Annotated in this window: 185 protein-coding genes (2 of these 185 running past the window's edge); 89 read left to right on the plus strand and 96 right to left on the minus strand. The window is 36.8% G+C overall.

All coding sequences use genetic code 11. The features are described 5' to 3' along the window. The 3 genes from AC5P2S_RS13515 to AC5P2S_RS13525 all read left to right on the plus strand — a co-directional run. Positions 1-1003, plus strand: partial view of a hypothetical protein gene (locus AC5P2S_RS13515; RefSeq protein WP_494555228.1) — the final stretch only. The gene continues 1283 nt to the left of window position 1, outside the view; only the last 1003 of its 2286 coding nucleotides appear in the window; its start codon lies off the left edge, out of view; its stop codon occupies positions 1001-1003. A 277-nt stretch (positions 1004-1280) separates the two neighbouring features. After that, positions 1281-3404, plus strand: coding sequence for a Tex family protein (locus tag AC5P2S_RS13520; protein ID WP_494555229.1), 2124 nt, complete (start codon positions 1281-1283; stop codon positions 3402-3404). A 400-nt stretch (positions 3405-3804) separates the two neighbouring features. Beyond that, on the plus strand, positions 3805-5040 hold the full coding sequence (locus AC5P2S_RS13525) for a tetratricopeptide repeat protein (protein WP_494555230.1): 1236 nt from the start codon (positions 3805-3807) through the stop codon (positions 5038-5040). Positions 5041-5074: 34 nt separating this feature from the next. Here AC5P2S_RS13525 and AC5P2S_RS13530 read toward each other — a convergent pair whose 3' ends face one another. Beyond that, a complete protein-coding gene (locus tag AC5P2S_RS13530; RefSeq protein WP_494555231.1) occupies positions 5075-6376 on the minus strand; it encodes a T9SS type A sorting domain-containing protein in 1302 nt (433 codons plus the stop codon). 470 nt (positions 6377-6846) lie between these two features. On the opposite strand from AC5P2S_RS13530, the gene AC5P2S_RS13535 reads away from it, so the two are divergent. The 5 genes from AC5P2S_RS13535 to AC5P2S_RS13555 all read left to right on the plus strand — a co-directional run bounded on the left by AC5P2S_RS13535 (position 6847) and on the right by AC5P2S_RS13555 (position 14433). Continuing rightward, on the plus strand, positions 6847-7425 hold the full coding sequence (locus AC5P2S_RS13535) for a hypothetical protein (RefSeq protein ID WP_494555232.1): 579 nt from the start codon (positions 6847-6849) through the stop codon (positions 7423-7425). Positions 7426-7687: 262 nt separating this feature from the next. Further along, positions 7688-8425 carry a DNA-binding domain-containing protein gene (locus tag AC5P2S_RS13540; RefSeq protein ID WP_494555233.1) on the plus strand — a complete coding sequence of 246 codons (738 nt, stop codon included), beginning with the start codon at positions 7688-7690 and terminating at the stop codon, positions 8423-8425. A 129-nt stretch (positions 8426-8554) separates the two neighbouring features. After that, positions 8555-13288 (plus strand): DUF6923 family protein, encoded by a 4734-nt coding sequence (locus AC5P2S_RS13545; protein ID WP_494555234.1) that lies wholly within the window; start codon positions 8555-8557, stop codon positions 13286-13288. Positions 13289-13477: 189 nt separating this feature from the next. After that, positions 13478-14011, plus strand: a complete 534-nt coding sequence (locus tag AC5P2S_RS13550; RefSeq protein ID WP_494555235.1) for a phage tail-like protein — start codon at positions 13478-13480, stop codon at positions 14009-14011. Positions 14012-14127: 116 nt separating this feature from the next. Further along, the gene (locus AC5P2S_RS13555) at positions 14128-14433 is read left to right on the plus strand and encodes a hypothetical protein (RefSeq protein WP_494555236.1); all 306 of its coding nucleotides are present in this window, start codon (positions 14128-14130) and stop codon (positions 14431-14433) included. A gap of 46 nt (positions 14434-14479) precedes the next feature. On the opposite strand, the gene AC5P2S_RS13560 is transcribed toward AC5P2S_RS13555, so the two are convergent. The 5 genes from AC5P2S_RS13560 to AC5P2S_RS13580 form a co-directional block, all read right to left on the minus strand. Beyond that, the gene (locus AC5P2S_RS13560) at positions 14480-15979 is read right to left on the minus strand and encodes a DUF8740 domain-containing protein (RefSeq protein ID WP_494555237.1); all 1500 of its coding nucleotides are present in this window, start codon (positions 15977-15979) and stop codon (positions 14480-14482) included. Between the two features lie 18 nt (positions 15980-15997). After that, positions 15998-16474 carry a T9SS type A sorting domain-containing protein gene (locus AC5P2S_RS13565; protein WP_494555238.1) on the minus strand — a complete coding sequence of 159 codons (477 nt, stop codon included), beginning with the start codon at positions 16472-16474 and terminating at the stop codon, positions 15998-16000. Between the two features lie 171 nt (positions 16475-16645). Further along, positions 16646-18214, minus strand: coding sequence for a M20/M25/M40 family metallo-hydrolase (locus AC5P2S_RS13570; RefSeq protein ID WP_494555239.1), 1569 nt, complete (start codon positions 18212-18214; stop codon positions 16646-16648). A 186-nt stretch (positions 18215-18400) separates the two neighbouring features. Then, positions 18401-19114, minus strand: coding sequence for a 3-ketoacyl-ACP reductase (locus AC5P2S_RS13575; RefSeq protein ID WP_283416538.1), 714 nt, complete (start codon positions 19112-19114; stop codon positions 18401-18403). 227 nt (positions 19115-19341) lie between these two features. Beyond that, positions 19342-20088: a glycerophosphodiester phosphodiesterase family protein gene (locus AC5P2S_RS13580; RefSeq protein WP_494555240.1), complete on the minus strand. Its 747-nt coding sequence runs from the start codon at positions 20086-20088 to the stop codon at positions 19342-19344. Between the two features lie 222 nt (positions 20089-20310). Here AC5P2S_RS13580 and ligA point away from each other — a divergent pair, with 222 nt between their 5' ends. The 3 genes from ligA to AC5P2S_RS13595 all read left to right on the plus strand — a co-directional run bounded on the left by ligA (position 20311) and on the right by AC5P2S_RS13595 (position 23601). Further along, on the plus strand, positions 20311-22314 hold the full coding sequence (gene ligA / locus AC5P2S_RS13585; RefSeq protein WP_494555241.1) for an NAD-dependent DNA ligase LigA: 2004 nt from the start codon (positions 20311-20313) through the stop codon (positions 22312-22314). Positions 22315-22539: 225 nt separating this feature from the next. After that, positions 22540-22962, plus strand: a complete 423-nt coding sequence (locus tag AC5P2S_RS13590) for a Fur family transcriptional regulator (protein WP_494555242.1) — start codon at positions 22540-22542, stop codon at positions 22960-22962. Positions 22963-23004: 42 nt separating this feature from the next. Continuing rightward, a complete protein-coding gene (locus tag AC5P2S_RS13595) occupies positions 23005-23601 on the plus strand; it encodes a methyltransferase family protein (RefSeq protein WP_494555243.1) in 597 nt (198 codons plus the stop codon). A 27-nt stretch (positions 23602-23628) separates the two neighbouring features. On the opposite strand, the gene AC5P2S_RS13600 is transcribed toward AC5P2S_RS13595, so the two are convergent. Beyond that, a complete protein-coding gene (locus AC5P2S_RS13600) occupies positions 23629-24276 on the minus strand; it encodes a DUF1349 domain-containing protein (RefSeq protein ID WP_494555244.1) in 648 nt (215 codons plus the stop codon). 211 nt (positions 24277-24487) lie between these two features. Then, positions 24488-25048 (minus strand): sugar O-acetyltransferase, encoded by a 561-nt coding sequence (locus AC5P2S_RS13605; protein WP_494555245.1) that lies wholly within the window; start codon positions 25046-25048, stop codon positions 24488-24490. 105 nt (positions 25049-25153) lie between these two features. Here AC5P2S_RS13605 and AC5P2S_RS13610 point away from each other — a divergent pair, with 105 nt between their 5' ends. After that, the gene (locus AC5P2S_RS13610; protein ID WP_494555246.1) at positions 25154-26365 is read left to right on the plus strand and encodes a S41 family peptidase; all 1212 of its coding nucleotides are present in this window, start codon (positions 25154-25156) and stop codon (positions 26363-26365) included. A 6-nt stretch (positions 26366-26371) separates the two neighbouring features. Then, positions 26372-27121, plus strand: a complete 750-nt coding sequence (locus AC5P2S_RS13615) for a response regulator transcription factor (RefSeq protein WP_494555247.1) — start codon at positions 26372-26374, stop codon at positions 27119-27121. A gap of 166 nt (positions 27122-27287) precedes the next feature. Here AC5P2S_RS13615 and AC5P2S_RS13620 read toward each other — a convergent pair whose 3' ends face one another. From AC5P2S_RS13620 to AC5P2S_RS13645, 6 genes are all read right to left on the minus strand, one after another. Continuing rightward, a complete protein-coding gene (locus AC5P2S_RS13620) occupies positions 27288-27725 on the minus strand; it encodes a hypothetical protein (protein ID WP_494555248.1) in 438 nt (145 codons plus the stop codon). 72 nt (positions 27726-27797) lie between these two features. Further along, entirely contained in the window at positions 27798-29378 is a 1581-nt protein-coding gene (locus AC5P2S_RS13625) for a DHA2 family efflux MFS transporter permease subunit (RefSeq protein WP_494555249.1), read from the minus strand. Positions 29379-29461: 83 nt separating this feature from the next. Next, on the minus strand, positions 29462-30577 hold the full coding sequence (locus AC5P2S_RS13630; protein WP_283416529.1) for an HlyD family secretion protein: 1116 nt from the start codon (positions 30575-30577) through the stop codon (positions 29462-29464). A 45-nt stretch (positions 30578-30622) separates the two neighbouring features. Beyond that, complete coding sequence (locus AC5P2S_RS13635; protein ID WP_494555250.1) at positions 30623-31927, minus strand: TolC family protein; 1305 nt, start codon at positions 31925-31927, stop codon at positions 30623-30625. 31 nt (positions 31928-31958) lie between these two features. Beyond that, entirely contained in the window at positions 31959-32591 is a 633-nt protein-coding gene (locus tag AC5P2S_RS13640; protein WP_283416527.1) for a TetR/AcrR family transcriptional regulator, read from the minus strand. A gap of 262 nt (positions 32592-32853) precedes the next feature. Then, entirely contained in the window at positions 32854-33960 is a 1107-nt protein-coding gene (locus AC5P2S_RS13645; RefSeq protein WP_494555251.1) for a DNA polymerase III subunit, read from the minus strand. A gap of 209 nt (positions 33961-34169) precedes the next feature. Here AC5P2S_RS13645 and bamG point away from each other — a divergent pair, with 209 nt between their 5' ends. The 3 genes from bamG (at position 34170) to AC5P2S_RS13660 (ending at position 37126) form a co-directional block, all read left to right on the plus strand. Further along, positions 34170-35447, plus strand: coding sequence for a BamG family beta-barrel-assembly machinery protein (gene bamG, locus AC5P2S_RS13650; protein WP_494555252.1), 1278 nt, complete (start codon positions 34170-34172; stop codon positions 35445-35447). Between the two features lie 93 nt (positions 35448-35540). Continuing rightward, positions 35541-36071, plus strand: coding sequence for an LPS export ABC transporter periplasmic protein LptC (locus tag AC5P2S_RS13655; RefSeq protein WP_283416866.1), 531 nt, complete (start codon positions 35541-35543; stop codon positions 36069-36071). Continuing rightward, positions 36071-37126 (plus strand): anhydro-N-acetylmuramic acid kinase, encoded by a 1056-nt coding sequence (locus AC5P2S_RS13660; protein ID WP_494555253.1) that lies wholly within the window; start codon positions 36071-36073, stop codon positions 37124-37126. The genes AC5P2S_RS13655 and AC5P2S_RS13660 overlap by 1 nt, the downstream gene beginning before the upstream one ends. On the opposite strand, the gene AC5P2S_RS13665 is transcribed toward AC5P2S_RS13660, so the two are convergent. Continuing rightward, positions 37127-37513 (minus strand): SRPBCC family protein, encoded by a 387-nt coding sequence (locus AC5P2S_RS13665; protein WP_283416523.1) that lies wholly within the window; start codon positions 37511-37513, stop codon positions 37127-37129. A gap of 36 nt (positions 37514-37549) precedes the next feature. Between AC5P2S_RS13665 and AC5P2S_RS13670 the strand changes: the two genes are divergently transcribed. Further along, complete coding sequence (locus AC5P2S_RS13670) at positions 37550-38161, plus strand: NUDIX hydrolase (protein WP_494555254.1); 612 nt, start codon at positions 37550-37552, stop codon at positions 38159-38161. Between the two features lie 15 nt (positions 38162-38176). Here the strand turns inward: AC5P2S_RS13670 and AC5P2S_RS13675 are convergent, their stop codons facing one another. Continuing rightward, the gene (locus AC5P2S_RS13675) at positions 38177-39448 is read right to left on the minus strand and encodes a UDP-N-acetylmuramoyl-tripeptide--D-alanyl-D-alanine ligase (RefSeq protein ID WP_494555255.1); all 1272 of its coding nucleotides are present in this window, start codon (positions 39446-39448) and stop codon (positions 38177-38179) included. A gap of 84 nt (positions 39449-39532) precedes the next feature. Next, positions 39533-41140 (minus strand): gliding motility lipoprotein GldJ, encoded by a 1608-nt coding sequence (gldJ, locus tag AC5P2S_RS13680; protein ID WP_283416520.1) that lies wholly within the window; start codon positions 41138-41140, stop codon positions 39533-39535. A gap of 158 nt (positions 41141-41298) precedes the next feature. On the opposite strand from gldJ, the gene porU reads away from it, so the two are divergent. From porU to AC5P2S_RS13695, 3 genes are all read left to right on the plus strand, one after another. Beyond that, on the plus strand, positions 41299-45237 hold the full coding sequence (gene porU, locus AC5P2S_RS13685) for a type IX secretion system sortase PorU (RefSeq protein WP_494555256.1): 3939 nt from the start codon (positions 41299-41301) through the stop codon (positions 45235-45237). Positions 45238-45279: 42 nt separating this feature from the next. Then, positions 45280-46410, plus strand: coding sequence for a type IX secretion system outer membrane channel protein PorV (gene porV, locus AC5P2S_RS13690; protein WP_283416518.1), 1131 nt, complete (start codon positions 45280-45282; stop codon positions 46408-46410). A gap of 72 nt (positions 46411-46482) precedes the next feature. Next, positions 46483-48741, plus strand: a complete 2259-nt coding sequence (locus AC5P2S_RS13695) for an FUSC family protein (RefSeq protein ID WP_283416517.1) — start codon at positions 46483-46485, stop codon at positions 48739-48741. Here AC5P2S_RS13695 and AC5P2S_RS13700 read toward each other — a convergent pair. Next, positions 48717-49328: a 4'-phosphopantetheinyl transferase family protein gene (locus AC5P2S_RS13700; RefSeq protein WP_494555257.1), complete on the minus strand. Its 612-nt coding sequence runs from the start codon at positions 49326-49328 to the stop codon at positions 48717-48719. The two genes, AC5P2S_RS13695 and AC5P2S_RS13700, sit on opposite strands and share 25 nt — an antisense overlap. Positions 49329-49471: 143 nt before the next feature. Here AC5P2S_RS13700 and AC5P2S_RS13705 point away from each other — a divergent pair, with 143 nt between their 5' ends. The 9 genes from AC5P2S_RS13705 to ahcY all read left to right on the plus strand — a co-directional run bounded on the left by AC5P2S_RS13705 (position 49472) and on the right by ahcY (position 60830). Continuing rightward, positions 49472-49849, plus strand: a complete 378-nt coding sequence (locus AC5P2S_RS13705; RefSeq protein ID WP_494555258.1) for a hypothetical protein — start codon at positions 49472-49474, stop codon at positions 49847-49849. A 242-nt stretch (positions 49850-50091) separates the two neighbouring features. Then, positions 50092-51177 (plus strand): efflux RND transporter periplasmic adaptor subunit, encoded by a 1086-nt coding sequence (locus AC5P2S_RS13710; protein WP_494555259.1) that lies wholly within the window; start codon positions 50092-50094, stop codon positions 51175-51177. 81 nt (positions 51178-51258) lie between these two features. Beyond that, the gene (locus AC5P2S_RS13715; protein WP_494555260.1) at positions 51259-54471 is read left to right on the plus strand and encodes an efflux RND transporter permease subunit; all 3213 of its coding nucleotides are present in this window, start codon (positions 51259-51261) and stop codon (positions 54469-54471) included. A 178-nt stretch (positions 54472-54649) separates the two neighbouring features. Then, positions 54650-56098, plus strand: coding sequence for a TolC family protein (locus tag AC5P2S_RS13720; RefSeq protein ID WP_494555261.1), 1449 nt, complete (start codon positions 54650-54652; stop codon positions 56096-56098). A 136-nt stretch (positions 56099-56234) separates the two neighbouring features. Further along, the gene (locus AC5P2S_RS13725; protein WP_494555262.1) at positions 56235-56828 is read left to right on the plus strand and encodes a TetR/AcrR family transcriptional regulator; all 594 of its coding nucleotides are present in this window, start codon (positions 56235-56237) and stop codon (positions 56826-56828) included. 49 nt (positions 56829-56877) lie between these two features. After that, positions 56878-57636 (plus strand): SDR family oxidoreductase, encoded by a 759-nt coding sequence (locus AC5P2S_RS13730; RefSeq protein ID WP_494555263.1) that lies wholly within the window; start codon positions 56878-56880, stop codon positions 57634-57636. An 82-nt stretch (positions 57637-57718) separates the two neighbouring features. Further along, positions 57719-58150, plus strand: coding sequence for a PaaI family thioesterase (locus AC5P2S_RS13735; RefSeq protein ID WP_494555264.1), 432 nt, complete (start codon positions 57719-57721; stop codon positions 58148-58150). Next, the gene (gene fabF, locus AC5P2S_RS13740; protein ID WP_494555265.1) at positions 58150-59385 is read left to right on the plus strand and encodes a beta-ketoacyl-ACP synthase II; all 1236 of its coding nucleotides are present in this window, start codon (positions 58150-58152) and stop codon (positions 59383-59385) included. Before AC5P2S_RS13735 ends, fabF (AC5P2S_RS13740) begins: the two co-directional genes overlap by 1 nt. A gap of 128 nt (positions 59386-59513) precedes the next feature. Further along, entirely contained in the window at positions 59514-60830 is a 1317-nt protein-coding gene (gene ahcY, locus AC5P2S_RS13745) for an adenosylhomocysteinase (protein ID WP_283416507.1), read from the plus strand. Between the two features lie 177 nt (positions 60831-61007). Here the strand turns inward: ahcY and AC5P2S_RS13750 are convergent, their stop codons facing one another. Continuing rightward, on the minus strand, positions 61008-61523 hold the full coding sequence (locus tag AC5P2S_RS13750; protein WP_494555266.1) for an FUSC family protein: 516 nt from the start codon (positions 61521-61523) through the stop codon (positions 61008-61010). A gap of 139 nt (positions 61524-61662) precedes the next feature. On the opposite strand from AC5P2S_RS13750, the gene AC5P2S_RS13755 reads away from it, so the two are divergent. Both AC5P2S_RS13755 and AC5P2S_RS13760 read left to right on the plus strand, forming a co-directional pair. Next, complete coding sequence (locus tag AC5P2S_RS13755) at positions 61663-63105, plus strand: aminoacyl-histidine dipeptidase (protein ID WP_494555267.1); 1443 nt, start codon at positions 61663-61665, stop codon at positions 63103-63105. Positions 63106-63241: 136 nt separating this feature from the next. Further along, the gene (locus tag AC5P2S_RS13760; protein WP_494555268.1) at positions 63242-66004 is read left to right on the plus strand and encodes a M4 family metallopeptidase; all 2763 of its coding nucleotides are present in this window, start codon (positions 63242-63244) and stop codon (positions 66002-66004) included. Between the two features lie 70 nt (positions 66005-66074). Here the strand turns inward: AC5P2S_RS13760 and AC5P2S_RS13765 are convergent, their stop codons facing one another. Continuing rightward, positions 66075-66575, minus strand: coding sequence for an FKBP-type peptidyl-prolyl cis-trans isomerase (locus tag AC5P2S_RS13765; protein WP_494555269.1), 501 nt, complete (start codon positions 66573-66575; stop codon positions 66075-66077). A 144-nt stretch (positions 66576-66719) separates the two neighbouring features. On the opposite strand from AC5P2S_RS13765, the gene radA reads away from it, so the two are divergent. The 3 genes from radA to AC5P2S_RS13780 all read left to right on the plus strand — a co-directional run bounded on the left by radA (position 66720) and on the right by AC5P2S_RS13780 (position 70236). Beyond that, a complete protein-coding gene (radA, locus tag AC5P2S_RS13770) occupies positions 66720-68063 on the plus strand; it encodes a DNA repair protein RadA (RefSeq protein WP_494555270.1) in 1344 nt (447 codons plus the stop codon). Between the two features lie 34 nt (positions 68064-68097). Further along, on the plus strand, positions 68098-68664 hold the full coding sequence (locus AC5P2S_RS13775) for an acyl carrier protein phosphodiesterase (protein ID WP_494555271.1): 567 nt from the start codon (positions 68098-68100) through the stop codon (positions 68662-68664). 111 nt (positions 68665-68775) lie between these two features. Further along, positions 68776-70236 carry a tetratricopeptide repeat protein gene (locus AC5P2S_RS13780; RefSeq protein ID WP_283416499.1) on the plus strand — a complete coding sequence of 487 codons (1461 nt, stop codon included), beginning with the start codon at positions 68776-68778 and terminating at the stop codon, positions 70234-70236. A gap of 252 nt (positions 70237-70488) precedes the next feature. Here the strand turns inward: AC5P2S_RS13780 and AC5P2S_RS13785 are convergent, their stop codons facing one another. The 3 genes from AC5P2S_RS13785 to AC5P2S_RS13795 all read right to left on the minus strand — a co-directional run bounded on the left by AC5P2S_RS13785 (position 70489) and on the right by AC5P2S_RS13795 (position 76169). Then, the gene (locus AC5P2S_RS13785) at positions 70489-70857 is read right to left on the minus strand and encodes a hypothetical protein (RefSeq protein ID WP_494555272.1); all 369 of its coding nucleotides are present in this window, start codon (positions 70855-70857) and stop codon (positions 70489-70491) included. A gap of 65 nt (positions 70858-70922) precedes the next feature. Beyond that, on the minus strand, positions 70923-71393 hold the full coding sequence (locus AC5P2S_RS13790) for an Lrp/AsnC family transcriptional regulator (RefSeq protein ID WP_027384579.1): 471 nt from the start codon (positions 71391-71393) through the stop codon (positions 70923-70925). A 129-nt stretch (positions 71394-71522) separates the two neighbouring features. Then, a complete protein-coding gene (locus AC5P2S_RS13795; protein ID WP_494555273.1) occupies positions 71523-76169 on the minus strand; it encodes a translocation/assembly module TamB domain-containing protein in 4647 nt (1548 codons plus the stop codon). Between the two features lie 5 nt (positions 76170-76174). On the opposite strand from AC5P2S_RS13795, the gene tsaD reads away from it, so the two are divergent. After that, complete coding sequence (gene tsaD, locus AC5P2S_RS13800) at positions 76175-77191, plus strand: tRNA (adenosine(37)-N6)-threonylcarbamoyltransferase complex transferase subunit TsaD (protein WP_283416496.1); 1017 nt, start codon at positions 76175-76177, stop codon at positions 77189-77191. Positions 77192-77203: 12 nt separating this feature from the next. Here tsaD and AC5P2S_RS13805 read toward each other — a convergent pair whose 3' ends face one another. Then, complete coding sequence (locus AC5P2S_RS13805; protein WP_283416495.1) at positions 77204-77647, minus strand: hypothetical protein; 444 nt, start codon at positions 77645-77647, stop codon at positions 77204-77206. Positions 77648-77849: 202 nt separating this feature from the next. Here AC5P2S_RS13805 and AC5P2S_RS13810 point away from each other — a divergent pair, with 202 nt between their 5' ends. After that, complete coding sequence (locus AC5P2S_RS13810) at positions 77850-78731, plus strand: DUF808 domain-containing protein (protein ID WP_283416494.1); 882 nt, start codon at positions 77850-77852, stop codon at positions 78729-78731. 78 nt (positions 78732-78809) lie between these two features. After that, positions 78810-79502 carry an RsmE family RNA methyltransferase gene (locus AC5P2S_RS13815; RefSeq protein WP_494555274.1) on the plus strand — a complete coding sequence of 231 codons (693 nt, stop codon included), beginning with the start codon at positions 78810-78812 and terminating at the stop codon, positions 79500-79502. Positions 79503-79505: 3 nt separating this feature from the next. Here AC5P2S_RS13815 and AC5P2S_RS13820 read toward each other — a convergent pair whose 3' ends face one another. Continuing rightward, positions 79506-80162 carry a hypothetical protein gene (locus tag AC5P2S_RS13820; RefSeq protein ID WP_494555275.1) on the minus strand — a complete coding sequence of 219 codons (657 nt, stop codon included), beginning with the start codon at positions 80160-80162 and terminating at the stop codon, positions 79506-79508. Positions 80163-80272: 110 nt separating this feature from the next. Here AC5P2S_RS13820 and AC5P2S_RS13825 point away from each other — a divergent pair, with 110 nt between their 5' ends. Both AC5P2S_RS13825 and AC5P2S_RS13830 read left to right on the plus strand, forming a co-directional pair. Next, the gene (locus tag AC5P2S_RS13825; protein ID WP_494555276.1) at positions 80273-80860 is read left to right on the plus strand and encodes a DUF1572 domain-containing protein; all 588 of its coding nucleotides are present in this window, start codon (positions 80273-80275) and stop codon (positions 80858-80860) included. A gap of 3 nt (positions 80861-80863) precedes the next feature. Next, positions 80864-81985 (plus strand): NAD(P)/FAD-dependent oxidoreductase, encoded by a 1122-nt coding sequence (locus AC5P2S_RS13830; protein WP_494555277.1) that lies wholly within the window; start codon positions 80864-80866, stop codon positions 81983-81985. A gap of 100 nt (positions 81986-82085) precedes the next feature. Here the strand turns inward: AC5P2S_RS13830 and AC5P2S_RS13835 are convergent, their stop codons facing one another. The 9 genes from AC5P2S_RS13835 to AC5P2S_RS13875 all read right to left on the minus strand — a co-directional run bounded on the left by AC5P2S_RS13835 (position 82086) and on the right by AC5P2S_RS13875 (position 96181). Further along, on the minus strand, positions 82086-82745 hold the full coding sequence (locus AC5P2S_RS13835) for a TrmH family RNA methyltransferase (protein WP_494555278.1): 660 nt from the start codon (positions 82743-82745) through the stop codon (positions 82086-82088). 226 nt (positions 82746-82971) lie between these two features. Beyond that, a complete protein-coding gene (gene yidC / locus AC5P2S_RS13840) occupies positions 82972-84759 on the minus strand; it encodes a membrane protein insertase YidC (protein WP_283416487.1) in 1788 nt (595 codons plus the stop codon). A 165-nt stretch (positions 84760-84924) separates the two neighbouring features. Further along, positions 84925-86538 (minus strand): CTP synthase, encoded by a 1614-nt coding sequence (pyrG, locus tag AC5P2S_RS13845; protein ID WP_494555279.1) that lies wholly within the window; start codon positions 86536-86538, stop codon positions 84925-84927. A gap of 100 nt (positions 86539-86638) precedes the next feature. After that, positions 86639-86848 (minus strand): hypothetical protein, encoded by a 210-nt coding sequence (locus tag AC5P2S_RS13850; protein WP_494555280.1) that lies wholly within the window; start codon positions 86846-86848, stop codon positions 86639-86641. A 478-nt stretch (positions 86849-87326) separates the two neighbouring features. Beyond that, entirely contained in the window at positions 87327-88058 is a 732-nt protein-coding gene (locus AC5P2S_RS13855) for a DNA-binding domain-containing protein (RefSeq protein ID WP_494555281.1), read from the minus strand. A gap of 418 nt (positions 88059-88476) precedes the next feature. Next, on the minus strand, positions 88477-88995 hold the full coding sequence (locus tag AC5P2S_RS13860; RefSeq protein ID WP_494555282.1) for a phage tail-like protein: 519 nt from the start codon (positions 88993-88995) through the stop codon (positions 88477-88479). A gap of 172 nt (positions 88996-89167) precedes the next feature. Next, positions 89168-90187: a phage tail-like protein gene (locus tag AC5P2S_RS13865; protein ID WP_494555283.1), complete on the minus strand. Its 1020-nt coding sequence runs from the start codon at positions 90185-90187 to the stop codon at positions 89168-89170. Positions 90188-90294: 107 nt separating this feature from the next. Then, positions 90295-95520 (minus strand): PKD domain-containing protein, encoded by a 5226-nt coding sequence (locus AC5P2S_RS13870; RefSeq protein WP_494555284.1) that lies wholly within the window; start codon positions 95518-95520, stop codon positions 90295-90297. Between the two features lie 160 nt (positions 95521-95680). Then, entirely contained in the window at positions 95681-96181 is a 501-nt protein-coding gene (locus tag AC5P2S_RS13875) for a hypothetical protein (RefSeq protein ID WP_494555285.1), read from the minus strand. 535 nt (positions 96182-96716) lie between these two features. Between AC5P2S_RS13875 and AC5P2S_RS13880 the strand changes: the two genes are divergently transcribed. Continuing rightward, a complete protein-coding gene (locus AC5P2S_RS13880) occupies positions 96717-98348 on the plus strand; it encodes a helix-turn-helix domain-containing protein (RefSeq protein ID WP_494555286.1) in 1632 nt (543 codons plus the stop codon). A gap of 82 nt (positions 98349-98430) precedes the next feature. On the opposite strand, the gene AC5P2S_RS13885 is transcribed toward AC5P2S_RS13880, so the two are convergent. Next, entirely contained in the window at positions 98431-100428 is a 1998-nt protein-coding gene (locus AC5P2S_RS13885) for a T9SS type A sorting domain-containing protein (RefSeq protein WP_494555287.1), read from the minus strand. Between the two features lie 250 nt (positions 100429-100678). Between AC5P2S_RS13885 and AC5P2S_RS13890 the strand changes: the two genes are divergently transcribed. From AC5P2S_RS13890 to AC5P2S_RS13940, 11 genes are all read left to right on the plus strand, one after another. Continuing rightward, positions 100679-102247, plus strand: coding sequence for a helix-turn-helix domain-containing protein (locus AC5P2S_RS13890; protein WP_494555288.1), 1569 nt, complete (start codon positions 100679-100681; stop codon positions 102245-102247). Next, on the plus strand, positions 102244-103365 hold the full coding sequence (locus AC5P2S_RS13895; protein WP_494555289.1) for a tetratricopeptide repeat protein: 1122 nt from the start codon (positions 102244-102246) through the stop codon (positions 103363-103365). Before AC5P2S_RS13890 ends, AC5P2S_RS13895 begins: the two co-directional genes overlap by 4 nt. Before the next feature lie 2 nt (positions 103366-103367). After that, the gene (locus AC5P2S_RS13900) at positions 103368-103823 is read left to right on the plus strand and encodes a DUF1569 domain-containing protein (protein WP_494555290.1); all 456 of its coding nucleotides are present in this window, start codon (positions 103368-103370) and stop codon (positions 103821-103823) included. Between the two features lie 230 nt (positions 103824-104053). Continuing rightward, positions 104054-104503, plus strand: coding sequence for a hypothetical protein (locus tag AC5P2S_RS13905; protein WP_494555291.1), 450 nt, complete (start codon positions 104054-104056; stop codon positions 104501-104503). A 95-nt stretch (positions 104504-104598) separates the two neighbouring features. Continuing rightward, positions 104599-105660, plus strand: a complete 1062-nt coding sequence (namA, locus tag AC5P2S_RS13910) for an NADPH dehydrogenase NamA (RefSeq protein WP_494555292.1) — start codon at positions 104599-104601, stop codon at positions 105658-105660. Between the two features lie 221 nt (positions 105661-105881). Continuing rightward, a complete protein-coding gene (locus tag AC5P2S_RS13915; protein WP_494555293.1) occupies positions 105882-106067 on the plus strand; it encodes a hypothetical protein in 186 nt (61 codons plus the stop codon). Between the two features lie 252 nt (positions 106068-106319). After that, on the plus strand, positions 106320-107804 hold the full coding sequence (locus AC5P2S_RS13920; RefSeq protein ID WP_494555294.1) for a T9SS type A sorting domain-containing protein: 1485 nt from the start codon (positions 106320-106322) through the stop codon (positions 107802-107804). Positions 107805-107974: 170 nt separating this feature from the next. Next, positions 107975-109603 (plus strand): tetratricopeptide repeat protein, encoded by a 1629-nt coding sequence (locus AC5P2S_RS13925; protein WP_494555295.1) that lies wholly within the window; start codon positions 107975-107977, stop codon positions 109601-109603. Between the two features lie 108 nt (positions 109604-109711). Next, a complete protein-coding gene (locus AC5P2S_RS13930; protein WP_494555296.1) occupies positions 109712-112042 on the plus strand; it encodes a T9SS type A sorting domain-containing protein in 2331 nt (776 codons plus the stop codon). Positions 112043-112274: 232 nt separating this feature from the next. Beyond that, positions 112275-112763 carry a hypothetical protein gene (locus tag AC5P2S_RS13935; RefSeq protein WP_494557036.1) on the plus strand — a complete coding sequence of 163 codons (489 nt, stop codon included), beginning with the start codon at positions 112275-112277 and terminating at the stop codon, positions 112761-112763. 470 nt (positions 112764-113233) lie between these two features. Further along, positions 113234-114022 carry a GLPGLI family protein gene (locus AC5P2S_RS13940; RefSeq protein ID WP_494555297.1) on the plus strand — a complete coding sequence of 263 codons (789 nt, stop codon included), beginning with the start codon at positions 113234-113236 and terminating at the stop codon, positions 114020-114022. Positions 114023-114055: 33 nt separating this feature from the next. On the opposite strand, the gene hemL is transcribed toward AC5P2S_RS13940, so the two are convergent. The 8 genes from hemL to AC5P2S_RS13980 form a co-directional block, all read right to left on the minus strand. Further along, positions 114056-115336, minus strand: coding sequence for a glutamate-1-semialdehyde 2,1-aminomutase (hemL, locus tag AC5P2S_RS13945; RefSeq protein ID WP_283417179.1), 1281 nt, complete (start codon positions 115334-115336; stop codon positions 114056-114058). A 74-nt stretch (positions 115337-115410) separates the two neighbouring features. Further along, positions 115411-116475 carry a glucosaminidase domain-containing protein gene (locus AC5P2S_RS13950; protein WP_283417178.1) on the minus strand — a complete coding sequence of 355 codons (1065 nt, stop codon included), beginning with the start codon at positions 116473-116475 and terminating at the stop codon, positions 115411-115413. Positions 116476-116708: 233 nt separating this feature from the next. Then, positions 116709-117617, minus strand: coding sequence for a 1-aminocyclopropane-1-carboxylate deaminase/D-cysteine desulfhydrase (locus AC5P2S_RS13955; protein WP_494557037.1), 909 nt, complete (start codon positions 117615-117617; stop codon positions 116709-116711). A 251-nt stretch (positions 117618-117868) separates the two neighbouring features. Beyond that, complete coding sequence (locus AC5P2S_RS13960; RefSeq protein WP_494555298.1) at positions 117869-118822, minus strand: transketolase family protein; 954 nt, start codon at positions 118820-118822, stop codon at positions 117869-117871. 94 nt (positions 118823-118916) lie between these two features. Continuing rightward, positions 118917-119768 carry a transketolase gene (locus AC5P2S_RS13965; protein ID WP_283417176.1) on the minus strand — a complete coding sequence of 284 codons (852 nt, stop codon included), beginning with the start codon at positions 119766-119768 and terminating at the stop codon, positions 118917-118919. Between the two features lie 122 nt (positions 119769-119890). After that, the gene (locus tag AC5P2S_RS13970) at positions 119891-120391 is read right to left on the minus strand and encodes a hypothetical protein (RefSeq protein WP_494555299.1); all 501 of its coding nucleotides are present in this window, start codon (positions 120389-120391) and stop codon (positions 119891-119893) included. 168 nt (positions 120392-120559) lie between these two features. Continuing rightward, positions 120560-121084 carry a hypothetical protein gene (locus tag AC5P2S_RS13975; protein ID WP_494555300.1) on the minus strand — a complete coding sequence of 175 codons (525 nt, stop codon included), beginning with the start codon at positions 121082-121084 and terminating at the stop codon, positions 120560-120562. Positions 121085-121145: 61 nt separating this feature from the next. After that, complete coding sequence (locus AC5P2S_RS13980; RefSeq protein WP_283417173.1) at positions 121146-122093, minus strand: PhoH family protein; 948 nt, start codon at positions 122091-122093, stop codon at positions 121146-121148. Positions 122094-122194: 101 nt separating this feature from the next. Between AC5P2S_RS13980 and AC5P2S_RS13985 the strand changes: the two genes are divergently transcribed. The 5 genes from AC5P2S_RS13985 (at position 122195) to lnt (ending at position 128083) form a co-directional block, all read left to right on the plus strand. Further along, on the plus strand, positions 122195-123022 hold the full coding sequence (locus AC5P2S_RS13985) for an SAM hydrolase/SAM-dependent halogenase family protein (protein WP_494555301.1): 828 nt from the start codon (positions 122195-122197) through the stop codon (positions 123020-123022). A 26-nt stretch (positions 123023-123048) separates the two neighbouring features. Then, the gene (locus AC5P2S_RS13990) at positions 123049-123597 is read left to right on the plus strand and encodes a CopD family protein (protein ID WP_494555302.1); all 549 of its coding nucleotides are present in this window, start codon (positions 123049-123051) and stop codon (positions 123595-123597) included. Between the two features lie 37 nt (positions 123598-123634). After that, positions 123635-124363 carry an ABC transporter permease gene (locus AC5P2S_RS13995; RefSeq protein WP_494555303.1) on the plus strand — a complete coding sequence of 243 codons (729 nt, stop codon included), beginning with the start codon at positions 123635-123637 and terminating at the stop codon, positions 124361-124363. Between the two features lie 234 nt (positions 124364-124597). Beyond that, positions 124598-126256 (plus strand): gliding motility-associated ABC transporter substrate-binding protein GldG, encoded by a 1659-nt coding sequence (gldG, locus tag AC5P2S_RS14000; RefSeq protein ID WP_494555304.1) that lies wholly within the window; start codon positions 124598-124600, stop codon positions 126254-126256. A gap of 177 nt (positions 126257-126433) precedes the next feature. Next, complete coding sequence (gene lnt, locus AC5P2S_RS14005; RefSeq protein ID WP_494555305.1) at positions 126434-128083, plus strand: apolipoprotein N-acyltransferase; 1650 nt, start codon at positions 126434-126436, stop codon at positions 128081-128083. A gap of 75 nt (positions 128084-128158) precedes the next feature. Here the strand turns inward: lnt and AC5P2S_RS14010 are convergent, their stop codons facing one another. From AC5P2S_RS14010 to AC5P2S_RS14025, 4 genes are all read right to left on the minus strand, one after another. Further along, a complete protein-coding gene (locus AC5P2S_RS14010; protein WP_494555306.1) occupies positions 128159-128662 on the minus strand; it encodes a DinB family protein in 504 nt (167 codons plus the stop codon). Positions 128663-128788: 126 nt separating this feature from the next. Further along, positions 128789-129241, minus strand: coding sequence for a GNAT family N-acetyltransferase (locus AC5P2S_RS14015; protein ID WP_494555307.1), 453 nt, complete (start codon positions 129239-129241; stop codon positions 128789-128791). Then, positions 129231-129518, minus strand: a complete 288-nt coding sequence (locus AC5P2S_RS14020; RefSeq protein WP_494555308.1) for a barstar family protein — start codon at positions 129516-129518, stop codon at positions 129231-129233. The genes AC5P2S_RS14015 and AC5P2S_RS14020 overlap by 11 nt, the downstream gene beginning before the upstream one ends. A 69-nt stretch (positions 129519-129587) precedes the next feature. Continuing rightward, positions 129588-130127, minus strand: coding sequence for a ribonuclease domain-containing protein (locus AC5P2S_RS14025; RefSeq protein WP_494555309.1), 540 nt, complete (start codon positions 130125-130127; stop codon positions 129588-129590). A gap of 119 nt (positions 130128-130246) precedes the next feature. Here AC5P2S_RS14025 and AC5P2S_RS14030 point away from each other — a divergent pair, with 119 nt between their 5' ends. The 15 genes from AC5P2S_RS14030 to AC5P2S_RS14100 all read left to right on the plus strand — a co-directional run bounded on the left by AC5P2S_RS14030 (position 130247) and on the right by AC5P2S_RS14100 (position 142921). Continuing rightward, entirely contained in the window at positions 130247-131386 is a 1140-nt protein-coding gene (locus AC5P2S_RS14030) for an acyl-CoA dehydrogenase family protein (RefSeq protein WP_494555310.1), read from the plus strand. A gap of 30 nt (positions 131387-131416) precedes the next feature. Next, entirely contained in the window at positions 131417-131914 is a 498-nt protein-coding gene (locus tag AC5P2S_RS14035) for a DinB family protein (RefSeq protein WP_283417161.1), read from the plus strand. Beyond that, entirely contained in the window at positions 131901-132311 is a 411-nt protein-coding gene (locus AC5P2S_RS14040) for a DUF1801 domain-containing protein (RefSeq protein ID WP_494555311.1), read from the plus strand. Before AC5P2S_RS14035 ends, AC5P2S_RS14040 begins: the two co-directional genes overlap by 14 nt. Before the next feature lie 87 nt (positions 132312-132398). Beyond that, positions 132399-132866, plus strand: a complete 468-nt coding sequence (locus AC5P2S_RS14045; protein WP_494555312.1) for a pyrophosphohydrolase domain-containing protein — start codon at positions 132399-132401, stop codon at positions 132864-132866. A 111-nt stretch (positions 132867-132977) separates the two neighbouring features. Continuing rightward, positions 132978-133520, plus strand: a complete 543-nt coding sequence (locus tag AC5P2S_RS14050; protein WP_494555313.1) for a TlpA family protein disulfide reductase — start codon at positions 132978-132980, stop codon at positions 133518-133520. A gap of 118 nt (positions 133521-133638) precedes the next feature. Continuing rightward, positions 133639-134250, plus strand: a complete 612-nt coding sequence (locus AC5P2S_RS14055; protein WP_494555314.1) for a DUF4230 domain-containing protein — start codon at positions 133639-133641, stop codon at positions 134248-134250. Positions 134251-134262: 12 nt separating this feature from the next. Next, entirely contained in the window at positions 134263-134442 is a 180-nt protein-coding gene (locus tag AC5P2S_RS14060; RefSeq protein WP_283417156.1) for a hypothetical protein, read from the plus strand. 158 nt (positions 134443-134600) lie between these two features. Beyond that, positions 134601-135098: a hypothetical protein gene (locus AC5P2S_RS14065; RefSeq protein WP_494555315.1), complete on the plus strand. Its 498-nt coding sequence runs from the start codon at positions 134601-134603 to the stop codon at positions 135096-135098. Positions 135099-135301: 203 nt separating this feature from the next. After that, the gene (locus tag AC5P2S_RS14070) at positions 135302-135796 is read left to right on the plus strand and encodes a hypothetical protein (RefSeq protein ID WP_494555316.1); all 495 of its coding nucleotides are present in this window, start codon (positions 135302-135304) and stop codon (positions 135794-135796) included. Positions 135797-135948: 152 nt separating this feature from the next. Further along, positions 135949-137892 carry a threonine--tRNA ligase gene (gene thrS / locus AC5P2S_RS14075; RefSeq protein WP_494555317.1) on the plus strand — a complete coding sequence of 648 codons (1944 nt, stop codon included), beginning with the start codon at positions 135949-135951 and terminating at the stop codon, positions 137890-137892. A gap of 71 nt (positions 137893-137963) precedes the next feature. Then, entirely contained in the window at positions 137964-138494 is a 531-nt protein-coding gene (infC, locus tag AC5P2S_RS14080; protein WP_494555318.1) for a translation initiation factor IF-3, read from the plus strand. 162 nt (positions 138495-138656) lie between these two features. Then, entirely contained in the window at positions 138657-138854 is a 198-nt protein-coding gene (rpmI, locus tag AC5P2S_RS14085) for a 50S ribosomal protein L35 (protein WP_283417152.1), read from the plus strand. 121 nt (positions 138855-138975) lie between these two features. Then, positions 138976-139320 carry a 50S ribosomal protein L20 gene (gene rplT, locus AC5P2S_RS14090; RefSeq protein ID WP_283417151.1) on the plus strand — a complete coding sequence of 115 codons (345 nt, stop codon included), beginning with the start codon at positions 138976-138978 and terminating at the stop codon, positions 139318-139320. 77 nt (positions 139321-139397) lie between these two features. Further along, positions 139398-140582: a M28 family peptidase gene (locus tag AC5P2S_RS14095; protein ID WP_494555319.1), complete on the plus strand. Its 1185-nt coding sequence runs from the start codon at positions 139398-139400 to the stop codon at positions 140580-140582. A 119-nt stretch (positions 140583-140701) separates the two neighbouring features. Further along, positions 140702-142921: a M20/M25/M40 family metallo-hydrolase gene (locus AC5P2S_RS14100; RefSeq protein WP_494555320.1), complete on the plus strand. Its 2220-nt coding sequence runs from the start codon at positions 140702-140704 to the stop codon at positions 142919-142921. A gap of 56 nt (positions 142922-142977) precedes the next feature. Here AC5P2S_RS14100 and AC5P2S_RS14105 read toward each other — a convergent pair whose 3' ends face one another. Further along, complete coding sequence (locus AC5P2S_RS14105) at positions 142978-144813, minus strand: T9SS type A sorting domain-containing protein (protein WP_494555321.1); 1836 nt, start codon at positions 144811-144813, stop codon at positions 142978-142980. A 170-nt stretch (positions 144814-144983) separates the two neighbouring features. On the opposite strand from AC5P2S_RS14105, the gene AC5P2S_RS14110 reads away from it, so the two are divergent. Beyond that, positions 144984-146288: a Y-family DNA polymerase gene (locus AC5P2S_RS14110; protein ID WP_494555322.1), complete on the plus strand. Its 1305-nt coding sequence runs from the start codon at positions 144984-144986 to the stop codon at positions 146286-146288. Positions 146289-146325: 37 nt separating this feature from the next. Here AC5P2S_RS14110 and AC5P2S_RS14115 read toward each other — a convergent pair whose 3' ends face one another. The 10 genes from AC5P2S_RS14115 to AC5P2S_RS14160 form a co-directional block, all read right to left on the minus strand. Continuing rightward, on the minus strand, positions 146326-146628 hold the full coding sequence (locus AC5P2S_RS14115; RefSeq protein ID WP_494555323.1) for an ATP-dependent Clp protease adaptor ClpS: 303 nt from the start codon (positions 146626-146628) through the stop codon (positions 146326-146328). A 9-nt stretch (positions 146629-146637) separates the two neighbouring features. Beyond that, positions 146638-147996 (minus strand): hemolysin family protein, encoded by a 1359-nt coding sequence (locus AC5P2S_RS14120; RefSeq protein ID WP_120212681.1) that lies wholly within the window; start codon positions 147994-147996, stop codon positions 146638-146640. A gap of 262 nt (positions 147997-148258) precedes the next feature. Further along, positions 148259-149125, minus strand: a complete 867-nt coding sequence (atpG, locus tag AC5P2S_RS14125; protein ID WP_120212680.1) for an ATP synthase F1 subunit gamma — start codon at positions 149123-149125, stop codon at positions 148259-148261. Positions 149126-149211: 86 nt separating this feature from the next. Beyond that, complete coding sequence (gene atpA / locus AC5P2S_RS14130) at positions 149212-150789, minus strand: F0F1 ATP synthase subunit alpha (protein WP_283417145.1); 1578 nt, start codon at positions 150787-150789, stop codon at positions 149212-149214. 17 nt (positions 150790-150806) lie between these two features. Beyond that, positions 150807-151343 carry an ATP synthase F1 subunit delta gene (gene atpH / locus AC5P2S_RS14135; protein ID WP_283417144.1) on the minus strand — a complete coding sequence of 179 codons (537 nt, stop codon included), beginning with the start codon at positions 151341-151343 and terminating at the stop codon, positions 150807-150809. A 5-nt stretch (positions 151344-151348) separates the two neighbouring features. After that, a complete protein-coding gene (locus AC5P2S_RS14140; protein ID WP_494555324.1) occupies positions 151349-151846 on the minus strand; it encodes a F0F1 ATP synthase subunit B in 498 nt (165 codons plus the stop codon). A gap of 87 nt (positions 151847-151933) precedes the next feature. Then, complete coding sequence (atpE, locus tag AC5P2S_RS14145; protein WP_027384648.1) at positions 151934-152125, minus strand: ATP synthase F0 subunit C; 192 nt, start codon at positions 152123-152125, stop codon at positions 151934-151936. A 39-nt stretch (positions 152126-152164) separates the two neighbouring features. Then, positions 152165-153283: a F0F1 ATP synthase subunit A gene (gene atpB / locus AC5P2S_RS14150; RefSeq protein ID WP_494555325.1), complete on the minus strand. Its 1119-nt coding sequence runs from the start codon at positions 153281-153283 to the stop codon at positions 152165-152167. Between the two features lie 60 nt (positions 153284-153343). Further along, positions 153344-153715 (minus strand): hypothetical protein, encoded by a 372-nt coding sequence (locus tag AC5P2S_RS14155; protein ID WP_494555326.1) that lies wholly within the window; start codon positions 153713-153715, stop codon positions 153344-153346. After that, entirely contained in the window at positions 153699-153953 is a 255-nt protein-coding gene (locus tag AC5P2S_RS14160) for an AtpZ/AtpI family protein (RefSeq protein ID WP_283417140.1), read from the minus strand. The genes AC5P2S_RS14155 and AC5P2S_RS14160 overlap by 17 nt, the downstream gene beginning before the upstream one ends. 490 nt (positions 153954-154443) lie before the next feature. Between AC5P2S_RS14160 and ffh the strand changes: the two genes are divergently transcribed. Continuing rightward, positions 154444-155808 (plus strand): signal recognition particle protein, encoded by a 1365-nt coding sequence (ffh, locus tag AC5P2S_RS14165; protein WP_494555327.1) that lies wholly within the window; start codon positions 154444-154446, stop codon positions 155806-155808. Between the two features lie 64 nt (positions 155809-155872). Here the strand turns inward: ffh and AC5P2S_RS14170 are convergent, their stop codons facing one another. The 7 genes from AC5P2S_RS14170 to AC5P2S_RS14200 form a co-directional block, all read right to left on the minus strand. Further along, positions 155873-156313 (minus strand): lipocalin-like domain-containing protein, encoded by a 441-nt coding sequence (locus AC5P2S_RS14170; protein ID WP_494555328.1) that lies wholly within the window; start codon positions 156311-156313, stop codon positions 155873-155875. 23 nt (positions 156314-156336) lie between these two features. Continuing rightward, on the minus strand, positions 156337-158802 hold the full coding sequence (locus AC5P2S_RS14175; RefSeq protein ID WP_494555329.1) for a T9SS type B sorting domain-containing protein: 2466 nt from the start codon (positions 158800-158802) through the stop codon (positions 156337-156339). A gap of 110 nt (positions 158803-158912) precedes the next feature. Beyond that, entirely contained in the window at positions 158913-160574 is a 1662-nt protein-coding gene (locus tag AC5P2S_RS14180; protein ID WP_494555330.1) for a SusD/RagB family nutrient-binding outer membrane lipoprotein, read from the minus strand. Positions 160575-160584: 10 nt separating this feature from the next. After that, complete coding sequence (locus AC5P2S_RS14185) at positions 160585-163590, minus strand: SusC/RagA family TonB-linked outer membrane protein (protein WP_494555331.1); 3006 nt, start codon at positions 163588-163590, stop codon at positions 160585-160587. Positions 163591-163828: 238 nt separating this feature from the next. Further along, positions 163829-164503 carry a hypothetical protein gene (locus AC5P2S_RS14190; protein WP_494555332.1) on the minus strand — a complete coding sequence of 225 codons (675 nt, stop codon included), beginning with the start codon at positions 164501-164503 and terminating at the stop codon, positions 163829-163831. A 98-nt stretch (positions 164504-164601) separates the two neighbouring features. Beyond that, positions 164602-166017, minus strand: coding sequence for a RagB/SusD family nutrient uptake outer membrane protein (locus AC5P2S_RS14195; protein WP_494555333.1), 1416 nt, complete (start codon positions 166015-166017; stop codon positions 164602-164604). An 11-nt stretch (positions 166018-166028) separates the two neighbouring features. After that, positions 166029-168878, minus strand: a complete 2850-nt coding sequence (locus AC5P2S_RS14200; protein ID WP_494555334.1) for a SusC/RagA family TonB-linked outer membrane protein — start codon at positions 168876-168878, stop codon at positions 166029-166031. A gap of 221 nt (positions 168879-169099) precedes the next feature. Here AC5P2S_RS14200 and rnhB point away from each other — a divergent pair, with 221 nt between their 5' ends. Together rnhB and AC5P2S_RS14210 are read left to right on the plus strand one after the other, a co-directional pair. Beyond that, entirely contained in the window at positions 169100-169696 is a 597-nt protein-coding gene (gene rnhB / locus AC5P2S_RS14205) for a ribonuclease HII (RefSeq protein ID WP_494555335.1), read from the plus strand. A 47-nt stretch (positions 169697-169743) separates the two neighbouring features. Beyond that, positions 169744-172893, plus strand: a complete 3150-nt coding sequence (locus AC5P2S_RS14210; RefSeq protein WP_494555336.1) for a UvrD-helicase domain-containing protein — start codon at positions 169744-169746, stop codon at positions 172891-172893. Between the two features lie 38 nt (positions 172894-172931). Here AC5P2S_RS14210 and AC5P2S_RS14215 read toward each other — a convergent pair whose 3' ends face one another. The 7 genes from AC5P2S_RS14215 to AC5P2S_RS14245 form a co-directional block, all read right to left on the minus strand. Continuing rightward, on the minus strand, positions 172932-173441 hold the full coding sequence (locus AC5P2S_RS14215; RefSeq protein WP_494555337.1) for a ferritin: 510 nt from the start codon (positions 173439-173441) through the stop codon (positions 172932-172934). 81 nt (positions 173442-173522) lie between these two features. Beyond that, positions 173523-173900, minus strand: coding sequence for a hypothetical protein (locus AC5P2S_RS14220; protein WP_494555338.1), 378 nt, complete (start codon positions 173898-173900; stop codon positions 173523-173525). Positions 173901-174039: 139 nt separating this feature from the next. Then, the gene (locus AC5P2S_RS14225) at positions 174040-175035 is read right to left on the minus strand and encodes a hypothetical protein (protein ID WP_494555339.1); all 996 of its coding nucleotides are present in this window, start codon (positions 175033-175035) and stop codon (positions 174040-174042) included. A 216-nt stretch (positions 175036-175251) separates the two neighbouring features. Continuing rightward, entirely contained in the window at positions 175252-177906 is a 2655-nt protein-coding gene (locus AC5P2S_RS14230) for a 4-alpha-glucanotransferase (RefSeq protein ID WP_494555340.1), read from the minus strand. A gap of 57 nt (positions 177907-177963) precedes the next feature. Further along, on the minus strand, positions 177964-178698 hold the full coding sequence (locus AC5P2S_RS14235) for a hypothetical protein (RefSeq protein ID WP_494555341.1): 735 nt from the start codon (positions 178696-178698) through the stop codon (positions 177964-177966). A 94-nt stretch (positions 178699-178792) separates the two neighbouring features. Continuing rightward, a complete protein-coding gene (locus AC5P2S_RS14240; RefSeq protein ID WP_494555342.1) occupies positions 178793-179392 on the minus strand; it encodes a response regulator transcription factor in 600 nt (199 codons plus the stop codon). Beyond that, the gene (locus AC5P2S_RS14245) at positions 179389-181233 is read right to left on the minus strand and encodes a tetratricopeptide repeat-containing sensor histidine kinase (RefSeq protein WP_494555343.1); all 1845 of its coding nucleotides are present in this window, start codon (positions 181231-181233) and stop codon (positions 179389-179391) included. The genes AC5P2S_RS14240 and AC5P2S_RS14245 overlap by 4 nt, the downstream gene beginning before the upstream one ends. Before the next feature lie 79 nt (positions 181234-181312). On the opposite strand from AC5P2S_RS14245, the gene AC5P2S_RS14250 reads away from it, so the two are divergent. Genes AC5P2S_RS14250 through AC5P2S_RS14260 form a run of 3 tightly spaced genes read left to right on the plus strand, consistent with a single transcriptional unit; the run spans position 181313 to position 184227 of the window. Further along, positions 181313-181909 carry a T9SS type A sorting domain-containing protein gene (locus AC5P2S_RS14250; RefSeq protein WP_494555344.1) on the plus strand — a complete coding sequence of 199 codons (597 nt, stop codon included), beginning with the start codon at positions 181313-181315 and terminating at the stop codon, positions 181907-181909. A gap of 6 nt (positions 181910-181915) precedes the next feature. Then, positions 181916-182773, plus strand: a complete 858-nt coding sequence (locus tag AC5P2S_RS14255; RefSeq protein ID WP_494555345.1) for a hypothetical protein — start codon at positions 181916-181918, stop codon at positions 182771-182773. 23 nt (positions 182774-182796) lie between these two features. After that, positions 182797-184227, plus strand: coding sequence for a T9SS type A sorting domain-containing protein (locus AC5P2S_RS14260; RefSeq protein WP_494555346.1), 1431 nt, complete (start codon positions 182797-182799; stop codon positions 184225-184227). Positions 184228-184291: 64 nt separating this feature from the next. Here the strand turns inward: AC5P2S_RS14260 and cysS are convergent, their stop codons facing one another. From cysS to folE, 3 genes are all read right to left on the minus strand, one after another. Beyond that, positions 184292-185761 (minus strand): cysteine--tRNA ligase, encoded by a 1470-nt coding sequence (gene cysS, locus AC5P2S_RS14265; protein ID WP_494555347.1) that lies wholly within the window; start codon positions 185759-185761, stop codon positions 184292-184294. A gap of 105 nt (positions 185762-185866) precedes the next feature. Then, on the minus strand, positions 185867-186313 hold the full coding sequence (locus AC5P2S_RS14270) for a DinB family protein (protein ID WP_494555348.1): 447 nt from the start codon (positions 186311-186313) through the stop codon (positions 185867-185869). Between the two features lies 1 nt (position 186314). Further along, positions 186315-186980: a GTP cyclohydrolase I FolE gene (gene folE, locus AC5P2S_RS14275; protein WP_283417123.1), complete on the minus strand. Its 666-nt coding sequence runs from the start codon at positions 186978-186980 to the stop codon at positions 186315-186317. 179 nt (positions 186981-187159) lie between these two features. Here folE and AC5P2S_RS14280 point away from each other — a divergent pair, with 179 nt between their 5' ends. The 5 genes from AC5P2S_RS14280 to pyk are packed head-to-tail and all read left to right on the plus strand — an operon-like array spanning position 187160 to position 191338. Continuing rightward, positions 187160-187399 (plus strand): acyl carrier protein, encoded by a 240-nt coding sequence (locus AC5P2S_RS14280; RefSeq protein ID WP_002976354.1) that lies wholly within the window; start codon positions 187160-187162, stop codon positions 187397-187399. Positions 187400-187421: 22 nt separating this feature from the next. After that, positions 187422-188669: a beta-ketoacyl-ACP synthase II gene (gene fabF / locus AC5P2S_RS14285; RefSeq protein ID WP_283417122.1), complete on the plus strand. Its 1248-nt coding sequence runs from the start codon at positions 187422-187424 to the stop codon at positions 188667-188669. Positions 188670-188681: 12 nt separating this feature from the next. Further along, entirely contained in the window at positions 188682-189452 is a 771-nt protein-coding gene (gene rnc, locus AC5P2S_RS14290; RefSeq protein WP_120212655.1) for a ribonuclease III, read from the plus strand. Then, complete coding sequence (locus AC5P2S_RS14295; RefSeq protein WP_283417121.1) at positions 189427-189900, plus strand: IPExxxVDY family protein; 474 nt, start codon at positions 189427-189429, stop codon at positions 189898-189900. Before rnc ends, AC5P2S_RS14295 begins: the two co-directional genes overlap by 26 nt. After that, positions 189893-191338, plus strand: a complete 1446-nt coding sequence (pyk, locus tag AC5P2S_RS14300; RefSeq protein ID WP_494555349.1) for a pyruvate kinase — start codon at positions 189893-189895, stop codon at positions 191336-191338. The genes AC5P2S_RS14295 and pyk overlap by 8 nt, the downstream gene beginning before the upstream one ends. 67 nt (positions 191339-191405) lie before the next feature. On the opposite strand, the gene AC5P2S_RS14305 is transcribed toward pyk, so the two are convergent. After that, positions 191406-193481, minus strand: coding sequence for a S8/S53 family peptidase (locus AC5P2S_RS14305; protein ID WP_494555350.1), 2076 nt, complete (start codon positions 193479-193481; stop codon positions 191406-191408). 145 nt (positions 193482-193626) lie between these two features. On the opposite strand from AC5P2S_RS14305, the gene dnaE reads away from it, so the two are divergent. The 4 genes from dnaE to AC5P2S_RS14325 all read left to right on the plus strand — a co-directional run bounded on the left by dnaE (position 193627) and on the right by AC5P2S_RS14325 (position 204497). Then, positions 193627-198273 carry a DNA polymerase III subunit alpha gene (gene dnaE, locus AC5P2S_RS14310; RefSeq protein WP_494555351.1) on the plus strand — a complete coding sequence of 1549 codons (4647 nt, stop codon included), beginning with the start codon at positions 193627-193629 and terminating at the stop codon, positions 198271-198273. A gap of 222 nt (positions 198274-198495) precedes the next feature. After that, positions 198496-200082, plus strand: a complete 1587-nt coding sequence (locus AC5P2S_RS14315) for a T9SS-dependent choice-of-anchor J family protein (protein WP_283417117.1) — start codon at positions 198496-198498, stop codon at positions 200080-200082. A gap of 163 nt (positions 200083-200245) precedes the next feature. Then, positions 200246-203293, plus strand: coding sequence for a GEVED domain-containing protein (locus tag AC5P2S_RS14320; protein ID WP_494555352.1), 3048 nt, complete (start codon positions 200246-200248; stop codon positions 203291-203293). 142 nt (positions 203294-203435) lie between these two features. Then, positions 203436-204497 (plus strand): T9SS type A sorting domain-containing protein, encoded by a 1062-nt coding sequence (locus AC5P2S_RS14325; protein ID WP_494555353.1) that lies wholly within the window; start codon positions 203436-203438, stop codon positions 204495-204497. A 156-nt stretch (positions 204498-204653) separates the two neighbouring features. On the opposite strand, the gene AC5P2S_RS14330 is transcribed toward AC5P2S_RS14325, so the two are convergent. Next, complete coding sequence (locus AC5P2S_RS14330) at positions 204654-206678, minus strand: M13 family metallopeptidase (RefSeq protein ID WP_494555354.1); 2025 nt, start codon at positions 206676-206678, stop codon at positions 204654-204656. 254 nt (positions 206679-206932) lie between these two features. Here AC5P2S_RS14330 and AC5P2S_RS14335 point away from each other — a divergent pair, with 254 nt between their 5' ends. Then, the gene (locus tag AC5P2S_RS14335) at positions 206933-208540 is read left to right on the plus strand and encodes a Na+/H+ antiporter (protein ID WP_494555355.1); all 1608 of its coding nucleotides are present in this window, start codon (positions 206933-206935) and stop codon (positions 208538-208540) included. A 185-nt stretch (positions 208541-208725) separates the two neighbouring features. Here AC5P2S_RS14335 and AC5P2S_RS14340 read toward each other — a convergent pair whose 3' ends face one another. The 9 genes from AC5P2S_RS14340 to AC5P2S_RS14380 form a co-directional block, all read right to left on the minus strand. Beyond that, positions 208726-209802 carry a porin gene (locus tag AC5P2S_RS14340; RefSeq protein ID WP_494555356.1) on the minus strand — a complete coding sequence of 359 codons (1077 nt, stop codon included), beginning with the start codon at positions 209800-209802 and terminating at the stop codon, positions 208726-208728. 29 nt (positions 209803-209831) lie between these two features. Then, positions 209832-210458: a TMEM175 family protein gene (locus tag AC5P2S_RS14345; protein WP_494555357.1), complete on the minus strand. Its 627-nt coding sequence runs from the start codon at positions 210456-210458 to the stop codon at positions 209832-209834. Positions 210459-210476: 18 nt separating this feature from the next. Then, positions 210477-211112, minus strand: coding sequence for a hypothetical protein (locus AC5P2S_RS14350; RefSeq protein ID WP_283417110.1), 636 nt, complete (start codon positions 211110-211112; stop codon positions 210477-210479). Positions 211113-211256: 144 nt separating this feature from the next. Further along, positions 211257-211712 carry a hypothetical protein gene (locus AC5P2S_RS14355; RefSeq protein ID WP_494555358.1) on the minus strand — a complete coding sequence of 152 codons (456 nt, stop codon included), beginning with the start codon at positions 211710-211712 and terminating at the stop codon, positions 211257-211259. 21 nt (positions 211713-211733) lie between these two features. After that, the gene (locus AC5P2S_RS14360) at positions 211734-212084 is read right to left on the minus strand and encodes a DoxX family protein (protein WP_494555359.1); all 351 of its coding nucleotides are present in this window, start codon (positions 212082-212084) and stop codon (positions 211734-211736) included. Positions 212085-212089: 5 nt separating this feature from the next. After that, positions 212090-212614 carry a class I SAM-dependent methyltransferase gene (locus tag AC5P2S_RS14365; RefSeq protein ID WP_494555360.1) on the minus strand — a complete coding sequence of 175 codons (525 nt, stop codon included), beginning with the start codon at positions 212612-212614 and terminating at the stop codon, positions 212090-212092. 65 nt (positions 212615-212679) lie between these two features. Continuing rightward, positions 212680-213435, minus strand: a complete 756-nt coding sequence (locus AC5P2S_RS14370) for an SDR family oxidoreductase (RefSeq protein WP_283417106.1) — start codon at positions 213433-213435, stop codon at positions 212680-212682. 96 nt (positions 213436-213531) lie between these two features. Continuing rightward, the gene (locus tag AC5P2S_RS14375) at positions 213532-213903 is read right to left on the minus strand and encodes a helix-turn-helix domain-containing protein (RefSeq protein WP_494555361.1); all 372 of its coding nucleotides are present in this window, start codon (positions 213901-213903) and stop codon (positions 213532-213534) included. Positions 213904-214309: 406 nt separating this feature from the next. Continuing rightward, positions 214310-214864, minus strand: coding sequence for an SMI1/KNR4 family protein (locus tag AC5P2S_RS14380; RefSeq protein WP_494555362.1), 555 nt, complete (start codon positions 214862-214864; stop codon positions 214310-214312). Between the two features lie 186 nt (positions 214865-215050). Here AC5P2S_RS14380 and AC5P2S_RS14385 point away from each other — a divergent pair, with 186 nt between their 5' ends. Beyond that, positions 215051-218284 carry a hypothetical protein gene (locus AC5P2S_RS14385; RefSeq protein WP_494555363.1) on the plus strand — a complete coding sequence of 1078 codons (3234 nt, stop codon included), beginning with the start codon at positions 215051-215053 and terminating at the stop codon, positions 218282-218284. A 21-nt stretch (positions 218285-218305) separates the two neighbouring features. Here AC5P2S_RS14385 and AC5P2S_RS14390 read toward each other — a convergent pair whose 3' ends face one another. The 10 genes from AC5P2S_RS14390 to kdpB form a co-directional block, all read right to left on the minus strand. Continuing rightward, positions 218306-218977, minus strand: a complete 672-nt coding sequence (locus AC5P2S_RS14390) for a hypothetical protein (protein ID WP_494555364.1) — start codon at positions 218975-218977, stop codon at positions 218306-218308. A 308-nt stretch (positions 218978-219285) separates the two neighbouring features. Next, entirely contained in the window at positions 219286-221232 is a 1947-nt protein-coding gene (locus tag AC5P2S_RS14395; protein ID WP_494555365.1) for a KUP/HAK/KT family potassium transporter, read from the minus strand. A gap of 96 nt (positions 221233-221328) precedes the next feature. Beyond that, entirely contained in the window at positions 221329-222015 is a 687-nt protein-coding gene (locus AC5P2S_RS14400; protein WP_494555366.1) for a response regulator, read from the minus strand. Further along, positions 222008-223078 (minus strand): sensor histidine kinase, encoded by a 1071-nt coding sequence (locus AC5P2S_RS14405; RefSeq protein WP_494555367.1) that lies wholly within the window; start codon positions 223076-223078, stop codon positions 222008-222010. The genes AC5P2S_RS14400 and AC5P2S_RS14405 overlap by 8 nt, the downstream gene beginning before the upstream one ends. A gap of 95 nt (positions 223079-223173) precedes the next feature. Beyond that, a complete protein-coding gene (locus AC5P2S_RS14410) occupies positions 223174-224898 on the minus strand; it encodes an ATP-binding protein (protein WP_494555368.1) in 1725 nt (574 codons plus the stop codon). After that, positions 224898-226022 carry a sensor protein KdpD gene (locus tag AC5P2S_RS14415; RefSeq protein ID WP_494555369.1) on the minus strand — a complete coding sequence of 375 codons (1125 nt, stop codon included), beginning with the start codon at positions 226020-226022 and terminating at the stop codon, positions 224898-224900. The genes AC5P2S_RS14410 and AC5P2S_RS14415 overlap by 1 nt, the downstream gene beginning before the upstream one ends. A 25-nt stretch (positions 226023-226047) precedes the next feature. After that, complete coding sequence (locus tag AC5P2S_RS14420) at positions 226048-226896, minus strand: DUF389 domain-containing protein (protein ID WP_494555370.1); 849 nt, start codon at positions 226894-226896, stop codon at positions 226048-226050. Between the two features lie 106 nt (positions 226897-227002). After that, positions 227003-228094: a porin gene (locus tag AC5P2S_RS14425; RefSeq protein ID WP_494555371.1), complete on the minus strand. Its 1092-nt coding sequence runs from the start codon at positions 228092-228094 to the stop codon at positions 227003-227005. 15 nt (positions 228095-228109) lie between these two features. Beyond that, a complete protein-coding gene (locus tag AC5P2S_RS14430) occupies positions 228110-228670 on the minus strand; it encodes a K(+)-transporting ATPase subunit C (RefSeq protein WP_494555372.1) in 561 nt (186 codons plus the stop codon). Positions 228671-228786: 116 nt separating this feature from the next. After that, positions 228787-230686 carry the 3' portion of a potassium-transporting ATPase subunit KdpB gene (gene kdpB / locus AC5P2S_RS14435; protein WP_494555373.1) on the minus strand. Its footprint extends 122 nt past the window's final position, so 1900 of the gene's 2022 nt are visible here — the last part of the coding sequence; its start codon lies off the right edge, out of view; it ends in the stop codon at positions 228787-228789.

Genomic DNA, 230686 nt, shown 5'->3' on the forward strand with positions numbered 1-230686 from the left:
CGCTCCTGTAAAAAATACCAATATCAATCTGATGTTTGAAGGTGATAAATCGGGTTCAAAATTATTGACTGTTATAACAGATAACAATGGTGACCTTAGCCTGAAAAATATGGCTTTTTATGAACCTCAGAAGATTTATTATCAATTAAATGCTGATAATCCGGATGCTGTTATTATTCCGAAAGTTTCATTTGTTCCTTTGAAAAAAGAATTACCGCAGAGTGATTTTATTCTAGTAAAACGAAATTCAAATGATGCTCTTACTTCCGAAGCTTCCCTTGCCATAGAAAACAGTCAGTTTCAAAAAAAACTGAATGAAAAAGTAACCGATATAGAAGAAGTAAAACTGATTGCAAAAAAACAATCACCAACAGAAAAACTGAATGACGAACTCAGTAGTCCGATGTTTCAAAGTGCATCAGAAACCATTTTTGACTTTGTGAACGATAAGTCTTTAGCAACTGGTTCTCCCGATATTCTATTGTGGCTGGAAGGTCGGGTTGCCGGACTTCAGATTCAAAGGGATGGCGCAGATGTAGATGTTCTGATGAGAAATAAAAAAGTGGATATCTATCTGGATGAAGTCAAAACGGAATTGGAGATCCTAAGAGGTTTTAATATTTCGAATATTGCAATGATCAAGGTTGTGAAAGATGATTTCTTTGGTGGATTTGGTAATTCGAATGGCGCCATTTTAATTTATACTAAAAATGGAAACACAGGTTCCGACGAAGTTATGAAATCGATGACTGGACTTAAATTTTTCATATTGAAAGGTTATGATAAGCCAGACTTTTACAAAAACATTATTTACAGTAATGATTCTCTGGAAAAGCTGATCGATAGCCGAATTAATCTGTATTGGAATCCAAAATTACCTTTAAACCAATCAGCAAAAGTAGAATTTTACAATAATGATTCTGCAAAGCAATACAGAGTCATTATTACCGGATTCGATGATGAAAAACAGCTTCCTATTTTTTCTGATTCAATATTGAATTAAGTCATCAAATCTATATTTTTTACAAAATCCGTATTTCTACCTAAAACCGAATGACTAAATCATTTTAGCTTTGGCTAAATATTCAATTATGTCAACGCTAACTATTTTTGGTTCATTCGGATTAGAATTATTTGGACCGATCATTTTAATCGCAATGCTTTTCATCACTTTATTAAGAGAAAAGAAAAAACGCAGAAAATAATATTGCTTCCTGATTTATTTAATTTTCGATTATTAACAGCTAAAAAACACTATTTTCGCTGTTCAAAATCAAGAAATGAAGGCTTCAGACTTTATACAAAAGCAACTAAATATCCCTACCAAAAATATAGACAGTACGCTTCAGCTTTTCTCCGAAGATTGTACCATCCCTTTCATTGCACGTTACAGAAAAGATAAAACAGGCAATCTGGACGAGGTCGCAATTGAAAATATTTTCAAGCTGAATAAGCAGTTTGAAGACATCATCAAAAGAAAAGAAAGTATCCTGAAATCCATCGATGAACAAAATGCTTTGACGTCTGAATTGAAGCAAAAGATAGAACAAAGTTTTGACCTTCAGGAAGTGGAAGATTTTTATCTGCCCTACAAAAAACGGAAAAAGACAAAAGCCGATACAGCAAGAGAAAAAGGACTGGAACCTTTGGCCAAGATTATTATGAGCCAACGTTCTGACGATATCGATTTTATCGCTTCAAAATATGTTAATCAAAATGTTGCCGATGAAGATGAAGCTTTGCAAGGTGCAAGAGATATTATTGCGGAATGGATTAATGAAAATCTTTATGTTCGTAAAAATCTTCGAAGATTATTCCAGAGAAAAGCAGTTATTTCTTCTAAAGTGGTCAAAGCAAAAAAAGATGAGGAAACAGCTCAGAAATTCTCACAATATTTCGAATGGCGGGAAGCTTTGAACAGGATTCCATCGCACCGTCTGCTGGCAATGCTCCGTGCAGAGAATGAGGGTTTTGTAAAAACGTCTGTTGATATCGAAAAAGATGAAGCGCTTGACCTGATAGGAAATGCTATTATCAAAAGTAATAATTCATCTTCAAAACAAATAGAATTAGCAATAGCCGATTCTTACAAACGATTGTTAGAGCCGGCTCTTTCCAATGAAGCGCTTCAGGAAGCCAAAGAAAAAGCAGATATCAAAGCGATTGAGGTTTTCTCTGAGAATCTTCAACAATTACTTCTCGCTTCACCTTTGGGAGAAAAAAGGATTTTAGCCATTGATCCCGGTTACAGAACCGGTTGCAAAGTCGTTTGCCTTGATGAAAAAGGTGATCTTTTGCACAACGAGAATATCTATCCGCACGCTCCGCAAAACGAAACTGGAATGGCGATGAAAAAAATTCGTTCTATGGTTAATGCTTATAATATTGAAGCCATCTCTATCGGAAACGGGACAGCCAGCCGGGAAACCGAATTCTTCATCAAGAAAATTGCATTTGATAAGCCGATTCAGGTGTTTGTGGTTTCAGAAGCAGGTGCATCGGTCTATTCAGCCAGTAAAATCGCGCGGGATGAATTTCCAAATTATGATGTGACCGTTCGTGGTGCTGTGTCCATTGGAAGACGATTGGCCGATCCTTTGGCAGAATTAGTAAAAATCGATCCTAAATCTATTGGCGTCGGACAATACCAATATGATGTGGATCAAACCAAACTAAAAGAAGAGCTGGACAATACTGTAATTCGTTCCGTCAATTCGGTTGGAATTAATCTGAATACAGCTAGTAAATCATTATTAAGTTACGTTTCCGGAATCGGAGAAAAAATGGCGGAGAATATTGTTAATTTCCGAACAGAAAATGGCGCTTTCACCGAAAGAAAAGATCTGAAGAAAGTTCCAAGACTTGGAGAAAAGGCTTATCAGCAAGCCGCTGCTTTTGTTAGAATCAAGAATGCGAAAAATCCTTTGGATAATTCAGCCGTTCATCCGGAAGCTTACAAAACGGTTGAAAAAATGGCAAAAGATCTCGGCTTAAAAACTGAAGATTTAATTTCGAATAAAGAGAAAATAGCTTCCATCAATCCTGAAAAATATGTAACTAATGATATCGGAATCCTAGGAATCAAAGACATTCTGAAAGAATTAGAAAAACCGGGATTAGACCCAAGAAAAGGAGCGAAGGTTTTTGAATTCGACCCCAATGTAAAATCCATCAAAGATGTAAAACCCGGGATGATCCTACCGGGAATTGTCAATAATATTACTGCTTTCGGATGTTTTGTGGATTTGGGAATCAAGGAAAGCGGTTTGGTTCATATTTCTCAATTGAAAGATGGCTTTGTATCCGATGTAAATGAAGTAGTAAAGCTGCATCAGCACGTCCAGGTTAAGGTTACAGAAGTAGACGAAGCAAGAAAAAGGATCCAGCTGAGTATGATTTTATAATTGCTCTTAACATAATCATTATAAACAGTAAAATATTTATTAATAATTTAAAAGCTTGTAGATATTTATCGTAATATTAAATTAATATTTAAATATATTCTATTTTTGCATCGAATACTTAATAACAAATGATTTGAAAAACAAAGTATCTTTAAATAATATTATGCTGATTCGGCATAGTATCATATTATTTTCTGCCTTATTCTTCTATCCATTTTTGTCGGCCCAGAACCATTATACACCAAAACAAATAGACTCTCTCATTACATCTAATGAGAAAACAAATAATTTTAACCTGAAACAAAATATAAGTTTCCTTAATAACTTGTTTAAAGAATCCGAAAAGATTCATTATGAAAAAGGGATGTACCGCTCTTTATTGCAAATAAACAATTGGTATATGTTGAAAGCACAGTATAAAAGTGCTATTCCCTATTTTGAGAAAATAGAGAATCTACCGCTAAAGAACCCTGACAATATAAAATATAAAGTCTCTGCGCTTCAAAACAAAGCTTTTGCTTTTACCAATTTAGGCTTATATGATGATGCACAGGTAGCGATTAACAAATCAATGCTCTTAGCACTTAAGGTAAATGATAATGACAAAAAATTCCGGTTTTTAGGGAAAGCTTTTGATCTCAAAGCTGCACTTTATATTCAATTGAAGATGCCTGAGGACTCTGTAATGCTTTACCTGAAAAAATCAGCAGTTCAGTATAAGCAATTAAAGAATAATACGGATAGAACGACCTTATTGAATGCTGCTTATATTAATATGAGCATTAGTTTTTTTGAAGCAAAAAAATTAGACTCGGCATTGTTCTATTCACATAAAGTGGCAAAACAAAAGCAAATAGATGATAAAACAAAATCTGGTGTCTTCCAGACTTTAGCACAAATACACCGTGAAAAGAATAATTGGGACAGTGCATTTTATTACTATAAACAAGCAGAGGCAATATCGGCTAAATTCGGGGATGCATTGGATTTAAAATCAATCTATCAAACACTCACCGAGATGTATGATAAATCAGGAGATAAGGAAAATGCCCTGATCTATGCTAAAAAGTATTCTCATTTATCCGATAGTCTTAATGTTATTAATCAACAAGGTGCAGCCTTAGCCAACAAAGATATTAAAGAAGATTTGCAGGAAGAAAATGCATCACAGCAGAAGCGCCTGTATTGGATCATAGGAGGTATTATTATAATTCTGCTTTTTATATCCTTATTGTCTTTATATATTTTTAGAAACTATACTAAGGAAAAAAAATCCCGTCAGGAAAAGAAAAACATCATTGAAGAAAAGACAAAAGAACTTGAAAAGCTGCAATCTAAGGTCAATGATTCTTTTGACGAGATTGTATCTCTTGCCAAAAATAATGACCCTGCATTTTTGGGACGTTTCAAAGAGGTTTATCCGGATTTTTGTAATAGGCTTCAGATGACTTATCCAGATCTTCTTAATTCAGAACTAGCTTTTTGTGCTTACCTCAAACTGAATTTTTCAACCAAAGAAATTGCGACTTATACATTTACTGCAATTAAATCTGTTCAAAACCGTAAGAACCGTATCAGGAAGAGACTGAACATTCCTTCCGATGAAGATATCTATATCTGGATAGATAAACTGTAAAAAAACAGGCTCCATATAGATGAAGCCTGTTTTTTTATTCTTTAATAATTTTTAAAGTACGCTGCTGTTGGTCGAATAAACCTTTCAGCAAGTAGCTTCCTTTAGGAAGGTAATGGATGTTCAGTTGTCTGTTTTTCACATCTTTTACCTCCGAAACTTTCTTACCTGAGATATCATATATTTCCACATCAGAAATAGTGGAAGCTCCGGAGATGTTCAGTACGTCTTTTACAGGATTAGGATAAGCGGAAACTTGTTTTCTATTACTGCTGTTAACCGCCATTTCTGTATCGGGCAGCTCTATACGGAAACCTAAAAGTTTTCCATCTTTTGTTCCCCATCCTACAATATATTTCCCATTAGGAGAAATATCCGTTGGGAGAATAAAATTAACACCCTGCGTATCCAGTCCCAAACTGGTTACATATTGACTAAGCAGGACACTCCCACCGGAAGGGGTCCAGAAGAAGCTTTCATTGGTACCAAAAGAAGGGCTGAAAGCGTCTCTGTAATAACCAACCACTTTACTTCCGTCCGCATTGATTCCTGTAGGATAGCCTGTATACATATCGGTTGTTACATTTATTGGGGGTATTTTTGTAGCTCCGGCAGTTTCATTCCAGATAACAGCCGATTGATCATAGCTGTTAGCGATTGCCCAGTTACCATCATCGGATACCTTTGTCACGTACGTCATTGGCATACCGTCATTATCAGTTATCAGAGTTGGGGTACCATTTTTCCAGACCGCACCCATTACCTCTCCGAATTGAGAATTAAGAAACCCGCCTATCACATTACCGTCCAGACTAATGCCATTAGCGCCCCCGCCCTGCGGAGAAGTAGTTTGCAGCTCTGTAATTCCTGTTCCGTTTTCCCATTTTACGGGTGTAGAAACAGTAGGAGTTCCTTTATATCCTCTGCCTACAATATAGTTACCATTACTGGACATTGCAAATGCACTGCCTGTTGTGCCATCAAAAGCATCACTACCTCCGCCCAGATAGGTTGGGGTTTTAGTAGCTATATCATAGAGGGTAAACTCATTTAGGTTAGTCGCTGGATTGGTGCTGGTAAAGGCTGCTTTTGTTCCGTCAGCCGTTATGTCCGCATCTCCGGAGTAAGATGAGCCATTAGAGATATCCCCCATGTTTACAAGCCCGTTTTCAGGTGTCCACAGAAAACTGGAGTTTTGAAAGCTTCCCACAACAGCGCCGGTATTAGAAACATTGCTGGGTTGGAGACCATTTCCAAGTATTGTAACTTGGCCATACGCATTGGAGAAAAACAACGCACCTATGGATAGCGCTGTGATTTTGGATAGAATTTTTACCATAATTAGATGTTTTTATTAATGAAGTTGTTATTTGATCGTTAAAACTACTTCCATGATACAAAGAATTACTTTTCCTGTAATTTTGATTCTATGGAAGAAAAACAGCCACAATCATAATACAAAACAATCAATATTTATATACCCTTTACATACCCATAAAGCTTAACCCCTTATTCACAAGGGGTTTTTGACCTTCATCAAACATAACATTTTTCTTTAGGATTATAAAATATATAATCGGTTATCACTTTCATATATCGCAAAAATTCACATCAGGTACATATAAGGTAGAGCGTTTTTTTGGCTATATGGCATTTATTATTCTCTTTGCAGCACAAACACAGACACAAGTGATCTTACTGAGCTTACTCAGTAGAGTACACATCGGGCTATTATGCTTTTCTTAATCTAAATTATTATAGCCCGGTTACCTACTTCCATTCTCTTTTGTTGATGTTTTTGTTATACAAATGACATATCCAAAAACAATATCGAGCAGCTCCGGTTTTCCAAAATCTTTTTGGAAAAGCCTCCTATTGTTATTCTTTCTATATTCTGCACAAACATTATATGCACAGACAGTTATTACAGGGATGGAATATATTACCATCAGTGAGGGTGCTGTCATGTCCATACAAAATGAAAAGCAATCCGATGGTAATAATATAGCAGATGAGAAATGTAGTATTGAAAACGAAATCATACCATGTGAAAAGTCTTATAACAAGAAAAAAATAGTTAAAAGCCGGACAGAGCGTACCGAATCATCCGAAGATAAGGGTAAAACAGCAGATAATGCTTCTGATCGCCAGGAAATAAAGATCAACAGCAGTCCTTATGATAATGACACTTCATTTTCAGCCTCATCAGGCAGATCATTATTAGCCTGCAACGTAGATTTTCATTGGCGGGCAGCCGGCATGGCAGAAAAAGCTTATTTCATGCTGTTGTTTGTATGCGCTACCTCTCCTACCTTCCGCTACCAAGGTATATCTTTTCCGGATAACACAGGCTCTTATCATTCGGGCAGAGCACCTCCTTCTTGCTAGATGTGCTTTGCAACACCAGTCTTATAAAACACAAATTTCATAATTATCCAAGCCATTCCGAAGCGCTCTCCGTCAAAATAAAGTAATCATTATTGGAGAGCGCAGAGGGTTGGTGAAATAATGAAAAACACCTACAACACAAATTTAAAACCCAAATCCTATCCAGGCCATCCTGAAACGCGCTCCGTCAAAATAAACGTAATCATTATTGGAGTGCGCAGAGGCTTGGTAGAATGATGAACAAATAACACTTAAACACCAGATGAATTATGGCAGTATTACACAAGATCAAGCCTATCTCTATGAGAACCTCCTTACAAAGGACAATCCCAATGATTATATCGCACGCACTGTAAGCGAGCGATCGCTGAATGTTAAACAGATCTGCGAAACCGCAGTCAACAGAGGCGGAGCAGACGTATCTGCCGCTGCTATGGAACATGCCACTACCCTGTTTTTGAAAGAAATGGCTTACCAGCTGTGCGATGGCTTTTCTGTCAACACAGGCTATTTTACTGCAGGAACTCAGATCCGCGGGGTTTTTGACAGCCCTTCGGAAACCTTTAGCAGCGACAAGCACAACATCCTGTTCCAGTTTAACCAGGGAGAAAAGCTAAGAGCAGAGATCCCCAATATAGAAGTAAGCATACTGGGCATTGCAGACAGTGCCTGCTCTATCCTACAGGTGACCGATGTCAAGAGTGGTTCTGTGAATGATCTTATTACGCCGGGTCGTAACCTGAAGATCTCCGGCAATAAAATAAAAGTGGCGGGTGATAATCCAAACAACGGGGTCTTTTTTGTGAATACCACTACACAGGAGAGAGTCGTGGTAGAAAGCAACGATATGGTGACCAACAATCCCTCGGAGCTCATTATCGTAATACCCGATCTGGCATCCGGTACCTATACCCTGGAGGTACTGACACAGTTCTCCGGAACACAAATGCTGAAAGAGCCTCGCATGGCCAGCTTTGACAAGATACTGACTGTACAGTAAGACCATAGCCGGAACAGGCTATCTGTTCCGGGCGGAACACACCGTATGTCTCGGGCGGAACACAACACTTGTTCCGAGCGAAACATACGGTATGTTCTGTATTAATTCTTTTTTTCAATTATAAACACTATGATAAAAAACTTTTTTTTAGCCTTGTTGCTTCTGACAAGCTATACATATTTGCAGGCACAAGGCACCTGTTATAGTTCACAAGGCTGCTCAGATTACAGTAATTTTGGCTACAACTCTTCAAGTGCACTTAATCTGGAGTATGATAACTATGTGTCAGCCTGGCACTCATCGGCAGTGCGCGATATAGATGGTACTCTTAAAATTTGGGGAGAGATGACAAAAGCTGACGGAGTCAATGCTTGGCTGGTGCCTACCCCAATTAATGCAGGTAATTATCCTGGCCTTACGGGTACTCCCCTGAAGTTAGCGATGGCAAGTTCGCATCAGAACTATGTTCAATTTATCCTTCTTACTGACGATGGTAAGCTTTGGGCATGGGGAAAGGAAGACCTGGTTGTTGACAATAGCCTCACAAGCAGTAGCTCTTTTCAGCAGTTAAGTATAGGTTTGCCGGTAGGTGTATCTGCATCTCAGGTAAAAATGATGACTGCTTTTCCGGGAACAGCTTTGTCGTCCAAAACCGGTGGGCTGGCCATTACTACCTGTGCCGGTAATGTATATGTTTTAGCCCATTCTACCAGCGCGGCAATGCGTGGAAATGGTACTGCAAGTAGTACCAATGGGGTCGGGAACACTACATGGTACCAGGTGCAAAAAAATACAGGCGGGCCCCTTACCGGTATAGTAGCTACACGTACTTCAGGCAATGCTGTTATTGCATTGGACAATGCAGGTAAACTATGGACCTGGGGTCATACTACCTGGTTAGGAGACGGAAATGGCGCATCAGCCGCTAATACCAAAGCCACCCCAATGACCTTGCCGGGAGGTAGCGGCCCCATTAAAATGATTGGAGTTTGTTACGGTTATGTGGAGCCTGTGGCGACTGATAGAACAACTTATTATGTTTTATATGAAAACGGAAGTCTATATGCATTAGGATCTAATTCTTACGGACAGATAGGCGATTGGAGCACAACCAGCAGTAATAACTGGGTGCAGCCCCGCTACGGAAGCGCATCCGGTACGCCAATGAACGATATAAAATGGATATCTCCAAACGAGAATGACAACGTGAGTGGATTTATCAATGTGATCAATAATGCAAAACAACTTTACAATTGGGGTACAGAATCGGGTTATGACCTGGGCAGAGGCGTTCAGTCAAGTAATAACGGTTTTACTGCAGTTAATCCGGGTATGCCTGTCAGTTTTGAGGGGTCTTACACAAACTCGGGCATTATTGCTGTTGAATCCGGCGGCCATACTACAATGGTATTAAAAGAATGTGTAGCTAACTTTGGCTATGCTGGACATAGAATAAACGGTAGTATGGGTGATGGTAGTACAACTGAAGTGACAGACAACATTTTTCACTTTGATACCAATGCTGTACAGGTTTGTGGTGCTAATACAGCTCCAGCTGTAAAAGACCTGAAAATGTGCCCAACTACGACGGTTAATTTGGCAAATGCTCATATAGGAGCCGTACCTACAGGTCTTACATTGGCTTGGTACACTACCAATAACCAGGCTCCTGGTACGCAGGTTAGCAATCCATCTGCAGTAGGTCCCGGTGTTTATTATGCGTTTTATCAAGGAGGTTGCCCTAACCCTGTAGCAGCAAAAGTTACAGTATCGTACTATACGACTGCAGACCCTGAGTTTTCAACTTGTTTTACACCATTCACTTGTAACAGCAACTTCTACTTATCGCAATACCCTGCCGGAGGACCAACTACATTATATACGCTGAACAACACCACCAACCCTTTTACCATCACTTCTGTAGGGACATCCCCCGCAGGTTATACAGTCAATGGGATTGGTTATAACACGGTGGATAAGTATATGTATGGGATCTACTCCGTAGCAGCCGGCGATAACCGTTTGATAAAGATCGATGCCAATGGTACAATGACAGATCTGGGTATCATCAATACATTGCCGAACACAGGGTATAACAACGGTACATTTGATAATGCCGGAAACCTATACACCAGCAGATACGGTACCGATAAGTTTTACAAGATCAATGTAACCACAAAAGTTGCAACGGAGATTGTACTTTCCAGAACCATACAGGTTAATGATCTTGTTTACGATCAATCAACCGGTAAGTTTTTTGGCTACGAAGGTGCTGCCGGGACAGACAGGCTGATCTCTATCAATCTTACTTCTGCTACTGCAGGTACTGTTACCAACTTACCAACAAGTAATCTTCCGGCCGGATCTACATTTGGAGCGATGTATATAGACTCTAATGGGGATATCTTCGGGAATGAAGATAACACAGGCTCAGGCTTTTACCAGTTTGATAAAACAACCGGTACGGCAGTCAAGATTTCCACATCCATCAAAGCTTTCGGAAATGACGGAGCCAACTGTCCTGATGCAATTATCACTTTCCCTGCCGATCTGAGTGTTACCAAAACAGATGGCAAGACGTCCTATATCCCGGGAACAATCAACACCTATACTATTGTAGTAAGCAATGCCAGCGGGCCATATGGTGTGCTTGGCGCTACGGTTTCAGATCTTTTGCCAGCGGGTATCCCTGCTGCAAATATGTCTTATTCGGTACCGGTGCTTACTGGCGGTGCGACTACCAGCATTACCGGCCTGCAAACAGGTGCTCTTAATGACGTGGTAGGTCTTCCTGTAGGATCTACGATTACTTATACGGTTACTATCAATGTACCTATGGCATACATTGGTAATCTTACCAATACTGTGACAGTAACTCCGCCGGCAAGCACTTCTTCAGATCCTACACCGGGAAACAATACGGCAACAGATACCGACGCTTATAATTGTGGAGGAAAGGATTCTGACGGAGACGGCATCGGCGATATCTGTGACCTGGATGATGATAATGACGGTATCCCGGATTGTATAGAAAACGGCTTCGATGGCAACCCTAATACAGTATTTAAATCAAATGGCAGCACGGTTGCATCCAGCAATTCCAATCCTGCAAACGGACCTCAGTACCAGTTCAGATTGACGAATACGACCAACCAGCAGGGACAGGCATGGTCCTACGGAAAAATTGATTTTGCCAACAGCTTTATCCTTTCTATGAAAGCAAAGTTTTCTGATGCGGATGGTATAGCCATGGTGTTCCACAACGATCCCTTGGGGACCAACGCCATAGGAGTAAGCGGACAAGGACTCGGAGCCAGAGGCATAGCCAACGGTATTGCACTGGAGCTTGATACTTTTGTTAATTCTTGTAACAATGATGTAGCTAACGGGCAGAACTGTGACCCGAGCTTTGATCACGGAAGCATCAGAACAACCGCGGGATGGATTGGTGCAGGAAAGCTTGCCGGAGACGGACAGCTTGGGGACGGCACAATTGATGACGGACTTTGGCATGATGTGGTGGTTTATTGGAACGCTTCTATCAGAAGACTGTCTTATAACTTTGACGGTGCTGAAGTGACCAGCTACATCTTCCCAACCTCAGGTGCCAACTCAATTGAAACCATCCTTGGAGGAAAAACAACAGCTACTTTCGGATATACCGGCTCCACAGGATCTAATGGAAATGCTAATACCATAGGTTTTGATAACCCTTGTACTATTCCTATCTTCTTTGATACGGACGGAGACGGCATCAATGATCACCTGGATCTGGATTCGGACAATGACGGTTGTGTAGATGCACTGGAAGGAGATGAGAGAGTGACGACAGCACAGCTGGTTACCGCTGGCGGAACCGTTGTAGTAGGTACTGGTTCTACAGCTTCTAACCAAAACCTATGTGCCAACGGAACCTGTGTTGATGCACAGGGTGTTCCAAAAATAGTGAACGCAGGAGGCACGACCGATGTAGGAAATGACCAGGGACAGGGAATCGGAAGCTCACAAAATAGTGCAGTAAGTGCCTGCAACGCCATACCTTGTAATACAGAATATGTGACCAACGGTACTTTTGCTACAAACCTTACAGGCTGGACAGGCGATATCGATTGGATATATGAATCCGGAAAAGCCAAAATGTACAGTGAGAATGTGACCAACAAAGTGTTGTCTCAGACCTTGCATAATCTGGACAGGATTTCCAACAATACTGTTTCACTTACATTAGAATTAGGAACGCAGGATTACAATCAGGCATCAGGCGGTATAGCCTCTTTGGATATACTTCTGGATGGTGTTGTATATGCGACGATCAATAATGGTACATTAAGAAACAGCAGCAATGTAACTATGGCGCTTTATGGTGGAGCAACCAGCGATTTTGTAACATTTGGAACTTCGGCTGTCAGCGGGTTTACATACAAAACGTTTACACTTAATATTCCTTATTTGGGATCTTCATCTGCCGCACTTACTTTCAGAGCATCTGCTGCTAATGGTGATGACTGGAGCCTGGATAACATATCAGTAGTAGAAAAATGCTCTTACTGTGTGAAGCCCGGAGATTTTTCTGTGGCAGGTACACCAACGAAAGTAGGTATCACCAACCAAACCAAGCTAACAGGCTGGCCAGAAAGCGTACCAAATGGGCACATCGTCTTAGAATCAAAAGACAAAGGCTTTGTAATCACAAGGGTATTACACGTAAGCACAACACCTGATCTGGTTAATGATTCTGTAAAAGATCCTAAAGAAGGCATGATTATCTACGACATACAGGACAAATGTGTGAAGCTCTTCAACGGATCTACGTGGAAATGTATCCAGAGAAGCTGTAATGATGGAGGTTTTTCAGACACTTAATAAAACACCTTCTTAAAAATAGTAATAAAATATGATTTTGAGTGGTACAACTGATTAATATCTAAGTAGCTCAAATAATTAATAAACACACTTGGCTAGTTAGTCAGTTAATTAGTAAGCATCAAACTGAAGATTAACTGGCTGTCTGCCAAATAATAAATCAACTATTTATAAAACAAAATGAAACCAATGAAAAAAATAGTTTATACCATCACATTATTCTCTCTGGCATCTTTTGCCTTCGGACAAGTGGCCATAGGTAAGCAAAGTGTAACTGGTACTACTACCCTCCTGGATTTTGATAATACAGCAGGCAATACCAAAGGTATTATCCTGCCTGCGGTAGAAAATAACAGCACTGCACTTGCAGCAACCGTAACGGATAATAATGGGACCTTCCTTTTTGATAAGTCTGACCAAAAGGTCAAAATGTATGAAAACAGCATTTGGGTAAGCCTTTCGGATACAGGAAAGATCACAAACGCACTTACTGCAAATGCCAATACATCTACAGAAAGTGGCAAAGGAGCAGTTATCGGGTCAAGCACTACTCCTGCAAAAGGTATATTGGTTCTGGAAAATACTACCAAAGCCATGATCCTCCCGCAGATTGCTAATCCGCATACCAGCGTGAAAAGCCCTTACCCCGGGATGATGTGCTATGATACAACCAGTAAAACCATGGCTGTATTTGATGGAATCAATTGGAACTACTGGAAATAGATTCTGAATATAAAAACCTTGCCGGGCGCTGCATTTACATAGCTTTTTTTCACCATCATTTTTTTGTTTTTGCTGCCCGGCTTTTTATATCAGGATTTAATTTATTATAAGGTTCTATGGATACACAAATACAGAAAATAGATGCATTAGTCAGGAAACATCTTCACCAATCAAAAATAGTATTAATGGTATTGTATGGCGTTCCCAACACAAGCTGGGATGACGATATCTGGATCTACAAGCAAACCAAATATTTTATCTTTAAGACTGAAACCGTTTTCATTCTTAAGAATGACAGAGTAGCGGATATTATCATTTTTGAGTATATGCTTGGGATCCTGTGTAGTGAGATATTTTATAATGCCAATCATTCTCCTAGATATGAAGTGGTCAATCATTATCAAAGGTTTAGAAATATATAAAAAAGGTTAGCGTATGCTAACCTTTTTTAATTATCCTATTGATTTACTAGAAAACAAACCATTTCCCGTAATAAATCAAAGTCATGCCTATTGAGTTTGCAACATTAGCATTTGTAGCGTTAATGGTACTATCTTTACCGAACTCATATATTTTTGAAGCTCCATAGTCATTCGCACCCTGTCGGAACTTCTTGCCGTTAGGATCAATTGTAGTATTCTTATTTTCTGAAAAGATATAGAGTGTCAGCCCATTACTTGGGTTTGCTGGAAGTGTAACCGTATAATTACCTGTGATATAGACCATTTGATTGTTATTAGTCAAAGTAGTATTACTACTTACAGTTGTTACTGATAAACTGCCACCTCCGCCGCCACTCGGTGTTGCCCATTGTCCGTCACCTCTTAGAAATGTAGTGGAATCAGCGGTTCCTGTTGCGCTTATTTTTGCCATGGTAACGGCGCCGTTATTAATTTTTGCAGTCTTAACCGCATTGTCAGCAATTGAAGTTACAGCGCTGCTGCTTATTGTCACATCACCTGTCATGGTCTGTGGCACTTGTGGAGCATATGGTGACGAAGATGATGTAAGATAAACCTGCCCACCTGTAGAACCATTTGCAAACCCGTTACCTGCAGGACCGGTAGCTCCTGTTGCTCCTGTTGCACCTGTTGCTCCTGTTGCTCCTGTTGCCCCTGTGTCACCTTTTGGTCCCGTTGCGCCCGCTACTCCTTGAGGTCCCGTTGCTCCTGTATCACCCTTTGGTCCCTGCGCTCCTGTTGCACCTTGAGGTCCTTGAGCACCTGTTGCTCCAGCTTGTCCTGTTGCCCCTGTGTCACCCTTTGGTCCTTGTGCACCTGCTATTCCTTGAGGTCCTGTTGCACCTGTATCACCTTTTGGTCCTTGTGGCCCGATTGCTCCAGCAGGTCCCGTTGCTCCTGTATCACCTTTTGGTCCCTGCGCTCCTGTTGCACCTTGAGGTCCTTGAGCACCTGTTGCTCCAGCTGGCCCTGTTGCACCGGTATCACCTTTTGGACCTTGTGGCCCGATTGCTCCTGTCAAACCTTGTGGCCCTTGTGGTCCCATTGCTCCAGCAGGTCCCGTTGCTCCCGTATCACCTTTTGGACCCTGAGGACCAGGAATTGAGCTTCCCGAATTTTTTGCATACAATGCATAGGGCACGCTTAATAACTGGGATGTTCCGGATATGGTATAATTATTAGATCCTGTGGGATCCGTTTCTGTTTTGATAAAATAAGTATCAGCTCCCCAATCAATGTTAGAATAGGAACCGCTCACCAAAGTTCCAGCTCCAATCTTCGCTGTCACAAGGCCATTGTTATTGGCTGGCAGAGATTGTGTTTCCGAATAAACGACAGTACCCGAAGCAGAGCCCTTGATGATAGAAAATCTCATGCCCACGTTCTGATTCTTGATCAGATCATTATTAGAGTTTCTGATAATGGCCTGATAACTCATGGCATCCTGCGTTTGCGAAAGCGCCATGGCAGACACGCAGAAAACGGCTAAAAAAGAGAGTTTTTTCATATTGTTATTATTTTTAAATTATTTGTCTGATTTGATGACTTTAAATATTTTGATCAACTTTCCATTTTTCGTGACCTTAAGAAGGTAAACTCCCGCTACATAAGAACCCATCGAGAATGAAACCGTTGACGAATCCACAGGCTTGATCATCAATGATCTTCCCGAATTATCCAAAAGCTCAAAACTATACTTTCTAAAATCTTTGAAATCGATATTCAGATAGAGAATATCCGGTGTAGGGTTAGGATAGATCTTCAAATTAAGCCCTATTTCCTTAACATCCATACCCAAAGTTTCCAAAATCTCGTAAGCGTGTTCAACTCCGGGATGTACGCTACCCGATGGTGATCCAAAAGGTTCGTAGAAAACTTGTCCAATTGCGGATGCTACATTGCCACTGCCGCCGGATGCGTACATACCTGATGAATTGATAGATGATTGTGCAAACCCTTGAAATGAGACGCCCAAGAGAAATAGACAAATTATTGTTTTCATAGGTTTTAATTTTTATGATTATAAAATAATCAGGTTTTTAGCAAATATAAAAATAAATCCGTTTTAGTAATTAAATAAATTTATATTAAAATCAATTCAGTGAATCGTTGATGTATTACTATTTGAAATGGTATAAAAAAAGCGACAAAAAATGCCGCTTCTAATATCCGATTAATAGTCTTTACTGCTTCTTTTCGGCTCTCTCACTTCCGGCCATTTTACTACAGCCCCTTTATCATCTGTTGGCATCACACGTTTTTCCCGGCTTACAAATTCAGGGTCTTCTGACGCCATATAAGCTAAAGTCGCCGTGAGAATCACGTTATTTTTCAACTCATCAAAAACAATTTTGTCATATGTATCCTTGGTTGTGTGCCAGGTATATCCGAAATAACCCCAATTAAACGAACTCAGAGAAAATCCCGGAACTCCTGCTGCCACAAACGATGCATGGTCAGAACCGCCACCTCCGGGCATTCCGGGGAAGTTAGTTTTAATCTGGTCTTTTACTTTTTTAGGTGCAGCATCCAGCCATCTTCCAATGTAGACATAAGAATCTTTGAAACCCTGTCCGCTGATGTCAACCACTCTACCTGTTCCGTTATCCTGATTGAAAACCGCCTGCACACCTTTGATAATTTCAGGATTGTCAGCTACAAAACCTCTTGAACCGTTCAGTCCCTGTTCTTCACTTCCCCAAAGTCCAATGACAATTGTACGTTTTGGATTAGGATAATATTTTTTGAGAATCCTCATGGTTTCCAGCATTGTCAGAGTTCCTGTTCCGTTATCCGTTGCCCCTTGAGCGCCATCCCAAGAATCGAGGTGAGCAGAAAGAATCACATATTCGTTTGGTTTTTCTGAACCTTTTATCATTCCTATGGTGTTGAAGGATTTAGCTTCCGGTAACACTTTGGACTGTGTATCCATTTTTATTCTCGGTTTCGTTCCTTTTTCCGCCATTCTATACAACATTCCGTAATCTTCCAGATCGATGTCGAACATTGGAATTGTTTTCGTTTTAGCGCCGAAAATACGATTGGTGCTATGGATTCCTGTCCAGTTGGAAATGGCGATTCCTGCTGCTCCGGCTTTCTCTAAAGCTTCTGGCAAGGTTGTATTATCATACCCTATATTCTTGATATAATCTGCGAAATCTTTTTTAGCCTGTTCTTTTTCAGCTTTCAGTTTGTCATATAATTCGGGGGTTGCAAATTCTTTGATTTGCTCATCTGAACGTCCGATTTTCTGATATTGCGCCATTAAAACAATTTTACCTTTTGCAGAAGGCAACCATTTATCAAACTCGGTTTTGGAAGATACTTTTGGAAGAATCACCACTTCTGCTTCTACCGCTTTTTTAGTTGCCGGACTCCACGCTAATTGGGTTGCAGATAAGGTTTTGGTTCTTGGATAAACCAAATCTACGTGTGTTGTTCCGCGTTGCCAGCCTTTCCACGTTCCGAATTGCTGAAGATTAGCTTCGATTCCCCAAGATTTTAATTTATCGGCTGTGTAATTGTTAGCGGCTAACATTTCAGGTGTTCCAACCAATCTCGGTCCGATTTCGTCTAAAAGTTCATAAGCCATATCTTCCAGCTGAGAATTGTTATTGGCTTCGTTGACAAAACTTTGAACGATTGGATTGAGTTTTTCTTCGGATTTGGTTTGAGCAGTGACTAGAGTGATTTGCGCTGCAAAGAAAATTGCAGACATTGTGACAAATGAGTTTCTCTTCATATCTTTTATTTGATTCCGATAAAGATAAGGATTATGTCACGGAATAAAAAAACGCCTCAATATTGAGACGTTATATTTTACCATAGAATGCATGCAGCCCGACTTGAGCGGAGCTCCTTTTTACGCAACGTAATGTAGTGAAAAGAGCGGGAGCGGAAGGCGGATTAAGCTGCCCAAATTATTATTTTATGGATTGGTCGAGAAAATAGATGCGTTGGCAATCATTGCTCTGCGGTTCATTTTCAGGATATCTCTCACCCACTCTGCAAAGTCCTCCGGCTGAAGAACCTTGTCCGGATTACCGTCCGTCAAACCACCATTGATGCTCATATCGGAAGCTATGGTACTCGGTGTCAGCGTAATCACACGGATATTCTGCTTTCTCCATTCTGCCATCATCGATTGCGAAAGAGAAACGACAGCCGCTTTGGAAGCCGCGTATGCCGACATATTCGGCCCGCCTTTCAATCCTGCTGTGGAAGCAACATTCACGATGTCACCTTGTCCTTTTTCTTTCAAAAACGGATAAACCGCTTTGGCTGTGTAATAAACGCCGAAAAGATTGGTTTTAATCACTTGTTCCCAAACATCCGAAGCCATTTCCTCGATGCTTCCAAAGTCACCGATTCCTGCATTGTTGACCAAAATATCGATTCCGCCTAATTCGTTTGCTAAAGATTCGATTCCTGCTTTTACTTCCAATTCGTTATCAACACTGAAAACCGCGTAAGCTACTTTCACGCCGGTTTGTTTCAGTTCGTTAACTGCTATTTTGAGATAATTTTCGTTTCTTCCCGTGATACCAACGTTCACACCTTCATTGGCAAGAATCTGAGCTACAGCTTTTCCAAGTCCTCTTCCACCGCCAGTGATAATGGCATTTTTACCTTTTAAATTCATAATCTGTTTCATTAAATTTCGAGGTGCAAAATTACCAAACACACGTTTAAAATCCGAATAAAGTCTTATGATTTAATACAAGTTTATCATTGAGGAATTCAATTGGTTGTATTGATTTCTCGCAAAGACGCGATTTGAATTAATCTTAAAGGAAATAAAAAGTCGCATATTTTCCTTTGCGACTTTGTAAGATTTGAATTGTAATATTTAGCGACTTTGCGATAAAATTATTCGCCTTTTAATTGGTCAGGAATGTTAGTCGTAATGAAATTGATTCCTTGATTTTTAAGTTCTTCGTAAATTTTGATATCATTCACAGTCCAGGAATTGGTAATCAAACCAAGCGAATTGGCTTCCGAAATCCACGTCGGATTTTTCTCGAAAACGCTGTAATGGTAATCCAATCCGTCCAAACCTTCGGCTTTGATTTGCTGCGGCGAAAGATTCCCTTCCAGATACTGAACTTTGGCAGATTGATTCTGTTTCTTGATTTCTTTACAGATATTAAGACTGAACGAGATGTAATCGCTTTGGCTATCGAGCCCGAGTTCTTTTACGGTTTTCAGAACTTTGGTAACGATTTCGTTTTCACGTTCTTTGGATTTGGCTGGTTTGATTTCGATGATTAATTTGACGGAAGCATCTTTCTTTCCTTGTTTCAAATAATCTTTCAGGGTTGGGAGTTTTTCTCCGTTGGATAATTTTAGTTTTTTCAAATCGGAAAAATCAGTTTCCGAGATTTCCATTTTCCCGTGATGTTCATCGTGATTGACAACCAATTTTCCATCTTTGGTCATATGAATATCAAATTCGGAACCATAAACTTTCAATTTTTGAGCATTTTCTAAAGCTCTGATAGAGTTTTCCGAAGTTTTTGGTTGTGTATTCCAGAAACCTCGATGGGCGATGATTTGAGTTTGAGCGTTGATAAACATAGTAGTGGCTAGGGATAAAATGCAAAATACGTTCTTCATTTTTCAATTTTTAGGATGACTAATTTAGTCAATTATTATTAAGGCTTCGAGAGCCTCAGCCTGACAGCGTTTAGACATTTCAACGAGCTCAATGTGACAACAGCTGTCATTCTGAGGCTCACGAAAGATAATCAATTAGATTCTCGAAGTGTCTAAATTTATAATTTTCTTGGTTGTAAACTTTGATGTTTTGGTTATTTTTGCTTTAAATAAATTTTCCCAATGTCCGAAAACATTCAGCAAAAGATAGAATCCCTGAGAGAAGAACTTCATCAGCATAATTACAGTTATTATATTTTGGATGAACCTTCGATTTCTGATTTTGAATTCGATGCTAAACTCAAAGAACTGCAGGAGCTGGAAACTGCGCATCCTGAATTTTTTGATGCCAACTCTCCTACTTTGCGTGTTGGTGGCGGAATTACAAAGAATTTCCCGACCGTCCAGCATCAGTACAGAATGTATTCTCTCGACAATTCCTATGATTTTGACGACCTAGAAGACTGGGAAAAACGAATCATCAAAACCATTGATGAGCCTGTAGAATTTGTAGCCGAATTGAAATATGACGGTGCTTCGATTTCCATTCTTTACGAAAACGGAAAATTGTCGCAGGCCGTAACACGTGGAGACGGTTTTCAGGGTGATGAAATCACTAATAATGTAAGAACGATTTCTGATGTTCCTTTGACTTTGAAAGGTGATTTTCCTGACCGGTTTTTTATCCGCGGCGAAATTTATCTTACCAGAAAAAACTTTGATAAAATCAATAAAGCTCGTGAAGAGGAAGGTTTGGATTTGTTTATGAATCCAAGAAATACCGCCAGTGGAAGTCTGAAAATGCAGGATTCCGGAGAGGTGAGAAAACGTGGATTGTCGGCCGTTTTGTATCAATATATTTCGGATGAATTTCCGGCAGATACCCATTGGGACATCCTGGCAAAAGCCAAAAACTGGGGTTTCCGGGTTTCGGAAGACCAGGCTAAATTGTGTAAAACATTGAATGAAGTAAAAGATTTCATCACATTTTGGGATACGGAAAGACACCAATTACCTTTTGAAATTGATGGCATTGTTTTGAAAGTTAATTCATTAAAACAACAAAGACAATTGGGTTATACAGCCAAATCGCCACGTTGGGCAATGGCTTATAAATTCAAGGCTGAAAAGGTGGAAACTGAACTTTTGAGCGTTTCTTATCAAGTTGGAAGAACCGGCGCTATTACGCCTGTTGCGAATCTGAAGCCTGTTCTGCTGGCTGGAACAACAGTAAAGCGCGCGTCTCTTCACAACGAAGATATTATCAAAAAACTGGATTTGCACGAGCACGATTTTGTTTACGTAGAAAAAGGCGGCGAAATTATCCCCAAGATTGTGGGTGTAAATATTGAGAAGAGAACGCTTTTGCAAACCCCAATCGAGTATATCAAAAACTGCCCGGAATGTGGAACTGAACTGGTAAAAATTGAAGACCAGGCGATTCATTTTTGTCCGAATGAGCTGCATTGTCCACCCCAAGTTGTGGGAAGAATGATTCATTATGTTTCCAGAAAAGCTTTGAATATCGAGAATCTTGGCGGAGAAACGATTGAGCAGCTTTATCGCGAAAAATTGGTTGAAAATCCTGCTGACTTTTATACATTGACAAAAGAGCAGCTTCTTCCACTTGAAAGAATGGCTGAAAAATCTGCTCAAAATATTCTGGACGGGATTGAAAAATCGAAAGAAGTTCCATTTGAAAAAGTATTATTCGGAATCGGAATTAAGCATGTTGGGGAAACAGTGGCGAAGAAATTGGTCAAGAATTTTTCTACGATTGATGAATTGAAAAATGCGACTTTGGAAGAACTTTGCCAGGTTGAAGATATCGGAATGAAAATCGCGGTCAGCATCACTGACTTTTTCCAGAATTCTGAAAACATCTTGATGATTGAGCGTTTGAAATCTTACGGCGTTCAATTGGAAAAAGGCGAAAACACCAACGAAGTTTTATCCAATGTCTTGGAAGGAAAAACTTTTCTATTCACTGGAAAATTGTCGCTTTTCACAAGGGAACAAGCGGAAGAAATGGTGGAAAAACACAATGGAAAAAACATCTCTGCCGTTTCAAAAAACCTCAATTATCTGGTGGTTGGAGAAAAAGCCGGAAGCAAACTGAAGAAAGCACAGGACATCGGTACGATTACAATTCTGGATGAACAGCAGTTTTTGGATTTGATTGGATAAAAAAGAAACAAGAATAAAGAGAAAAGATTAAAGACTTTGATTCGACGGACAAACTTTGTTGGTTATGTTGAATGTTAAAAAAGGTACAAACCCTTAGCCCTGATGGGAACGACATCCTTTTTTGACATTGCGGGGAAAAGTTCTACAGATTGCTTCACTTCGTTCGCAATGACAAAAAAGATATAGTGGACAGCAGGTTCCCGGCTCCTAAAAATTAATTTTCTGATGAGAAATGAGATTGAAAATAAACTGATAAACAAGAATACCAAACCGACGAGTATGCGGATTTTGGTGTATGATTTCTTGGATTCTCAGGATGTGGCTTTGTCTTTGTCGGAGATTGAAAATCAGTTTGAAAATGCCGATAGAATCACGATTTACAGGACACTGAAAACGTTTGAGGAGAAAGGAATTGTTCATAGCATCCAAGAAAACAACACCACAAAATATCGCCTTTGCGAGGACGATTGCAACGAAAATACACACAGCGACAGGCATCTGCATTTCTACTGCAAAATCTGTAAACAGACGACCTGCAAAGAGAATGTGACGTTTGCAGACCACCCAAATATAGGTTTCCGAATTGATGAAGTTCGGTTTTTTGCGAAAGGGATTTGTGAAAACTGTCTCGATGAAACTTTGCAATAGTGTTGCACTTTCCACAGCTTTAATTTTGTACAAAAATCAGCTATGGAATTATTGATCAAAATCTTTTTACCCACTTATTTTATTCTATTTTTCGGGATTTCTTTTGTTGCGAAGACAATTATTGTTGCCAGAAGAATCAAGAAAAACCCTTTGGTTTTGCCCCAGGACGAAAGTGCTTATTCGCTAGTTGGAAATTATTTCAAACTTTGTCTGGTTGGGATTTTCGTGTATGTTATTTTGTTTCCGTTTTTGTCGGAAAGTTCTTTTCTTCCTATTGACTTTCTTGATGTCGAGTTCCTGAAATTCGTTGGATTGATATTCATGTTGTTGGCTTTGATTTGGACGATTGTTGCTCAGAATCAAATGAAAGATTCCTGGAGAATCGGGATTGATAATGATATGAAAACTGAGCTGGTAACTTCGGGATTGTTCTCTGTTTCTAGAAATCCTGTTTTCCTGGGAATGGTTGTAAGTTTGGTCGGTCTTTTCTTTCTTACACCAAATGCGATTTCTCTATTATTTTTGATTCTGGGTTATGTATTGATTCAGGTTCAGATAAGACTGGAAGAGGAATTTCTCTATAGACAACATGGGGAAAAGTATCTGGATTATTTGATTAAAGTAAGAAGATTGATATAAAAATGCTCCAGATTTGGAGCATTTTATTTATTGATTCTTCTTCAGCCATTCCAGTCGTCTTTGGTCCGGCAAATGTTTGACCGAGAAGTTTTCGAAAGTCGCTTTGAAGCCATTGCCATCCGGACTTGCAGCCATAAAACCGACCTGAACAGGCGTATTGTCCTGCAGATAAGCGTTCCGCATCATTACATAATCTTTGTCATCGAATGAGTAGAAAATTTCCACAGCATCCAATCTTCTGACGGCTTTGATCCAGACAAATGGCGGCGTTTTCTCCAGAACAATTACGCTCCAGTCGCTGGTTTTGTGTGTTACAACTGTACTGAGATTGAATTTCCCATCAACGAACTCAACGCCGGCTTTGATGTAATTCTGTTCATCAATTCTAAGCATCAGTCCCATTTGGTCAAATCGGGCTTTGTAATTGCCGGTGATTTTAACTTTCGTTTCGAATTCTCCACCGTAAGTTGAATAATAGAAAGGCGCATCATCAACCGTAAAACCATAATGCGAAATTCTCCAATAATCGCTTTGTGGCGTGACAGTCATTGTGAGTTTTTTGTCTTTGATTTCCCATTGGGAAGGCTCATTGAACCAGGTCATCTTTTCCAGAGATTGTGCTTTTATTTGGAAAAGAGCCAACATCAGAATTGATGCTAATATAATTTTCTTCATTCTTAATATAATTTTAAACGCAAAGTTTTTTAGTTTGATTCAATGCAGTAACCGTCACAAAGACGTTTCACTCATCAATGTCAAGTAGTTATATTAAACCACAAAAGACACAAAAGAAATTCAGATGGTTATTAGTTGGGATTATGAGAAAATAATATGAACTTTAAATATTCCTGAACCCGTACTTTAATGCCTTTTGTGGTTTTTATTTTCATATTTCCCTGATAACTTTACAAGGATTGCCGACAGCCAGAACATTGGCAGGAATATCTTTTACAACAACGCTACCTGCACCAATGACAGCATTATCGCCAATGGTAACACCAGGAAGGATGCTGCAACCTGCGCCAAACCAAACGTTATTGCCGACTGTAATGGGTTTTGCATATTCCAGGCCCGTGTTTCTGGTTTCTACATCCAAGGGATGATTGACCGTGTAGAACCCACAATTGGGCGCAATGAATACATTATCTCCAAAAGTCACTTTGGCACAATCGAGAATCACTACATTGACATTGGTGTAGAAGTTTTCCCCGATTTCTATGTTGTAGCCATAATCGCAGTAGAAAGGCTGCTCTATCAGGAACATTTTTCCTGTTTTGCCGAATAGCGTTTTGATAATACCTTTTCGCTCCTTCATTCTGGACGGCTGAATCTGATTGTAGCGGAAGCACGAATCCTTACTTCGCTGTCTTTCCTCCACCAGTGCTGCATCATTCGCATCGTATAATTCGCCGGAGAGCATTTTCTCTTTTTCGTTAAGATTATTCATTGTATTTTTACATATTAGCAAGGCAAATTTAGGCGCTTAACTATCAATAATCAATACTGATAAATAACCATTTTTTGATTTAAAATAAAAAAGACCAAACAAGTAATGAATCCATTCGATAGAATTTTCAATCTTAAAATAAAACTAATCTTCCCAGTTATCATGTTTCTTGTAAATAACTGGACTTCTGCCCAGACAAAATACCAGAAAGATTTCAATGAATTTTGGACAGATATCAATGATAATTACGCCTATCTTGACCAGCAAAATATTGACTGGAAAAAAGTGAAGGAAATCTACGAGCCTCAATCTTCAAGGATTTCCAATGATGATGAATTCATTACATTTATCGAAAATGTTTTAAACGAATTGTACAACGGGCATTCATCCTTAAATATCAATCTACCAAATTCCAACAGATTAGTCCCTTCCGGATCGGATTTGTATATCGAAAAAGTTGGCAATAAATACATTATTAAGGATCTCAGAAAAGGATTTGGGGCTGATTTGGCAGGTTTAAAAATCGGAATGGAAGTTACCGCTTACAATGGAAAATCTATTGATGAGCAACTAAAGAAGTTCTTACCAAAATTTACAACCCAACATAACCGAAAGATGTATCAATATGCCATTGATATGCTGTTTGCAGGAACTCACGATATTAAAAGAGAAATTACAATTGTCGAGAACGGAAAATCGAAAACTTTTTTTCCCATCACCTATGGAAACAGTAATGAACTGCTTTTCAGTAAAGTTCTGAATGATACTACTGCCTATATCAAAATCAATAATTCTTTAGGAAATACTAATCTCATTGCAGAATTTGATAAAACATTGGATAGCTTTTTCCAGTTCAAAAATCTGATTATTGACTTAACTGAAACTCCTAGTGGCGGCAATTCTACTGTTGCAAGAGCGATAATGGGACGATTCACCAATCAGATTTTGCCTTTTCAGGTTCACGAATTTGATGAAAAAGAATTTGAAACCAAAAGACATTGGGAAGAATATGTGACGCCACGCAAAACAATTTATAATGGTAGAGTTTATATTCTGGTTGGGCATTGGACGGGAAGCATGGGCGAAGGGATGGCAATTGGTTTTGACGGAATGAAAAAAGCCGAAATTATCGGAACCCAAATGGCTGGTTTGCTTGGTGCAATCTCTAACTTCCAAATGACCGAAACAAAGATTGGATTCCAGTTTCCGACGGAGAGATTATATCATATCAATGGAATACCAAGAGAAAATTATGTTCCTGAAATCCTGACCAAAAATATCGAGGAAACACTTCAAAAAGCGCGAGAGATTAAATAATTATTGATGAAGAATATCCAGTCTGATTTGAATGAGCAATTGTTGCAACAGGATTTTGTTCCCGAAACAGAGCAGTTGCAGCTGGAGCAATGTCAGATAATGGCTCAGAATTTTGTGGAACTTGAAAACGGCATCGCTATTCTGAGTGACCTAAAGAATAATAAAAGCTATATCTATTCCGGCAAAATGGCAGATGAATTGAATATCTTCAGGAATCAGAATCAGCTTGAAATCGAAAGCATCTGGGAGGATGAACTGTTCACCGTGTTGAATGCTGACGATGTTTTACATAAACATATCCTGGAACTTCAGTTTTTCCAGTTTATTAAAACGGTTCCTTTTAATCAGCGAAAGGATTTTTCTGTCATTAGCAGATTAAGATTGGCGCAGGGTAAGAAATCGTTGTTCCATAAGATGTTTTACTTTTCGGATACTCATCATAAAAATGTGGAGCTGGCGCTTTGCCTTTATCATTTCGATTTCTTAACGTCCTCAGATTACACAGGAATGATTATCAACACAGCTGAAGGCAGCATTATTCAGCAGACCGAAGTGGAGAATTCTAATTTCCTTTCTGTCCGTGAGAAGGAAATCCTGAACATGATCCAGTTGGGAAAAAAGAGTAAAGAAATAGCGGATATCCTCTTTATCAGCATCAATACCGTGAACCGGCACCGACAAAACATCCTTGAAAAGATGCGGGTTTCTAACACTACAGAAGCCTGCACACTGGCCTCTAAACTGAGGTGGATTTGATTTTAAGTTTAGTTTTTTTAGCAGAAACAGATTTGCGGCTGCGCATGGAATCACTCATGGCCGCAGTGAAGAAGCAAAGGCTGCGCAGCGAATGACCAACCGATGCGCAGGGATCTTACATGAATAATTTCCGGACAATCAGGTTGGTCAGAAATTCTGTAACAAATTATTTATCACCTGTCATCTCCTTTAGGTTTTCGTCCTTCATCCTGGCTTCTATTTTTTCGACTTTCAGGCTCTGTCTCAGGTAGCCGAAGAGGCTCATATACCAGTTGGCAATCCAGACCAGCGAGAAGAACGCCAGCAAGTAGCCGCGCCAATCATCGTATAATAACTGAAATCTGGTGATAATCAAAAATATAATACTGATGTAATGGCTGAAACAATACTCACAGGTGAAAAGGTAGAAGAATTTTCGCTTAGCAATGGATTGCGTACTGCCACATATTTTCTGGCAGTATTCCCGGGGTTCACGGAAGATTTCCTCGTGCGTGACTGTCCATGCGATGCAGGCTATGGGAATGGCAATCAGGAAAAGATAAATTATTTGAGATAAAAGAGGCGTCATAACATTGATTTGAACTGAATTGTAGTTAACTAACATTAAAATCAATGCCAAAAAAAACTCAGAACCAAATAGAGATTCTGAGTTTCTAACAAATAACTAAAAAATAAACTAATGAACCGAGCTTAGGTCGATTTTTTCGCCTTTGCCTTTTCTTTCCCGTACGAACAAAACGAACGGAATGCATATGAGGAACATCAATCCCAAATAAAGAAAAACGTCCATATAAGATAACACGGTCGCCTGTTTGGTTACAGAGAAATCGAGCATCTGGTAAGCAGCATTCAATGCTTTATCAGGTGTGTAGCCTTTCGCTATAAAACTAGCTTTGAGCGCAGCCACTCTCTGCTGAACATCAAAATCGTTGACATCCAGGTGCGCCACAAGATTGCTCCTGTACAGCTCGCTCTTATTGGCGATAAAAGTTGTAATAGCAGCAATACCGAATGAACCGCCCAGCTGGCGCATCATGCCTGTGAAAGCAGCACCCTGTCCAATCTCCGGACCTTTCAGCGTGCTCAGAGACAATGATGTAATTGGTATGAACAATAGCCCCAATCCCATTCCCCTTACTATCAGCATCCAGAAAAAGGCATCCTTCCCTGTGTCGGGTGTCAAAATCTTATAGCCCCAGAAACTGTAGATGAAGAATATCAACAAGCCCAATGCTACCAGAATCTGCTGTTTTGCACCTTTGGTCAGCAATTTTCCGATGATCGGCATCATAAAAGCAGTTGTCAAGGCTGCCGGAATCATCAATGCACCTGATTGCAATGCCGTCCAACCCAGAATACTTTGTGTATAAAGCGGGACAATAAATGTAGAACCATATAAACCGAATCCCAGAATGAATGACATCACTGTTCCGATCCTGAGATTTCCGTTTTTAAGAACTCGGAGCTCTACAATCGGGTATTTGAAGGTGAGTTCCCGCCATATGAACAGGACAAATCCTACAACGGCCGTAATGGTCAATGCAACAATGGCTTTACTCGCAAACCAATCATCCTCGTGTCCTCTCTCCAAAATGTATTGCAAAGAACCTACGAATGCAGCCAGTAATCCAATTCCAATCCAATCGACATCCGAAGCCGAACGTTTCTCGGAATATCTAGGGCTTTTCACAAATTGTAAAGTCAATAATGTGGCAATAATCCCCAACGGAATATTGATGTAAAAAATATAAGGCCAGCTGTAGTTATCTACAATATAGCCTCCCAACGGCGGACCAAGTGTTGGGCCGATAATAACACCCAACCCATAGATAGCCTGGGCCATACTTCTTTTTTCGATAGGATAAGATTCCGTAATGATGGTTTGTGAAGTCACCAAAAGTGCTCCACCACCAATTCCCTGACACAAACGGAAAAATACCAGCTCCCAAATATTGGTCGCATTACCGCAGAGAAAAGAGAAAACTGTGAATATGATGACAGATGCCGCAAAGTAATTTCTACGCCCAAACTGCTGAGACAGCCAGCTCGTCATCGGAACAATAATCACGTTACCGATAGCATAAGCCGTAATCACCCAGCCTACTTCGGATAATGTTGCTCCAAGGTTACCTTTCATCTCATTCAGCGCCACATTCACAATCGTGGAGTCCACAATTTCCAGAAGCGCGCAAACGATGGCGGTAATAGTAATAATTACCCTGCGAAATCCATATTCTACTAATGAATCGTCTTGCATAATTTTTTAGATTTAGGTTTTAGGGATATGGTCATAGCGAAAAGTATATTAAACCAATATTTAAAACCTTATTACTAATACTTCTATTTTAGAGAAACGACAGTTTGAACATTCATCCCGACACGAAGTTTTTTCATAATATCCGGGTTAAGATTGTCGAAAGTGATTTTAACAGGAAGTCTCTGAACAACTTTCACAAAGTTACCGCTTGCGTTATCCGGTGGAAGCAATGCAAATGCAGAACCTGTTGCGGGAGAAAATGAACTGATGGTTCCCTGGAATTTTTGGTCAGGATAAGCATCGATTTCGATTTCTACTTTCTGCCCTTCCACCATTTTCTCCACCTGAGTTTCTTTGTAATTGGCGACTACCCATTTCTGATTGCTCATCACCAGACTGAACAGCTGTGAACCAGCCTGGATAAACTGCCCAACCTGAACCGGAATTTTAGATACATAACCACTTTCTTTAGCTGTTATCACTGTATAAGAAAGATTCAGTTTTGCATTTTCGACATCCACTTGTCTTTGTTTTAATTGAGAGTTAGCAATTCCGATATTCTGATAAGTGGCATTAGATTGTGAGGTCACCACGCCAGTCTGAACATTCGCCTGGTTTTTCTGGTCCACAAGAACTTGAAGTTGTTTTTGGGCTGACTGATAAGCAGCCAAAGCTTGTTCATACTGTTGCTGCGTAATAGAATGATCCTTTACCAGTTCAGAATATCTTTTCATATCCTGCTCGGTTCTCCAGACATTGACTTTAGCCGCTTCGATTTGAGCATTTGCGGTTTGAACTGCCGCTCTTGAATTTCCGATTCCCGTTTTTGCTGCTTCCGAACCAGCCTGTGCTGATGCCACATTGCTCTGTGCTGTTCCCAAAGCTGCTTCAGCCTGCTCCAATGCCATTGTTTGGTCTCTGTTATCGAGAACGACAAGCGTATCTCCTTTTTTCACAAATTGATTGTCTTTTACCTTTACTTCAGCGATATAGCCTGAGATTTTAGAGATGACCGGGCTGATATCTGCCGCGATTTGGGCATCATCTGTTTCCTCATGAGACTGGCTGTATTGATATTCTCTCACGCCGAAGAATGCACCTGCTAAAATTGCAACTATTAATACGATGTAAAAAACAGGGCTTTTTTTCTTTTTTGCAGGAATCTCTCCTTGTTCGAATTTTATATTGTCTTGTGCCATTATTATTTGTTTAAAGTTTTTTGTTCTGAGTTTAAATTTTATTTATTATTGATTACCATTAATGACTCCTGCTGTCTGTAATAGTTTTTTGTGAGCCAGAGCTGCATCCGCTTTAGAAGTCACAACATTGACATTAGCTGTGATTTTTGCCGTATCAGCATCCAGAAGGTTAGTAATAGTTTCCAGGCCGTTGTTATACTTATTAAGTGTGATTCTGTAATTTTCTTCTGCCTGTTCCAAAGCCCTTTGATAAACATCTATTTTTTTGTGGGCATAAAGATCATTCTGATAATCGCGTTTCACTTCCAGCGTCACATTATCATTCAGTAAGTCATTGCTTGCAGCCAATTCCTGTTCTCTAGCTTTGGACTGCATCAGACTCGAATTCTTTTTCCAGATATTGGATAGATTATAAGAAATCCCGACTCCGACATTCACTGCATTAGTAATGGTCAATAGTTTCGGAATATCCGCCGCAACGTAACCGCCTGTAAAAGCTAAAGAAGGAAGATTTTCCGCCTTAGCAGCTTTAGTTCCCAGCGCTGCCGCTTTTCTCTGGTAATCCAAAGCCTGGATATCTTTCCTGTTCTCTCTTGCCAGATTCAGGTAATAATCATCCGGTTTCGCAAGATCATCTGCTCCTATATAATTAGAATCAACCTCAATTTCCGTGTTGTCAGGAAGTCCCAAAAGCAAATCCATATTGATATTGGCAATGCTGTAGTTATTCTCTGCTTCCATCAATTGCAATTCGATATTTGAGGTCTGCAGCTGAGCTTTGAGTCTGTCATTTTTAGCAATCACACCGTTGTTTTCCAGCTTGATGAAGGATTGGTCTCTTTTCTGCGATGAAGCCAGATTTTCCTTCAACAATTTCACTACTTCCGATGCCTTGAAAAGATTGTTATAGGCTTGAGAAATATTATAGGCAATTGCATTCTTATCGTTTTCAGAATTCAGCTTCGATGCTTCTACAAGATATTCCGCAGATTGGATTCCGTACTTGATTCTACCGCCAGAATAGATAGGAACAGAAAGGTTGGCTGAACCGTAAAGCACATTGCTAACCTTGGGTCCGCCGCCTGACATTCCGGGAATTTTAAGATCAACATTCGGTTCAAGAGGAAGATACATATAACTTCCGGAAACTTTGAGCTCCGGTAATTGTTTGTTCTTTGCTTCCAGAAGGTTCGCGGTAGACTCTTCTATTTTTGCTTGATCTATCTTTAGATTTTTGCTGTTTTCTATTCCTAATTTCACAGCTTCATCCAGACTCAACACTCGTTTTTCCTGAGCGGAAACCGAGTAGAAGGTCCCAACAATTAATGCTGTTGTTAAAAATTTATTCACTGTATTATTTATTGTTAAGGTTTGAGTAATGTTATTCTTCTTTGTAGCCGACCATTGCTCTTACAATAGCCTTCACATGACTTCTGACTTCCTGGAAATATTGATTTTCATAATGTTTCTCGTCAAAATCAGGATTGTGTTTTTTCAGATATTCCTTATACAATTTCATCCCGTGCATGGCATTGAATATTGTTCCGGAAATAGTACACTGCAACAGATGGTAGGAAGGTTTTACTGTGAAAATTCCTTTTTTCAACCCTTGCTCTATAATCTTTTGGTTGATTTCTATGTAATTGATTTTCGAATCCTTAAGAAAACTCTGGATATTTTTGTTTTGACTAATAACTTGCTGAGTGTGAACCAGTAAAAAGAAATCTCTCAATCTCTGAACACGATTCACAAAATTGTCAATAAAAGCATCAATTTTCTGGATTTCGTTCAGATCATTATTTTCCAAAATATTCTTGGCGAAATTAAGTCCTTCTTCCATTCTCCACTTGAACAGTTCTTCCATTAGATTTTCCTTAGAACCGAAGTAATACGAAATCATCGAAACATTTACTTTTGCTTTCGTTGCAATATCTCTTACAGAAGTTCCATTATAACCATTGGCGGCGAAGAGTTTTTCTGCAACCATCATAATATGTTCTTCTTTTGTTGGCATAATTAATTTTTTGACGACGCAAAGTTAAATCAAAACAATCATTCAATCAAACATTTGTTTGATTAATTTTTTATTAAGAATACATTGAATTTGTCTATAATTTCAAAACCTTGATTAACAGAAGAATATTTTCAATAGAAATTCCCTAGAAATGAATGTTTATAGCAATAAAATAGAAATACGGTGAGCTCCGTAAGAGCGACACCTATTCAATACTTGAAAAATGATCAAAAGATGATCAATTTTTACAAAATGGCAAAAATCAATTCGCAGATTTATGAATATATCTTGTCAATTTTATTCCCATATCCGTAAGGACAATCTTAGAATTGGCATTTCTGGAAATGTGGTAAGACGCATCTGTAATTTCTTCAACAATAGAAACAATATTCGCTCCATGAATGAATTTGGAAAATGAATTCCAATTGAAATTTCCTTCACTGAGTTTCTTATAAACAAGATTATCATTTCCGTAATTCTGAAGCATGGCCAGACGGAAAATATCAATGCAATAATTAAGAAATTTCATTTGCTTTTCGCGATTCCAATCGGAGATTTGACGTGCCCATTTTACGATTTCTCTTAGAACTTCGGGTTTCTTTTTGGCCTGAAATGCATTTCGAACCCACTGAATGAACAACGTTTCGAATTCCGAAGCACCTTCATTATTTTCCGAAAGTGATTTAGCAAGATTCCAATCACCTTGTGCCTGATAAGCAATTTCTTTTGCTGATTTATGATTTTGAAGACTTGTTAAAATGTCATCATCACTGATTCTCGGGACATTAACGATCTGACATCTCGATAAAATCGTTGGCAAAATATCATTGGTACTAGGAGCACAAAGAATGATGAACGTATTCTTCGGGGGTTCTTCCAGGAATTTCAGGATTTTGTTAGCAGCAGCATCATTCATTTTGTCAGCCCTCCAGACAATAAGAATTTTACTTCCGCCTTCAAAACTTTTCAGATTGAATCTTTGTCCGATATCTTCGGCTTCGTCAGCAGAAATGAAGAATTGCTTGTTCTCAGATTCCAGAAAACTTGTCCAGTCATCAAAAGAAGAATAAGGATTTTCCAAAACCATTTCCCGGAAATTGTCGAAAAAACGTTTACTAAGCGAAACATTCTTCTCAGAAAAAACCGGAAAACTGAAATGCAGATCGAGATGATTGAGATTCTCAACCTTATGAACAGATGCAGGGTTTTCCTTTTCAAAAATCTCCCTGGCCATAGCCAAAGCCAAAGGTAAAACACCAAAGCCCTCTTCTCCTACAAAAAGCTGCGCATGCCCTACTCTGGAATCCTGAATACTATCCCGTAAAAGATTTTTGATGGATTGCTGACCAATAATCTGTTCCCATTTCATATGAGCAAAGATAATATTTTCGCCAGAAGTCGGAAGTTGAATATCAGAAGTTTTTTCCGGAAATTACATAAAAAACAAATTATCTTATATCCTATCCAAATTATCGGGAAATAACATCAATCTATCGCAACTACTTAACAAACTTTAACCCAAATATATTTTTGCAATTCATTATTAATTAAGATATTTGCGCATTGAAATTTTAAAGGATGAAGAGAATTTTTGTTTTATCATCATTGGTAGCAGGATATTTCCTAAACGCTCAGAGTATCGGTAACTCGCCATACGGAGCTTATGGAATTGGAGATGTAAAATATGATAACACAGTCGATATTAGCTCTATGGGAGGTATTTCCACAGCTTATATTTGGGATTTTAATAACAATTTTAATTTCCGAAACCCAGCTGCAAACACCAATCTGGAACTCACAACTTTGAAAGTTGAAGGTACAAACGAGAATAATTATTACAAGTCTGACTATAATAATATGAGTAGCAACAAACATTCTACTTATCTCTCAAATATTACCATAGCTTTTCCTATTACCAGAAAAATAAAATTCGGGATGGGTTTCCAGCCTTATAGTTCCAAAACTTATAATATTCTGACATCATCACAGCTGAATGAAGATGGAATTACAGAAGCGCACCACTTCCACGGCGAAGGAACTCTTAATACAGTTCAGGCCGCTTTCTCTTACCAGATCAATCCGGAATTTGCGGTAGGTTTGAGATCTAACTTTTATTTCGGTAAATTATATGACATCGAAGAGGTAGCATTCACCGGTGCAGAATTGACAAGCGGATATTCCAACAGCTACAGGATCGAGTCGTTTAACTTTACACTGGGTACAACTTACCAGAAAAAACTGGCTAACGACCACAAACTAACAGTTGGTGCCACTTATACCTTTGGTAATACGGGAAATATGAAGAGTACTTATACAAACAGTACTTATTATTATCTGCTTGGAGAAACCAAGGCCTATGAAACCATTATTGATCAGCAGGTTAATTACGACAAAAAATTCCTTCCACAAGAAGGTTCTTTGGGTGTAGGTTATGGAAAAGACACCAAATGGTTTGTCGGAACACAGCTGGATTATAAAAAAGGTGAAAACTTCAATTTCCTAGGACAGACATTATCTTATCAGGATTCTTACAGATATTCTGTAGGAGGTTGGTATTTGCCAAACTTCAATGATTTCCGATCTTATTTTTCAAGAGTAATTTATCGTTATGGTGCATATTACGAAAAAGGTAATCTTCAGGTTAACGGATCCAGCATTAACAAATATGCTGTAACTGCAGGTGTAACTTTACCATTTGAAAAAAGTACTATCAATCGCATGAACAGTATCGATCTTGGAGTAGAATTTGGAAAAAGAGGAACACTTAATAATAATCTGATTCGTCAAAATTTCATAAATTTGAGAGTTGGAATCAATTTCGCAGACAAGTGGTTTGGAAAGAGACTCTACAACTAATGCTATAAAAGACCGAATACTGATAATCTAATGAAAGATTATTGCTTCAAAATATTTAACCTAAAAACATCACAACAATTCTTTTTGTTGCTGATGTTTTTTCTTATTCAGTCTTGTGAAGAAGATCTGACTAAAATCAATCAAAACAAGAAAACCAACTTTGCATCTCAGGTTATTTACAACGGTAACATCATTCAACGGGACTCGGGAATTGTCAAAGTTAATTTCAAAGCACCACTCATCGAGAAATATGAACTGATCGATTCTCCTTACATCGAAGCGAAGAAAGGAATCTACCTCGAATTTTTTGATAAAAAATCAAAAGATCCGGGAAAAATCTGGGCAAAGTATGCAAAATATAATGAGAAGAAAGACTTCTATTTTGCAAAAGGAAGAGTGAAAGTCATTACAACAGAAGGTCAGACCTTTGTCATGGAAACCATAAACTGGGATAAAAGGAATAAAAAAATGTATACCAAAGACACCGTTTTTGTGTCTGATAAAGACGGAAACATCCTGGTAGGTTCCCACGGAATGATTGCTAAAGATGACTTTACGGAATATACTTTCTTCAATAATTCCGGAAGTTTCAATTCTACCAACCTGCCAGCTACCAGCAAGTAATGGAACAGCAAATTTTCTATGCAATCGGTCTGATGTCAGGAACAAGTCTTGACGGATTGGATATTTGCTATACAAAATTTACCCGAAAAGAATCGATATGGAATTTCGAAATTCTAAAATGTGCAACACTTCCCTATTCTTCTGAGCTAGAAAATAGTTTGAGAAATGCTATTCATATTTCCAGCGAAGAACTTCTGAAACTCAATTCAGATTACGGATTCTATCTCGGTGAACAAGTTTCCGAATTTATTTCAAAACATAATATTCATGATCTTGACCTGATTGCTTCGCATGGGCACACCATTTTTCATCAGCCTCAGAAATTTTTCACTTTACAGATCGGCGACGGAAGAGCCATCAAATCAAAAACCAATAAAACTGTTATCTATGATTTCCGAAGTCAGGATGTCATTTTGGGTGGAAACGGTGCGCCTTTGGTTCCGGTTGGAGATGAACTATTATTTTCAGGATTTGATGCGTGTCTTAACCTTGGTGGTTTTTCTAATATTTCGTTGAAACGGGATGGAGAAAGAATCGCTTTCGATATTTGTCCTGTTAATATTCTTCTCAATGATTTCGCTCTCCAATTAGGAAAGAAATATGATGAGAATGGCGATCTGGCAAAAGCAGGAATGATTGATGAAAAGCTGTTAGACGAATTAAACCAATTAAGTTTTTATTCTGAAAAGCATCCGAAATCTCTCGGAATCGAATGGATTAATGACAACATTCTACCCTTAGTTCAAAATCAAAAAGTTGAAGATTTGCTGGCGACTTTCACAGAACATTCAGCCGTTCAGATTGTAAAAATTCTGAATGAATATGATGTCAGAAGTGTTTTGATAACAGGCGGCGGAGTTTATAACAACTATCTTATAGAAAAGATAAAAGCAAAGACCAAAACCGAAATCCACATTCCTGAAAAGGAAATTATTGAATATAAAGAAGCTTTGATTTTTGCTTTTATGGGAGTTTTGAGATTACTTGATCTCAACAATGTTTTGTCATCAGCAACGGGAAGTTCAAGAGATCATTCTTCCGGTTTGATTTGCTGATTACAATTGTTCAATCTTATCAGTCAAAGAATTGATAAAATTCTGAAGCGGTTTTTCTACCATCATTTTGATAAACGGATTAAATTTTCCTTCGAATAATAGCTGTACTTCAGTTTGATTATCGCTCACAGGATTCATTGTTCCGGTTAAAGCAAAATCAAGACTTGAGCTTGCAGACTTCAGAACAACTTCTTTATCAGAAACATTATCTATTTTAAGTGCAATTTCCGGCATCCCTTTCAGCCCGAATTTGAAACCGTCTTCTCTCGCTTCAAAATTCTGGAGACTGTCCGGCATCAGATCTTTGTAATCCTGAGGATTTTTAAGCATCTCTGCTAATTCTGATGAAGATTTATTTACAATAATTTTTCGTCCTTCTAAATTCATTTTTATATTTTTGTATTAATATTAAAAGCCTTACAAATGTATAAAGTTTTTATCAATGAGAAAAAATTAATTTTGAGTTCTGAGCCTCAAAACAGTCCTAAAACACTGAATTACGATGGAACGCATAGCTTTGATTTCGCCATTGATCTGCTTGAAAATACTGCATCGCAAGGCTTGAATATTTATCATAATGATATTGATCAACTCTGGGCAGATTTTGGTAATTATTTCAAAAAAATCGATGCTGCCGGCGGAATTGTAACGAATCTGGAACACAAGATCCTCTTCATCCACAGACTAGGAAAATGGGATTTACCAAAAGGTAAAATCGAACCCGGAGAATCCAGAGAAGTGGCTGCTGTAAGGGAAGTTGAGGAAGAATGCGGGATTTTTGATCTGCAGCTCAAAGATTTCATTAATTCCACTTATCATATTTATACAGACAGAGACGGCAAAAAAATCCTGAAAACAACTTATTGGTTCGAGATGTTTTATGCCGGAACGGAGACTCCGATTCCTCAAATAGAAGAAGGCATCAACGAAGTAGGCTGGAAAAACGAAGAACAAATCGAATCTGAGATTTTGCCATCAACGTTTCAAAATATCAAATTAATCCTGAATGACTTCAAAATTAAAAATCCTCAATAAGTTTGAGGATTTTTTTTATATATAATCAATGATTTTCTCGAGCGCAATTCCGCGTGAAGCTTTCAGAAGAATATTATCTTTTTTAATGGGATTAATTTTCAAAATCTCAATCAATTCCGATGTATTTTCAAAAGCATTGCCGGTTTGATTAACTTTTTTGAAATTTGGTCCAACAGTTATGATTTCGTCAAAGCCACAAGAATTGGCAAAATCCAGAATATTCTGATGCTCTTTTAGACTTTCCTCGCCCAATTCCAGCATATCACCAATGATAATCAGCTTGCTTCCTTCGAAGGTTTTAAAATTTTCCAGAGAAACCTGCATACTGCTTGGATTGGCATTATACGTATCCAAAACCAGAGTTGTATTATCTTTTTTCTGGATCTGAGAACGCATATTGGAAGGAAAGTAATTTTCTATAGCGGCCTTGATTTCATTAATATCCAGACCAAAATAAAGCCCTAAAGCTACAGCTGCAGAAATGTTATCGTAGTTATATTTCCCAGTAAGATTGGAAAAAATGTCTGTTCCATTGTAATTGATGCCAACAAAGTGCTCTTTGAAAACCGGCTCAAAATTATAGTCAGAATCCGGAGTTCCGAACGTTATTTTATCATAATAATCTCCAGTTTTTTCTACCTGGATCTTATCATTATTATTAACCAGGATCTTCTGCCGATTTTCTTTGAGATAGTTATAAAGTTCGGACTTACCTTTGATAACACCTTCAAATCCGCCAAAACCTTCAAGATGAGCTTTACCAAAATTGGTAATATAACCGATGTTTGGCTTTGCAATTTTACAAAGAAATTCGATCTCTTTCTGATGATTGGCGCCCATTTCTATGACAGCAATCTCATGCTCAGATCTTATAGAAAGTAAAGTCAAAGGAACGCCAATATGATTGTTAAGATTCCCAAAAGTATATTGAACTTTGAATTTTTCTGCAAGAACATTGCTGATCAACTCCTTAGTTGTAGTTTTTCCGTTACTTCCAGTCAATCCAATAAATGGAATTACTAATTGATCTCTATGGAAGATTGCGAGATTTTGCAGGAATTCTAAAGTAGAAGCAACATAAAAGATATTATTATCCGGATCAGAATATTTTTCATCTTCAATGATAACGGCCAGCGCACCATTTTCAATGGCTTCTTTTGCTTTTTCTGCAGCATTATAGCTGTCTCCCGAGAAAGCGAAAAACAAGCTTCCTTTTTCGATCTTTCTGCTATCTATAACCACATTTTTGCTCTGTAAAAAGACCAGATAAAACTCATTGATATTCATAGCTCAAAAATATTAAAATGCCACAATATAAAAACAAAAAACAGCAGATTTTTCTGCTGTTTTTCAATTTATAATATCCTGATATTATCTTTTTGTTCTTCCGGCTTTGTTATTCTTAGCATCCTGCGCAACACGGAAACCAATCCAACCGTAACCTTTTGTCTGATTTTTGAATCTTCTTTGACCCGGATCTAACCAATATGCTGAATCTAACCAAGAACCCCCTTTCACAACTCTACTGTAATCATTGATCTGAGACGTTGCTTTCTTTTTCTCTTTTTGTAAAACTACGTTACCATTCTTATCAACAATGAATTTTGGCTTTACAGAATTATACATATTGAATTCTGTACTATCACTAGGAGGAGTTCCACCTGCATCTAACGAAGACTGATAATCACCATCTCTGTAATTTCTATTATCTTCCAAAGTCTTCCTTTCGAACTCTCCTGGCAGACCTTTGTAAACCAAACGCCCATCAGCCAGCGTATCATATTTGATTTCTGTATTGCCAACTTTTTTGTAGGATCCGTCATCATTTCTAACAGACTGTACAACAACATTACCCCTATAGTAATTGAAATCACTGAACTCTTCATCAATCATTGGTCTGTAGATATCCGCTACCCACTCTGCAACGTTACCATACATCCCGTAGATTCCAAGATCGTTAGACGGATATTGCTTAACATCAGCAGTTGTAGGAGCTCCATCATTTTTCCAACCTGCAACTCCGGAGTAATCTCCACGTCCCATTTTGAAGTTTTCAAGATACATTCCTCTGTTTTTACCTTTTTTACCTTTAAGATTTGTAATTTCTGTATTCTTACCAAGGTAATTGTTGTATTCTCTGTTTTTTTGAAGACCAAGCGCAGCAAACTCCCATTCTACCTCTGTCGGAAGCCTGAATTTTTCTACAAGTCCTGAACTAGCATTTCTGTTAGCAGCAGCAATTTTTTCATTCGTAGTTTTGATTCCGCTTCTTTTTTGAAGTTTCTCTTTATCAACATATGAATCAAGTTCAGGATCATTGGACTTGAACTTATCCATGTTGAAAGTAGCACCAGCTGTTGCAGCTTTATCTGCAGAATAGATATCTTTTGATATAACGCCTTGCTTCATAAGAGCTCTTTCATTAGCTCTTTCTGTCAACCAGTCACAATATTTTGTAGCTTGTAACCATGACACACCCACCACAGGATAATAGTCATACTCCGGAGATCTGAAGTAAGTCTCTGCATAATCGTTACGGGATAATTTGTTATTCCAAACCAAAGTATCTGGTAAAGCCCCTGTATAGATGTGCTTAAAGCTAGGATCTGACGAAGGAAAAACAAACTTAAGCCAAGTCGTGTATTCTCTATATTCAGAGTTTGTAATTTCTGTATCTCCGATGAAGAAAGAACTTACCTGCATTCTTCTTGGCGTATTATTCCAATCATGCATAACATTGTCTTCTACTAGTCCCATAGTAAAAGTACCACCTTCTACATAAACCATTCCTGGCCAAGCTTTTGGTTTTTGCTGCTTACCAGAGAAGAACCACCCGTCTTTTTCATTGGGTTTCCAACCTGTTTTGCTCACAAAACCTTTTGTGCCACCACCTTTTTTGGAGTTACCCCCTCCTCCACAACTTATCAAAAGTAGTGTAGTGCTAAAAGTAATGATCGAAAACAACCTAATTTTTTTCATAATAGATATAGAAATTTTCAGAGTACAAAGAAAAAATAAATTCTTTAATTAATCAAATATTGAATGCTTTTTTTTAACAGAACGCAATTAAATTATTTTTATTATATACCATTTTTTTAAAAAAATCGTTTATTTTGTAATCTTAATAAATAACATTGATGAAATTCAAATTTTATATTATCTCTTTTTGCTTTCTTTCTATTTTGGCTTTTGCTCAAAAAACCACTATCAACTGGGACGGCAGCAAAGAAGTGGATTATGGTCTGGAAAAGCTTATATATCCGTACTTTACAAATTATAATTATCAGGTAGATGCCAATACTATCTATGTTAATCTTAATATTAAAACAGATAATCAGTTGAAATTAGATCAATTCCAATGGCAGGAGATGCCTTCAAAGGATATTAAAGATCTTAAGATTAACTCACTCTCGTCAAATCCCTCAACAAGCGTAAACTATTACTTCAATGAAAACGAAAATGCTCAAAATGCCAATGTAAAAGTTGAGGCTGTAAAGGTTCAGAATAATAAAATTTATAAATTAATTTCTTTTAACATTAATCAGGTAAAAGAAAAAATTTCTGACCTATATAAAGGAAGCAATAAGTATGGAAGCACTGAAAACCCGCTGAAGTCCGGAACTTTTTATAAAATTAAGGTTGACAAATCCGGTATTTTTAAAATTACAAAACAGTTTTTACAACAAAACGGAATCAATCCGGCCAGTGTTAATCCTAAAAACTTTAGAATCTATGGTAATGGTGGGATTATGTTGTCGGAGTATAATCAGGACAAACGCTATGATGCTTTACAGGAAAACGCAATCCAAGTAATCGGCGAAGAAGATGGTGTCTGGAATGATAATGATTACGCACTATTCTACGCACAGGGACCGAATGGTTATAATCTATACGACACCTCCAACGGTAACGGAAAAAAGAGAACGGAATTCAGAAGGCTCGGAACGCCTAATAATTTTATCAATATCTATGAGGACTATTCTTATTACTTTATAAATTTTGATATCGGTGCAGGGAAAAGGGTTCAGACGGTAGATAATAACCTTCCTCAGGATTTGATTACCCGTTATGATGATTATCAGTACATTAATGAAGAAAAATTTAATCTCGTAAAATTAGGAAGAACATGGACTGGTGATGCTATCCCCGGCAATAGAGAAATAACTTTTACAACAAGATCTCCGATCCAGACAGATGATGTCATCCGTTTCAAAACTCAGGTTATAGGTTACAATGCACAATCGGGAAAAATAACTTTCAATGTCAATGGTTCTCAGGACACAAGACCTTTGAACAGCTCAGCGGCTAATTTTGAAAGAATAATGTATGAGTCTGCACTATTCAATCAAAGTGGAACAACTATCAAATTTAATTATACAACAGATATAAGTGCTAACCCTAATGCATCTTTTTATTTTGATTTTGCAGAAGTTCAGTATAAGGAGAATTTGAGTTTTAACAATACACAAATGAACTTTAGGGATTACGATATTGTAACCGGATCGGGTGATTTGTATGGGTTTTCTGTGTCTAATGCCTCCGGAATAGATCAGATCTGGGATGTTTCCGATATCACCAATGCAAAAAAAGTAACTAATAAAAATTCACAAAACTCGACATTCAATTTTGGATATATTGCTGATAGCGAATTTTTTAACAATGAATTCACTGCTTTTAAAAATTCCGCAGCTTTCGAACCAGGTTTTGTAGGCAGAATTGACAATCAGGATCTTTCCTCTCTTAAGAATGTTGATTATCTGATGATTACCCAACCTTCTTATATAGCTCAGGCTCAGAGATTAGCGGCTTATCACCAAGCGAAAAATGGTTATAATGTTCAGGTTGTTGATGTCAACAAAATATATAATGAGTTCAGTAGTGGCGGAAAAGACATTACTGCAATAAGAGATTTTATAACTAAACTGAATACACCGGCCGGATCACTGAAATATGTGTTTCTACTTGGAGATACATCATATGACTTTAAAAACCGTGTTGCTAATAATACAGATGTAATACCTAGCTATCAAAGCGAAAATAGCGCCGATGTAAAAGGTTCTTTTGTTACAGATGATTATTTTGTAATGACAAGTCCTCAGTCTTCTACGGATCTTTCGCAGATCATTCCTGATATACCAATAGGAAGATTGCCGGCTGACAATGTTCAGGAAGCAAAAGTAATGATTGATAAAACATTAGCTTATTATAATGCTTTACCCGGACAGTCAAGCCCTTTTGGAGAATGGAGAATGAAGCTGGATTTTGTAGCTGATGATGATTTTGAGGGAAGCGGTCCTAACAACATTCCCGGTCCGTTCCATTATCTTGTAGATTACACCATAAAACAAAACTTTGAGACCAATACGGATAAGCCTGAATATAATATAAGAAAACTTTATCTGGATGCTTTTCCGGCAGTGACAAGTGCAGGCGGACAGAGATATCCTCAAATTAATCAAGCGATTACGAATGATGTCGGCAATAGTTTATATTTATTTTATTTCGGGCACGGTGGGATCAATGGTTGGGCACAGGAAAGAGTTTTGACATCAACGGAAGTTCAGGGATTCAATAATTATACTTCTGTATATAGCAGGTTTCCTTTAGTATCTACCATTACATGTGAGTTTACACTTTGGGATGAACCAAGTACGAACTCTGTTGGTGAGCAACTGATCAAGCATACCAGCGGAGGTGCCGCTACAATGATTACATCCAGCCGGGCTATATCAGTAGATTATGGAAGAAAGTTCACACTTCTTTTTACTGATAATTTATTCAAATTGTATAATGATGATTTTATTTCTTTAGGTGCAGCGCATTTGTTAGCCAAAAAGCAATATAAAACCATATACAGTTCTTCCTTTGATCATCTTAGAGTTAATTTTTTAGGCGATCCGGCAATGAAAATGAGCAGACCTAAAAGACTTTTAAAAATTGATAATATTGAAACTCCGGTCCCTAACCAAATACGAGCATTGGATTTTGTTAAGGTTCATGGTCAAGTTACAAAAGCAGACGGGACTTTGGATAATACATTTAATGGACGTGTTGCCATCAATATTTTTGATAAAAAGATCACTAAAAAGACACTCAATAACGACAAAGTTTCTGAGCTGAATCAATTAATGACTTATTCAGAAGAACCAAGTGCTATTGTAAAAGCTTCAGGCAAGGTTGAAAATGGTAAATATACAGTAGAGTTCTATGTCCCTAAAGATATTAACTACGAAATAGGTGATGGAAGAATGCTGGCTTATGCAGAAAATTTTGAAAATGCGAAGATTAACGCCTTTGATGTTTTCACCAATCAGGTTCAAAAAGTCGGAGACATCAACCCGAACGGTATCAATGATTCTGAGCCTCCAAAAATAAATCTGTATATGAATAATACCAATTTTGCCAACGGAGGAATTACAGATCAGAACCCGATGCTCCTGGCTTGTGTAAGGGATAATATGGGTATCAATTCAACCGGTGCGGGAATAGGACACGACATTACAGTAGTTCTGGATGGCGATGTAATCAACACAACAGCTTTGAACGACTATTTTGCTTCCGGAGATGGTAATGGCTGTAGTTATGCAGATCTGAATGATTATCAAAAAGGATCTGTAACTTTCCCTTTCAGAAATCTGACGCCGGGTGAACACCAATTGGTTTTCAAAGTTTGGGATATCAACAATAATTCTACTAGCTCTACGTTAAACTTTGTAGTAAAAGATGAATCCGAAAAGAAATTAACCGTTAACAGACTTCTTAACTGGCCAAATCCTTTTACTAATAAAACCTATGTCCAGTTTGAACACAATTGTGATGATATTCTGGATGTCAATGTTCAGATCTATACGATCACGGGAAAAATAGTCCGTACTTTATCTGCAAGTATCTCGGCTGAACCATTTTTAGAAGGTTTCAGAACACCAAGACAAGCAATAGAATGGGATGGAAAAGACGATTTCGGCGACACGGTTGCAAAAGGTACATATATTTTTAAGATATTTGCACGCAGCCAAAACCAGGAAAAATGTTCAGGAAGCGCAACTGCTGTTGAAAAAATGGTATTATTAAAATAAAAACTTGAAAATATTGGTAAATTTTACCTTAAAAGAAAAAAAATGAATTTAACAAAAAGATTATTTTTAGGATTAGGAATTGGTGTGAGCGCCTTTGCCTTTTCTCAAAGCAATGTTCAGCCTGTATTGACAGGAGCTCCGTTTCTAAGAATATCTCCGGATGCAAGAGCAGGCGGTATGGGAGATCAGGGTGTTGTAACATCGACAGATGTTTTTTCACAGTTTTGGAATGCTGCAAAATATCCTTTCGCAAAGGTTTCTTCGGGAGTAGGTGTTAACTATACGCCATATATGAGTAAGCTTACAAATGATGTATTTTTACTTTACGGATCTTTCTATACATTTTTAGGAGATGAAGAACGTTCTACTTTGAGTGCGAGTATCTATTATTTCAATATGGGTGACGTCGATTTAACAGATTTTGTCGGAAACGAGGTTATCCAGGGAGGAACTGCGAAGCCAAATGAGTTTTCAATAGATGTTGCTTATGGTTTGAAATTATCAGACTCCTACTCTATGGCTGTAACCGGTAGATTTATCAGATCTGACATTGGTGGGGGATTCAATTCCAATAGCACTTTAAAGCCGGCTAATACATTTGCAGTAGACGTTTCCGGATATTATATGTCTCCGAAACATGAGAGTCTCAGTGGATATGAAGGCCGTGTAAAAGCAGGTTGGGCTGTCCAGAACTTAGGTCCGAGATTAGATTACACTGGTGACGAAGAATCCAGATCTTATCTTCCGACAATGGCAAGATTAGGTTTGGGATACGATTTATTAATTGATGACATGAACCGTTTCAGCTTGAGTGGCGAAGCTTCAAAAATCCTTGTCCCTGGTCCGGATGCAACAGGAAATGTTCCTAATGTTGGTGTAATGGAAGGTATCGGAAAATCATTCAGCAATAAAAAAAGTATCATGTATAGTGGTGCTGCAGAGTATTCTTATGATGAAACTTTTGCAATCAGAGCTGGTTATTTTACAGAAGCGCCTGAACAGGGTGCGAGACAATACGCAACTGTTGGTGTTGGCTTCAAATATGCTTCATTCGGATTAGATCTGTCTTATCTGATTAATACTTCCAAAATTAATACGGCGCTGGACAACACTTTAAGATTTGGATTGACATGGAATATCGGCAGCGAAACGTATAATGCCACAGATTATTAATATTTTATTTATTAACTATAATTTTAAAATGCCTCTATTCAAAAAAGAGGCATTTTTATTTAAATTTGTAGTATGAACTATAGTTCCGAACTCAAAAAATTTTTAACGAGCCAATACATTTATTCCGGAGCAAGGATTGCTTTGGCGATAGTTGTTCCAAGCATTATTCTGGCACAATTCGGCTTACTCAAGGAATATTTTTTGTTTCCACTCGGGACCAGTTTTGTAGGTTTGACAGATCAGCCTGGCCCATTCATTAGAAGAAGAAATACACTATTGCTTTCCGTGTTTTTCTTTTTCTTCATAGCGCTGTTTGCAAGTCTGGTCAAGGATTTCCCCATAGCAGTTTACCTGGAAATTATTGTGTGTGGTTTTTTCTTTTCGATGATTGGCGTTTACGGATTACGACTTGCTACGTTTGGTTCATTAGCGCTAGTTGTGCTCAGCATCTTCATCGACGGGCATCTCACAGGTGATGATATTTTCAAAAGCTCATTCATTTTTTTTCTTGGCTGTCTTTGGTTTTTCATCATTTTTATGATTGTCTCCACATTGCAGCCTTATAAATTAGCCAGTCAGGTTGTCGGAGAAAACTATCTGGAATTAGCAGACTATCTGAGGATCAAAGCCAAATATTATACAAAGAATCCTGATTTTGACTCGTTATTAAATCAATTGATTGCTCAGCAGGTCAAAATCAAAAATCATCAGGAAGATACACGGGAGATTGTATTCAAAACCAGAAAGATTGTTAACGAATCCACTACTCAGAGTCGAATCCTGATGCTGATGTTTCTCAATTCTATCGATCTTTATGATAAGCTATTGACTTCCGAAAACGATTACAAAAGAATGAATCAGGTTTTTGGGGGCACAAAGCTTCTTCAAAGTATTCATGATTATCTTCTGGTCATGGCTGACGAGATTACCAATCTTGGGATTTCTATGCAAAGCGGTTTGGCTTTTAAGCAAATTACCAATTTTGATGAAGAGCTGAAAAAAATCTATGACGAATTTTTCGAACATCGATCCCAAAAATTCTCTTCGCAAACTCTGGAAGATTTTATGATGATTCGTCAGGTTTTGATGAGGATTACCGAGATCACGGATGAAGTCAATACGATCATGAAAGTCAATTCTCAGGATATTAAATTAGCGAAAAGTTTATCCACAGGTCTTGATTATTCTAAATTCCTTCCAAAAGAGGAAAGGTTAAACCACAGGGTTTTTCTGTCTAATTTCTCTCTTAATTCCGGACATTTCCGTCATGCAGTCAGAGTGACAATTGCATTGCTTCTTGGATATATTGTCTCAAGATTCGATATTCTTGGAATCGGGCACTCTTACTGGATCCTGATTACTATTATTGCCATTCTGAAACCTGCTTATGCCACTACAAAACACAGGAATCTTTTGCGTCTTTTCGGAACCTTGGCAGGAGCCATTCTTGCCTACATTATTTTATATTTTATTGGAGAGCCTACGACACTTTTGATTATACTTTTGGTCAGTATGATTATCTGTTTCAGCCTGTTAAAATCCAACTATTTCTGGGCAGTTCTGTTTATGACGATTTATATTTTCCTGTCATTCAACTTCCTGAGGCCAGGTAATGTCAATCTCATTTTCAAAGACAGATTACTGGATACTTTGATTGGCGGAGCGATTACATTTTTGGTGGCTTATTTTATTTTGCCGGTATGGGAGCACACTCAGAATCTTGACCTGATGAAAAAATCTTCCAGAAGTAATCTTGATTATTTCCGGTTGGTAATGGATCATTTTTTGAAAAAAGAAGTTGATGATGAAGATTTCCGTCTCAAGAGAAAAAATGCCATCATTGATCTGGCTAATCTTTCCGACAACTTTCAAAGAATGATTTCTGATCCCAAGAACCAGCAAAGAAAATTGGAAACAGTTCACCAGTTTGTTACAACCACACATTTGATAACGGCTTATACCGCTTCTTTATCTCAATATGCAAAATCCGGACATGAGTTTCCGGAAATCGATTTTCAGAATTGGAAACTTAAAATTTCTGCGGAATTATTGAGAACATCTTCATTACTTTTCCAAAAAGATCTGGATGAACAGATCAGGTCAGAAAGTCGTATCAAACCGGAAGATCATGTTGCAGATCTATTGGAAAAAAGAAAAGCAGAATTGGAAAACCAGGCGATTTCAAACGAAAGAAAACCGTTCACAGTCAGCCATTTGACCGAAATAAAAAATATCAAAGAATTACTGGAACTGATCTATGATGTCGCAAAAGATCAGCGAAAAATCATTGAAGAATATCTGATCTATCAGTCAACGATAGCTAAGCAGTAATTATCAAAAAAAGAAATTTTGGCTTTGAAAAAATCTTCATTTTCGAGATCATAAACCCTGCTTTTTGCAAAAAACTCCTGCTTCAGTTCAAAAGGTAAAACATCGTAGTGCTTTTTCAAAGACCAGTGTTTGCTGTGATGAATCTTGTAAAGGGCTTCTTTCACGCACCAGATTGCTGTCAGAAAATCTACTTCTTTATTATTATCAATGAAAACATCTTCATGAAGTATGAATTTGTGTCTTATATACTTAATCTTTTCTTTCCTCTTTTCCAGATCGATTCCGACTTTTTTCTTCGAAATTGCCAAAGCTGCCAAAGGAAAGGAATGACTCACAGAGATATGATGATCCTGAGGAAAAAGATAAGGTTCGCCGTTTTCTCTATAAAGAATCTTATGGTCCGGAAGAACTCTTTTCAGCATTTTTCTCACCATCAGAACCTCAGCTATTTTATTAGGATGATAGCCCAGAATTTTATTTTGATTTTCCGGCTCCAGCAATTCATCCGGATTAAGTACTTCATTCTCATCATATTCCCAGACCAGAACAGTCGCAACATCATCAGAAAAATCTTTATAAAGCGGCATCAATTATTTTTTTAGTCTCTAAAATTAATAAAAAACAAGGACTTCTGAAATTGCAAATCCAGTTCTCTGAACTTAAAAATGCCTTAAAAATGAGGCTTTAAGATTATTTTAACAATTATCCGATGTAAATTTGCAGTATCAAAATGAAAAAAGCAATTGTATATATTCTGATGTTTATCTTTCTGTTGTTTACCGCAGAGAATAAACAAACACTTGATTTCCAACAAGATTTTGGAATTCAGAATGTATCATTGCATCTTTTTTCCTTTGCAAAAAAACACCATCTTAATCATTCTCTGGAAAAAGCGTCTTTGCAGCAGATCAGCGATTCTTTGGATTCTCCCGAAGAAAGCAATCTGAATTTTTCTAATGCCTATAACTTCATTGCCGTAATCACTGCATTCGGGTTGGGTTATCTTTTGCAATTATATTTCAAGCGTAGATCAAAGACATTCCTGGAACCGGAAATTATATTTTCTTCGGTCAAAAGATTTATTCTGCTGCGTACAATCCGCATTTAAAATTCAACTTTTTCAAAACAATATTGCTCTTGTCATAAAGAGGCAATTATACCTGTCGTTTTGAAAATTCCCATTCAAACTCCTGAATGATCATTAGTAATGATTAAGCATTAACTAATTTTAAAATTAATGCCCGGATTATACTTATGTTACATTCTTTCAATATTCAATTAAAAAAATAAAATTTATTTAAAATGAAACCGAAAAGTTTCGCAAATTCTCCTAAAAAAACAGTAAAAATTATGAAAAAAAGAGTTGCATTCTCTGTTGCTCTCAGCGCATTGCTGATTATCTTCAGTTGTAAGGACAAAAAAGAAGAAAAAGAAGAAGCCGTAATTTATCCTACAACATCGCCGGTAAAAATGGACACCGTTATTACCAAAGAATTTGTATCCCAGATCAGGTCAGAAAAAAACATCGAGATTCGTGCCCAGGAAAAAGGTTTTCTCGAAAAAGTCTATGTAGATGAAGGTCAGCATGTACAGGCAGGACAGGTTTTGTTCAGAATTATGCCTCAAATTTATCAGGCTGATGTTCTGAAAGCCAAAGCAGAAGTGGCGCAGGCTGAAATAGAATTACAAAACTCCAGCACTTTGGCTAATAATAATGTGGTTTCCATTAATGAAAAGAAAATGGCAAAAGCCAAATTGGATGCAGCAAAAGCTGAATTGAACTTAGCTCAAACGCATTTATCATTCACCACGATCAAAGCTCCTTTTTCAGGAATTATCGACAGACTTCCTTTGAAGTTAGGAAGTCTGATTGATGAGGGTGATTTGCTGACAACGCTTTCTGACAATGGAGGAATTTACGCATACTTTAATGTTTCCGAACCGGAATATCTTAACTATCAGATGCATTCGGCCGATCGGGGGAATAATTTAGTTTCTTTAATTATGGCCAACGGTGAGCCATTTCCTGACAAAGGAATCATCCAGACTATTGAAGGCGAATTTGATAATGAGACAGGAAATATCGCTTTCCGAGCCAAATTCCCAAATTCTAAACAAATATTGAGAAATGGTGAAACAGGAAAAATCCAAATGACACTGCCTCTTAAAAATGCTTTGATCATTCCTCAGAAAGCTACTTACGAAATTCAGGATCAGAAATATGTTTTCGTAGTTGGTAAAAATGGCGTTATAAAGTCTAAGAATATCAAAATTGCTTATGAGCTTCCGGATATCTATGTTGTTTCAGAAGGAATTAATGTGGGTGATAAAATTCTTCTGGAAGGTGTTCAGAAAGTGAAAGACGACCAAAAAGTGGAAACCAAATTCCAGGATCCGAAAAAAGTCTTGAACTCATTAAAATTACAAGCCAACTAAATAATGGTTAATGATTAATTGTTAATGGCAACAATGCTTCCCATTGATAATTAATAATTGACAATTAATAATTAAAAAATTATGTTTAAGAAATTCATACGCAGACCGGTTCTGTCAATCGTAATCTCTTTGATTATCGTATTTATGGGAATCTTGTCTTTAGTTAAACTTCCTGTAACGCAATTTCCATCCATTTCTCCGCCAAAAGTAAACATCACGGCAGAATATCCCGGAGCTAATAACGAATTGCTGATTAAATCTGTTGTAATTCCTTTGGAACGCGGACTCAATGGTGTTCCGGGAATGAAATATATGACCTCTGATGCAGGAAACGACGGTGAAGCATCAATCCAGGTTGTATTCGACCTTGGAACAGACCCGAATGTTGCTGCGGTCAATGTTCAGAACCGTGTATCTTCGGTTGTTAACAAGCTTCCGCCTTTGGTAGTTCGCGAAGGGGTGAAAATCACCCGTGAGGAACCGAATATGCTAATGTATATTAACCTTTACAGTGATAATCCGAAAGCAGACCAGAAATTTCTTTTCAACTATGCAGATATCAACCTTATTTCTGAATTGAAGAGGGTGAGTGGTGTTGGTTTTGCCGACATCCTGGGAACGCGTGAATATGCGATGAGAATCTGGCTGAAGCCCGACAGAATGACCGCTTACGGAATCTCCGCAGATGAAGTGATGGAATCATTAAACGAGCAAAGTTTGGAAGCTTCTCCTGGAAAAACAGGTGAAAGTTCCGGAAAACGTTCTCAGTCATTTGAATATATCCTGAAATATCCTGGACGTTTCAACAACGAGAAAGATTACGGCAATATCATTCTGAAAGCCAATCCAAATGGAGAATTCGTAAGACTTAAAGATGTAGCGGATATCGAATTCGGGTCATCCATGTACGACATCTACTCTACTTTGAACGGAAAACCGTCAGCAGCAATTACTTTGAAACAATCTTACGGTTCCAACGCAAGTGACGTTATCAAGAATGTCAAAGTTCTGATGAAAGATCTGGAAAAAACGTTCCCGAAAGGCATGCATTACGAAATAAGTTATGACGTTTCCAGATTCTTGGATGCATCAATTGAAAAAGTAGTTCATACATTATTTGAAGCTTTCATATTAGTAGCAATCGTTGTTTTCTTATTCTTAGGAGACTGGCGTTCTACTTTGATTCCGACAATTGCCGTTCCGGTTTCTTTGGTAGGAACATTTGCAGTAATGTCCGCCTTTGGAATTACTTTGAACTTGATTTCACTTTTTGCTCTAGTAATGGCAATCGGGATTGTCGTCGATGACGCGATTGTTGTGATAGAAGCCGTCCACGCCAAAATGGAAGAGAAACATCTGTCGCCACTCAAGGCAACGGAAGAAGCAATGCATGAAATCAGCGGAGCAATTATCGCAATTACTTTGGTAATGGCATCGGTTTTCATTCCGGTTGCATTTATGTCCGGTCCCGTTGGAGTTTTCTACCGTCAGTTTTCGATTACGATGGTTTCGTCCATTATTTTATCCGGAGTTGTCGCTTTGACATTGACACCTGCTTTATGTGCATTAATCCTGAAAAACAATCATGGAAAAGAGAAAAAGAAAACACCTGTAACAAGATTTTTGGATGGTTTCAATAACCTATTTACAGTTGGAGCAGGGAAATATCACAACTTATTGACCAAAGTTGTTACAAGAAAAATGGTAACACTTCCTTTATTGGTTCTTTTCTGTATTGGGACATTTTTCCTGAGCAATAAACTGCCTACCGGATTTATTCCAAGTGAGGACCAGGGAATGATCTACGCTATTATCCAGACGCCACCGGGTTCAACTTTGGAAAGAACGAACCAAATTGCCCTTGAACTTCAGAAGCAATGTGAAAAGATAGATGGTGTTGCATCTGTTTCATCTTTGGCAGGTTATGAGATTCTGACAGAAGGAACCGGTTCTAACTCCGGAACTTGTTTGATTAATCTTAAAAAATGGGACGAAAGAAAAGAATCAGCTACGGAAATCATAGAGCAATTGGAACAAAAAGCGAAGGAAATTCCCGGTGCAAATATCGAATTCTTCCAACCACCTTCAATCCCAGGTTATGGAGCTGCAGGAGGTTTTGAATTAAGACTTCTGGACAAAGCCGGAAGTGGTGATTATCACAAAATGGAACAAGTCAGCAATGATTTTGTAAAAGAATTGAAAAAACGTCCTGAATTGGGTTCTGCTTTTACTTTCTATTCTGCAAGTTTCCCTCAATATATGCTGAAAGTAGATAATGATCTGGCTGAACAAAAAGGTGTAACCATAGAAAAAGCGATGGATAATCTATCAACCTTAATTGGTTCCAATTACGAAACCAGTTTCATCCGATTCGACAGACCTTACAAAGTAATTGTTCAGGCTGGTCCGCAATATCGTGCTTTGCCAAATGATTTGTTGAAATTATATGTCAAAAATGATAAAGACCAAATGGTGCCTTATTCAGATTTTATGCATCTTGAAAAGGTGTATGGATTGTCGGAGATCACGAGACATAATATGTACAACTCGTCTGAGGTAAGCGGAACGCCAGCGCCTGGATACAGTTCCGGAGATGCAATTAAAGCGATTCAGGAAGTGGCGGACAAAACGTTGCCAAGAGGTTTCGGAATCGATTGGGCAGGGATTTCCAAAGACGAAGTTTCCAGAGGGAATGAAGCGATTTACATCTTCTTGGTTTGTCTTGGATTCGTTTACCTGATTCTTTCTGCTCAATATGAAAGTTTCATTTTACCATTACCAATCATTTTGTCTTTACCGACGGGAATTTTCGGAGCATTTTTATGCTTATCACTTTTCGGGCTGGAAAATAACATTTATGCGCAGGTGGCGATGGTCATGCTCATCGGATTACTCGGAAAGAACGCTGTTTTGATTGTAGAATTTGCGGTTCAGAAAAAAGCAGAGGAAGGTCTTTCCACAAAAGAAGCTGCTTTACAAGGAGCATCTTTGAGATTCCGTCCGATTTTGATGACATCATTTGCATTCATCGCCGGATTGATTCCATTGGCTTTGGCAACAGGACCTGGAGCAGTCGGTAACAGAACGATCGGAACAGCTGCTGCAGGAGGAATGTTCATCGGAACTATTTTCGGATTGATGATTATTCCTGGATTGTACTACATTTTTGCCAACATTGCAGCTAAGTCCAAACTGACTTACTATGAAGAAGAAAATCCTTTAACAGAACAAACTGAACCTTATCAACACGATGGAAAATTTGAAGATAAAAATCCTAACGTGGATAATCGATAATAAATTGAAAAACAAATGATAAAGCCTCAGAGAGGCTAACTGTTAATAGAAAATGAAGTACAATGCAAAAACTAAAATATTAGAAAGACAGGTCGTTCCGATGGAACTTTACGGAAAACCAATAAACGAAATCTATTAATAGTTAGTCTCTACGAGACATTTAAAAAAATAAAATATTATGAATAGTTTTTTTAATAATCATAAAAACAAAATTGCTTTGGCTGCGTTGTCTCTTGCTTTAGCAAGTTGTAAAGCGCCAATGGCAACCAAAATTCAGGACCGGGTAAAAGAAACTTTACCTCAGAATTTTGAAAATCAAGCCGTTTCGGAAAACAACTCCGGAATCACGCCTTGGAAGCAATTTTTCACAGACCCGAATCTTGTGAATCTGATTGATGAAGCTCTGAAAAATAATCAGGAATTAATGATTACACTTCAGCAAATCGAAATCGCAAAAAGCGATGTGATGTACAAAAATGGAAAATTAAGTCCGATTGTTGCAGCAAGATTAGGTGCTGGCATCGAGAAAGTCGGTCGCTACACGAGTACAGGAGCTGGTGATGCATCCACAGATATAACAGACGGAAAAGAAGTCCCGGAAAACCTGACAAACTTCGAAGGTGGATTGGTTGCCAATTGGGAAATTGATATCTGGCATAAGCTAAGAACTGAAAAACAAGCGGCTGTTGCGCATTATTTGTCAACCGTTGAAGGAAAGAATTTTGTTCTGTCAAGCCTGATTGCTGAAGTGGCTGATAATTATTATGAATTATTGTCACTTGATAATCAATTGGACATAATCCATCAGTATATCGATTTGCAGAAAAAAGCGCTTGAAGTGGCAAAAATCCAAAAGCAGGCAATGGCTGCAACGGAATTGGCCGTTAAAAAATTCGAGGCAGAGTTAGCGAAATCCAATGCAACTGAATATGATTTGAAACAACAGATCACGGAAAAGGAAAATCAAATCAATGCTTTGCTGGGTCGTTACCCACAACCGATCGTGAGAACCAAAGAAAGCTTTATGTCGATTGTTCCACAGACTGTTTATACAGGAATTCCTTCTCAGTTGTTAGCCAATCGTCCGGACATCAAACAAGCGGAATTGGAACTACAATCTGCAAAATTGGATGTTGAAGCAGCAAGAAAAGAATTCTATCCAAGTCTTGAAATCAATGCTGCGCTTGGTTTAGAAGCTTTCAAACCGTCATATCTTGTCAAAATGCCGGAATCGATTGCTTACAGTCTGGTTGGAGAATTGGCTGGTCCGTTGATTAACAAAAGCGCCATTCAGGCAAATTTCAAATCGGCTGATGCAAAACAAATCCAGGCTTTGTATGAATATGACAAAACCATCTTGAGTGCTTATCTTGATATTACCAATCAAATGTCTGCAATTAAAAATCTCGATAAATATTACGAAATGAAGTCTCAGGAAGTTAAAGCATTAGACCAAGGAATTGACATCGCTAATCAATTATTCAGAAATATGAGAGCAGATTATCTGGAAGTTCTGATGAATCAGCGTGATGCATTGGACGCCAAAATGGAACTCATCGAAGCTAAAGAAAGACAACTCAGCACGGTTGTCAACATCTACAAAAGCTTAGGTGGCGGCTGGAAATAAACTAACACTAACTAACTATACGCTAATGCTTCCGGGATTTTTTTCGGGAGCATTTTTTATTAGCTCAAAATAAATCAAAAAAATATACCAATTGGTATATAATTTATATATCTTTGCAAAGTCAATTCAGATCAAAATGTCAAAAGCAGAAAAAACAAGACAGTTCATCATCGAACAAACCGCAGAACTATTCAACAAGAAAGGTTATGCCGGAACGTCCTTATCCGACATTACTTCTGCAACCGGATTGACGAAGGGCAGCATCTATGGAAATTTCGAAAACAAAGACGAAGTGGCTAAAGAAGTCTACCTCTATAATTCTAAAAGACTTCAAATCAGTTTTACCAATGAGCTTAATGATGCGATGACAACACGCGAAAAGCTTTTTGCTATCATCGATGTTTACAGAAAAACCTGGGAAACAAATGTCTCCCGAGGCGGTTGCCCACACCTCAACACGGCCGTAGAAGCAGATGACACAATGCCATTTCTCAAATCTGAGGTTAACAAGAATTTTGAAAACTGGGCAAATCACTTCACACGAATTCTGGATAAAGGTAAAAACCAAAACGAAATTGTAGAATCAATTGATTCTCAAAAATATGCTTATCAATTCATAGCATTGATAGAAGGCGGAATTCTTCTTTCAAAAACAATGAACAACAAGGCTCATCTTTTCAACACATTGGAAAGAATAGAAACAATCATCGATAACGAATTAATTAAATAATTTTTTTACTCAAAAATATACCAATCGGTATTTTTAACATCATAACATTATGAAAACAACCAACAACACAGTATTAATTTCCGGAGGTTCAGCCGGAATCGGATTAGAAATCGCAAAACTATTATCCGAAAAAGGCAACAAAGTTATAATCACAGGTAGAAATGAGGCGCGTTTACAACAAGCCGCTTCGCAACTGAAAAGCGTTAGCACTATCGTTTCGGACGTCAGCAATGCAGAAGATGTGGAAAATCTCGTCAGCCAAATCAAATCCGAATTTCCGGATTTGAATATGGTTATCAACAACGCCGGTCGCGCACTCGTTTACGACATCACCGAAGAGAATGTCAATGCCTTCGAAAAAGCAGAAGACGAAATGCTGACCAATTATCTCTCCATCATCCGTCTGAACGAAAAACTACTCCCGGTTCTGAAAACTAACGACAATCCAACCATCGTAAACGTGTCTTCTGTCGTGGCCTTCGTTCCGGGCGCTTTGGCAACCTATTCTGCGAGCAAAGCTGCCTTACATTCTTACACCAGATATTTACGTTTAGCTTTAAAAAATGCTAACGTCAAAGTTTTTGAACTGATGCCACCTTTGGTAGATACCGAATTTTCCGCGCCGATTGGTGGAAAAAACGGCGTTCCGGCGTCCTTTGTTGCCGAGCAGTTTATCGCCGGATTGGAAGAGAATAACTACGAAATCCGCGTTGGACAAACGGAAGATATCTACAGATTATATTTGTCATCACCCGAAGATGCTTTGCTGGCAATGAATCAAAGAAGAACGCAGGAAGTTGGTGAGTAGATTAAATCTTCTGAAGTTCCCGAAGAATCCGCTCTTGGCAGTTTGCGAAAGTAACACTCTATCAATTTAAGTTAATAATATTATGGACAGATTAGCACACCTGCAATCATTAATAGGACAAGAATTCACAGATTCACCGTCGCCGTTTATGCGCTGGCTGAAACCAATTGTAGTATCCGCAGAAAAAGGTCATTTGGAATTCCAGTACACCATTCGTCCGGAATGGCTGAATCCGATCGGGAATCTCCACGGTGGCGTTACAGCAGCGATTATTGATGACGTTTTGGGAGCTACAATGTTTTCTCTGAACGAGCCAACTTTTTACACGACGATTAATAATGTTATCGACTATTTCTCAATCGGGAAAGAAGGCGAAAATATCATTGCCGAAACACACATCACCAAATTGGGGAAACAATTCATCAACGCCACCTGCGAAATCTGGAATGCAGACAAAACCAGACTGATTGCAAAAGGCACATCCAACTTATTCAAAACACAAATTACAAGATAATGAAACGAGTCGTAATTACCGGAATGGGAGCAGTAACGCCTTTGGGAAATGATGTCGAAACCTTCTGGAATAATATTCTAAAAGGTGAAAGTGGCGCTGACACCATTACTCATTTCAACCCGGAAAAATTCAAAGTTCAGTTTGCCGCAGAGGTTAAAAACTTCTCACCGGAAAAATATCTGGACAGGAACGAAATCAAACGAAGTGACCTTTTCACACAATACGCCATTTATGCAGCCGCTCAGGCGATGGAAGATTCCGGATTGAATTTCAAGGACTTCGACCCATTTGATATTGGCGTCATTTGGGGAACCGGGCAAGGTGGAATGGAAACCTTTGAAAATGAAGTCACTGACTATGTTTCTGGTGATGGAACACCTAGATTCAGTCCGTTTTTCGTTCCAAAACTGATTGCTAATATGGCTTCCGGAATGATTTCTATGAAATATGGTTTACGAGGGATCAACTATACAACAGTTTCAGCTTGTGCAACTTCTAACACTGCATTTATGGATGCATTCAATTATATCCGCTGGGGAAAAGCAAAAGTTATTGTGAGCGGTGGTTCGGAAGCTCCAATTACGCCGGCTTCACTAGGTGGATTTTCATCAATGAAAGCAATGTCCACGAGAAATGATAATCCGAAAGCTGCCAGCCGACCTTATGATGTGGAACGTGATGGTTTTATAATGGGCGAAGGTGCGGGTGCTTTGATTTTGGAAGAATATGAACATGCCAAAGCCAGAGGTGCCAGAATCTATGCAGAATTGATTGGCGCAGCAATGACAGCCGATGCGTATCATATGACCGCACCTCATCCGGAAGGAATTGGTGCTGCAAAATCAATGGAATTGGCATTGGAAGATGCCAACATCTCTCCCGATCAAGTCGATTACCTGAATCCGCACGCCACCTCTACTCCATTAGGTGATTTGGCAGAACTGAATGCCATCACAAAAGTTTTCAAAGGAAGCCCGAATCTGGATATCAGTGCTACTAAATCTATGACTGGACATTTGTTGGGTGCTGCCGGCGCTGTAGAAGCAATTATTTGCATCAAAGCCATTCAGGAAAATATTATTCCTGCGACAATCAATGTTTCAAAACTGGATGATAATATTCCTCAAGGAATTAATATCATTACTGAAAATAAAGAAAAACCAATTAACATCGCAATGAGCAATGCTTTTGGTTTTGGCGGCCATAACTCGACGGTGATTTTTAAAAAGATATAAACAATTAGTTTTCAAATAATTAAACATTTTCTCATTAATTGATTATTGCTGAAGCTCCGCTTTTGTATCTGAATTATTAATTGTAATTTTGCTGTTTAAAAATCAGAATATAAATTCATTCATTAGATATGAGTACTACAACACAATACATTCCTTATAAAGTTAAGGATATTTCCCTTGCAGAATGGGGAAGAAAAGAAATTACCCTTGCAGAGGCTGAAATGCCGGGCTTGATGTCAATCCGTGAAGAATACGGACCATCTCAGCCGCTAAAAGGTGCAAGAATCGCAGGATGTCTTCACATGACGATCCAAACTGCTGTGCTTATCGAGACATTGGTAGCTTTAGGAGCTGAAGTTACTTGGTCTTCTTGTAATATTTTCTCTACACAGGATCACGCTGCTGCTGCAATCGCTGCTGCAGGAATTCCGGTTTATGCTTGGAAAGGAATGAATGCTGAGGAATTCGACTGGTGTATCGAGCAGACTATTTTCTTTGGTGAAGACAGAAAGCCATTGAATATGATCCTGGATGATGGTGGTGATTTAACGAATATGGTTTTTGATAAATTCCCTGAGCTTACTGCAGGAATCAAAGGACTTTCTGAAGAAACTACAACAGGAGTTCACAGATTGTATGAAAGAATGAAGAACGGAACTTTGGTAATGCCTGCCATCAACGTAAACGATTCTGTTACTAAATCTAAATTCGACAACAAATACGGATGTAAGGAATCTGCAGTAGATGCTGTAAGAAGAGCGACTGACGTAATGCTTGCCGGAAAAAGAGTGGTAGTTTGCGGATACGGAGACGTAGGTAAAGGTACTGCTGCATCTTTCAGAGGAGCAGGGTCTATTGTTACTGTAACTGAAATCGACCCAATCTGCGCTTTACAGGCTGCAATGGACGGTTATGAAGTAAAAAGATTAGATACTGTGGTTGATAACGCTGATATTGTAATTACAACTACTGGTAACTTCAATATCGTAAGAAAAGAACATTTCTTAAAATTAAAAGATAAAGCGATCGTTTGTAACATCGGTCACTTCGATAACGAAATCGATATGGCTTGGTTAAATGAAAACTATGGTCACACAAAAACTGAAGTAAAACCACAGGTTGACATCTATACGTTGGAAGGAGGTAAAGAAGTTATCATTCTTGCGGAAGGTAGATTGGTAAACTTAGGTTGCGCAACTGGTCACCCAAGTTTTGTAATGTCTAACTCTTTCTCTAATCAGACTTTGGCTCAGATCGAACTTTGGACTAACTCTGAAGCTTACGGAAATGAAGTATATATGTTGCCTAAGCACTTAGATGAAAAAGTTGCTGCTCTTCACCTTAAGAAATTAAGCGTTGAATTGGAAACTCTTTCTCCTGAACAGGCTGAATACATCGGTGTTGATGTAAAAGGGCCGTTCAAACCTGAATATTACAGATACTAAACATTGTCATCCTGAGCTTGTCGAAGGATCTTAAATAATATAAAACTCTCCTTTTTGGGAGAGTTTTTTGTTTAGGAGCTATTTCCCGCTATCCGCTATTACTCCTCGCGCCACCGCTTTTCCAACACCTGCTGTGGGGTAACCGCTACTATCGGGGCTAGGGACCTGCAGATAATATCAATGTTTTAAATAAGTTTGGCCGTAAGTCTTAAACTTTGAAAAAACAAAAGTAATAATCAGCGCCACAAAACATCCGATGCATACACAGATCACACGTTCAATAGGAATCAGCCAATCGTGAGCCTGATTTTCCTCAATCAAAACAATGACCATCGCTGCTAAAGCTGAACGAAGTGTATTATCAAGCTTAAAAGCAATCCCAACCAAAATCGTCAAAGCTACCCCAAAACAAATCAACAAAATATTAGGAATCGGAATCAGAAATAAAATCATTCCAATAGAAGCACCGAGAAGATTGGATTTGATTCTGTCATAAGCTAGTTTGTTACTGTTGTCTGGTGAGAAAACTATCACCACAGAGATCAATGCCCAATAAACAGGATATTGTGGAAGAAAAATATAAAACAGATAACAGATTGCCGCGCCAATCACACATTTTATCAAGTAAATCCATTCCGAAACAGAAACTCTTAATCTTAAAAATCTGGAAAACTGTTGTATAAAATTTGACATCAATATTTTGCTAGAAATTGAGCTTCAAAATTATAAAACATATAACGAATCTAAGATTCCGGAAATATTATTTATATCATAAAGATTTCATTTTCCTTTCATAATTAGTAAATTGCCGCTTCAAAAAATTTCAAAAAAAATGGAATATTCACAACTGGAACCAAAGGTGATCTGGAAAAACTTCGCAGCACTGAATTCGGTTCCGAGACCATCAAAAAAAGAAGAAAAAGTTATACAATTCATAAAAGAATTCGGGGAAAGATTGGGATTACCAACAACTATTGACGAAGTTGGAAATGTCATCATCACCAAACCTGCAACTCCGGGAATGGAAAACCGAACGCGCATCGTAATGCAATCCCATCTTGATATGGTTTGTCAAAAGAACAACGATGTCGATTTTGATTTTGAAACTCAGGGAATCCAGATGTATGTGGACGGCGACTGGGTAAGAGCGAAAGGGACAACTTTGGGTGCTGACAACGGTTTAGGCGTTGCTACCATTATGTCAATTTTAGAAAGTAATGACATTGCACACCCGGAACTGGAAGCACTTTTCACGATTGATGAAGAAACAGGAATGACAGGTGCATTGGCTTTAAAACCTGGACAATTGAAAGGTCAAATCCTTCTCAATCTTGACACAGAAGAAGATGACGAGATCGATATCGGTTGTGCCGGAGGTGTAGATGTAACCGCTTCTGCAAAATTCGATTTGGAAGAAGCAAAAGGAGAAATTTTCAAAATTGAGATCAAAGGTTTGCAAGGTGGACATTCCGGGATGGACATCCACAAAGGTTTTGGGAACTCGAACAAATTATTGGGAAGATTTTTATTCTTAGGATTGGAAAATCAAATTCAATTAATATCAATTGACGGTGGAAGTTTGAGAAATGCTATTCCGAGAGAAGCTAAAGCAATTGTTTCTGTCAACAATTCAGAAGATTTCACTTCAAAAATTGAACAATTAAAATCTGAGATTTTGGAGGAATTTGCTTCCTTAGAAAAAGACCTGGTTATCAATATTGAAAAAACAGATTCATCAGAGAAAGCAGTTTCTATTGAAAATTCGAAAAAAATAATCTTTGCAATCAATGCGGCACATAATGGTGTTTTCCGAATGAGTCCGGATGTAGAAGGTTTGGTAGAAGCATCTAACAACGTTGCAAGAGTTGAGCTGAAAAATGGAGAAATTAAGATTTTGAACTTAACCCGTTCATCTGTAGAATCTACAAAATGGGAAGTTGCCAATCAGTTAAAATCTGCTTTTGAGTGCAACGGATTGACAACAGAATTCGGAGGTTCATATCCGGGTTGGAAACCAAAACCTGAAGCAGAAATTATCAAAGTAATGACGGAACTCTATCAAAATAATTTTGGTGAAAAACCATTAGTTGTTGCTTGTCATGCAGGATTAGAATGTGGAATCATCGGTGCCAATTATCCAAAAATGGAAATGGTTTCTTTTGGACCGACTATTAAAGGTGCACATTCTCCTGATGAAAGAGCCAGTATATCATCCGTTCAGAAATTTTGGACGTATACCCGGGAAATTTTGAAAAACATCCCTATCAATGAATAATGATTCGATTTTAAATCCAGTAATTTTACTGGATTTTTTATTTTTTGGAACAATTAATTAAAATTTTACAATCAACTACTTGATATTTTTAAATTTCCTTAAAAATTTACTAAATTAGCAATATAAAATCTAATATATGAAGAAAGAACTTTTACGAATTGGTATTTTGTGCAGCATTGTCGGATTTACATTCTCTGCAAAAGCACAGGAATACATTGAAAAGAAAATTACCGAAAAAAACGGAAATATCAGTTTAGTAACTTTTAAAAGTACTGCTGATTTGAAGTCGGCATCAAAAACCGATCTATTCAGAGAAATTTTAAAACTTTCAGCTGGCGCTGAATTGAGACTTATGAAATCTGAGAAAGATACAAAAAGTAATTTCTTAGATGAAAAATATCAATTATATTATAATAATGTAAAAGTTGAATTCGGAATATATAACCTGCATTATAAAAATGGCAATCTTACCAGTATGAACGGTGAGATCTTCGATACAGAAAATGCAAATATATCACCGAAAATTTCTTCGCAAAACGCATTAGATAAAGCAATACAAAGTGTTGGTGCTGAGAAATATATGTGGGATGATGTAGACAGTAATGTTGACAATTACAAAAAACCCTCAGGAGAACTGGTCCTTTTACCAATCCAGCAAGCTGATGAGAGTTATAAATTATTTTTAGCTTACAAATTTGATGTTTTTGCTTCTCAACCTATGAGCAGAGCTTATATCTATGTGGATGCTGCAACTGGTCAAATCTTATTATCAGATGCAATCATCAAGCATGCGAATGGACATAATCACAACATATTAAAAGGTAACCTTGATACGGAAAAAATCGTATCTGACGTGAAAGATAGCCACCTTAAGGAAACAATCAAAAAACTGGCAACAGGTAATGCTGCAACCAGATATAGTGGAACCCAATCTATTGAGACATCATTAAATACCGCTGGTGACAATTACATCTTGTATGATACAACAAGAGGGAATGGTGTAAGAACTTACAACCTGAAAAAGAGCACCACAATAAGCAACACGGATTTCACCGACGCTGATAATGATTGGACTGCTGCAGAATTTAATAATGCTACCTTTGATAATGCAGCATTGGATGCACACTTCGGAGTAGAAAAAACTTATGATTATTTCAAAGATGTCCATAACAGAAATAGCTATGATAATAATGGCTCAATCTTAAGAAGTTATGTACATTATGGCAACAATATCAATAATGCTTACTGGTCGGGAACTTACATGCTTTATGGAGATGGAGACAGAACAAGCAACTTTAATGTATTAACGGCATTCGATGTCACCGCTCACGAGTTAGGCCACGGTGTCTGTAGTGCTACTGCTGCATTAGCTTACCAAAGAGAATCCGGCGCAATGAACGAAGGACTTTCTGATATTTGGGGAGCTGTGGTTGAGCACACATATTTGCCTAATAAGCAAGCGTTTAATATTGGAGAAGACATTACTTTATATTCTCCTTATTATCTAAGATCAATGAGCAATCCGAAATCTGCCGGACAACCTGACACATATCGCGGAACAAACTGGCAACCTGCAACAGCTGCAGAAGGTTGCGTAACACCTGGACAAAATACTAATGATTATTGTGGTGTTCATACCAACAGCGGCGTTCTCAATCATTGGTATTATGTACTTGTACAGGGAAAGACAGGAACTAATGATATCGGCAAATCTTACAGCGTAACAGGAATTGGATTTGAAAAAGCTGCAAAAATTGTTTACCGTTTGGAAACAGCTTATTTATCGTCCGGCTCCACTTATATGAATGCAAGAGACTTCGGAATACAAGCTGCCACAGATTTGTATGGTGCAGGATCTGCAGAAGCTATTGCTACACAAGATGCTTTTTATGCTGTTGGTCTGGGTGCAAAATATAATCCGAATGGTCCGGACACGACTGCTCCAACCACTCCGCTCAATTTACAAGCTTCCTCTACAACCAATGTTTCTACATATCTGACATGGACTGCATCAACTGATAATTTTGCATTAGATGGATATAATGTCTACAAAGACAATGTATTATTAGGATCAACATATAACAACTCATATTACGTTACAGGTTTAACCGCTTCAACGGCATATAAATTTAAAGTACAAGCGAAAGATGAAGCAGGTAACAAATCTAACTTCAGTAACGAGGTTACAGTCACTACAGATGCTACCGGAACAACTTATTGTACTTCACAATCCGGAAGCACCAGCTTCATGAAAATCCAAAATGTAAAGCTTAATACAATTGATAATTCAAGTACAGGAGGAGCGGGTTATGAAGACTTTTCATACCTATCAACAGATGTAACAAAAGGATCAAGTTATACGATTACCATTACTCCATTTTGGTCTGGTACTGTATATCCTATGAGATATGCCGTATATGCAGATTATAATAATAATGGTGTCTTTACCAATACTGGTGAAACACTCTGGACACAGGCATCAACATCTAATCCTACAGTATCAGGAACATTCACAATTCCTACAACTGCAACAACCGGAAAAGTAAGGTTAAGAGTTGTTATGATCTATTCTTCTGCACCAGCTTCTTGTAACTCTTATTCATATGGACAAACTGAAGATTACACAATTAATATTCAGGATATTTTAGCTGTATCAGACCTTAGTAGTGATAATAAAGTATCAATATATCCAAATCCTGTTAAAGATATACTTAATATCAAAACTAAAGAAGCCGGAGAATCAACTTATAAAATTTACAATGCAGCAGGACAATCTGTGGCAAATGGTAAATCTGTTGAAAATAAAATAGATGTCAACAGACTTCCTAGTGGAAACTATGTCATAGAGTTAGTGAATAAAAAGAGTGAAAAATCAACTCAGAAATTCATTAAAAAATAGTTTACAAAACTTTAATTCCATAAAAAAGCTCCCAGATTTGGGAGCTTTTACTTTTATATAATAATTTTCATTAATGTCCGGAATGACCGTCAGGTCCATGTGCATGACCATGCGCTAATTCTTCCTCAGTTGCAGGACGTGCATTAAGAATTTCCACATCAAAGTACAAAGGTCTTCCAGCCATAGGATGATTAAGATCTACCACTACCGCTTCCGGAGTGACTTCCAAAACTACCGCTTGAAAATTATTCCCTTGATTATCAGACAATGGTAAAACAGCTCCAACCGGAGGCAATTCCTGACCTTGGAACATATCAACAGGCAATTGCGTAACAGCTTGTGGATCTCTTTCTCCATAACCTTCGCCTGGCGTGATTTCGAAAGAGGTTTTATCGCCAACACCCAGATTTTTGATTTCTTCCTCAAACTTCGGAATCATCATTCCTACACCATAGAGAAAAGTCAAAGGATTTTCTTCAGAAGTCTCTTCTACAAAAACTTTCTCTCCACTCTCATCATTGGTATGCAGAACATATTTTAAAGTTACAACGTGATTTTTGTCTAATGCCATTTTTATTTATTTTTAAGTTATTTACATCATCAATTATGATATATCGCAAACAAAATTAAGCTTTTGAAATTTAAGAGCTGATGATTTACGATAAAACTTCTTTTTAATATTTTCTTTTCAAAAAAAAATCTGGAACTTAGCAGAATGGCAAAACTCAAAACTCAATATTTCTGTCAGAACTGTGGTGCACAATATTCTCAGTGGCACGGACAATGTAAAACCTGTAGCGAATGGAATACACTTGTGGAAGAAATTGTAGAAAAATCAACAAAATCAGTTGCTACAAAATCCAAATCCTCTATCATCAACATCATAGAAGTTGAAACCAACGAAGAACCGAGAATTAAAACCCCTTCGGAAGAACTGGACCGCGTATTGGGTGGCGGAATCGTTTTAGGTTCTGTAACATTAATTGGTGGTGAGCCTGGTATTGGAAAATCGACACTGCTTCTCCAATTGGCTTTGAAGATGAAGAAAAAAATTCTTTACGTTTCCGGTGAAGAGAGTGCCTCGCAAATCAAAATGAGAGCCGACCGTTTAGCTGAAATCAAAAACCCTAATTGTTTCTTATTTACTGAGACTTCTGTCGAAAAAATCTTACACGAAGCCAAAAAACTTCAACCGGATTTTATGATTATCGATTCTATCCAGACGCTGCAATCCCAATTGATTGAAAGCTCGCCGGGAACAGTTTCGCAAATCCGGGAATGTTCCAATGAGATCATCAAATTTGCTAAAGAAAACAACATTCCTGTTTTCCTGGTGGGGCACATCACCAAAGACGGACAAATAGCCGGGCCAAAAGTTCTGGAACATATGGTTGATGTGGTATTGAATTTCGACGGCGATAGAAATCATCTTTTCCGACTGTTGAGAGCCAACAAAAACCGTTTCGGTTCAACCGCTGAAATAGGAATTTACGAGATGATTTCACAAGGTCTCAAAGAAATCAAGAATCCATCCGAAGTATTAATCACTAAAAAATTCGAAGAACTTTCCGGAAATTCTGTTGCGGTAACTTTGGAAGGCAACAGGCCGATGCTATTAGAGATCCAGGCTTTGGTTTCAACTGCTGTTTATGGAACGCCACAAAGAAGTTCCACCGGTTTTGATTCCAAAAGACTGAATATGCTTCTGGCTGTTTTGGAAAAAAGAGCAGGTTTTCAACTCGGCGCAAAAGACGTTTTTCTTAATATCACAGGAGGCATTAAAACCGATGATCCTGCGCTGGATCTAGCTGTTGTTGCATCCATTCTATCCAGCAATGAGGATATCGCAATTTCCGAACAGTACTGTTTTGCCGGTGAAATTGGGTTGAGCGGAGAGATCCGTCCTGTTGCCCAGATCGAACAGAGAATCACCGAAGCAGAAAAATTGGGCTATGAAAAAATATTTGTTTCAAATCTCAATAAAATCCCGAAAAGAAAATTTGGAATCAAGATTGAAGAAATCAGTAAAATCGAAGATTTTGTAGAATTACTTTTTTAATCCATTTCATCTTAATAATTTGTAACTTCATTTAATGAATTATCTTGCCCACTCTATCCTATCATTTACCGACGGACAACTTGTCGGAAATATGATTGCAGATTTTATCAGGAATAATGAGCGGGAAAATTTCCCTTTGGAAATCCAGGAAGGCATAAAACTTCACAGATTTATAGATACATTTACAGATTCTCACCCGGCAGTTTCGGAAGCTAAAAAGATCTTCAGCCCGCTTGTCAGGCTTTATTCAGGTGCTTTTGTAGATGTTGCTTTCGATTATTTTGTTGCCCATCATTATCCGGAAAATGAATTGAAAAATCAATCACAAAAAACCTATAAAATTCTTTGGAATAATGAACAGTGGCTTCCTGAAAATTATAAGCAAATGCTGGTGAGAATGGAAAAGGACGATTGGCTGACTAATTACAGAACAGATCGCGGCATCAGATTCAGTATGCAGAATGTTCTCAACAAAGCTCAATATCTTGAAAAGGATTTACCTGTTTTTGATATTTTCCTGGAAAACAAAAATTTGTTACAAATTTATTTTGATCAATTCTTTCCTGATATTTTGAGAGAATGCAGGCTGAGCTTCGGATGATATAAAAAGGATTACGTATTTCTTACCAATTTACTATCAAAATAAGCTAAAAATACCATTTATACTAAATTATATTTGAATTTTTAATACTTTTGGAGCTTCATTTTGATTGTGAATTCCCTTAATAGATCTATAATAGCTGTACTTATAATTTCGTTTCTACATGAAGCGAAAGGGCAGCAATATACACCTAAAAAAATAGACAGTCTTATTTCCGGCACTTTTCAATTGGCTGACCGGAATGAAGCTCTCAAGATAAGTGACAAAACCTATAAACTTTCCGAAGATATCGGTTACTATCAAGGTAAAGCCAAATCTTTAAAGGCCGACTTAAACTGTTATCTTGGTCTTGGTGAACAAGAAAAAGCTTTGAAAACAGCCAATAAGCTTTACGATCTTGCAAAAAAAGAAAATGATGACTATCATTGCGGGCAAGCCCTTATTGCAAGAGCATTGATCTACGCCTATCTGGGATTTTTTGAAAAAGCGCTGAAAACAAGTAATGAAGCTGAAAAGCTTTGTGAAAATATTTCTGATAATGATGATCGTTATAGCTCTCTGGGACAGATATATGCCGGCAGATCAGAAATTATGAATCTGCAATATCAGGCTCCTCAGAGTACTATAAAATATGATCTAAAAAGTATAGAATATTATAAAAAAATCAAAGATACCAAGAAAAGGAATGGTTGGCTGGCTATACAATATTCGAGTCTTGGTTATACATATATTGATCTTGATGATTATAAACCGGCAATCTACTATAGCCGAAAAGCTTATGAGCTCTCAAAATTAGAAAATGATTCCATCAATCAGGCTTTTGGCTTGTACGGACTTGCTAATGCTTACCTGGAGATGAACCAAAGCGACAGTTCTATACACTATTATAAAAAAGCGCTCCCTATTTTTGAAAAAGCCAATGATATCTACCGTTTGCAATACATATATGATGATCTCTCCGTGATCTATGAGAAAATGGGTGATGATAAAATCTATTCTTATTATTCCAAAAAATCAAAAGAACTGGCTGATATCATCAGAAGAAAAGAGAAAATGGAAACGGATAAAGTTTCTACCAGCATCATTGAGCAGGAGAAACAAACATGGTATCAAAATCTATACATCATTTTAGGAAGTATCATTCTGCTTGCAACCGTATTCTTTTTCTTTACTATAAAATACTTTAAAAGTTATCGAAACGAAAAAGAACAGAAAGAAATCATGGAAGATGATCTTATCGAAAAAGAAGAAGAACTCAATCACCTTGAACTGAAAGTAAATGATGCTTTTGCCGAATTATTGGAATTAGCGAAAAGCAATGACTCTTCGTTTCTAAGCCGTTTCAAAGAAGTTTATCCTTATTTTTACAATAAATTAATTACCAATTATCCGGAACTCACAAACGGGCAATTACAATTCTGCGCGTTACTGAAATTAAATTTTACAACAAAAGAAATTGCGCATTACAACAACATCTCTGTAAGAAGTGTCGAGACAAGAAAAAACAGATTAAGAAAACAGCTTGATATTTCTTCTGATATTGACCTTAATAAGTGGATGATGGATTTCTAATATTCCTTACAGCAACTTTAAAACAAAAATCTAGCAATCAACAACTTAAACCTTTGGCGTAGTTATGTAGTAGATCGTTTTTTGCAGATATTATGCGATATGATAATATTTGTATAGTAAAACACATACTGATTTTTGATTCTGAAGGCACACAAGATGAACATAGATTTATAATCAGCAGATTTTTCATTTAATTATTTTCAATCAATAGCTGATTATCAAATGTATATCCCGGATTTATCCCGGGTTTTTTTATTTTAAAATACTCCAACGTGGGATGACAGCGATAAGCCCTATTCCAATATATAAAAACAGAACCGTAATATCAGAATATAAATAGGTACTCAAAAAATAATTATGCAGCCCAAAATGAAGAAGTACAAAAACAGGAAACGCAATAGTTCCTATCTTCCTGAAAAATAAAATCAATATCCAGCTGATAATTACTAAAAGGTCAACTCCAAGCGTGTAATAAAAAAAACCTGTGGGAATATTGAGTGACTGCCGCTGAGAAAATTCTGCCAGATCTGTATTGACACTCAATAAAAATACCAATAAAATAAGTCCGAAAATAATGTAATAATCTCTATTTCTACGAAAGCTTTTATCCTCTGAATTCATAGTATAAAAATACAAAAAAGAGCTTAATCAATAAGCTCTTTTCTATAGAAATTTCTATTAACTAACTATATACTAACCGCATTTATAAGACGGTTTTTATCACTGATGTACTCTTCCATAGAGATCATACTTTCAGTTCTCATTACATCCTGGATGTCATCAATCTGATATATGATTCTTTTAGCATCTTCGGTATTTTTGGCTTTCATTTTACAGAAGATATTATATTTTCCGGACGTAACACTTGCTTCTACGACATTCGGGATCAAAGCCAATTGCTTCAAAACCTCTTGTGTATGATTTGATTTTGTAAGTAAAATACCAATAAAAGCGGTGAAATTGTAATCCAGTTTACCGTAATCAATATTAAGAGAAGAACCCAAAATAATTCCGGCATCTTCCATTTTCTTTACTCTTACGTGGATTGTCCCTGCAGAAACGTCCATTTGTTTAGCAATTTCTGTAAAAGGCATTCTTGTGTTCTCTACCAGAAAATCAAGGATCTTTTTATCGATATCGTCTAATTGATAGTTCATTGTATGATTTTATTATTTATTTAAAATATATCTAATTTTTTTGCAAATTTAAAAAAAATTATTTAAATAAAAACAAATATTAAAAGATTAACAGCTTTTAACAAAATCTTAAATTCACTATGACAATTATCATTTATTTGGCTTGTTTTTTACAGAATCAATTTTATTGGTATTTGCAGAAACAGTATCAGATTTTATCTTTTCTCTCTTTTTAAAGAGATCTCTGAAAGAATTAAAACTTTTGCTGTAAACCACTCCAACTCCGTAACTTTGATTCGCACCGGCTGTTGTTGTCAGCCCGATATTGGATGGTTTGGAATAAGCACGGAACAATCTGCTGCCATTATTATTTTTACTCCAGTCATACTCAACAATTCCTTCTACAGAAAGATAATTGGCATTGGTATTTTCAGTTCGGGTAATTGGAACTCCTAATCCGGTTTTAAATTTAATCCTTGGCGAAAGCGCAAGACTCACATTGGTATTAGCTCTGTCGGAAGTATTAGAGTTTGGATCTCCGCTGATATAATCTAGATTGATCTGGAAAGCACTACTAATCGTATTAAGAACAGATCCCAGCTGTTTGAGGGCAACTCCGACACCCGTATTAAGAGCTGTTTGAGAAACATCAAACTTCAATCCCGAATTGACAACATTAAAATTATTAAGAACCAAAATAGATCCAAACTGAACTATCCTTTCATCATCATTACTCATTTTGCTCGCCAATGTTTCTCTTACCTGAGAAGATCCATCTGGAGCAGCCACTCCAAAAGCAATCTCAGGCTTAGTCAATGTTTCAGTAATCTTTGTAGTGAGAACTACATTAATAGGCTGTGTCAGAGTCATGCCAAGATATTCTCCGGCATTGGTAACGGTTCTTGTATAGTTTGCAGTGATATCCAAAGCTGGCGTCATTGGACTTCCGCTCCATTGGATACTACTGTTTCTGGCGATCTGGAAAGTTCTGTTCAGGATAGATTTTGAAACGAAAGTCCCATTATCAACCGTGTAAGTACCGTCCATTGTAATATTCCCGCTTCTTGCCATTTTGAATTTCAAATGCCGTGCATCTCCTCTTACAGAAATATCGCCGACATTATCGCCAACCAATACATTAACCAATGATCCTTTATCAATCGTTACATCAAAGTCAATCAACATATTAGCACCGGCTCTTTTCTTTTTTTCAACAGAAATTTTCCCTTCGTCATCACGTTTCAAAAATCGAAGGATCTTGAACTCTTCCACATTAGCCGTTGATGCGCTGTTAAATGTAAATGTACTGTTATTCAGAACTCTGAGGCCGTCATTAGGTGTCGAGATTTCCAATCCGGAAACAGGTCCGCTGACATAGACATCGCCTTCGGCAGTAACTCTTCCCCAGAAAAGATCATTATCATCTTGCGTAGAATTAAGAACCAACAGATTATCCGCACGCATAATCAGGTTGACACCCAACGAAGAAAGCGTTTCAAACTGAATAGAACCGGAAATACTGCCTCTCGAATTTTCTCTTCCGTCTCTGATCCCAATGTTGTTCAACAAAGCTAATCCTCTTGAAAGATTGATTACTGTGTCATCAAAAGAATAATCAACACCTGTAAACATCAGTTTCAGTCCAAACCCTTTTAAAGCAATATCACCACTGTAATCTATATCATTGGCAGGTCCGGATATTTTAAGATCTCCTGTTGCTTTTCCACGGAAATTTCCAAAAATTTCTTTTACAAATTGCTGGGCAAAACCAAGATCAAACTCATCCATCTTTGCATCTACATCAAAAATCATTTCAGAACCATTCGTATCTACAGTTCCGGTAACATCTAATGTATTTTTTCCCAATAAGTCTGATGACAAAGCCTGAACATTAACATCAAAAACATTCGGTTTTTCACTTTTGGTAATTTTAGCTTCAAGATTTCCCATAGCCTTACCATTCATGAAAATATCATTAACATCCAGATCAACCAATGGCTCCAGATTGTTACCTGATTTTTTAATCTGAATGGTTCCGTTGGCAGTTCCCTTTATATCCAAAGAATTATTATCCTTTCCAAAAGCAAGTAATTTCGAAATATCCAGATTTTTGACTTCCGCATCAGCAGTAAATTCTTTACCTGATTTGAAATCAGCATTCTTTACAAGAAGCTCACTTTCATCAGAATAAATTCTCAGGTTTTCTACCAGAAAATCTTTTTCCTTTTTCCTGTAAGTGATTGAATGATTGAGCTCTGGACTAGTATCAACTGTCCATGCCACATTATTGAATTTAACCGTAGTCGGTTCAAAACGAAAAACATAATCCTTGGCAGCATTAGTTGTTTGATTGATATTGACCGCATATTCTTTCATCTGTTTTGCAGTCTCATCATCAAGTGTACCCAACTTAAAAACCGTTCCTATATGCAAAACCTGCATATTCTCATTATTAGCGGTCAATTTTACATCCTGGAGAACGTTATTGCCATATTGTCCTCTTTTGATTGTCGCCAACAGCTGCTGATTAAGATCTGCAGTATTAACTCTCAGACTGAGACTATCAACCATAGCACTATCCTTCACTTTGTTGAGGTCCGGTTGATAAGTGGCATCTGTCTCGGCCAGGAATTTTTCCGCTTCGGTCAATTCCTTTTTGCTGGTCATCACATATTTGATTTGTGCAGCATCGGCATTCAGAATCAAATCATTAGTTTCTCCGGTATAATTTCCTGCAACCTTTGCGCCATTAGGCAACTCCAGGTCGGGAACAAAAAATGAAATCAGACCTTGTTTTACATCAAAATCGAAATCAAAATTCTGCCCGTTGTAAGTTTTCTTTGGTGGATTGCCAACCAGGATTTTATTGACACTATTCATGACCATATTGCCAATATCTTCAAGATTAAATCTCCCAGAAACTCTTCCGTTAACAGCACCTGGTGCATCAACGGAGACTATCCTGTTTCCATTTTCGAAATAAGCCTGTATTTTGGAATCCGGAATTTGCAATTTCTGAGCGTCTGAATTAAGGGTTAAATGCTTGATATTGGTATCAAGATTGAGATCATTCAGATTGGTCATAGAAACCTTCCCGGATATCAATCCACTTACTGAATTAGTATCACCAGCCGAAATGCCGAAATATTTCAGGTTTACATATTTGACATCCGCTGTAAAATCGGCCAGCAATCTTTTGGTGCTGAAATCTACTACTCCTTTGAAACTTCCCTTTGCATTAGGATCATTTGCCAGAACATTTCCCGTAAAACGTTTTTTATTGAGAACCCCGTCAATAGAAATGTTATTAAGGCTTTTACCCATCAGATCAATATGATTGACATCCGAATTCGTTTTGACATACATCGTATTAACATCGAAACCTTCCCCCTGAACGTTGAATTTTCCTGAGATCAGTCCGACTTGCTTATTCTTTGTCAAAGCTGTCACATTCAGATCTTTGACTTCAAAATAGCCTTTATACTTTGGCCGTTTCTTGCTATAATCTACAAGATTGAGATCCTTCATTTTCGCCTGACCGATTCCTGTAATGACGTTTCCTGTAGCAAAAATCTGTTTTGGATTGACTTTTACGGAGCCGTTATATTTCAACCTTCCGAAATCATCCGCGAAATTCCCCAACTTAGACGAAATGAATTTGGGAAGCGATGCTTTCAGGCCTTTGTAAGTAAAATCAGCCGAAACATCTTTACTTTCAATGAAAAACTTTTTGTCCAGAACACTGGAGATTTTCATTTTTTTTGTATTAAGATTAATGTCCTGTGAGCGGATCACAAATTGATTTAAAGTAAAATCATTCAATGGTCCGGTCATTGTACCAGAAATATTAATCGGCGTATAATTATCCCAGTCCACAACGAAATAACTCAAATCATAGCCACTGATCTGACTTCCCGGAACCATTTTCAAATCCCAGTTGACTTTGTTACCAAAATCTGCAAACTTTGTTTTTGGATCGAGGTTAAGAATAGCTTCTCCCTGTAATAGAGAATGATCTGTATTGAAAGTCAGATTTCCCAACTTCAAATGTTTTTTTGTCAGTTCAAAATTGGTGGAGAAAGTATCGACAATATGTTCTTTTCCGTAACGCTTGGTAATGAAATTAAAATTTCTGATATCAGCAAAAACATCAGCTCCTTCCACTTTCAGAGAAGTGACATTCAGGTTGACCTTTCTTGCATCAAGCCATCTTCCGGCCTCACCGGGATGATTTTCATTGACAATACTTGCAACTCCATTGATCAGGTCGATTTTCATCCCCATTTTGAAAGGCTTCTTTTTCGGATTTCTTGGTTTCCCATCATCAAAATTATCAACGTATCTGATAAAATTACTGATGCTATCGCCTTTGTAAGTGATAACCCTGATAACAGGATCTATAATTGTAGCCTGATTAAATTTGATATCCCTTGTATTGAAAGCCAGAGCAAACCAATCAGAACCTACTCTTAATTCTTTTGCCTTAACAAACTCATAATTTTTGTAATCCTTAAGTCTGAGACCTTTGATTGTCACATCTCCGAAAAAATTAACATCTATATCATCTATAGACATCCCCATTTTGAGATCTTTATTAAGAAAATCAATAGCTTGATTCGCTATATAACGCTTTGTTACCGGAAGGTTGATGATAATAAATAACAATGCAACCAGAATAATAATGGCATAAGAAACCGTACTCAGAATCCTTAGAAAAAGTGGACGCTTTTTCTTGATGACAGGTTGGTCAACGTTTGGTTCTTCGTTATTTGTATTTTTATTTTCTAACTTTGCCATCTATTATGAGCAGTTCAATTATTTTAGGTATAGAATCTTCTTGCGACGACACTTCCGCAGCCGTTATCAGGGATAGCAAAATCCTTTCCAATATTGCTGCCAATCAGGAAATCCACAACGAATATGGTGGTGTTGTTCCCGAATTGGCTTCCAGAGCGCACCAGCAAAACATTATTCCTGTCGTAGAAAAAGCTTTCTTAAAAGCAAATATACAACAAAATGAGATTTGTGCGATCGGCTTTACCAGAGGTCCCGGACTTTTGGGGTCGCTTCTGGTTGGAACATCTTTTGCAAAATCTCTGGCCATGAGTCTGGACATCCCTTTGATAGAAGTTAACCATTTGCAGGCTCATATTCTTGCACATTTTATTGATGATGCTAATCCTGCCCCTCCAAGTTTCCCGTTTTTGTGTTTGACAGTCAGCGGCGGACACACGATGATCGTTTTGGTTAAAGATTATTTTGACATGGAAATCATCGGAAAAACCATTGATGATGCTGCAGGCGAAGCTTTTGATAAAATTGGAAAAATCTTCGATCTCGATTATCCAGCAGGTCCAATTGTGGACCGATTAGCAAAAGAAGGAAATCCCAACGCTTTCCAATTCAACAAACCAAAAATGGAAGGTTATGATTATTCTTTCAGTGGAATTAAAACTTCAGTTTTATATTTTATTCAAAAAGAGGTAAGAAAGAATCCTGATTTCATTAAGGATAATCTGAATGACCTTTGCGCTTCTGTTCAGAAATCAATCATCGAAATCCTTATGGACAAACTGGAAAAAGCAGCGAAAGAACTTAAAATCAATGACATCGCGATTGCCGGAGGTGTTTCTGCTAATTCAGGTTTGCGAAAAGCGATGGAAGACAACCGTGAAAGGCTTGGTTGGAACATATTCATCCCAAAATTCGAATACACAACGGATAATGCTGCGATGATTGCAATGGTTGCCAAACTGAAATATGAACGAGGCGAGTTTACCGATATCAGGACAACGGCAACGGCGAAGTATGATTTATAGATATTATTAAAGTTATCTGGCTTTTCTTTTTTGGCTTTCCAGGTAATTTTCTACATAATTTTCATAGATACTTTTTAAATTCTCGCTCTCACCAGCAAAATATTTAACAGCATTTTCTGTAATACGTATGTGTTTTTTCAACATTACATTATAAATTATGAATTTATATGTCAGATATGCTGACAGACAAAGAGTCAGAATAAAGTTTGATACAATAATTTCCCAATTTATCTCATAAAAGTCCGAACTAAGATAACTCCTAACAGCATTATAAATCAAAAACAATATCGAAAGAACATTAATGGAGGCAATTATATAATTCAACACCTCATTTTTTCTAATTGCTAACAGATCCTTTCTGAACTCAGAAAATTCTTGTTCCCTGGTGTTGATACGTTGGATTTTAAATAGCTTATAATTACGTAATTCTTCGTTAATTTTCTCAGTTTCGGTCATTTGGTTTTTTTTATATTCGAATTAATAAATGTTAATTCAAATATAAAATAACTTTTTAATTTTTATATATAATTTTCCAGTATCAATATTTTTCGCAGTAACATGATGATATTGTAATTTTTATATCGAATCTTAAGTCATGCGTAATTACATATTGAATTTTGAAGTTTAAAACTTATTTTTGTATCAAAATAAAAAAGTTATGGCTTCAGGATTCTTTGCAATCTTAGACGATATTGGTGCGCTGATGGATGACATTGCTGTTACCAGCAAATTGGCGACTAAAAAAACTGCCGGGATCCTCGGCGATGATCTGGCGGTAAACGCGGAAAAGGCTACCGGATTTTTATCCTCCCGTGAGATTCCTGTTCTTTGGGCCATCACCAAAGGCTCTTTTATCAACAAACTGATTATTCTTCCTGTAGTTTTCCTTCTCAATTTTTTCTTTCCCGTTGCTATTAAAATCCTTTTGGTGATTGGTGGTGTTTATCTGGCGTATGAAGGTGTTGAAAAAATTATCGAATTTCTCTTTCACAGGAAAAAAACCAGTGGAGAAGTGATAGAAGAAAGTACTTTGGAAGAAGAAGAGGTTAATTCTGAAAAATCGAAAATCAGTTCGGCTATCAAGACCGACTTTATTCTTTCTTTGGAGATTGTTATCATTGCACTGGGAACTGTTATCGAAAAAGAACATCCGCTTATAGAACAGATTATTGTCGTTACTATTGTAGCATTTCTCGCAACAGTTGGTGTTTACGGCATTGTTGCACTGATTGTAAGAATGGATGATGCAGGTTTTTTCCTGATGAAAAAATCGGGAAACAAAGGTTTTTTCTCCAGCTTAGGACAATTTTTGGTCAAAGCGTTACCCATCGTTATCAAAATTCTAGGTGTTGTAGGAACTATTGCACTTTTGCTGGTTTCCGGCGAAATTTTTCTACATAACATCGATTATGTCCACCATTTGCTTCCGGAAAATATTCTTTCAAAATTCGGATTGGGAATTGTTTTTGGTCTGGGTGCAGTTTTGGCTATGACAATTTTCAAAAAAATAGTAGATTTAGTAAAACCTGCTAAAAAATAATAATGTAAATTAAAGTCACAAAAATCACAAAGTTTACAAATTCTTTTGTGACTTTTTGTGATTTTAAAATCAATTGATATGAAACTTTTCTTTGGACAGATTTTTCCGGAAATACAGATTGATTCTGATGAGCAACAGCACATCACGAAAGTTCTCAGGATGCGAGAAGGTGAAGAGATTTTCGTAACCGACGGTAATGGAAACATTGCTAATGGAAATCTTGTTTTCGAAGGAAAAAAAGTATCTTTAAACATTTCCGAAATCAAAGAAAATCTGCCCGGTTTTTCCCCGAAGCTTCATATCGCCATTGCGCCGACAAAAAACATTGACCGGATAGAATTCTTTGTAGAAAAGGCTGTAGAAATGGGAATCTCGGAAATCAGTTTGATTCTAACAGAAAAAACCGAACGCAAGAATATTAATATTGATAAACTACGAAAACAGGCAATTGCAGCCTCTAAGCAAAGCCTTCGATTCCATTTTCCGAAAGTCAATGATCTGACCAGATTTTCTGATTTCATTAAAAATCTGGATTCAGGCAACACGTTTGTTGCGCATTGCAATGAAAATCTGGAAAGAATTAATTTGAATGACATTCCAAATCTTGAAAGTTGTACGTTTTTAATCGGTCCGGAAGGCGATTTTTCAGATAAAGAAATCAAATTATTAGCCGACAAAGGCATCAAAGCTGTTTCTCTCGGCAATCAAAGACTGAGAACGGAAACGGCCGGAGTTTTCGTCGCTGCCTGGAATTATAATAAAATGTTTTGATCCTTAAAACAAGTTCACCATCAAGAAAAAACCAAGATTATTCTTGTTGTATTTTTCGGGACCATAAAAATCAAAATTACCTGCCAATCCAAACGTGAACTCTTTAACAGTCAATCCCGCTCTCACCCAAACATAACTTCTGGAATGAAAATCATAGCCTAAATTGTGACAATACAATCCCTGGATCTTGGTGTAGAGATTCAGTTTTTCATTTAATTCCGGTTTATATTCAGCTAAAGCAAACAATTCTGCATTCGGATTTTTTGCAATATCAACTCTTGGATTTGCCAATACGAAAACTTTAGAATTGGCATAAGTGTAAATAAAACCAGCGGAAGGCCGGATTCCGTCCACAGGATTGGCGAAAAATCCGGCTTCTGCGTTAAGTCCCTTTAAAATAGTGTAAGTCAAATGTCCCTGCAACATATAATCGCCGATTTTGGACTCGCCCCAATCTGTTTGGAAATTGACAACTGTATAATATCCTAATCTCGGTATGCTCTGGAATTTTTTATCTGCAACGAGTTGATACGAGAAACCCCGGCTTCCCACAAGACCTTCCATTATCACAGGTGGATTCTGGATTTTTGACGCTTCCTGAGCCTTAATAAAATTTGAGATAATTAGAAATAAAATTAAAATTGTAGATTTTTTCTTCATAAATATTGCTTCGAAAAAAGGACTGCAATATTAGGCAAAAAAAGTTTTCCTTTTCAGAAAGAATTTGATAGCAGAATATTTTTATTTTTGAGTTTAAAATCAATTCCAAAATGAAAGATTTATTCATCAAGCGATTTTTGTATTATAAAGAATTAGGCGACAAATCGTTTGCCCAGCTTTCTGATGAACAATTATTCTGGCAATACAATGAAGAAAGCAATTCTATTGCAATTATCGTAAATCACATTGCAGGGAATATGCTCTCCCGTTGGACTAATTTTTTGACGGAAGACGGCGAGAAAGATTGGAGAAACCGGGATTCAGAATTCATCAATTCTTTCAAAACAAAAGCCGAAGTTTTAAAATATTGGGAAAAAGGCTGGGATTGTCTATTCGAAGCTTTACAGCAAATTACAGACGACAATATCAATTCTACAATTTATATCAGAGGCGAAGCTCATTCGGTTTTGGATGCAGTTCTTCGTCAGCTGGCACATTATCCTTATCACATCGGTCAGATTGTTTACATCGCCAAAATGATGAAAAATAATGATTGGCGAACACTTTCCATTGCCCGAAACAAATCGGCGGATTTCAATCATGAGATGCATTCAAAATTTGGCTCGGGTCAGGAAAATTCATCCCCGGTTTGCTTTGCAAAAAGTGATGAAGTGAGAGATGATTATAAACCTGAATAACCTATGAAAACCGCCAATCCAAGCATTTGGGAAACCGAAACCTTTTATAGAAAACGTGACATTACCATTATCGGCTCAGGATTTACCGGACTTTGGACAGCAATTTCTATCAAAGAAAAATTTCCTGAAAAATCCGTTTTAATTATCGAACGAAACGCTATCCCAACCGGTGCTTCGACTCGAAATGCCGGCTTCGCTTGCTTTGGAAGTCTGACAGAGATTATTTCCGATTCCGAAAAAATGGGTTGGGAGAAAACTTTGGATCTAGTCAAAATGAGATTCGAAGGTTTGCAGAAAATCCAGAATTATTTTACTCAAGACGATATTGATTTTGAACTTTGTGGTGGTTACGAAATTCTGAATGATGAATCAGCTTTGAACAAACTGGAAGAAGTTAATGAAAGACTAGCTCCCATTACAAAAACTAAGCATACTTTTAGAATCGCGAATGAAAAGATTGAAGGATTCGGATTGAGGAAATCTGATTTTTTGGTTGAGAATCTTTGTGAAGGCAGCTTACATTCCGGAAAATTACTGAACAAACTTTTAGAAAAATGCTACGAGCTGAAAGTTGAGTTCTTATTTGGAACCGAAGTAGAATCAGTTTCAGAAAACAATTATGAAATCGAAATTAAAATTAATGACAACCTCATTCTAAAATCTGGAAAAGTCATCTATTGTACAAATGCATTTAGTTCTAAATTTTTGGAATCGGAAGAAATTATTCCTGCACGAGGACAGATTATTCTGACGGAACCAATAGAAAACCTTAAGCTCAAAGGAACATTTCATTATGACGAAGGCTACTATTATTTTCGGAATCTGGGAAACAGAATTCTTTTAGGCGGCGCAAGAAATCAGGATTTTGAGGCTGAAAAAACAACCGATTTTGACACAACACATTTTCTACAAAATCATTTGGAGAAATTTCTAAAAGAAGTGATTCTACCTAATCAGGATTTTAAAATCGCAATGCGCTGGTCAGGAATTATGGCAATGGGAACAGAAAAAACCCCGATTGTGAAACAAATTTCAGCGAGACAATTCTGCGCTGTTCGTCTTTCCGGAATGGGTGTTGCGCTGGCTCCTAAGATTGGAGAGTTGGTTTGTGAGTTGGTTATATAATTTTTAAAACGCAAAGTCCGCGAAGGTTTTTACCAATATTGAAAATATTTTTAAGTTCGCAAAGACGTAAAACTCATCAAAGAAATACAATGTACTTAAATTAATAATTTTCTCTCAGATATTTTTCCAAAATCATATCACCACTCGGAATAGAATTTTTCGCCCAGCGGATTTTCATTTGGAGTAATTTTTCTTCGGACAGTTTATAATCGATGTTAGATTTTATAAGTTTTTGTTTAAGTTCATACATACAAATGGCGGCCGCAACAGACACGTTGAAACTTCTTGTAAATCCAAACATTGGAATTGCTAAAGTTTCATCAGCAAAGTCCAATAATTCATCCGTTGTTCCCTCCCACTCTGTTCCAAAAACCAAAGCCAAAGGTTCTTCGATTTTATAATCAGGTAGCATCTTTGCATTGTTTTCTGCAGAAACTGCTACAATCTTATAACCTCGGTTCTTGATGTTTTGCAGAGATTCTATTGTTCTCGGCATTTTCTCCACCTCAACCCAAGTGTCTGCGCCTTTTGTTACTTTTAGATTGGGCTCAAAGTAATTTTCTTTCTCCATCGCCACCACTTTGTGGAACCCGCAAGCTTCCACAGAACGCACAATTGCAGCAGCATTTCTGAACTGATAAATATCTTCCATTACCGGCAGAACAAAATCAGAACTTTCTTTGGAATAATGTTCTATTTTTTGAAAACGTTCAGCTGTTAGGAATTGTTGGAGATATTCGTAAGTGGATTCTAAGTTCAAAGTTGTGGGTTTAAAATTGATGGTTGCAAATCTCGGTATTTTCTTTGTATAAATTGTAAATCTTTAACGCAAATTCCGCAAAGATTTTTTTGACATTATTGAAAATATTTTAAGGTTCGCAAAGACGTAAAACTCATCAAAGCTGACAAAAACCCTTTCAGAGTTTGAAACTCTGAAAGGGTTTATTAAAATAAAAAAAGCGGTAAAAAATTACCGCCTTTAATATTTATTTCTTTTTGTTTCTTGCTTGCTCCTGCATTCTTTGTTGCTCTTGCGCTTTCTCCATCATCTCTCTCATTCTTTTCTGGAAAGTCCCTTCTTTTTTCGGTTCTTTCTTTTTGTTTTCCTGGATCTGAGCGTGGATTTTTTTCTCATCTAAGATGAAATATTTAATCACCAAGATAATCACGATGTTAATCGCGTTGGATACAAAATAGTACCAGGACAGTCCTGATGCAGAACTGTTTAGGAAGAACAAGAACGTGATTGGGAAGATGTACATCAAGACTTTCATATTCGGCATCCCTTCCTGTTGTGGCTGTTGGATGTTACCGGAAGTCATAATGGTATAAATTAAAATCACAATAGTACAAGCCAAAGCAAAGATACTTAGGTGATTCCCCAGCAACGGAATATTAGTTCCCCAGCTGATAACATCATCATATGCTGTCAAATCCGGTACGAACCAGAAGCTTTTTCCCCTAAGATCCAGCATATTCGGGAAGAATCGGAATAGTGCATAGAACAACGGGATCTGAACCAAGGCCGGAAGACATCCCGCCATTTGATTCACACCGGCTTTCCTGTAGACCGCCATTGTTTCCTGCTGTTTTTTCATTGGGTCAGCATCCTTGAATTTGGCATTAACCTCATCAATCTCAGGACGAATCACCTTCATCATCGCACTTAGTTTGTGCTGTTTGAACATGACCGGAGACAAGATCAGTTTAACAATAATCGTCATCCAGAAAATTGCCCAGCCTGCTGCCAATCCCCAAGACGATAACAAATTGTACATTGGCATAAACACGTGGCGGTTCAGTGAACCGATGAATGACCAGCCTAACGGCAGAATCTCGTCAAAGTTCTTGTCATAAGATTTCAGCAAGTCCATATCCAACGGCATAAAATACCAGGTGAAATCCTGATTCAGCTCGTTGCCTGCCAGGTTAACCTGTCCGTCGTAATTGAACTTCTTCAAAAACTCCCCTTCCGGGATCGCTTCCTGATTACCTTTTGATTTGGTGAATCCATTTTTAGCTTCAAGAACTGCGGCGAAGAACTGTTGCTTTACACCAATCCAGTTCAAAGTTTCATCCGGCTCATCCATATCGGAACGGGCATCGTAATCGTAGTCTTTATAATTGTTGAACGCATAAGCAAACTCGGTGTGAGTCTCTTCCTGCGAACGTCCTTTTTCTGCGCCTCTTACATTATAATTCCAGACAAAATTAGCTTTTCCATCATTAACGATATTAGCTAAACCTTGTGTTTTAACCTGAAAATCTAACGTATATTTTGGTTTAAGTGTATAAATGAATTGTACAACAGCATTTCCAACTTTTGAACTCAAAGTCACGGAATTGCCGGAAACCTGTGGTGCAAATACCAAATCTTTTGTATTGAAAACTTTACCCGATTTATCCGTAAACTGGAATCCGTAATTGGAATTGTTATTATTGAAAAGATATAATGGCTTTCCGCCAAAAGCTTCAAATTTATTTAATTTAACAGAGCTCAACTGTCCGCCAACACTGGAAAATTCCAAAGCCAGTTCATCGTTCTGAAGATTAACTTTCTGAACCGAAGTCGGCGTTACTGCCGTTGCATTTAAGTTGGTTTCGGACACCTTTGCTTTTGCAGTCTGCTCTGTTTTCTTGGCTTGTGCAGCCAGTTGTTCCTGTTCAGCTTTTGCGTTTCTGTTTTGGAAATAAAACATAAAACCGATAAGAATCATAGAAAAAACCGCGAAGCTAATCAGCTGATTTTTATCTAATCCGTTATTCTGTTGCATTGATAGAATATTTAAAGTTTTAGGTTTTTAATTTGAAAGTCTTCGAGATTCTCAGACTGACAGTTAGAAACCTGGTTCGTTTTGGTCTGCAAAAATAGGATTTATTTTTCAGATTCCGTTATAAAGACGAATGGCTCAAGGAAATACTTTGAGCCATTCATTCAATTATTTTTTGTTTTTCACCGTAGCGCTAACAAACGCCTTGAATAAAGGATGTGGTGTCGCGACCGTACTCTTATATTCCGGGTGATACTGGACACCCACATAAAACGGATGGTCTTTCAGCTCCAAAGTTTCTACCAGACCTGTTTCAGGATTCAGTCCTGTTGGAATAAGACCTTTATCTTCGAAGTCCTTTTTATATTCACTGTTGAATTCGTATCGGTGACGGTGACGCTCCGAGATGGTTTTTGCTCCATAGACTTCTGCCAGTTTTGAACCTGGTTTCAAAGTACATTTCCAAGCACCAAGACGCATTGTTCCGCCTTTTTCCACTACATTTTTCTGTTCTTCCATTAGAGAAATCACAGGATCCGGAGTGGAAGTATCGAACTCCATACTGTTGGCTTTTGCTAAACCAAGGACATTTCTAGCGAACTCGATAGTCATAATCTGCATCCCTAGACAGATTCCCAACAATGGGATTTTGTTTTCTCTTGCATATTTCGCAGCCTGGATTTTCCCTTCTATTCCTCTGTCGCCAAAACCCGGTGCAACAAGGATTCCGTCCACGCCTTTTAATAGCTTTTCAGCTCCTTTCTCTTCAATATCGCCACTGTAAACCCATCTTACATTCACTTCGGTTTCCATATCGGCACCTGCGTGGATGAAAGCTTCCGCAATGGATTTATAAGAATCCTGAAGTGATACATATTTGCCAACCAAAGCGATTTCTACACTTTTCTTCGGATTTTTATACTTTTTAAGGAATGTTTTCCAGTCTTTCAGGTTAATCTCTTTTCCTGCAGGCAAATTCAGTTCTTTGAGAACGACCTCATCAAAATGCTGCTTCTGAAGGTATAGAGGGACTTCGTAGATCGTATCCATATCGATACATTCGATAACATTTTCCAGACCCACGTTACAGAACTGCGCCAGCTTTGAACGCAGATCTTTCGGAATGGTATGCTCCGTTCTGCAAACCAGAACGTCCGCCTGGATCCCACTTTCCATCAACTGACGGACAGAGTGTTGGGAAGGTTTTGTTTTCAGTTCTCCACTGGATGACAAGTAAGGCAATAATGTCAGATGGATGACCATAGAATTATTTTTGCCCAATTCCCATTGCAGCTGGCGAACACTTTCTATGTAAGGCAAAGATTCAATATCACCAACTGTTCCTCCAATTTCTGTGATGATAATATCATAATCTTTTTTAGACAGGATTTTGATTCTGCGTTTGATCTCGTTGGTAATATGTGGGATGACCTGAACTGTTTTTCCAAGAAAATCACCTTTACGTTCTTTCTCGATAACAGTCTGGTAGATTCTTCCGGTTGTAACGTTGTTATTCTGTGAAGTGGGAGAATCCAGAAAACGCTCATAATGTCCCAGGTCAAGGTCAGTTTCTGCGCCGTCTTCGGTCACATAACATTCGCCATGTTCATAAGGATTAAGTGTTCCGGGGTCGATGTTGATATAAGGGTCAAGTTTTTGTATGGTAACTTTGAAACCGCGGGATTTAAGAAGAAGTCCCAAAGAAGCGGAAACAATACCCTTACCAAGTGACGATGTTACACCTCCTGTTACAAAGATGTATTTCGTTTCTTTTTTACTCATTAGATTAGGTTTGTGCAAAGTTAAAGCATCTCAACCTAAAAAACAATTTTCGTTGAAAGATTAGTTAACCTGATCATCCTTCAACTTGCATATGTTCCCATCATACCTCACGTCCGGTTTGTATGACGTCTGCCTGTTGAACGATCCCTTCAAAGTCAAAATAAATCAAAATGGCCCTTCTTCTCCCGAAACCGATGCTGAGAATATACAATATCAAATCCCCTGCATATTCCGAATAATAATCATTTCCTAACAGAGAATATATCTCTTGCCTGGTCATTCCTTCCAGTACTTCCGGGTGCTTTATCACCAGCCTTATAATTTTTTTCATGATTGATGCCTTGTGTTTTATATTCCTATATAGTAATCTCTCAACCGTTCCTTATAAAAGAACAAATAAAGTTTTCTTTTATATAACCCCAAATAACAGCTTCCGGCAATATATACCATCTCGTTTTTTGTAATTCTTTTGTGGTTTCCCAAACGTCATTATAACCAATTCTTTTGACGCTCCTATCAGCTCGTCCATTACGACTTCTATTTCAAAAATTTTATGCATTTTTATATATGACTCCATATTATCATTTGAGCTTACTTTACATTTATATTCACAGCATCATTGTAAAAGCAGCCGGATATGTAAACACTACTGAATCTCCGGCTGCAAAAACTAAAATGATGTTATTATATATTGGTATCCCCAATAGCCTTGTATGAGGCATCCCAATACGGACGTATTGGACATCCGAATAGCCTCGTATTGGGGTATCCAATAAGGCAGACAGCCATTATACCACTGTAAGGGCCTTATCAAAGCCTGCTGTTCTGGGCTCTTTAAGAAAAATACTATTTGCTGTAAACTGCGTCACCACCTCCAGTGTATATGTTCCGGCTGGCAAAGCCGGGATGATCACGATCAATTCTGAGGGGTTATTGGTTACCACATCCGTTGCCTCTACCTGTGTACGGGCATTGTCCGCTGTGTTTACGAAGAAGATGCCATTGGCAGCATTATCCCCGGCAACCTTGATCTTGCTTCCGCTGATCTTCAGGTTACGTCCCGGTGTCAGCAGATCGTTCACGGTGCCACTTTTCACATCTTTTACCTGAAGAATCACAGACGATGCATCTGCAACCCCGAGGATGCTGATCTCGATGTTTGGTATCTCCGCTCTCAGCTTTTCCCCCTGATTGAACTGGAACAGGATGCTTTGCTTCTGGCTATTGAATGTTTCGGTAGGACTGTCGAACACGCCCCGGATCTGTGTCCCTGCGGTAAAGTAACCCGTATTAATGGAAAATCCGTCGCACAGCTGGTATGCCATCTCTTTCAGGAACAGCTCCGTAGCGTGCTCCATAGCTGCAGCCGTGATATCGGCGCCGCCACGGCTGACTGCTGCCTGGCAGATCTGCTTGACATTGAGTGAGCGCTCGCTAACGGTGCGTGCGATGAAGTCGTTCGGGTTGTCTTTTGTCAGTACGTTATCATACAGATAAGCCTTGATCTTGTGTAATATCATGCTATTAATAATTAAGGGTTAAAATGTTTAGGTTGAATATTTGTTTTTTATATTGTTATTTACTGATATTATGTTTGGTATTGATAAAGAAAGCATCTGTTTGTCAGGTTGAGCAGAGTGTAGCGGTGTCGAAACATCTTTCGTTTTTGTAAGAACTCCTTCTCTTTTGTTAGAGATCCTTCGATTCCGCTACGGAACTACGTTCGCAAACTTCGTTACAAGCTGTGCTTGCTCCTCATTTGTACTCAGGATGACAGCGTTTTGTCATGTTGAGCAGAGCGTAGCGTCGCCGAAACATCTTTTGTTTATGATCTTCTTCTCTTTTGCTAGAGATCCTTCGACAAGCTCAGGATGACAAGACCTTCGAAACCGATATTGTTGTGTGCCTATGGGTTTATTTGTCTTCATTTATTTTAAATTAGGGTTTCCAGAAGCTCCATACAGTTCCGTTATAGACTGCAAGCTGTTTTTTTGTGGTGTCATAGGCCATCATTCCCGGTGCAGGGTTGATGATGTTAAGGTGTGGGCTTGCTACTCTTGGCAGGATCATGGCTTTATCGGTATCGGAAAGGACAAGGATTCCGGAGGTGCTGTTGGTTGCTCCGTCTGTTCCTATTACGGTTTTTGCATTTGCCAGTTCTGTTTTTGTGGATTGTATGGACAGATCAGCCTGTCCGGTTGTATCTACAGAGAGGTCAAACCAGCTTCCGTCTTTCAGATATTTTACCTTATGATCTGTGGCATCATAGATGATGGATCCGTTTTCCGTGATGGCTGTTTTGTTCTCTATATAGGGCAGGATGAGCCCTTTGTTCTCAGCATCGGTAAACTCCAGAGACACGGATGTATTGGTAACCGATTGTTTTCCTATTGCGACCTGAGATTTTGTTGCAATTGCAGAGAGCAGCATTGCAAATATTAGAATATTACTTTTCATATTGTGTGTGTTTTATATGTCCTTTTTACAGGGAGGTTGTGTTTTTATATAATTGTCTTAGAGATCCTTCGGTTCCGCTTCGCTATCCCCTTTGTATTATACAAAAGGATATGTCGATTAGATTATTATATTATACTTTTTTAAAAATTTCTATTCATCACTGTTATTACTTTTATTGTATAGGTACAGAAGTAATATCAAACTCATCAATACTACCGCTAAATGACGCCTGTACACCCTGGACATTATCCTGAGCAAACACATAACCAGCTAAATCTACACTATATGTACCCGCAGCCATAACAAAAGAGCGGCTTCCATTTAAGAAAAAAAAGCCTGATGTATAACTAGACCCTGCGTTTGTAAAAGGAACAGTACTTCTTATTAAAGTATTCCCCACAGTATAAGGGCTTCCCCCTGGTACAGCAGCCCAATCTAATCTAACCCCAATTTGTTTAGAAGTACCATCTGATAAAAGCCCTCCATTTTGTCTTAAGATATTTCCAACACCTACAGAAAAGGAAAATGTAACCATTGATCGACTAGTGAGTGTAAAAGTTTTTGTCGTCAGTATCTGATTACCTGAGACACCATTAATAGACGAAACTGTAAAATTTGTAGGAGTAGCATCTACCCCATCTCCTCCTGCCAAAACGGTTGATAGATACGCAGGTGCCCAGGTAGAGGTGGTACTATTGTACACCATGGTTTGTCCTGTACCGGTTCCATTTGTGAGCCCAAGAGTATATGGGCTGGCTGTAGTGCCGGACCCGGATCTTGCAAGTCCGCCATTTGCAGTAGGTCCGGTTACTTCATTTCCTATCACACCATCCACTTCGGTATAATTTCCATATATCTTTTGCCATACACTCCCATCGAAATAATAATACCCTATTGCATTAATATTTATTCTTTGCCCCAAGGCATCACCTCCGGAAACATCTGTAATATAAACGAGTGCTCCTTTTTGGTTGGTACCATACGTTGCCGTACTGGCAGTAAGCTCTGCACGGGTAAGGCGCGGTGCCTGCAACCCGATCAATTGGGTGTTATCCGTTATATTCCCGCCGGAATCTCTTTTGGCACTTACATCCATTGTAGAATTCGGAGTTGCTGTATTTACTCCGACCTGTGCTGAAACTGTTATGTTCAGGAATAGAAGTGCTGTTGGTAGTAATATGAAATTTTTCATCTGTTTTTTATGATTGTTTTTTATTTTGTTAGGCCTTTTGACGAGCTCTGGATGACAGTGCTTGTCATGTTGAGCAGAGCGCAGCGGCGCCGAAACATCTCATTTATTTAATCCGGGCAGGTTTGCGTAGTTATACAATACCATCCGAACGAAACGCCGTTATCCTTTGTGGTGTACATCTTCAGGCATTTGTTGGTGGTATCATAGACTATCATCCCTTCCACAAAGTTGGCAGCTGCTATGCCCACAGGATTTCCTGATGCATCAAAAGCTATTCTGTTGGGTACAAAAGCTTTGGTTTTCGCTTCTAGGGCAATGTGTCCGCCTTTTCTTGCCATTGGCCAGTTATCCGCATCTGTTCCACCAGCTCTTCCAAGGGAAGTAATTCCTACTTTGGTGTCTAAGGCAGTACCCACCGTAATACCCGGTTTGTAGCAAAATGATGAAGTCTCTGCACCACATACCATCACTATCGCTGTAGCATAAGTATAAACATTTTCATTTGTATTGGTGCTGGTGCCATCTCCCATACTACCGCTGATTCTGTGCCCTACGTAACCGAATTTATTAGCATCTTTTTTGATATTGATGGTCGTGTGTCCTCCCGTTTCCACCGCAATCACCTCATCTGTTACTGCCAAACCATTTGCATTGGTGCTGTTACCCGGCATGTAAATAGGATCATAAAAAGTATTTGTAACCGGAGCACCAATCATTAAGCCACTATTAGATCCCCAAGCCCACTGTTTGTAACCATTGGTTAATATGTTAATAGCTGCAGTGTAACCATTAAAACATTGTGAATGTTCATTTGGAGAGATCCATACAATATTGCCTAAGGTTCCGATGCCTTGCCCGTACTGGTCGGTCATTTTTTGAGGTTGCACCCAGCTGGTTCTGGTTATCGTAGTACCATCACCCAACTGTCGGTTAGAATTGTCCCCCATACTGTATACATTACCGTTTGCAGCTAATAAATAATAAGTTTGTGTTGCTGTTGAATTTGCTTGAGTCATCCCGATCATTTTCGGGGTTACCCCTGCAGGTTTGGTTACTTCAGTTGCATACGTTCTGTTGGCAGCAGCCAATCCATCGTTAATATATGTACTTGTACCCCAGGTATAGAGCTTACCACTGGAAGTTAAAGCAAAGATTACATTGGATGTACCACGCATAGCCACAACGTTTTCCAGATCCGGGTTACCCGTATCGGCTGTTTTTACACGGTGCCAGATGATATTGTTTGCAGCGTCTTGTGCCGTCCCATCTCCATTTTTAGATCCGTTAAAAGATAATACCCATGCCTCTCCTGTGCAGGTGGTAATGGCCAATGTTCCGTATGAACCGAACATCATCTTTACCTGTTGTGGCAATACTCCGGCAGGTAAACCATCAGCTTTCCCATTCACGGCGATTTTGCCGAAAGCAGTAGTATTTTTAATAGTGGAACTGATCAATATATTAGTATCGCCCCATATATAGAGACCATCGGTAGTTAAAACTGCAAATTGCTTATAAAATCCTGATGTAGTAGTATCACTACCAGCAGCAACTCTAAGTATTGTTCCTGTATAATTAAAACTATTAGCCGGTGTGATGTCTGTTGGTACCAATAAATGTCCTGTTCCATCAGGAGCGCTTCCCTGTCCCCATACTTTAAAGGTTCCGTTGCTTTCTTTAACTATAGTCGAGTGGAAAATTGAAACCATATTATCATACTCTATGGTATTGGGATCTGAGCTGTTTACGTATGTATTGGGGTTACAGCCACCAGCACAACAAACCACTTCTGATACAATCACTGCAGAGCTTACCGTTCTTGGTCTTCCTGATGCTACTGTAAAGAATGCATAGTAAGTACCTGCACCTACCGTTGTAATATTGGTCATTACAGGACTGTTTACATCATTGGTGGCATGCCATTCTATTTGGGAAGGAACTGCTTCCAGGTTGGCATTGTTCAGGTTGGCAGTTGTAGTCCCTGCGCAGACGGTTATATTTGTTACATTAGGAGCAATCTCTGCAGCACATACTGCAACTATTGCTGTACTATAACTGTAAGCACTAATATTCTGATCGGCGGTACTACCATCGCCCATACTACCAAAAACTCGGTGTCCTACGTATCCGAATTTCTGAGATCCTTTTTTGATGTTCATACTGGTGTGCCCCGATGTTTCAACTGCAATGATCTCATCCGTTACTTTAAGCCCATCAGCTGCAGCACTTCTACCCGGCATATAAATGGGGTCATAGCTACCTGTTCCTGAAGCCCCGATCTGCCACCCACTGTTATTACCCCAAGCCCACTGTTTGTAGTCATTTGTCAGTACATTAATAGCACTTCCATTAGGACTACCTATTTCTTTGTGATGCTCATTAGGTGAAATCCAGGCAATGTTTTCTAAAGGTCCAGTACCTTGCCCGTCCTGATTGGTCATTTTTTGTGGCTGCACCCAGGTAGTTCTGTCAGTATTCGTTCCGTCCCCCAATTGTTTGACATCATTGGATCCCATACAATATAACTTTCCATTGGTAGCTAATAGGTAGTACGCTCTTGTTACCGTTCCCCCAGACATCCCGATCATTTTTGGAGTAACACCAGCCGGTTTTGTTACTTCTGTGGCATAAGTTCTGTTGACAGCACCACCACTGTTAATATAAGTGCTTGTACCCCAGGTATAGAGCTTCCCGTCAGAAGTTAAAGCAAATAATGCGGTAGACATACCACGCATTGCAACTACGTTGTTAAGTTCCGGATTACCTGGATCGGCAGTTTTTACACGGTGCCAGATGACATTATTTGTAGCATCTTGTGGGGTGCCGTCTCCGTTTTTATTACCATCAAAAGAAAGCACCCATGCATCACCACTACAGGTAGTAATTGCCAATGTTCCGTACGAGCCGAACATCATTTTTACATCCGAAGGGGTTACCCCAACTGGCAGACCATCGGTTTTACCATTAACAGTAATCTTACCGAAAGCTGCAGTATTTTTTATGGTAGAACTTATTACTACATTACTAAATCCCCATGCATACAACCCGTCTGTAGTTAATAAAACATGTTGATGTTGCATACTGGTTGTTGTTATATAGCCTCCTGTTGCTTTAAGAGGCGTACCAGTGTAAGTAAAGCCATTGGCTGCTGTTATTGCTGTAGGAACATATAAATGTGATGATCCATTGCTGGCTGTACTCTGTCCCCATATTTTAAAAGTACCGTCACTCTCTTTAACTATAGTAGAGTGGTAAGTTGAAACAATATTGTCGTACTCTATGGTATTGGGATCTAAGCTGTTGACGTAAGCGTTAGGGTTACAGCCGTTAACACAATTGTTGGCAACGGCAGTGATATTGACATCATCTGCGCTGATACACGTACCAGTAGTAATGGTCCATCGGAAAGTATAAGTACCTGTTCCATTAAGTCCCGTAACATTTGTGTTGTAAGCTGATGGTGTCACTATAACCGGATCAGCAGCACCGGAAGGTTTAGATACCAGAGTCCAGGTACCGGTAGATACTGCTCCCGGATCATTACCATTAAGAATGGCTTGTGTTGTTCCTGTCAGTGCTTGATCCGAACCTGCGTTGGCGTTGACCTGCGGAGAGACGAATATAGAGAATTGCCCTTCCATAGATGTACCGGAGCATGCATATTCCTGATCCAGAAATGGTGCTGATATTGTAGGAGTTGCTTTTATTTTAAAAACATACTCTCCGGGCATTGTCAGGTTTCCAATAACTGATGACGTGGAAGTAAACGAAGCCGAAGGAGCTGTTGGTGTCCCGGATCCTACCGGCTTAGAAACCAAAGTAAACGCATATTGACCATTAAAATCCTGGAAATAACTGCTGTTAACAACTCCTTTATAGACTGCCGGTAATGGTATGGTAGCCGATACTATACCGCTTCCGGGGTAGCACACTGTGGTATTAGGGACTGTTACATCTGGTCTGGCTCCATCTGATATATGTAAATAATAATACTGAACAGTGGAAGTACATGATCCGTTAGTTGTAGAGATCCCGATCCTATAAGTTCCTACACTCCATCCACCAGCGGGAGGGGTAAGGGTGACGCTTCTGTTACTTGTACCGGCACCAGCGGTTGTGATAGCCGGAGCGCCTCCCGGAGGAATAGCACCTGATATTGATATGTTTGAAGTATTGGTTACAGGGTCGCTGGCATTCAGTGTGTATAAGAAAGTAATAGGTGCGGTTGTCCCTGCCTTATTACACTGTACCTCGCCGCCTGTTCCGCTATTTCCTCCATAGATCATCATTTGCTCCGGCCTTGATGGGACAAGGAAACTTACAGCACCGGGAGGAGTACCATTTTTAGTAAAAGTAATCTCAGGTGTAGTGTAGGTTCCAGAAGAGTTGGTAACGGTTATAGAGAATTTATATGTTCCTGTAACATTAGCCCCTGTGAAGAACAGTCTGCCGTCCTGTATCATTGAATATTGTATATTCCCTCCGGCAGGCTGGCTGTTGACGTTCATTGTAACGGTGGTTCCATTCCCCGGATATCCGGCTCCTCCAGGGTAGTTTGTACCAAATATGGGTGAATTACTGCTAAGAGTTATGGTGTTGGTTGTACCGCCAAAACAGCCAGAAAGGTTTGGCACTATGATTTGCGGATTCGGTATAAAGCGGACAATTGCTGTATCCTCATACCAGCAGTTAGGATTATTGACAGATGTAATCCTAAGTGTTACTACATAGGAAGGATCGATGTCGTGATCGGCTTTTTTAATCAGGCTAAAAGTGGTGGTAGCCGATGTAGTAGAGCTGAACTGTGAGTTTTGAGCAGTTTTTGTTCCTCCGGATCTTTGATACATCCAAAGATTATAGGCAGACCAGGATGCTGTGTACCCTGCAGGTACCACACCATTTAATGTCACTGTTCCTGTTGTTGCATTCACATTAGTAATGTCTGGTCCGGCGGTAAAACCTGTTGTATCTCCCGGCGCGGTAATGGTGACCTGTGAGGTACCACTGCCGGAGCTGCAGTTTTGTGCCATCTGGAACACATAGTTTCCGGGGAAGGTCATCCCCGTTACATTAGGTGTATAGGAATTGATGTTGCTGATAACGGGGTCAAGTGCGCCTGCCGGTTTGGATACAAGCGTCCAGGTGGGATTTCCAACCGTGGTGCCCGATGCGCTTCCCTGAAGGGTATAGGATGTACCGCATATCGTGGCATTACCCCCGGCATTAACGGTGCAGCTCTGTGCATAGAGCATCCTGTTGCCCAGAAACAGCAAGAGAACAAGCAATAGGTTTTTTGCCTGTTTTGTTGTTAGTTTAGTAGTGTTTTTTTTCATTATGCATTTGTTGTTTATTATTTGATTGTTTTGTAGAGATCCTTCGGCAAGCTCAGGATGACAGGTTGTTTGTTATGCTGACGAAGGAAGCATCTTTGTCATGTTGAGCGAAACGCAGTGAAGTCGAAACATTTTTTTTCAACAAGACAGCTCGGGGAATTTAAAGGCTTATGGGTGGAGGACGCTGGAGATTGCACCCTAAAAACAGATTGTTACCGGTAGGTCTCCGGTAAGCCGGAATCAATATCATAAGCAATATTAATATCACACTGATGGTGATGATATTGATTACTCTGCCGATATGTTTGAAGCTGATATTAGAAGTGATGGATAATTGCTTGTTATAAGGGGTATTTGTACTCCAGGTGTGCTTAGAGTCATTTGGAGAAACAGTCTCAACAGGAGCAGGGGATGTAGGTTGGGATGATGCGGCTGTTTTATGTTCAGCTTTAGGCTTCTCTGTAATCGTTTTAAGAGGCTTATTCTTTGGTTGCTGTATATCGGCTGCATCTGTATGGATGATTTCTGCACCTGATATTGTTGTGTCCTCTGCAATGACTAGTGCTGCCCCGTCCGATATATAGATCTTCCCGGACTGTGCCTGGCCTTCTTCCTGGCTGCCGGCGTATGCTTCTTCCGGCTTGCATGCAGCATATGACATGTTGGTTGCGAGTAGAGAGATAGCCAGAAAACAAAAATATCTCCCGCTTATCATAAGAGGAGATACAGTGTTCTTTTTTCTGATCATTTGTGTTTTCACCATCTGTACTTTTAGTTAAATACCGGTAAATAACCGACCATATATATAAGGTATACTTACTATAGATCCATCATCATTATCAATTCGTGTTATTTACGATTGCAATATTATCTAAAAGCCTGAGGCTTTGCAGAGTGTTTAATATCTTGATTTCCGAAATCAAGATAAATTTCCGAAATAGTAATCTGTATTTGTTGGTGTTTTACAAATTAATCTATATGGAAACCAGTTGTTTGTTGTTTTTTTAGAGAATGATGCTTCAACAACCGCTCATAGTTGAATTTCTGTTTTTTGTATATTAAAATTGTATTTTTGGGGCACTTTGATTTTGAATATAATGCATGTTAGGCAATAGCCTTGAACTGGCTATTTTGGAGATCGTACATTCAAATTATTAGGGAAAACAGGCACCCACAGACAATCTATAATTTCTCATATGAAAGTATTTCTTTACATTCTTTTCACTTTTTCTACCCTTCTTGGGCATGCCCAGAATAAGCAATTGCCAACAATCCGATCAGAAGAATCCGTAATCAGCAAAAAACTGGATGAGGATGAACTGAATGTGGATGCTAACCCGAAAGAAAAAGAAATGCTGCTACTCAGTTTAAAGCAGCAGTCGGAAGCGTTAAACTATCATGTCGGTATATTACGCTGCGTCAATAAGCTCATGAGATTATATTCCGACCAGGGAAGATCCAGGGAAGTTGTAGACCTTGGAAATGACATAAAAAAAAGCATTACGGATAAGAAAGACCCGCAAGGCATCATCTCAACCATATACAGGATTAATGCGCTGAACCTGGGTATTCTTGGGCTGGATGATGCGAGCCTGAAAGATTTCAGAACCGCTATCAGGTATGCTGAGACCATTGATAACAGGGACGCTAAGTTGTACAAGCTCTCGCTTTGCTGTCAGAATATGAATGTCTATTTTGCTAAGAAGTACCTGGAAAATAGAAAGTATGGGGATTCTAGTGTGTATTATCTTAATAAGAGTCAGGAACTGGCGAAACAGATCAGGGATGACAACGGCTTGGTATCCAATAGTTTGAAGTATGACCAGATTGCCTATAATGATATGCGCCTTGGTATGTATTATCTTCAGGATACCGATACACCCGGAAATCTGGAACAGGCAGAGAAATACCTGTTGGAAGGGGAGAAGATATATAACAATAGGCAATATGACATACCGCCGGATAACAGAGTCATGATGCTGAACCAACTAAGCTGGCTGTACCTGGAAAAGAAGGATTACAAAACATCTATTGATTATGCCAAGCAGGCGCTGGCACTGGAGAAAAAATACAGGAATCCTGACCATAGAGTGGAATCCTACGAGTTCCTGGCAAGCTCCTATCTCGAAACCGGTGCAAAAGAGCAATCCAAATTCTATATGGACCGTTACACGCTTCTTAAAGACAGCCTAACGCTTGCCGACAAGAAGAATGCGGATATCTCTATGAAAGAAATGGTATCGGAAGTAGATAATGAGCATAAGATGCTTACGCAGAGACAATGGCTACTCACGGGATTGCTCTTTTGCGGATTGGCAATCTTTATATGGATATTGTGGGGAAGAAAGAAAAGGAGTCTTCGTAAAAAATATGAGGAGATGATCAGTAAGCTGCAAAACGAAACGCTGAGCAACCAGAGCCATGCAAAAAGTGCGGAACCAATACCGGTTATTAAAAACGGGATCTCCAACGACACCGAAAAAGATCTCTTGGTACTGCTGGAGAACTTTGAAGCCCAGGAAGCATTTCTTGATAAAGATATTACTCTCACCACGGTTGCCACAATGTTCAATACCAATACAAAATACCTTTCGGAGACTATCAAAAAATACAGGTCACAGAATTTCAATAAATATATCAATAGCCTGCGGGTCAACTATATTGTCCATAAGCTGTACAATGAGCCAAGATACAGGGATTATAAGATAAGTTATCTTGCTGAGCAATGCGGATTTGCGACTTACCAGGTGTTTATACTTGCTTTCAGAAAGGAACATGGTGTAACACCTTCTTATTTTATACAAAATTTAAGAAAAGACCAAGCCTGATCATCAAACATCCTGCTAATATTACTAAAAAGAAAACCCACACCAATATTGATGTGGGTTTTTCTAATATTATGAAGAAGATTTATTTCTTGATCACTTTGAACGTTTTTGTTTTTCCGTCCTTGGTTGTTGCCTTCACAACGTAAGTTCCTGTAATTAATGTTGATAAGTCTAGCTGAACTTTTGACCCATCCAGGCTTGCGAAGTTTCTTACCAGCTTGCCTTCGATGTTGTAAACCGAAACGTTGGTTACGTTCTTTTCGCTTACGAGATTCAGGATGTCTTTTACCGGATTTGGATAATAAGAGATTGATTGTGAACCGATATCATTTACACCCAGAGATTCTTTCACATCCAGCGTATAGTCTTCTGCCTGCCCGTACTGATAAATCGAATTATCACAAGGTGTTGTCATAGAAGCATCCCAATTCAACATCACTCTCATTCTTGCTTTACCAACAGTTGCTGTGGAAGGCACTGTGATATCACCTGTAATCTGTGCGCCATCTGTACCGTCAGAAGTTACTGCGCCTATCTCATACATCTCACCTACATCTGTAAAACTTCCGTTTTGATTCCAATCCACAAAAACCGTTGCATAATCATAACCGCCATTGGTATTAGCTTCTATGGTAATCGGATACTGACTGCCCTGATAAACCTCTCCGACTTTGTCAAGATAATATTCGTTAGCCTGGCTGGAATAAGGATCTGATGTGTTATCGATGCCTGCAAACTGAACTTTAGTAATAGAATCAACGCCCCAAGTTGGTGTTGTACTACAATAAACATCATTAACCGTTACCTGGAACGAACATACATAAACAATTTTCCCATCCGCATCTACCAGATTGTGGACAACATTGGTCACACCAATCGGGAACTGAGAACCGGATTCGTAGCCGGAAACCAGAACCGTCTGTAATCCTGAAGAAGAAGATGAACCGCAAGTAACCGGTAATGTATAATTAACAACTACTGATGTTTCTGAAGGACTTGCAATTGTTGTTTGGATATTGTCCGGACACGTGATTGAGCAATCGTTACTGCTTAATAAAAGATTGTTGAGGTTAACAGCCCAGCCTGCCGCAAAGAATGGCGGAATAGAATTATCAAATCCGGCAATGAAATTCCCATTCGAAGAAATTCCCATTGCAGTTCCTAATTTTCCGTCAAAGGTCGTCACTGCTACATTCTGGCTTGTCAAAATATCTTTCAGGAAAACAGGATTAGAACTTAGTGAAGGGTGATAGATTATTACTTCTCTATTACCAGCCTGTCCTGCATATCCAACAGCAATTCCGTTTTCTGAAATCGATGAAAATACAGCAGAGTCATAACCAGCCGGTACATTAAAAGATTTGTAGACGCCGGTATTGATATTATATATGAAGGGCTTACCATCCTTATAGCCCACTACCTGTCCTGCATCATTGATATCAGCTGCTTCACCGTAACCCAAATCTCCGATGTAATGCACTACTCCATCCGGCGTATAATAAACCGGGATCCAATAAGTACTTCCGTTAATAGAATATTTGTTAACAAATCCGGAAACAATGCCCGAACTGTTGATACCCTCGCCTCTTCCATATTCAAAAGAACCGTCACCATCCAGTTTTTTAATTGTTCCGGCTTCTGTATCATAAATGAAAGCGTAACTATTTTCAACACTTGTGGAAATTTGCCCCGTTACATATTTACTGTTATTGGAGATGGCATTGGCACTGCTAAACCAGCTGTTACCTGGCACATCCCCAGTAAAATAGCCAATCGCCGTCCAGACACCATTTTTTCTGTAACCCGCCTGCCCCAGTTCCTCACCATCTGAACTTGTATATGCCATTAATCCTGCAACATCTCCCGCGTTATTAATGGAGTTTGTGGCCTGGCCTCCTTCTGTTGGTGTTGTGACGCCTGTTGCAAAATCATAGTAAGCACCTGAATGGATGCCTTTTCCGTTGTCATTAATGTCATAAAGACGTGACCCCATACCGGTAAGAACTTTCAGTTCCATTTGCTGGGCTTTGATCTCTGACATTGTCATAATACCCAATAAAAGCAAGTAAACTTTTTTCATAATAAATAAATATTGATAGTAATTTTTCTTAAGCGTTAATGAATTCTTGTCTCAAAAACTTGTTTACAATGTTATATATTAATAACGCCATTACCTAATTTTTTACTTTTATAATTCGTGAATTTTTAAAACACCAAACATTCAAACAATTAATTATCAATACGTTAATAATAAATAAAAATATCCATAGTTCCTACAAAGAATTATCAAAATTCTTCAAATTCACAAATAAAAAAACTATTTTTGTAGTATGTTCAGGGTATTTTTTCTGTGGTTGGTGATCATTTCCGGTATCGTTCTGGTATCGGCGCAAAGTAATCCAGAAACTTTACAGCTTCTTGACAAAGCTTACAAAAGTCTTTACGAAAATCCCGATAATGCTTTCCAGATTCTTCAGAATATTGATGAAAACAAAGAGTCTGAGCTCATCAAACAACGCGTTCAGATTATCCTTTCCCGGGCTTATAATTTCAAAGGCGATTATGCAAAATCCATTGAGCGATCTATTGATAATCTGAATAAAAACAGGAATGAAAACAACTCTTTCTATGCTGATTTTGCCCTGGCTCAACAATACCAGTCGCTCAGGCTTTACAAACAGTCGATAAGAATCTCTCAAACCCTTGTTGATAAGGCTTCCAAAATCAAATCTCAGCATTATCCGGAAAATCTGTCAGCTTATATCTATCAGTTGAATGCTTCTAATCTAATGGTTCAGAAAAAATGGAAAGAAGCCGAAGAAAATCTGAATCAGAGTAATGCTGAGTTAAAAAATACGGATGAAGATTTTATCATTTCTATAGAAAATCAGATTTACCAGACATTTATTTATATTTCTAAGAATCAAATTAATAAAGCTGAAAAATCAATTAATGACATCCAGAAAAAGCTGGAGGAAACACCTCAATATGTATTTCTAAGAGCTTTCAATCTGGACAATTTTGGAAGAATTAATTTCCTAAAAAAAGATTATGCTAAATCAACCGACAATTTGAATCAGGCTTTGGAATTAATTCAAAACAAGCCTTACGATGCATTGAGATATAGGATTTATGATGATTTGTCCAAAAATTATCTGGCATTAAAAAATGAAGAACTGTATCAAAAATATTATTCCATATATAAGGAACAAACCGACAAATTAGACAAAAATAAGAAAGACGCTATCCGAAACCTGGTCAGGCTAAACGATCAATATGAGAACAAACGGCTTGAAGACTCTCATAAGAATTTCGTCAGCAATATTCTGATTGTTTCGATTATTTGTATAATAGCAATTTTAGCAATACTTCTTTTCAGCATATTTGAGAAAAGAAAAACAAAATCTATCCAGAAACAAATCGATTTCTATTCGAAACAACAGGATTTCATTAAGAAAATTGATGAAAACAAAACTTCTATTGAATTAAAAGCTGACAAAACAGACGCTGATAATTCTAAAAAAACACCTCTCATTTCCAAAGAAAAAGAAATGGATATCCTTGCACGTCTGGAAGAATTTGAAAAATCGGAAAAGTTCCTGAATCGCGATATGTCTTTGGCAATGCTTGCCGGACAACTGGACACGAACACGAAATATCTGTCCGACGTCATCAACCGATACAAAGAAAAAAATTACAACAACTATATTAATGAACTAAGAATCAATTACATCGCTTATCTTTTGAAAACCGACCCTGCCTATCTTAATTATAAGGTAAGTTATCTGGCGGAAAAAGCAGGTTTCTCTTCTCACAGCGCATTCACAACAGTTTTCAAATCCGTAACCGGGATTTCGCCAAACACATACATCCAGCAATTGACTCAGAATAAAAAATGAAACGTTACATTTTCATATTAATCATTTTCTCTTTTACCGGGATTTTCAGATCCCAGTATAATGAGCAATTGTACAAAAAAGCTTTATCGGATATTTATCAAGATCCTGATAATTCTCAAAAAATAACGCAGCTAATGCTGAAAAACGAAAAGAATCCGGATAATCTCATCAAGCTTTATAAACTGATGTCGCATTCCTATATTTCAAAACGCGAATTCGACAAATCTCTGGATTGGGTTCTGAAGATGAAAGAACTGAGTAAAAATGTGACCAATCCGGAACAAAAAGTAAAAATCCTGAATGCAACCTCCATACAATATCAGCAAATGGGACTCAACAGCAAGACGTTGGAAATCCTGGATGAATCTTATCAGATTTGCAGCCAACTTCCAGATGGGAAATTCAAAACTTATTATCTCGGTCTCAACTCTGCTTTGAGAGGTTTGGTCTATAAATCACAGGACAATAACGAGCTGGCTTTGGAAAAACTGCTCATCGGGTTGGAGTATCTGAAAAAAGTGGGAAATTATGACAATGCCATTGCAAACAGCAGTGTTTTCCTCTACAATATTGGCTACTGTTATTTTTATTTGAAGAGATATAACGAAGCAGAAAAATATTTCAGACAGTCTGCAGAAGTCGCCAGGTCGGTTAAGGCAGAGAGTTTGGAGGCTTTTGCCTACAAAGGTTTGTCCGAGAATTTCACGGCTTTGGGAAAACATCGGGAAGCGATAGAGCTTTTGAAAAAATCGGTCAATCTGTCCAAGAAAGTCGGCGATTTGGTGTTGAGCGAAGGGATTTACAAAGGTTTTTCTGACAATTATCTCGCTCTGCAAGATTGGAACAATTATGAAGTGTACAACAAACTGTACATCGAAACCAAATTTGCAAGAGAACAAAGCGAGCTCGCTTCTCTCAACAAAAGTATCGATGTACTGAACCAGGAAAACAACAGAAAAATCGAGGAACAGAAAAGCAGGTTGAAAATCATATTATTCATCATCATTGCAATTTCTTCAGCGGTTTTTATCTGGTTTCTTATTAAATTTATATCGCACAAAAAACGAAACAAATTATTATCAGAAAAGCTGAATCAGATCAACAAAATCACAACCTAAGAATGAAGAATATTTTTGACCAAAACGACACCAATCACTTTATCAAGAGAATCAATGCACTTACCGAGGACTCTTTCCCAAAATGGGGCGTGATGTCCGTTGACAAAATGCTGGCGCACTGCAACGTGACGTATGAACTCATCTATGAACAGGAAAAACATAAAAAACCGAATCGTCTCATGAAGTGGGTTCTGACACGCTTCGTAAAGCCAAAGGTCGTAAATGAAACACCATACAAACACAACTCTCCAACCGCTGCAATGTTTGTCATTACAGATGACAAAAGCTTCGAGGAAGAAAAAAAGAGAATTATCGGATTCATCCAGAAAACGCAACAATTGGGTGCAGAAGCCTTCGAAGGAAAAGAGAGTTTTAACTTCGGAAAGCTCACGGCAACCGAATGGAACAATATGATGTCCAAACATCTCGATCACCATTTGACGCAGTTTGGAGTATAATGATTTAGCTCGCTGATTGACCGGATTTTGCTGATTTATCTGCTAAATCAAAGAAATCTGTGAGAAATAAATATCGATTTGGGCAGCTTTATCCGTCTTCCACTCCCGCTTTTTTCTGTCATTGCGAACAAAGTGAAGCAATCTATACAACTTTAGTCAATCGCAATGGCAGAAAAAGAGCTCCGTTCAAGCCGGGCTGCGAGTGATTCAACGTTTAAAAAAAATTAGTTATGAAAAAACTTTTCTTTCTTTTGATAATGATTTTTGGAATTTTTACATTTTTCAATGCCCAAGAAGTTGAGAAATTAATCAAAAATAATAACGAATTTTTAATTGGGAAAATCGACAATTCTGCCAACCTGAAAGTTCTTTTTGAAACTGTCTCTGCAGAGAATCAAGAAAAAAATACTTACAAAGTTTTTGGTTTCTCGGATGTAGAAGGAACAAAAGCTTACTTCGAAGGAATCATAACTTTTGACGCAGAAAAAACTAAAAATTCCAAAGACCAGTTCAAAATCTATGATTTGAAACTCTCGGAAAAAGGAAACGGAAAACACAACGGGATTTTCTCCGGAGAATTAACTATCAAAGAATCATCAGACAAAAACCAATTGAAATTTGAGGGGACTTGGACCAACTATGGAAATACGCTGAGCTTTCCGTTCTATTTCAATAATTAATCAATATACTTCGACAAGCTCAGTGTGACATATCTAACGCTAAGCATTGTCAGGCTGAGGCTCTCGAAGCCACTCAAAATAATAAAATTCTAAAAATGAAACTTTTCACACCAATAACATTCAGAAATGTAGAGCTGAAAAACCGAATCGTCATGTCGCCAATGTGTATGTATTCTGCTGAAGAAGGCGTTGCCAATGATTTCCATTTTGTTCATTACGGTAGCCGTGCTCAAGGTGGCGCGGGATTGATTATTGTAGAAGCAACCGGCGTTGAACCCAGAGGAAGAATTACCAACAAATGTCTCGGAATCTGGAATGACGAACAAGCTTTGGCCTTGAAAAAAATCGTTGACTTTGTTCATCAGAATTCGGAAAGCAAAATTGGAATTCAACTGGCTCACTCAGGTAGAAAAGGTTCTGTTTCTGCCGAAACCAACAGACAAATGAGCTTAGAAGAAGGCTGGGAAACCACTGCTCCAAGTCCAATTCCTTTTCATCATTCCGAAAGAATCCCTCGCGAATTATCTGTTGAGGAAATTAAAACTTTGGTAGAAGATTTCCGAAAAGCAGCCAAAAGATCGGTTGAAGCTGGATTTGATGTTTTGGAAATCCATGGTGCACACGGGTATTTGATTCATCAATTCTTATCGCCACTTTCCAATACAAGAACCGATGAATATGGTGGAAGTTTTGAAAACAGAGCAAGATTCTTAATGGAAATCGTAGATGCTGTTAATTCCGAAATCACAGAAAAACAGGCGTTTTTCGTAAGAATCTCCGGAACAGAATATGCTGAAAATGGTTGGGAAATAACTGACAGTGTTGAACTTTCCAAAACTTTAAAAGATAAAAATGTAGACCTGATAGATGTTTCCAGTGGCGGAAATATCAATGGTGTTACAATCCCTTTGAGACCAGGTTACCAGGTTCCGTTGGCTGAGGATATAAAGAAAAATGCTGAAATCCAAACCGGAGCTGTTGGATTAATCACTTCCGCAGAACAGGCAGAAGAGATTCTGCAAAACGGACAAGGTGATTTGATTTTCCTGGCTAGAGAAATCTTGAGAAATCCTTATTTCGCAGTTCAGTCTTCCTGGGAAAGTGACGATGATTGTTTTTATCCGCATCAGTATCTGAGAGCGAAACCTTCTAAGTAATTATGATTTTTGTACAAATTTCACATTCATTATTTTTTGCATTATTAAATTGTGTTCTTTATTTGAAATATAACAATGGAACTATAAAGCCAATTTATGTTTATTCATTAATTATAATATTTTTCTCTCTGTTTCTGTACAATCATTTTTTTAATGGTATATCAAATCATCTATTTTTATTTACTCTAATGTTTTCAGTTTCATTTGTAATATTACAGTTTATGAAAAAATTTGTGACTGTATTTGAAAACAATAAAGAATTAGAAAAACGTAACCAACTGAAAGAAACAATTTTATCAATACAGGATTTTATAATTAATAAAATATTTATTATCGGATTATTTCTCTATCAACTATTACTGATTTGGTTTCCTGGGATTTTTGAAAAAATATCAGAACAACAATAAAAACCGCCCTCACGGAAAAGAACGGTTCTAAATGAATTTGGATTTATCATTTTGGAATTACTAAGATAAAGAATAAGAAAGCCTGTCCCAATTTTACCAAGCTGACTTTTGACAGAATATCAAAGAAAAACTTTCCTTTTTGGAAAGTTTTTTTGTTTTCACAGAAATTGACAGCCGATGTCACATAATGTCACGCCTTTATTATAAGTTTTAGAGTTTCCAATATATAACTTCACTCAACAAAAAATATATATGGAAAAGTATCTATTCTCGAAAATTTTAAACAGAGGAATTCTATCAATTCCTGTTTTTAGTTTGACATTGATCTATGGACAATATCAATCCAAAAAAATCACAGCTCCCATCAGAGAAAGCCGGGCAGAATTCGGAACATCTGTTGCCATTAATAATCAATTCATTGCTGTTGGCGCATCCAGAGAAGACATTGCAAAAGGTGCTGTTTATATCTACAAAAAAAATGAAAGCAATTGGAGTTTCAATCAGAAAATTATGGCTCCGGACGGTGTTGAAATGGCGGAATTCGGTGGAAGTATCAAATTCGGAAATGGTTTTCTGGTTGCAGCTTCCGGAAGGGCTGATATTGATGGCATGATCAGGTCCGGTGCATTATATATCTATGAACTCGGCTCTGATGATCAATGGAATTTCACGAAGAAACTAACTGCTTCGGATTATGATAATGATGCTTTGTTAGGTGTTAATCCAACTTCTGTTGATGTGAGTGATAACCTGATTGTTGCCGGAGCTCCCGGATTCGATTCGTGGAAAGGTTCTGTTTATATTTTTGAAAAAGTTGGAAACCATTGGGAACAGACCCAAAAATTGGATTCGCCTGAAGGTGTTGATTTTGGAAATTTCGGAATTGGCGTCAGCGTTTCAGGCAATTATCTGGCTGTTGGTGCAAGCGGTGAAAATAGTAACGCCGGTAAAATTTACATTTACAAAAAGAATGATTCCGGAGAATGGATCTTTCATCAAAGTCTAACTTCATCGGATCATTTTGAAAACTCTTATTTTGGAAATTCGGTAAGTATTGATGGTAATGAATTGGTGGTCGGCGCTTATACGGAAGTCAACACAGGAAATCCATCAATGGCATATATTTTTAAACTGAATGATAATGGAAATTGGGAAGAATCGCAAAAAATCTCAAGCTATGAATCTTTCGAACATACTTATTTTGCATGGATGTGTGAAATGAAAAACGACAAGCTTCTCATCAGCGCTCCGCATCTGTATGGAACTGAGCCTGGAAGAGCTCTGCTTTACAAAAAGAACAGCCAGAACCAATGGGAATTTGATCAGGAATTAAAACCGGCAAACGATGTTTCTGAAGATTTCTATGGTTGGAGTATCGCAATGAATAGTGATGAAATAGTTGTTGGTTCAGCAAGAGATAATTGGGACAATAATGAAGAAAATGAGCTGAATGATGCAGGCTCGGCATATATTTTCTCTCCATCAGATCTAGCTTCTAATGAAAATAATTTTTCTGAAAAAAGCATAAGAATCTACCCAAATCCGGCTAAAGATTTCATCAATATTGCAAGTATTAAAGAGATTAATTCAGTTGAAATCCTGGACCAATCCGGAAAACGAATCTCAGAATTCAAAGAATTAAAATTCAATGTTTCTCAACTTCCAAAAGGTATTTATATTTTGAAAATAAAATTCTCAAACGGAAATTCATCGATTCAGAAATTGATAAAACAGTAATAATTAAAGACACTTCGGCTTCGCTCAGTGTGACAGCTCTAATACTTAGCATTACCTTAAACAGTGTCAGTCTGAGTGGAGTCTAAGACTTTAAAATATTTCATCAACATCTCATCTTTTTGTTTTTACGATTAATTATAATTATATTTCGTTATCGATTTGACTAGAAGATGAAATTATTTCTGAAAATAATTCCAATAATTGTACTTTTTATTCTGCCTTCAACAATATTAGGGCAGTCGGAGAAAGAATGTGAAGTGATTATTGATTCCGCCATTCAGAAGATGTTCCGAAAAGAACACACGAAGTCTCTGGAAATGCTGATCCGTGTAAAATCTGTTTCTGAACAAAAAAAATGGGACAAATCCAACTTTCGTGCAACCAACAACATAGGTCTGAATTATTATCTGATGACGGACTTTGGCGAAGCTTTGAAATATTATCTCGAAGCTTATGATATCGCGACCAATATGCCCGACAAAAAGCACGTGATGACGGTTGTCAACAATATTGCAGTCCTTTATTTTCAGGAAAAAAACAACAAAAAAGCCTACGAATACTTCCTAAAAGCTTATCAGACAGCAAAAGAAAATAACCGGAATGATAAAGCCGGCGCCTACGCAGTGAACCTCGGACTGGTACTTAATAAGCTGAATAAGGTTAACGAAGCTTACAAATATATTCAGGAAGCGGAAACCCTGACCAAAGACGACCCGAAAGTCAACATCATGTACAAGATGGCTTTGGCAGAAAATCTTTATCTCAAGAAAAAGTATAAAGAATCCGAAGCTATCATTGACAATCTGATTCCACAGATTCAATCATCTGATGAAAATGAAAATCTGGTTTTTCTTCTCCTGATAAAAGCTCAGATTAATGAGAAAAAAGGTGATCTTACCTCAGCAAAATCTTTGGCTTTGCAGGCCAGAAAACTCTCTCCAAATATCAATAACAGAGAAGAGGTTTACAATTACCTATCAAAGATCAATGCCGAAACCAAGAATTATGATGAGTCTTTGAAATATAAAGATTCAGTCATTATTGCAAATGATTCGATTTCGAAAATTAATAATTCGACGTTGTTCAATAATGGCAAAATCAAGTTCGAAATGCAGAATTACCAGTTCGAACTCAAAGAAAGCCATCAGCGTTTGAAAGATGAAAGAAAAATCTTCTACATCATCATCGCTTCTGCTGTCATCATCATTTTGCTGGTGCTCCTTTTCCTTTATAATAACTCGATAAAATACAAACAGCAGAAAAAAATCACGCAACTGGAATTTGAAAAAAAACAAAGCGACAATCTGATTCTGACTCAACAGTTGAAAGAGCAGGAAACATTGTCTTTACTTGAAAAAGAACGTCTCAAAAATGAAATTGAGCAACAAAACCGACAACTGACTTCGCAAGCTTTAACCATCTCCAGCAGAAATGACGTGGTGGAAGAAATTATTGAAGCGATTGTCAACCAACCGGAGATTTCCAACAATGCCAAGTTGGTCAACTCTATCAAGGATTTGAAAATTCAGCTTAAAAGCAATAATCAATGGGATAGTTTTTTCAAACATTTTGAAGGCGTCAATCAGAATTTCATCACTACTTTGAAAGAAAGACATCCGGATCTGAGCTCTTCAGAGATAAGATTCATCTGTTATGTTTATATGAATCTGAGCCATAAAGAAATTGCATCGATTCTCAACATCAGTCCGGAATCCTGCAGAAAAAGGAAAGAAAGAATCAGCAAAAAACTCAATCTTCCCGACAAAATAAACTTATACGACTATATTTCAGCTATATAGACAAAACTACGTCACGCAGAAATTGGATTGATGTCACGCAATGTCACGCCGTAATTGATACATTTTTTTTGATTTATCATCAATTTTACATCAATAAAATTTTTGAATATGAAGAAAATATTGACTTTATTTTTATTGGCAATTTGCTCCAGTTTTTCTACCAAGTTGGCGGCTCAGTTGTCATTTTTAACTTCTCCAGATTACGGGCAAGTGTTTGATGTGACTTATGACCCTATCAAGCCAGATGTTTTGTACGCCAATACAGTAACCAATCACATTGTGAAAAGTTCTGACAACGGAAAAAACTGGGAAGTTTTGTATTCTTTCCCGCTAGATATTAGTCTTGGAACGATCAAGGACCTGCGATGGACACAAGACCAGAAATATCTCAGTTTTATTGTGACTGCTGAAGGAACGGTTCATAACCAAGTGATCATCATTGATCCGGCCAATGGAAATGTCATCAAAAGAATCGATTCTCCGAACGGAAATCAATCAGGCAACCTGATAATGTCCTACTTTATTACTGGCATTAATTATGAAAATATCCTTTTGCACACAACCTATATGTACAATTTTGGTCTTGTAACTGATGTTTTTTACACCAAAAATGGCGGAGACAGTTGGCAAAAGGTTTACACAAGTTCTGCGAATGACGGTGTTCACATCAATAATGTCGCCATCAGCCCCAATAATCCCAACAAATTATTTTTAGCGAGAGGATTCTCTCCGGGAGAAAAAAACGGAGGATTATATGTATCAGACAATTCCGGAAATAGTTGGACAGAAAAAATTGCAGGTACCAATTACTCTGCGATCACATTTGACCCGGCAGATTCTCAAAAGATGTTTTTGGGATCGTTCTACCTAACAGAGACCCAGACCGAAAATCTTTACAGATCTACAGACGGTGGCGAAAGCTGGAACATTGTTCCCATCACTTGGACCACACTTTCTACAAACAGCATACAAAAGATTGTCATCAATCCTAAAAATACTAATGATATCATGGTTCTCGAAGAGAATGAGATCGTGATCTCAAAAGATGGCGGAAACACCTGGATGAATTATGTTTATCCTGCCAACGATCTGGAAAACAAATATTATTATGGACTGAATGCGACTTACAATCCTAATAACAGTAATGAAGTGATCATCAGTTCCAATTATTATCCTTTCCATTCTTTGGACGGTGGAATTACGTTAACAAGACTCAAAAATCCGTTTGCGAATAATACTGATAGAGTCAGCTTTCATAAAAATTCGGACAAGCATTTGTATTATGGATTGAGAAGAGGATTTGTTCATCAGGATTTCCAAACCGGGCAAGAAACAGGAATTGGATTGATGGCTATCAATTTCTTTCCGAATTTCAGAAGTACCGGTCTTTATGCAGATCCGTTGGTTGCAGGAAGAGTTTACGTCACCTCAAGCAATTTCATGGGTTCTACCTTTGCTGTAAGCACCAATCACGGCGCCAATTATTCTACAGGTTACAGCGATTACGGATTGAATATTATGAGAGTTGCCACATCCAAATCGAACACCAATCATTCCTGGGTCTCTTTCGACGAATCTGTAAGGAAATTTGATTTCACCGATATGAGTGGAATCACAAGTCAGGAAGTGATACTGCCTTCATTCGGAACTGTTTTCGGAATCAGCATCGATGAAACTAATGAGAATCATGTGATTCTTTCCCAGAATAATAATGTTTACAGAACAACAGACGGCGGACAAAACTGGACACCATCAGAAAGCGGATTGGGAATACTGGAAAGCAATGTGGATTTCATTTATGATATTAGTAAAAATCCTTTCAATAAAGACCAATTGCTGTTGTCAACAACTCAGGGGATCTTCATCTCTAACGATGCCGGTGTAAAATGGGCTCAGATATACAGCGATAATGTCATCAACAGAGCCGAATTTTCGCCTTATAAAAATGGTGTTATCGTAGCAACTTCTAATTTTATGAACGGAAGCGGTGAAGGTTATGCATATCCTCCGTCACAAGTGAGAATTATTTATTCAAATGATTTAGGGCAAACCTGGAATGAAGTCGCTCCTGAAAAGCTGGGTTATCTTTTCTCAGAATCTTCTGCAATTGATTTTCTGGATGATGAAAAGGCTGATATCTACTTCAGTACATCTGATCTGGGATTGGTAAAATATCAGATCAGTCTGGAAACTTTGGCAACCAATAATAATTCTTTATCAAAGGCAGACTTAATCATTTATCCAAATCCAACTTCGGATTATATTACTATTTCTAATGACAAAATCAAAGAAGCAACGATCGTAGATTTTACAGGGAAAACTTTACTGAAATCAACATCAAAAACAATCGATCTATCGAATCTTCCAAAAGGTGTTTACATCCTGAATGTAACAATAGAAAATGGAAAATCCATATCGAAAAAAGTGATTAAAAACTAAAATTTCTTCATATCAAAAAATAGCCTTAACAGATTTTGTTAAGGCTATTTTTTTTAAACCAAAGCTTGGTGATATTGTACGGATAGCCAATCCGCACAATATGTGAATTTTTTTCTATTTATGAATCGGATTGCATAAAAAAATATTAGAGTATCGAAATTTTATTTATCTTCGTCTCCATAAAACACACGATTTTAATACTCATATATATTAACATTTAAAATCAAAAATGATGGGATTAAGCAATTTGAACACCACACATCTGAGCAGTGCAAAGATCACTGCCGCCAACGATGCCATCTCGGCACTCGAAACAGCAATTGAAGAAATTAATATCAACCTTTCCACCGAAGACCGCAGACGCTACGGTAGCATCAATGAGCAGAACAAACTCTTTGTAAACAAGGTATATGACTACAACCAGAGCCAGGCCAACCTCAGCTCGCCCGAAGTGGACTGGGAAGAGTTTGCGAAAGATCATACTTCCAGAAAAAATATGGAGACAATGATCAGCAAGCTGGAAAGCATCATCACCAGGCTGAACAATGCCAAAACCCTGCACGACTACGACAACTATCAGGCGGCATTGGTGGATTACTCCTACACCACCTACAAAGCGGGACCGTCGGCACCCGGATTTGAAGACAAATACAGAGACCTGAAGCAGTTCTTTGTAAAAAATTCAACATCCACTGCGCCGCCCACAGAAGACAAACCGTAAAACAACAATCATCAATCGCCCCTCCCAATATTTGGAGGGGCATTTTTTTGCTTTTACCTATCCGGAGACGTTCTGCAGTGGTCGGTTGGAGTTAGGGGATCTATCCCAATACGTCCGGTATAGGTCCGGACACGTCACCCAACCTATCCGGAGACGTTGCGCAAGGGTCTGGCCAGGTTGCAGACCGCTCCGGATACGTTCCGGGAAGGTCCGTAGTGATGGAGGCACGTGTCCAGAGGTATCCGGGACGTGTCGGGATACGTGTGGTGACGTGTCGGGAGGGATGATGGACGTGGTGGGGTGGGTTTTGTTTTTGTTGGAGCGAGCGTCTCGCATTTTTTGAATGACACAAGCAAGATGCCCACAACAACATGGGTAAACAAAATTTTGTTTCACTTTTAAAAAATATAAATATTGGAACGTCGTTTATCTTTGTATTAGCAGAAAGCTTAAACAAACGCTTGTCACAAATGAAATTTATTATATTTTTTCTTGGAATCTCTACCTTTTGCTTCTCACAAAAATTTAGTTTCATTTACGAAACAAAATACAAACTGAATTCAGAAAATCCGGATGATGTCAATTCCGAGAAAATGATTTTGGATTTAAAAGATAATATTTCAATTTTTAGAGATTCAGTAGAAAAACAAGCAGATTCATCAAAGTTGAATAATGGAAAGGAAATATTTAAAATGGGCGTTGAAAACCAATTCTATGTCAAAAAGAATCTTGCTCAAAAAAGAGTTGAAAAAGTAATAACTTATTTGCGAACAGATTATCTTCTTCCAATTGAGGAAAACTTAAACTGGAATATAACTTCCGAACAAAAAATGATTGGAAAATATCAATCTCAAAAAGCAGAAACTACTTATGGAGGAAGAAACTGGATTGCCTGGTTTACAACAGAATTACCTTTCAGCGATGGTCCATATATTTTCAATGGTTTACCCGGATTGATTGTTTCTATCCAAGATTCAAACAATGACTATTCATTTAATTTGATAGAAGTCAAGAAAGGTGGGAATCTATTTGATGCACGCACGAAAACAATAAAAATTGATTGGAAAAAATATGAAACACTTGCAAAATCATATTTTAATGATCCATTTAACATCAATTCAAAAGGGTGGAAAACAGCTACATTTACCGATCCGACTGGTAAAACAGTGGATATTTCCGTGAAAAATAAAGAATTTCAAAATAATATTTTACAAGACAATAATCCAATTGAATTAAATCATAAAGTAATTTATAAATAAAAACCTTTCCGATTTGGAAAGGTTTTTATTTATCTAATACTGAAACTTCCTGAAAGCTTCCAGCGTTTTATCAATCTCTGTATCGCCAATCGCGGACGAAATAAACCAAGTCTCATAGCCACTTGGCGGAAGATAAATCCCCTGCTCCAAAACCTGATGAAACAAATTATTGAACAAACCGATGTTGGAGTTGTTCACTTCATTAAAGTTACTCGCAGAAGTTACATCAAAGAAAATCGACATCATACTTCCCTTTCGGTTGATTCTGTGTCGGATTCCTTTTTCATTCAATATTTTTCCAATTTCGAAGTCTAAAGTTTCGGTTGTTTTATCAAGTTTTTTATAGAAATCAGCATCCTGCTTTATCAATTGTAAAGTTTTAAGTCCAGCTCTCATTGCGAGAGGATTTCCACTCAAAGTTCCGGCCTGGTAAACGCGCCCTCTTGGCGAAAGCCAGTTCATAATTTCGTTTGGTCCCGCAAAAGCTCCAACCGGCAATCCGCCACCAATAACCTTTCCATAAGTCACCAAATCCGCTTTCACACCCAAAGCTTCCTGCGCACCGCCAAAAGCCAAACGAAAACCTGTCATTACCTCATCAAAAATCAATAAGGCACCATTCTCATCACAGATTCTTCTAAGATTTTGAAGAAAGTTATTCTCGGGCAAAATACAACCCATATTTCCGGCAATCGGTTCTACGATAATCGCCGCAATCTGCTCAGGATTATTTCTGAAAAGGTCTTCAACCTGTTCTATATTATTGTATTCGGCAAGTAATGTATCTTTCGCCGTTCCTTGCGTAACGCCAGGAGAATTCGGACTTCCAAAAGTCGCCATTCCACTTCCCGCCTGAATCAGAAATGAATCCGAATGTCCGTGATAACAACCTTCGAACTTGATGATTTTATCTCTTTCAGTATAACCTCTTGCCAAACGAATGGCACTCATACAAGCTTCGGTGCCCGAAGAAACCATCCTGATTTGGTCAACATTCGGAACATTTTCCACAATGAATTTTGCAATCTCCGTTTCCAATTCCGTTGGCGCTCCAAAAGAAAATCCTTTCTCAGCCTGCAGTTTCAGAGCTTCCAAAACTTCAGGATGAGTATGGCCTAGAATTGCCGGTCCCCACGAGTTGATATAATCGACGTAAGTTCTGTCATCTTCATCCGTAAGATAAGCACCTTTTGCGGATTTCATAAAAATCGGGACACCTCCTACGGATTTAAAGGCACGAACAGGCGAATTAACACCACCCGGAATATATTTATACGCTTCCTCGAAAAGCGCCGAACTTCTTTGATATAACATTTTAATTGATCGTTGTTTGTTGATAGTTGTTTTGATAGTTATTAGATTTAAATCTAAATTCTAACCTCTAAATTCTAGCTTCTTGGTTTTTTACTTTGCAGATAGATCACTTGCCCTGCTCTTGGTTCTTCGCCTGCCTCCATTCTGTTTTTAGAATACAGTTTTTTCAGTTTGATTCCGAATTTCTGAGCAATATCGTGCATTGTTTCACCAATTCCGGCTTTGTAAGTTTCTTTGTTTCCTGATGAGTTTTTACCTTCTAAGAAAATGATATCATTCTTTGCCAGTCTGGAGTCTTCCAGTTCATTATATTTCATCAGACGTTTTTCACTGATTCCGAATTTCTTGGCAATATCAGACATATCTGCATCCACAGGCATTATAAAGAATTTCAGATCACCATTAGGATGATTTTTCACAAGAATATTTTTCAGAAGCGCTGCTTTCGTGCTTGCATCTACAATCTCAGAAACTTCTGATTGTTTTTTTGCATACGAACCTTGAGAGTAAGGCACCTTCACTGTTGGCGGAGTAACTTTGTCATTCTGTTTTTCCTGACTTAGTTGCGCCATAAAAACCGCATCATTATTCAGGTTGGGATACAATTTCAAAATGGCGTAATAGACCTCATCCTTCGTTGTATTATCAAATTCATACAATTTATATCGCTCGATCTTATCAATCAGGATGTAGGCATATCTTGGATTGGTTGCATATCCTGCTTTCTTAAGACCGTGTGCCCAGGCTTTGTAATCTTTTGGATCTAAGTCAAAAAGCTTGGTGTAATATTTTCTCGTCGCCAAAAAAACCGAATGGTCTTCATAAGACTGCTTTGGATCTTCATAAACACGGAAACACTCGTTGGGCGCATCATCAGTATGTTTCATTGTTTTGCCTGTCCAGTCCTCCTTGCATTTGATTCCGAAGTGGTTTTTTCCTTCCAGTGCCAATCGGCTTTGTCCACCTGCCGTTTCCAAAAGCCCTTGAGCCAAAGTAATACTTGCAGGGATTTTATATTTCTCCATTTCTTCCACTGCATACGGTGCGAATTTCTGGATATATTGGTCTTCCGTTTTCCAGGTTTGTGCTTTTGCCAATCCTAAAACACAAACAAAACCAATCGCCAATAATTTTTTCATTTTCAATATTTTAAAATATTTATTTCTTTATTTTTCAGGAGCTAATCCCGCTATCCGCTATATCTTTTTTGTCATTGCGAACGAAGTGAAGCAATCCTTAGAATTTTTCACCGCAATGACAAAAAAGGATGCCGCTACTATCGGGGCTATGGGTTTCTAATTCTTTTCAACTTTTGTCATCAAAACAAAATTTGAAAACTTAATCAACCTCTTCAGAGTTTGAAACTGGGGTTTTATTCCGCAATCGGTTCCCTTCCTTTACTTTTCAAAAACTGGTTCGCTCCTTTGATTGCCTGCAATCCGCCAGTGTGAAACATAAGAATTTTTGAATCTTTCTGGAAAAAACCTTTCTCCGCCAAATCAAAAATCTTCTGCATCATTTTACCTGTGTAAATCGGATCAAGCGGCACCTGATATTCGTTATAAAACCAATTTATAAAACGGACATTCTCATCAGATATTTTTCCATATCGGTGTTCATCAGCATCAATTAATTCAAAATTCTTTCTTCTGCTCCATTCCGAGATTGTGTTCTCCAACGAATTATCCTTCACAACTTTGATTCCAATCACATTTTGATGTTCTTCTGCAAACCTGGAAATCCCGGCAATTGTTCCTCCGGTTCCAACAGCCGTGCAAAGATAATCAAAATCTTTGGTGTCATTTCCCAACATATATTGAACACCTTTCACCGCCATTTCATTACTTCCGCCTTCAGGAATTATCAATGAATTAGGATATTGTTCCAAAAATTTTTGGGTTAATTGCTCCTTGTTTTGATAATCTTCCCTTGAAACAAAAAAGAATTGCATTCCGTTTTTGGAAGCTTCGGAAAGTGTGGGATTGTCTTGCCAATTATTTTTTAATTCATTTCCCCGGATAATTCCGATCGTTGGAATCCCGAATTCTTTCCCAAAAGCAGAGACCGATGCAATATGATTTGAAAATGCACCTCCAAAAGTAATTAATAAAGGATTTTCCGGTTTCGATTCCATGTATTGATTGACATTGAACAATAGTTTCCAGAATTTGTTACCGGAAATGGTGGGATGAATCAAATCTTCTCTTTTAATGAAAATCCTGACATCAAAACCGGTTTTGATTTCAACAATAGGGATTTTATGTTCCGGAATCTGAAGCATCTTCAAAAGTAAATATTTCTAATGAAAGCTCATATGATAAAACTTATTTTATAAAAATATTAACCACCGAATCTCTTGCGCCCCGACCTGAGTGAAGCTCTTTTTCTGTTATTGCGTTTGTACAAATGTTCTTCAGATGGCTTCACCTTGTTCGCAATGACAGAAAAAAGCGGGAACGGAGGGCGGATAAAGGCGCCCAAATAAAAAATCCACCGAAAATTGGTGGATTTAGAGTATATAATTAATGAAAATTATTTTGTTCTTTCGATGATTTTTTTCACTGCTTTTATCACAGCTTCAGAATCGATTTGATACTTTTTCATCAATTCAGACGGCGTTCCGGATTCTCCAAAAGTATCATGAACCGCAACAAACTCCTGAGGTGTAGGTCTTCTTCTGGATAGCATACCGGCAACAGATTCTCCTAAACCTCCAAGATAGTTATGCTCTTCTGCAGAAACCAATTTTCCGGTTTTTTCTACAGATTTCAGAATGATCTCTTCATCCAAAGGCTTGATAGTGTGGATATTGATAATCTCACAAGAGATACCTTCTTTTTCCAGTTCATCGGCAGCCAACAAAGATTCCCAAACCAAATGTCCGGTTGCAACAATCGTTACATCTGTTCCTTCCTGCAAAAGAATTCCTTTCCCAATCTCGAAAGGCATATCTTCCGGAATAAAAACAGGGACTACCGGGCGTCCAAATCTAAGATAAACAGGACCTTCGTGTGCGGCGGCAGCTAATGTTGCAGCTTTGGTCTGATTGTAATCACAAGGATTGATTACCGTCATTCCCGGCAGCATTTTCATCATCCCGATATCTTCCAGAACCTGGTGCGTTGCGCCATCCTCACCCAAAGTTACCCCTGCGTGGGAAGCAGCAATTTTCACATTCTTGTTGGAATAAGCAATCGATTGACGGATCTGGTCGTAAACTCTGGAAGTTGCAAAGTTGGCAAATGTTCCTGCGAAAGGAATTTTTCCATTGATAGTCAAACCGGCTGCCATTCCCATCATATTGGCTTCTGCAATACCCGTCTGGAAGAATCTTTCCGGCGCTTTTTCTATGAATTTCTCCATTTTAAGCGAACCAATTAAATCTGCACAAAGTGCTACAACATTTGGATTGGTGTCTGCCAATTCTGCCAAACCAGCTCCAAAACCTGACCGAGTATCTTTTTTTTCTGTGTATGTATATTTCATTTTGTTATAATTGATGGATGATAGTGATAAATGATCTATGTGTTAATGACAATAATCATTTCATCATTAATAATTAATAATTCATCATTGATAATTAATAATCAGCTGGTGCTTCCAAATACAGTTGTTTGAAAGCCGTCTCTAACTGTTCATCGTTAGGCGCTTTTCCGTGCCAAGCATGGCTACCAACCATAAAATCCACGCCACTTCCCATCTCTGTATGAAGAAGGATAGCAACAGGTTTACCATTGCCTGTTTCTGATTTTGCTTTCTTAAGAATAGCAATTACAGCTTCAAGGTCGTTACCGTTTTTCTCTTCCAAAACCAACCAACCGAAAGCTTCCAACTTAGCGTGTAGATCACCTAAAGATAAAACATCATCTGTATCACCGTCAATCTGTCTTCCGTTATAATCTATTGTTGAAATAATATTATCTACTTTTTTAGCCGCAGCATACATAAAAGCTTCCCAAACTTGTCCTTCCTGTAATTCGCCATCGCCATGAAGTGTATAAACCAGCGCTTCATCTTTATCCAGTTTTTTACCCTGAGCTGCTCCTAAAGCCACCGATAAACCTTGTCCTAATGAACCAGAAGCTACTCTTACACCAGGTAAACCTTCATGCGTAGTGGGATGACCTTGTAATCTTGAATTCAGTTTTCTGAATGTTGCCAATTCCGGAATCGGGAAAAATCCGAATCTTGCCAATGTACTATAAAACACGGGAGAAATATGCCCGTTTGAAAGGAAAAATAAATCTTCATTCTTACCTTCCATTGTGAAAGGAAGTTTATAGTTCATAATTTCCCCATACAGTGCTACAAAATACTCTGTACAACCAAGGGATCCACCGGGATGACCACTGTTAACAGCGTGAACCATTCTCAGAATATCTCTTCTGATCTGCGTTGAAAGGCTTTTCAGCTCTTCGATTGATTTGCTCATTATGTTAGATTTGCTTTCTTGCGAAAATACGACTTTTTGATGACCTCCAAAAATCTACTCTTATAAAAGTTGCACAAAAAAAACCGCTCAGCATTGAGCGGTTAATTATCATTTTTAAAAAATTATTTACCGAATGTGTATGCATAGCCCAAATTAATTGAGCTAATTGTTGATCCATTTTTAGAAACCCCTGCATAACCTAAATTAACTTGGCTAGGCCCAAAATGATAAGCCGCCTTTGGTTGATAATAAAACCCTCCATCACTTTCGCCATTAGCAAAAAGAAAACCATATCCAAGATCAACTCCTAAGCTAAATTGTGGTGTAAACATATACTGAGCAGAAGCAGCAACAGGAACAAGACTTAATGTATCATACTTAACATCTCCGATATATGGATATGTTACAGTTTTTCCTAACCAAGCTGAATAACCTGTAGCAATACCTAAATTAAATTCGGCAGCAACCGGCCATCTGTAAGCACCATCAACACCAAGTGTAAAAGACGAAACATCGCTTGCATCACCAACCGGTAGACCAACGTGAGCTCCAAGAGTAAAACCTGATTGCGCATTTGATAATCCAAAAACTGCAATAGCAGCCATTAAAATCAATTTTTTCATAGTTGTAATTTTAAAGATTGTTATTAATTGTTAAATTAACTTAAAACATTGCTAAATTAATATTTTTTCTCAAACTTCAAAATAAAAATAAAAAACTTGATTAAACCTAAAAACCAATAAAAAACTCCAGCCTAAAGACTGGAGTTTTTTTTAATGTATATTCAATTGTTATTTCAAATAAAAATTATATCCTACGATCACTGCACCTACCGATTCTTTCCCTACGACAGGACGATCATCGTAATATCCTCTGTCATACTTACCCGAGATACTTTGGTAGCCAAGATATAGCTCACCAGTAGGCATGTTATACATGAACTTTGGTAAAGCGTACAATCCGCCGTTAACATTTGAATTAGTAGAAATACCATATCCTAAATCCAGACCTACAGCAATCGGCGCACCGCTGAAAGAGTATTTACCGGAAACAGCTACGGGAATAAATCCAAAGTCATCTCCTTTTATACTTCCACCAGGATAATTGTAACTTTTACCAATAAAATGAGAATATCCTGTGGCAACTCCCAAATCGAAACCTTTTGCAATGTTCCATCTGTAAGCCGCATCAAGTCCTAATGTAAAGGGTGAATTACCTGTAGTCGGAGCTCCGATATGTGCTCCTAATTTAAATCCTTCCTGGGCATTAGAAAATCCAAAAACTGCAATAGCAGCTAGTAACAAAAACTTTTTCATAGTTTCAAAATTTTAAATTTTTCAAACTAATATTACCAAGTTTTATACCAAAACAAAAATTCTACTTTTTCTCACTGTTATTATAGGCTACAATGATTTTTTTAACAACAGGATGTCTTACAACATCTTCTTCTGTAAGATATACAAAGCCTATCTCGTTGATATCCTTCAGGATGCTCATCGATTCTTTGAGACCGGACTGTTGCTTTGGTGGCAAATCAATCTGACTTGGGTCACCAGTGATAATGAATTTGGCGTTCATTCCCATTCTTGTCAGGAACATTTTCATTTGAGAATGTGTAGTGTTTTGGGCTTCGTCCAGAATTACAAATGCCTCATCCAGAGTCCTGCCTCTCATAAAAGCCAATGGTGCAACTTCGATTACTTTCTTTTCCATATAGCCTTCCAATTTTTCGTGCGGAATCATATCTCGAAGTGCATCATATAATGGCTGCAAATACGGGTCTAATTTTTCCTTAAGATCACCAGGAAGAAAACCAAGACTTTCGCCCGCTTCTACCGCTGGTCTTGTTAAAATAATTCTTTTAACTTCTTTATCCCGAAGTGCTCTTACCGCTAAGGCAACACTAGTATAAGTTTTTCCTGTTCCGGCCGGACCAATTGCAAAAACCATATCCTTCTTTTCAGAAACCTGAACCAATTTCTTAAGATTAGTTGTTTTTGCTTTGATAGCTTTTCCATTAACACCTTTCACAATGATGTCCTGATCGAACACCAATTGTTTTTCGGAATCGTCTTTTAATTTCAAAATCGATTCGAGCTGCTTGATTTCTATAGAATTGTGCTTAGAGATGTAAGCCGTAATATCGTCTAATTTTTGTTTTAAAAGGTCTAGCGTTTCTCTGTTTCCCATTGCAAAGATGAAGTTGTCTCTGCCAGTGATCTTAAGGGTTGGAAAGCTGGATTTTATCAGATTGAAGTTCTGATTCTGAACACCGTAAAATGTTTTGGTGTTGATATCTTCCAGTTCATAATTGATTTCGAACATAAATAATATTAGTAGTTAATCTAACAAATATATGAATTGATTTGACATCTTATGCCTCTTTAAAAATTGAATTATATTAAATTTGCAACAAATCTTATCAAATGTCAGTCATTACTCTCACTTCAGATTACGGACTTGTGGATCATCGTGTTGCAAGCATCAAAGGTAAAATACTCAGCTGGAGCGAGGATGTAAAAGTAGTTGACATCACTCACAATATAATGGCTTACAATCTTTTGCAAACAGCCTATATTGTGAGAAATGCTTATAAATTTTTCCCGGAAGGCAGTATCCATATTATTTCCGTTGACAGCTTTCATCATAGATCAAGAAAAAATATCATCACCAAAATTGACGGTCATTATTTTATTTCCGCGGATAACGGAATCATTAATCTGATGTTTTTCGATATAAAACCGGAAGCTATCTATGAGATCACCCTGAATAACAGATTCGATGATAAAGTCTCTTTTCCTTCGACCGACATTTTTGTTCCTGCGGCAATGCATATCTACAAAGGTGGATTGCCAGAGGTGATTGGAAGAAAAATTAAGACAATAAAAGATATTTCTTTCCCTAAGGCCATTTATAACGAAGCTGAAAAAATGATTGTGGGTGAAGTGATGTATATCGATAATTTTGGAAATGTCGTTTCCAATATCAGTCGGAAATTCTTCGAAAAGTATGCAGCAATTAATGGAGAATTTACAGTAAAGTTTCGAAATATTGTTTTGACGAAAATTATGGAACAATACACCGATGTTGTAACTGACTGGAACAGGGAACAGGAATTCCATGGAAAATCATCAGTCATCTTCAATGATGCGGATCTGCTGGAAATCACCATCTATAAAGGCAGTGTCCTGAATGGTGCTTCTACCCTTTTTGGGATGAATACAGGAGAAAAAATCTATGTAGAATTTGTATAAAAAGTATCTTTGCAAAAAATCCGTAGATGCTTTACACGATTATCAAGGCAATTCATATTATTTTTATGGTAAGTTACTTTGCCGGGATTTTCTATCTCGTGAGATTGTTTGTTTATTATAAGGACACTGATGAATTCGATGAAATAAAACAGCGGATTCTCAGAAATCAATACACTTTTATGGCAGTCAGACTTTGGAATATCATTACTGTTCCGGCAGGGATTCTGATGTTATTAAGCGGATTGACGATGATTTATCTGAATTTTGGATTAATGAAAACACCTTGGTTTCATCTAAAACTGACATTTCTAGTTGGGCTCGGGATTTATCATTTCTGGTGCTGGAAACGCGTTAGGGAACTGAAAAACCTCAACGGAAACACGCTCTCAATCACGAATATCAAGCTTAGGCAATTCAACGAGATTGCAACCTTTATTTTATTCGCAGTTGTTTTTACAGTAATTCTCAAATATTCCGTTATACAATATTGGTGGCAGTTATTACTCGGGTTTTTCGGAATCATTATTCTGATAACGTCAATTGTAAAAATTGTCAACAGAAACAAGAAAAAATAAAACTATCAACTACAAACCATCAACTGACAACTAAATTATGATAGCAATATTCAAAAAAGAACTTTGGAATTTTTTCGGAAACTGGAGCGCGTGGATTATCATCGCTGCTTTCAGTATTATTTCCGCATTATTCCTGTTCTTCTTCGAGAACAATTTTAATATTTTCGAGATTGGAAGTGCAACCTTGCAAAGTTTCTTTGTGCTTTCACCTTGGCTTTTTATGTTCATCATTCCGGCAATCAGTATGAGAACTTTAGCTGAGGAAGAACAATCCGGAACCTTGTTTTGGTTGTTTTCTCAACCTGTAAAAATTACCGAAATCGTTGGCGGAAAATTCCTTTCCGTTTGGTTGGTTGGCATTTTATGTTTGTTGCCGTCATTGGTTTATTATTACACGGTTTATGTTTTGGGTGTTCCAGAAGGTAATATCGATGGAAGTATGACTTTTGGAAGTTATATCGGTTTGACTATTTTGATTGCTGCTTTTTCCGCAGTTGGGATTTTAGCTTCCTCGTTGTCATCGAACCAAATTATGGCTTATCTGTTGGGTGTTTTCCTTTGTTTTATTCTTTATTTTGGGATTGAGCAATTGGCGAGTTACAAATTGTTGGGAAGCGCAGATTATATTTTGCAGAATATCGGATTTTATCAACATTTTCTAGCTTTTACAAGAGGTCAAATTGACACAAGAGACGTTTGCTACTTTCTTTTCGTTATATTTTTGGGATTGGGATTGGCAAGTTGGTTTGTCTGGAAAAAGAAATAAAAATAAAAACATTCAACAGCAAGTATTAATAACTCAACGATGAGTAAAAAAGATACAATTTTGAGTAAAAAAGACTCATCGATGAGTAAAATCACTCTCCGATGAATAAAAAACACTCATCGAAGAATAAAAAACACTCATCGACGAGTAAAATCACTCAACGGAGTGTATAAAAGATTCAAAATTGAGCATCAAATACTTAAATGACAACTAAAAACTGTCAACTAAATAAAGATGAATAAAAAAAATAAAATCACTTTGATTATCATAGCTGTTCTCCTGATCATCGGGATGAGCGGCATCGTTTATAAACGCTTCGATCTGACGGCGGAAAAACGCTATACACTTTCTGATTCCACCATTAAAGTTTTGGAGCAGGTGAAAAAACCAATGACGATTGAGGTTTATCTGGAAGGCGATTTTCCGGCTTCTTTTAAGCAACTTTCGAATGAAACCAAATTTATGCTGGACGAATTCAGAAAAATCAATCCAAAAATCGATTACAAATTCCGTGACCCGATTGCTGAGAAAATCCCACAGGATACATTGAAAGGAATGGGAATGCAACCTTCGATTTTGCCTGATATGAAAGACGGAAAAATCTCTGAAATCGTTATGTTTCCTTACGCCGCCATCAAATATAATGGTTATGGAACTTCTGTTCCATTGATTGTCCAACAATCCGGAATTGATGCGGCGACACAACTCAGCAAATCGATTGAAAATCTTGAATATAACTTCGCTTCCACTATCAAAGGAATGACGGAAGAAACGGCGAAGAATATTGGTTTCTTGGTGAACCAGCAAGAATTGAGTCCGGATGAATTCCGTGGATTTTTGGATTTGGCAATGGAGAATTACAACATTGGACCGGTAATTCCGGAAAACAAAACCGAATTATCTATGGCTGATGTTCCAAAACTGAAACAAATGGACGCTCTGGTTATTGCAAAACCAAGAAAAGCTTTTACTGATAATGAAAAAGTGATTCTCGACCAATACATTATGAATGGCGGAAAAACACTTTGGATGATTGATGCAGTCAATGCTGAAATGGACACCCTTTTCCAAGCCAAGAAAATAATGGCTTACCCGATTGACCTTAATCTGACAGATTTTATGTTCAATTATGGACTGAGAATCAATCCAGCTTTGACCAAGGATATGAAAAAATCAGCGTTGGTAAGAATTGTTTCTGGTGAAGTTGCCGGTAATCCACAGTATAGCAGTTTCCTTTGGCCTTATTTCCCTTTAGGAATCGCTGAAACCAAAAATCCGATTACGAAGAACATCAATCCTGTAAAATTCGAGTTTCCAACTTCGATTGATACGCTGGGAAGGCCAAATATCAAAACCAAAGTTCTTTTCGAATCCAGCGAAAGAACCACTAGCAAAACTGTTCCGAATTATGTTGCCCTTTCGGAAATCGTAAGAACAGATAGCATCGGCGAAATGGAACGCCCAACTCCACCGAAGATTTTTGCAGTGGCTTTGGAAGGGAAATTCAAATCTGCATATGCGACAAGAAGCGAGAAGAATTCTTACCCGGGATTTAAAGCGCAAAGTCCTGAGAATAAAATGCTCGTAATTGCTGACGGAGATATTGCCAGAAATCAAATCTGGAAAGGACAACCTCTTCCTCTGGGTGAAGATTTGCTGACCAAAGAACATTACGGCAACGCACAATTTTTGAGAAATGCTTTGGATTACCTGTTAGACGACAGCAATATAATGGAACTAAGAGACAGAACAATTGAAGTGAGATTGCTCGACAGACAAAGAATTGATTCAGAAAAATCCGACTGGCAATGGTTCAATCTGCTTCTACCTTTGGGAATTTTAGGAGTTTTGGGAGCTGGATTTTATTTCTTGAGAAAGAAGATGTTTTCTTAATGTATGTTTAAAATTAAATAATTGAACCACAAAAGTCACAAAAGAAAATCAAGTACAGAAAATTTGTAAAAGAGCAAAAAAGATAATTTAAATAATATGTTCTTTTTTGAAAATTTGAAAAATTTAAAAAGATGATAGCTTTTGTTACTTTTGTGGTTTAGAAGAAATTTTTAAAAAATGAAAAACCTTTTACTAGCTTTAATTTCGGGTGTTTTGTTAGCCATTTCGTGGCCTACTTACGGTATTCCGTTTTTTATATTTTTTGCCTGGGTTCCGCTTCTGATGATGGAACATAACATTGCAAAATTCAGCAATATCAAAAAGAAAAGCTTGGCGGTTTTTGGTTTTTCCTATCTTACTTTTTTGATTTGGAATTGGGTTACAACGGGTTGGCTTTACAACTCGCAATTACCTGACGGAAGCAAATCTCTTTTGGCAGTTCTGTTTCCTGTATTAACCAATTCATTTTTTATGGCTTTGGTTTTCCTGGCTTATCATTTTTATAAGAAAAGTCAGGGAACCTATTTCGGATTGGTCTTTTTTGTAGCGATTTGGATGGCTTTTGAGAAGCTTCATCTCGTTTGGGAATTTACCTGGCCTTGGCTGAATTTCGGAAATGTCTTTGCAGAATATCATCAGTTTGTTCAGTGGTATGATACTTTGGGTGCAACAGGCGGAAGCTTCTGGATTCTGATTTGTAATGTTTTGGTATTTTATACGATAAGAATTTGGGAAGCTGGAAGAATCAGAAAATCTTTGATTAAAAATGTTTTGATGACAGCAGGTTTTATCATTCTTCCAATGGTCATTTCTTTGGTTAAATATTATAATTATTCAGTAAAACCAATCGGAACAATTAATGTTACAATGCTTCAGCCAGCGTTGGATCCTTATACCGAAAAATATCAAAAAGACAGTTTGACGATTGAAAGTGATTTGCTGAAATTGGCTACAGAAAATTCGGTTTTACAAAGCGATAAAAAATCAAAAATCGATTTATATCTTGCTCCGGAAACTTCACTCCCGGGAATTGGTGGTTTCAGCGAAAGAGGTTTTAATAATAGTTTGTTGATTAATAATATCAAAGGTTTTCTTTCCCAACATCCGAAATCTGTTTTCTCTGGCGGAATTTCCAGCTATTATGTTTATAGAGAAGACGAAGAAAAACCTGCAACAGCAAGTTATCTCGACAGACAAGGCATTTGGGTGGACGAATATAATTCTGCAATCCAAATCATCCCGAATCAGCAACCGGAAATATATCACAAAGCAATGCTCGTTCCCGGCGTTGAGATTTTTCCTTATATCAATTTCTTCAAACCAATTTTAGGAGATGTAATGTTGGATTTGGGAGGAACAACACGTTCTCTTGGAATTTCCAACGAACGAAAAGTTTTTGCCAATCCTTACAACAAATCTGTAATTGCGCCAATCATTTGCTACGAAAGTATTTATGGAGAATTCGTGACTGATTATGTCAAAAAAGGAGCAAATCTTCTGACTATTGTAACTAATGATTCCTGGTGGGGATATTCGCAAGGACATAAGCAATTGCTGGTTTATGCAAAACTTCGGGCAATAGAAACCAGACGCGAAATTGCAAGAGCAGCGAATAGTGGAACAAGTGCTCACATCAATTCCCGAGGCGATATTGTAGACGAATTACCTTACGGCGCAAAAGGCGCATTAACCGCAAAAGTCAATCTGATTGACAAAGAAACGTTTTATACCAAAAGCGGCGATTTCCTTTCCAGAATTTGTCTTTTTGTGATTGGAGCACTGTTGCTTTTTATCCCTGGAAGAAAGTATTTGACGAGAAAGAAATAAGTTTGAGCGTTTGAGTGTTTGAGTGTGAGAGTTACTTTTAAACCCTAACGCCCTAAAACTCTCTGACTCTTAAACTCAAAGATTCGGCAAATACCTTTCCTTAATAATATTCAAATGATGAATGTTGTGACCGACGGTTAATTTCCCGATGGTTTCCACTTTGATGTCATTTCCATTTACAATTCCAATCAATTGAAGTGCTTCTTCGGGAAGATTTTTAAAGAATTTAATTGATAATTTTCTGGTTAATTTAAATTCTTTAATCAGGCTTTTCAAAGTCCTGCTGTCTGCATAAGAATTATCTGCCCAAGCTTCTTCATCAAATCCCGAAACCAAAGACTGATCTTTTCTGGAAAATCTCAATGCCCGATAAGCAAATACTTTTTCTGTATCGATAAGATGTTGCAACAATGTTTTCAAACTCCACTTTCCTTCTGCATAAGCGTAATTACCTTGTTCCTCGGAAAGCGACTCATAGATTTGTAAAGTTTCATCAGAAGCAATTTTCAATTCTTCAATCCATTGCTCAGAGGGAACCAAATCCAGATAGCGCTGTATATATTTCTCGAATTCTGTCATCGTTTAGTTGATTGTTCTTGGTTGATTGTTGATAGGTTTATCAGATTGGGAAACGTTGTCAGGCTGAGGCTCTCGAAGCCTTTCAATATTAATAGAATCAATAATCATTTATTATTCATCATTTATTTATGAATCCACTTCCCACTCATAAAAATTCACGTCATCATATTTTTTGAAACCCACACTTGGATATAATTGGTTGCCAATCCTATTTTCTTTCCCTGTTTCTAGATACATTCCGCAAGAGTTTGATGTTCTGCAAAGTTCTTTCGCCCTTTCTATCAAAGCTTTTGAAAAACCTTTTCCACGGGAATTCGAATTAACATACAGGTCGTTTAATAGCCAGTAACGTTTCATTCTTGTTGATGAAAAAAGCGGATACAATTGCGTGAACCCCACCAATTTTCTTTCATCTTCAGCTACGAAAATCTCTGAATCTTTTTTCTCCAGTCTTTCAGATAAAAATTGCTGGGCTGCGGATAAATCAGACGTTTTATGATAGAACATTCTATATTCATCAAACAATTGTGAAAGCTGAACCAAATCGCCCTGAGTCGCTTTTCTGATATTATTCTTCATCTTCATATTGCTCCAGATAATAAGTAAATGTAAACCCTTCAACCTCATCTTCTGCGTCCTCCAAAGTCGTGAGCAAGTCTTCAAATAATTCCAATTGTTCAACGCTCATATTCACAAATTCGAGATGAAGCGGCATTTCCAGTTCTCCCGAAATCACATCAAACAATGCGTCCAGATTGTCACCAAAATATTCCGGCAATTTCAATTTTGATTTCAGTTGTTCGTAAAAGTCTTCATAATCGCCAATGTCGACGAAATCTATATATATTTCTTTCATTCTAAGTTGATAGTTGTTGGTTGATAGTTGATGGTTGTCAGGCTGAAGCTCTCGAAGCCTTCCCTATTTTTATTGTTTCTCAAACGATTGATAATGATTTTTCGTGAGCCAAACATCGCCATTTTTAGTAAAGACAATTCGGTCTGCTCCACGGTTTCCGCAATCGTAATTAACATCTGCTTCGTAGTATTGTTCGCCTTTTGGCAATTGCTTTTCACGATTACTGAATTTATCTCCACCAATTGCTTTTCCTGGCAAAACCTCACAGAGATTACCTTTGGAAGGATTCCAGCCTTGGCTTTTTGCTTCAGATTTTGTGATGTAAAAATCGGGTAATTTGTGATTGGATTTTATGTAAGCAACCACTTTGTCATCGTGTGTTAATTCTTCTATCGAATTATCGTTGGACTGATTTTGATATTTTTTTTCAGGTTTTTTAGGCGAATCAGAATCTTCTTTTCCTGATTCATTATAATTATCTATATGCGTAGTTTCCTGAGCATGTTGATTTCTCTTCTCAATTTTATAATTTGAAATCAGATACATTGTCAATATTCCGGCGAATGCTCCGATGAGAAAGAAAAACAGGGTTTTCAGTTTTGGATTCATTGTGAAAAATTTCTATGCTAAAATAATGAAAACCTCGATTCTTAAAGAAGAAAAAACAAATTTTAAAAAAAAATTGTGCTTAACCTAATTTTTCTATATTTGGGCACAAAGATAAAAATATGGAAACCCAAACTATGGATAACTTAAAAATGATAGCCGAAACGGCCAAAGATTTCGCTGAAAAAAATATTCGCCCCAACATTATGGATTGGGACGAGAGCCAGACTTTTCCAGTAGAATTGTTTCATCAATTGGGAGAATTGGGCTTCATGGGAATTGTAATTCCCGAAGAATATGGCGGTTCTGGTCTTGGTTATCAGGAATATGTGACCATTTTGGACGAGATTTCCCAGGTTGATCCTTCTATCGGATTATCCGTTGCAGCGCACAACTCACTTTGCACCAATCACATTTATGAATTCGGGAATGAAGAGCAGAGAAAAAAATGGCTTCCTAAACTAGCTTCTGGAAAAGTAATCGGTGCTTGGGGATTGACAGAACACAACACAGGTTCTGACTCTGGCGGAATGTCCACCACAGCTGTAAAAGACGGAGATGATTGGATTATCAACGGTGCAAAAAACTTTATCACACACGCTATTTCCGGAGACATTGCCGTTGTAATGACAAGAACAGGAGAAAAAGGGGCAAAAAATAACTCTACCGCTTTTGTTTTGGAAAAAGGAATGGCTGGTTTTACTTCCGGGAAAAAAGAAAACAAATTAGGAATGCGTGCTTCCGAAACTGCAGAATTGATTTTCGATAATGTTCGCGTTTCGGACTCTCACAGATTGGGCGAAGTTGGAAGCGGTTTCAAACAGGCAATGAAGATTTTGGATGGCGGTCGTATTTCTATCGCAGCTTTGAGTTTGGGAATTGCAAGAGGTGCTTACAAAGCAGCTCTTAAATACGCTCAGGAAAGACATCAGTTCGGAAAATCGATTTCAAGTTTTCAGGCGGTTAACTTTATGTTAGCTGATATGGCAACAGAAATTGATGCTTCAGAATTACTAATCAGAAGAGCATCTGACCTGAAAAATGCCAAACAAAAAATGACACGCGAAGGCGCAATGGCAAAATTGTATGCTTCTGAAGCTTGCGTTAGGATTTCTAATAATGCGGTTCAAATCTTCGGTGGTTATGGTTACACGAAAGATTTCCCGGTTGAAAAATTCTACAGAGATTCTAAATTGTGTACGATTGGCGAAGGAACTTCTGAAATCCAAAGATTAGTGATTGGAAGAGATATTACAAGTTAATTATAAACCTTAATTTTAAAATAAATACAAATGATTAAACAAGCACTATTAGGTGAGTTTCTGCACGAAGCAGAAAGCACAAGAAAACTTTTGAAAGCAATTCCGGACAGCGCTTTAGACTGGAAACCGTCTGAAAAGAATTGGACGACCGCAGAATTGGCTTCTCATATTGCCGAAGTCTATAATTGGTACGAAGTCACCTTCAATCAGGACGTTTTTGATATGGGAACATACCAATACGACAAAGGCGACATATCCAAATCTGGAAATATTGTTGCCAAATTTGAAGAGAACTTTAAATTAGCCCAAAAAGCGATTGAAAATTCCAACGAAGCAGCTTATATGAATGAATGGAAAATGCAGGCTGGAGGAAAAGATATTTTTCCACCAATGCCAAAAATTCAGGTCATAAGAGGTTTCCTTTACAACCATCTTTATCATCACAGAGGTGAGCTGATTGTTTATCTGAGAGCAACCGGAAACAATGTTCCCGGATTATATGGTCCAACTGCGGATGATAAGTTTTAAAGATTTGAATCCTGATATTATTTCATACAATCAAAATTTTGAATCTGAAGATAAAAAGATTGCAGATATACTTTCCGAAGAAATCTGCAAACATTTTCCAGAAGCAGAGAATAAAATCTGGCACGCTCATCCTGTTTGGTTTCTCGATGAAAATCCAATTGTTGGTTACAGCAAACAAAAGAAAGGAATTCGATTGATGTTTTGGAGTGGAAAAGATTTTGATGAAGAAAAGCTCAGTGTAGAAGGCAAAAAATTTCAGGATGCTTCTATTTTTTATAATGATTGGAATGAAATTAATAAAGAAGATTTAAAACGCTGGTTGGAAAAATCCGGAAAAATACAATGGGATTATAAAAATATTGTAACACGAAAAGGTGTGTTGGAACGATTGAAGTAATAAACATCAACTCAAAAATATTTTAATTTTATTAAATGCTGTCTCCTTGGACAGCATTTTTTATATTTGTTAAAATTTTAGAAAATAATGGATAAATTAGATAGCCTGAATCAGGTAGCCGAATTTCACAAAACCTTCAACGCCCCAATTCTTGACACGCCGCAGATTCCTTCAAAAGAACGTGCAGATTTGAGAGTCAGTCTTTTGCAGGAGGAACTGGACGAGCTGAAAAAAGCCATCGAAGACAATGATTTGGTAGAAGTGGCCGATGCACTTTGTGATTTGCAGTATGTTTTGAGCGGTGCTGTTTTGGAGTTTGGCTTGGGAGAAAAATTTGTGGAATTGTTCAATGAAGTTCAGCGTTCTAATATGTCCAAAGCTTGTGACAACGAAGTTCAGGCTCAGGAAACTGTAGAATTTTATAAAGCCAAAGGAACCGATGCTTATTACGAAAAATCCGGCAACAAATACAATGTTCACAGGGTTGCAGACAACAAAGTTCTGAAGAACAAATATTACTCTGCAGCTGATTTGAAAGACATCATCAATAAGTAACCACAATAGACACAAAGATTTCACCAGGCTCACAAATGAAATTATTAAGTTTTGAAATTGTGCTCTTTGTGCAAAAACTTCGTGAACCTTGTGGTTAAAAAACAAAACATAATGAGAAAAATCTCAATATTATTAGGCATCATTGCCTTGACAACGGTTAATTCCTGTGCGGAAAGAGTGATTGTCAACCGAGAAGTAGAATCCAAAAATGACGGTAAAATGTTGTTGGGAACGCAGACGCTTGACCAGTTTAGAAAAGAGCCGTTCAAAACCTGGTTTGATGAAGAATATAACCGTTATCAGGTTGACCAAACGGGCTTAGCAGAACTAAAAAAAGAAAAACTCAATTCTTACAGTCTGGTAGTTTTTGTTGGAAGCTGGTGCGAAGACAGCCACAGAGAATTCCCAAGATTGATTAAGATTTTGGACGCGTTGAAATACAATACCGGCAAAATGCAGATCATCGCTGTGAATCGCAAAAAAGAATCCCCTGCTGGTGAAGAAGGATTGTATAATATCACGCGCGTTCCAACGATAATTGTCAAAAAATACGGCAAAGAAATCGGAAGGATTACAGAAATGCCGGAAACAGGCTATTTGGAAAGAGATTTGCTAAACATTCTGAAAAAAGATAATTCAAGTTTGTTTAAATAATAATTTGGGCAGCTTTATCCGCCTTCCACTCCCGCTACCTCGCCAAAGGCGGGTGAACTCCGTTCAAGTCGGGCTGAAACAATTCAACGTTTAAACATTGCTGATAAATTCTAAATCAATGAATAAATATACAGGTTTACTTTCCTTTATTTTTGGGATTATTCTCACGATTTTTGTTTTCTTGTCGTGGAGAAGCTGCAATAAAAAAGACGAAGCAGCTTTGGTCAATCAGGATTATTATCTGATTACGAATCAAATCCAGAAAATGAACAAAATGGTCGTTCTAGAACAGGATTTTTCTAGTTTTCAAACACATAAAAGTTCAGCAGCAAGTATCGCAGGATTCGATATTTTACCAAGAGAAATGGTTCTTTATACGACTGCAAAAGCTCAGGTTTCCTACGATTTGAAGAAAATGAAAATCGATGTGGACACGGTCAACAAAAAGGTTATTATTGATGAGCTGCCGCAGCCGGAAATTAAGATTTTCCCGGATGTGAAAATTCATTTTATGGATGATTATGCGGTTAATAGATTCAAACAAAGCGATATCAATGGCATTATGGAATCCGCTAAGAAAAATATAACAAAAAGCGTTAATCAGGAACAACTGAAGCAAGAAAGCAAAAAACAACTGAAAGAAAATCTTAACGAAATTTTTATTTTGGCAAAAGCCTTGCATTATTCGATAGAAGACAAAACAAACACGTTCTCTTCTAAAGAATTATAAAAAATTACCGTTATGAATCCTGATAAAAAGACTGAAAACAACAATTCTGCCGAGAACAAAAAGCAGAATGAAGATTTCAAAAATATCCCTGCTGCATCTGACAAAAAAAATCCACCTGACATCGACAAAAATGATGTGGATAAAAGTTCGAAAATTAATAAGGACGGAAAAACAGACAACACCGATGAATAACAAGATTCGGAAAAAACGCAAGTAATCCTTTCAAAATTTGAAAGGATTTTCTTTTTTGTTTAAGAAATAAAGCTTACATTTAATACTGAAAATCAAAAGTTTATTAATTATAGTTTTCACTGTGTTTTAAAGTTCTGTTTCACCAAAAATCATCAGTTATGTCTTATCTTGTCATAGGGCTTTTCCCAAATCAGGTGGAAGTTGACAAAGTCCTCTCAAAATTAGAAAGCGCAGGTTACTACGATTATAGTATTTCTCATTCCGAAAAAGAAATCCTTAATGACGTAGATATAGAAAAGAAAAACGGCTTCTGGAATTGGTTATTTGATGACAATCATCTTGACAGAGCCCGTTTCGAATACGCAAGTATCGACCACAACACGATAACCGTTCATCTGAAAACGGAACAGGACGCCCACATCGTAAGAGATATTCTTGACAACAATGGCGCAGTGAATGTTGAAGAAAAAACTCAGGATTATATGACTGAAAATTACTCTATTTTTCCTAAGGAATATGTGATTTCTGAAAGTAAAAATGCAAAAATCATCGCAAAGGCAAAAAACAATCTGTTTTTCACCAACAATAGAAGGCATCATCTGCACGAAAATTGGATTGCCGAAGAACCCGACGGATTGGGTTTTAAAATTAATTAAACTATTATTCCAAACTAACGGTTTTTTAAAATTTGTATAGCCTTCTAATTTTTGGAAGGCTTTTTCATATAGAAATCAGGGGTTTTAACCCAAGACATTTTAGGTTTAATTATTAAAAATTTGTTAAAATCTATTCAATCTACTTTTCTGCCACAATTTTTGTTTGGTTTAGACAAATATGTTTAACACCAAAAAATATTATTATGTCTTACACTGTTTTTGGACTATTCCCCAATGAAAAGGAATGCAATGAGGTCCTTACCAAATTAGAAAATGCGGGATTTTATGATTATACGATCTCTCATACAGAAAAAGAAGCACTGGAAAGTGTGGATAACAAGAAGAAAGGATTTTGGCATTGGCTTTTTGACAACAGCACTTTGGAACAAGACCGTTACGAATACGCTAGCGTTGATAGTGATACCGTAACAGTTTATGTTGACAACGAAGATGATGCAAACGCTGTGAAAAACATTTTGGATGAAAACGGCGCCATCGACATCGAAGAAAAAACCAGAGATTATATCTCGGGAAAGTACGCAGACACCCACCACGAATATCCGATCTCCGACAGCAAAAGAGCAAGAATTATCGCTAAGGCTAAAAATGATCTATACTTCACAGACGAGAGGCAGGCGGCTTACGCTCCGGAAAAAGGGATGTCTGACGAGATGGATTCGCAAGGTAAAAAAGATTAAAAACCATACATCCTGATATATAACTTTACATAGTGATAAGGACTGAGATTTTTCAGTCCTTATTTTTTGTAATTAATTAACTTAAATGCAAATTATCTCGTGTCCTATTTCCTGAAATTTCGTAAATTTGCAAACATTATTTTTAAACCATTATGCTAAAAATTACACTTCCTGATGGCAGCATCAGAGAATATGAAGGAGCAGTTACTCCACTACAAGTTGCGCAAAGTATAAGTGACGGTTTGGCAAGAAACACGATTTCTGCTATCGTAAACGGACAACAGACAGAAGTAGAAACCACGATAACGGAGGATTCTACAGTGCAGCTTTTGACGTGGAATGACGATATGGGAAAAAAAGCATTCTGGCATTCATCCGCTCACTTATTGGCTCAGGCAATTATGGAGTTTTATCCTAACGCCAAGTTGACAATCGGGCCTGCAATCGCTAACGGATTCTATTATGATGTGGATTTCGGAGGAGAGCCTTTGTCTGAAAAAGACTTTGAGAAATTAGAAAAGAAAATCTTAGAAAACGCTAAGAAAAATTCTACTTTCAACCTGCGTGAAGTTTCTAAAGCAGAAGCTTTGAAGGAATATGCAGACAATCCTTTCAAAACTGAATTGATTGAAAATCTGACTGATGGCGAAATCACTTTCGTAACGCACGACAACTTCACAGACCTTTGTAGAGGTGGTCACATACCATCAACAGGAATTGTGAAAGCTGTGAAGATTCTTAATGCAGCCGGAGCTTACTGGAGAGGCGATGAGAAAAATCCCCAGTTGACAAGGGTTTACGGGATTTCTTTCCCTAAACAAAAAGAATTAGCTGAATATCTCGAAAAACTTGAGGAAGCTAAAAGAAGAGATCACAGAAAGCTTGGTAAAGAATTAGGCATTTTTGCATTTTCTGAAAAAGTAGGTGCAGGTCTTCCACTTTGGTTACCAAAAGGAGCAGCATTGAGAAAAAAATTAGAAAATTTCTTATCCGAAGCTCAGAAAAAACAAGGTTACGAATTCGTAATTTCTCCACATATAGGAGCTAAAGAATTGTATGTAACTTCGGGACACTGGGACAAATATGGAGCAGACAGCTTCCAGCCAATTAAAACACCTAACGAAGGAGAAGAGTTTTTGTTGAAACCAATGAACTGTCCTCACCACTGTGAGATTTACAAAGCACAACAATGGTCTTACAAAGACTTACCAAAACGTTATGCAGAATTCGGAACTGTTTACAGGTATGAGCAATCCGGAGAATTACACGGCTTGACAAGAGTTCGTGGATTTACCCAGGATGATGCCCACCTTTTTTGTACGCCAGACCAATTGTTACAGGAATTTGAAAAGGTAATTGACCTTGTGTTATATGTTTTTGGATCACTTGGATTTGCTGATTTTACAGCACAAATTTCATTGAGAGATCCTGACAACAGAGAAAAATATATCGGTTCCGATGAAAATTGGGAAAAAGCAGAAAATGCCATTGTTACAGCAGCAAAATCCAAAGGACTTAAGACTGTTACTGAATATGGCGAAGCGGCATTCTACGGTCCTAAGTTAGACTTTATGGTGAAAGATGCCCTAGGAAGAAGCTGGCAACTGGGAACAATCCAGGTTGATTACAATTTACCGGAGAGATTTGATCTTTGGTATAATGGCAACGATAACGAAAAGCATAGACCGGTAATGATCCACAGAGCGCCATTCGGTTCTATGGAGCGTTTCATTGCGATTCTAATTGAAAACACTGCAGGAGATTTTCCTCTTTGGCTGAGTCCTGAGCAATTCACAATCTTGCCTATTAGTGAAAAATATGCAGATTATGCAAAAAAAGTTTCACAATTATTAGAAAATCACGATATTTGCGGCTTAATAGACGATAGAAACGAGAAAACAGGCAAGAAAATTCGTGATGCCGAATTGAAAAAGCTACCATTTATGCTAATTGTAGGTGAGAACGAGGAAAGTAATGGTACAATTTCTGTTAGAAAAAGAGGCGAAGGTGACCTAGGAGAAATGAGCGTTGATGCGTTTATAACATACTTTAAACAACAGGCAAAACCAGATTTTGAATTAGGTGGAAACCAATAGAACCTTAGAACAAATATTAATTTTAAAATTTTAAAACCATAGCACTAAAAAGAAACAACAGCCGAGGTCCGATGAGACGCCCAGTCCAGGAAGACCTTCATCAAATCAATGATAAAATCCGAGCAAAAGAAGTACGTTTGGTTGGAGAAAATGTTGAACCCGGAGTTTATCCGTTGGCAAAAGCTTTAGAAATAGCAAGAGATCAGGAATTGGACCTTGTGGTTATTTCCGATAAGGCAGAACCTTATATCTCCCGTATCCTGGATTATAAAAAATTCTTGTACGAGCAAAAGAAAAAGCAGAAGGAATTAAAAGCCAAGCAAGTAAAAGTAGTTATAAAAGAAATCAGATTTGGACCTCAAACTGATGATCACGATTACGAATTCAAGAAAAAGCATGCTGAAAAATTCCTGGAAGAAGGCTCTAAACTGAAGACTTATGTATTCTTCAAAGGGCGTTCTATCATCTTCAAAGATCAGGGAGAAATTCTTCTTTTGAAGTTAGCTCAAGATCTAGAACACGTTGGAAAAGTTGACCAGCTTCCTAAGCTTGAAGGAAAAAGGATGATTATGATGATGAGTCCGAAAAAGCCTGCAAAATAAGATTACAGAATATCTTTATTCAATATATTAACCTCGAATTTAAATTTGAGGTTTTTGTTTTTTTACTTTGAACATTTTTTAGTAATTTTGCAAACTATTATTCCTAATTATCCTTAGGAAGTAAAAAGTGAATATTGATAACAAATTATAAAAAGCAGAACAATGCCAAAATTAAAAACGAAATCAGGTGCTAAAAAGCGTTTTGCTCTTACCGGAACTGGTAAGATCAAAAGAAAGAATGCTTTCAAAAGCCACATCTTGACAAAGAAAGAAACTAAGCAGAAGAGAAATCTGACGCAAACTTCTTATGTTGCTAATGTGGACACAAAAAGTGTTTTGAGACAATTAGCAATTAAGTAGTTTTTATAAATCTATATTCGGTTTATAAGAATTCGAAACAAATTCAACAATTTAACCCTGAAATGGAGCCACTAAGAGTAATGAAATAATTACCGCACATTTCAAAAAAACAATTAACATTATGCCAAGATCAGTAAATGCTGTAGCGTCCAGAGCGCGCAGAAAAAAAGTACTTAAGCAAGCTAAAGGTTTTTTCGGTAGAAGAAAAAATGTTTGGACTGTAGCTAAAAATGCGGTTGAAAAAGCAATGCAATATGCTTACCGCGGAAGAAAAGAGAAAAAAAGAAACTTCAGAAGCCTTTGGGTAACGCGTATCAACGCTGGTGCCAGAGAGCACGGGATGTCTTACTCTCAGTTTATGGGGGCTCTTAAGAAAAACAACATCGAGCTTAACAGAAAAGTTCTTGCAGACCTTGCAATGAACCACCCTGAAGCTTTCAAAGCTGTTGTAGATCAAGTAAAATAATTACAAATCTTTGTTATCAATATAAAATCCTGAGAAATATCTTAGGATTTTTTTATTTTTGCCAAAATTCTTATAATATGATCAAAAGATCTACAATAATCTTTACACTTTTTATACTCACTTCTATTTTAAGAGCCCAGACTTTTATCCAAGCTTATCAAGACAGAGCTAATAAAGTTTCACAAACCAACATTAATTCTTATTTACAAGAATTTGAAGCTCTAGGTGTCAAAAGAACCGGAACCACACAAAATACCAATGCTTTTAACTGGATAAAAAATAAATATATTTCTTTAGGTTATACAACCGCAGATTTTTTTGAACATTCCTGGACTGCAAATGGTTATTCTTCTAAAAATCTTATTGTTACAAAAACAGGAACACTTTATCCTAATAAATTTGTAATTGTCTGCGGACATTTTGATTCGATTAATGGTCCCGGAACCAATGACAATGGAAGCGGAACATCCATAATTCTGGAAATAGCCAGAATTCTAAAAGATGTTCCAACTGAATATTCGATCAAATTCATCCATTTTTCCGGAGAAGAACAAGGACTTTTGGGAAGCTCAAGATATGTTTCCCAAATCGTAAATGGAACTAGTCCGAAAATGGACATCAAAGTAGTAGTCAATCTGGATCAGGTTGGCGGACTGGCAACAAAAGCCAATACCAAACTGTATCATGACAAAGATCAAAGCAATCCGTCAAGCAATAATGCAGCGGCTGCCATTGCGGTTCAGGAATTAGCTAACTGTACTTTATTATATTCTCCGTTAGCGGTAGATTTTGACCCGGCAGAAAGCACAGATTATGTCCCATTCCAGCAAAATGGAGAAATCATTACTGGATATTGGGAATATGAAGGCGGTTATAACAATCCTTATGTTCATACAGCCAATGATTTGTATGTCAATATGGATCCTGTTTATGTTTTGAATGTTGGTAAATCAGCTGTGGGTTCAATACAACATTTTTCTGTTGCTTCTAAAAGTATCCTAGTTGTCGAGAATGCTTCTGCTTCAAAGATTTTGGAAGCAGTACAATTTTACCCCAATCCTGCAAAAAACATATTGAATTTGAAAATCGATAACTCAATCAAGAGTTTTACATTCGAAATCACTGATATGAATGGAAATCAAATTTTATTTAATACGGAAAACAATCATCAGATTGATATTTCACACCTCCAACCGGGCGTTTACCTTGGAACTGTAACTGCAGATAAGGATAAAGTCACGAAAAAAATTATTATTGAATAATTAAAATTATCTTTTAAATATTAATCCCGAGAAATATCTCGGGATTTTTTTATGACAAATATTGGAATGCGAAATACACCAAAAAACATTAGATTTGTTCTTAATAAAAATTAGTATCTATGTTTGTAAAAAAACTAGCAACAATATCATTACTCAGTATTTCCACAGTCTATTTCTCTCAGGAAAAAAACCTGAAAAACATTACAAAACTCACCTTTGGCGGAGATAATGCCGAAGCCTATTTCTCACCCAACAGCAAAATGCTTACGATGCAGGTTACCAATCCCGCAATTGGTGCAAAATGTGATCAGATCTATCTATACAATCTTTCTCAAAAGCCTGCTGGATCCAACCTTAAATTAGTATCCACAGGAAAAGGAAGAACGACCTGCTCTTTTTTTATGCCCGACGGTAAACATATCATCTACGCATCAACACATAAAGCAAATCCGGAGTGTCCGCCAAAACCGGCACCCAGAAAAGACGGCAAATATCTCTGGCCGATCTATTCCGATTTTGAAATTTATGAGGCAGACCTTAATGGAAACATTACAAAACAATTAACAGATTCTCCAGGATATGATGCGGAAGCTGTGGTTTCTCCTGACGGAAAAAAGATTGCCTTCACCTCTACCAGAAGCGGCGATCTCGAAATATGGATAATGGATATTGATGGAAAAAACCTGAAGCAATTGACCCACGGTTTAGGTTATGACGGCGGTGCATTTTTTTCTCACGACAGCAAAAAATTAGTTTTCCGTTCTTCCCGTCCTAAAACCGAAGAAGAGATAAAAGAATATAAAGAATTACTGGCTGAAAATCTCGTTGCGCCGACAGCAATGGAGATTTATACAATGAACATTGACGGAACAGATCTGAAGCAAATCACAAATCTGGGTAAAGCTAACTGGGCACCTTATTTTCATCCTTCGGATAAAAAAATAATTTTCTCGTCCAATCATCATTCTACAAGAGGATATGATTTCCAGTTATATATGATTGATACCGACGGAAAAAATCTACAACAAATTACTTACGAAAGTGAATTCAATGCGTTTGCTATGTTTTCTCCTGACGGAAAAAAATTAGTTTTTGCAAGTAACAGACAAGGTGAAAAGCAACATGAGACCAATGTTTTTATTGCAGATTGGGTAGACAGTGATCCTGCAGAATTAGTTAATGAAGATAATCTGAAGAAGCACATCTATTATCTGGCTTCTGATGAACTGAAAGGAAGGCTCACGGGTTCTGAAGGCGAAACAAAAGCCGCCAACTATCTTTCTTCCGAATTCAAAAAGCTGAGACTGAAGCCTTACGCAGGAAAAGATTTCATTCAAAATTTTGAATATGATGTCAAACTTAATCCTCATGATGACCAATCTTCTGTAAAAGTTAATGGTAAAAATGTAGTGGCTGTTCTTGACAACAAAGCGAAAAAAACAATGGTGATCGGTGCACACTATGATCACCTTGGACTCAACGAGCACCACAACTCTACTCTTGCCAATTCGGATGGACAAATCCATAACGGCGCCGATGACAACGCTTCCGGAACTACTGCAGTTCTGGAATTAGCGAGAATGTTCTCTCAAAATAGAACTAAGGAAAATGTGAACTATATTTTTGCTTTATTTTCTGGAGAAGAGGACGGGTTGATGGGATCTAAAAAAGTAGCGGAAACCATCAAAACAACCTATCCAAATACAATTTTTATGATAAATATGGATATGGTCGGCAGACTGAATAAGGATAAAGATCTTACTGTTGGCGGTGTTGGAACTTCTCCCATTCTATCAGATCTGGTGAAAAAATATAAACCGGCCGGGGTTAACCTAGCTTTGGACGAATCGGGAGTTGGTCCGAGTGATCATACCTCTTTTTATCTGAAAGACATTCCTGTGTTGTTCTTTTTCACAGGAACACATAATGATTATCACAAGCCGAGTGATGATGCGGATAAGATCAATTATCCCGGAGAAAAAGTGATTACCAATTATGTTTTTAATCTGGCAAATGCGTTAGCTAATGAGAAAGAGATACCATTCACTAAAACAAAAGTCACTACAACAAAAGCCGTCCCGAAATATAAGGTAACACTTGGGATTATGCCAAGTTATGCCGACAGCAAAGATGGAATGTTGATTGACGGCGTGATGGACAACAGACCTGCGGCTAAAGCCGGTATAGAACAAGGTGATGTTCTTACAAAAATCGGAAAATGCGAGGTAAAGGAAGTGTATTCTTATATGGATTGCCTTGCAAAGATCAATTCCGGTGAGGATCATCCTGTAACGGTGAAACGTAACGGCGAAGAAAAAGTTTTCAATGTGAAATTTTAAACATCAAAAAACCCGACTGCATTCAGTCGGGTTTTTTATTAATTACAAAGTTGATATTATTTCTTAATAAACTTTTGAACGATATCAGTTCCCTTTATTTTGAGCAGGTAAACACCTTTGTTAAGACCGGAAACATTAATTACATTGTTATTATCATTTATGCTTTGTTCAGAAATCTTTCTTCCATCTAAGCTATAGATCTCAGCAGTTTCTGCTTTTTTGAATTCCATTGAAACCGTTAGTTTCTCAGTTACCGGATTCGGATAAACTGAAACAGAGTTTTTAGAAACATCCGAAACAGCAAGGATTGTACACTGATAAGCAGGAAGTGTATAACCGCTTGTCACAAACTCTTCCGTGATAGTAGCTACATCACCACAAGTAAAACCATAAGTTCCAACCATATCAATAGCCGCCTGTCTCACCGCAATAGCTGCAGTCTGCTGATTAGAAGAAGAATTGGTCATGCTGAGTCCCTCAAGAAAAATACGGTCAGTTTTTTCCTTACCAATTCTGTTATAAATTCGCATCAACGCCGTCGCCCAGATTTGTCCATCGGTATGAATAGTGCCTGTAAGTCCCGACGGATACTTTTTGGTATAGTTCGTTATCCTGCCATTCCAACACTCGTTGTGTCCGTCCCAACTGAACATCCAGTTGTACTGAGGTTCATTCGAAGCCCATTGGTTAAGGCTTCTGCTATAAGACATGGCCCAATAGTCTCCCGAGCCTTCTCCTAAACCTTGCGAAGAAGAAGATTTCAGTCCTGTTATCCAATAATGAATAGCGTGTCCAAACTCATGTAAAACAACATCTGCATCTTCGGCATCATCCACGCAGCCTTCTCCAAAAGCCAATCTCTGTGAACTTGGGATAAAATGAGAATTGTCGTCACCACCCAAACCGTGCGGATCAAAAAGTAGGATGCCGTTGTTCAGTGTCGATTTACAATTGATTCCCAGGGTTTCGTTGATATAAGCCATGCTTCTGTCCAGATGATAAAAAGCATTAACAGCTTCGAATCCCTGATCGTTCCTGTTAAAAAGAAAATCAGGAGAAGCTTGTGTGAACAAACCTGTTGAAGGTGATTCGAAATCTGCCACCTGTACATATTTGCTTTTCAGGCTATACACTCCGTTTGAAAAAGTAATGTCTGGTAAAGCAACCAGGCTCCTTGCAGCATCAAGGCTTGCATTGGTGGCATCATTATTATCAACATAGTCTCCGCCATAGGAAACGTGTGCTCTGGATAGTGGATCCGGATCAAAGATATAAGCTGTTCCGGCAGCTTTCATCTCTGCAGGTTTTTGCTTTGGCTTTTTCTTCCGGTTATCATCGTGATGATAATTGGCAATATCCTGAACTCTGATTACTTCTCCGGAATGTGCATCTACCATAACCTCCCAATCTCCGGGTGTCTCGTAAGAATTGATAATGACTCTATGCACCAGTTTAGTTTCTCCTTCATTTGTAAGAAAAACATAAAGATCATTTTCCTGATGTGTAATTTCACCGGCGATATGGGCGGCGGCTTTTGCTTTTTCAAAAGCATTTTCCTTACTGTATGAAGGAGTCGTATCAATTTGTTTCAGTTTTTTGGAAACAGAAACTTCCGTTGCATAAGTGATGTCGCCTTGCTTATTAAAATGAATAGCAATATCACCTTCATAGACAGGGACACCATTAATAGTTTGCTGAAATCTTAAAGTTTCCCCGGACTGGCTTTTTCTTGAAGAACGAAAATCAAAATGATCATTTGAGGTTGTCCCGATTTTATTTGAGTTTTTTGAGATCCAGTCTTTTGCCTTGACTTGTAATTCCGTAGTCTGTGCCTGGTAAATCGTAGAAAATGTCAGTGCAAATCCTGTAATAAGAGTAATTTTCAAATTCATAAATATTATTTTAACACACAACCAAAATAGCAAATTTATTTTTAAATCATGTTATAAAATTTAAAAAAACAAACATTCAGGATTGAAAAAATCAAAAACAATTACACCAATAAGATTAAAGTTTTGTGGAAAAATAAAAATATTTTCATCCAAATTGTTTTATAACTTTGATGAAAATATTATCTCCATTTTCCAACATGTATGCCTTATTAGACTGCAACAATTTTTTCGTATCCTGCGAAAGAACATTAGATTCTACGCTGGAGAATCAGCCTGTTGTGGTATTGTCCAACAATGACGGATGCGTGGTTTCAAGAAGCAATGAAGCTAAGGCTCTGGGAATTCCAATGGGAGCACCGGCGTTTAAATACAAAGATCTTTTTGCAGAACATCGGGTAAGAGTGTTCTCCGCAAAATTTGAACTTTATAATTTTTATAGCCAAGAGGTGATGAAAATAGCAAGCAAATATGTTATGAAACACGAGGTTTACAGTATTGATGAACTATTTTTAGATTTCCACGGTTTCAAATATTTTGACTTAGAAAAATATTGTATTGATATTAAAAATAAGATTAAAGTAGAGCTCAAAGGGCTTCCGGTAAGTATTGGCGTTGCACCGACAAAAACACTTTGTAAAATTGCGAATCATATTGTAAAAAAAGAGCCTATTAAATATTGTGAAGGTGTCTATATAATGGATTCTAAAGAAAAAATAGAAGCCGCATTGAAGGATCTGGATGTAGGAGATGTTTGGGGAATTGGCAGAAAACTGAGCGCAAAAATGATGGACAACGGCGTTTATAAAGCCTGGGATCTTCTACAAAAGCCGGAGATATGGATACGAAAAATAATGGGCATCCATGGTGTGAGAATGATTAATGAACTGAAGGGAATTCCTCAATTGGAACTCGATAAAGCTTCTCCAAAAAAGTCTATTGTCGTTAGCAGAAGTTTTATGAAAATGGTTACTAACAAAGAAGAAATCGCAGAACGTATCGAAACTTTCGCTATCTATTGTGCTGAGAAATTGAGGAAGCAAAATTCTTGCTGTAAAGTCATCAGTGTATTTATCCAAACCAACCGATTCCGAAAAGAACTAGGGGAATACAAGGACGGCTTTTCTATTGTTTTACCCAATCCCAGCAGTTCGTCTATTGTTTTGGCAAAGTACGCGAATTCGATCTTTGAGGCTATCTATAAAGAAGGATTCCACTATAAAAAAGCAGGCGTTATGGTTTCGGATTTTGTTCCTGATAACGAAAGACTGATTAACCTTTTTGAAAAAGATGTCGATTCCAAGCATATTCCTATTATGAAAGCGATTGATAAACTGAATTCAAAATATGGGAAAGATAAAATCAGATTAGGCGGAATGTCCGGAAAGAACACTTACGGCAGAGCCATTCTTTCACCGGAATATGAAGAATTTCTGAAAAATAATATATTGCCGGAAGCCAATTACAGATTTCATTAAAATAAAAAAAACTATCACATGTGTGATAGTTTTTGTTTTATACTATTTCAGAACTCAGGCCTTTGTCAAGCAATGCCTGATTCATAGGTTTAAGCTTTTCTAATGCTCCGGTTTTTACAGTACATTTTCCTTTGTAATGGACCAGGATCGTACATTGTTCCGCCTGTTCCAAAGTGTGTTCACAAATCTCGATGAGACACATGATTACAAAATCAAATGTATTGACATCATCATTATGAAGCACCAGCTTGTACACTTCATCCTCTTCTTCCAAAACCAATACTTCTTCCTCGTACTCGCGCTTTGGCTGATCGTAAGATTTGTTGTTATAGATTTTCATAATTATTGATTAACCTTCAGTGATTTCGTCTGTGATATCTTCTACCAAGGATTTGTTATAAAACAATTCTACCAATTCTACACTCTTATTTTGCATCTTAAGGATCTTAAAATGATAAGGCCCGTAATCGAATTCCTGATTTTCTTCCGGAATATCCTGTAATTCATTTAAGATAAAACCGGCCAATGTGTTATATTCTCCTTCTTCGGAAGGTGGGATTTTTTTGGGAAGACACTCGTTGATTTCTTCCAAAGGCTGCGTTGCTTTTACCCAATAGGTATTATCTCCAACTTTATCAACGATCTTATCCTCTTCATCTTCCTCATCCTGGATCTCGCCGACTAACTCTTCCAAAATATCTTCCAGCGTAATGATTCCCTCTGTTCCACCGAATTCATCAATAACAATTGCCATATGCTGTTTTTTGAACTGGAATACTTTTAACAAGTCCGAAATCTTTTTACTTCCAACAACGAAGAATGCTTCTCTCATCAAGCCTCTCAGATCCTCGTGAGTTAGTTCACCTTTACTTTTGATGTATTCTCTGATAATTTCTTTCGTATAAAAAATCCCTACAATATTATCAATCGAACCTTCATAAACCGGAATACGCGAATAACCGCTATCCATAATCTGAGAAATAATTTCTTCCTTGTCATCCTCAATATCGATAGAAGAAATATTTTGTCTCGTGATCATAATTTGCTTGGCATTATGATCTGTAAAATCAAATGCATTCTTGATGATCTCATAATTTTCCTCTTCGATTTCTCCACTGTCTGCGGATTGTTTTACCAACAACTGCAATTCTTCTGTAGAGTGAATATCGTGTTCCGAAGCCGGATGTATTTTGATAATTCTTAAAAATCCGTTAGATAATGAATTCATCAACCAAATAAATGGACGGAAGACATTATAAAATAGATGCAAAGGATATGCAATGAACAAGGTTGTAGATTCCGATTTTCTAATCGCAATCGATTTTGGAACTAATTCTCCAAATACAATGTGCATCACTGTAATCAACAAGAAGCTGCAAACAACTGAAATAGTTGTAACCGTAGTTTGAGCCAACTCAATATTCAATGAATGAAAAATGGATTCTATAATATGATGCAGAGCACTCTCTCCTACCCAACCAAGGGCAAGTGATGCCAACGTAATTCCTAACTGGGTTGCTGACAGATAAGCATCAAGATTTTTGATAATATTTTCGGCTTGTTTTGCCATTGTGTTCCCTTCTGCAGCTTTGAGCTGGATCTGGGAGTATCGTACTTTAACGATTGAGAATTCGGCGGCTACGAAAAAGCCATTCAGAAGAACTAAAAATAATGCAATGAGAAGTTTGACTAAACTATCGGGGTCCATGTAATGTTGTTATACAATCTGCACAAAGATAGATAATTTTTTTAATATCAATTATGATGTTGAGCATAAGAATTGGAGTTATCAAGAGCTGCGAATATTTGGTTTGATAGTGTCGCTCTTACGGAACTCCGCTTCAACCGTTCTATTTTCTACAGTCATTTCACTTGAAATCACATTTCCATCAGGCTTAAAATAATAAAAAGCACTGAAGTTTGACCTCCAATGCTTTTTATAACTAACTACTAACTTTAACTTATCTTTATTAACTGTTCTTAAGCGCTTCTGCTCCGGAAACAATTTCTAATATTTCGTTGGTGATGGCTGCCTGTCTTGCTTTGTTGTAGAAAATCTTAAGATCATTTCTAAGTGCCTCTGCATTATCGGTCGCCTTGTGCATCGCTGTCATCCTTGCACCGTGTTCTGATGCTACGGAATCCAAAACAGCTTTGAATATCTGAGTTTTAATTGATTTCGGAATCAATGTTTCCAAAATTTCTTGTCTTCCTGGTTCGAAGATGTAATCTACATTAACGTCTGAACCTGCTTTCTCTGCAGAAACTGCAATTGGTAAAACCTGTTCAGTTACAACTTCCTGAGTTGCCGCGTTGATGAACTTATTGTAAACAACGTAAACTTTGTCAAACTTTCCGGCTTTGAAATCTGACATCACTTTACTTGTCATATTTGAAACGTGGTCGAAAGAAAGATTGTCAAACAAAGAACTGTGGTTTTCGTAAACAGTTTTGTTTTTTCTAAGTGCATCAAAAGCTTTCTTACCGATGGTTAAAACTTCTACTTCTACATTTTCGTTAGCAGAGAACTGAGTGTTCAATTCTTTGATAACAGAAGAGTTGAAAGCTCCAGCCAAACCTCTGTTGGAAGTCACCGTAATGAAAAGCACTTTTTTAACTTCTCTTTCTATAGCGAATTCTGAGATGTTCTCAGCATCAGAAGCAGCACTTACGTTCTCTATAATCTCCTGAAGTTTTTCTGAGTAAGGTCTCAGCATTACGATTGCGTCTTGTGCTTTCTTCAGTTTCGCCGCGGAAACCATTTTCATAGCACTTGTAATCTGCATCGTTGAAGATATAGATGAAATCCTGCCTCGTATTTCTTTTAAGTTTGCCATATTATTTTTAGTTGTTGGTTGTCGGTTGTTGGTTGTTAGTTTTAGAAAATTCTGTCAACTATCAACCAAAAACCATCAACTAATTTTTAATTATATTTCGCAGAAAGTTCTGTTGCAACTTGCTTTAAAACACCAGTTAATTGGTCATCAATTTTACCGGCTTTTAGAGCTGCCATCACTTCCGGATGTTTGTTTCTCAAGAAATCCACATATTCTACCTGGAATTCCTTTACCTTTCTGATTGGGATATTTCTCAATAGGTTCTCAGTTCCTGCATAGATCATCGCCACTTGGCTTTCTACCGGAAGTGGAGAGTTCACCGGCTGCTTCAAAAGTTCCACGTTTCTTTCCCCTTTCGAAATCACTGCCAATGTAGCAGCATCCAGGTCAGAACCAAACTTCGCAAACGCTTCCAATTCTTTATATTGAGCCTGGTCTAATTTCAAGGTACCAGACACTTTTTTCATTGATTTGATCTGAGCATTACCTCCAACTCTCGATACAGAGATACCAACGTTGATCGCAGGACGAACCCCTGAGTTGAACAAGTCAGACTCCAGGAAGATCTGTCCGTCTGTAATAGAAATTACGTTGGTCGGAATATATGCAGAAACGTCACCAGCCTGAGTTTCGATGATTGGAAGTGCTGTTAATGAACCACCACCTTTCACGATTGGCTTAAGAGATTCTGGCAAATCGTTCATTTGTTTTGCGATAGAATCATCAGCAATTACTTTCGCTGCTCTTTCCAACAATCTTGAGTGCAAGTAGAAAACGTCTCCTGGATAAGCCTCACGGCCTGGTGGTCTTCTCAATAGAAGAGAAAGCTCACGGTAAGCAACCGCCTGTTTTGATAAATCATCATAAACGATCAAAGCAGCACGACCAGTGTCTCTGAAGTATTCTCCGATAGAAGCACCTGCCATCGCAGAATAAACCTGCATTGGAACCGGGTCAGAAGCGTTAGCAGCAACAATTACTGTATAAGCCAAAGCTCCTTTATCTTCTAACGTTTTAACGATTTGTGCTACAGTTGAAGCTTTTTGTCCAATTGCAACATATATACAATATACCGGCTGACCAGCATCATAAAATTCTTTTTGATTGATAATGGTGTCAATAGCAACAACTGTCTTACCAGTTTGTCTGTCGCCAATAATCAACTCTCTTTGTCCTCTTCCTACAGGAATCATAGAATCGATAGCAACGATACCAGTCTGAAGCGGTTCAGTTACAGGCTGACGGAAGATAACTCCCGGCGCTTTTCTTTCCAAAGGCATCTCGTAAAGTTCACCTTCGATAGGTCCTTTTCCATCGATTGGATTTCCCAGAGTATCAACAACTCTACCAAGCATTCCTTCTCCAACTTTGATAGAAGAGATTCTGTTAGTTCTTTTTACAGTATCGCCTTCTTTTACCATTTTGGATTCACCAAGAAGTGCCACACCTACGTTATCTTCTTCAAGGTTAAGAACGATACCTTCTACTCCAGCTTCGAATCTTACCAATTCTCCGTACTGCACATTTTCTAAACCGTAAACACGAGCGATACCATCACCGATAGTAAGTACAGTTCCAACTTCTTCTACGTTAGATTGAGTATCGAAATTTGCTAATTGCTGCTTCAGTATCGCTGATACTTCTGCCGGATTTATTTCTGCCATTATATGGTTGTTTTTTCTTAATTAAGTTGAAATTCTTTTTTGATATTGTTCAGTTTTGTTTTAACTGAAGCATCGATTTGCTGGTCACCTACTCTCAGAATGTAACCTCCGAGAATTTCCGGTTTGATAATCGTTTCCAAATCGTAGTTAGAAACATTTATCATATTAGAATCAGCAATGATTTTCTGAATATTTTGCTCTGACAATTTTGTAGCTGTAACCAAAGAGATACGTTGCGTTCCTTTGATGTCTTCTACTTTATTGATGAATTCCTGAGCAATATTTTTAAGCTGAGATTCTCTGCCTTGTCTGATGACTAATCTGATGATATTTTGGGAAACCGAAGAAAAATTCTTAAAAATTTCCAAAGCTACAGCATCTTTTTTTCTGGCATCAATGAAAGGCGTGTTAAGAAATTGATTCAATTCCTTAGATTCAGACATAATTTTAACAACGTCCTTCATCTCAGCGAAAACCGATTCTGTATTACCGGATTCCTGTGTGAAATCCAATAAACCTTGTGCGTATCTTTTAGCTACTTTAGATGTCAGCATCCTGATTAGTTAAGGTTAGATTTGTTTAAAATATTTTCTACCAAAGTATTGTGCGCACCATCGTTATTCAATTTCTCTCTCAAGATATTTTCAGCGATGTTAACAGACAAAGTACCGATCTGATTTTTGATGTCAGCCATAGCCGCATTCTTTTCCGTTTGGATAGATTGTCTGGCTGCCTCAATCATTTTCTCGCCTTCAGCTTTTGCACTGTCTTTAGCTTCATTAACGATTTTATCCTTCATTTCTCTCGCTTCTTTCAAGATACCGTCTCTTTCAGCTCTTGCTTCGCGTAGGATTCTTTCGTTATCTTCTTTCAACTGAGCCATCTCTTGTTTAGCTAATTTTGCCTGATTAAGCGCATCAATGATAGATGTTTCTCTCTCATCGATAGATTTAAGAATTGGTTTCCAGGCAAACTTTCCTAAGATGAAAAGCAATACCAGGAAAATGATGGACTGAATAATAAATAATCCTGATGAAAACTGATGAAGTAATTCCATTATATAGTGAGATTAATTTTTTAAAATTTTTAAATTTAAACATTGTTGCAGCCAACCGCTACAACAATGTTTTAAGTTTTGTTTGGCTTATGATGCGAATAACGCAGCGAAAGCAACACCTTCTACTAGTGCAGCAGCAATAAGCATAGCAGTTTGGATTTTTCCAGATTGTTCTGGTTGTCTAGCGATTGCTTCAAGAGCAGCCGCACCAATTTTTCCAAGACCGATACCTACACCTAGTACAATAAGACCTGCACCAATAATTCTAGGGATTTCCATAATATATAATTTAAAAAATTGTTTTTTTTCTAATTTTAATTAATGAGCGTGGTCATGCTCGTGCTCTTCCACAGCCATACCGATAAACAAAGCCGAAAGCATTGTAAAGATATAAGCCTGCAAAAACGCTACTAATACTTCCAATAAATAGATTACCAATGTCAGGAATGGAAACGCAACACCTGCAATCCAGTTTTTGAAAATGTAAATTGAACCAATCAAAGTCATTACAACGATGTGACCAGCTGTCATATTTGCAAAAAGACGAATCATTAATGCAAATGGCTTAGTCAATGTTCCTAACAATTCAATCGGCAACATAATAAACTTCATTGGAACAGGAACGCCCGGCATCCAGAAGATGTGTTTCCAATAATCTTTTGACCCGGAAAAAGTCGTAATCAGATAAGTCATAATAGCCAGGAAGAATGTAATCGCAATATTACCGGTTACATTAATTCCAAAAGGCATCAAACCTAGAACATTCAGGAACAAGATGAAGAAAAATACCGTTAAAAGATACCCCATAAATCTCTTATACTTGTGTCCGATGTTAGGAATCGCAATATCATCTCTTACGAAAATAATGATTGGCTCCAGAAATTTAGCAACACCTGAAGGAATCAATGACTTTTTATAAGATCTTGCCATTCCACCGAACAGAACAATCATCAAAACCGCCACTAAGAAAATCACCAAAACACTTTTAGTAATAGACAAGTCCAAGACTCTTTTTTCAGTTGGGTGATGAGCTTCGTCTAATGTAATCGTTCCTTTAGAATCTGTTCTGTAGATTTTTTCGTGGTGAAGTGTATAGAATTTACCATTGCTTTCTACCGGAGAACCGTGGATAAACTCATGACCATCCACACCCTTTGTATTACTCATAAAGAAATGAAATCCTTCATCATAAATAATCACCGGCAATGGAAATCCGATGTGATGACCATCCTTATCTACCATAATCGCCACGTCGTGAGCATCCAAAATGTGATGATCCACAAACTCTTTGACTTCTTTGGTTGCTTTGTCTTTTTCAGAAAGTTCAGAAGTTTCAGTTACAGGTTTACCGTGTTGATTTTCAACATTTTCGTGCTGAGCAAAAGCGCTTGCAAACATCAATAAACTGTAAAATAAAATTGCCGTTTTCTTTAGCATCGGTAGATTTTTTTTTCGTTTTGCAAAAATAGACTATTTTTTTTCTTTTGAAGAATATTTTTACTGTTTTTTGTCATAATTAATTAACCGAATTGCATAGTATGTAAGCAACGCTGTCAGAACAAAATACGGAATGATAAAATGGAACTTGTAGCCTGGGATTTCCTCGAAATGAAGCTTATTTTTTATCAGATACATCATCCCGAATTTCACCAGAATCAGCCCTATCACCGCCAACCCGAGGAATTGTGGAATGATTTTGTTAATAAGAACAATCAATGTTATCATCATCATAAAGATAATTGCGAGGAACAGATAAAACTTGATGATAACCACTTCGTCAAGATGAAATGCAAATTTCCAGATTGCGAAATGTATAATAAATGTGAGAAAAAATATCACACTGATAATAAGGTTACTTTTGTTTTGCATTGTCCTGTTCTTCTTTATTTAAAATTTCGAGTCTCTTCAAGGTTGTGTATAATGAGAGACAAAGTCCGCCGAGACCAATCACTAAAACCAAAACATTGGAGCCTGTTTCAAAATACAAATCCAACTGATGTCCGCCCCAAAAAGCAATTCCAATGATGAACAGCATCTGAAAAACAACAGACGAATACTTTCCATATTTTCTAAGGGAATCGGAGGCGTTATTTTTTTTGTCTTCCAATTTTTGATTTTTGCAAAAGTAATGAAAGTATTTTATCTTATTCTTATTGTAGATTTTAACACAAAGTGCACAAAGATTTCTTTTGAAATTATTGAAAATATTTTAGGTTCACAAAGGCGCTTTGCTTATAAAAGAAGTATAATTGTAAAATCTAGTTTGTCATTCCGTAATCTCGACAGCTAAGTTTAGATTGACTCCGTCGAACCACTTCGTTAGGTTTCCTACGGAATGACAATATTGTATTTAATGCTAAATGTTGTTTTTACCTAGAATCTGCAGCCCGACTTGAGCGGAAATCCTTTTTTGCTTGGACTTAGGTTCTATTTAGATTGAAAGCTTGTGCAAAAAAGATTGGGAGCGGAAGGCGGATTAGCTGCCCAAATAAAATAAACGATGACTGATAAGTGATGATTGATAATTCTAGAGTATGATTCTGTAACTTTCGTTTAAATTTTCTTATTTTTGCAACCTTAAATATCTTATTAAAGTTATGTTTAACAGTTTACAAGACAAGCTAGATAAAGCGCTTCATAATATTTCCGGACGTGGAAAAATCACGGAAATCAACGTTGCAGAAACGGTAAAGGAAATCCGAAGAGCATTGGTGGATGCCGATGTAAATTATAAAGTTGCCAAAGACCTTACAAAAAGAGTTCAGGATAAAGCGATTGGTGAAAACGTTTTGACATCACTAACGCCGGGACAATTGATGACGAAAATTGTTCATGACGAATTGGTGGATCTGATGGGTGGTTCACAAGAGGGGATCAACCTTTCCGGAAAACCTACTGTGATTTTGATTGCCGGTCTTCAAGGTTCTGGTAAAACGACTTTCTCAGGAAAATTAGCCAACTATCTGAAACAAAAAAGAAGTAAAAAACCACTTTTGGTAGCTTGTGATGTTTATAGACCTGCGGCGATCGACCAGTTGAAAGTTCTGGGAACTCAAATCAATATTGAAGTTTATACTGAAATCGACAATAAAAATCCTGTTGCGATTGCTGAGAATGCAATTAATCATGCCAAGTCGAAAGGCTTTGACACGATTATCGTGGATACGGCTGGTCGTTTGGCGATTGATGAGCAAATGATGAACGAAATCAAGTCTGTTCATCAAACCATTAAACCAACTGAGACACTATTCGTTGTAGATTCGATGACAGGACAAGATGCTGTGAATACAGCAAAAGCCTTCAATGACACTTTGAATTTCGACGGTGTTGTTTTGACCAAATTGGATGGTGATACTCGTGGGGGAGCTGCGTTGACAATCCGCTCCGTAGTTGAAAAGCCAATCAAATTTATCTCTACCGGAGAAAAAATGGAAGCGCTTGACCTTTTCTACCCGGAAAGGATGGCGGACAGGATTCTCGGCATGGGCGACGTTGTCTCCTTAGTAGAAAGAGCTCAGGAACAATTTGATGAGGAGGAAGCAAAAAAGCTACACAAGAAAATTGCTAAGAATGAATTTGGTTTCGATGACTTTTTGAAACAAATCAACCAAATTAAGAAAATGGGTAATATGAAGGACTTGATGGGAATGATTCCTGGTGTTGGGAAAGCGATTAAAGATGTAGATATCAATGATGATGCTTTCAAACATATCGAAGCTATCATCCACTCGATGACACCGGAAGAGAGAAGAAGACCTTCTATTATTAATATGCCTAGAAAACAAAGAATCGCCAAGGGTTCCGGAAGAAAGTTGGAAGATGTGAATGCGTTAATGAAACAATTTGATCAAATGGGCAAAATGATGAAAATGATGCAAGGCCCTCAAGGAAAACAAATGATGCAGATGATGAGCAAAATGCCGAATATGCCTGGAATGGGTGGTGGATTGTTTGGGAAGTAAACCAATAATAATAAATAAAAAAAAATACAGCGAAGTAAGTGTTACTTCGCTGTATTTTTTTATGTTAATACTTTACCCAAACTTCTATTGCATCATCATTACCTTCAACCCCATCTATATTTTTATCATTAACCTGAATTTTTAAATTAGTATTAGAATACTCGTTCAAATTAATTATTTTGGACTTTTCGGTATTATTATCTTGATATTTCAGAGTAAGTTTACCAGCTAAATAATCAAAATTCCAAGTACCACTGATATTTTCGATATAATCACAGACATTATTAATTATACCGCTATTTTTGTAAGATCCCTGAAGATCTTTTTGAATAATAATTCTATCATCTGTATCACATCCTTTCACATCATAATTTTTACCCCGAAATTCATAATGGCTAATTTTCCAATTTCCGGATATATCTACTGGCTTTGTATCTTCTACCGTATCATCTTTGCAGGAAAATGATAAAACTGCGGCAAAAAGTAAAAAAACTATTTTTTTCATGTTACAAATATAATAATTAATTACTATCTATTTTTAAGTAGCAACCACTGAGACTTTTTAATAGTATTTCCATTATTATTAAACGAAAAAACAACCCAATATGTATCAGAAGGTAGTGGATTTTTATTAAAATCTTTTCCGTCCCACTGAAATGAATCTGTATGTTGATACACCTCAAAGCCCTGCCTGTCGTATACATTCAATTTTACATTTTCGAAATCTTTTAATACAGAATAGTCCCAATTATCGTTAACTCCATCTCCATTCGGAGAAAAAGCATTAGGCAACATTATATCCTGAGTTCCCGGGTCAACCGGTGGACGAAGCAAGAGTACTTCTTTTATTATTGAACAAGTTCCATTATCTATCAGCAAAAATACTTTGGATAGAGAAGTCAGATATTCTTCCTTATCATCTTTTATCTCTGCGCTTGTTTGGCCTTCAGCATCTTGATATGATGGATAAAACCTGAAAGTTTCTCCGTTATAATTATTAATAATCGTTGACAAGTCATAATAATAATTATCATCCATCTGATGTTTGTAAGGTAAAATTCCGTCTTTAATATCGGCAATTGGATTTGGAAGCGGCTGATATGTCACTTTAACTATTTCATAATAACCGTCAGTTGCCGTAAGTTTGTAAACAAACCTATCCTGAGACAGGGAGCTTTTATTAATTACAGTTTCAATATTTTCATTAATAACCTTACTTGTCCCATTTAGCGGTTGAGTTATTATTTCTAATTTTGAAGGCACATGTGATCCGGATTGAAATAATGCTTTTACACTGAACGGTGAGCAAACTTTACCCGCATCAATTTCAAAAATGTTATAAGGACAATCTACAACATTGACACTCGGAGTTGAAAATGTAAACCCTGGATAAGAAACTACACAATTATAAGTTCCTGGTTGAGTGGGTTGATAAACCGAACTCGTAGCTCCAATAATATTTACCCCATTTCTTTTCCATTGGAATCCCTCAAAATCAACATTGCTTAAACTTAGAAATACTCCTTCCTGTATACAAGCACCATTCACATTTATATAAGGATCATTTGAAAACCCCGTATAACTGCTTCCATATCCGGAATACATAAAACCTCCAAGTACGTCAATCATGAGAGATTGATCTGAGCTGATTTCAACATTTCCTTTTATTAAAGGTATACTGAAATATTTCCAATCCTCTTTTCCTACAATTTCCGAATATGATGTTAGTGTATTACCATTTAGTTTTATAGTTGCGGATTTAGGTGATTTTATATTCAATTTAGTCTCTGTTGATTTTGCACCAATCTTTTCTATATAGGGTATAACTATTGTATTGTTATGAGATTGGCTAGGTAACGATGAATAATCTTTGTCTAATGGATAAGAAAAAGTCATCCCACTTGAGGAATAGGTCTGATTGAAGCCGGGTCCCCTTACTAAATTTTGAAAACCTCCGATCATCTGATAAAGATATATCGGTTCTGATGCTTTAATATACATCGCTGTTGTAGGAATTATTTTGCTCTCAGCATTTTTAAATGATGGCTGACTACTATCAACAAATTTATGCGTGCCATAGGGTCCGATAAAATATTCGCCCTTGTTTAAAGTAACGTAAGAATTAATTTCATTATTAAAATATAACTTCGTATTATCTTTGGTTGCTACAACAAGGATTTTTTCCATAACCCCTTTTTCTGACTTTGTCATACCATTAACCATGAAATATTCTTTACCCAATTTTTCAATAGGGACAGATTGATCCATATTAGCATTTCCACCGCTTTCACCTATATCCTGACTGGCTATATTACCATTACTTACAACAATTGGTTTATCTGATGTTATTAATGAACCAATCGGATTGGGATCATTATCATCTAATATTGGTGGATTACTAATGTTATTCTCTTTTTTTAAAGCTAAAAAAATAAAGCTTTGTCCCTTGTTAAGTGTCACATTGATTTCATCGTCAGTTCTTCCATCCGAAAACTTCAATCGTTTATCATAATTACTAAATTTAATATGAGTATTATCCTGAGTTGCCATAACAGATGTCTGGTAGTTCTTATCCTTTGCAGAATTACCATAAAGAACATTTTTGTCATTAACTAAAAAAAACTCTTTACCTAAGGCAGATTTTCCTTTTGAAGCAAATATTTCACTGATGCAACCTGCACGAGCTGAACAGCCTGCTATCCTGAGGCTCGCAAAAAAACTGTATTGTCCTGACAGATGAAATCCCATCTCTACAGGAGTCATTGTCCGCCTGACAACTCCAGTATCAATCATAGAATCATCATTGATAAAATATGACACCGGATTATCTTTAGAAACAATAACCTGGTCAATTAAAGTATTATTATTATAAATATTAACAGGGAAAGGATTACTTCTATCTGTAGATATATACAAATAGGTTTCTTCCATAACAATATCTTCACCTCTGTAATAAGGGGGAAACCAGTGTTCCAAATCTAGCTGAGCAAACATTGATATATTACTCAAAAATAAAACACCGAACAAAAAACGACATATAATACTCATCCGCAACAAAAAAAGGACTACTAAAAGTAGCCCTTTTTTTTAAGATACACAAAATATTAGTGAATATCCCAGAATAATTTTGTTACTGCCTTGTCGCCTCCAATTTTAGAAGCTGCGGCTCTAACATTTGTACCATTCAATACATATTCCTGATCAGAGTATGGCATTCTTACCGGTACACCTTCTATTTTAGAGTTTGGTGGATTTACAAAAGTCGGGTAATCTAACCTTCTTGAGAAATTCCAAGCTGCGAAAGGTTTATTGAATAATGATACCCAAGCTTGCGTTCCAATAGACTTCTTCCAGTTGGTTGCATCAAAAGGATTAGCAAGAACATAAGTGTTAGCTTCCGCCTCCAATACACCATTTTCCTTTAAAGAAGCTTTAAGTGCTGCATTGTAGAAATCGCTTACGCTGCCTCCGGCATTATAACCTCTGGCAGCAGCTTCTGCTTTCATAAACAATACCTCTGTATAACCTAATAATACTGCAGGAGCATTTTTGGCCTTAGCATAGAAATTCATATGAGTTCTTGATCCAAATGGATTTTTAGATCCAAATGTTCCTCCTTTGTAATATTCGAAACCAACATAACTATTTTTGTCTGGTTTAACGTTAGGATCGTTCAGCTGGATAGTAATATCATTTCCTGAAATCGCAGTAACTTTACCATAGTAGAATTTAGCTTCTTCAGCATTCTCTCCACCCGGAATGTATGAATATACTCTCTTACCTACACTTACAGTCGGCACTTCATCAACAGTAATCGTCTGCAAAGAAGAAGTTGTTACTTCATCCTCAACCAATGCATTAGAAAGGTTTTCTGCAAAATAAGCGTGTCTTCTAGGATCATTTGTTGCATCCATAGTAGTAACAGCCAAAATAGTAGGAACAAAGTCGTTTCTTCCCGAAGCAACTAGATCATCATATATTGGATTTGTAAATGTTCCCTTATCAAAAATAAATGTATATGATTCATTTTCTGAAGCCAATACACCGCTAGCTATTGCAGATTCAGCAGCAGCTTTGGAAACTGTAGGATCAACATCCGCCAAGTTAAGAGCCAGTCTCAATTTAACCGAATTAGCAAAATGTTTCCATTTAGTCATATCTCCAGCATAAATAAGATCTCCATCTCCATAACCAGAACTTGATACGTCAATTTTAGCAATTGCTGCATCTAATCTCTTTAATAAATCTGTATAGATTGTTTTAGCATCATCATATTTCGGAGCAAACTGTCCTTCATCTGCATTAAGCGCATTGAAGTAAGGTACATCACCATATGTATCTACAATATTTTCCCAAACAAACAATTGAGATATCTCTAATGTTGCCCATTTGTTATTTTGCATTGCAGGTGTATTTGATTCTGTAGCAAGATTTTTCTTAGCTTGTTCAAAATTATTCAAAGAATAAACATACATCCTGTTCCAGTTATTACGAGGCTGGTTTCTTGTAACCAGATCATAATTGGTTTCATCGATATAAGTTGTTTCTGCCCATTGCTGTACAAAAAATCTATAGTTATTAAAATTTACACTTCCTGTGTGCATATAATAAGAAGACTGATATTGTCCGGTAGCAAGTAAACTTTTTGACTGAAGTACACTTGGATGTTTCGGGTCTTCATTTAATGAGGTCAAGTCGCGCTCACATGATGTAAGACTAAATGTTGCCAGAACCCCAGCGATTAATATATTTGAAAACTTTTTCATTTTTTTAATTTTAGAATTTAAATGTTACATTAACACCTATATCACGTGTTGTTGGTAAAGAACCAATAGAATATCCATAAGAGTTAATTCCTCCTCCTACTTGAGCTTCCGGATCAGCAAAAGGTAAATTTTTATGAATGATCCATAAGTTTCTTCCTACAATTGAAATTTTAGCATCGTGGATTGAAGTACCTGTCAATAATGACTTAGGTAAAGTATATCCGATACTTGCTTCTCTTAGTTTTACAAAAGACCCGTCATAAACAAATCTCTTTGCTGGCATATATTGGTATCCATCCAATGATCCAAAAGATTCCGGATCAACAGTTACAGTTGTATTGACCTGGCCATTAGGATTTACACCCGGCCATATAGTACCACTTTCTCTGTAGTTTTCAGTACCTTCATAAAGACCAGTTGCCAAACCATAGTATTGGTCAAGAGAGAATACATCTCCTCCTTTTCTTACATCAATAAGGAAGCTAAGAGAGAATCCTTTGTAATTGATTGTGTTTCTTACACCTCCAATCCAATCCGGAGTTGTATTACCGATTACCTGATTTCCTTGTCTTAAATATCTACCAGTTGTTGGATTTACTACAGGCTGTCCATTTAGATATACATAATCCGATCCGATGATGGTACCCCAAGCTTCTCCTTCTCTAGCATTTAATGACACCCCACCTTGGAAACTGTTCAATAAGATATTACTTACGTCACTAACGCTATTATGAAGCAATGAAACGACTTCGTTTGTATTCTTAGACCAGTTAGCGTTAATATTCCATGAGAAATCGGTCGTTTTTATTGGTACTAGACCCAACTGTACTTCATATCCTGTATTATCAATTCTTCCGGCATTTATTGATGCATTAATCAAACCTGCTGCAGTAGAAATTGGAAGGTTAATAATTTGGTTCGTAGTTTTTGTCTTATAATAAGCAAAATCCAAAGTAATTCTGTCTTTCAAGAAATGAGCTTCAGTACCGATTTCAAATTCTTTTGATTTCTGTGGTTTCAAATCTGGGTTCGGCAATGTTGTTTGTGAACCATAGATCATCTCTGAACTATTATAATGAGCTACACTCCTATAATATTGATTAAGCATATACTGAGAAGCTGTACTTCCTACTTCAGCATAATTTGCTCTAATTTTCCAGAAATTTAACCAAGGAGCTTTAATTAACTCCGATGCAATGAATGAACCGGTTACTGATGGATAATTATAAACATTGTTTGCTTTAGGCAAAGTTGAACTTTGGTCAATTCTCCAAGTAGCATCTAAATAAAAAGTCTTATAAAAGTCGAATGAGGCAGTCGCGTATCCACTATTGGTCTGTGTTGTATATACATTTTCATCAGACGTTAAAATTGGTAATGCAGAATTTCCTAATGCATATACATGCGGAACAACCAATCCTCCTTCTGTTGAATTGTAGATTGAATTATAATAATTTCTTCTGATATTCCCTCCAACTATACCACTTACATTGATATCTGAAGTGATATCAAATTTATAATTAGCATACAAATCATAGTTGGTTTCTGTCTGAGTAATATCCTGTCTTGCATAACCGGAACCAACATCTTTACCTGAATTTCCAAAAGCTTGTGCTAGTGAACCAACAGCAAGTCTGTTTTCAATCATCAGATTGATTCTGTCCTGCGATACTTTACCTGTAACTGAAAAATTCTTAGCAATATCATAAGTTAATTGTCCATAGCTAAAAGATCTTGTTCTTTTATCTGAAGAATAATTCTCATAAGCTGCAAAATACGGGTTATTCCAGAAAATTGGTCTGTGGTCACTTGAATCAACCATGTTCCAAGTCACGTTACCATAATTGTTGAATTGCGAAGGATTTTTTACATTATTAAAGTAAGCATCCCTTTGTGCCAGAATATCAACATTGGTTTGCCACCATTGTCTAAAGCCGCCAATCGTATTATCAGAATATCCTGTGATATTACGTCCTCTTGTATCCTGCAATGTCAATGTAGAGAAAAATGAACTATGCAACTTATCAGTTAGGTCATAATTGATTTTTAAAGAGAAGTTATTTTTATTAATGTGAGAGTTTGGCATTAAACCATCAGACATCATATTCTCATATGTAAAAGCAATGTTTTTCCCTTTTTGTCCTTTTTCCAGACTGATGCTATTTACATAAGTAACAGGATTATTAAAAAATTTAATCGGTCCATTTTTAGCAGCAACCCAAGGTGTTGCTTTACCATAATTTGGAGATGTTGGATCAAAAGCATCCCATTGATATACTAACAAGTTTGGATCAAACTGAGGTCCCCAAGATGCATCTTCTGCAAAATTTGCATAATAATGTCCATCCGGTGCCGGATCTTCTGTATAAAATGAAGGATCATATCCACCTCCATATTTGCTTTGGTATTTAGGGAATGTGCTTTTATCTATAAAGCCACTTTGAATTGATGAAGACAAAGTAACTCCCCAAGAGCCATCATCTTTACCTTTTCCATTCTTAGTAACAATTACGATAACACCATTCAGACCTCTTTCTCCATAAAGTGCAGAAGCTGCAGCTCCTTTTAATACGTTGATGGATTCAATATTGTCCTGATTGATATCTGATAAAGCATTACCATAGTCAATATTAGCTCCAAAAGTGGTATTATTATTAACAGGAGACCCATCAATTACAATTAAAGGATTTCCTCCTCCCAGAGTTTTAACACCTCTTATCAAAAGATTGGCAGAACCACCGAAATTGTTGGTCGTTGTTACATTAAGACCAGCAATTTTACCTGATAACTGGGATGCAATATTCCCTGTGTTCGTTGTACCATCAGATAAAGCATCTGCCTTAATCTCCTGAGAAGCATAACCCAAAGATTTTTTTTCTCTTTTGATACCTAAAGCCGTTACTACTACGCCTTCGATATCTTGCGTCTTTGCAGTATCTTGTACCTTTTGTGCAGAAACTACTGCAAAAGATGACGAAAGAACTACTGCCAACACGCTTGTTGTTAATTTTTTCATATCAAATCAAATTTTTCAATAAACAAAAATGCAAAACATTATTAACATATGCAATATAGAACGTTAAGAAATGTTAAATATTATTAGATAAATAACAAAAAATAAACTATGCTTTACATATTTAGTTCCAATGTTTAACTTAGAAATCTTTATATATCAGCATCTGATAACAATTGTTAAACAAAAAAAATCATGCTTAAAAATAATTTAAGCATGATTTTTTTTGTTTAACAGGATATTATTTATCTAGAAACTTAACTAAAGTTATTAAATCTTCTTCATTGGAAAAATTAATTTTATTTGATTTTATAAAATTTTCAAAATCCTTTTTATCTAAGTTAAATTCTGTGGCAAAATCTTTTGATTTCTTTGGAAACTTTATGAAATTATCTCCATATTGAATTAAGTATAGGTCCTTCTCCTTAGCAAAATAATCATTAGCATCCTTGCTATAAGCATTTGGACTCTTTTCCCCCTTTAACAGCTCTACTTTTTCTCTTTTAAACAATTTATATTTATTACCGTCGAATAATAAAACCAAATATCCAAATTTACTTTTCCCATCAACATTATAATTAACAGTTTTATATGTCTTTTTCAATGAAGGAAATATAATTTTGAGTTCATTTTCCTTAGTGGTATAATATGTGTCGTTTTTATCCTGAAACTCCATCTCATCTTCGTACGCATTGTATCTAAGATTTTGTACATTCTTACTGTAACCTTCTATATTTACTTTATCAAATTGTTTTCCATTAGGATATGGTGTTCCATCTATGATATATTCTTTTGTGGACGGTCGGTTTGCTCTGGTAAAAAAATTTCCTGTTGAAAAAGACACATTTTCATTTCCAACTTGAGCAAACACTAAAGTTTGTGTTAACAAAAATATAACGAAGCTTATTTTTTTCATATGTTAAAACTAATTATTAACAAATATATAAAATATCAAGCATGTTTAAAACAAAAGCCTCCAATTTTGGAGGCTTTTATCATTATAATTATAATTTATTAATTATCATATCCTGGGTTAGAAACTACTGGTGTGCCAGCTATATCCGTTTCTCCTCTAGGAATAGGAAAAGCGTTCATTCTTGGGTCTGTAGATGCAGTGGATGGTCTTGGCACTGTATCTCCCCATCTTCTTAAATCCCATTGACGCAAGCCTTCACCCAATAGTTCCTTCATTCTTTCTGCTTTAAGCATAGTCATCGTAACTGAAGTTGCTGCAGGTAATCCTCTATTTGTTACAATTTGATTATAATAATTTAATGCTTTTGCAGGATCTCCTCCAGGTTGAAGTTCAGCTTCTACACCATTTAATAATACCTCTTCATAACGTAACATTTTAATATTATCAGCACCTGTTGCATTAGTATACTTACCTGGTCTATTATTTACAGAAAGATACCTAATACCTCCTGATACTGTTACTAGAGCTTTTCTGATGTCATTTGCCGTATAAGAATCATATGCTGTTTGAGAAACTACGATATTTGCATAACCGTTCTGACTTAGTCTTTGTCTATAAGATCCTGTGGACAATGACGCATTAGTCCCAACTGCTAATTCAAATATAGAATTAGGGGCAGCTCCATTCATTACAAACTGAAAGGATGTCTGAAATAACCCTGAAGCTACGACGTTAAACGTACTGCTAGTGCCAGAAGCATATGCAACAATATCATTAGTTAGACTTCTTACTTTTGCATAATCACCTTTATAAAGATAGAATCTTGACATTAGGCCCTTAAGAGCATAAATAGATAATTCTGTTTTTGTGCTTGCCGAAAAATAAGATGTCCCTGCGGTCATAAGTTCAAGAGCCTTTGTAAAGTCTTTATCAATTTGAGCCTCTGTTTCAGCAATCGTAGACCTAGCTATTAAGGCTTTAGGATCATACTTTAAAGGCATTACAATCCCTAAAGTTCCATTAGGGATATACTTTTGACCATATAATCTAAAAGCATCAAAAAAAGCAATTGCTCTTAATCCGTATGCTTGACCTTGTGCAAATGTAGCTGTAGCTTTATCTGCAGAAGTGCCACTTATTGAATTTAAGTCTGTGTTGATGACAATATTGGCCTTACCAACCGCTTCATATATTCTGTTATATGTATTAACTGCATATGTATCATTGGACAATTGAGAATAGTTATACACATTGGTGTAATATCCACCTTGGAGTGTACTAAGCATTTCATCAGAGCGAACCTCAGCATAAGCTAAAAAATCCGCACCATAGTAAGATGTATTTCTCATGGAGGTATAAATACCTCTCACAAAAGATTGCATTTCCTGAGTAGAGGTTAATGGTGCCTGCTCTACTTCTTGGAAAAATTGTCTCTCTACAAAATCATCAGAGCAAGATACTGTTGACAATCCAACTAATAAAGAAAATATTCCTGTTTTTATTATTCTATTCATTTTTTTAATTTTTAAAAGCTAATATTAACACCAAATAGATAAGTTTTCAATATTGGCAAAGATAAGTTAGTATAACCTGATACATTAACTTCAGGGTCAAATTTCAGTCTGTCATCGAACCTGTGAGTCCAAGCGTTGTTGGCCATCACGTAGATTTGTACAGAATTAAGGCCTGAACCATTTAAGAATTCAGAATTAAAGGTATATCCTAGCCTTGCATTACTTAATCTGATATAGTCAGAATCATACAAAAATCTGGTAGAAGCTTGATTCGATCGTTTATTTCCTCCAGAAATAGGTTTTGGATTAGATGCATTAGTATTAGTAGGAGTCCAATAATCACCATAAACATCTCCATACCCCGGATATGTAGCAGAATACTGTCCATCGCTCCAAGTATATGCTGCCCAGTCATCATAGATTTTTCCTCCAAACCCATATGTAAACTGAAGATCCAAAGCAAAACCTTTGTAAGATAAACTAGTGTTTGCCCCTCCAAATAATGTACTTAAGAAAGATCCCTGAGCTGCTTGCTGAGCCTTGGAATAATCATTCGTAGTCTCACCATCCTTTCCGTTAATAAACCATAGTGGATCTCCATTACTAGGATCCACTCCCGCCCATTTTCTCAAGTAGAAAGTACGCACCCCTTCTCCAACTCTAACAGTAGTCGTTGCATTATTAATTGTACTACCATACAATTCAGTAATTTCATTATGTAAAGTCGACAGATTAGCTCCTATATTCCAATTGAATGTATCTCTTGTTCCTCTGAAAATATCTGCATTGACAGAAAATTCAAATCCTCTGTTTACCAGTGATCCAATATTATCTACCATTACACCGTAAGTGTAAACACCAGTAGATTCATTATAGATTACACCCCCTTGAGAAGGTGATAAAGGCAAATTATAAATCAGATCGCTGGTCTTTTTATTATAATACTCTGCCGTGATTTTTAAGCGATCATTAAAGAAACCTAAATCTAAACCAACGTTTAATGGCTTTACAGTTTCCCAAGAAAGGTTAGGATTGAGAATATTGTAGTATTGTGCCGCAGCAGTATCATTATAATTCAAATTATAGGCATACAATGCATATGGATTGGCGGTAACCTGGTTTCCTAATTTACCATAAGATCCTCTAAATTTCATCATGGAGATGGCATCAATATCTTTTAAGAAATTAATTCTTGCTAAATCAAACCCAACACCCACAGACCAGAAATTACCAGCTTTTTTACCTGGCAAGAACTGAGACAGAACATCCCTTCTGTAAGATCCATCGACTAGGAATAATTTATCATAATCATAATGCCCGGTAACTGCATATCCATATCTGGAAGAAATTGTTTTCTTTCCTTCAAATCCGTATGGCACTACAAAGTTAGAAAGAGTTTCAAGCACAGGAGAACCAACGGTAATACCTGTTGATCTTAAAAACTTACGGTCAGTTTTATAAGCCTCTTGGATTAATGATACCCCGATATTATGAAGATCAAATTTTTTGCTGTAGTCTAAGATATTCTGTACGTTAAAATTAAAATATCTATTTACAGAAGTTCTTTGATAACCTCCATAATTAACACCATCACCATGCACCGGATTCCAATAAGTATCTTCCTCAACATTCACATACTCCGGAGAAAATACTAATCTATAGGTAAGATTATCAAGGATTTTGTACTCCGCATTTAAGTTCGCAAATGCTCTAAGCGTACCAGCCTGAACATAGTTTTTTTCCAATAGATATCCCGGGTTAAACTGGCTATTACTTAATCGCAAGGTAGTTGGATTCCAATACCAAGAACCATCAGGGTTTTTAGCTTGATCAGTGGGCCTATTAAAATATTGTGCTAGAATTGGATTAGAGAAAGCTCCTCCATCCGTCAATGTTCTTGTCTTACCATGAGAAATCTGAAAATCAGAACTAATCTTAAGTTTATCTGTTGCTTGGTATGTTAATTTAGTTGTATAAGACAATCTTTTGAAAAAAGAATTCTTTATGATGCTATTTTGATCAAACATGTTTGCTGATGCATAATAAGTAAACTTATCATTTCCGCCAGACATATTGAAATCTGCATTCTGTTGGTAGCCATCTTTTCTTACAACATCTTCCCAATCAGTACTATAAGGTGATTTAAAAATATTAGCATAAGTTGTTCCAGCAGCTCCGCCTGCAATCTGCTCGATCGTATAATTAGGATTAGTTGTACCATTATTAAGCATATCCCTCAAATACTCCTTGTATTCCTGTCCAGTGAAAGCTCTGTTACCACTTACAGCTTGCTGATTAAACCCCGTATTAAAAGATAAATTAAACTTAGCTTTTCCTTTTCTTCCGGATTTTGTAGTAATAACAATAACACCAGCTCCTGCATCAGCACCATATACCGCTGTTGAGACAGCATCTTTTAAAACTGTTATACTTTCAACATCGTCAGGATTCAAGTTTGCTAAAACGTTTGCAGTTGTATTTGCAGTTGTAAGGTCACCACTTGCAATTCGTACTCCATCAACAATATAGATTGGTGAAGTAACCCCATTAATAGAGGAAACCCCTCTAACTCTCACATTTGCAAAGCCTCCTGGCTGACCAGAAGCCGAGCCCGTTTGTACACCAGTAACCCTCCCCTGAAGCATTTTGTCGACAGATGCAACCGGGACATCTTCTATAGACTTAGCCGTCATAGTACTTGTTGAGCCTGTAAGTTCTTGCACTGTTTTTTTCTGACCAAAACCAACAATAACAACCTCTTCAATATTGGCTGTCTTTGTTGAGTCAGTTCTTTGAGCAAAAAGTGCTTGGCCCGTAAAAAAAAGCACACCAGCACTTAAAACCTTTAATTTCACATTCATATTAACAATTTTTAATATTCAAACTGCAAATATGTTAATTTTATTTTAATTTGGAAATTAAAATTCGATTAAAATTCAATTAAAATTCATACAATGAGATTATTTTAACTAAAAATTAAACAATTATATTTTAACATTAATTAACCAAAAGTTAGATATTTAAAGAGAATGAATTTTATTTTTCCAATTATTATTTTTTTTTATTTTTACAGCCTCTAAATATGCTATTAATACAAAACTTCTCAGAAACCTTCATAGAAGCCGGATGCGATGAAGTCGGAAGAGGCTGCTTGGCCGGGCCTGTGGTTGCTGCTGCGGTAATTGTCGATAAAAATTTTAAGCAAAATTTAGTTAACGATTCTAAAACCTTAAATTTCCAGACAAGACAAAATCTGGACAGATATATCCGCGAGAATGCAGTAGATTTTGCAATAGCAGAATTACCTCCTGAGTTTATCGACCAGCATAATATTCTCAATGCAAGTCTGCACGCCATGCATCTTGCGCTCGATCAGCTCAAAACAAGGCCTGAACTGATTTTGGTAGATGGTAACAAGTTTCATCCATATAATTACATTCCGCATCATTGTATTATTAAAGGGGACAACAAATATCTTTCAATTGCAGCTGCATCTATTTTGGCGAAAAACTACCGTGATAATCTGATGATAAGACTTCATGATGAATTTCCCGATTATGGATGGAATACAAACTTTGGCTATTGTACGAAAACACATCAAAAAGCTTTGAAAAAATTCGGGCCGAATATCCATCACAGAAAATCTTTCCGATTAGAGTATGATATAGAAATTGACTAGTTTCTAAAAACAAATTTTGTAAATTGCTTCTTTAATATAGAATAAGAATGCAAAACACCTACTCCGTCATCAATGCTTCGGCTGGTTCCGGCAAAACTTACACGTTGGTTCAGCGGCTGTTGATGATCTGTCTTAGATTTCCGAATCAGCCGGATGCGATCAAGACTATTATTGCATTAACGTTTACGAACAAAGCTGCCAACGAAATGAAGGAAAGAATCCTTTTCTATCTTGGTGAGTTTGTGAAAGAAAACTATTCCGAAAATCAAGACCTTAAAAACATTCAAAAAGCGCTCTCAGAACAAGGATATCGAATTACATTAGACGATTTGAGACATCGTTCCCAGAAAGTTCTCGATTATATTTTACACCACTACTCTACGCTTAACATTGGAACGATTGATAAGTTCAACTCCAGATTAGTCAAAAGTTTTTCTTATGAATTAGGATTGGCTCAGAACTTCAACCTGGAGATTCAGCCGGAACCTTACCTGATAGAAGCGGTGGACAAAATGCTCGATGAAATTGGAGAAGACGAAACAGTTTCAGACGCTTTTATGGATTTTGTCAATTACAATCTGGACAATAATGAGCGGGTCAATCTGAATCAAACCCTTTATAATTCGGCGAAGAAATTTGTGAATGATATTCATTACCAGCCTTTGCAGGACAATAAAGATTTTGAGTGGCAGGCTTATGAGAACAAGAAAAATGAGTTGCGGAAAAAAATCAGTGATAACAGAATCCAATCCTCGCAACTTGCGACACAAGCTTTAGAATTAATAAAAACCCGAGGAATTGATATTGAAGATTTTGCTCAGGGAAAAAACGGTTTAGGCGGTTTTTTCCAAAAGATTCAGGATTTTTATAACAAAAAGCGAGACGGATTTCCTTTTCCTTCCAACGAAGATTCTGCATTGACAACTTACTTTAAAGGTGCTGCTGCAAAATCAAAGCATAAACAAAGTGACATCGAGGAAATCCTGCCGCAACTGATTTCCTGGCGAAAAGATATTATCGACCTTTATATCGATTCTCAGAAAAAAGAAAAAATCCTGGAAGCGATTCTGCCTTTGAAGGTCAACGCCGACATCCAGAAAAAGCTGTTGGAAATCGAGGAAGAGAACGATTTGGTTTTGCTTTCGAAATTTAATATTATCATTAATGAAAATCTTCGGAATGAGCCTTCCGCTTTTATTTATGAAAAAGTAGGAACGCAGTTTCAGCATTATTTTTTTGATGAATTCCAGGATACTTCGGCAATGCAATGGCAAAATTTTTTACCATTGCGTGATAACAGCATTACTTCGGACAATACGAGTTTTACGATTGTCGGTGACCCGAAACAGAGCATCTATCGATTCCGCGGTGGCGAAAGTGAACTGATGCTGAATATCATCAATCAAAAAGAGATCACGCCAAAATTTGCAACCGCTGAACACCTCAGATTCAATTGGAGAAGTGCGAAGAATATTGTCGATTTCAATAACCGGTTGTATAATTTTATGTCTAAGGCTTTGAATAATGAGCATCAAAAAATCTTTGGTGAAAATGCTGTTCAGGAAGCACAATCCAATCTGGAAGGCCGTGTCAAAGTTCATCTTTTGGAAAACTCGGTGAAATCTGTTTTTTATGAAGAATCTGCTGAGAAAATGCGAAATGACATCCAGGAATGTCTGGATAATGGATTTACGTTTTCAGACATTACGATTCTTTGTCGTGGAAACAATGATATTTTTAATTATTCCCAACTATTAGGAAATCTGAAAGTTCATTATAACGGAAAAGAAACCCATATCAAAACCATCTCCGAGAAAGGATTGACATTGGACTTATCATTTACAATCAAGGCTTTGATTGAATTCCTGAAATGGGAAATCAATCCGAAAAACCGCCAGTTTCTGGTGAAAATGATGTACTTCCTGAATGTTTCCGGAAGAATCAGAATGACGGATTTCACCTCTGAAATCAGAACCATTCTGAACCTGGAATCGAAGTCAGAAATCGAAAATTATATTGATACTCATTATCATATCAAATTGGTTCAAAATGATGTACCGCAACTGAATCTTTATAATTTCATCGAATATTATGTTCAGGAATTCTCTGTTGAAAATAAGGAAACAGATTTCCTTCTGAACTTTCTGGAAATGTTGTTCAATTACACGCAAAACGCCGGCGCAACGTTGAAGGAATTTCTGAAATTCTGGGATGATGAAGCTTCGAAAATCAGCATTCAGGCGAGCGAGAATATTGATGCCGTTCAGATTATGACAATTCATAAAGCTAAAGGTCTTGAGTTTCCTGTTGTTTTTATCCCGATGAGGAACGAAAACAGCGATAAAAAATTCTCCGAATGGTACGATCTCAACAGTGAAGATGAATTAAAAACCGTGATTTTGACTCAGTTTTCTTCCGAGCTGGAAACGTATGACGAAGATCTAGCGCAGTTCAATTTTGAAAATTCTTACCGGAATAAAATTGACCGTTTTTGTATTCAATACGTTGCAACTACAAGACCTGTGGAACAGCTGTTTCTCTATCTGGAAAAACCTAGCAAATCTTCTAATCATCTGGAATTATTTGATTTTGTGACTGAATTTCAACCAGCAGAAAATCACGAGAGATTGGATTCGTTCGATATTTTCCCTGTTACTGATTTAAGAAAACAAAAACGGAAAAAGAAAAAAGAGTATCTCTCAGAAAACATCAATTCGATTTCCCAGAAAACAGAAAGAGCTTCGAATATAGAAATTGCTACCACTTCCAAAAATTATCAAAACCGTGTAGAACACGTGCGAATGGGAATTTTCACGCACGAGATTTTGTCTAAAATCAAAACTAAAAAAGATGTTTCCAAAGTTCTGAACTCTTATCTTCTGGACGGCGTTATTACGAATGAAGAAAAAAAATCTATACTGGAAAGGATTGAAAATGTTCTTACTGATGCTAACTATTCTGCTTATTTTGAAGACCATCTGAAAATCATCAATGAAAGAGAAATGTTTGCGACAGAAAATGAGCAATCCAAAACGTATCGTCCGGACCGATTGGTAGAAACGGAAAATGGCATTATCATTGTGGATTTCAAGACCGGCGAGGAAAAAGACAAAGACCAAAAGCAAGTTGAAATTTATAAAAATAAGCTGGAGCAGTTTGGCAAGAAAGTCATCAAAACAGACGTGATCTATATATAAACAAAATCCCGAGAAAATAATTTCCCGGGATTTGCTTTTTATTTCTCAGCAGCAGGATTGAAAACTCTTTGAGCCAGTTCCTGGTCAAAAAGATATAATGCAGACGGATTATCTTTTACCATTTTGATTTTTGTTACTAAAAGTGATGCACTGGATTCTTCTTCTACCTGCTCATTGATAAACCATTGCAAAAAGCTTGTCGTTGCAAAATCGCCTTCATCATTAGCTGCTTTTACGATATTGAAAATACTTTTTGTTACCAATCTCTCATGTTCCAAAGCTTTTTCAAAAATCTCCTGAGCATTATTGAATTCATGCGGAGGTTTTGGAACTTCGTTCAGAATAATTTTTCCACCAATATCATGAACATAATCAAACATTTTATCCGCATGCATGAGTTCTTCTTTAGATTGTACACGGAAATAGTTGGCAATGCCCTCAAGATCCTGAGAATAAAACCAGGCGCTCATAGATAAATAAAGCTGTGCCGCATATTGTTCCTTTGTTATTTGTTCATTAATTAATGTAATAATAGTATCGCTAACCATAAATGTTAAATTTTTCCCAAATATAAAAAAAGAGCGGCTTAAAAAACCACTCTTTCATAAAATTAACCACTAAATAATAACTTACTTCACTACAGCTGTCTCCGCGCTTTTTCTATTTTGGAATTGCTCCCTTCTTTCTGCCATTTTCTTAGCTTTCATCTCTTGGAACTTTTTGTATTGGTCAGGAGTCAGAATTTTTTGCATGTCTGCTTCATTCTGTTTCATCTTTTGCATTCTGTCTTCTTTTTTCGCTGTCATTTCCTGCTTTCTTTCGGCAGCTTTCTGCTCGTGTAATGCCTTGATCTGGGCTACCTGAGCATCAGTAAGATTCAGCTCTTGTTTCATCTTTTGGAGTCTTTCTGCTTTTTTCTGTTCAAAGTCCGCTTTTCTATCTGTTGTTTGAGCAAAACCGAAAACACCTAATCCAAGGAATGCTACACTTAAAATTAATTTTTTCATTTTTTAATTGATTTAAATATTAATAAATTTTTATCTGTTAGTTTGATTTGTTAATAATTATAAAGTTAATCAGTGATATTGTTAAATAATTATAAAGTTAATCAGTGATATTGTTAAATAATTATAAATTTCAATTTGATTACCTTGAAACAAATCTATTTCCCGAATTTCTATTACCGTTCTCGGATCTTGGAGAAGAGTTCCTTTGGTTGCCATTGCCCCTGTTTTCAATTCTTCTTTCAGAATTCTGGTTTTGTCTGATTCCGCCTTGGTTTCTGATCCCATCTGATTGAATTGGTGAACGATCCTTTCCAAAACCATTTCCATTTCTTATTCCACCGGAATTTCTAATCCCTTCTGGTTGAACTTGTGGGCGATCATTATTTTCGAAACCGCCATTTCTTATTCCTCCGGCATTTCTGACACCATTGTTCTCATTAGATCTGATTCCTTCACTTTGAGAATTTCTTATTCCACCCCAGCCGTTTCCGTTTGACCCGCTTCTTGGATTATCGTTTCTGATTCCGTTATTTCTATTTGGCTGAATCATATCCTGATTCCTGCCAATACTTCTGAAACCATCTCTGAAATTGTTTCTGTCAACTCTGTAGATGTTGATATTAACATTTCTATAAACCGGTCTTACGGGATATCGTCTTGCATAGAAGTTGACACAACGGTTTCTGTAATATACAAAAGGGCTTCTTCCCCGGAAATAAACATTTTGATAAACAACGAAGATTCTTGGCCCTAATATATTTTGTAAAGCAAAAAACCTGTCATAATACCATCTGTCCGGATTCCATCTGTAATAGGCATTCCAGGCAGCATAAGATGCAAATCTATTATTCAGCATCATGATCTGATTGATCTGAAACGGACTCAAGCGGTATTGGATAAAAAACTGATCCCAATTAACAGAGAAAACAGCATTTCTGTAATCGTTATAATAACCCTGGTAATACTGATCCGGATAATAATCCGCAGGATAGTTGTAATAATAATCATCCGGATAATCATATGAATTATCATAATATTCGTAACCATTATAGTCCTGAGGATAAGTATCGTAATAGTCCTGGGCAAATGTCATGCTTCCTAAAATCAAAGCAAGTCCTAAAATTATCTTTTTCATTTCTTTTATTTTAAATAATTAAAACAGAAAATTCATATCTGTGATTCTGAACTTTCTATCTTTTGGATATGAACGAAGAAAAAAAGTTAAACCAAGACTTATATTTGAATTAAAAATAGATTCGAAAACCTATTTTAGCATTGATAATCAGACTAATAATTTTCAATAAAAAAGCCCTTCAAAAATTTGAAAGGCTTTAAAATTTATTTTTTAGGATTAATATCGGTCGCTATTTTCAACCCAACTTGCAATTTTTTGATTGAATTTGTCTTTAGTTTTTAAATCTTCCAAGTTCAGGTGTATTCTGTATCGCCAATAATGTGGAAAAACAGCAGGATTATTGATTCTTTCTTCATCCATATTCGGATTCATTAACTCTTCATCCGTTGCCAAAAATTCCTGAATCGGAAAGATTGCCAGCATTGCATCCGTATAAAGATGCTGCTTCATTATGATTTCTGACAATTCCGGGGCTAAATCCCAAGGTGCTGTACCATATTGACCTAACTGATTGTTAAAATATTTTTGAGTCAAATTTCTATCCTCATGCCACCATTGTCTCAGTGTAGAACTGTCGTGAGAAGAAGCTGTAACAACATTAAGATAACTTACATTTTTCGGGTCGTACCAAGCGATATTTTCCGAAGGCATTCTTTGAACTTTCAAAGCGGTAATCGCCAATTTATCCATTACAACAGGAACTGAATCCGGAACCAAACCTAAATCCTCACCACAAATCAACATCGTTGTAGAATTCAGTAAAGCCGGTAATTTTTCCATTGCTTTCTGATACCAAAGTCCATCCTGACGTTTGAAAAAATAATCATTATAAAGGTCAAGCAATTTTGCTTTTTCCCACTCCGGAAGATATTTGAACGATGTTGTCTTAGCAATGTTAAACCTTGGATGATAAACGATTCCATTTTCTGTTTCCTCTGTTAAGAATAGAACATTTCCAGCCAGAGAAATCAATTTTTCTTCTGCCCAGTCCCAAGATTCTTTTTTGAAATAATCGGTTAATTTTCTCTGCGTATCAAATTCCGGTTTGAAAGTGTAAACGCCATTATGATGATTATCAAAGAAACGGCTCTGAACTTTCTCTTTAAACTCGCCAAAGTTTTCCCAAAGGATAGGATCATTCACAAATGGCTTTACATAACGGTCATAATTAAAAGGAATCTGTCTGTCCACAAACTCTTTTTCTGTAACAGGAAGGGCTGGGTAAAAATAACCTAACAATCCTTGAGTCGCAGAAATTGGCATTCTCCAGATTCTGAAAAATCCTAGAATGTGGTCAATTCTCATCGCATCAAAATATTGTTCTAAGACTTTGAAACGTTTTTTCCACCATTGATAACCATCGGCTTTCATCACTTCCCAGTTATAAGTAGGGAATTCCCAGTTTTGTCCCAAATCCGAGAATTGATCCGGAGGCGCACCAGCCTGGAAATCCATCCCGAATAATTCCGGTTCTGTCCAGGCTTCTACAGAATATCGGTAAATCCCGATCGGTAAATCTCCTTTCACAGAAATTCCTAAATGATGAAGATATTCTACAGCATCCTGTAACTGCAGATGCAACTGATACTGAATCCACGCATGAAGCATCAATTGAGAATATTCTTTATGCTTTGGAGAATAAAGCGTTGCTACTTTTCCCGTCACATATTTTTTATGCGTCTTCCATTCGTTAAAGTTGGGCGTTTTGTATTTGTCTCTCAAAACACAAAATGCAGAGTAAGGCATTAGCCATTCTTCATTATCTTTAATGAACTTTTTGAAGTTTTTATCTTTTAGAATCGTGCCTTTATTCTCTTCGAAAACTGCTTTTGCATATTTCCATTTTCCGGAAATCATCTGCTCGTAATCAATCAAAGACAACGCATTTAGTTCCGCTTTTTTCGATTGATAATCTTTCACCAAATCCTTTGGCAAAGCATATTCTAATTTTTCAATCGAAAGATATTGCGGATGAAGTGCATAAACCGAAATCGCCGCGTAAGGATAAGAATCTGTCCAAGTGTAATTCGCAGTCGTATCATTAATTGGCAAAATCTGAATCACAGAAAGCTTGGTTTCATTAGCCCAATCGCCTAATTTTTTGATATCAGGAAATTCTCCAACTCCGAAACCGTCTTCCGTTCTCAAAGAAAAAACAGGAACTGCAACACCTGCAGAATGCCAAAGCGTATGGTTATCGAATTTGAAATAATGGTCCGCTTTCACATAAAGAATATCTTTGTTCGGATTTCCGAAAACCCAACGATTGTCGCCTGGTTCAACATAAAAAACCTTACCCGTATTTTTATCTTTAATTGCGTATTTGTAAAGAATCGTTTGATGAGAATTGATTTCTACGCCGGTTTCCCAAACACCGTAATCAGTTTCATTCAGTTCAATTGCTTTTTCATAATCCCAATTTCCCAAAGCGTCTACATTTCCAATCAAAACCAATTTCCAATTCGGATGATAAAGCGGCGCTTCTATTCGGAAAAGATGCGTGTGTTTTTTGACAACCGGTTGTTTTGCAGGCTGAAAACCTTGTAAACGGTTGTGAAGGATTTTGTTGGTCAGATAATTTTCGGGGAAATTTTTAAGATTCCATTGGTCAAAAATTACAAATTCTTTGAAGCTATTAGGCAAATTAAGTCTATGAAAAGGAATCTCTTCGTCCAAAACTTCACCATCTTCGGTTACAACAAGATATTTGTAGAGAATTGATTTGGAAAAATAATCAATTTCAGAGGTCCAGTTGTTATTTTCGGAATAGTTCAGGCTGTAATCACGATGCTCATTTTTGTCGTCAAATAGGCGCAAAATGAGCCGCTGGCCAACTTTTGTTCCGAAGTTAACACTAAAGTATAGTTTCATTTATTAAGGTCTATTAATATTGACGCAATTTAATGATTTCTTGCAATGGTGTAAAATTTATTTTTTTTTCGAAATAACTTCCAGATAAGCCGCAATATGATTATCCAAGGAAACAGTAATTCCACCTATATTTTTGGCTTTCATATACATCAGAACTTTTTCATCTTTTAGAGAATACATCAGAAAATCATTGAATTTATCTGGCGAAATTCCGGCTTCTGCAAAATATTCTAAGTCTACATTATTCTGAATCCAAGCCAAACCTTCCTGCAAATCTTCATATTTATAAAGTCTTCTTAGACGTTTTGATTTGCCGCTAACAACATCATAGATTGCCTGAACATTAACCATTGGAGGAATTCTTATTAGTGGCTTTACAATATCATCAACCGCATCAGCTGGTTTTTCGCGAGGTTTTTCCGGACCTTTCGGTAATCCTATATCTTTTCTGAGTTTTTCTTCCTGGGATTCTGCAAGATTTTTATTGATGATTTTCACTTCCTCTATCTCTTGCGGGATTTTCTCCAATTTAACGACCTGAAAATTATTACTGGTAATCACTATTTTTCCTAATCTGTAACTTTCCTTAGCAAACCGAATTTCGTCTCCTATATTAGCATCGATTGAAAATTTCCCATAAGAATCACTATAAGTTTTTTGATTAGTAGTCATATTCACAATCAAAACTTTGGGAATGAGAACTTCGTCCTCTGACATTACGTTTCCTGAAATGTTCTGAGAAAAAGTAAAACCATATAAAATAAGAAAAAGAATCTGTAAAAATCGTTTCAAACGCTGATAGTTTTTTCAAAAATAAACTTCTTTGCTAAAATAAAAATACGGTTTAACTTTCGTTAACCGTATTTTTAAATATTTATGACTTATATTAATTAAAAATTCCTAATTTCATAGCTATTGAAACAAGCTGTGCGGTAGTTGAAATTTTAAGCTTAAAAAAAATATTCTTTCTGTGAGTTTCTACAGTATTTTTGCTAATAAATAGTTTTTCAGAAACTTCTAGTGTTGTTAATCCTTCGCATATTAAGTTTACAATCTCCTTCTCACGGTTGCTGAGAATATTTTTATTAAAATTTATTTTTTCAAAAAAAACACCTTCAGAATAATAGTATTTTTCATTGTTATAATGCACAGTCTCTATAACCTCGAATAATTTTTCTTTCGGTGTATTTTTTAACAGATAAGCATGTATATTATCCTTAGATTCGGCATTTTTAAAACTGCTCATTACGATAATCTTAATATTCGTTTTTTCCTTTTTTATAAAATTTATTAGTTCCAGTCCATTGATTTCAGGCATAGATATATCTGTTATAAGGATATCTATTTCAATATCTTTCATATTTTCCAAAACCCTTTTTGCATTATCTACAGAAAACAACACTTGAAAATTAGGCTTTGAAGACAGCACATTGGTTATACCATCCAAAAAAATGGGATGATCATCTACAATTCCTATTCTGATCATTTCACTGGAATATTTAATATAGTAATAGAACCATAGTTACTATTTTCCATTATCATTTCTCCTTGATATTTATTTAATCTCTCCTTAATATTTTTCAAGCCAATACCTTCTGTATAATTTTCCGGAAACCCTCTTCCGTCATCTTCTATAATTATATTGATGTTTTCTAAATTTTTGGTACAGCTTATTTCGATATTTCTGGCTTCTGAATGTTTAAATGTATTTGTAAAAATCTCTTGAAAAATTCTATACATATCCATTTTCAGATTAAAATTAATATCAGAAAAAATATTGTCTGGGAAAAACAGAAAATTGGTTTTAATTTTTTTGGTTCTTTCATAGCCCGACGCTAAGTTTCGAATGAGTTGTTGTAAATCTGTATTTTCAGAAATGCCTGTTCTTAGATCGTGGGAAATGTCTCTAATCTCTTCATATAAATTATTTATATTTTTTTGAATCTCTGTAATTTGCTTGTTTTCCTGAATACTATTTTCATGCTCCAACATAAGATTAATACCAATCAAGCTTCCTGCAACGCCATCATGAAGTTCTTTGGCAAGCCTGTTCCGTTCTTCGTTCTGACCTTCCAAAATACCTTTAGAGATATTAATTTTTTCTTCTTTTTCTTTCATCTTTTTTTGAGATTTTTGTCTTTGGATAAAAATAAAACAAATGGAAATAACAATGGCCCCTAATAACAATGCAATAATTAAAAGTTTGGATGACCTAAGGCTTTCTATTTCTTTTTGTTTGGTTAATTGTAAAATTTGATTATTTTTTTTCGATACTTCAAATTTTGCCAACAAATGATTGTAATCCTTTTCTTTTTCAATTGTGAAAAGACTATCTTTTAATTTGTAATAATTACGTTGATATTCATTAGCTTTCTCAAAATCTCCACTTTTAGTATAAGCGTTAGACATACTCTTCAAAAGTGAAATCTTTTGCTCTATCGGTATTCCTCCTAAAACATATATTCCTTCTGCTTTTCGATAAAATCCTATAGCTTTTTGATAATTATCCTTTTCATATAATCCTCCGTAATTAAAATTGATATAGAAATAAAGGCTTTTGTTTCCAATTGTTTCAATCAATGCTTCCGCATCTCTTAAATGGCGTATAGATTTTTCAAAATCTCTTTTTTTATTGTACAAATTACTAAGATTGATATGTATATTGAAAGCTTCCGAATAGTCATTAATTTTTTGAGATAAGATTAAAGCTTTCTCAAAGTACTTTTCAGCCTTACTGACATTTTTATCAATTTCTATTAATGCAATACTATTATATGTTATAAGCTCTGTTAAAGTATCTTTTGAGAGCAAGGCATTTTTACGACTTAATTCATAATAGGACAAAGCATTTAAAGTATCTCCTTTTGTAATAGTCAGGTTTCCTAAATTAAAATATATTGTTGCATAGTAATCATTGAAATCTGTTTCACTAATTTTTTTCAGGGCATTTTGAAAATGCATAATCGATTTATCATATTCTGCATTATCATATTCAATCAGACCTAACAGGTTTTCAGCTCTATATAATATCTTTTCATTTCTGGATCTATTTGCAAAAAAAAGAGCACGTTTAGTAAAATAGCCGGCTTTCCTCAGATAACCTTTCTTATAGTTTATGTTACCAAAATTATATAAACATCGGGCTCTATAATAATCATTCCCTATTCTAGCATTTAAATCATACGCTTTTTTCATATAAAACATGGCAGAATCTAAATTTGATGAAAGAAAATCATTAGACCTATCAATCATGTTATCCAAATCCGTGATTGTTTTCTGAGATTGTAAGGAAAGCGATAATAGTAAAAATATAAAGATTAACCTCATTGAATAACAACTTAAAATCACTGTTTTATGTTATACTTTTTTTGATCTCCAAAAAATATATTTGTAAAAATAAACAGAAATGAATAAAAACCTCATTTGCTTTCTCATTATAATTTTGTTTTTGTTATCAATCAAAGTAAAAAGTCAAGAAACATATTGCGAATATGTAGAAAAAGAATCAATTTCTGAAGGGGCTATATGTTTTAATGATATTCTATATTTCACATCAGATGTGGAAACTATAGTGGCTGGTGAAGTGTCTGCGAACAACACAATTATTATTACACCCAAACCTAATGCAGCTATAACTTTCAAACCAACTATTCCTGATTGTAATGATTGTGCAGAGCCATCTGACGGCAATGGAACTACGATCAAATCAAGAGGAAGTGGTGGTGGAAAAACAAAAAATAAAAGCTCAGTTCCATCAGAAAAATACTTTATAAAAATCAAAAAAAATCCTACAAAGGATATCTTAGAGCTTTATATTCCTAAAAATACAATTATAGCTAAATATAGCATTTATGATGCCTTTGGTAGAATAACAGCAAGCTCAAATTATCCTGTAGCAAATAAAGATGAAATCAAAATTTCTCATTTACCAGCAGGATACTACAGAATTATATTAACAACAAAAGAAAACAAAACAATTACATTAAACTTTATTAAAAATTAAATTATCATGAGAAAATTATTATTCGCATCAATTTTAACACTATCAACTTTATCAATAAAAGCTCAAACAGGTGCTTATGAAAACGTATTTTTTAGTAATTTATATGGTGGTATGGTAAATGGTAATGCTTCCGAATTACCTAATTATCATATTTCCAATACACAGACAGGATTTGGTGGTGATTGGGGACTAGATATAAAATGGTGGGGCGGTGTAAAGTTAAAATCATCCTTAGGAATGATATATCTCAATAAATGGGGTAATGTCGGCATTAACAACGAAGATCCCTCTGCCAGATTGGATGTAAATGGAAATGTAAGAATCAATGCCAGAGATACTGAGTATACTTTTTTGTCGCTTGGTCATCAACCTAATGATCAGATTATTGTTGACAACACTGCTGCAAAACATTTTGGAGGTGGCTATTTTTTCAGAGTTCATAATGATAATGTTACAAATCAGTATCTGGATGCTATGATAATAGACGAGAACGGAAACATAGGAATAGGCATTAATCCTCCACAAAGTAAATTGGATGTTGCCGGAAAATCGTCATTCCGTGATAATATGAAAGTTGACGCAAAATTAGAAGCCAAGGAAATCAAAGTAACCCTCACACCAACTGCAGATTTTGTTTTCGAAGAAAACTATGGTCTTCCAAAACTAAAAGATGTTGAGAAATTTATTAAAGAAAACAAACACCTGCCGGAAGTTGCCTCAGCAAAAACCATGGAAAAAGAAGGAGTAAATGTTGGAGAGTTCCAAATCAAACTACTTCAAAAGATTGAAGAACTAACTCTATATATAATAGAACAGCAAAAGAAAATTGAAAATCTTGAAAATAAATTGAGTGACAAGAAATAAAAATAATTTTAAAATTGTTCACTATGAAAAATTTATTTTCAATAATATTTTGTTTATGTTTTTATTTTATAAAATCTCAAGAATTAAGAAAGTTTACACCAGCTCCGTTTCCTACAGCACAATGTAATAATTTAATGGGAAATTATTCTAGTGAATGGAGACCTAGTCACGGAAGTCCGAATGTATTAGATTTAGGTTGTGGAAATAAAGTTGTCCGACTATATAGTAAAAATGAAAATATTTCTACAAGAAAATCTGAAGGTATATTTATTGACTTAAATAATATAGGTGTAACTCTAGATACATCTAAAAAATACAAAATTATCGTCTCTTATCGTTATTCTTTATCAAGTAATCAAAATAGGGCGATTAATTTTGATGTTTACTTTGCCAATGGTATGGTAGAAAAATCAAGTAATAATTGTGACGAAGAAACATTACCAAATGTCTCAGATAAAATGAAAGTCCTCACTTTTAATAATGGTGAATTTTTAAATGACAGTTATACTTGTCAAGTAAAAAGTAAAGAGCAGGGACAAATAAGTCCTAATAAATCATATAAATACTTATGGATAACCTCTAATCTTAATACCACATTAAATTTTAGAGAATATGTAGATATTGATAAAATAGAAATGTATTATGATAATGGCGGAAGTAGTGGATCAGTATGTAATTTATCATATCCATCTAATTTATCAATTGCTAATATCACATCATCTACTGCAATTTTCACTTGGGACACTGTACCAAATGCCTTAAAATATAGAGTTAAAGTTTATCCTATTACTAATCCTAATTATAATAATACATTAGAAACAACAAGTAATGTTTATAATTTTTCAAATCTTCCACCAAATACAGTATATGAAGCTCAGGTAAGAGCGGTATGTGCAAATGGTCAATCAAGCCCATATATAAGTTATTGGATGTTTGCTACGTCGTGTCCTATAAATTCAACAATTATTCATCCTATAAAAACAAATCAAAATTTTACAGCTAGTAATTCAATTTTAGCTTCCTCATACATCAATTATGATTTATTTGTAAAATATAGTGCGGGAAATCAAGTCTCTTTACTTCCAGGGTTTTACGTAAAAGCAACGGCAAACAGTTCATTTCTTGCATCGTTAGAATCATGCTCGAGTCCACCAAACGCGTTGCTAGAAGAAAAACCACAAGATACTATTTCTAAGCAAAGAAAATACAGTGAAATGATACCTATTCTAAATTCAGAGTTTAAAATATATCCTAACCCTGTTTCCAATATCTTGACTATTGATAATGGTAAAGAGAAACTAATTTCTTGGGAATTATATGATTACTCAGGAAAAATGATTAAAAGCGGAAACTCTGCCACAATTAATGTCCAATCTGTACCAAATGCAACTTATGTTTTAAAAATAAATCTGAAAAAAACACAAATTTCTAAAACAATAATTGTAAAACACTAGAAAACACAAATTCAAATAAAAAAACTGTAACCATGAAAAAAGAGACTCATAATGAGTCTCTTTTTCATAATAATTGATAACTTGTTCCATCTCGTCCATCTTTCAATTCGATTCCTTTTTCCAGAAGCTGGTCACGGATCTGGTCAGATAATTCCCAATTTTTAGCTTTTCTGGCTTGATTTCTCAAATCAATCAAAACCTGCAAAGTCTGGTCAAGCTTATCATTATTAGATTCTTCTATGGTTTGTAATCCTAAGACATCAAAAACAATGGCGTTTAGGAATTGTTTCAGATCTTCATAATCTTCTGTTGAAATGCTTTCTTTACCCAATTTCGAAGCCGAAATAAACTTCACCGCTTCGAATAAATGAGAAATCAATATCGGACTGTTGAAATCGTCTGTTAACGCCTCCAAAACTTTTTCTTTCCAGCTTTTATAATCAAAGGAAGATATTTCCACGCCTTCTACAGGCACTTGCGTATTCAGGATTCTCACCGCTTCCATCAATCGGTTGAAACCTTTTTCACTTGCCAGCATCGCATCATTAGAAATATCCAGAACACTTCTGTAATGCGCTTGCAGAAAACAAAATCTCAATACACTTGGGTGAAAAGCTTTTTCAAAGAAATTATTATTACCGGTAATCAATTCCATTGGAAGGATATAATTTCCGGTAGATTTACTCATCCTTTGTCCATTCATCGTCAGCATATTGGCGTGCATCCAATATTTCACCGGTTCTACACCATTGCAAGCTTTCCCCTGAGCAATTTCACATTCGTGGTGCGGGAATTTCAAATCCATTCCACCACCGTGGATATCGAATTGGTCACCTAGATATTTGGTGCTCATCGCAGTACATTCTAAGTGCCAACCTGGGAAACCTTCTCCCCAAGGCGAAGGCCATTTCATAATATGTTCCGGCGAGGCTTTTTTCCAAAGTGCAAAATCCTGAGGATTTTTCTTTTCGCCTTGTCCGTCAAGGTCTCTTGTATTAGCAAATAATTCTTCTATATTTCTTCTGGAAAGTTCGCCATAATTAAGACCTCTTGCATTATATTCCAAAACATCGAAATAAACAGAACCATTACTTTCATATGCAAAACCTTTTTCTACCAAAAGTTTCGTGAGTTCCAATTGTTCGATAATGTGACCAGTTGCAGTCGGTTCAATAGTTGGCGGAAGCAGATTAAATTTCTTCAAAACATCGTGAAAATCGACGGTGTATTTCTGTACAATTTCCATTGGTTCCAGTTTTTCCAATCTGGATTGCTTGATGAATCTGTCATTATTGATATCGCCGTCATCTGTGAGATGGCCTGCATCAGTAATATTTCTGACATATCTGACTTTGTAGCCAAGAAACTGGAGACTTCTGTAAATGAAATCAAAGGACAAAAAAGTTCTCACATTTCCCAAATGCACATTGCTGTAAACCGTTGGTCCACAAACGTACATCCCGATATTACCTTCTAATATGGGTTTGAAAACTTCTTTTTCGCCTGACAGCGAGTTATATATTTTTAGTTGCATTGATTTTAATTAATGATAAATTATAATTGATAAACGATTTAAAATATTGACACAAAACATCAACAACAAATAATTGTTGCTATAAAGATTTTGTTCGATTGTTTTTTAAACTTTATCATTATTAATCGCTTTTAAATGATGATTCATATGACTAATATAATCATCAATAATAAATCTTAAAGTAAAAGATTGTTTTTCAGATTTAGTTGTATCGCAAATATTCTCCAATAGTTCATCGGGAATATTTTCAACTACGTTTACAATCTGAAGGTTCAAATATTTCCACAAATTTATGATGTCCGAAATCGGTGTATTCTGATAGTTTTGAGCTTTCACCCAAAAATTCTGGTCATACACAATATTTTCATTCTCTTTATATTGAGTCACAACAAATCTTCTGATATTCGTAAGAGCACTATCACAAAGATGACCTAATATTTCTTTTTTAGACCATTTTTCGTCGGACAATTTTTCATCCCATTGACTCTCTGAAATCGAATGAAATTTTGCAATCTGATTTTCTACAATATCTTTAAGTATCTGATAATTCATTTTAATCAAATTTTGCATGACTTCCTACATAATGCAAGAACTCCTGTCTGGTAATTGGATTGGTTCTGAAAATCCCGCTCAATTCTGCTGTAATCGTAGAACTTGCTGTGTCTTTGATTCCTCTGCAATTCACACAAAGATGTTTTGCATCTATGATACAAGCAACATTATTGGTACCAAGAGCTTCTTTCAAAGCGTCTACAATCTGCATTGTCAAACGTTCCTGAACCTGCGGACGTTTTGCATAATAGTCCACAATTCTGTTAATTTTTGACAAACCGATGACTTCACCATTTGAAATGTAAGCCACGTGCGCTTTTCCGATAATCGGCAAGAAATGATGTTCGCAGAAAGAATAAACCGTGATATCTTTCTCAACCAGCATTTGACGGTACTTATATTGATTCTTAAAAGTGGAGACACCCGGTTTATTTTCCGGAAGAAGACCACCGAAAATTTCGTTTACGTACATCTTTGCAACACGCTTTGGAGAATCTTTTAAAGAATCATCAGTCATATCCAAACCCAGAGTTTGCATAATCTCCCCAAATAGCAGTTCGATTTTTTTTACTTTTTCATCAGGAGAAAGATCAAAAGCATCTTTTCTGAGAGGCGTATGATCCTTGCCTGTAAACAGATCATCATCATTATCAGGAAATTGTTCCATAATATCATTATAATATACGGCAAAAATAAACAAATTTGCGGACTATAATTAGAGTAAATTTAAAGTTGTGATTATAAAAAGGATAGATTTGCAACGAGTTTAAAAAAGTAAAAAAAAATTGAAATGATTTGAAATTTTATATATTTGCACCTAAATTAACATAATTAAAAATAAATACTATGTCAGACATTGCATCAAGAGTAAAAGCTATCATCGCTGATAAGCTTGACGTTGAAGAAACAGAAGTAACTCCAGAAGCTAGCTTCACTAATGATTTAGGAGCTGATTCTTTGGATACTGTAGAATTAATCATGGAGTTCGAAAAAGAATTCAATATTCAGATTCCTGATGATCAAGCAGAAAAAATTACAACTGTAGGTCACGCTATTGCTTACATCGAAGAAGTTGTAAATAAATAATATTATCTAGACAAAAAAATTTATGGAATTAAAAAGAGTAGTTGTAACCGGCTTCGGCGCTATTACACCGATCGGAAATAATGCTAAAGAATACTGGGAAAACCTTATAAAGGGCGAGAGCGGTGCTGCTCCTATTACTCTTTTTGATTCCACTAATTTCAAAACTAAGTTTGCCAGCGAGGTTAAAAACTACGATCCTCTTAATTATTTTGATAAAAAAGAGGCTAAAAAAATGGATAGAAATTCTCAGTTCGGTCAGATTGCCGCCAGAGAAGCCATTGCGCACAGCAGACTTATCGAAGATAATGTGAATAAAGATCGCGTAGGTGTAGTTTGGGGATCAGGAATTGGCGGACTGGAAACTTTCGAAACAGAAGTTTTAGGTTTTGCTGAGTCTAACGGTATTCCTAGATTCAATCCATTCTTTATTCCAAAGATGATCGCAGACATTACGCCAGGAAATATCTCTATCGAGTACGGTTTCCATGGGCCTAATTACACAACTGTTTCAGCCTGTGCATCATCTGCAAATGCCTTGATCGACGCTAAAATGCTGATCAACCTTGGAAAAGCAGACGTCATCGTTTGCGGAGGTTCTGAAGCGGCTGTTACAGCGAGCGGAATGGGAGGTTTCAATGCGATGCACGCACTTTCTACAAGAAACGACGATCCAAAAACAGCTTCTCGACCTTTCGATAAAGACAGAGATGGATTTGTTTTGGGTGAAGGAGCGGGTTGTATTATTCTGGAAGAATATGAACACGCCAAACAAAGAGGTGCAACAATCTATGCAGAATTAGCTGGTGGTGGTATGAGTGCAGATGCACATCATATGACAGCACCGCATCCTGAAGGTCTGGGCGCTTATCTGGTAATGAAGAATTGTTTAGAAGACGCTGGTGTAACTGCTGATGAAGTAGATCATATCAATATGCACGGTACATCTACTCCACTAGGAGACATCGCAGAATCTAATGCTATTGCAAAATTATTCGGGGAGCACGCTTACGATATTCAGATCAATTCTACAAAGTCAATGACAGGTCACCTTTTGGGTGCTGCCGGTGTTATTGAAGCCATTGCTGCTTTACATACCATTATCCACGGTATTGTTCCGCCAACCATCAATCATTTTACTGATGATGAAAATATTGATAGCAGACTGAACTTCACTTTCAACCATGCGGTTGAAAAAGATGTGAATATTGCTATGAGTAATACGTTTGGTTTTGGAGGTCACAATGCCTGTGTTCTTTTCAAAAAAATATAATATGATGTTTTTATGGAGTTGAAAAATTATTTTTTCAAATTACTTCCAAAAAACAGAACACAAAAACTTTCGGAAAAAGATATTCTTTTTCGCAAAAAAATTTCTGAAATCGTTGGATACAACATCCATAATTTGGAAATCTTTAAAGAGGCATTTTCTTTAAAATCCTCTTCAAAAAGTACGAATAAAAAAAATTACGAACGTCTAGAGTTTTTAGGGGATTCTGTTTTAGGAACCATTATTTCTTGTCATCTTTTTCAGACTTACCCGAATGAAAACGAAGGATTTCTCACGCAGATGAAATCCAAAATCGTAAACAGGAAAAACCTTAATAAGCTTGGAGAAGATCTGAAGTTAAGCTCTTTATTACAAGCGGATACAAGCCAGACGGTACTGAGCGAAAATATCTCCGGAAATCTTCTGGAAGCTTTGATTGGCGCTATCTACCTTGATATTGATTACGAGTTTTGTAAGAAAATTGTTTTGGACAGGATTCTCACACCTTCTACCATCAATAAGCTGGAAAATAAGATTATCAGCTACAAAGGTCTTTTGCTGGAATGGAGCCAAAAGAAAAAAATCCCGATCAAGTACGAGACTTGTGAGGAATTCCAACCGAATAAAGTAACGGTTTTCCGCTGCTACGTTTGGCTTCATAATGAGAGAATCTCCAATGCGGTAGAAGCATCTAAAAAGAAAGCCGAAGAAAAAGCCGCACAACGCGCTTTTTATGTATTGAGCAAAAAAGAAAATATTATTGAAAATCAAAAAACAATTTCTTAAGCTAGAAGAAGATCACACAGAGATCACCATAGGATTGATTCGTCTTATCAAAGCAATCCCGGAGCACGAATTGTTTTTTCTACTCAATAAAACCAATGATTTTAACTTCAAAAGAATTGAAGATATAGCCATCAAAGGGGAATTTTTTGACTATGCATTTTCGCGTTATCAGGCGTATGACAGATTTTCCAAAAACTGTTATCATTTTATTTCTAACAAATCTATTCTATCCACTGAAAAAAAAGTCCAAAATCAGCTTTTTTCAGATGAATCAAATATTAAATTTTTACTAAATCTACACCAAGATGTAGATTACATTTTAACAAATTCCGATATATTTGCGGATTTTTCGTTAATTTTGCTCCCGGAAAATTTTGTATTTAAAATTCAAGAATATTCTTTAAGTTCTGAAGAAGAACTTTATCAATTAATTCAATATTATGAATAAAAACCTAAAAAAAACAAAAATCATTGCAACACTAGGCCCTGCTACTTCCAGCAAGGAAACGATGATACAGATGATACAAGCTGGTGTTGATGTATTTAGAATTAATTTTTCTCACGCCGATTACGAATTGGTAAAGAGAAATGTTGATATAATCCGTGAAATCAATAAAGAATATGGCTACTCGGTCTCTATTTTAGGAGATTTGCAAGGTCCTAAATTAAGAGTTGGTGTAGTAAAAGAAGGCTCTTTCCTTAACCCGGGAGATGTCTTAACTTTTACTAACGAAAAAATGGAAGGAGATTCTACAAAAGTTTATATGACTTACGAGAAGTTTCCTCAGGATGTAAAAGTTGGAGAAAGAATCTTGATTGATGACGGAAAATTGGTTCTTGAGGTTATCGAAACGAATGCAGTAGATACTGTAAGAGCTAAAACAATCCAAGGTGGGCCTTTGAGTTCTAAAAAAGGAGTTAACCTTCCTAATACAAATGTTTCTCTTCCTGCTTTGACAGAAAAAGATATTGAGGACGCTAACTTTATGCTAGACAACGAGTTTGACTGGATCGCTCTTTCATTTGTTCGTCATGCACAAGATATTATCGATCTAAAAGATTTGATGGCTAAGCATCCAACTAACAAAACCAAAACGCCAATCATTGCTAAAATCGAGAAACCGGAAGGTGTAAAAAACATAGACCAAATCCTGATGGAGTGCGACTGTCTAATGGTTGCAAGAGGAGATCTTGGTGTTGAAGTTCCAATGGAGCAGGTTCCGGTTATTCAGAAAAATTTGGTTAATAAGGCTAGACTTTACGCAAAACCTGTCATTATCGCTACCCAGATGATGGAAACGATGATTACCAGCTTGACGCCAACAAGAGCAGAAGTTAACGACGTTGCTAACTCTGTATTGGACGGTGCTGATGCTGTGATGCTTTCCGGAGAGACTTCTGTTGGAAAATATCCAGTGGATGTTGTAAGAAATATGGCTAAGATTGTTAAGAATATCGAAAGAACGGCTTTATATTCTAAACTGAATCACGTTATCGAAGAAAAAATCAACTGTGTAGATGAGCGTTTTATCACTGATAAAATTTGCCGTTCCGCTGTTGACATCGCAAAATCGACTGGTGCAGAAGCGATCGTCACTCTTACCGCTTCAGGTTATACTGCCTTCCAGATTTCTGCGCACAGACCTTCTTCTCATATTATCGTTTTTAGCTCTAATAAGCGCGTGATTACAATGCTTAACCTCCTTTGGGGTGTTAGAGCATTTTATTACGACATGCAGAAATCGACTGATGAGACTGTAATCCAGGTTAATATGCTGACTCACAATTATGGTTTTGTAGAGCAAGGTGACTTTGTTGTTAATCTGAATGCAATGCCTGTCCACAATGGTGGAAAAACAAATACATTAAGATTATCTACAATCTAATTTGTAGTAATTATAAAATCAAAAGCCATCGGAATTCGATGGCTTTTTTATTTATGTTTTGTGGGAATTATTCCTTAATAATTTTCTTAGAAACAACGCCGGATTTTGTTCTCACAGAGATAATGTAAACTCCACTTGAGAATTTATTCAGATTAATTTTCTGAGATTTGGATGCGTTATTGGATTCAAAAATTAATTTCCCGTTCATATCAAAAACAACTATCCTTTCTGCCTTGTCAGGAAATTCAATATTGATAATATCCTTCGTTCTTGTCGGATAGATTTTAATCTCATCTTTACTTGAATCATTAGCTGTTAAAGTCATTTTCTTAGTACCTGTTGCAACCAAAGCAAAATCCTGTGTCGCCGGATTACCTTCCTGATTAACAAGAGAATTTTTATTCGTGACCTCTACTCTATAGATTCCATCTGCTGCTGGATTATCGATAACAATCTGTTCTACATTATCAACTGTATTATCCCCTTTCGTAGCATTGGCATTAGGATCATTAATATCAAGTTTCCAAGGATAATAGGTCGTTCCTGAACCCACTTCCACTACCTTGAGATCAAGATCATTCACGATTCTGGAAGTATGATTATTTTGGAAATCACTGTCCGTTGTGAAAGGTACAATCGCCGGATCAACCCAAGAAATACTTACTTTTAAAGGTTCAGATCCCGTTGCTTTAATTTCTTTTGTGAAGGTAACACCAGATTGCAGATTATCTTTCTCAAGAACAGCATCATCCGTCAATCTGTTTACTAAAACCTGTGCCGCTTTTTTAGCATCAACCAAACCCCAGCCGTACCAAACATCCGGACCTGGTCTTCCTGCTTCATTAGCAGTGTGTGTCAGTAAGGCTTTCATTTCATCTGCATTGAAGATAAAACTGCTGTTTCCAGCAATATTTCTTTGGATTTGAGTCAAAGCACCTGCAATTCCGGAAACCATCGGTGCAGCATAGGATGTTCCGTAATTAAGTACATAGAGATTCGTAGCGTTTGGACTTGCCGTAGTGTAATTAGCCATTATCATATCAACGCCGACAGCCGTAAGATCTGGCTTCACTGCCCCGTCTTTTCTGGGACCTGCGCTGCTGAAACTTCCTTTTACTACATCACTTGCCTGGGTATATTTGTGATTTGCAGTAGTTAATTGGTTAACTGCTCCGACTGTAATAATATTTTTTGCCAAAGATCCAAAATAAACACAAGTATTACCCTGGCTGCAGTTAGCAGGAGGAACTTCATCATTAGGACCAAATGTAACCCAGCTGTTGGAAGCAAAACTGTATCTGTATTTTACAGAAGATGCATCCGGACCAACTCCATAATAGTTTCCTGTAGATTTGACAATAATCTGTTGCGGTTGTGAATAAACAATTTTATCAAAATTATAGTCATTATCACCATAAGCACCGCCATAAGTATCCGTGTGATTCAAATCATAATTTCCATACCAGTAATAAGTATTGGTAGAATTCGGCTTATTCCAGCCATAATTGGTGCCATAAGAATGATTAGATATATTGAGGCCCGGCAAGCTTGCCAATTTCTCATAATTATTTCCTAAAGCCGTAGTGGCATACATATAATTATCCGTAGTTCCTTGCGGAAGGATACCTTTTGCATTAGCTTTTGGATAAGAAACGCTGCTTTGAGTAAAAGTACCGGTCGCAATTCCGTTACCGATCAAAATACTATTGACGTTAGTACCATGAAAATGTTTTGTTTCCGTTGATGCTTCTTTGTTTACGGCTCTGTTGGTAGTAAATTGCTCATGCGTATCCTGAATTCTTCCGGCATCAAATATTGTAATTTTGACACCATTTCCTGTTAAAGGCGATGTAATACCGGAAACAGTTCCAGCCTGAAGTTCATCAACATTAGCCGTAGCATTGGCGCTTGTTTCTTCTACTGAATAAAAAACAGGAATTTCTCCGGCAAAACCTGCAAGATTCTTCTTCAGACTATCCTTTGCTTTTTGAGAATATCTGGCTGTTGTTTTTAAGAAATAAGAATCAAGCCTATTTTCATTTTGCAATCTTTTTTGAGTGAATTCATTTTTCAGTTTAAGATTCTGTGCATTAGAAAAATAAAATGAAAATATAAAGCTTATACCGAATAAAATTCTTTTCATTATGATTGTTTTTGCAAAGATAATCAATAATAAATCAGCACATTAATTTTTAATACACAATCAAAAAAATTAATACCAAATTTGGATAAATGATACTTTTTTTATGTGATTCAAAATAGTAACTTTACACAAATTTCTAATGTAGATGTATTTAGTTTTCGATACTGAAACCACTGGTTTACCCAAAAATTTCAACGCTCCGCTTTCCGATTCCGATAATTGGCCAAGAATGGTTCAGATTGCGTGGCAATTGCACGACGACGATGGAAATCTAATTGAAAATCAAGATTATATCATAAAACCGGAAGGTTATGACATTCCTTTCAACGCAGCCAGAATTCACGGTATCACGACTAAAATTGCAAACGAAGAAGGTCGGGATCTGGAAGAAGTTCTGAAAGAGTTTGCTCAAGTTCTGGAAAAGGTCAGAGTTGTTTCCGGACACAATGTGGAATTTGATTACAACATTGTAGGTGCAGAATTTCATCGAAAAAATATTAAAGATAATCTGCAGGAAAAACCAAAAGCGGATACAATGATTCTGGGAACAGATTATTGTAAACTGGAAGGTGGACGAGGCGGAAAATATAAATCTCCGAAACTTGAAGAACTCTACGAAAAATTATACGGTCACAAATTTGATGAAGCACACAACGCGGCAGCCGATGTGAACGCTACGGCTCAGGTTTTCTTCGAGATGATGAGAATCGGTGTAATTCCGGCAGATGTTCTGAAAATCCCTGACTCCAGACTAAAGGAATTCCAAAATGCTAACCCGGATCCTATCCAGCCTTTTGGAATTATCATCAGAAGACAGGTTGCAAGCTTCAATAACAAGAAAAAACAATCCGATTTCGGAAGTGTGGATGAAATTGATTTGGGAAAATATTTCCATTTTGACAACCACAGTGTTTTCTCCACATTGACAGCGACTACTAACATCAATGACCTCATCAAAAAAGCAACTGAAGAGAAATTCTCGGCTGTAGGATTAGTTGATATAGGAAATATGATGGGTGCTTTCAAATTTGTTTCTGCAGTGGAAAGTGCCAATTCCGACATTGCAAAAAAATATAAAGAATATCTCTCCAAAAAACAGGAAGCTGAAGAAAAGGGAGAAACGTTCGATGAAGCAGAACCGAATAATGACCAACTGATTCCAATAGTTGGCTGTGAATTTTACATCTCGGACAGATACGAGCAAAAACAATTTACCAAAGATGATCCGGACAGAAGAACACAGGTCGTTCTTTTGGCAAAAGATTTTAATGGATATAAAAACTTAGTCAAGCTATCAAGTATTGGTTTCCAGAAAGGATTTTACTTCGGCGTTCCGAGAATTAGTCGTGAGCTGATTTCTCAGTATAAAGAAGGGGTTATTGCATTGACTTCCGGTATTTATGGCGACATTCCAAGCACCATTCTTAATATCGGTGAACAGCGCGGTGAAGAATTGTTCCAATGGTGGAAAAATGAATTCGGAGATGACTTTTATGTTCAGATCCAGAATCACAAACTGCCTGAAGAAGAACACTTAAATGAAGTGTTGCTTCAATTCGCGGATAAATATAATGTGAAAATTCTTGCGCAGAATGAGACTTTTTACACCAATAAAAGCGATGCCAATATTCAGGATATTTTAAGCTGTATTAAAGACGGCGAAAAATTATCAACACCAATTGGAAAAGGCTTCGGAAAAAGAAAAGGATTGACTACTGACGAATATTATATCAAGAATTCTGACGAGCTCAAAGAAACTTTCCTGGCTTATCCTGATGCTTTCGAAGCTTATGAGGAATTTTTAGCTAAGTTCAAGCCTTACACATTGAAACGTGATGTATTGCTTCCGAAATTCGATATTCCGCAAGAATTCATCAATCCGGAAGATGAGATCGATGGCGGAAAACGTGGAGAGATGGCTTATCTAACTCATTTGACCTATGAAGGAGCGAGAAAACGTTATAATGAAATCACCGATGAAATCAAGGAGCGTCTTGATTTTGAGCTTGATGTTATCGCCAATACAGGTTACCCTGGTTACTTTTTGATTGTTCAGGATTTTTGCAACGAAGCCAGGAATATGGGCGTTTGGGTTGGTCCCGGTCGTGGTTCTGCTGCAGGTTCAGCAGTAGCCTATTGTATTGGTATCACAAATGTTGACCCTATTAAATATGATCTCCTTTTTGAGAGATTCCTGAATCCGGAAAGGGTTTCGATGCCCGATATTGATATTGATTTTGACGATGAAGGCCGTGATAAAATCATCAAATGGGTGGTTGACAAATATGGCCAGGAACAGGTTGCCCAGATTATCACTTATTCAGTACTTGGTGGAAAATCGGCCATTAAAGATGCTGGCCGGGTTTTGGACGTTTCCATTCCTGAGACCAATATGATTGCCAAGCTGGTTCCTTCAACTCCCGGAATGAATATCGGGAAAGCCTTAGCAAAATATGACAAACTAAAACCGGAAGAACAGCAGTTGGTGGATGAAATGAAAGCCGTTCTCGATAATCCGAACGATCCAAGATTTTCGGTTCTGGAAAGCGCCAAGAAAATGGAAGGCTGCATCCGGAACACCGGAATCCATGCCTGTGGTGTTATCATCACACCGGAACCTGTAAGCAATCTGGTTCCGATTACAATTGCTGCAAAAGATGCGGATATCCTGGTTTCTCAGTTTGACAACTCTGTTGCGGAAAGTGCCGGACTTTTGAAAATGGATTTCCTTGGACTAAGGACTCTGACCATTATCAAAGATGCTGTAAAGCTGGTCAAAGAACGTCACGGAGTGGATATTGACCCAGACAAAATTCCGTTGGATGATGCCAAAACTTATCAATTATTTAAAGAAGGAAGAACTATTGGTATTTTCCAGTACGAAAGCCCGGGAATGCAAAAATACATGCGTGAATTGAAACCGACGGTTTTTGCCGACCTTATTGCAATGAACGCCCTTTATCGTCCAGGTCCTATTAAATACATCCCTAATTTCATCAACAGAAAACACGGGACCGAGGAAATCGTTTACGACTTACCAGAACTTGAAGAATACCTGGAAGAAACCTATGGAATTACTGTTTATCAGGAACAGGTAATGCTTTTGTCTCAGAAATTAGCCAACTTTACTAAAGGTGAAGCTGATACATTGAGAAAAGCAATGGGTAAAAAGCAAATTGATGTTCTTAATAAAATGTACCCGAAATTCATTGAAGGTGGACGCAAAAACAACCTTAATGAAGAACGGCTGGAAAAAATCTGGAACGACTGGAAAGCATTTGCAGAATATGCATTCAACAAATCCCACTCAACTTGTTATGCGTGGATTGCTTATCAGACCGCTTATCTGAAAGCCAATTACCCTGCGGAGTATATGGCAAGCGTAATGAGCAACAACATCAACAATACCGCTTCTATCACTATGTTTATGGAGGACTGTAAAGCGATAGGTGTTGATGTTTTGGGACCCGATGTCAATGAATCACAGTATAAATTTTCCGTTAACGAAAAAGGTCAAATCCGTTTCGGTTTAGGCGCTATCAAAGGAATTGGTGAAGGACCAAGCGAAGCGATTACCAAAACCCGGGAAAATGGAAGATTCAAAAACATTTATGACTTTTTTGAAAGAGTTCCTTCTTCTCAGGTCAATAAAAGAGTGGCTGAAAGTTTGGTGATTGCCGGCGCTTTTGATGAACTCGACTCTTATCACCGTGGGCAGTATTTTGATCTGGATTCTGCCGGAAGAACTAATATTGAAAGACTTTCAAGATATGGACAAAGCTTCCAGGACAGTAAAAACGAAATGGAGAATTCGCTATTTGCGGATTTCGCCGAGGAAGTTCAGATTGAGCAGCCAAAATTGGCACCTTGTGCGGAATGGCCAAATATGCATAAGCTCAATAGGGAAAAGGAGATTATCGGATTCTATCTTTCTGCGCATCCTTTGGACGAATTCAAATACCAATTCCAGTTTATGCAGGGTGTTCTTTCTAAAAAAGCAGTTTTGGAAGAGAAGAAGGAAGAAGTTGTTTTGGAAGAGGTAGTTCCGATTTTGGAAGCAGACAGCATTCCTGACGAAGACATTCCGGACATTGCTGTTTCAGATGAAGGCGGACTGGAAGATGAAATCATCGAAGAAATTACTATAAAAGCAGAACCGAAAGGTAATTTTAATTTCCTGAATCTTGATGAAGTTGAAGCCTTTAAGGACTTGGCCTTTCCTCCAAAAACTGCAGAATTGTTCGAAGAAAAAAAGAGCTGGAAAGATCGCCAAAACGAAAAAGACAACACCAAAGAATACACAGTTGCGGGATTAATTACAGAATATCGCGTCGCGGACGGTTTCCGAAGCGGGGAAAAAGTAGCTTTTGTGATGCTGGAAGATTATACAGGTTCCTACTCTTTCCGATTAGGCGACAGAGACTATATGCGACTGAAAGATAAACTGGAAGTACAGCGATTCGTGATCATGAAAATCAAATTCACACAAGGGAAAGACGGACGTGTTTTTGTGAATGTCAACGATGTTCTTGAACTGAAGGAAGCCTTTGACAGATTCGCAAAGAGCTTGTCAATTGTTGTACCGCTAGAATCCTTAAGAAAAACCGATATTGAGTTTTTCAGAGAAAAACTGATTCAGAATCAAGGTGAGCAAAAGCTTAATTTCTTTATCAAAAATCCGGAAGACCAATCTGTTTTGGAAGTGGTCTCTATGCAGCATCATATTAATATCAATGAAAACCTGCTGGAAGTAATTCATCAGATCAATAATTATGAAGTTTTTTTGAATTAATGCGATAATACAGTTCATAGAAATTAATTATAATTAATATTTTATCAAATATTAAATAAAAATCTGTTTTTATTCTTAAAAGCAGATTTCTTATTTTAAAAAAATACAGCATTGCATGCAAAATTACAAACTATCTAAATTTAATAAAAAATAAATATTAAAATGAATTTTCTATTGAAATATATTTACTACATTTACTAAGTCAATATAAATTATATAATTATGAAGAAAATTTTATTATCGTGCTTTTTAGCATTTGGAATTGTTGTAAACGCACAATTTGTACAAAACTTTGATGCTGGCACAACTACCCCTGCAGGCTGGTCTATTATTAACGGTGGAGACTCAAACGGATTTGTATTTGGTACGGTTCCAACTGGCGGAACGGTTACAGCAGCACAATCAGGAACCAATGTTGCTCGTATTACTTATGGCGCTACAGCACATGACGACTATTTGGTTACCCCTGCAATTAACGTTCAGGCCGGAGTTAATGACAGATTATCTTTTTATGTTGCAAGTTTTAGCTCATCATTTACGGAAAATTACAACGTAATGCTATCTACAACCACTGCTACAGCTGCAGCATTTACAACAACCCTCAAAGCCACCTCCAAAGCACCTGCCGCTTGGACAAAGGTAACTTTAGACCTTACACCATATATTGGGCAAACAGTGTATATTGGTTTTCATGCTGTAGATACAGATCAATGGTATCTGATGTTTGATACTATCGTCAATGATACTGTTCCAACTACAGTTCCATCCTGTACTACTGCTACAGCACCAGCAGATGGAGCAACCAATGTCAATGTACGAACTACTTTTACTTGGCCAGATGCAGCTGGAGCTTCAGGATATAAATTATACCTTGGGACAACATCAGGCGGAACAGATATATTGAATGGTGTAACAGCATCCTCAGGAGCTACACTTACCAACAATCCTCCTCTAAATGCTAATACAAAATACTATTTGAAAATTGTTCCTACAAATGATGTCGGAGATGCTACAGGCTGTACAGAAACAAGCTTCACAACCGGATCAAATCCTTACGCACCATATTGTGGACCTTTTACCTCTACAACTCCTACTCAGATGGCGCCTATTACGTCTTTCACTTTAAATGGAGTCACCAACACATCTGACACCTCTGCAACAACATTTGGATCTTACTCTCCAAATGAGAGCTTCACAGGTTCTCCAGTAGAAGTTAAAAACAATCTGACAACCATACCGTTCAGCGTAACAGGAATTGCATCTACAGGTAATGGATGGGGTGCAGCTGTATTTGTTGACTGGAATGAAGATGGGGACTTCCTTGATAGTGGAGAATCATATTATAATACGACAGCTACTATATTGAGAACTACAACTGTTACAAGTGGAAAAGCTACTTTGTCCGGGAATCTTGCAATACCATCAGGAACCACCCTTGGACAAAAGAGATTAAGAGTTAAATATAATTTTACCGGCACTACCATTAACTCACCTCTTACAACTGCATGTACAGACTTAACTAATGGACAAGTAGAAGACTATACTATAGATTACAAATCTTTCCTTGCTGTATCAGACATAAACAAAGCAGCCATCTCTGTTTATCCAAACCCATTCAAAGATGTATTGAAAATCTCTGATATAAAAGATATTAAATCAATTTCTGTAAATGATATATCTGGAAGACAAGTTAAATCTCTTGCTCCGTCATCAGAAATTAACCTTTCTAATCTTAAAGAAGGATTATATATCGTAAATCTTCAAATGGAAGACGGAAGTGTTAAATCTTTCAAAGCAATTAAGAAATAATTTTTTTTAAATCTTTATCTACAATAACCGCCTTATGGCGGTTATTTTTTTATATATGAATAATTTAAACAAAAACCAATTTATTAGTGAAAATTATAAAAATATAAGTTTATCAATAAAATTATCATTAGATTTGCTGAGTTTTATAAATAACTAAATAATTATGAAGAAAATTTTACTAACAAGTTTAGTAGCATTAGGAACGTGTGTCACAGCCCAAGTTACTGGGACAAAAACGATCGGAGTAGATTACCCTACCCTGCTAGCAGCATTTGCTGATCTTAATGCTCAAGGTGTTGGCACAGGCGGAGCCATTATTAATCTACCTGCAGGATACACTGAAACAGCTCCTACCGGTGGATTTGTCCTAGGTAACGCTACATTGAATGCAACATTATCCTCAACTAATCCATTAATAATCCAAAAATCAGGATCTGGTTCCAACCCTGTTATTACAGGAGGAGTAGGAAGTGTTGACCTTACAGCAACTGGTAACACTAATCTAGTTGGTGATACTTTTTTTAAATTTGTAGGAGTTGATTATGTTACAATCGATGGAATTGATTTAAAGGAAAGTTCTAGTAACACCACAGCTACTACTCTTAACGAAAGAGGCTTTGCATTTTTGAATCTTTCAGCAACAGACGGAAGTAACTTCAACACTGTTAAAAACAGTAAAATAACTTTTTCATCATTAATAAATTATTCATCTGTTGGTGTCTACTTTGCTCATTATGATGCCAGTGGTGTAGCAGTAGTTCCTACTTCTGTTAATGGAACCAACAGTTCTAATAAAGTATATTCTAACAATATCCTTAATGCGGCGAGCAATGGTATTGCATTCAATGGCTATGCAGCAACATCTCCTTATACATTATATGATCAAAACAATGACATAGGAGGAACTTCTGCAGCAACAGCTAATACTATTTCTAATTTTGGATCTTTTGCCAATGACGGCTATGGTTATATTACATCATACGCAGTATTTGCTTCAAACCAAAATGGCACTAATGCCTCTTACAACAATATCACATTTGGTCAGGGAATTGGAGCTGTAGGTATCTATTTAGCCGGAAGTGGATCTACTTTCACAGCAAACAACAATACAATTACCGCTACAGATAGAAATACTTATTATGCTAGTACTAGCAGTTTATCATCACATTATGGTATTTTTAGTGCTGGCACAGGCGCGATACTTTCGGCTGCTAATAATACTATTAATATTGGTACAACTGCAATTTTATCCGGCACATCTGTACCTGCTGTATACGGCATCATCCATAATAGTACAGGGAATCTTACATTATCAGGAAATAGCGTAAAAGGACTTTCAGTAGGATCATTTTTTGGAATTTACAGCGGTTCCACAGGAACTTTAAACGTTTCCGACAATAGCGTAAGCGATGTTACAACAAGTGCAACTTTAAGTTCATCAACACCTTATGGAATATATCTTGCTTCAACGGCGACAAATGGGAATGTACTACGTAATAAAGTTTACAACCTTACATCTAATGGAGCCGCAGGTTTAGCATATGGAATCTACGTGGGCGGATCAACAGCTTCTTCAACAACTAACATCGTAAATAATCTTGTTAGTGGACTAAATACACCTTCTTCTAGTTCAACTTCTGTTGGTTTAGCCGGAATATACCTTGCATCAACAGGAACAACATCTAACTTGAATGTATATTATAATTCTGTTTATTTAAATGCTACTTCTTCAGGTGCAAACTTTAATTCTGCAGCTTTGTACCATGCAAATAGTGCAACAGCGACAACAGCTGCTTTAGATCTTAGAAATAACGTTCTTGTTAACACTTCTACTCCTAAGGGAACTGGTTTTGCATCGGCACTAAGAAGAAATGCAACAGGAATTGCAAACTATTCTACAAATTCCAACAATAACGATTTTTATTCTGGAACAGGTACAAACCAGAATATTTACTACAATGGTACAACTGCATATACCACACTTTCAGCATTTCAGACATTTGTAGCATCTCGTGAAGCCAATTCCTTAAGTGTTAATCCATTATTTAAATCTACTGTTGGGACAAACGCTGATTTCTTAAAATTAAATGAGAGTGATTCAAATACCCAGTTAATGGATAATGCCGGGCAAGTATTAGCTGGCTATACTACAGATTATACCGGAACAACAAGAAATGCATCTACTCCTGATGTGGGTGCTTACGAATTCACTTATGTAGCCCCCACTACAGTTCCTGGTTGTGTGACAATCAGCACCCCTGTTAATGGTGCAACAAACGCAACACCTAATCCTACCACATTGAATTGGACTTCTGTGAATGGAGCGACAAGTTATAAAGTGTATGCAGGAACAACTTCTGGAGGAACAGAGATAGCAAATGGCGCTTCAACAACAGCACCGACCTATTCTCTATTCTTACAACCGAATACAAGTTATTATGTTAAGGTTGTAGCTAGTAACAATATTGGTGATGCTACAGGATGCTCAGAAATAACATTCACAACTGGTAATTTTGTTTATTGTGCTTCCAGTGGAACTACAGATACAAATACAGGATTAGCAATTACAAGAGTAGTTTTATCAAACCTCGATAATACATCTACACGCGCAACATATACAGATTATACAGGAACAGTCACTGCTGCAGGTATTGAAAGACAAAGATCTTACACTATCAGTGTTACCAATGGAAGCACTACAGGTTACTATACTAATGACGTAGCTTATGCCTGGATAGATTATAACCATGATGGAGTCTTCGATGATAGCACTGAACGTACAGCAATCACCGTGAATGCAGTTACTAGTACAGCATCTATTACTGTTCCAGCTAATGCTGTAATAGGCGTTACTCGTATGAGAGTAAGATACTCAAATTCGGGAGGAGCAAATAGCAATACCGCTTGTGGAACTGCAACATATGGAGAAGTAGAAGATTATGCAGTAGAAATCAAAGAATTCCTTGCTGTATCTGATACTAACAAAGTAAATAATGTTTCTGTCTATCCTAATCCATTTGCGGATGTATTGAAAATATCTGATATAAAAGGAGTTAAATCTATTTCAGTAAATGATATCTCAGGAAGACAAGTTAAAACCTTTGCGCCATCAGCAGAACTTAATTTATCTAATCTGAAACAAGGTCTATATATTGTAAACCTTAAGATGGAAGACGGAAGTGTCAAATCTTTCAAAGCGATAAAAAAATAATTTACATTATTATAATAATGAAGCCACTCCGATGAGTGGCTTTTTTGTTTTGATAACTTTTTAGATATTTTAGTGTTAATATCTTTTTCCAAAAGAAAAAAAAACTATATATTCGTATCAGTTTAATAAAATTTATTATATTATGAAAAAAATTCTATTCTTGACAGGTTTAGCTTTAACAGCCAACCTCTCCTTTTCACAGTCAATTATCAATGATAATTTTGAAAACATGACACTCGGTAACTTAGGAACAGATATTACCGGAACGACACCAGGACAAGGTGGTTGGTACATTACTGCTGCTGCTACAGCTCCTAATTCAGCAGCAAGTAACTTTCAAATAGTCAACAATAATGCGACTCATGGTAAAGTATTATCAATATTAGGATCTTCAAGTGCTACTGGTACTAAGCAAATTAATCAAAATAATAAACTCACATCTGTGTGGGGTACAAGAACGTCTGGCAATGATATATTGCAGTACGAGTTTGATTTTTACAGCGGTGCAGCAACAACATCACAAAATACCGGAAGAATTTACTTATGGGACGGTTCAGCAGCCAACAAATGTGTAATTGGCTTTGCTTTTAATATGACTACAAAACAACATACTCTTATTGCATATTCTGATCCTGCAGAAATCAATGGGCAAACAGGACAGCAAGTAGGAAATTGGGGGTATACATTCAATCAAGCATTAGAAGCTGATACATGGTACAAGGTCGGAATGGCTTGGGATTATGTAACAGGAGAGATCGCTTATAAAATCATTAATGAAAATACCGGTGTAACTGTACTGGATGAAATTTATCAGGGTGCTGGTGCCGGTGCAACTCCAAATTTAGCAAACATCCAAGTTTTAGCGGTGCCAAACACAACTGTTACTGCTAATACTGTTGCTGCTAATGTAATATTTGATAATATTCAATTAAAAGCTACCAATAGTATGGATTTATTGGCAGTTAATGATGTTGTAAACACCAAAATCAATGTTGGGATTTATCCTAATCCTACAACAGACTTTTTAAAGTTTGATACTAAAGCAAAAATTGATACCGTTCAAATCTATGACATTTCAGGAAAATCTGTAAATGCAAAACTAACAGACAACCAAATAGATGTTAGAAATCTACAAAACGGTGTTTACTTAATTAAAATTACAACTGCAGAAGGTACTTCTTCTCAGAAATTTATAAAAAAATAATTCTTAAGAATTAAAGATAAAACCCCGCTCAACGAGTGGGGTTTTTGGTTTTCATATTTTTTCAACCAGTTATGTTTATTTTAAAATTGATATTACTCATTTCATAAAAAAATCCTGCTGAATTGCAGGACTATTAAATAATTTTGAATTGAAGTTTTACCAGATTTTAATTCTTTCTTCCGGCTTTTTATATAATTTGTCGCCTTCTTTAACATCAAAAGCTTTATAGAAAGCATCTGTATTAACCAATGGTCCAAAGCTTCTATAAAAACCAGGAGAATGCGGATCAGTTTTAACCTGATTGGTTAGATACTTGTCCGTTGATAAAGTTCTCCAAACTGTAGCCCAACTCAAGAAAAATCTTTGATCTGGTGTATAACCGTCAATCTTACCAGGATTGCCTTTATCCTTCAGATACATCTGTAATGCATCATAGGCAATATTAACCCCGCCTAAGTCTGCAATATTCTCACCATTAGTGAAAGTACCATTCACATGGACATCTTTTGCTGGTTCATATTTATCATATTGTGCAGCCAAGCTTTTAGTTGCTTTTTCAAAATTAGTTTTATCTTCAGCAGTCCACCAATCCGTTAGGTTTCCGTCACCGTCAAACTGAGCGCCACTGTCATCAAAACCGTGAGTCATCTCGTGACCGATAACCGCCCCAATACCTCCAAAGTTAACAGCAGCATCGGCTCCGGGATTAAAGAATGGTGACTGAAGAATAGCAGCAGGAAAAACGATTTCGTTATTCACAGGATTATAATAGGCATTTACCGTTTGTGGAGACATTCCCCATTCTGTTTTATCAACAGGCTTACCTACTTTTTCCAATTCTTTGGTATAATGCCAGCTCTCTACATTTTGCAGGTTAGAATACAAAGTTCCTCCGTCTTTTTCAGACTTAAGATTCAGCTTAGAATAATCTTTCCATTTGTCAGGGTAAGCGATTTTCACTGTGAACTTGTTTAACTTATCAAGTGCTTTCTGCTTAGTTGTAGAAGACATCCATGTTAACCCATTGATATGTACACCAAAACTTTTCTTTAGATAATCGATATAAGTCATCATCTGAGCCTTAGCTTCCGGTGTGAAATATTTATCAACATACACTTTTCCAAAAGCTTCCCCAAGAACGCCATTAATTAGAGATAAAGCTCTCTTGTTCAAGGCTCTTTGTTCTTGCTGACCCTGTAGATACTTGCTATAGAAATCAAACTTAAGATCATCCATTTTCTGATTAAGATAACCAGCACTGCCCGATGTCAAATGGAACTTCATATAATCCTTAATCAAAGGAATATTTTTTTCCGTTAAAAAAGTATCAAGATTTTTATAATAGTTCAGTTCCCCAATGATTACTTTATCGGTATTAACACCAACCTCAGCAAGATATCTTGGAAGATCCACACTTTTTACAAGAGTTTTTAGCTCAGGCAAAGTCTTTGGATTATACTGCAGGTTCGCATCACGGATCTGTTCGTTGGTTAATAATGTTTTTGCCATTTTCTTTTCAAAATCAACAATCTGCCCTGCAACAACATCCGCATTTTTGTAACCAATCTCTGATAACACCTTCGCTACGTACTTTTTATATTCTGCAATGGTTTCTGTATTTTTTGCAGATTCTTTCTGGTAATAATCTCTCCCAAGACCAAAAGAAGCATCACCCAGATAAACGGCATTCATTTTAGAATTCTTAAGATCTCCGTCAACTCCCCAATCATAAAAAGGATTCTCTCCTCTTCTCGTAGCTTCTACCAGATATTTTTGCAGATCAGCAAGATTTTTAATCGCATCAATTTTTGCAAGATCTGCTTTGATAGGATTAAGCCCGTCTGCATTACGCTTCTTCATATCCATGTAAGTTTCGTAAAGTGCCTGGATCTTTTGTCCTTCAGATCCGGCAGCAAATTTTTCTTTCAATATGTTATCCAACAATCCTAAAGAATTATTATCAGTAGTTTCTCTTAACTGATTAAAAGAGCCCCAGCTTGGCTTATCTGCAGGAATTTTTGCAGTTTTCATCCAGGTTCCGTTAACGTAATTGTAGAAATCATCTTGCGGACGCACTGATGTGTCCATGTAATTAAGCTCCAAAGCAGCTTGTTTGGTTTGTGCAAAAGCAACATTAAATAATGAAGTTAACATCAATGCACTGAAAGAGATCTTTTTCATTTTTTGAAATATGATATTTGGTCTAATATGTATCAAATAAAACCTATTTGTTACAACAGAAAAATTAAAATTATAATCCTTAAAAATAACAATTAATGATATTATAAATTCTTTTTAATCAATGAATTACTAAGTACATTACCATATAGTAAAACTTCCCTTATTTATTTTTTCATATAATTTATTTAATCTTTAGGATTTTTCTAGTCAGAATCATACTTTTACAATAAAAACATAATTTAATTTCTTTACAGATGCATCATAATTTATTATTGATTCTCGCATTACTTTTCTCTGTTTTCATGATGGTAATGGTAGCAAAAAAAATGAACATCGCCTATCCTATCTTCTTAGTTTTGGCAGGATTGATTATCAGTCTTTTACCTGGAATCCCCGAAATAGAATTAGACCCGGAACTGGTTTTTCTCATTTTTCTCCCTCCATTGTTATACGAAGCCGCCTGGTACACTTCCTGGAATGACTTTTGGAAATGGAAAAGACCAATCGCCTTGTTAGCTTTTGGACTTGTTTTTGCCACATCTTTGATTGTCGCTTATCTTTCTCAGGCTATAATTCCAGGATTCACATTAGCACTTGGTTTTTTGTTAGGCGGGATAGTTTCGCCACCAGATGCCGTTGCTGCAACATCTGTCCTAAAAGGGCTGCCTGTTCCTAAAAGAATTCTCAGCATTCTGGAAGGTGAAAGTCTTGTTAATGATGCATCATCATTAATTGTATTTAGATTTGCATTAGCTGCGATTCTTACCGGATCTTTCTCTATGCATGAAGCTGTGGGACAATTCTTCTTAGTTGCAGGGATGGGAATTGTTGTAGGATTAGCAGGAGCAGGTATAATGTACCTTATCCACAGATTCCTACCTACAACATCAGCAATTGACGCTGCCTTAACAATCATGACTCCTTATATTTTATATCTTGGTGCGGAGCAATTCCACTTTTCCGGTGTAATGGCAGTTGTAACCGGCGGACTCTTTATCTCATACAGATCTCACGAGATTTTCAAAAACGGAAATACACGACTCAATATGTTGGGCGTTTGGACTACAGTAATTTTCGTAATGAACGCGATGGTCTTTATATTGATCGGATTATCACTTCCCGCAATTATTCATGGGTTAGAAGAAGCATCATTGATTCAGGGAATCAAATATGGGGTTATCATAAGCGCTGTGGTAATTGTAATTCGATTTTTATGGGTTTATCCTGCTGCTTTTGTCCCGAGATGGCTGTTCAAATCTGTCAGAAAAGAGCAATCACCGGGCTGGAAAGGGCCTCTTGTAATCGGCTGGGCCGGCATGCGAGGTGTGGTTTCTCTGGCTACAGCATTATCAATACCATTTACAATGTCAGATGGGACAGCATTTCCACATAGAAATTTGATTTTATTAATTACATTCATTGTTATTTTCATCACATTGGTGATACAAGGCCTTAGTTTACCTTTTCTTGTTAAAAAGCTTGATATTCCATCAATGGATACTGTTTTGCCGCAAGAACAGCAGGAAGCCCAGATACAAATCAGACTAAACAGACTGGCTCTGAATCATATCAACACCAATTATTCTGAAATCATCAATAACAGCAATCTTTTGAAAAACTATCATTCTCAGATTTCTATTGAAACCGAAAACACGGAAAACCAATTGGATCTTTTGGAATGTAATCATTGTACGACTCAGGAGATTGATAAATATGAAGAAATTTTAAAGGAAATATACGCCAAGCAAAGACTTGAAATCTTCCAGATGAGACGTGAAAAGTATTATGATGATGAGGAAATCCGGAAAGCAGAATTACAGCTTGATCTCAATGATCTTAAAATAAACCCCAATTTTCATTGATAAGAAAAGAGCTAAGTTTTTAGCTCTTTTTTTAACTTATGAAGAAATCGCATGATGTTACAAATTCGCGGAACAAAGAAATAACAGTTATTATATTCAATAAAGTATATATAATTGTCTCTTTGTTCAGGAAATAAAATGCTGGAGATAAATTGCTTATTAATTGCAATAAAAACAGCAATTATTTAGAAAAAAACAGACAAAGAAGTCACCGCCGTAAAACTATCATTTTCCGATTTTTTGTTTCTATTGATAAAAATAGCATCCCTGTTATTAAGATTTCTGACTTCTGTTCGCCAAAGCAAATTAGACAAAATCTGATAATCAAAATTTAAAGAATAACCGAACATTTGAAATCCGTTTTGAGTTCCTGTTGTTATTTTTACTCCATTTTTATCATCATAATATTCACCGCGTGCTGCAATACTGAGTTTTTCCGTTGGTGAATATTTAGCAATCAAAATCGGAGTGTACCAGATATTGTAAGAATTACTTCCCTTATATTTTTGTTCAGCTCCCAAATCAAAACCGGCTCTTACCGCCCATTTGTTATTAATTTTATAGATTCCGTAGAGGTTGTGAAAATACCGCATTTGCCGGATGCTGTCTGGCTTGTCATTTCCGATGAATGAACTGCTGTTGATGGTCAATTTTTCATTCGCCATATAAGTTAACTGATGGCCAAAAGACGGACTACTGTTTCCATCAACCTGCTGAATTCTTTGCCATCCGTTGACAATCAAACCGCTCATCAGCCATTTTCCATTGTCCGTTGTATAAGAGATTTTTGCTCCGGTTTCAAAATAAGGCGAATTTTCTGCTGCAATACTTCTTGTCAAAGTCCAGTTGTCTTTTACTATAGCACTTTCAAAACCAATATGAGAAGGAAAAATTCCGGCATCGATCCAGATGTTTTTATTCTTTGAAATTTTAAAACCGATGTTGGCTTCATAAATATTTTTTAGAGCACCCTGTTCTTCGGAGTAATTGGCAATCATATAAGTTCCTGTTGCTAAAGCAAGATTAGCGCGGAGTTTTTCAGTTTCATAATTGGCTTTAATGAATGCTAAATTGATATTAACTTCATTATTCCGATGGTGACTGTAAATAAAACCCGGACGTGAATTATTTTCCGGGTTGTTAGAATCATATTGATAATAAACTTCCGCAAATCCGCTTATTTTAAGCGAATAGTCCTTAGTTTCCTGCGCAGATATAATCCACACAGACAAAAATGAAATAAATGATATTAGTTTTTTCATTTAAAACTCATCTCTCAAACTATTAATTACTATTTCTTTTCACTACCAGAGAAAAAAGCAAAAGCATAATTCAGCTGGATAGCGATAATGACTCCAATACTCAGATACGGATTAATAAAACAAAGCAATGCTCCAAAGAAATATAATGCCTGCGCTACCAGAATCCTTCTCCTGATTGGCTCATAGACCATATTTCTGGTCTCTTCTGTGATTAAGCCTTTCCTGTCGGCATATGTCCAGTTGATATAAAGGAATATTCCCAGCAGCAAAATATTAAGCCAATACAATAGAATAGAAAATTTAAAATTGATGTGATCGCCCAGAAAAGCGGTTGAAAAAGGCAATGTAGATACAAAAAGCAGGAAAAGCAGGTTGATCCAGATAAGATTTCTGTCACTTTTCTCAATATGACGGAACTGTGCCGACTGCCCTACCCAGAAGATTCCGGCTGTCATAAAACTTAAGAAGTAAACCAGGAATTTCGGCATCAGAGCGAAGAAAGCGTGCATCAGATCGCCTTCCGTCTCGTGGCCTTCCAACTCCGGAACTTTGATCTCTAATACGAGAAGGGTCATTGCCACGCCAAAAACGGCATCGCTGATAGCATTAATACGCTCAGCACTCTGGCCGGCAAGTTTATTATAACTTAATTTCATTTTTTATGTTTTTGGGATTTAAAAATTAACTCTTAAAAAAGGTCCGATATTGAAGTCTTTGTGAGAACTTTTGCCATGTTCTTCAACTTCTACACCTACACCAAAACCGATTTTTTCATTGTATTGAGCACCAAGTTTAAGCTGTTGTGTGCTGAATGCGTGACCGTGATCATAATTGATGGCCGTTCTTGCCTCCAGCCTGGTAACGAGTCTCCATTTTTCGCTCAGTTCCGGCAGATAGCCTAAAACTACAAGAAGTTGTGCATCCGGATCTTTGGTAATGGCAGTAGAAAGATTGGTATAAACCAGCCATTTTTCACTTTCTCTCAGATACTGAACTCCAAGCCTTGCACTGAACGGATAATGAGAAGTCGCATACGTTCCGGCGGTAATACCGAAATGGTTCTTGAAATTGTAAGCAAAGATGTTGTAATTTACAAATCCCGGATGTTCTGTTTCATATTCCTGGAGATGCATTTCGCTTCGGGAAATAACAGTCCAACGCGCATCTTTGTCTATAGGTTCCAGGAAAAAGAATTCGGAGGTTAATCCTTTATGTCCGGCTAGCACATCTATATAAACCTGTGACTGAGCATTTATTTTCCCAAATATCAGCATAAAAAATACCGATAATAAAAGTAGTTTTTTGTTCATTTTTAATGAATGATTTTTAGTTATTGTGTTATTTATTGGTCGTTGTTAATAGAAATCCAGTCTAATGAATGATCCAACCACATATAAATCCTTTCTTTATCAAGAGAGGATTTAATGATTAAATTATTTTAATATTCTTAAAAATTAATGGGCTTGCCCGATGTCCAGACGGTCGAATTTGCCATCAGAATTCTGATGAAATCTGAAGAATACCTTAAAAGTTCCCCATTTTCCAGCCTTGAAATTTCCGGTAATATCTTTCCCGTCATTTTCAACAGAATCTATAGTAAGGAATTTTTCTTCGCCACAAGCTTCTTTTACAAACGCCTGAAAACCTCTCGGGTTTCCATCATCCGTCATTGTAGGATTAGCTGTAAAATAGGATAAGAAAGTTTTGCTGTCACCGTTTTGCCACGCTGTCATTACAGCATTCACAGTTGGGTTGGTAATTTTTGATAAGTCCATAGTTTGTTGTGTTTTTTTAAGGGTTAGATTTTTATTTTCAGATAATTTCTGTGTTTTTTCTGTTTTATTCTGCGCGCAGGCTGTTACAGAACAGAATACCAATGCTGAAAGGTTTGCAAATAATATTTTTTTCATCATTTGTGTTTTTAGAATTAATTAAGCACTCTTCAAAGGATGCTGAAGATAGATTATCAACAGATTAAGCAGCAGAAATGGAAGCTCAATCATTACACCTTTAAAGTCTTTATCCAATAAATGAAAACAGATAATCAGCAAAATTCCTGCTGCCATAAGGAAATTTCCCCAGACAAAAGTTTTTGGGAAAAGAATTAATACAGCTGCAAGAATAGTAACTGACCCGTTAATCATCAGTCCGGTTTTGCCAAATCCCCATTTTTCAAACATTTCCATCATCTCAGGTTTTCCGAAAAACATAGCATATCCTTGTTTGAAGCCCATAAAAACGGCAACCAGAATTAGAATTCCATTTATAATTTTAAGTATCATCGTAATTAATTTTTTAAGTTTTTAGTAATGAATGCAGAATACATTGTTCCGCCAAAAACAGATTTTCTTTCGCCTATTTTTTCAACCTTTGAATATCCGAATTGACTGAATAATAACTTCAACTGAACAAAAGGGATTGGATACGGCTCCCACTGGTTCGGAACCGAATGGTCGTATTCTACAATGATCCATCTTCCGTTTCCTTGCTCAAAATATCCTTCCAGCTTTTGAATTAACCTTACCTTATTTTTTACAAAATGCAGTGCATTGGCTAAAAGAATCCCATCCAGAGAAGGAATATTCAAATCATTATTTTCAAAATCGGCCTGTTTAAAATCAATTTTTGATTGATGATAACGTTCTGAAAATTCTTGTCGAATTCTGTCAACAGCAAATATTTTACTTTCCGTTGATAATTTTTCGGCCAAGGCATAAGTAAAGGTTCCGCTTCCACAACCTAAGTCTGCCCATATTTCAGGCTGGGTTGAGTTCAATTCTGGTAGCAACAATTTAGCTTCGCTGATCTCCATAAAATAAAAGTTGGGAATAGAAGCTTTTCCAATTCCCAACTTTGAAAGAGCTTATGATTACTTTATTACCTTGTCGTGTATCCGCCGTTAGCAAAGATCGTCTGACCGGTAATCCACCATCCGTCAGTTACTAAAAACTCTACCAATGGGGCAATATCTTTGATATCGGTAAGACCACCTAATGCGGAAGCAGACTTGTGATAAGCCACAGCATCATCAGCTTCCTGACCATAGAAAAATGGCGTATCCATTGGTCCGGGCGCAACTGCTGTTACAGAAATACCTCTGGCTCCGAATTCTTTAGAAGCCGCTCTTGTGAAGTGCTCTACTGGCGCTTTCATTCCAGCATACGTAGAATAAAGACCTGTGTAAGCCGCAAGAAGAGACGTTACAATCGTACAGATTTTCCCGTGATCAGCTACTTTTTTACCAGCTTCCTGCAGGAAGAAATACGCCACTTTCGAATTGATGTCCGACATTGTATCGTATTCTTTTTCTGTAGTTTCGGTAAAAGGCTTTTTTAATACCATCCCAACCGTATTGATAGCAATATCAATAGTTCCGAACTTACTGATGGTTTCGTCGAAGAATTTAGTTATGTTTTCAACTTTCGTAAGGTCAGCCTGAAATAAAAAAGCTTCTGCACCTAAAGCCTGAACGTCGGCCAAAGTTTTTTCGCTTTCTGCTCTTGAACCCTCACTATTGTAATGAATTGCTAGTTTTGCACCTTTAGCAGCAAAGTCTCTGCTTAATAATCCTCCAAGATTTTTACCACCTCCGGCAATAAGGACCACTTTCCCTTTCACATCGTGTTTTGACATATTACTTATTATTAATTATTAACAATACAAATATGAAAATTTACAGTTATTAAAGCATGGTGAACTTTTCGGATGTTAGAATAATTTCGGAAATCATTACATTGTTTTTCTGAATTGTCCCGGAGTTATCCCCGTCCATTTTTTGAAAAATTTTGAAAAGTTAGAGGGATCATAAGTCAATGATAATGAAATCTGTGCAATAGAAGTTTCTTTATTCTTCAATAATTCTTTAGCTTTAGAAATGATTTTCTCATCATAAAAATGGCAAGGATGCTTACCCATTTCTTTCTTTATCGTATCCGTCAAGTGTTGGTGGGAAATGGCAAGTTCGGAAGCAATCTGATTAAGTTCCATAAACTCTGAAGCTTTCCCTTCAATAACATCTGAGATATGCTGATCTAAAAATTGAAAATATTGTAGTGTAATTTCTTTACTTCGGGAGTTGGCTTGAGTTTTTTTTCCATTCATTTGTGCTTTATTAATAAAATATATAAAAAAACAGTCCTTATATAATATATAAGGACTGTTTTTGCGATCCGGACGGGACTTGAACTTTTTCAAAAAACACCGTATCGATAAGCTTTATAACGTTCTCTTATTTTTAGGTCACCGAATAGGTCACTTTTATAAACAAGATTTAAATCGTCGGTTTAACTTCTGCAAATATATGTCTTTTTTTAGTTTTTCCAAAGAAAAGACGATTTTTGATTACTAAATTTTACTAAAACACAGACTATCAAGATAAAAATTTTATGTTCATTAGATTTATCATTATAGACTAAAGCGATATAAATAAAATTAATATCCGAAATTCCGTCATTATATTTCGTGATAATTGTTTTTGTTTAAAACAGAGACTACTTTCTTTCAGATATTATTCTAAAATAAACTTCTTTGGGAAACTTGTAATCTCTTCTATCTCAAAATACTCATCAAATTCTTCCTTGGGTTTAGTTTCGTAGAAATGAATTATTTTACTGAAAAAAGATTCTAAGTTGGGTGCAATGACATTACGGTCATTGTCAGCGTGCCAAAATTCTATCAATTGTCCATTTTGTTCTGTGAAAATCCCTTTTAAATCATAACAAATACTGTCTCCTCCTCCATTTTCGAAAATTGGAACCCAGTTCTCATTCCACCAATTTTCAATTTCAAAATCATAACCAATCATTAACGTCAACTCAGATGCACTATCAAGTGCCTGATGCAAAGGAATAAACATAGAATTGTTAACAAAAGCTTCATAGCAAGTGGCTTTTTGCCCGTTTTTCCATTTATAAAGTATTCGTAAATCTTTCGGGATTGTAATTTTGTAATACTTTTCCAATTTGTCCAACTGAGGATCGTCTAAAGGTTCATTAAGTTCCAGGTAATAATCCGGTCTTAGTGTTGATATATATTTATCTAATATTTGAATTAATTCTTCCATATGTTTTTGTTTAAAATAACATTATTTCTAATCATTAGCCAAATTAACAAGTAGTATATGATTAATTTTTCATACACTATTGATATTTCATTTTCAAATAAATAAGCTTCGAAATAGTTAAATTTACGCTTTATTATTACCAATCGTATCTATTTAAGAACCTGTCAATAGAATAAATTCATTTAAATGAGAAATGCCTACAGCGGTTACACCTATCAAAAACATATAACGCAACTTTTACTATCTATAATGGATGTAGAGCGGAATATTTCAAAAATTGAAATAGAAGCGAAAGTTGATGACAATTTTGATGATTTATTAGTACATATAAATAATGAGCAATATAGTTTTCAGATTAAGGATTTTGAGGATGTAACTTTAGAACAACTTATTATTGAAGACGAAAATTTGATAATTAGAGGTAAAGCTCATAAACTTTCAAAGAACAAAAACATTGTTTTTTTCAAGAATATTGATATCGTTCCTAATGCAAAAGTCTTAGATTTTGATTGTTTTAAAAACTACAATTTGTATGTAATATCAATGAGTCGTACTGATGTAGATTTCTTCATTGATGATTTATACAATGGAAACTTAAATAGGAAATTTGAAATTGAAAATTATTTAAGTAAAACATTAGATAACAGAGTATGGATGATTGACAGATCTGATCTTCCTAGCTTAAAAACGTATAGCACAGACTTGCAACAAGAATCGATAAAAATTAATCATACACTTGTTGAATTTGATAAACTATTATTAATTGAAGGCAAACCTGGAGTTGGGAAAAGTCATTTTGTAAATTCACTTGTTGAGATATATCCTCTAAATATATTATACCGATTTTGGGTAGGAAATCAGGAATCAGATTATCAAGAGAGATTAAAATTTCAAAATTTTCTACAAGATTTAAATATAAAACTGTTTCACGATCTAAAAACCAGAGAAATTTCTGATTTATTAAAAGAGATTGAAAGAAAAAAACTAACACTCATAATCGACGGTTTAGACCATATCGAAAATTACAATAATAATGAGCTACATAGATTTTTAAATTTCATCGAACAACTCAAAGAGCACTGCAAAGTTATCGTACTATCAAGACCCTTGGCAGCTAAGTTAGATTGGCAAAAACAAATTTTGGAAAATTGGAATAAAAAACAAACCGAGTTTGTCTTGGAAGAATTATTTCATATTACAGATTTCAATACTCAGAGAGAAATTTTCTATTTGACCCAAGGATACCCTATTCTCGTAAAGTATGTTACAGAATTTCATAAACTGAATAAAAAGCTTCCAGAAACAGGTCAACTTCAAGATATTGACAGTTTTTATGAAGGCATAATCAAAAATGAGAAAGGAAAATATTCTCTTTCTATTTTCTTATGCACGAATTCTTATTTAATGTATTCAGAATTACACCTCTTTTTAGGGGAAGCTAAATATTATGTTGAGGAGTTCATAGATGAACATCCTTATCTATTTGAGATCAAACTAAACAGAGTTTCTTTGTTTCACGATAGTTTCAATACCTTTTTGCGTAATAAGTCAGCCAATTACAAAGCACTAAATGACAAAGCCACCGACTTAGTATATGATTCAATAATTAGCTTAGATAAAAGATTTCTTTCAAGGTTTTCTTTATTTAAACTAAACAATCAACAGCGAAAAGAAATAGCCAAAAAATTTAGTAACATAACCACTTTTGAAGAAATAATAAAAGGCAGTATAGATATTGAAGCAATACGGACTTTCTATTTTGATTTAAGAGATTGTATGTCTAACTATAAGTTTGACGATTTTGAAACCTCACATTATTACGATTTATCGCTTATCATAAATCTTATTTACAGAGATCACACTTCAACGCCAGACGGCTTTCTTTATACTTATACACAATCACTATTATTTAACGGCTATACTGAAGAGGATATAACTAGTTCAGGATATTTATTTTCAATGCTATTTTATGTAAAAACAAATGATCCAATTTTGCTTTACAACAAAGTATCAAATGATAATTACTCAACCGACCATTTTCATCTACGATTAGAAGGAGATGTTGATAAAGAAGAATATTTCTTTATACGAAATGACAAAGTTATTACTAAAACGAAAATGCTTGAACTTCTAAAAAACAATCGATACTTCAGTGATTATTTGAAATGGTTTATGGAAAATCTGTTTATTCATCAAAAGAGATATAAAGGACTTGAAGAGTTAAGTGACTCACTCGATATTTTTCTGGAAGGTTTTGAATCAAAAGGTGCAATTAAATTAGCTAAGTTTTTAGATAAATATCCTGATTCTTATTATTACGCTAACTGGTATTTGAATGATGTGAAAAAGAATTTAATCGCTGCAGGTTATGAGGTTAGTAAGAATGAAAAGAATGAATATAATTATTTATCATTGGAAGAACTCATCTTAAAAAATAAAGAAATAGGAAGTTTCAATTTAGGTAACAAAATTCACGAATATGTTAGATTGTCCTTACATCGCAAGCAGAAAATAGACCTAGCGAGTATTTCGTTGTTCTGGACTAAATATTATAACAGAAAAGATTATACATTATATGGCTTACCAAAAGCATTAAAAGCACTTCATAAAAATAATTTTTTGACACTGAATGAATGCATATTTACTATTACAAAAATCCAAGATATTTCTGAGAAGGGATATCGATATTTACTTGGGGAATTTATAGAATTATATCAGCCCTACGAAATTATGACTTGCATTGAAAAGCTTAACTTAAACAATCTTTCATTACAATGGTTTCTGCTCCCCACTGAATACATTGATTCCTTTTCAAATAAAGTGTATAAGTTCGCTATCAATCAGTTATTGAAAGCCAATAGAACCGAATCAATTTCAATTGATGAGATAAGAAATGGTTTACTTTCTACTCGATTAAAAGATATTGAACTGGAATTTAGTATTACTAAAACAAAAATAAGAGTAGAAAAATCAGACGACATCATTAAAAAACTAAAAAATTCTAAAATCTTGTTTCAGGTATATGTCGATAGAGAAAAAGATAGGTACAAGGAGACAAGTGAGGAAAGGCTTAATAAAGGTTATATGCGTCTTAGTGATTTGGATTTAATTAAAAATAAAAAAATAAGCCTTGTAGATTCATCTAAGCTTGCAGATGGTGAGTCATCATCTTTGGCTTATACAGAACTATTTGAGATATATGAAAAAAAGGATGTTACTAATAATTTCAACGAAATATTATACAATGCAATAATTGGGAAAACTTGGAGAGGAGAATATAGTTATTTGCTATATTACACCTCTGGGCACATCTTATATATGATTGAAAAGTATCGAAGTAAAAATGAATTTGAAGAAGCTGTGAAAAGTTTTAAAATATTCATTCAACTATCATTAATCGAAATTAATTGGTGCAAGTAAGAGGTTAAAACATTAAGAAATTCAAATTTTGCTAATTTTATTTTGTGTAATAAAAATATAATTGAACATACAAAATGTTGCAATCGCACCGAAGGTATGCCATAAAAAATGTGTTCCAAAACTAAACGATTGCCATTTATCTGCAATACGAAAAGTAAGTGCAAAAGCAAAAGATAATAAAGCAATTCCTACCCATTTACCAGCTTTCCATTTAGTATGAATCAAATAACGCAGTACTGAAAAAAGCACAAAAGAAGCCATTATTGCATAATTTATATTGATGAAAAGAGAAGTATTATTTATCAAAATCCAATTTCTCAAAGCTAACATCAGTGATAAATATACAAGAACCAATAAAACAGCATAATACCATTTGGTACTTTGGGCTACAAAATAAAATCCGGCAGATAAACATAGCAACATAATGGGTATCCAATCCATTATAATAAATACTGACCATTGCCTGAATAAATGATAAATCGTTCCACCTATAGCACCGATATATAATAAAACCAAGCAGTATATTAAAAAAGGATATTCTTTAAAATTACCTTTAATTTTAATTGTCCAAAAAATTGCTAAGGCTAAAAAAAACACAGCAGTTATTGCATTTAATGGCTCAGGGAAAAGCTGAGCCATATTTGTTTCTTTATACAACATTCCTCCATCAGGAGGTATTTGATTTACTGGCATAGTGTGACTTTATATTACTTTTTATGGTATCGTAGAGTAAAACTTAAGAAGCAAGCATAAGCTCTTCAATCTTAGTCATTAATCAAATATTTTTTATCTGCGAAAATTAATTCTTTTAAAGATAGAAAAAACTCTAGCAAGAATATGTTTGAATGTACTATGAATCATAAAATAAAATCTAATACATGGAAATATATAGTAGCCTAAATTAAACACTTGTTGTAAAGGTGCTTAGATATACTTTCAGTCAAAAAAAACAAAACCCTTAATTAATTCAAGGGTTTTGTATATTTTTTCATCAAAATCACTTACGAATTCTTTCTCTTCAGATTATAGATAGTCACAGGATTATAAACCAAAGGAATATGCTCAATCTCCACATCATTTCTATCAAGACCAAAAGCATCCTCGTCTTTCTGTGCCCATCTTTTTAAGAAGAAGTATGAGTTTAAGACAACTCCTTCCTGCAAAGCAAATTCATTTTCCACAGAGAGATACTTTTCTACAACTATGAATTTGAAATCTATGGTTGGATTGTACTTCGTGCTTCCATTATTTCTTAAATGCAGATTTAATTCTTTTTCAGCGATTAAATCATCAATGATTTTCTCAAAATAAAGTTCGGTTTTAGGCTGTATTCGGAAACCAATATTGACCACAATTTTAATGACCTTATCATCTACAAGTTCGGAAACTTCGTAATCTAAAGTATAAGGATGATTAGTGCGGTTTATATGGAAAAACCAATAGACATCAGCTCTTTTAGGCTTTTTATTGAAAATCGATTTGATTGTGATTTCTTCAATCTGGTCTCTCCTATCGGCTTTCGTCAGATAAATTAAATGGGTTGTATATTTTGGAATAGATTCGTCATTGCTCAATTCTACAATCTTCGAAGCGTATTTGCCTAAATCAACAAACTTCGTATATCGATTATTTATTTTTCTACCGTAGTAGCTGACATACATTACAAACAGAAATATAAGTCCTATAAATACGGTTACATAACCGCCTTCCTGAAATTTAATAATGTTGGCAACAAAAAACGAAATCTCAATAATTGCGAAAGTGCCTAATAAAAGAAGAATAAAGATTTTATTCCATTTAAGTTTATATACCAAGAAATAAGAAAGCAAGAACGTGGTCATCATCATTGCTACAGTTATGGCAAGACCATAAGCTGCTTCCATTCTTGAGGATGTTTGGAAATAAAGAATGACCAAAATACATCCTATCCACAATAAGTTATTGACACTTGGTATATAGATTTGACCTTTACTCTCTGTAGGTTGTTTAATAGCAACTCTTTGCCAAAAATTTAAACTGATAGCTTCGTTAATGAGCGTAAAAGAACCACTGATTAACGCCTGAGAAGCAACAATTGCCGCTAAAGTAGAAATCAATACACCAGGAATAATAAACCAACTCGGCATCATTTCAAAAAATGGATTTCTTCCGTCTAAAGTGGGACTTCCTTGATGAAGCAGCCAAGCTGCCTGTCCAAGATAATTTGTAATTAAAGCAATTTTTACAAAAATCCAAGTGATTCGGATATTTTCTCTTCCGCAATGTCCTAAATCAGAGTAAAGCGCTTCTGCTCCTGTAGTACATAAGAATACGGCACCCAATAACCAAAATCCCTGGGGATATTTTGTAAGAAGTTCATAAGCATAATATGGGTTAAGTGCTTTTACGACTGAAGGATAATGAACAATTTGGCTAATACCTAAAACTAAAAGAACTGTAAACCACAAGGTCATTATTGGACCAAATGCTTTACCTACACTTTGAGTTCCGAATCTCTGCAAAAAGAAAACCACAGAAATCACAAGAACAACAATAGGCACAACAGGAACGTGACCTATGGCTTTAATCATTTCAAGACCTTCAATTGCGGAGGTTACAGAAACAGCGGGTGTAATCATTCCGTCTGCTAACAATGCCGCAGCTCCTACCATTGTAGGGATAATCATTTTTTTTCCATATCGTCTTACCAAAGAATACAATGAAAAAATACCACCTTCTCCCTGATTGTCAGCTTTCAATGTAAGCCAGACATATTTTACTGTTGTCTGAAGAACTAATGTCCAGAAGACACAGGAAACGCCTCCCAAAACTAACATTTCGGAAATTTCTCTTGTTCCGATTATGGCTTTAAAGGTATAAAGTGGACTCGTCCCGATATCTCCATAGATGATACCGAGAGCGACAACTAAAGAAGGTAAAGTGACTTTAGCAGCTGTTTCATTTTTCATAAAACTAGTTTTAATTTGAAAAACAAAATTCAGCTAAATTCCGTTGGTAAAATATAAAAAAGCCTAGTGGAAGTATAAAGATTATATAAAGAAAATTTAGGCTTCTCGAACAAATCTGTAGCCGATACTGTTTTCTGTAATAATATATTGAGGTGTGAGTGGATTATCTTCTATTTTTTTTCTCAACGTTCCTACAAACACTCTTAAATATTGAGTTTCTTTCTGAGAATTAATTCCCCAGACTTCACGAAGTAAAAATTGATGCGTCAAAACTCTACCTTGATTTCTGGCAAAAACCGAAAATAGATTGTATTCAGTTGATGTTAATTTTATGAATTCTCCATCTTTTTGTACGGTTCTGTAAACCAAATTTATTTCAAGATTGCCGATTTTCAGAATAGATTCATCATTTTCTAAATCGTTCCTTCTCACGGCAGCTCTTATTCTTGCCTGCAATTCTGCTGTTCGGAAAGGTTTTGTAAGATAGTCTGTCGCACCATTATCCAAAGCTAAAACAATATCATCTTCATCATTTACCGCCGACAAAATAATAATGGATTTATTGTACCATTGTCTCAATTCTTTCAAAACCTCGTGTCCCGATTTATCAGGAAGACACAAGTCAAGAATGATTAATTCAGGTTGATTGCTTGCAACGAGTTGTAAACCTTGCTGTGCATTTTGAGCGCCTGTAAATCTATAGCCGTTACTTTCAAATATAATCTGAAGAAGTTTTAAAATTTGAGGTTCGTCGTCTATGGCTAATATTTCAATTTTATTCATTTTTCAAACTATTTAAATAAGAGAATTCTGCAGGAATACAGACTGTAAAACAACAACCTTTATTTTCGTTACAAGTTAAATTCACACTACCTCCCTGAGCTTCAGCAAAACCTTTTACGATAGATAATCCCAATCCACTTCCTATAACACCTTTACCAGATAATCTTTTGAATTTTTCAAAAACATTAGTGGTTTCGTTTTCAGGAATTCCTTCTCCGTTATCTTTTATGATGATATATAGTTTCTCTTCGGAAAACTGAGTTTCAACCTCAATAACACATCCGTTATCTGTATATTTTACAGCGTTATGTAAAAGATTCATCAAGATTTGGTCTAGAAAACCTCTATCCGTCTTCACAAGCGGAAAGTTTTCTTTATAATCAAATTTAACAATGTGAGTCTGACTTAAATTTACTCTCTGAATAGCCGAAAAAACAAGTTCGTTGACATCGCACCAATCTTTTTTAGGTTGAAGCATTCCGCTTTCCAGACGGCTCATATTCAAAATATTCTCAACCTGTCTGTTTAATCTTATCGATGCTATTTCTATATCGTTGTACAAATCAATGATTTGTTCATTACTCAAAATGTCAGAATTTTCCTTTAAAGTATCAACAGTCCCAACAATCGCAGATATTGGAGTTTTGAGTTCGTGCGAAAGAGAATTGAGAAGTGTGTTGTAAAGTTTTATCGTCTTTTCTTTTTCGTCTTTATCTCTTGCTTTTTTCTCTACTTTTTTGATTTTGTAAGTTAAAACACCATTCAAAAGCGCTACAAAAAAATAAGACAGAAAGAAAAGTAAATCTTCGGTACTGCTAATGTCTAAAGTAAAAGCTGGCTCAATAAAGAAATAGTTCCAGATTAAAGCACTTAAAATAGCAGACAAAAGCACAGGCAAAATATCCGAAATCATTGCAATGACAGATACAGTCAACAACAAGATAAGCGCCGCAATTCTGTAATTAATCTGGTCTTTGAACAAATAGCACAACACAGATACTGTCAAAACAATAAATATATTAACGCTGTATTGACCTCCAAAAATCTTAAAGTGTTTTTTCAAACTTTAAATTCTATTAATTATAAGTTTCAAAATTAATGGAATTTAATGAGTAATCAAGACCACAACTTCATTTAGTACAACTTCATTATTACTGATTACGCTTTCAAATCAAAGGCAAATGTACTCCCCGCTCCATACTCACTTTTCACCGTAATTTCTCCACCTTGCGCTTCAATAAATTCTTTGCTGATGCTTAATCCTAGACCAGTTCCTTCTTTCTTGCTTCCAGGAACTCGGAAATAGCGGTCGAAGATTTTGGATAAATATTGAGGCGCAATTCCTTGTCCTGTATCGGTAACTGAAAACTGAACTTTATCTTCAATTTTTCTAACATTAATTTTAATATTCGAATTTTCATATGAATAACGGATTGCGTTTGAAAGTAGATTATTAAGAACCCAAGCCGTTTTTTCGTTGTCTGCCAAAACCGTTGACAAACCTTCTTCAACATCGATTTTGAAATGAATGTGTTTTTGTTCAGCAGAAGACTTGTTAGCATCAACGGCGTATTCAATAATTTTACTGATGCTTGATTCTTTCATATTCAACTGTATAGAACCACTTTCAACTTGGGTAATATTCAGCAATTCTCCTGTTATTTTCAATAAGCGATTGGAGTCGTCTCTGATTCCGTTGACAAGGTTCTTTTGTTCACTATTTAAAGTTCCAATCTGGTCGTTTTCCAGTAATTGCAATCCCATTTGAATAGACGAAATAGGTGTTTTGAATTCGTGAGAAACCGTACCTAAAAAATTGGTTTTTGCTAAATCTAATTCTTTGAAAGGCGTAATATTTCTAAGCATAATCACTTGTCCAATAAAACGGCTCTGCTGTTCTCCCGTCGGAATAATATTGATGTCAACAATCTCTTTCTCAAAGTAACTTTCCTTTCCATCAGCATAGATTTTCATTGGTTCTTTTTCAAGATTTGATTTTTCCGAGACAATCACATCTTTTATAATATCTCTCACCAAATCATTGGCTACAGCAACGTCCTGAATCAATTTTCCTACAAAATTTTCTTTCTTAAGTCCTGTAATTTTCAAAGCTTCATCGTTCACAAAAAGAACTTTTCTGTCTTCATCAATACCGATTACAGGGTCGTGCATATTATCAATCAAAGTTTCGATACGTTTTTTTCCTCTGATGATTTTATCGAGCCTACTTTCAGAATATTCCTGAAGTTTTTCTGCCATTGTATTGAATGAAGTTGCCAAATCTCCAAACTCACTTCGGCTTTCAAAATGTACCCGTTCTTTATAGTTTTGATTCGCAATCTGCTTGATACTTTCCGTAAGACTTTTAATTGGGTCTGCAATGTTTGAAGGGAGATTAACCATTAGAATAAAAGCAATAATGAAGCATACCATTCCTACTGAAGAAATCACAATAATCGCATTTTTTGCCGTTGAATCTGCTACTGTACTTTTATGCTCAATCGCACTCATATTAATCTGCATCAACTCAGCAAGGTCTTTCCTGATTGAGGTTTGAAGTCCGAGATTGGCAGAATCTTTTTTCAAAGCTTCGAAATGAACAGCAACATTATCCGTAGCTTCCCTTTCCCCGGGCTCGGTTACGTTTTTTTGCTGTTGTTTAAGATGTTTTTCAAAAACACTGAAAGCTAATGGGTCAGAATTGATTTCCTCCAAAGCCAGCAACATATTTCTGGAATATTGAAGCGTGTTGTAATTGGCTTTCAGAATATTATTGGTATCTTTTTTAAGCTGATTGATGTACCAACCGCTCAAAACTGACAATACCAATATCATCATAAAAAGCAGTCCGACACCTATATTGAGTTTAGTTTTTATTTTCATTACGACAAAATTACTAAGTCTATATTTTCCTGAGATAATTTATTAAGCAAAGTATTGAAAGTATCGGTTGCCAGAATAATCTTCCACAAATTCAAATGAGGTTTTCCGATGCAGACCGTTGTGATTTTTCGTTCTTCACATTGTTCCATTATGGCGTGAGCTACTTTTGTATCTTCTACTTTAATGATTTCTGCGCCTAATTCTGTAGCTAATTTAAAGTTATTAATCAAATGCCTTTGCTTATCCAAAGCTATTTTATCCGAACTTTCTCTTGGAATCTGAACATACAAAAGGTACCACGAACTGTTGTAATAATTGGCTAATCTGGCTGTTTTTCTGATGACATTTTTTGCAGTTTTTTCATTGGAACTGATGCAAGCCAGAAATTTTTCTTTTTTGACGGATTTATGAATTGTCACTTCAGTTTCCACTTTTCTCGTCACCTGTGACGCAACTTCTCTCAAGGCTAACTCACGGAGCTGAAGAATATTTTCAGATTTAAAAAAATTATTGAGCGCGGAGTTGATTTTGGATTGGTCGTAAATTTTTCCTGCTTTCAAACGGTCAATCAATTCTTCTGAAGTCAGGTCGATATTCACAACCTCATCTGCCTGAGCCAAAACATTATCGGGAATACGCTCCTGAACTTCAATATTGGTAATCATTTTCACATCTTCATTCAGACTTTCGATATGCTGAATATTGACTGCACTGATGACATTAATTCCCGAATCCAGAATATCTATTACATCTTGCCAGCGTTTTTCGTTTTTGCTTCCTTCAATGTTGGTGTGAGCCAATTCATCCACAATCACAACTTCGGGACGAAGATTTATAACCGCCTGAACGTCTAATTCTTCCAGCTCTTTTCCTTTGTAGAATAATGTTCTTCTTGGAATAATCGGAAGTCCGTCCAATAAAGCGTGCGTTTCTTTACGATGATGCGTTTCGATATATCCGATTTTCACATCAATTCCGCTTGTTAAAAGAGCGTGTGCTTCCTGCAACATACGATACGTTTTTCCTACTCCGGCGCTCATTCCGATGTAGATTTTGAATTTTCCTCGTCTTGATTTTTTTATCAGATTGAGAAAGTCCTGTGCAGAATTTCCGTCTTGCGACATATGGTAATTTTTAATTTTTTTAAGTTTAATTTTTGCTGACATTGCGTTCCAAACTCTCTATCCGTTTTTCCAATGCTCTGATTTTTTCAGTATCTGTCATTTGTGGCGGACTGTCTTCTTCTATTTTCCATTTTTGATAGCCAATCCAAATTCCAGGAACCAGCATTACGATTAATAACAAATCCCATAAGATGACACTTTTCAAAGTTCTTTTTTCATTAGCTATAACTGAAAATTTAAAATATCTCGACAATAAAAAAGTCGCCCAGCCAATGAAAAGACAGTTGATGAAATAAAAATAAAATCCTCCGATAAAATATTTAAAATCGAGATGTGCAATTCCGTACGCCGCTGTACAAAGCGGAGGCATACAAGCCGTAGCAATCGCAACTCCAGCAATGATTTTTACACCTTCTTTTTTTACAATTCCGATAAAACCGGCCATTCCGCCAAAAAAAGCAAGAAAAATATCGAAGATTGATGCTTTTTGAAAAGATTCCAACAACTGCGTCGAATGGTCGAAAGGATTTACCAGAAAGAATAAGGTTGCGGAAGCCAGACTGACCAAGGTCATTTTTATCCAGTTTCTAATACCCTCAATTCTCAGGCTTCTGTCATTGATTGCCAATCCAAATGCAAAACCGATAACCGGACCCATTAAAGGAGAAATCAACATTGCTCCAATAACTGCACTTACAGAATTGGTCGTTAAACCAATACACGCAATAATCATTGCAAACCCAAGAATCCAAAGATTAAATCCTTTGAAGATGACGCCTTCTTTTATCTCGCCATAGGTTTCCCATTCGTTTTCTTCTCTCGCGGTATAAATCTGCTGTCCTAAATATCTTTTAAAAATATCAAATTGTCTCATCGAAAATTTTTAATGAAAGTTAGGCAAATTCCTTTCACATTTTATCTTTTACCGGAAAAACCCCGACCGGTTTCCCGGCAGGGATTCTTTAGTAAATATGGAGATTTTAAAAACTTACTGCCAGTGAAGTCACTGCCATTAAGCTGTTTGATTTCAAATTATTACCTCTATTGATAAAGATGTCATCTTTACTGCTTAGATTCTTAAGTTCTGTTCTCCAAACGAGATTCGGAAGAATCCAATAGTCTGCGTTCACAGAATAACCAAAGGTTTTGAATCCGTTGGCAGTTCCCGTTGCAATCATTACACCTTTTTCATCGCTGTAATATTCACCTCTCGCCGCAATACTGAATTTTTCAGTTGGAGAATATTTAGCAATCACAACCGGAGAATACCAAATATTGTACTGGTCACTTCCTTTCGCTTTCTGCTCTGCACCGATATCGAAACCTGTAATCAAAGCAAATTTCTTACTGATTTGAAAACTTCCATATAAATTATGGAAATATCTCATCTGTTTGATGCTGTCCGGTTTATCGTTTCCGATGAAAGAACTGCTGTTTAACGTAATTTTTTCTGAAGGTTTATATGTTAATTGGTGTCCAAAGGCTACTGTAGAATTTCCATCTACGCGTTGAATTCTTTGCCAGCCGTTTAAAACCAAACCGCTCACAAACCATTTTCCGTTGTCGCTCGTATAAGAGATTTTTGCTCCACTCTCGAAATATGGAGAATTATCCGCCAAAATACTTCTTGTCAAAGTAAAACAGTCTTTGCTGATAGCACTTTCAAAACCAATGTGCGATGGTAAAATCCCCGCATCAATCCAAAGATTTTTATTTTTTGAGATTTTCACCCCAACATTTGCTTCATAAACATTTTTCAAAACACCCGGCTCAGCTGCATAGTTTGAATTCATATATGTTCCTACACCTAAAGCTACATTCGCTCTTAGTTTTTCAGTTTCGTAATTGGCTTTTACAAATCCTAAATTAAGGTTGACCTCGTTGTTTCTGTTGTGGCTGTACACAAATCCCGGTCTTGTATTGTTCTCAGGATTGTTAAAATCGTACTGATAATACACTTCTGCATATCCAGAGATTTTTAAAGGGTTTTTAGTTTCAGTTTCTTCCTGAGCGTGCAGTGTAGAAACCGCTCCAAGCATTGCAAATGCCAGTAATGATAGTTTTCTTTTCATTTCTAAATATATAAATTACTTCAAACCGTCTAATGCGATATTGAGTTTTAAAACGTTGATTTTTTCAGTTCCGAACATTCCAAGAAAAGGAGATTCGATACTTTTTTCGATAAGTGAATTGACTTTGCTGATGTCGACTTTTCTGATGTCAGCAATTCTTTGAGCCTGAACTTTAGCCGCCTGAACAGAGATATTCGGGTCGAGACCTGCTCCACTCGCAGTTACGATATCGGAAGGAATTTCAGATTTCTGAACTGTTGGATTGTGTTTCATAAAGTTTTCTATTCTTCCTTCAACATCTTTCAGATAATCCGGGTTTGAAGGTCCTTTGTTACTTCCTCCAGCTCCTGCAGCATTATAATCTACAGCCGAAGGACGTGACCAGAAATATTCGTCTTTATCGAATTTTTGTCCCACATTAGCATAAAATTTCTTGCCGTTGTGTTCTATGATTTCTCCTTTTCCATTATTGGGAGCCGCTTGTGCAATTCCGAAAATGAAAAGCGTATATAATCCTGAAAAAAATACCGCACAGAAAAGTGTCAATCTGATAGCTGGTAATATATTTTGTTTCATTTTTTTAATTTTTTAAGGGTAAAGAAGAAGAAGCTGATGAGGAAAATTGGATACAGTTCAAAGTTTTTGAGATTACTTTTACACCAGCTTCTTTACTCTTTCCCTTGTTTAATAATTTAGATAAATACTGATACGATTAAGTCTATGATTTTAATTCCGATAAATGGAATAATTACTCCTCCCAAACCGTAAATCAAAAGGTTTCTTCTCAACAATGCACTTGCACCGATTGGTTTGTAAGCCACTCCTTTCAAAGCTAAAGGAATCAACATCGGGATGACAATTGCGTTGAAGATTACAGCTGAAAGAATTGCAGATTCCGGAGAGTGAAGCCCCATAATATTAAGACCTTGCAATGCCGGAATTGATGCAATAAATAATGCTGGGACAATCGCAAAATATTTAGCTACGTCATTCGCAATACTGAAGGTTGTCAACGTTCCACGAGTCATTAATAGCTGTTTTCCGATTTCCACTACTTCAATCAGTTTGGTTGGGTCGTTATCCAAATCCACCATATTTCCGGCTTCTTTCGCCGCTTGTGTTCCGCTGTTCATCGCAACACCTACATCTGCCTGAGCCAAAGCAGGTGCATCATTGGTTCCGTCTCCCATCATTGCCACCAATCTACCTTCTGACTGTTCTTTTTTAATGTAATTCATTTTATCTTCAGGTTTTGCTTCTGCAATAAAATCATCCACACCTGCTTTTTCAGCAATGAATTTTGCAGTCAACGGGTTATCTCCTGTTACCATTACAGTTTTGATTCCCATTTTTCTCAAGCGGTCAAAACGTTCCTTGATTCCAGGTTTGATGATATCCTGCAATTCTATAACCCCAAGCGCTTTTTCATTTTCTGAAACCACGAGAGGGGTTCCTCCGTTTTGAGAAATTTCTCTCACTCTTTCTGTAACTTCTGTTGGGAATGTATTGCCCGAATTTGTAACAATATTTTTAATTGCGTCAGTTGCGCCTTTTCTAATTCGTATGGTTTCATAATCAACGCCTGAACTTCTGGTTTCTGCAGTAAAGCTGATAAACTGAGGTTCTTTTACTTCATAGCTTAGAGGATTGATTCCCGCTAATTCTATAATTGATTTCCCCTCAGGTGTTTCATCAGCCATAGAACTTAGAACAGCAGCTTTGATTAATGCTTTTTCATCCACTCCATTTGCCGGATAGAAATTGGTTGCTTTCCTGTTTCCGATGGTAATTGTTCCGGTTTTATCCAATAACAAAACATCAATATCACCTGCAGTTTCTACTGCTTTACCACTTTTAGTAATAACATTTGCACGTAAAGCTCTGTCCATTCCCGCAATACCGATGGCTGATAATAAACCACCAATCGTAGTTGGAATAAGGCATACAAATAATGAAATGAATGCAGCAATGGTAATGGGCGTATTGGCATAATCTCCGAATGGTTTTAAAGTCACCGTAACGATGATGAATACTAAGGTAAATCCTGCCAAAAGAATCGTTAATGCAATTTCGTTTGGTGTTTTCTGTCTTGAAGCACCTTCTACCAAAGCAATCATTTTGTCCAGGAAGCTTTCTCCTGGTTCTGTCGTTACTTTAACTTTGATTTTATCAGAAAGCACCTTTGTTCCTCCAGTTACAGAACTTTTATCACCGCCCGCTTCACGTATTACAGGAGCAGATTCTCCGGTGATGGCACTTTCATCAATTGTTGCCAGACCTTCGATAATTTCTCCGTCTGAGGGAATGATATCTCCTGTTTCACAAACAAAGACATCTCCTTTTTTAAGTTGATTTGAAGGAACTATTCTAACTTCATTATTTGAAGTCAGCATTTTTGCAGGTGTTTCTTCTCTTGTTTTTCTAAGAGAATCTGCCTGTGCTTTTCCTCTTGCTTCTGCAATAGCTTCAGCGAAGTTCGCGAAAAGTAAAGTGATGAATAAAACAGCCGTTACGATAATGTTATAGACCAAACTGCCTTGGCTTTGTTCTCCCATTGCAATCCAAACGCAAACGCCTGCCATTACGAGAGTT

This window comes from Epilithonimonas sp. 33E, assembly GCF_059372615.1.

Excerpts from the sequence above, each read along its gene's own strand:
- AC5P2S_RS13915 (WP_494555293.1), top strand. The coding sequence starts at position 105,882 with ATGAAAAAATTTGTGACTGTATTTGAAAACAATAAAGAATTAGAAAAA.
- atpE (WP_027384648.1), bottom strand. The coding sequence starts at position 152,125 with ATGGAAATCCCTAGAATTATTGGTGCAGGTCTTATTGTACTAGGTGTA.
- AC5P2S_RS13775 (WP_494555271.1), top strand. The coding sequence starts at position 68,098 with ATGAATTATCTTGCCCACTCTATCCTATCATTTACCGACGGACAACTT.
- AC5P2S_RS13715 (WP_494555260.1), top strand. The coding sequence starts at position 51,259 with ATGTTTAAGAAATTCATACGCAGACCGGTTCTGTCAATCGTAATCTCT.
- AC5P2S_RS14105 (WP_494555321.1), bottom strand. The coding sequence starts at position 144,813 with ATGAATTTGAAAATTACTCTTATTACAGGATTTGCACTGACATTTTCT.
- AC5P2S_RS13785 (WP_494555272.1), bottom strand. The coding sequence starts at position 70,857 with ATGAATTCAGAGGATAAAAGCTTTCGTAGAAATAGAGATTATTACATT.
- AC5P2S_RS13880 (WP_494555286.1), top strand. The coding sequence starts at position 96,717 with ATGAAAGTATTTCTTTACATTCTTTTCACTTTTTCTACCCTTCTTGGG.
- AC5P2S_RS13700 (WP_494555257.1), bottom strand. The coding sequence starts at position 49,328 with ATGCCGCTTTATAAAGATTTTTCTGATGATGTTGCGACTGTTCTGGTC.
- AC5P2S_RS14345 (WP_494555357.1), bottom strand. The coding sequence starts at position 210,458 with ATGAAATTAAGTTATAATAAACTTGCCGGCCAGAGTGCTGAGCGTATT.
- AC5P2S_RS14015 (WP_494555307.1), bottom strand. The coding sequence starts at position 129,241 with ATGAAGAATAATATCAGAAAAGCGACTCAGGGCGATTTGGTTCAGCTT.
- AC5P2S_RS14420 (WP_494555370.1), bottom strand. The coding sequence starts at position 226,896 with ATGAGACAATTTGATATTTTTAAAAGATATTTAGGACAGCAGATTTAT.
- ligA (WP_494555241.1), top strand. The coding sequence starts at position 20,311 with ATGTCCGAAAACATTCAGCAAAAGATAGAATCCCTGAGAGAAGAACTT.
- AC5P2S_RS14030 (WP_494555310.1), top strand. The coding sequence starts at position 130,247 with ATGGAAACCCAAACTATGGATAACTTAAAAATGATAGCCGAAACGGCC.
- AC5P2S_RS13730 (WP_494555263.1), top strand. The coding sequence starts at position 56,878 with ATGAAAACAACCAACAACACAGTATTAATTTCCGGAGGTTCAGCCGGA.
- AC5P2S_RS13955 (WP_494557037.1), bottom strand. The coding sequence starts at position 117,617 with ATGCTTCAGATTCCGGAACATAAAATCCCTATTGTTGAAATCAAAACC.
- AC5P2S_RS13525 (WP_494555230.1), top strand. The coding sequence starts at position 3,805 with ATGTTGAAAGCACAGTATAAAAGTGCTATTCCCTATTTTGAGAAAATA.
- AC5P2S_RS13590 (WP_494555242.1), top strand. The coding sequence starts at position 22,540 with ATGAGAAATGAGATTGAAAATAAACTGATAAACAAGAATACCAAACCG.
- AC5P2S_RS14320 (WP_494555352.1), top strand. The coding sequence starts at position 200,246 with ATGAAGAAAATTTTACTAACAAGTTTAGTAGCATTAGGAACGTGTGTC.
- AC5P2S_RS13995 (WP_494555303.1), top strand. The coding sequence starts at position 123,635 with ATGATAGCAATATTCAAAAAAGAACTTTGGAATTTTTTCGGAAACTGG.
- AC5P2S_RS13960 (WP_494555298.1), bottom strand. The coding sequence starts at position 118,822 with ATGAAATATACATACACAGAAAAAAAAGATACTCGGTCAGGTTTTGGA.
- AC5P2S_RS13755 (WP_494555267.1), top strand. The coding sequence starts at position 61,663 with ATGGAATATTCACAACTGGAACCAAAGGTGATCTGGAAAAACTTCGCA.
- AC5P2S_RS13985 (WP_494555301.1), top strand. The coding sequence starts at position 122,195 with ATGTCAGTCATTACTCTCACTTCAGATTACGGACTTGTGGATCATCGT.
- AC5P2S_RS13665 (WP_283416523.1), bottom strand. The coding sequence starts at position 37,513 with ATGAATTTAGAAGGACGAAAAATTATTGTAAATAAATCTTCATCAGAA.
- AC5P2S_RS14425 (WP_494555371.1), bottom strand. The coding sequence starts at position 228,094 with ATGAAAAGAAAACTATCATTACTGGCATTTGCAATGCTTGGAGCGGTT.
- dnaE (WP_494555351.1), top strand. The coding sequence starts at position 193,627 with ATGTATTTAGTTTTCGATACTGAAACCACTGGTTTACCCAAAAATTTC.
- AC5P2S_RS13980 (WP_283417173.1), bottom strand. The coding sequence starts at position 122,093 with ATGTTCGAAATCAATTATGAACTGGAAGATATCAACACCAAAACATTT.
- AC5P2S_RS13930 (WP_494555296.1), top strand. The coding sequence starts at position 109,712 with ATGAAGAAAATATTGACTTTATTTTTATTGGCAATTTGCTCCAGTTTT.
- AC5P2S_RS13630 (WP_283416529.1), bottom strand. The coding sequence starts at position 30,577 with ATGGCACAAGACAATATAAAATTCGAACAAGGAGAGATTCCTGCAAAA.
- porU (WP_494555256.1), top strand. The coding sequence starts at position 41,299 with ATGAAATTCAAATTTTATATTATCTCTTTTTGCTTTCTTTCTATTTTG.
- AC5P2S_RS13865 (WP_494555283.1), bottom strand. The coding sequence starts at position 90,187 with ATGAAAAATTTCATATTACTACCAACAGCACTTCTATTCCTGAACATA.
- thrS (WP_494555317.1), top strand. The coding sequence starts at position 135,949 with ATGCTAAAAATTACACTTCCTGATGGCAGCATCAGAGAATATGAAGGA.
- AC5P2S_RS13615 (WP_494555247.1), top strand. The coding sequence starts at position 26,372 with ATGAAGAATATCCAGTCTGATTTGAATGAGCAATTGTTGCAACAGGAT.
- AC5P2S_RS13645 (WP_494555251.1), bottom strand. The coding sequence starts at position 33,960 with ATGAAATGGGAACAGATTATTGGTCAGCAATCCATCAAAAATCTTTTA.
- AC5P2S_RS13795 (WP_494555273.1), bottom strand. The coding sequence starts at position 76,169 with ATGGCAAAGTTAGAAAATAAAAATACAAATAACGAAGAACCAAACGTT.
- AC5P2S_RS13565 (WP_494555238.1), bottom strand. The coding sequence starts at position 16,474 with ATGAAAACAATAATTTGTCTATTTCTCTTGGGCGTCTCATTTCAAGGG.
- pyk (WP_494555349.1), top strand. The coding sequence starts at position 189,893 with ATGAATAAAAACCTAAAAAAAACAAAAATCATTGCAACACTAGGCCCT.
- atpG (WP_120212680.1), bottom strand. The coding sequence starts at position 149,125 with ATGGCAAACTTAAAAGAAATACGAGGCAGGATTTCATCTATATCTTCA.
- AC5P2S_RS14270 (WP_494555348.1), bottom strand. The coding sequence starts at position 186,313 with ATGAATTATCAGATACTTAAAGATATTGTAGAAAATCAGATTGCAAAA.
- fabF (WP_494555265.1), top strand. The coding sequence starts at position 58,150 with ATGAAACGAGTCGTAATTACCGGAATGGGAGCAGTAACGCCTTTGGGA.
- atpA (WP_283417145.1), bottom strand. The coding sequence starts at position 150,789 with ATGGCAGAAATAAATCCGGCAGAAGTATCAGCGATACTGAAGCAGCAA.
- AC5P2S_RS13600 (WP_494555244.1), bottom strand. The coding sequence starts at position 24,276 with ATGAAGAAAATTATATTAGCATCAATTCTGATGTTGGCTCTTTTCCAA.
- AC5P2S_RS14395 (WP_494555365.1), bottom strand. The coding sequence starts at position 221,232 with ATGAAAAATGAAACAGCTGCTAAAGTCACTTTACCTTCTTTAGTTGTC.
- AC5P2S_RS13710 (WP_494555259.1), top strand. The coding sequence starts at position 50,092 with ATGAAAAAAAGAGTTGCATTCTCTGTTGCTCTCAGCGCATTGCTGATT.
- AC5P2S_RS13935 (WP_494557036.1), top strand. The coding sequence starts at position 112,275 with ATGGGATTAAGCAATTTGAACACCACACATCTGAGCAGTGCAAAGATC.
- AC5P2S_RS13530 (WP_494555231.1), bottom strand. The coding sequence starts at position 6,376 with ATGGTAAAAATTCTATCCAAAATCACAGCGCTATCCATAGGTGCGTTG.
- AC5P2S_RS14330 (WP_494555354.1), bottom strand. The coding sequence starts at position 206,678 with ATGAAAAAGATCTCTTTCAGTGCATTGATGTTAACTTCATTATTTAAT.
- AC5P2S_RS13675 (WP_494555255.1), bottom strand. The coding sequence starts at position 39,448 with ATGAATATCAATGAGTTTTATCTGGTCTTTTTACAGAGCAAAAATGTG.
- AC5P2S_RS14225 (WP_494555339.1), bottom strand. The coding sequence starts at position 175,035 with ATGAAAAAGATAATTTTAGGACTTGCTTTGATTTTAGGAAGCATGACA.
- AC5P2S_RS13950 (WP_283417178.1), bottom strand. The coding sequence starts at position 116,475 with ATGAAAAAATTATTGGCGATTGGTTTTGTTTGTGTTTTAGGATTGGCA.
- AC5P2S_RS14350 (WP_283417110.1), bottom strand. The coding sequence starts at position 211,112 with ATGAACAAAAAACTACTTTTATTATCGGTATTTTTTATGCTGATATTT.
- AC5P2S_RS14335 (WP_494555355.1), top strand. The coding sequence starts at position 206,933 with ATGCATCATAATTTATTATTGATTCTCGCATTACTTTTCTCTGTTTTC.
- AC5P2S_RS14380 (WP_494555362.1), bottom strand. The coding sequence starts at position 214,864 with ATGGAAGAATTAATTCAAATATTAGATAAATATATATCAACACTAAGA.
- AC5P2S_RS14230 (WP_494555340.1), bottom strand. The coding sequence starts at position 177,906 with ATGAAACTATACTTTAGTGTTAACTTCGGAACAAAAGTTGGCCAGCGG.
- AC5P2S_RS13925 (WP_494555295.1), top strand. The coding sequence starts at position 107,975 with ATGAAATTATTTCTGAAAATAATTCCAATAATTGTACTTTTTATTCTG.
- AC5P2S_RS14020 (WP_494555308.1), bottom strand. The coding sequence starts at position 129,518 with ATGAAAGAAATATATATAGATTTCGTCGACATTGGCGATTATGAAGAC.
- AC5P2S_RS13805 (WP_283416495.1), bottom strand. The coding sequence starts at position 77,647 with ATGACCGAAACTGAGAAAATTAACGAAGAATTACGTAATTATAAGCTA.
- AC5P2S_RS14065 (WP_494555315.1), top strand. The coding sequence starts at position 134,601 with ATGTCTTATCTTGTCATAGGGCTTTTCCCAAATCAGGTGGAAGTTGAC.
- AC5P2S_RS14025 (WP_494555309.1), bottom strand. The coding sequence starts at position 130,127 with ATGAATCCAAAACTGAAAACCCTGTTTTTCTTTCTCATCGGAGCATTC.
- AC5P2S_RS14245 (WP_494555343.1), bottom strand. The coding sequence starts at position 181,233 with ATGAGGTTAATCTTTATATTTTTACTATTATCGCTTTCCTTACAATCT.
- gldG (WP_494555304.1), top strand. The coding sequence starts at position 124,598 with ATGAATAAAAAAAATAAAATCACTTTGATTATCATAGCTGTTCTCCTG.
- AC5P2S_RS14415 (WP_494555369.1), bottom strand. The coding sequence starts at position 226,022 with ATGTCGCAAGACGGAAATTCTGCACAGGACTTTCTCAATCTGATAAAA.
- AC5P2S_RS13725 (WP_494555262.1), top strand. The coding sequence starts at position 56,235 with ATGTCAAAAGCAGAAAAAACAAGACAGTTCATCATCGAACAAACCGCA.
- AC5P2S_RS14280 (WP_002976354.1), top strand. The coding sequence starts at position 187,160 with ATGTCAGACATTGCATCAAGAGTAAAAGCTATCATCGCTGATAAGCTT.
- AC5P2S_RS13570 (WP_494555239.1), bottom strand. The coding sequence starts at position 18,214 with ATGAAGAGAAACTCATTTGTCACAATGTCTGCAATTTTCTTTGCAGCG.
- AC5P2S_RS14340 (WP_494555356.1), bottom strand. The coding sequence starts at position 209,802 with ATGAAAAAACTAATATCATTTATTTCATTTTTGTCTGTGTGGATTATA.
- AC5P2S_RS14035 (WP_283417161.1), top strand. The coding sequence starts at position 131,417 with ATGATTAAACAAGCACTATTAGGTGAGTTTCTGCACGAAGCAGAAAGC.
- AC5P2S_RS13695 (WP_283416517.1), top strand. The coding sequence starts at position 46,483 with ATGAACTATAGTTCCGAACTCAAAAAATTTTTAACGAGCCAATACATT.
- AC5P2S_RS13560 (WP_494555237.1), bottom strand. The coding sequence starts at position 15,979 with ATGAAAAAACTCTCTTTTTTAGCCGTTTTCTGCGTGTCTGCCATGGCG.
- namA (WP_494555292.1), top strand. The coding sequence starts at position 104,599 with ATGAAACTTTTCACACCAATAACATTCAGAAATGTAGAGCTGAAAAAC.
- porV (WP_283416518.1), top strand. The coding sequence starts at position 45,280 with ATGAATTTAACAAAAAGATTATTTTTAGGATTAGGAATTGGTGTGAGC.
- AC5P2S_RS14220 (WP_494555338.1), bottom strand. The coding sequence starts at position 173,900 with ATGAAAAAATTAATTTTAAGTGTAGCATTCCTTGGATTAGGTGTTTTC.
- ffh (WP_494555327.1), top strand. The coding sequence starts at position 154,444 with ATGTTTAACAGTTTACAAGACAAGCTAGATAAAGCGCTTCATAATATT.
- AC5P2S_RS14115 (WP_494555323.1), bottom strand. The coding sequence starts at position 146,628 with ATGAAAATCTATAACAACAAATCTTACGATCAGCCAAAGCGCGAGTAC.
- AC5P2S_RS14430 (WP_494555372.1), bottom strand. The coding sequence starts at position 228,670 with ATGAAACAAAATATATTACCAGCTATCAGATTGACACTTTTCTGTGCG.
- AC5P2S_RS14055 (WP_494555314.1), top strand. The coding sequence starts at position 133,639 with ATGAATAAATATACAGGTTTACTTTCCTTTATTTTTGGGATTATTCTC.
- AC5P2S_RS13545 (WP_494555234.1), top strand. The coding sequence starts at position 8,555 with ATGATAAAAAACTTTTTTTTAGCCTTGTTGCTTCTGACAAGCTATACA.
- AC5P2S_RS14255 (WP_494555345.1), top strand. The coding sequence starts at position 181,916 with ATGAGAAAATTATTATTCGCATCAATTTTAACACTATCAACTTTATCA.
- AC5P2S_RS13975 (WP_494555300.1), bottom strand. The coding sequence starts at position 121,084 with ATGAAAAAGTTTTTGTTACTAGCTGCTATTGCAGTTTTTGGATTTTCT.
- AC5P2S_RS14365 (WP_494555360.1), bottom strand. The coding sequence starts at position 212,614 with ATGGAGATCAGCGAAGCTAAATTGTTGCTACCAGAATTGAACTCAACC.
- AC5P2S_RS13580 (WP_494555240.1), bottom strand. The coding sequence starts at position 20,088 with ATGAAGAACGTATTTTGCATTTTATCCCTAGCCACTACTATGTTTATC.
- AC5P2S_RS13595 (WP_494555243.1), top strand. The coding sequence starts at position 23,005 with ATGGAATTATTGATCAAAATCTTTTTACCCACTTATTTTATTCTATTT.
- AC5P2S_RS14410 (WP_494555368.1), bottom strand. The coding sequence starts at position 224,898 with ATGAAAATAAAAACTAAACTCAATATAGGTGTCGGACTGCTTTTTATG.
- rpmI (WP_283417152.1), top strand. The coding sequence starts at position 138,657 with ATGCCAAAATTAAAAACGAAATCAGGTGCTAAAAAGCGTTTTGCTCTT.
- AC5P2S_RS13790 (WP_027384579.1), bottom strand. The coding sequence starts at position 71,393 with ATGAACTATCAATTAGACGATATCGATAAAAAGATCCTTGATTTTCTG.
- AC5P2S_RS14190 (WP_494555332.1), bottom strand. The coding sequence starts at position 164,503 with ATGAAAAAAATAAGCTTCGTTATATTTTTGTTAACACAAACTTTAGTG.
- AC5P2S_RS14155 (WP_494555326.1), bottom strand. The coding sequence starts at position 153,715 with ATGCAAAACAAAAGTAACCTTATTATCAGTGTGATATTTTTTCTCACA.
- bamG (WP_494555252.1), top strand. The coding sequence starts at position 34,170 with ATGAAGAGAATTTTTGTTTTATCATCATTGGTAGCAGGATATTTCCTA.
- AC5P2S_RS13895 (WP_494555289.1), top strand. The coding sequence starts at position 102,244 with ATGAAACGTTACATTTTCATATTAATCATTTTCTCTTTTACCGGGATT.
- AC5P2S_RS14045 (WP_494555312.1), top strand. The coding sequence starts at position 132,399 with ATGGATAAATTAGATAGCCTGAATCAGGTAGCCGAATTTCACAAAACC.
- AC5P2S_RS14400 (WP_494555366.1), bottom strand. The coding sequence starts at position 222,015 with ATGAATAAAATTGAAATATTAGCCATAGACGACGAACCTCAAATTTTA.
- rnc (WP_120212655.1), top strand. The coding sequence starts at position 188,682 with ATGGAGTTGAAAAATTATTTTTTCAAATTACTTCCAAAAAACAGAACA.
- AC5P2S_RS13870 (WP_494555284.1), bottom strand. The coding sequence starts at position 95,520 with ATGAAAAAAAACACTACTAAACTAACAACAAAACAGGCAAAAAACCTA.
- AC5P2S_RS13610 (WP_494555246.1), top strand. The coding sequence starts at position 25,154 with ATGAATCCATTCGATAGAATTTTCAATCTTAAAATAAAACTAATCTTC.
- AC5P2S_RS13660 (WP_494555253.1), top strand. The coding sequence starts at position 36,071 with ATGGAACAGCAAATTTTCTATGCAATCGGTCTGATGTCAGGAACAAGT.
- AC5P2S_RS14010 (WP_494555306.1), bottom strand. The coding sequence starts at position 128,662 with ATGACAGAATTCGAGAAATATATACAGCGCTATCTGGATTTGGTTCCC.
- AC5P2S_RS13885 (WP_494555287.1), bottom strand. The coding sequence starts at position 100,428 with ATGAAAAAAGTTTACTTGCTTTTATTGGGTATTATGACAATGTCAGAG.
- AC5P2S_RS14305 (WP_494555350.1), bottom strand. The coding sequence starts at position 193,481 with ATGAAAAGAATTTTATTCGGTATAAGCTTTATATTTTCATTTTATTTT.
- AC5P2S_RS14370 (WP_283417106.1), bottom strand. The coding sequence starts at position 213,435 with ATGTCAAAACACGATGTGAAAGGGAAAGTGGTCCTTATTGCCGGAGGT.
- AC5P2S_RS14175 (WP_494555329.1), bottom strand. The coding sequence starts at position 158,802 with ATGTTTGCTCAGCTAGATTTGGAACACTGGTTTCCCCCTTATTACAGA.
- AC5P2S_RS14100 (WP_494555320.1), top strand. The coding sequence starts at position 140,702 with ATGTTTGTAAAAAAACTAGCAACAATATCATTACTCAGTATTTCCACA.
- AC5P2S_RS13750 (WP_494555266.1), bottom strand. The coding sequence starts at position 61,523 with ATGTCAAATTTTATACAACAGTTTTCCAGATTTTTAAGATTAAGAGTT.
- AC5P2S_RS14195 (WP_494555333.1), bottom strand. The coding sequence starts at position 166,017 with ATGAATAGAATAATAAAAACAGGAATATTTTCTTTATTAGTTGGATTG.
- lnt (WP_494555305.1), top strand. The coding sequence starts at position 126,434 with ATGAAAAACCTTTTACTAGCTTTAATTTCGGGTGTTTTGTTAGCCATT.
- AC5P2S_RS14185 (WP_494555331.1), bottom strand. The coding sequence starts at position 163,590 with ATGAAAAAATTAACAACAAGCGTGTTGGCAGTAGTTCTTTCGTCATCT.
- AC5P2S_RS14070 (WP_494555316.1), top strand. The coding sequence starts at position 135,302 with ATGTCTTACACTGTTTTTGGACTATTCCCCAATGAAAAGGAATGCAAT.
- atpB (WP_494555325.1), bottom strand. The coding sequence starts at position 153,283 with ATGCTAAAGAAAACGGCAATTTTATTTTACAGTTTATTGATGTTTGCA.
- AC5P2S_RS13860 (WP_494555282.1), bottom strand. The coding sequence starts at position 88,995 with ATGAAAAGTAATATTCTAATATTTGCAATGCTGCTCTCTGCAATTGCA.
- AC5P2S_RS13670 (WP_494555254.1), top strand. The coding sequence starts at position 37,550 with ATGTATAAAGTTTTTATCAATGAGAAAAAATTAATTTTGAGTTCTGAG.
- yidC (WP_283416487.1), bottom strand. The coding sequence starts at position 84,759 with ATGCAACAGAATAACGGATTAGATAAAAATCAGCTGATTAGCTTCGCG.
- atpH (WP_283417144.1), bottom strand. The coding sequence starts at position 151,343 with ATGCTGACATCTAAAGTAGCTAAAAGATACGCACAAGGTTTATTGGAT.
- pyrG (WP_494555279.1), bottom strand. The coding sequence starts at position 86,538 with ATGAGTAAAAAAGAAACGAAATACATCTTTGTAACAGGAGGTGTAACA.
- AC5P2S_RS13765 (WP_494555269.1), bottom strand. The coding sequence starts at position 66,575 with ATGGCATTAGACAAAAATCACGTTGTAACTTTAAAATATGTTCTGCAT.
- AC5P2S_RS14140 (WP_494555324.1), bottom strand. The coding sequence starts at position 151,846 with ATGGAATTACTTCATCAGTTTTCATCAGGATTATTTATTATTCAGTCC.
- AC5P2S_RS13825 (WP_494555276.1), top strand. The coding sequence starts at position 80,273 with ATGAAAGATTTATTCATCAAGCGATTTTTGTATTATAAAGAATTAGGC.
- AC5P2S_RS14170 (WP_494555328.1), bottom strand. The coding sequence starts at position 156,313 with ATGAAAAAAATAGTTTTTTTACTTTTTGCCGCAGTTTTATCATTTTCC.
- AC5P2S_RS13605 (WP_494555245.1), bottom strand. The coding sequence starts at position 25,048 with ATGAATAATCTTAACGAAAAAGAGAAAATGCTCTCCGGCGAATTATAC.
- ahcY (WP_283416507.1), top strand. The coding sequence starts at position 59,514 with ATGAGTACTACAACACAATACATTCCTTATAAAGTTAAGGATATTTCC.
- AC5P2S_RS14060 (WP_283417156.1), top strand. The coding sequence starts at position 134,263 with ATGAATCCTGATAAAAAGACTGAAAACAACAATTCTGCCGAGAACAAA.
- AC5P2S_RS13540 (WP_494555233.1), top strand. The coding sequence starts at position 7,688 with ATGAATTATGGCAGTATTACACAAGATCAAGCCTATCTCTATGAGAAC.
- AC5P2S_RS13940 (WP_494555297.1), top strand. The coding sequence starts at position 113,234 with ATGAAATTTATTATATTTTTTCTTGGAATCTCTACCTTTTGCTTCTCA.
- fabF (WP_283417122.1), top strand. The coding sequence starts at position 187,422 with ATGGAATTAAAAAGAGTAGTTGTAACCGGCTTCGGCGCTATTACACCG.
- folE (WP_283417123.1), bottom strand. The coding sequence starts at position 186,980 with ATGGAACAATTTCCTGATAATGATGATGATCTGTTTACAGGCAAGGAT.
- AC5P2S_RS13875 (WP_494555285.1), bottom strand. The coding sequence starts at position 96,181 with ATGTCATATGCTGCATGCAAGCCGGAAGAAGCATACGCCGGCAGCCAG.
- AC5P2S_RS13735 (WP_494555264.1), top strand. The coding sequence starts at position 57,719 with ATGGACAGATTAGCACACCTGCAATCATTAATAGGACAAGAATTCACA.
- AC5P2S_RS14180 (WP_494555330.1), bottom strand. The coding sequence starts at position 160,574 with ATGAAAAAGTTTTCAAATATATTAATCGCTGGGGTTCTGGCAACATTT.
- AC5P2S_RS14240 (WP_494555342.1), bottom strand. The coding sequence starts at position 179,392 with ATGATCAGAATAGGAATTGTAGATGATCATCCCATTTTTTTGGATGGT.
- AC5P2S_RS14200 (WP_494555334.1), bottom strand. The coding sequence starts at position 168,878 with ATGAATGTGAAATTAAAGGTTTTAAGTGCTGGTGTGCTTTTTTTTACG.
- radA (WP_494555270.1), top strand. The coding sequence starts at position 66,720 with ATGGCAAAACTCAAAACTCAATATTTCTGTCAGAACTGTGGTGCACAA.
- AC5P2S_RS13705 (WP_494555258.1), top strand. The coding sequence starts at position 49,472 with ATGAAAAAAGCAATTGTATATATTCTGATGTTTATCTTTCTGTTGTTT.
- AC5P2S_RS14040 (WP_494555311.1), top strand. The coding sequence starts at position 131,901 with ATGATAAGTTTTAAAGATTTGAATCCTGATATTATTTCATACAATCAA.
- AC5P2S_RS13575 (WP_283416538.1), bottom strand. The coding sequence starts at position 19,114 with ATGAATTTAAAAGGTAAAAATGCCATTATCACTGGCGGTGGAAGAGGA.
- hemL (WP_283417179.1), bottom strand. The coding sequence starts at position 115,336 with ATGTTATATCAAAGAAGTTCGGCGCTTTTCGAGGAAGCGTATAAATAT.
- AC5P2S_RS14355 (WP_494555358.1), bottom strand. The coding sequence starts at position 211,712 with ATGAAAAAAATATTATTTGCAAACCTTTCAGCATTGGTATTCTGTTCT.
- AC5P2S_RS13900 (WP_494555290.1), top strand. The coding sequence starts at position 103,368 with ATGAAGAATATTTTTGACCAAAACGACACCAATCACTTTATCAAGAGA.
- AC5P2S_RS13555 (WP_494555236.1), top strand. The coding sequence starts at position 14,128 with ATGGATACACAAATACAGAAAATAGATGCATTAGTCAGGAAACATCTT.
- AC5P2S_RS13720 (WP_494555261.1), top strand. The coding sequence starts at position 54,650 with ATGAATAGTTTTTTTAATAATCATAAAAACAAAATTGCTTTGGCTGCG.
- AC5P2S_RS14325 (WP_494555353.1), top strand. The coding sequence starts at position 203,436 with ATGAAAAAAATTCTATTCTTGACAGGTTTAGCTTTAACAGCCAACCTC.
- rnhB (WP_494555335.1), top strand. The coding sequence starts at position 169,100 with ATGCTATTAATACAAAACTTCTCAGAAACCTTCATAGAAGCCGGATGC.
- AC5P2S_RS14050 (WP_494555313.1), top strand. The coding sequence starts at position 132,978 with ATGAGAAAAATCTCAATATTATTAGGCATCATTGCCTTGACAACGGTT.
- AC5P2S_RS13655 (WP_283416866.1), top strand. The coding sequence starts at position 35,541 with ATGTTTTTTCTTATTCAGTCTTGTGAAGAAGATCTGACTAAAATCAAT.
- AC5P2S_RS13855 (WP_494555281.1), bottom strand. The coding sequence starts at position 88,058 with ATGATATTACACAAGATCAAGGCTTATCTGTATGATAACGTACTGACA.
- AC5P2S_RS14120 (WP_120212681.1), bottom strand. The coding sequence starts at position 147,996 with ATGGACCCCGATAGTTTAGTCAAACTTCTCATTGCATTATTTTTAGTT.
- AC5P2S_RS13620 (WP_494555248.1), bottom strand. The coding sequence starts at position 27,725 with ATGTTAGTTAACTACAATTCAGTTCAAATCAATGTTATGACGCCTCTT.
- AC5P2S_RS14385 (WP_494555363.1), top strand. The coding sequence starts at position 215,051 with ATGAGAAATGCCTACAGCGGTTACACCTATCAAAAACATATAACGCAA.
- AC5P2S_RS13920 (WP_494555294.1), top strand. The coding sequence starts at position 106,320 with ATGGAAAAGTATCTATTCTCGAAAATTTTAAACAGAGGAATTCTATCA.
- gldJ (WP_283416520.1), bottom strand. The coding sequence starts at position 41,140 with ATGAAAAAAATTAGGTTGTTTTCGATCATTACTTTTAGCACTACACTA.
- AC5P2S_RS13640 (WP_283416527.1), bottom strand. The coding sequence starts at position 32,591 with ATGCCAACAAAAGAAGAACATATTATGATGGTTGCAGAAAAACTCTTC.
- tsaD (WP_283416496.1), top strand. The coding sequence starts at position 76,175 with ATGAGCAGTTCAATTATTTTAGGTATAGAATCTTCTTGCGACGACACT.
- AC5P2S_RS14095 (WP_494555319.1), top strand. The coding sequence starts at position 139,398 with ATGATCAAAAGATCTACAATAATCTTTACACTTTTTATACTCACTTCT.
- AC5P2S_RS13535 (WP_494555232.1), top strand. The coding sequence starts at position 6,847 with ATGACATATCCAAAAACAATATCGAGCAGCTCCGGTTTTCCAAAATCT.
- AC5P2S_RS13820 (WP_494555275.1), bottom strand. The coding sequence starts at position 80,162 with ATGAAGAAAAAATCTACAATTTTAATTTTATTTCTAATTATCTCAAAT.
- AC5P2S_RS13905 (WP_494555291.1), top strand. The coding sequence starts at position 104,054 with ATGAAAAAACTTTTCTTTCTTTTGATAATGATTTTTGGAATTTTTACA.
- AC5P2S_RS13990 (WP_494555302.1), top strand. The coding sequence starts at position 123,049 with ATGCTTTACACGATTATCAAGGCAATTCATATTATTTTTATGGTAAGT.
- AC5P2S_RS13965 (WP_283417176.1), bottom strand. The coding sequence starts at position 119,768 with ATGAGCAAATCAATCGAAGAGCTGAAAAGCCTTTCAACGCAGATCAGA.
- AC5P2S_RS13815 (WP_494555274.1), top strand. The coding sequence starts at position 78,810 with ATGAAACTTTTCTTTGGACAGATTTTTCCGGAAATACAGATTGATTCT.
- AC5P2S_RS13830 (WP_494555277.1), top strand. The coding sequence starts at position 80,864 with ATGAAAACCGCCAATCCAAGCATTTGGGAAACCGAAACCTTTTATAGA.
- AC5P2S_RS14110 (WP_494555322.1), top strand. The coding sequence starts at position 144,984 with ATGAAAATATTATCTCCATTTTCCAACATGTATGCCTTATTAGACTGC.
- AC5P2S_RS14390 (WP_494555364.1), bottom strand. The coding sequence starts at position 218,977 with ATGCCAGTAAATCAAATACCTCCTGATGGAGGAATGTTGTATAAAGAA.
- AC5P2S_RS14215 (WP_494555337.1), bottom strand. The coding sequence starts at position 173,441 with ATGGTTAGCGATACTATTATTACATTAATTAATGAACAAATAACAAAG.
- AC5P2S_RS14260 (WP_494555346.1), top strand. The coding sequence starts at position 182,797 with ATGAAAAATTTATTTTCAATAATATTTTGTTTATGTTTTTATTTTATA.
- cysS (WP_494555347.1), bottom strand. The coding sequence starts at position 185,761 with ATGCAACTAAAAATATATAACTCGCTGTCAGGCGAAAAAGAAGTTTTC.
- AC5P2S_RS13810 (WP_283416494.1), top strand. The coding sequence starts at position 77,850 with ATGGCTTCAGGATTCTTTGCAATCTTAGACGATATTGGTGCGCTGATG.
- AC5P2S_RS14250 (WP_494555344.1), top strand. The coding sequence starts at position 181,313 with ATGAATAAAAACCTCATTTGCTTTCTCATTATAATTTTGTTTTTGTTA.
- AC5P2S_RS14315 (WP_283417117.1), top strand. The coding sequence starts at position 198,496 with ATGAAGAAAATTTTATTATCGTGCTTTTTAGCATTTGGAATTGTTGTA.
- AC5P2S_RS14360 (WP_494555359.1), bottom strand. The coding sequence starts at position 212,084 with ATGATACTTAAAATTATAAATGGAATTCTAATTCTGGTTGCCGTTTTT.
- rplT (WP_283417151.1), top strand. The coding sequence starts at position 138,976 with ATGCCAAGATCAGTAAATGCTGTAGCGTCCAGAGCGCGCAGAAAAAAA.
- AC5P2S_RS13760 (WP_494555268.1), top strand. The coding sequence starts at position 63,242 with ATGAAGAAAGAACTTTTACGAATTGGTATTTTGTGCAGCATTGTCGGA.
- AC5P2S_RS13970 (WP_494555299.1), bottom strand. The coding sequence starts at position 120,391 with ATGAAAAAATTGATTTTAATGGCTGCTATTGCAGTTTTTGGATTATCA.
- infC (WP_494555318.1), top strand. The coding sequence starts at position 137,964 with ATGAGACGCCCAGTCCAGGAAGACCTTCATCAAATCAATGATAAAATC.
- AC5P2S_RS13625 (WP_494555249.1), bottom strand. The coding sequence starts at position 29,378 with ATGCAAGACGATTCATTAGTAGAATATGGATTTCGCAGGGTAATTATT.
- AC5P2S_RS14375 (WP_494555361.1), bottom strand. The coding sequence starts at position 213,903 with ATGAATGGAAAAAAAACTCAAGCCAACTCCCGAAGTAAAGAAATTACA.
- AC5P2S_RS14210 (WP_494555336.1), top strand. The coding sequence starts at position 169,744 with ATGCAAAACACCTACTCCGTCATCAATGCTTCGGCTGGTTCCGGCAAA.
- AC5P2S_RS13550 (WP_494555235.1), top strand. The coding sequence starts at position 13,478 with ATGAAAAAAATAGTTTATACCATCACATTATTCTCTCTGGCATCTTTT.
- AC5P2S_RS13890 (WP_494555288.1), top strand. The coding sequence starts at position 100,679 with ATGTTCAGGGTATTTTTTCTGTGGTTGGTGATCATTTCCGGTATCGTT.
- AC5P2S_RS13520 (WP_494555229.1), top strand. The coding sequence starts at position 1,281 with ATGAAGGCTTCAGACTTTATACAAAAGCAACTAAATATCCCTACCAAA.